Consider the following 230,686-nt stretch of genomic DNA (forward strand, 5'->3'; position numbering starts at 1 on the left):
ACAGGGAGGCGACAGAAATGACAGTAGCGAGGCGAGAAATCGCATTCATCTGAGATGTACCTTTCTTGTTGTTATGCATGCAAGTCTGGTGCTTGCGCTGCACACGAGTTTAAACAGAGCGTTTCCCTTCGCAGGTAACGAAGGGACGCGCAAATGTCACCGCATGGTTACACAGGAACAGGCCGGGATAACTGTGCCAGCGCAGTCGCCATGCTCGGCGCCAGCGGCAGACGCGGGATCAGCACGGCCTGCCAGGCGTGATACAGATCCGGTTTACCCGCCCAGATATCGGCACTTGGACGGTTTTGCGGATCGAGTTCGTGATGCCAGCTGCCGTCGCAGCGGTCGATGAAATTCGCTTCGCAAAATTCCCAGAACAGTCGGTACCAGGCTTCGTACTGCGCATCGCCGGTACGTTTGAGCAAGGCACTGGCGGCAGCGCTGGCTTCGGCGTGCGTCCAGTGCAGACGATGGCGCACGACGGCTTTGTTGTTCCAGTCGAGGGTGTAGACGATGCCTGGCGCACCATCGACGTCCCAGCCATGAAGGCAGTTATTCTCGAACAGCTTTTGCGCATCGGTAGCCAGCCAGCCCGGCGTGAGCATCCCGGCCTGGACCCGCGCCGCTTCAAGGTGCAGCAACAGTCGCGCCCATTCGAAACCGTGGCCCGGCGTAGTGCCGTAGGGACGGAAACCGTCGGCGGGATTGTCGTGGTTGTATTCACGCAGCGGCTGCCAGTGGCGGTCGAAATGCTCGATCACCAGATAATCGTTGGCGGCGGCGTGACCGTGGATCACCCGCTCGACGATACGCTGCGCACGCACCAGCCAGCGCGGGTCTGCGGTGACATCGGCCAGCGCGAGGAACGCTTCGGTGGCGTGCATGTTGCTGTTGGCGCCGCGATAGGCTTCTTCTTCGCTCCAGTCGCGACTGAAGAATTCGCGCATGGCGCCCTCTTCCTCGCTCCAGAAATACGTGTCGATGATGTCGATGGCGTCATCCAGCAACGCCTGTGCGCCAGGACGCTGGGCGACCACAGCGGAACTGGCCGCGAGGGCTACGAAAGCATGCAGATAGGCGTTCTTGCCGGTGTTGCCATCACGGTGTTCGGCAACCGCAAACCAACCGCCATGCAGCGCATCGCGCAACGGGCCGCGCAACGCCTGGATGCCGTGATCGACCAGCTCGGCAAACCCCGGCAGGCCCTGAATATGGGCCATGGCGAAGCTGTGGGTCATGCGGGCGGTGTTCATGGTTTCGGCTTGCGCACCGGCCTGAAGCTGGCCGCGCTCATCGAGATTACCGAAGCCTTCGGGCAGTCGCGAAGCCTTGGCGAATGCCAGCAGGCGCAGGCCTTCGTCGGCGAGCCATTGCTGGTGGGCAGGGGCATTCAGCCAACTGCTGAAGCCCGGATTGAAGTGATCCATGGAAGGCCTTTTTTGTTGTTATGACTGCGGGCAGTCTAAACAACGGGCCGGGACGGGCTTGTAACGAAGGGGGCGGGGTTTGTCACTGATCGGTGACATTCAGATCAATCCGCCGAACGCGGCAATTGCAGGGTCACGCGCAATCCCCCCTCACGCAAGTTCTGCAACGTCACTTCCCCGCCATGGCTATGGGCAATGTTGCGGGCGATCCCCAAACCGAGACCGTAGCCTTGCTGCTGCCCCGCCAGCCGGAAGTGCGGCTCGAACACCTGTTCCAGCCGCTGCTCCGGCACACCTGGCCCTTCATCGTCGACATGCAGCACGAACGCGCTCTCATCGTCATCGATATGCAGATGAGCGTTCTGCCCGTACTTCAGCGCGTTGTCGATCAGGTTGCCGATGCAGCGCTTGAGCGCCAAAGGCTTGCCCGGATACGCCGCCAGCGCCCGCCCCTGCTGGGTCACGCGGCCATTGCCGTTGGGCGCCAGATACGGCTCCACCAGGCAGTCGAGCACATGGTTCAGATCCACCGGCTCGATGTTTTCGTGGATGTCGGTGTCTTTCACGCATTGCAGTGCGCCTTTGACCAACAGCTCCAGCTCATCCAGATCGCGGCCGAACTTGGTTTGCAGCTGTTCGTCTTCCAGCAGTTCGACCCGCAGACGCAGACGGGTGATCGGCGTGCGCAGGTCATGGGAAATCGCGCTGAACAACTGGCTGCGCTCGGTCAGGTAACGGCTGATGCGCTCGCGCATGGTGTTGAACGCACGACCCACTTCTACCACTTCGCTACCGCCGCCCTCGGCCACCGGCTCAACGTCGGCGCCCAGCGACAGGTCCCGCGCGGCCCGCGCCAGACGCTTGAGCGGCCGGCTCTGCCAGTGCACCAGCAGGCCGATGAACAACAGCAGAAAACCACTGGTGAAGACGATGAACCACACCTGCTGGGTCGGCAGCCCCTGCTCTTCGAGACTGGTGTAGGGCTCGGGCAGCAGCGAGGCGATGTACAGCCATTCACCCGGCGCCAACTGGATCTGGGTCACCAGCACAGGCGGATTCACCGGTTCCAGGGTCAGCGCGTAATGCGCCCAGGAGCGCGGCAACTCATCGAGTTTCAACCCGGCATTGAAGATCCGCAGGTCATCTGGGCTGACGAAGGTCACCAGAATGTCAGTGTCCTGGCCCAGCGACTGACGCAGCACTTCATCCACCGCTTTCAACACCGCGGCCTTGCGCGGTGTCACCGGCAGCACTTCCATGCCCAGTGGTTTGTCATTCAGCGTCACCACAAAACGCGTGCCGCCCATGCTGCGCAATTGATCGAGCACCAGCGGCCGGTAGGCCACCGGCAACGAGCGGAAATAGCTGACGCTGGCGGTCATCGAATGGGCGAGGCTGCGAGCGCTGGTGACCAGGCCTTCGAGCTGTGTCGCGCGCAATTGGGACACCCAGATCACACTGGACAGGGTCTGGGCAAATAACACCGCCAACAATGTCAGCAGCAGCATCCGCCCAAGCAGCGAGCGCGGCATCGGCACTTTGCGCGCGGTGGTGCGCAGGAACTCAGTGACCATTGCCGGCAACCACATTGGCTGCCAGCTGGTAGCCGCTGCCACGCACGGTACGAATCAGCCGTGGCGGCTTTTCGGTGTCGCGCAGACGCTGGCGCAAGCGGCTGACGGCCATGTCGACGATGCGATCGAGGGGCATCAGGTCACGGCCACGGGTGGCGTTGCCGATGGTGTCGCGGTCGAGGATTTCCTGGGGGTGATCGAGGAACAGTTTCAGCAAGGCGAAGTCGGCGCCGGACAGAATCACTTCCTCGCCGTCGGTGTGAAACAGCCGATGACTGACCATGTCCAGCCGCCACTCATCGAACGCCAACACTTCACTGCCGCTGCGTTCCTGACCGAACTGGGCGCGGCGCAACAGGGCTTTGATTCGCGCTTGCAGTTCGCGGGGGCTGAAAGGTTTGCCGAGGTAGTCGTCGGCGCCCAGTTCCAGACCGATCACCCGATCGGCCTCGTCGGAACTGGCAGTCAGCATGATGATCGGCACCTGAGCCTGACGCGGATGCTGGCGCACCCAGCGGCACAGGCTGAAGCCGTCTTCATCGGGCAGCATCACATCAAGAATCACCAGATCGCTCGGCGCCTCGTTCAGCGCCTGGCGGAAGCTGGCGCCGTCGGCCGTGGCCCGTACCTGAAAACCCGCACGGGTCAGGTAGGTTTCCAGCAACTCGCGTATCTCCTGGTCGTCATCGACCAACAAAATCGACTTGTTGACTGAACTCACTTCGAAGGCATCCTTGTTGTTGGAATTGGGCGGATTATGCCTGATGTGCTGATGGTTCCCACGCTCGGCGTGGGAATGATCATTGACCGGATTGTTCGAGCGCGACTCCTGCACCGACGAGACCCGAATACGGCGCCGTCACCAGCCACACCGGAATCCCCTTGAAGTAATCGCTCATGCAGCCCTTGTCAGCGAAGCTACGGGCGAAACCGCTTTCCAGGAAGAAATCGGCAAAGCGCGGAATCACGCCGCCAACGATGTACACCCCACCGCGACCGCCAGTGGTCAGCACGTTGTTGCCGGCCACGCGACCGAGCCAGCAGCAGAACTGCTCCAGCACTTCCAGGGCAATCGGATCACCTGCGAGGCCCGCCGCTGTGATTGCTTCCGGTGTGTCGAGTTTGGGCTCATGACCATCCACCGCACAGATCGCCCGGTACACCCGAGGCAAGCCGCCGCCGCTCAACGCGGTTTCCGCGCTGACGTGGCCGATTTCGTTGTGGATGTGCTGCCAGAGCTGGGTTTCACGCGGGCTGCTCAACGGCAGATCGACGTGACCACCCTCCCCCGGCAACGCGGCAAACCGGCCTTCGCCCAGATCGAGCAAGGTGCCGACGCCCAGGCCGGTGCCCGGGCCGATCACCACCGCCGGGCGCAACGGCTCAGGCGTGCCTTCGCAGACCACGCGAAATTCGCCGGGCTGCAAACGGGTCATGCCCAACGCCATCGCGGAGAAGTCGTTGATCAGCAACAACTGCTCGACCTGCAACGTCTGGCAGAACAACTTGCGGCTCAGGCGCCAGTGGTTGTTGGTGAACTTGAATTCATCGCCGCTCACAGGACCTGCCACCGACAGGCACACCGAACCGATGGCGCCCGGCGCCAGGCCGAGTCCGCTCAGATAGAGGCTGATCGCCTCTTCCGGGCTGGCATGATCGGCCGTGGCCAGCACCTGCACCGATTCGAGCTGCTGATCTTTCCACAACGCGAACCGCGCGTTGGTGCCTCCGATGTCACCGACCAAAGCCAGTTTCAATTAAGCGTCTCCAGGGCAGAAGTGAAGGCGCTGGCGCCCTGCTCTGCCGAGCTGAAGGCCAAACGCATGAAGCCAAACAGTTCGCGGCCGCTGCCGATGTTGTTGCCCAACAGGCCTTTGGCGGGTTCGCGTGCTGCAAATTCGGCGGCGTCCACCTTGAGTTCCAAGGTGCCTTTGACGCCATCGACGCGGATGATATCGCCCTCTTGCACGCGAGCCAAAGCGCCGCCGACATAAGCTTCGGGGCTGACGTGGATCGCCGCCGGGATTTTCCCCGACGCGCCGGACATGCGCCCGTCAGTCACCAGCGCCACCTTGAAGCCGCGATCCTGCAGCACACCGAGGAACGGCGTCATCTTGTGCAGTTCTGGCATGCCATTGGAACGCGGGCCCTGGAAGCGCATCACCGCGACAAAGTCCTTCTCCAGCAAACCGGCCTTGAAGGCGTCCGCCAGATCCTGTTGATCCTGGAACACCATGGCCGGTGCTTCGACGATCTGGTTTTCCAGCGCAACGGCGGACACCTTCATCACGCCGCGACCGAGATTGCCTTCCATCACTCGCAAGCCGCCCTCTGCCGAGAACGCACGAGCTACCGGGCGCAGGATGTTTTCGTCGAGGCTGTCGGTCGGGCCTTCACGCCACACCAGTTTGCCGTTATCGAGGAACGGCTCCTTGGTGTACTGGCTCAAGCCGTGGCCGAGCACGGTGTTGACGTCTTCGTGCAGCAGACCGGCTTCGAGCAGTTCGCGGATCAGGAACGACATGCCGCCCGCGGCCTGGAAGTGGTTGATGTCGGCCTTGCCGTTCGGGTAGACGTGGCTCAGGGTCGGCACGACTTCGGAGAGGTCGGCCATGTCCTGCCAGGTCAATTGAATGCCCGCCGCCATGGCGATGGCCGGCATGTGCAGGGTGTGGTTGGTCGAGCCGCCGGTGGCGTGCAGCGCGACGATCGAGTTGACCAACGCCTTCTCGTCGACGATTTCGCCGATCGGCATGAAGTTGCCGTTCTGTTTGGTCAGGCGCGTGACCTGATGCGCGGCTTCGCGGGTCAGGGCATCACGCAGCGGCGTGTTCGGATTGACGAAGGATGCGCCCGGCAAGTGCAGGCCCATGACTTCCATCAGCAACTGGTTGGTGTTGGCGGTGCCGTAGAAGGTGCAGGTGCCCGGGCTGTGGTAGGACTTCATTTCCGATTCCAGCAGCTCTTCGCGGGTCGCCTTGCCTTCGGCGTACTTCTGCCGCACGTCGGCTTTTTCCTTGTTGGAAATCCCCGAGACCATCGGCCCGCCCGGCACGAAAATCGTCGGCAGGTGACCGAAACGCAGGGAGCCCATCATCAGGCCCGGCACGATCTTGTCGCAGATGCCGAGCATCAGCGCGCCGTCGAACATGTTGTGGGACAGCGCCACCGCCGTCGACATCGCGATCACTTCGCGGCTCGGCAGGCTCAACTCCATGCCCGGCTCGCCCTGGGTCACGCCGTCGCACATCGCAGGCGTACCGCCGGCGAACTGGCCGACCGAGCCGATTTCGCGCAGGGCGTTCTTGATCTGTTCCGGGAAAACTTCGTACGGCTGGTGCGCCGAGAGCATGTCGTTATACGACGAAACAATGGCGATGTTCGCCGAGTTCATCATCCGCAGGCTGTGCTTGTCTTCGCTGCCACACCCGGCCACGCCGTGGGCGAAGTTGGCGCATTGCAGCTTGCCGCGCATCGGCCCATCGGTTGCAGCGCCGCGAATCAGCGCAAGGTAAGCCTGGCGTGTGGCGCGGCTGCGGGCGATAAGCCGTTCGGTGACCTCAAGAACGCGGGGATGCATGTGTAGAACTCCAGGCTAACGGATGTGGCGACCTGATTGTCTATGCTGATCAAAAGCCCGTTCGCGTGGGATGACGAGCGGTTTTCTTGATCATTCGGACCAGTTGATTCAGGTCACTCGTTGTAGATAAAACAAAATATTGCCACTAAAAAGGCTTGTTTTCTATTTTTATGCGAATAATCTTGTAATTCCAACAACAAAACGACGGCGGCGCTGTTCAATGACTCTTCGAATCGCAATCAATGGTTTTGGCCGCATCGGCCGTAATGTCCTGCGCGCACTGTATACCCAAGGCTATCGTCAGGATTTGCAGATCGTCGCCATCAACGATCTGGGCGACAGCGCGATGAATGCGCACTTGCTCAAATACGATACCGTTCACGGCACGTTCGATGCTGAAGTTGCGCATGACAACGAGAGTCTGACCGTCAACGGTGACCGCATTGCGGTCAGCGCCATCCGTAACCCGGCCGAGTTGCCGTGGGCTGCGGAAAAGATTGATGTGGTATTCGAATGCACCGGTCTGTTCACCGACCGTGCCAAGGCCGCCGCGCATATTACTGCCGGTGCGCGCAAAGTCATCATCTCGGCCCCTGCCAAAGGCGCCGATGCCACCGTTGTTTATGGTGTGAACCACGACATTTTGCGCCAGTCGCACCAGATCATTTCCAACGCATCGTGCACCACCAACTGCCTGGCCCCGGTGGCCCAGGTGCTGCACCGCGAACTGGGCATCGAAAGCGGCTTGATGACCACTATTCACGCCTACACCAACGACCAGAACCTGACCGACGTCTATCACACCGACCCGTACCGCGCCCGTTCGGCCACACAGAACATGATCCCGAGCAAGACCGGCGCAGCCGAAGCCGTGGGCCTGGTGCTGCCGGAACTGGCGGGCAAACTGACCGGCATGGCCGTGCGCGTGCCGGTGATCAATGTGTCGCTGGTTGACCTGACCGTGCAGTTGAAGCGTGAAGCCTCGGCCGATGAAGTGAACGCACTGATGAAAGCCGCGAGCCAGCATTCGAAGATCCTGGGCTACAACACGCTTCCGCTGGTATCGAGTGACTTCAACCACAACCCGCTGTCGTCGATCTTCGACGCCAACCACACCAAATCCAGCGGCAAATTGCTGAAAGTGCTGGCCTGGTACGACAACGAGTGGGGCTTCTCCAACCGCATGCTCGATAACTGCCTGGCGCTGTGCAACGCGGAATAAAACCGCTGCCGCCGATTTGAGAGCGGGCAATAGCTTTACCAACCTTTGACAAATCAACACTTGACCACTCGGGCGGATGATAAGCATTATCATTCGCTCGAAATGGATCAGGTCCTCCCGTGAGTCAGTCGCAGTTCAATCACGTTTTCCTCGCCCAGCGCACTTCACTGCTGCGAACGCTGGAACGAATGGTCAACAACCACAGCACCGCCGAAGACCTGTTGCAGGAAACCTACCTGCGCGTCACCCGGGCGCTGAGCGAACGGGTCATCGACCACCTTGAACCCTTTGTCTTCCAGACCGCGCGCAACCTGGCGCTGGACCATTTGCGTGCGCGCAAGATTCATTCACGCACCATGGTCGACGACGTGCCGCAGGACGTGGTGCACAGCGTCGCCGCCCCCGCCAGCAGCGCCGAAGACGCCGCCCACGCCGAACAATTGCTGGAGCGCCTGAACGTGAGCCTCGGTGAACTCAGCCCCCGTCAGCAGCAAATCTTCATCCTCAGCCGCCTGCACGGGCACAGCTATCAGGAAATCGCCGAAGAACTGAGTGTCTCTCTGAGCACGGTGCAGAAAGAACTCAAACTGATCATGACCATTTGCATCGGTGTCGCCGAGCGCTTGAATGGGGACTGATGCTGTAGGTTTTTTCTCTAAGTGCCAGGATCGACTGCACTGAACATCGGGCTTTGTTACCCTTGCCCGACTTTTACGCTTCACTAAAAAAACAGCCGTGCACAGACACTGCCGAGGAAACACCGTGACGGACACCCACCGCCCTCCTTCGCCCGATAAGGCGCAGGACGCCGCCAACGCAATGGACCAGGCTCTGGACTGGCTCATCGTGCTCGGTAGCCCGGACGAGGAGCAGACCCGGCAATTTCATGCCTGGCTGGCGGCCGATCCGTTGAACGCCCAGGCGTTCGCCAAGGCCCAGGCGATCTGGGACGGCCCGCAGATCGCCCAGTGCGCGCAGAACCTCGCGGCCCAACCGAAGAAAGTCACCGTCCTCACACGTCTGCGTCCGCACTGGAAACCGCTGGCCACCGCCGCCGTGCTGGTGCTCGGCCTGTTCAGTTTCAGCAACCTGCCGATGCGTCTGCAGGCCGATCACTTGACCGTGGTCGGCGAGCGGCAACGGCTGCAGCTTGAGGACGGTTCGAAAGTCCTGCTCAACACCAATTCCGCCTTCTCCAGCACGATCAACGACCGGCAGCGCGTGGCGCGCCTGTATCAGGGCGAAGCGTTTTTCGAGATTCCGGCCAGCCGTAGCCAGCCGCTGGAAATCGACGCCGGGCCGGTGAAAGCCAGCGTGCGCGACACCGCGTTCGCCGTACGTTACCTGGACGGCGTGGCGCAGGTGCGGGTGCAGCGTGGCGATGTCGATCTGCGCGCGACCCGTGACGATGCCCGTGTGCGGCTGTCCGCTGGGGAAAGCATCCGTATCGGTCCGAATGGTTTCGACCGCCCGGCCAAGGTCGACGCCGCCACCGATCTGGCGTGGGTGCAGGGTCGGCTGATCTTCGAAAACTGCCCGCTGAACCAGGTGCTGGCGGAACTGCGCCGCTACTATCCAGGTTTCATCATCAACACCAACGAGCAGTTGGCCGACGTCGCCGTCACCGGCAATTACCGTCTCGATCAACCGCTGGACGTAGTCCGTTCGCTCGCTCACATCACCTCGGCCAAGCTTCAGGAATTCCCGGCGCTGGTGATTTTGAACTAAATGAGAATTATTTTTACTCGATAGCCGAAGCTCGTTCGTCTCGTTATAGCCAATGCAATTGATTCGCATCTCGCGATACCAATCAGCACCTATAAAGATTCGTGCGACACGGAGCGCTATCGATGTCCTCACGCCTTACCCGCCAGACTTCTTCCCCTTCCCGCGTGCTGTCGCTGTTGACCGCCGCCATCCTGATGGCCGGCACCGCGCCGCTGATGGCTGCCACCGAGCAGCCGGCACGCAACATGGGCGATTACTCGTTCGCCATCGGCCAGCAACCGCTGGTGTCGGCGCTCAATGCCTTCACCGCCGTCACGGGCTGGCAGGTCGGCTTGCCGGCGGAACTGGGTCAAGGCGTGTCGTCGCCGGGCGTGCGCGGTTCGCTGCCACCGGAAAAAGCCCTGGAGCGCCTGTTGGTGGGGACCAACCTGAGCTTCCGCAAAATCAGCAACAACAATGTCGTGCTGGAAAAGCGCAACAACAGCGGCGCGCTCAACCTCGATCAGGTGACCATCAGCGCCACCCGCCAGGAACAGTCGGTGAGCAGCGTGCCGGCCACCGTCACCGTGCAGACCCGCCAGGACCTGGACCGCAACAACGTCAACACCATCAAGGATCTGGTGCGTTACGAGCCGGGCGTCTCCGTCGGCGGCGCCGGCCAGCGCGGCGGGATCAGCGGCTACAACATTCGCGGTATCGACGGTGACCGCATCCTGACTCAGGTCGACGGTGTCGAAGTACCCGACGGTTTCTTCAACGGCCCGTACGCCAAGACCCAGCGCAACTACGTCGACCCGGAAATCGTCAAACGCGTCGAAATCCTCCGCGGCCCGGCTTCGGTGCTGTATGGCAGCAACGCCATCGGCGGCGCCGTCAGCTACTACACCCTCGACCCGGACGACATCATCAAGCCCGGCAAAGACGTCGGCGCCCGCCTGAAAACCGGCTACAGCTCCGCCGACGACAGCTGGCTGAAATCCGCCACCGTCGCCGGTCGCGCCGACCAGTTCGACGGCCTGTTGCACTACAGCCAGCGCGACGGTCATGAAACCGATTCCTACGGCAGCAACAACGGCACCGGCCTCGAGCGCACCGCCGCCAACCCGGAGGACGTGAAAGCCACCAACGTGCTGGCCAAGATCGGCTGGAACTACAGCGAAGGTTCACGCCTGGGCCTGACCTACGAAAAGTACAAGGATGATCGCGACACCGATCAGAAAAGTGCCTACGGCGGCCCGTTCTTCAATGGTGCTCCGACGATCCCCAACAGCATGCTGCCCGGCGGCATGTATCAGTGGCGTACCGGCAACGACACCGTCACCCGTGAGCGTTTCGGCCTGGAGCACAGCTTCGCCCTCGACAGCCTGCTGGCCGATAACGTGAAGTGGAGTCTCAACCACCAGGTCGCCAAGACTGACCAGAGCACCGAAGAGTTCTACTACCCGATGACCCGTAAAGTGCTGCGTACCCGCGACACGATCTACGAGGAAAAACAATGGGTGTTCGATGCGCAACTGGACAAGGCATTCGCCATCGGTGACACCGATCACGTGCTGACCTACGGCACCACGATCAAACAGCAGAAAGTCACCGGTTCGCGCAGCGGTGACGGCAAGTGCCTGGCAGTCGGTCGCGGCTGCACCGCCATCGGCGCCACCAGTGCGGCGGACGTGCTGAAGAAGTCCAGCGACTTCCCGGACCCGACCATCAACACCTACAGCCTGTTCGCCCAGGATCAGATCAGCTGGAACAAGTGGACCTTCCTGCCAGGCCTGCGCTACGACTACACCCAGCTCAAGCCGCACATCACCCAGGAATTCCTCAACACCGTGGCTGCCGACGGCAAAGGCACGGTCAGCGACGAGAACAAGACCTGGCATAAAGTCTCGCCAAAATTCGGCCTGACCTACGCCCTGACCGAAAACTACACCTGGTACGGTCAGTACGCCGAAGGCTTCCGCACCCCGACCGCGAAAGCGCTGTACGGCCGCTTCGAGAACAGCACCACCGGCTACAACGTGGCACCGAACCCGAACCTGGAACCGGAAAAAAGCAAAAGCTATGAAACCGGTCTGCGCGGCAACTTCGAGCAAGGCTCGTTCGACGTGGCGGTGTTCTATAACAAGTACCGCGACTTCATCAACGAAGACGCCGTCACTCCGGGCTACAGCGAGCTGACCTTCCAGTCCAGCAACATCAAGCACGCCACCATCAAGGGTGCCGAAGTCAAAGGTCGCCTGAACCTGGATTCCTTCGGCGCGCCGCAAGGTCTGTACACCCAGGGTTCGATTTCCTACGCCTACGGACGCAACAACGACAACGGCGAGCCGTTGAACAGCGTCAATCCGCTGACCGGCGTATTCGGTCTGGGTTATGACCAGGACAACTACGGCGGCCTGCTGAGCTGGACCGTGGTGAAGAAAAAGGATCGCGTCGACGACACCAACTTCAAGTCGCCGGACGGTGTCAGCAGCCAGTTCAAGTCGCCGGGCTTCGGCATTCTCGATCTGGCCGGTTATTACAAGGTCACCGACGACGTCACCGTCAGCGGCGGCATCTACAACCTGACCGACAAGAAGTACTGGTTGTGGGATGACGTGCGCGGTTACGACAGCGTCGGCGAAGCTTCGGTGACACAACCGGCCAACCTTGATCGCCTGACCCAGCCGGGTCGCAACTTCGCGATCAACCTGGTCTGGGATATCTGATCCGGCCCACCTCACGGCGCGTGTGCATTGCCGCGCCGTGAGGTTTTTTTACTGTCCGGCGCTTGCCCGTTCGTCTTGTTATCAAGCGCCTCTTCTTTTCAAGGACATCTCATGAGCACCCCGGAAAAAGCCCTGCGTTCGCAACGCCTGAACCAGATCACCCACGAGCCGCACAGCAAGCTCGATGCGCTGGTCAAGGCCCACGCGCCGTTCGAGACCCGTGCCAATTTCGCCCGCTTCGTGGTTGCGCAGTACCTGTTCCAGTCGGAACTGGTCTCGCTGTACAACGATGCCGAACTGACCGCCATCGTCCCTGATCTGCCGGCCCGCTGCCGCGCCGAAGCGGCCAAGGCCGACCTCGCCGATCTCGACACCGAAGTGCCTGCCCCGGTCGCCGGCGCGGTGAAAAACCCGAGCAAGGCCCGCGCCCTGGGCTGGATCTTCGTCTCCGAGGGCTCCAAGCTCGGCGCCGCGTTCCTGATCAAACGCGCCGTCGCATTGGAGCTGAGCGAAACCTTCGGCGCCCGTCACCTGGGCGAGCCTGAAGGCGGTCGTGCCGAAGGCTGGAAGAGCTTCGTGCGCACCCTCGATTCGCTGCAATTCAGTGCCGAAGAAGAAGCCGAAGTCGAGCAAGGCGCGATCGACGCGTTCAACCGCTTCACCGTGCTGCTGGAACAGGCTTACGCCACAGAAGCCGAGCTGGCCTGATCCCAAGCCCGACACAAAACCCTGGGGGAGCTGGCCAACCAGCTTCCACATGGGAATGGCGCCAGCCTGTAGAATCCCCGTTTCGCCTCACGCACCTCGAGCCCATGCCCCAACCCGCCTCTTCCAGACTCGCCCGCCTGCTGTTCGGTCTGCTCGCCTATGTCAGCCTCGGCATCGGCCTGATCGCCATCGTCGTGCCCGGCCTGCCGACCACCGAGTTCATCCTGCTCGCCGCCTGGGCTGCCACCCGCAGTTCGCCGCGCCTGAGTGCCTGGCTGGAAAACCATCGGCTGTTCGGCCCGATCCTGAGCAACTGGCGCAACGGCAAGATCATCGCCCGCAAGGCCAAGGTCAGCGCCACCGTCAGCATGCTGCTGTGCGCGACCCTGATGCTGGTGATGCTCGATCACGGCTGGCCGGTCTATCTGGCGATCGCCGGCATGACGCTGGGCAATCTGTGGATCTGGTCTCGACCGGAAGCGTTGCCGAAGATTTCCTGATTTTTCCCTTCTTTTCAGGGCATTTGCCCGCGCAAACGTTTAGCCGTGACCGTTCGTCGGCTTGCGCCTCATGCACCCTCGCCCCGCGCCGATGAGCATTGAATGGCGCTGAATGGATTTGGCGAACCGGGCAACTCCGTGCCCCGTAGCCAACCGTTCATTCATTCGCGAGAACATCCCATGTTCGACTCTCTGTCCATTCGCCTGAAAATCGTCCTGCTGTCCGGCCTGTGCCTGCTCGGCGTGGTTGCGCTGATCGTCGGCATCAACATCTACCAGACCAACCAGAACGACGAACTGGTCAGCGAGTCGAGCAGCAAGATGCTCACCGCCAGCGTGCAGAACCTGCTGCAGGCCAAGGCTGCCGAACAGGCAGTACAAGTGCAGAAAACCTTCGGTGAGAGTCTGCTGGTGATTACAGCACTGGCCGACCAGATCAAGGACATGCGCGTCATGGCCGCCAAGCGTTCGCTTGACGCCGGCGCTTTGCGCGAAGAGTTGAACCTGAGCCTGAAAACCGCGTTCGAGCGCAACAGCAAGGTGCTCGGCATCTGGCTGGCCTTCGAACCCAACGGCCTGGACGGCAAGGACAGCGAGTTCGTCAATGACGCGGCGCGCCAGTCCAACGAAGCCGGGCGCTTCGCCACCTACTGGAGCCGCGCCGCCGGTTCTGCGCTGAACACGATCATGGTCGAAGAAGACATGACCAAGACCACCCTCAGCGTCAGCGGCACGCCCTACAACAGTTGGTACACCTGCCCTCGCGACAATAAGCGCACTTGCCTGCTCGACCCGTACGCCGACACCGTGGGCGGCAAGGAAATGCTCATGACCACCATTTCCGTGCCGTTGCTGGTGGACGGCAAGGCCATTGGCGTGGTCGGCATCGACATCGCCCTCGACGCCCTGCAAGCGGCGGCCGTGGGTTCTCAGCGCGAACTGTTCAACGGTGCCGGGCACATGTTGATCGTCTCCGGCAGCGGCGTGCTCGGCGCCTACAGCACCGACGCGACCAAGGTCGGCAAAGGCATCGCCGAAACCCTCGGCGCCGAAGGCAAGGACATCCTGCAACTGCTGAGCGCCGGCACACCGAAGATTCTCGAACAGGGCGACCTGATCCGCGCCGTGTACCCGGTCGATCCGATCGGCAATTCCCGGGCCTGGGGCGTGGTCATCGACCTGCCGAAACAAGTGCTGCTGGCCGACTCGGTCAAGCTGCAAACGGTGCTCGACGACGCTCAGCAAACCGGCATGATTACCGCGCTGTCGGTGGCCGTGATCGCTGGTCTGATCGGCCTGCTGCTGATCTGGCTCACCGCCTCCGGTGTGACCCGTCCGATCAACAGCGTCGCCGAGATGCTGAAGAATATCGCCAGCGGTGAAGGCGACCTGACCCAGCGCCTGAACTACACCAAGAAGGATGAACTGGGCGAACTGGTGAACTGGTTCAACCGCTTCCTCGACAAGCTGCAACCGACCATCGCCCAGATCAAACAGAGCATCACCGAAGCCCGTGGCACCGCCGATCAATCGTCGGAAATCGCCCGCCAGACCAGCGAAGGCATGCAGGTGCAGTTCCGCGAGATCGATCAGGTGGCCACCGCATCCAACGAAATGAGCGCCACCGCCCATGACGTGGCCAACAGTGCTTCGAACGCGGCCAATGCCGCCAAGGGCGCCGATCAGTCGGCCAAGGACGGGATGTCGATCATCGAACGCAGCACCCGCGACATCAATCAACTGGCCGATGAAGTCAGCAAAGCGGTGACCGAAGTTGAAGAGTTGGCGGTCAACAGCGAGCAAATCGGTTCCGTGCTGGAAGTGATCCGCAGCATCGCCGAACAGACCAACCTGCTGGCGCTGAACGCCGCAATCGAAGCGGCCCGTGCCGGTGAAAGCGGCCGTGGTTTCGCGGTGGTTGCCGACGAAGTGCGTAACCTGGCCAAGCGCACTCAGGATTCGGTGGAAGAAATCCGCGTGGTGATCGAACGCATCCAGACCGGCACCCGTGGCGTGGTCGCGACCATGCATTCGAGCCAGACCCAGGCCCACAACAACGCCGGGCAGATCCGTCAGGCCGTGGACGCTCTCGGCAAGATCAGTGACGCGGTCACCGTGATCAGCGACATGAACCTGCAAATCGCCAGCGCCGCCGAACAGCAAAGCGCCGTGGCCGAAGAGGTCAACCGCAACGTCTCGGCGATCCGCACCGTCACCGAGACCCTGACCGAACAGGCCACCGAATCGGCGGCGATCAGCAGCCAGTTGAATGCCCTGGCCAGCCAGCAGATGAAATTGATGGATCAGTTCCGCGTCTGACCTCCCACCGATCGTCATCTGTTCTATGATCAGGCCCTCTTCCGGAGGGCCTTCGATGACTGATCTGCTCACGTCCATTCAAGCCGCGCTCGGCTTGTCCCGCACGCCGATTCCGCTCACCGCCGAAGGCGCCCTGCCTTCGGCGTTTGCCGTCACCGAGCTTGCCTGCGCGAGCATTGCCGCTGCCGGACAGGCAGTCGCCGAACTGCTTCAGCAGCAAACCGGCGACTTGCCTGGTATTGAAGTCGACCGCCGTCTCGCCTCGTTCTGGTTCGCTACGTCGCTGCGACCGATCGGCTGGGAAGTGCCGCCGCTGTGGGATCCGGTAGCCGGCGACTACGCGACCAAGGATGGCTGGATTCGCCTGCACACCAACGCCCCGCATCATCGCGCCGCCGCCGAAAGCGTGCTCGGTGCCTGTGTCGACCGCGCGGCGATGGCGGCGGAAGTCGCCCAATGGGCCAGTGCCGATCTGGAGCAAGCGGTGGTCGAGGCCAAGGGCTGCGCCGCCGAAATGCGCAGTTGGGCGCAGTGGCAGAAGCACCCGCAAGGGCTGGCGGTGAATGCCGAACCCTTAGTGCATTTCAGTGATGGAGAAGTAGATCATCAACCCTGGAAAGGCTCGGTGGCGCAGCCATTGGCCGGACTCAAGGTGCTCGATTTGACTCGCGTACTGGCCGGCCCGACCGCCAGCCGCTTTCTCGCGGGGCTCGGCGCCAATGTCCTGCGCATCGACCCGCCGACCTGGAACGAGCCCGGCGTAGTGCCGGAAGTGACCCTCGGCAAACGCTGTGCGCGGCTCGATCTGCATGAGCCGGCAGATCGCGCGGTGTTTGAAAGCCTGCTCAAGGATGCTGACATTCTGCTGCACGGCTATCGCGCTGACGCCCTTGAACATCTGGGCTTCGGAGCCGAACGTCGCCGGCAACTGGCACCGGGGCTGATCGACGTCTGCCTCAATGCCTACGGCTGGAGCGGCCCGTGGCAGAACCGCCGGGGCTTCGACAGCCTGGTGCAGATGAGCAGTGGGATTGCCGAGGCCGGACAGCGCTGGAAGCAGGCTGACAAACCGACTCCGCTGCCGGTGCAGGCACTGGATCATGCGACGGGGTATCTGATGGCGGCGAGTGCGATCAGGTTACTGGCTGAAAGGCTGCGCAGTGGTCGAGGTGGGTCCGCACGATTGTCGCTGGCGCGGACGGCGAAGCTGTTGATCGAGCAGGGGCCGGGGACGGACGAAGCGTTGCGTCCGGAAGATGAACGGGATCGGAACTTGCTGGTGGAGCACACGCCTTGGGGGGCGGCGCATCGGCTACAAGCGCCGCTGAAGATCAGCGGGACGCCGTTGCACTGGGCATTGCCGGCCACTGAGTTGGGTTCACATCAACCGCGATGGTTTTAAGTGTGTGCGGGTATCAATCCGCACGACTCGACGATGTCCACAACACCTGCGCCGCATACCCCCGAAACGGTCGCCAGGCCTCGGCGCGGGTAGACAATTCCCGCGCCGTCATCCGCGCCCCTTCCAGCACCTCCAGCGCCCGCAGCAACCCCACATCCCCGGTCGGAAACCCGTCCATGTCCCGCAACTGTCTCAGCGCGATGTACTGCGCCGTCCAGTCGCCGATCCCGTGCAGCGCCAGCAACCGTGCGGTCCCGGAGGCAAACAGCAACGGATCATCTAGCAACGCCTGCGCCACACCGGATAAGGTGCGTCCGCGACTTTTCGGCATGCCCAGCGTCGCCAGATCCGCGTTCGCCAGGACCACCGCTTCGGGAAACACATGGGTCAGCCCCGGCACTGCTGAACGCAGCGGCTCGCCATACTGCGCCACCATTTTCCCCGCCAGCCGGATCGCCCCGACCACCGTAATCTGCTGCCCCAGCACCGCCCGAAACGCCAGCTCCAGTCCGTCCCACGCGCCCGGCACCCGCAACCCCGGGCGTTCGGCAATCAATGGCGCCAGCAGCGGATCCGCCGCCAGATGGCGCTGCATCGTCGGCAGATCCGCATCCAGATCGAACAGCCGACGCAAGCGCGTGATGATCTCGGGCACCGCCGCCGCATCCGGAAAATCCAGCTCGACCTCCAGCGCATCACCGTCACCGGGCCAGACCGAAACCGTGCCATGCACACCGTTCAAACCGATGCTGCGCGAATACACGCCATCGACAACGGTCTCCATCCCGACCACCGCCCGCGCCGCGAGAAACCCGAGCATCGCCGGCCAGTCGTAGGGCGCCCGGTATTCGAGCCGCAGCCTCACAGCGACAGCAAGCCGCTGTACAACCCGTAGGCCGCGAGCCCGGCACCGGCGATGACGCAGGTGAAAATGCCCTTCTCGATCATGGTGAACAGCGGCTCGCCCTGCTCATGCTTGGCCTTGGCGAACAGAATCACCCCCGGCGCATACAACAGCGCTGACAGCAGCAAATATTTCACTCCGCCGGCGTACAGCAACCACACCGCGTAGCACAGGGCGATGCCGCCGATCAGCAGGTCCTTGGTGCGTTCGGCCGAGGCATGTTCATAGGTTTCTCCCCGCCCGCTCAACAGCACCGCGTAAGCCGCCGACCACAGGTACGGCACCAGAATCATCGACGAGGCGAGGTAGATCAGGCTGGTGTAAGTGCCGGCGGAAAACAGCGTGATCAGCAGGAAAATCTGGATCATCACGTTGGTCAGCCACAGCGCGTTGACCGGCACATGGTTGGCGTTTTCCTTTTTCAGGAACGCCGGCATGGTCTTGTCCTTGGCGGTGGCGAAGAGGATTTCGGCGCAGAGCAACGCCCATGACAGCAACGCACCGAGTAGCGAAATCGCCAGGCCGATGCTGATCGCCAGCGCGCCCCACGGCCCGACGATGTGCTCCAGCACCGCCGCCAGCGAAGGGTTCTGCAGGGTTGCCAGTTCCGGCTGGCTCATGATCCCCAGCGACAGCACGTTGACCAGCACCAGCAGCGCCAGCACGCCAATGAAGCCAATGACCGTGGCCCGACCGACGTCCGCCCGTTTCTCGGCCCGCGCCGAATACACGCTGGCGCCTTCGATACCGATGAACACGAACACCGTCACCAGCATCATGTTGCGCACCTGATCCATCACCCCGCCGAAGTTCGGGTTGCTGTGGCCCCAGATGTCACGGGTAAAGATATCGGCCTTGAACGCCACGGCAGCGATGACGATGAACATGATCAGCGGCACGATCTTGGCCACGGTCGTCAGCTGGTTGATGAACGCCGCCTCCTTGATCCCGCGCATCACCAGAAAATGCACGGCCCACAGCAACACCGAAGCGCAACCAATTGCGATCGGCGTGTTGCCCTGACCGAACACCGGAAAGAAGTAGCCGAGGGTGCTGAACAGCAACACGAAATACCCGACGTTGCCCAGCCAGGCGCTGATCCAGTAGCCCCACGCGGAAGAGAAACCCATGTAGTCGCCAAACCCGGCCTTGGCGTAGGCGTAGACGCCCGAGTCCAGCTCAGGCTTGCGGTTGGCCAGGGTCTGGAACACGAACGCCAGCGTGAGCATGCCGATGGCCGTGATCCCCCAGCCGATCAGGATTGCCCCGGCGTCGGCTCGAGCCGCCATGTTCTGCGGCAAAGAGAAAATCCCCCCGCCGATCATCGAACCCACCACCAGGGCGATCAGCGCGCCAAGGCGCAGCTTTTGCGTCGGTTGCGACATTCAAATCTCCTTGAAAGATGGGGTGAGGTTTTATCTGTAACAACTATTAACTAAACGGATAAAGCTTGCAGACGTTTATCAGGTAATGCCAACAAACGCCCGGTTATATATAGCCGATGACGCTAACGCCTAGCACGTTAAGACAGTTTTGTGCGCTGATCCTAATAAATCAATTCTGTACTGAAAACAGATGTGAAAAATTTGCCAAAAGTGGAAAAGCAACTAGCGTGATAACTCGAAAGTAATAGGATCCATTCCCAACCATATCGACCAAAGGCCTCTGGAACGGGCCTTCCAGACAATAGCTTTATGCCTGCAGTGGTTTCATAAGTCATTCATTAACAATGGAATGTGAGCATGCACTGATCTAAGTCAGCTGTTTGAAAAGCCAACAGAACTACGCTGTGAACTCTTCTCTCCTGCAATGGAGTCATGCAATGTCTGAAGCTCCCGGAAAACTACGACTAGGTGCACTGGTTGCCTTGGTAGTCGGATCAATGATCGGTGGCGGGATATTCTCTTTGCCACAAAACATGGCAGCCAGCGCCGACGTGGGTGCCGTGTTGATCGGTTGGGCCATCACCGCTGTCGGCATGCTCACCCTCGCTTTTGTCTTCCAAACCTTGGCTAATCGCAAACCTGACCTGGACGGCGGCGTCTACGCCTACGCCAAGGCCGGTTTCGGCGACTACATGGGTTTTTCTTCGGCCTGGGGCTACTGGATCAGTGCCTGGCTGGGCAACGTCGGTTACTTCGTTCTGCTGTTCAGCACCCTCGGGTATTTCTTTCCGATTTTCGGTGAAGGCAACACCGTTGCGGCGGTAATAGGCGCCTCGGTGCTGCTGTGGGCGGTGCACTTCCTGGTGCTGCGCGGGATCAAGGAAGCGGCGTTCATCAACCTGGTGACCACCGTCGCCAAGGTCGTGCCGTTGCTGCTGTTCGTCCTGATCGCGATCTTCGCCTTCAAACTGGACATCTTCACCGCCGACATCTGGGGCGTTAAAAACCCGGATCTGGGCAGCGTGATGAACCAGGTGCGCAACATGATGCTGGTCACCGTGTGGGTGTTCATCGGCATCGAAGGCGCGAGCATCTTCTCGGCCCGGGCGGAAAAACGTTCGGACGTCGGCAAGGCCACCGTGATCGGTTTCATCACCGTGCTGCTGTTCCTGGTGCTGGTGAACGTGCTGTCACTGGGCATCATGACCCAGCCGGAACTGGCCAAACTGCAGAACCCGTCGATGGCCGCCGTGCTGGAGCACGTGGTCGGTCACTGGGGCGCGGTGCTGATCAGCGTCGGCCTGATCATCTCGCTGCTGGGGGCGCTGCTGTCGTGGGTGCTGCTGTGCGCGGAGATCATGTTCGCCGCCGCCAAGGACCACACCATGCCGGAGTTCCTGCGCAAGGAGAACGCCAACCACGTGCCGGTCAACGCCCTGTGGCTGACCAACGCGATGGTGCAGATTTTCCTGATCATCACCCTGTTCTCGGCCAGCACTTACCTGTCGCTGATCTACCTCGCCACTTCGATGATTCTGGTGCCGTACCTGTGGTCGGCGGCCTACGCCCTGCTGCTGGCGGTGCGTGGCGAAAGCTACGAAGGCTTCGCGGCCGAACGCCGCAAGGACCTGATCATCGGCGGCATCGCCCTGATCTATGCGGTCTGGCTGCTCTACGCCGGTGGCGTGAAGTACCTGCTGCTCTCGGCCCTGCTCTATGCGCCCGGCGCGATCCTGTTCGCCAAGGCCAAGCTGGAACTCAAACAACCGGTTTTCACCAACGTCGAGAAGCTGATTTTCGCCGCGGTGGTCGTGGGTGCCCTGGTGGCTGCCTACGGTCTCTACGACGGCTTCCTGACTCTGTAACCCCTGACTGATTTGTTATCTGGAGGATCACTGAAATGACCACGGAAAAAGTTAAGTACGGCGTCCATTCCGAAGCCGGCAAACTGCGCAAAGTCATGGTTTGCTCCCCAGGTCTGGCCCATCAGCGGCTGACCCCGAACAACTGCGATGAACTGCTGTTCGACGACGTCATCTGGGTCAACCAGGCCAAGCGTGACCACTTCGACTTCGTGACCAAGATGCGCGAACGCGGGATCGAAGTGCTGGAAATGCACAACCTGCTGACCGACATCGTTTCCAACCCCGAAGCGCTGAAATGGATTCTGGACCGCAAGATCACCCCCGACACCGTCGGCGTCGGCCTGACCAACGAAGTGCGCAGCTGGCTCGAAGGCCTGGAGCCACGCAAGCTCGCCGAGTTCCTGATCGGCGGCGTGGCCGGTGAAGATCTGCCGGAAAGCGAAGGCTCCAGCGTGATCAAGATGTACCGCGATTACCTGGGCCACTCCAGCTTCCTGCTGCCACCGCTGCCCAACACTCAGTTCACCCGCGACACCACCTGCTGGATCTACGGCGGTGTGACGCTCAACCCGATGTACTGGCCGGCCCGTCGTCAGGAAACCCTGCTGACCACCGCCATCTACAAATTCCACCCCGAGTTCACCAACGCCGACTTCGAAGTCTGGTACGGCGACCCGGACAAGGATCACGGCCAGGCCACCCTCGAGGGCGGTGACGTCATGCCGATCGGCAATGGCGTGGTGTTGATCGGTATGGGCGAGCGCACTTCGCGTCAGGCCATCGGCCAACTGGCGCAATCGCTGTTCGCCAAAGGCGCCGTGGAAAAAGTCGTGGTCGCCGGCCTGCCGAAATCCCGCGCGGCGATGCACCTGGACACCGTGTTCAGCTTCTGCGACCGCGACCTGGTCACGGTCTTCCCGGAAGTGGTCAAGGAAATCGTGCCGTTCATCATCCGTCCCGACAGCAGCAAGCCTTATGGGCTGGACGTGCGCCGGGAGAACAAGTCGTTCATCCAGGTGGTGGCCGATGTGCTCGGCCTCAAGGAACTGCGCGTCGTGGAAACCGGCGGCAACAGCTTCGCCGCCGAACGCGAGCAATGGGATGACGGCAACAACGTGGTGGCCGTGGAACCGGGCGTGGTCATCGGCTACGACCGCAACACCTACACCAACACCCTGCTGCGCAAGGCCGGGGTCGAGGTCATCACTATCAGCGCCGGCGAACTGGGCCGTGGCCGTGGCGGCGGCCACTGCATGACTTGCCCGATCGTCCGCGACCCAATCGACTACTAAACCTCTGAGCCCTGGCCGCTACTCAACTTCTTTCAACAGAAAGTCGCGGCCAGGGGGATAACCGATACCGAAGGAGATCCATCATGGCTTTCAACATTCACAACCGTAACCTGCTCAGCCTGGAACACCACACCCCACGTGAGCTGCGTTACCTGCTCGACCTGTCCCGCGACCTCAAGCGCGCCAAGTACACCGGCACCGAGCAACAACACCTGAAGGGCAACAACATTGCCCTGATCTTCGAAAAAACCTCGACCCGCACCCGTTGCGCGTTCGAAGTCGCCGCTTATGACCAGGGCGCCAACGTCACCTACATCGACCCGAATTCCTCGCAGATCGGCCACAAGGAAAGCATGAAGGACACAGCCCGCGTGCTGGGTCGCATGTACGACGCCATCGAGTACCGTGGCTTCAAGCAGGAAATCGTCGAAGAGCTGGCCAAGTTCGCCGGCGTGCCGGTGTTCAACGGCCTGACCGATGAATATCACCCAACGCAAATGATCGCCGACGTGCTGACCATGCGTGAGCACGCTGACAAGCCGATCCATGAAATCAGCTACGCCTACCTGGGTGACGCCCGCAACAACATGGGCAACTCACTGCTGCTGGTCGGCGCCAAACTGGGCATGGACGTGCGCATCTGCGCGCCGAAAGCCCTGTGGCCGCACGACGATCTGGTCGATCGCTGCAAAAAATACGCAGAGGAAAGCGGTGCCCGCATCACCCTGACTGACGACCCGAAAGCCGCCGTCAAAGGTGTGGACTTCATCCACACCGACGTCTGGGTATCGATGGGCGAACCGGTTGAAGCCTGGGCCGAGCGTATCCAGCAACTGCTGCCATATCAGGTCAACAAAGAGCTGATGAAAGCCACCGGCAATCCGCGCACCAAGTTCATGCACTGCCTGCCGGCGTTCCACAACAGCGATACCAAGGTCGGCAAACAGATCGCTGAACAGTATCCGCACCTGGCCAACGGCATCGAAGTGACCGACGACGTGTTCGAGTCGCCTGCCTGCATCGCCTTCGAGCAAGCGGAAAACCGCATGCACACGATCAAGGCGATTCTGGTGTCGACCCTGGCTGATCTGTAACTGGCCTCTTGCGCTGATCGTTCCCCACATGATCGTTCCCACGCTCCTGCGTGGGAATGCATCCCGTGACGCTCTGCGTCACAGCGGACGCGGAGCGTCCGTGGCGGCATTCCCACGCGGAGCGTGGGAACGATCAACACGAAAAGGACATGCACCATGCGTATCGTCGTAGCTCTGGGCGGTAACGCCCTGCTCCGCCGTGGTGAGCCGATGACCGCTGACAACCAGCGCGCCAACATCCGCATCGCCACCGAGCAAATCGCCAAGATCCATCCCGGCAACCAACTGGTCATCGCCCACGGCAATGGCCCGCAAGTCGGCCTGCTGTCGTTGCAGGCAGCCGCCTACACCTCCGTCACCCCTTACCCGCTGGACGTGCTCGGTGCCGAAACCGAAGGCATGATCGGCTACATCATCGAACAGGAACTGGGCAACCTGCTGGACTTCGAAGTCCCGTTCGCCACCCTGCTCACCCAGGTCGAAGTCGACGCCAACGACCCGGCCTTCAAAAACCCGACCAAACCGATCGGCCCTGTCTACGACAAGGCTGAAGCAGAAAAGCTCGCCGCCGAGAAAGGCTGGGCGATTGCCCCGGACGGCGACAAGTTCCGCCGTGTGGTGGCCAGTCCACGGCCGAAACGCATTTTCGAAATCCGCCCGATCAAGTGGCTGCTGGACAAGGGCAGCATCGTGATCTGCGCTGGCGGCGGCGGCATCCCGACCATGTATGACGAGAAGCGCAACCTCAAAGGTATTGAGGCGGTGATCGACAAAGACCTGTGCTCGTCGCTGCTCGCCGAACAACTGGAAGCCGACTTGCTGGTGATCGCCACCGACGTCAACGCGGCGTACATCGACTTCAACAAGCCAACCCAGAAAGCCATCGCCCAGGCTCACCCGGACGAGCTCGAACGCCTGGGTTTCGCTGCCGGCTCCATGGGGCCGAAGGTGCAGGCAGCCTGTGAATTTGCGCGCCATACTGGCAAGGTTGCGGTGATCGGTTCGCTGGCGGACATCGAAGCCATCGTCCAGGGCACCGCCGGTACGCGGGTCAGCACCGCCGCGCCAGGCATCACCTACCGATAACCAGAAATACCGGGGGCAGACCCAGGGTCTGCCCTTCTCCCATGCCTTGAAAGGAGAGAACACCATGGCCCAGTTCGAACCCGGTCATTTGCACATCGAGCGGCACGCGTTGACCCAAGATGACGTCAACTACAACATCCGCCTCGAATACGAGGTCTCCCAGGATCCGCAAAAAGGCAAAGGGATACAGTTCCGGCTGGTTGGAAGCATCCAGGGCAAAGAGGTCAACGAACCGTTCTTTCTGCCCAAGGAAGAGGCCTACAACTTCGCGCGCAACGTGACGCAGATTGCCGAAAAATACGGCATCCCCAAGAGCCACAGCCAAATCGGCTCGGTTCACAAACATTACGATTTGATGTTTGAAGACATCCGTGTGCAGTTGAATATGAAATCCGGGGATCCGGTCAATCCCGAGCATTTCGAGTAACCCTTTTCTACTGATCGTTCCCACGTCGAGGCGTCGAACCGTCCGCGTGGGAACGATCAGCGCAGGGCGCAGATTTCACCATTTCCCCGCCCCAAGGCATACTTGCCCCCCTCCGCACTCCAGAACCCAGAACCACCCCATGCGTATCCACGTCAGCTTCATCGACCGCGTCGGCATCACCCAGGAAGTCCTGGCGATACTCGGTGGGCGCAACCTCAATCTGGATGCGGTGGAAATGGTCCCGCCAAACGTCTACATCGACGCCCCGACCCTCAGCCCGCAAGTGCTTGAAGAGCTGAAAGACGCACTGTTTCGGGTACGCGGTGTGGAGGCCGTGGTGGTGGTCGACATCCTGCCCGGTCAGCGCCGGCACTTGCAGCTCGACGCGTTGCTCGCGGCAATGACCGACCCGGTACTGGCACTGGACAGCGCCGGCAAGGTGCTGCTGGCCAACCCGGCGCTGATCGCCTTGTACGGTCGCGAGCCGGCGGGTGAAAGCGTCTCGGAACTGTTCAACGATCCCGGTCTGCTCGAAACCTTGCTGGAACAGGGTTTCCGCCTGCCGCTGCGGGAAATCACCGTCAACGGCCAGACCCTGTTGCTGGACGCCACGCCGATCACCGACGCCGGCGCCCTGCTGACCCTGTATCAACCGAACCGCATCGGCGAGCAGCTCTCGGCGCTGCACCACGACCATGCCGAAGGTTTCGACGCGCTGCTCGGCGAGTCCCCGGCGATCCGCACGCTCAAGGCCCGCGCGCAACGGGTGGCAGCCCTCGATGCGCCGCTGCTGATTCAGGGCGAAACCGGCACCGGCAAGGAATTGGTGGCCCGCGCCTGCCACGCCATCAGCACCCGCCACAGCGCGCCATTCCTGGCGCTGAACTGCGCGGCCCTGCCAGAGAACCTCGCCGAGAGCGAACTGTTCGGCTACGCCCCCGGCGCCTTCACCGGCGCACAACGGGGCGGCAAACCGGGGCTGATGGAACTGGCCAACCAGGGCACGGTGTTTCTCGACGAGATCGGCGAAATGTCGCCGTACTTGCAGGCAAAACTGCTGCGTTTTCTCAACGACGGCAGCTTCCGTCGAGTGGGTGGTGATCGGGAAGTGAAGGTCAACGTGCGCATCCTCAGCGCGACCCACCGCGACCTGGAAAAAATGGTCAGCGAAGGCCTGTTCCGCGAAGACCTGTTCTACCGCCTCAATGTGCTCAACGTCGAAGTGCCGCCGTTGCGCGAACGTGGCCAGGACATTCTGTTGTTGGCGCGTTACTTCATGCAGCAAGCCTGCGCGCAGATCCAGCGCCCGGTCTGCCGCCTCGCCCCGGGCACTTACCCGGCGCTGCTCGGCAACCGCTGGCCGGGCAACGTGCGGCAATTGCAGAACGTGATCTTCCGCGCCGCCGCCATCTGCGAAAGCAGTCTGGTGGACATCGGCGACCTCGACATCGCCGGCACCTCGGTGGCGCGCCAGACCGACACCGACGTCGACAGTCTGGAAGAAGCCGTGGAGGCGTTCGAAAAATCGCTGCTGGAAAAACTCTACGTCAGCTACCCCTCGACCCGCCAACTGGCCAGTCGCCTGCAGACCTCGCACACGGCGATTGCCCATCGGCTGCGCAAGTACGGGATTCCGGGAAAAGCCTGAATCCCGCCAAAAGCGACCTCCATCTGTACTGAAAGCGCTACAGCGGAACGATATCGCTACACCCTCCTTCGACCACCGCCGTGCAAGGCTTTGATCCGCTTCAGCTTTTTTCTTCGCTCCAAGCTGTAGCGATTTCGCTACAGCGTGCTCGATCACGACCGCCAACAAATCATTCAAGCAATTGATTTACAACGATATTTTTACGTTGGCCGCGTTCTTGCTAAGTAACCGCTCATAAAATCAGGGCATTGCCGCCCGAGTATTCCACCGCGTCCACCAGACGAGTCTGGCCCCTAGGAGATTCCATGAGCGAGTTGCGTTTTACTGAAGATCACGAATGGCTGCGCGCCGAAGCCGATGGCTCTGTCACCGTTGGCATCACCGCTTTCGCGCAGAACGCTTTGGGCGACGTGGTGTTCGTGCAACTGCCTGAACTGCAGGCTTACGACAAAGGCGCCGAAGCCGCCACCGTGGAATCGGTAAAAGCCGCCAGCGGCGTTTACATGCCGCTGGATGGTGAAGTCCTTGCCACCAACCCGGCCCTGGAAGACAGCCCTGAGCTGGTCAACGAAGATCCGCTGGGCGAAGGCTGGTTCTTCCGCTTCAAGCCGGCCGACGCTTCGGCCGTCGCCAAGTTGCTGGATCAGGACGCCTACGACCGTCTGATCAAAGCCCAAGCCGAAGCCTGAGGAACCTGACATGACCCAAGTAAATCTCGGCACCGCCAATGAATTCATCGCCCGTCACATCGGCCCGCGCGCCGGTGACGAGCAGGCCATGCTCAACAGCCTCGGCTTCGACTCGCTGGAAGCCCTGAGCGCCAGTGTCATCCCGGAAAGCATCAAGGGCACCAGCGTGCTCGGCCTCGATGACGGCCTGAGCGAAGCCGATGCCCTGGCGATGATCAAAGGCATCGCCGGCAAGAACCAACTGTTCAAGACCTACATCGGCCAGGGCTACTACAACTGCCACACGCCGTCGCCGATCCTGCGCAACCTGCTGGAAAACCCGGCCTGGTACACCGCTTACACCCCGTACCAGCCGGAAATTTCCCAGGGTCGTCTCGAAGCGCTGCTGAACTTCCAGACCCTGATCAGCGACCTCACCGGTCTGCCAATCGCCAACGCTTCCTTGCTCGACGAAGCCACCGCCGCTGCCGAAGCCATGACCTTCTGCAAACGCCTGAGCAAGAACAAGGGCAGCCACCAGTTCTTCGCCTCGATCCACAGCCACCCGCAAACCCTCGACGTACTGCGCACCCGTGCCGAGCCGCTGGGCATCGACGTGGTCGTGGGCGATGAGCGCGAACTGACCGACGTGACGCCATTCTTCGGCGCACTGCTGCAATACCCGGCGAGCAACGGTGATGTGTTCGACTACCGCGAACTGACCGAACGCTTCCACGCGGCCAACGCACTGGTGGCCGTGGCCGCTGACCTGCTGGCCCTGACCCTGCTGACCCCGCCGGGCGAATTCGGCGCCGACGTGGCCATCGGCAGCGCGCAACGCTTCGGCGTGCCGCTGGGCTTCGGTGGCCCGCACGCGGCTTACTTCTCCACCAAAGATGCGTTCAAGCGCGACATGCCGGGCCGTCTGGTCGGTGTCTCGGTTGACCGCTTCGGCAAACCGGCCCTGCGTCTGGCGATGCAGACCCGCGAGCAACACATCCGTCGCGAGAAGGCCACGTCGAACATCTGCACCGCGCAAGTGCTGCTGGCCAACATCGCCAGCATGTACGCCGTGTACCACGGCCCGAAAGGCCTGACCCAGATCGCCAACCGCGTGCATCACCTGACCGCGATCCTGGCCAAGGGCCTGAGCACACTGGGCGTGACCGTCGAGCAAGCCAGCTTCTTCGACACCCTGACCCTGACCACCGGCGCGCAAACTGCTGCGTTGCATGACAAGGCTCGCGCTCAACAGATCAACCTGCGTGCGATCGATGCCCAGCGTCTGGGCCTGTCGGTCGACGAAACCACCACCCAGGCCGACATCGAAACCCTGTGGGCCCTGTTCGCCGACGGCAAGACCCTGCCGGATTTCACTGCTCTGGCCGCTGCCGCGCAAAGCACCATTCCAGCCGCGCTGGTACGTCAGTCGCCGATCCTCAGCCACCCGGTGTTCAACCGTTATCATTCGGAAACCGAGCTGATGCGCTACCTGCGCAAACTGGCGGACAAGGACCTGGCACTGGATCGCACCATGATCCCGCTGGGTTCGTGCACCATGAAACTCAACGCCGCCAGCGAAATGATCCCGGTGACCTGGGCTGAATTCGGCGCCCTGCACCCGTTCGCCCCGGCCGAACAAAGCGCCGGTTACCAACAACTGACCGATGAACTGGAAGCGATGCTCTGCGCCGCCACCGGTTACGACGCGATCTCGCTGCAACCGAACGCCGGTTCCCAAGGTGAGTACGCCGGTCTGTTGGCAATTCGCGCCTACCACCAGAGCCGTGGCGAAGACCGTCGCGACATCTGCCTGATCCCGTCGTCCGCCCACGGCACCAACCCGGCGACCGCCAACATGGCCGGCATGCGCGTGGTCGTGACCGCGTGCGACGCCCGTGGCAACGTGGACATCGAAGACCTGCGCGCCAAGGCCATCGAGCACCGCGAACACCTCGCCGCACTGATGATCACCTACCCGTCGACCCACGGCGTGTTCGAAGAAGGCATCCGCGAAATCTGCGGCATCATTCATGACAACGGCGGTCAGGTGTACATCGACGGCGCCAACATGAACGCGATGGTCGGCCTCTGCGCACCGGGCAAGTTCGGCGGCGACGTCTCGCACCTGAACCTGCACAAGACTTTCTGCATCCCCCACGGCGGTGGCGGCCCGGGCGTCGGCCCGATCGGCGTGAAATCGCACCTGACCCCGTTCCTGCCGGGCCATGGCCATATGGAACGCAAGGAAGGCGCGGTCTGCGCAGCACCGTTCGGCAGCGCGAGCATTCTGCCGATCACCTGGATGTACATTCGTATGATGGGTGGCGCAGGTCTGAAGCGCGCTTCGCAACTGGCGATCCTCAATGCCAACTACATTTCCCGTCGCCTGGAAGAGCACTATCCAGTGCTGTACACCGGCAGCAACGGTCTGGTGGCGCACGAGTGCATCCTCGACCTGCGTCCGCTGAAAGACAGCAGCGGCATCAGCGTCGATGACGTGGCCAAGCGTCTGATCGACTTCGGCTTCCACGCCCCGACCATGTCGTTCCCGGTGGCCGGCACGCTGATGATCGAGCCGACCGAAAGTGAATCCAAGGAAGAGCTGGACCGCTTCTGCGACGCCATGATCCGCATCCGCGAAGAAATCCGCGCTGTAGAGAACGGCACCCTGGACAAGGACGACAACCCGCTGAAGAACGCTCCGCACACCGCCTCAGAGCTGGTCGGCGAGTGGACTCACCCGTACAGCCGCGAGCAAGCGGTGTACCCGGTGGCGTCGTTGATCGAAGGCAAGTACTGGCCGCCGGTCGGTCGCGTCGACAACGTGTTCGGCGACCGCAACCTGGTCTGCGCCTGCCCGTCGATCGAAAGCTACGCTTGACCTGTGAGGGGGCGGGTTCGCCCGCCCCTTTCATGCGTGCCTGATGTGCCTATAACAAGAAACCGGAGAACAACCATGTCGTTAAGCGTGTTCGACCTGTTCAAGATTGGCATCGGCCCCTCCAGTTCCCACACCGTCGGCCCGATGCGCGCAGCCGCGCGCTTCGTCGAAGGCCTGCGCCGGGAAAACCTGTTGTCGGCCACCACCAGCGTCAGGGTCGAGTTGTATGGATCCCTCGGCGCCACCGGCAAGGGTCACGGCAGCGACAAGGCTGTGCTGCTGGGCCTGGAAGGTGAACACCCGGATACCGTGGATACTGAAACCGTCGCTGCACGTCTCACGCAGATTCGCGGCAGCGGGCGTTTGAACCTGCTCGGTGAACACAGCATCGCGTTCAACGAGAAAGAACATCTGGCAATGATCCGCAAGCCCTTGGCCTATCACCCCAACGGCATGATCTTCCGTGCCTTCGATGCGGCGGGATTGCAGATCCGCAGCCGCGAGTACTACTCGGTCGGCGGCGGTTTTGTAGTCGACGAAGATGCGGCCGGAGCCGACCGCATCGTCGAAGACGCCACACCGCTGACCTTCCCGTTCAAAAGTGCCAAGGACTTGCTCGGTCACTGCGCCACCTATGGTCTGTCGATCAGTCAGGTGATGCTGACCAACGAAAGCGCCTGGCGCCCGGAAGCGGAAACCCGCGCCGGCCTGCTGAAAATCTGGCAAGTGATGCAGGACTGCGTGGCCGCCGGCTGCCGCAACGAAGGCATTCTGCCGGGTGGCCTGAAGGTCAAGCGGCGGGCGGCGGCGTTGCACCGGCAACTGTGCAAGAACCCGGAATCATCGCTGCGCGATCCGTTGTCGGTGCTGGACTGGGTCAACCTCTACGCCCTCGCCGTCAACGAAGAAAACGCCAATGGCGGGCGCGTGGTTACGGCGCCGACCAACGGCGCGGCGGGGATTATTCCCGCCGTATTGCATTACTACATGCGCTTCATTCCTGGCGCGAACGATGACGGCGTGGTGCGCTTCCTGCTCACCGCGGCGGCCATCGGCATTCTGTACAAGGAAAACGCCTCGATTTCCGGCGCCGAAGTCGGCTGTCAGGGCGAGGTCGGCGTGGCCTGTTCGATGGCGGCCGGCGCGTTGTGCGAAGTCCTCGGCGGCAGTGTGCAACAAGTGGAAAACGCCGCTGAAATCGGCATGGAACACAACCTCGGCCTGACCTGTGACCCGATTGGCGGGCTGGTGCAGGTGCCGTGCATCGAGCGCAACGCCATGGGCTCGGTCAAGGCAATCAACGCCGTGCGCATGGCCATGCGCGGCGACGGGCAGCATTTCGTCTCCCTCGACAAGGTCATCCGCACCATGCGCCAGACCGGCGCCGACATGAAAAGCAAATACAAGGAGACCGCCCGCGGCGGTCTGGCGGTCAACATTATCGAGTGTTAATTAGCCCCCTCTCCCTCCGGGAGAGGGTTGGTGTGAATCAAGGAGTCCCGCATGTCCACCGAACAACTGTCGAAAACCCCGCTGCACGCTCTGCACATCGAACTCGGCGCCCGCATGGTGCCGTTCGCCGGCTACGACATGCCGGTGCAATACCCGCTAGGCGTGATGAAAGAACACCAGCACACCCGTGAGCAGGCCGGGCTGTTCGATGTCTCGCACATGGGCCAGATCCGCCTGACCGGCGCCAATGCCGCCAAAGCCCTGGAAACCCTGGTGCCGGTGGACATCATCGACCTGCCGGTGGGCATGCAGCGCTACGCGATGTTCACCAACGAAACCGGTGGCATCCTCGATGACCTGATGGTCGCCAATCTGGGCAACGACGAACTGTTCCTGGTGGTCAACGCCGCGTGCAAGGACCAGGACCTGGCCCATCTGCAGAAGCACATCGGCGATCAATGCAAGATCGAGCCATTGTTCGAAGAACGCGCCCTGCTCGCCCTGCAAGGCCCGACCGCCGTAACCGTGCTGGCGCGCCTGGCACCGGAAGTGGCGAAGATGACCTTCATGCAGTTCGCCCGCGTGAAACTGCTGGGCGTCGATTGCTTCGTCAGCCGTTCGGGCTACACCGGTGAAGACGGTTTCGAAATCTCCGTACCGGCAGCCGATGCGGAAAAACTCGCCCGCGCCCTGCTCGCTGAACCGGAAGTGGCCGCCATCGGCCTCGGTGCCCGTGACTCGTTGCGCCTGGAAGCCGGCCTGTGCCTGTACGGCCACGACATGAACACCGACACCACACCAATCGAAGCGAGCCTGCTGTGGGCCATCTCCAAGCCACGCCGCGCTGATGGCGCACGGGCTGGCGGCTTCCCGGGTGCAGAACAGGTTTTCAGCCAGCAGCAGAACGGTGTCGCGCGCAAACGCGTCGGCCTGCTACCGCAGGAACGCACCCCGGTCCGTGAAGGGGCAGAAATCGTCAACGAAGCCGGCGAGATCATCGGCAGCGTGTGCAGCGGCGGTTTCGGCCCGACCTTGGGCGGCCCATTGGCGATGGGTTACCTCGACAGCGCCTATGTCGCACTCGACACGCCAGTCTGGGCCATCGTTCGTGGGAAAAAGGTGCAAATGCTTGTAAGCAAAATGCCATTCGTTCCACAACGCTACTATCGTGGTTGATTGACTGTTTCTATAAGTAACGCGATTGCGTTATGCGTGCACTAATGTGTAACGCAATCGCCATAAAACAGTGCACTTTCTTTACATTCGATTCGAATATGAACTTGGCTTATAACGTTCGAAAACAATTGAACAAGCTAATCGTATAAGCCCGACTAATGGACTGACTAACTGCCAGCAAGCACAGGAAAACCGGGGCCCTCACGGGGCTTGTTTTTCCTCCTGTAGTTGGCGTAGAGTTTGTCCACTGTGTTTGCATGGGTCAGCTTGGAATCGTGACCTGGGCAGTAGCCTACAAGTTAGCTACATCCCGTTCGACGTCTTCTTACTCTCCTGCAACCAGCCCCAGTACTCTTTCATGAGGAAGAGACTGTCATCAATTTTTGCGTCAAAGGAAATAAGAAATGTCCCAACGTCAGAGCGGTACCGTCAAGTGGTTTAACGACGAGAAAGGTTTTGGTTTTATCACTCCAGAAAGCGGTCCGGATCTGTTCGTGCATTTCCGCGCTATTCAGGGCAACGGCTTCAAGAGCCTGAAAGAAGGCCAGAAAGTGACTTTCGTGGCTGTGCAAGGCCAGAAAGGCATGCAGGCTGACGAAGTACAAGCCGAAGGCTGATCTTCTGTTACGAAAAAGCCCCTGATATTGATATCAGGGGCTTTTTTGTGCGCGCGAATCCGTAAAATGGCGCTTCACTTTCCGTCCAGAGGCTGCCATGTCGAAACACCTGCTCATCCCCCAGGGCGATTTTCCCGCCGTTGGCCTGGGTCGTCGTCTGGCAGCGATGTTCTATGACTTTCTGCTGTGTACCGCCCTGCTGATCGTCACCGGCGGGATCTACAAGATGATCCAGGCCGCGATCATCGGCGAAGAGCGCCTGCGAGTGCTGACCGACGCCGGCAAGCTGGACGGCGACCCTCTCTACTCCACCGTGTTGCTGCTGGTGCTGTTTGGCTTCTTCGCCAAGTTCTGGACCCACGCTGGCCAGACACTGGGCATGCAGGTGTGGGGTATCCGCGTACAGAATGCCGATGGCACCGCGATCAGTCTGTGGCAGGCGCTGCTGCGATTCATGGTGTCGATCGCGTCGTGGCTGTGCGCAGGTCTTGGCTTCTTCTGGTCGCTGTACGACAAGCAGAAGCGCACCTGGCATGACATCTATTCGGACACGCAACTGGTGCGGGTCCCGAAGAAAGCAAAATAATCCTGCAGATGCAAAAACGCCCCGATCAAATCGGGGCGTTTTTGTTTGTGGCTCAAGGTCAGGCGTTGCCGGCCAGCTTCATCCGCGCAGCCTGAGTGAAATCGAGCATGCGCTTGAGTGGGCGAATCGCCTGCGGAATCAGCGCCGGGTCGACGAAGATCTCGTTCGAGCCCTCCTTCAGGCACTTCAGCGTGCGCTCAAGGGTGTTCATGGCCATCCACGGGCAATGTGCGCAACTGCGGCACGCCGCGCCGTTACCGGCCGTTGGCGCCTCGATGAAGACCTTGTCCGGGCACAGCTGCTGCATCTTGTAGAAGATGCCGCGGTCAGTAGCGACGATCAGGGTCTTGTTCGGCAGCGTTTGTGCGGCAGCGATCAACTGGCTGGTGGAACCGACGGCATCCGCCAGTTCGATCACCGACGTCGGCGACTCCGGGTGCACCAGAATGGCCGCGTCCGGGTACAACGCTTTCATGTCTTCCAACTGTTTGGACTTGAACTCTTCATGGACGATGCACGCACCATCCCAAAGCAGCATGTCGGCGCCAGTTTGACGCTGAATATAGGTCCCCAGGTGCTTGTCCGGGCCCCAGATGATGGTTTCGCCGTTGTCCATCAGGCTTTCGACGATCTCCAGTGCGCAGCTGGAAGTCACCACCCAGTCGGCCCGGGCTTTGACCGCCGCCGACGTGTTGGCATACACCACGACCGTGCGCTCCGGATGCTGATCACAGAACGCCGAGAACTCGTCCACCGGGCAACCCAGGTCCAGCGAGCAGGTCGCCTCCAGGGTGGGCATCAGTACACGTTTTTCCGGGTTGAGAATCTTCGCGGTTTCGCCCATGAACTTCACGCCGGCGACCACCACGGTCTTGGCCGGGTGGGCGTTGCCGAAGCGCGCCATTTCCAGCGAGTCGGAAACACAACCGCCGGTTTCTTCGGCGAGGGCCTGGATGATCGGGTCGCAATAAAAGTGGGCAACCAGCACCGCGTCCTGAGCCTTGAGCTCGGCGGCGATGGCGGAACGGTAATAAGCCTCTTCCTCGGCCGTCAGCGGCTTGGGCTGCTTGGCGTCGAGGTGGGCTTGTACCAGAAGGCGTTCGGAAATCTGCGTCATGTTCGCAAGACCTGCAGGCGCATTCGCGCGAAAGTCGAGTATACACCCGGCTCCGGACCGCTTGAGGGTACCGCCGGGAGAGTGAGTTTTATCAGGCACGGACAGCGTTGAAGCTGCGCAAGGCTACAGAATATCCCGGTGATGCAAAAGATGATTCTGACCTGTGTCAGCGCAACGGCGCCGAAAGGAGACATGCCCGAATCGCAGGCAAAAAAAAACCCGGAAATCCTCACTTTCGTGGGCCTTCCGGATTTTCTAAACCGCCAAATATGGTGGGTCGTGTGGGATTCGAACCTACGACCAATTGGTTAAAAGCCAACTGCTCTACCAACTGAGCTAACGACCCGCTGTGTGGTGGCGCGTATAATACTGATTTTTAAGGACTATTCAACACCTAATTTGAAAATAATCAAAAATAAGGTGTCGGGTCGCTGATTCCGGCCGCTGCGAAGCCTTCTGCACGCAGTCGGCAGCTGTCGCATTTGCCACAGGCACGGCCATTATCGTCCGCCTGATAGCAGGAAACCGTCAGCCCGTAATCAACACCAAGCTTTACGCCAGCCTGAACGATCTGTGCCTTGCTCAGGTTCTGCAACGGGGCCTGGATGCGGAAACCATTGCCTTCCACACCGGCCTTGGTCGCCAGGTTGGCCATGCGCTCGAACGATTCGATGAACTCGGGACGGCAATCCGGGTAACCGGAATAATCCACCGCGTTCACACCGATAAAGATGTCGCGAGCACCGAGCACTTCAGCCCAGCCCAGAGCAAGCGACAGGAACACCGTGTTGCGCGCCGGCACATAAGTCACCGGAATGCCTTCACCCAGCTCCTCCGGGATATCGATGCTGCTGTCGGTCAGGGCCGAACCGCCCATGCCGTTCAGGTTCAGACCGATCACCTTGTGCTCGACCACGCCCAGATCGCGAGCGACGCGTGCGGCGGCGTGCAGTTCGGCGTGAGAGCGCTGGCCGTAATCGAAGCTCATGGTGTAGCAGCGATAGCCTTCGGCGCGGGCCATCGCCACCACCGTGGCCGAGTCCAGGCCACCGGACAGCAAAATGACCGCACGTTTTTCTGTTGTGTTCAGTTGTTCAGTCATCTCAGCGCCCCGGCTCGTCATTCCACAGATACTTGTGCAGTTGCAATTGCAGGCGTACGGGCAAATTGTCCGCCACTACCCAATCCGCGAGATCCCGAGCATTCAGGTCATGGTGGCTCGGGGAAAACAGCACTTCGCCGGCACGCCGCTCGAGACCGTACTGGATCAGCTTGGATACCGCCCAGTCATAGTCGTCCCGCGAGCAGATGACAAACTTCACCTGATCGTTGGGCGTCAGCAACTCGATGTTCTCGTAACGATTGCGATGAGCTTCTTTGGAATCAGGGGTCTTCAGGTCGACAACCCGACTGACCCGCGGATCGACGGCGGAAATATCGAGGGCGCCGCTGGTTTCCAGCGAGACTTCGTAGCCGGCATCGCACAACTGCTTGAGCAAAGGAATGGCATTGGGCTGTGCCAGCGGCTCACCACCAGTGACACAGACGTAGCGCGGGCGAAACCCGGCTACCTGCTCGAGGATGTCGTCGAGTGTACGAACGGTGCCGCCGCTGAACGCGTAGGCACTGTCGCAGTATTGGCAACGCAATGGGCAACCGGTCAGGCGCACAAAAACAGTGGGCAGCCCGGCAGTCCGCGTTTCCCCCTGCAACGAGTAGAAAACTTCGGTGATTCTCAATGTGTCTTGCATAGTCGCCACGGGCGTAACAGCTAAACAGGCTGTCCGCCTCCGTCAGGCACTTAAGGCAACCCCGCCAACGCGTAGATCACCAGAAGCGTGTTTCATAAAAGGGCGTGAATTCTAACGAAAAAACCCGCGACAAGCGCGGGTTTCTTCTAAACGGGTCAAACAGTATTACATGCGCTGCAGATCGCGTTGGGCCAACTGAGCGGCGGAGGTACCCGGATACTGGGACACCACCTGTTGCAGAATGCCTTTGACCTTGTCGGTGTGACCGAGGCGGCGCTCTACGTCAGCCAGCTTGTACAGCGAATCCGGCACTTTGGCATGCTTGGGATAGAGCTGCGAAACCTTGGCAAAAGCCTGACCTGCACCTTGCAGATCGCCTTTGGCCAGGTTCACTTCACCCAACCAGTACTGGGCATTGCCCGCGTATTGGCTGTTCGGGTATTTACGCAGGAAAGCGGCGAAAGCCTGGCTTGCCTTGTCGAAATCCTTGGCCTTGATCAGGTCGAAGGCTGCATCGTAATACAGCTTTTCCTTGGCCGGATCAGCCGGTTCGCCACCCGCGGCAGGTGCCTGGGCGGCCGCAGCGGCCCCGGCTCCAGCGGCGGCACCGGCAGCAGCACTTGCATCGCCACCGGCAGAAGAATTCTCAGGAGTCGCGGCAGGTGCAGCACCGGATCCTATGCGCCGATCAAGATCCTGGTATCGCTCCAGGGATTCTTGCTTCATGCGCGCAACCTGATTCTGCAGTTCTTCGATCACGCCTTGCTGGCGCGATATCTGATCCTGCATTTGTTGCAGTTGGTTGAACAGCATGCCTTGTGCCGAGGCAGGGGCCGAAGCCGCTCCCCCGGCATAGGCGCCGTTCGTACCGTAACCTGCAGGCGGATAACTGCTCCCGCTATTGTTATAACCGGAGTTGTCATCGACCACAGGAACCGCAGCCCACGCCGCAAGCGGCGCGAGGCTGAGAGCCAGAACAGTTACAGCACGACGGCACGTTCGCATATCGAATTACTTACGCAGTTCGACGCGACGGTTTTGAGCCCAGGACTGCTCGTCGTTGCCGGTAGCAACTGGACGCTCTTCGCCGTAGGAAACCAGTTCCAGCTGAGCTGGGGAAACACCTTGCAGTACCAGGTAGCGCTGAACGGCTTTCGCACGACGCTCGCCCAGTGCCATGTTGTACTCACGAGTACCACGTTCGTCGGTGTTGCCTTCCAGAACAACGCGAGCGCCGTTTGCTTTCAGGTCTTTGGCGTGAACGTCCAGAGCGCGCATGGCTTCTGGCTTCAGGTCCGAGCTGTCGTATTCGAAGTAGAAGGTGGTGATTGCGCGCAGAGCAGCTTCTTCGCTCAGGGAACCGTCAACGGCACCAGTGTTTGCGCCGTAACCAGCGTTTGGATCAACAGCGCCTTCACCGGCGTTGTCGCCGCCTTTGGACGAGCAACCTACAGCTACAGCCATGGCCAGAGCCAGCGCAGCAAATTTACCAAACTTCAGCATTTCCATCGTGAAACTCCTAATGAACCCCAGTGTGTTAAGTAAAACGTGTAGCGCCCGCTCACTTCAGGTAAGGGGACCAGGACGGTTCTCTGACTTCGCCTTGAGCGGTAGGAAGCGGGAGCCTAACGCGTCCATTAATGGACACGAGCATCAAGACTCCCCGGCCCTGTTGGCGGGTGGCGTAGATTACCATGGTGCCGTTGGGCGCAACAGTAGGCGACTCGTCCAGAGTGCTATCAGTGAGGATTTTTACACTTCCGCGCTGCAAATCCTGGGCTGCCACCTTGAAATTGGTGAATCCGTCCTGGCGATGGATCATTACCAGGGTCTTTTCATCAGCCGAAAGCTTCGGGTTGGCGTTGTAGTTACCGATAAAGGTCACTCGCTCTGCACCGCCGCCACTTGCACTGGTTTTATAGATCTGTGGTTTGCCGCCACGGTCCGAGGTGAAGTAGATGGTCGAACCATCCTTGCCCCAGTACGGTTCGGTGTTGATGCCAGGACCTGCGGTCACGCGGGTGATCTGACGCGAACCGAGGTTCATCACATAGATGTCCGGGTTGCCGTCTTTCGACAGTACGAACGCCAGGCGATTGCCATCCGGCGACCAGGCTGGCGCGCCGTTCAGGCCTTCGAAGTTGGTGATCTGCTCACGGCGACCGGTGTCGATGTTCTGCATGAAGATACGTGGACGCTTCTGCTCGAACGACACATAGGCGATACGCTTGCCGTCCGGTGCGAAACGCGGCGACAGGATCGGCTCGCGCGATTGCAGCAGGGTCACGGCGCGGGCACCGTCATAGTCCGAACGTTGCAGCGTGTAACGGGTGTTCTTCTCGGAGAAGCGTTCAGCCGTCACGTACAGCAGGCGAGTCGAGAACGCGCCGTCGATACCGGTCAGCTTCTGGAACGACTGGTCAGAGATGAAGTGCGCCATGTCGCGCAGTTGCTCGGTCGTGCCGGAAACACTGCCGTCCGCCACTTTCTGCTCGGTAGCGACGTTGAACAGAGCCCACTGCACTTGCAAGCGGCCACCGGCCGGAACGATGTTGCCGACCATGATGAACTGAGCACCCACCGCCTTCCAGTCACGGAAGATGATTTCGCTCGGCTGGCTTGGCTGGCTGATCATGTTCTGCTTTGGAATCGGAGCGTAGTAGCCCGAGTTGCGCAGATCGTTACCAACGATTTCAGCAATGTCGTCCGGCAGGACGGCGCCGCCCTGGAAGCCGAACGGCACGACGGCAATTGGCGTTGCCTGGGAGCTGCCACTGCTGACCAGGATATTTTTTTCATCTGCCGAAGCCAGTCCTGCAAAGCAGAACATGACTACAAGCAGTCCTCGAAGAAGGTTTCTCACAAGGCTAGATCCTCAGGTGTGAATGTCATCTTGAATGAACGATAGGGTGCGAAATCCGCTGGCTTCAGACCCTGCATTTCGGTCAATCGACCAATATTTTTTACAGCCGCGACGGCAGAGCTGTCGAACGGCGCATCACCGCTGGAATGAGCAACCGAAACACCGGAGATCGTTCCGTCAGGGAGCATGTTGATTTGCAGTACCACCTTCATGCCTTTACGGGCCGACGGAGGCTGCGCCCAACCTTCAGAGGCTCGCGAACGAATCAGATCATCGAAGTTGCCGGCGGTTTCATCACCCACTTCATCTGCCAAAGCCTGCTGACGCTCGGTCTTGTCGGACAGCAGGTCGGCCAGAGCCTGAGCCTTCTTGTCCTCGACCGATTTGCGTGCCGCGTCCTGCGCTTTCTTCTTCGCAGCATCGGCAGCAGCTTTCTTCTTGGCGTCTTCGGCGACTTTCTTCTTCGCCTCTTCAGCTTCGGATTTCTTCTTGGCGTCTTCGGCGGCTTTCTTCTTCGCGTCTTCGACTATTTTCTTCTTGGCTTCTTCAGCGGCCTCTTTCTTGGCCTCTTCTTCAGCAGCCTTCTTGGCCTCTTCTTCGGCTTTCTTCTTGGCTATATCAGCCAATTGTTTCTCTTCTGCCTTCTTGGCGTCGGCGGCTTTCTTCGCGTCTTCGGTTTTCTTGGCTTCGTCAGCCTTCTTCGCCTGTTCCGCTTTCTTCGCCTCATCGGCCTTCTTGGCTTCCTCGGCCTTTTGAGCCGCTTCTTCTTTCTTTTGTTCCGCAGCCTTCACCGCTTCCTGCTCGACCTTTTTCTGCTCCATCTGCTCGACTTCGGTCTGACGCGCGGCGGATTTCTTCGCCTCACCCGCAATCTTCTGATTGGTCTGGGTGGTCGCCTGACTTTTCGATTTCAGCTGGTACAGGGTCGCCTGGACAATCGGCTTGGCCACCGGCAGCTCAGGCGTCAGGGCAAAACTGACGAACAGCATGCCGAACACCAGCACGTGCAAGCCAATCGCCCAGACACTAGGCCAGAAGTAGCTTTCCGAGGCGGACGGCTCTCGCTGTTGCTGCATCAGGGGGCCTCGGTAATCAAACCAACATTACCGACCCCGGCTTTCTGCAACCCGCCCATGGCGCCCATGACGGAGCCATAATCGACGGACTTGTCGCCACGGATGAAGACCTGGGTACGCTTGCCGCCTTCAGTGCCGGCGCGAATGATCTTGGTCACCGCATCGGTCATCTGCGGCAGGGTCATGGCCCTGTCCTGTTGCTTTTCAGTATCGACTTCGCTGCCAAGGTTCCAGTAGTAGGTCTTGTCAGCCTTGATCGAAATGGTCAGCACCTGGGTGTTGTTGTCCTGCGGCAAGGCTTCGCTGGAAACCTTGGGCAGATCCACTTTCACGCCCTGATTGAGCATCGGCGCAGTCACCATGAAGATGACCAGCAGCACCAGCATCACGTCGATGTAAGGCACTACGTTCATCTCGGCGACCGGCTTGCGCTTGTGTCGGGCTCGAGTGATTAAAGCCATCGGGAAATACCTGCTTATTCTTCGCTGGTGTGCACTTTGCGGTGCAGGATCGCCTGGAATTCATCGGCGAAGGTGTAGTAGCGGCTCAGCAAGGTTTCGCTGCGGGCAGAGAAACGGTTGTAAGCGATAACGGCCGGGATCGCGGCGAACAGGCCGATCGCGGTGGCGATCAGGGCTTCGGCGATACCTGGAGCCACAGTGGCCAGAGTGGCCTGTTGTGCGCTGGCGAGGCCGCGGAAGGAGTTCATGATCCCCCAGACGGTACCGAACAGACCGATGTACGGGCTGACCGAACCTACGGTGGCGAGGAATGGCAGGCTCTGCTCGAGTTTTTCTTCCTCGCGGGAGATGGCAACACGCATGGCACGAGCCACGCCTTCCATCACCGCTTCAGGATCGACACCCGGCTGCTGACGCAGGCGCGAGAACTCTTTGAAGCCGGCACGGAAGATCTGCTCGACGCCCGAATCCGGATCCGGGTTGCTGCCGGCCTGACGATAGAGCTTGGACAGGTCGATACCCGACCAGAAGCGCTCCTCGAAGCTCTCCAGGGCACGTCGACCGGCGCGTATCAGATTGCTGCGCTGAAAGATCATGATCCATGAGGTCACCGATGCGGCCACCAGAGTCAACATTACCAACTGCACCACGATGCTGGCATTGCTGACCAGGCTCCACATGGAGGAATGGTCGACGACGTTAGCTTCCACGCTTTATCTCCTGCTTTAAGTGTGTACCCGTGCCGACCGCGTCGGCGAAAGCCGCACGCAAGTCTTCGGGAAGGGCCCGGGGTTTCAAACTGTTAGTGCGCACACAGGCCACCAGAAACTGCCCCTCACAGAGCAGCACATTATCCGTTGCCCGCCTGACCTGCTGTCTGAAGCGCAGGCTGGCACGGTTCAATTCGATTACATCAGCGCTTACCAGCAGCTCGTCGTCCAGTCGCGCCGGCGCGTGGTAACGCGCTTCGCTGGAGTGCACGACGAACAACAGGTCCTCCCCTGCCAGCGCCGACTGGGCAAAGCCCAGCTCCCGGAGCCGCTCGGTTCGAGCCCGTTCCATAAACTTGAGGTAATTAACGTAATACACGATGCCGCCCGCATCGGTGTCCTCGTAATAAACGCGACAACGATGTGCGAACGACTCAAGCCCGTTTTGCGCGCGCATACTCTAGTGCTTACTCCTCGGGTTGCCAATCCAGCCAGGCAACTGTTTTTCATTGTTCGAAGGCTTTACCGCAAAAGTACCGTCCTGAGACAGTACAAACGCTGAATAAATCGACAATAAATGTGTATTAATCGTCCACGGCATCGAGAAACTCGTCTACCACAGGCATCTCGCCCATTCGTGACGGAATGTTCAGACCAAAATGCAGGTACGCGTGCCGGGTGACAACCCTGCCCCGCGGCGTACGCATGATGTAACCCTGCTGAATCAGATACGGCTCCAGCACATCTTCGATGGTGTGGCGTTCTTCGCTGATCGCCGCCGCCAGGCTGTCGATACCGACCGGGCCGCCATCGAACTTCTCGATCATGGTCAACAGCAAACGCCGGTCCTGATGATCGAAGCCGTGTTCGTCGACATCCAGCAGGTTCAGTGCCAGGTCGGCGACGGACTTGGTGATGTGGCCCTTGGCCCGGACTTCGGCGAAATCCCGCACCCGGCGCAACAACCGATTGGCGATCCGCGGCGTACCCCGAGCACGACGGGCAATCTCGAAGGCACCTTCCGGGTCCAGCGGCAGGCCGAGGATGTTCGCCGAACGGCTGACGATCGTCGCCAGGTCGGCGGTGCTGTAGAACTCAAGACGCTGGACGATACCGAAACGGTCACGCAACGGGTTGGTCAGCATCCCCGCCCGCGTCGTCGCGCCAACGAGGGTGAACGGCGGCAGATCAAGCTTGATCGAACGCGCCGCCGGTCCCTCACCGATCATGATGTCGAGCTGGAAATCTTCCATCGCCGGGTACAACACTTCTTCGACGATTGGCGACAGACGATGGATTTCATCGATGAACAGCACGTCGTGCGGCTCAAGATTGGTCAGCAGCGCCGCCAGATCTCCGGGCCGTTCGAGCACCGGGCCCGAAGTACTTTTGATCGACACGCCCATTTCCTGGGCAATGATGTTCGCCAGCGTAGTCTTGCCCAGCCCCGGCGGGCCGAAAATCAAGGTGTGGTCGAGGGATTCGTTGCGGCCACGGGCGGCCTGGATAAACAGTTCCATCTGCTCGCGAACGGTCGGCTGGCCGATGTATTCGGCCAGGCTGACGGGACGTATCGCCCGATCCTGGACTTCTTCGCGCTCACGCGGACTGTGCGTGGCGGCGATCAGACGATCAGCTTCAATCACTTAAATCATTCCCTTCAGGGCGCGTCGGATCATGTCTTCGCTGCTCAAGCCTTTCTCTTTGATCGCGGAAATCGCCTTGCTTGCTTCCTGCGGCTTGTAGCCCAGGGAAATCAGCGCGCTGACCGCGTCGTTCTCGGCGGTGTTGACCGGCGCCGGGCCGTCCGGCTGGTTCGGCACCAGCGCAAACATGGCCGGCGAGGTTTCCCACGCCTTGAAGCGATCCTTGAGCTCCACCAGCAGACGCTCGGCGGTTTTCTTGCCCACACCCGGCACCTTGGTCAGCGCCGAGGTGTCCTGGGACTGCACGCAACGAATCAGCTCATCGACTTCCAGGCTCGACATCAAGGCCAGGGCCAGTTTCGGCCCCACACCATTGAGACGGATCAACTCGCGAAAAAAGTCTCGCTCACGCTTGCCGGCAAAACCATAGAGTAACTGCGCGTCTTCGCGCACGACCAGATGGGTGTGCAGGGTCAGCGGTTCACCGACCGACGGCAGGCGATACAAGGTGGTCATGGGCACTTCCAGCTCATACCCGAGGCCGTTTACATCCAGAATCAGGTGCGGCGGCTGTTTTTCAGCGAGGGTGCCGCGCAAGCGTCCAATCACGTTTCAGATCCTTGAGCGTTGGCCAGCCGTGGGCTGGCGACAATCAGAACGAAGAAACTCCGGCCGACAACACAGGCGCGCAAGTCCACATTCCGTAAATTTGATGCTGATGCTATCAGAGACGCAGGCGCCCGCCACGACTGCGTGCGGTTCCCAAACCGTGCGGCAGCAGACTGGAGCGAGTGTGCGCATGGCAAATGGCAATGGCCAGGGCGTCCGAGGCGTCGATCTGCGGCTTGCTCGTCAGTTTGAGCATGTGCATGACCATCATCTGCACCTGTTCTTTATTGGCGGCGCCCGTACCGACCACTGCCTGCTTGACCTGGGTTGCCGTGTACTCGGCGATCTCCAGGCTCTCTTCGGCGCCTGCAACGATAGCGGCCCCACGGGCCTGCCCGAGCTTCAGCGCCGAATCGGCGTTTTTCGCCATGAACACTTTTTCGATGCCCATGGTCACCGGGCCATAGGTCTGGATAATCTCGCGCACGCCGCGATAGACGATTTGCAGGCGCTCGTGCAGCTCACCGGCGCCAGTGCGGATGCAGCCCGAGGCGACATAGATGCAACCGCCGCGTCCGGTATCACGAACAATGCCGTAACCGGTAATGCGCGAACCGGGGTCGATACCAAGAATTAAAGTCATAAGCCTGCAGGTTCAAAAAACACAAAAACAAATGTGGGAGCTGGCTTGCCCGCGATCACACAGGCAAGTCCGCTCCCACATTGAATCGTAGTCGCTCTTAACCGAGCTGAGCAGCCACGTCTTCCGGAATGTCAGCGTTGGAATAGACGTTTTGCACGTCGTCCAGGTCTTCCAGCATGTCGATCAACTTGAGCACCTTCTCGGCGCCTTCCAGATCCAGTTCAGCGCTGGTGGTCGGCTGCATGACGATTTCCGCGTCATCACCCTTGAAACCGGCTGCTTCCAGCGCATTACGCACGGCGTAGAAGCTGGTGAACGAAGTGAATACGTCAATCGAGCCGTCTTCATGGGTGACCACGTCATCGGCATCGGCTTCCAGCGCTGCTTCCGTCAGTGCGTCTTCATCGACGCCCGGCGCAAAACTGATCTGCCCCTTGCGTTCGAACAGATACGCCACCGAGCCGTCAGTACCGAGGTTGCCGCCACACTTGCTGAACGCATGACGCACGGCCGCTGCGGTACGGTTGCGGTTGTCGGTCATGCACTCGACCATCACGGCAACGCCGCCCGGGCCGTAACCTTCGTAGGTCAGCTCTTCAACGTTGTCCGCCTCGGTCGCACCGGCGCCGCGGGCCACCGCACGATCGATGATGTCGCGGCTCATGTTGGCACCCAGCGCCTTGTCCAGGGCCAGACGCAGACGCGGGTTGGAACCCGGATCGCCGCCGCCCTGACGGGCCGCAACGGTCAGTTCACGGATCCACTTGGTGAAGATCTTGCCTCGTTTGGCATCCTGACGTTCTTTGCGGTGCTTGATGTTCGCCCACTTGGAATGACCTGCCATATCTCGCTCCGAATTCTCTTTGAAACGTTGCCCGCCCTGCTGTTGCAGCAGCCAGCAAACAAAAAATCTCGACCTGCTCTCTTTCTATCTCTACAGAAAGAAAAAAGGCGCATCCGAAGATGCGCCTTCAGGCCCGTCTTACTCAGCCTTTGGCGTTTCGCGCAAACGAATGTGCAATTCGCGCAATGCCTTGGCATCCACAACACCCGGCGCCTGCGTCATCACGTCGGCAGCACTCTGGGTTTTCGGGAAGGCGATCACTTCACGGATCGACTGGGCGCCGGTCATCAGCATCACCAGACGGTCCAGACCGAAAGCCAGACCACCGTGCGGCGGCGCACCGTATTTCAGGGCGTCGAGCAGGAAGCCGAACTTCTCTTCCTGTTCCGCTTCGTTGATGCCCAACAGGCGGAATACCGCTTGCTGCATCTCTTTACGGTGGATACGGATCGAACCGCCACCCAGCTCGGTGCCGTTCAGCACCATGTCGTAGGCACGGGACAGAGCGCCCGCCGGGTTGGCTTCGAGCTCTTCCGGGGTGCACTTCGGCGCAGTAAACGGGTGATGCAGAGCAGAGAAGCTGCCGTCATCGTTCTCTTCGAACATCGGGAAGTCGACGACCCACATCGGCGCCCACTTGCAGGTCAGCAGGTTCAGGTCGTGACCGAGCTTGATACGCAGCGCGCCCAGGGCTTCGCTGACGATCTTGGCCTTGTCGGCGCCAAAGAACACGATATCGCCGTCAACTGCGCCAACGCGATCAAGGATCGCATTGAGGTTGTCCAGCGGGATGTTCTTCACGATCGGCGATTGCAGACCTTCAACACCGGCAGCACGCTCGTTGACCTTGATGTACGCCAGGCCCTTGGCACCGTAGATGCCGACGAACTTGGTGTAGTCGTCGATCTGCTTGCGCGGCATGCTCGCGCCGCCTGGAACGCGCAGTGCGGCGATACGGCATTTCGGATCGTTGGCCGGGCCGCTGAACACCTTGAAATCAACTTCTTTCAGTTGATCGGCAACGTCGACCAGTTCCAGCGGGATACGCAGGTCTGGCTTGTCGGAACCGTAACGGCGCATGGCTTCTTCGAAAGTCATGTGCGGGAACTCGCCGAATTCCAGATCCAGCACTTCCTTGAACAGGTTGCGGATCATTTGCTCGGTCAGGCCCATGATCTCTTTTTCATCGAGGAAGCTGGTCTCGATGTCGATCTGGGTGAATTCCGGCTGACGGTCGGCGCGCAGGTCTTCGTCACGGAAGCACTTGGCGATCTGGTAGTAACGGTCGAAACCGGCAACCATCAGCAGTTGCTTGAACAGCTGTGGCGATTGCGGCAGCGCGAAGAACGAACCGGCGTGAGTACGGCTTGGCACGAGGTAGTCGCGCGCGCCTTCCGGAGTTGCACGGGTCAGGATCGGCGTTTCAACGTCGAGGAAGCCGTTTTCGTCCAGGAAGCGACGGATGCTGGTGGTCATGCGCGAACGCAGACGCAGCTTCTCGGCCATTTCCGGACGACGCAGGTCGAGGAAGCGATAGCGCAGACGGGTTTCTTCGCCCACGTCGGAGAACTCGTTCAGCGGGAACGGCGGGGTTTCCGACTCGTTCAGCACTTCCAGTTCGTAGCCCAGGACTTCGATCATGCCCGACGCCATGTTGGCATTGGTGGCACCGGCCGGACGCAGACGCACCTTGCCGGTGATCTTCACGACGTATTCGCTGCGCACGCGGTCGGCGGCGGCGAAGCTCTCGGCGCGATCCGGGTCGAACACCACCTGGGCCAGACCATCACGATCACGGATATCGAGGAAAATCACCCCGCCGTGGTCGCGGCGACGGTGAACCCATCCGCAAAGGGTAATTTCCTGGCCTTCCAGGCTTTCGTTCAGTTGGCCGCAATAATGGCTGCGCATCATGGTAGTGGTTTCGCTTCTCGTAATTCGAAATTCGGTGGAGATCCATCGCACTCAAGCTATGTGCGACCGGTGGATACTCGCGCGTGTCGTTCGACCTGGGTCTGAACCCTAGTCAGATTTGTCGCCACCGGCCAGATTCTTCTTCGCGCCGGTCTTGAAATCGGTTTCGTACCAACCGCTGCCGCTGAGGCGAAAGCCTGGCATGGACAGCTGTTTCTTGAGCTCTGGTGCCTGACAGGCAGGGCAATCGATCAGCGGTGCATCACTGATCTTTTGAATGGCTTCCAACTGATGACCACAGGAAGCACATTGGTAATCGTACATCGGCATGGCGTTGTCTCGGCGATCAGATTGCCAGCTCCCGCAGGGCGGTGTGGCGAAAGAGCGGGATTATATCCATTAAATGCGGCCTGTGCAGCCGGAAGACTGCACAGGCCGCCCAGTCATTGACAACCCCCGGTGGTCACCGGGGCATCGCGCAAGCCATGTACGACACACACCACCCGTACCAGACCGCTGAAGTTCTTCACGCCGCCATGACGCAAGTGCACTTCGCGATCGACACGGGATAACAACGTGCCGACCGAACAGCAATTCTCCTCGGCCATGCGACCCAGAATATTCCAGTAGACCTGCTCCAGCCGCATGCAGGTCGCAAACCCGTTCAAACGCACCGACCGGGCCAACGGCCGGATCAATGCCATGTCGAATTCGTCAAGAAACGGCGCCACGGCTCTGTCCTGCTGTGAGCCGATGGCGATTTCACTTCGCCTGTCTCCACCTTCCATATCGTTGACACTCCTTTGCCATCGCTGCTTGTTTTCAAGGCAACATCCTGTGACCTCATTAAAAGCGCAGGGGCAAAGGTATATCCAGACGACTTTTTGACCGTCCACGTAGGATAAGCCAACACAACAGGGAGGATCATGGACCAGCGAAGTGCTTACTTCGCTTCCTACAATAGCGAACGCTTTTTCCCGGCCAAAACGGGCGCACGACCCACAAACTGTGTCCGTGCGCCTCGGGCGATCAGGCTTCGAGCAGCGCCCTGAGCATCCACGCAGTTTTCTCGTGGACTTGCATGCGCTGGGTCAACAGGTCGGCGGTCGGCTCGTCGCTGACCTTGTCCAGCAGCGGAAAAATACCGCGGGCCGTGCGGGTGACCGCTTCCTGGCCTTCGACCAGTTGTTTGATCATGTCTTCGGCACTCGGCACGCCCACCTCTTCTTTAATAGAAGAAAGACGCGCGTAAGTCGCATAGGCACCCGGTGCAGGGAAACCCAGGGCGCGGATGCGCTCGGCAATCGAGTCCACGGCCAGGGCCAGTTCGTTGTATTGCTCTTCGAACATCAGGTGCAGGGTCCGGAACATCGGCCCGGTGACATTCCAGTGGAAGTTGTGGGTTTTCAGATACAGCACGTAGGTGTCCGACAGCAGACGCGAAAGCCCTTCGACGATGGATTTGCGGTCTTCTTCACTGATACCGATATCGATTGCCATGCTTACCCCCTAACGGCGATTGAATTCATCCAACAGGTGTCGGTTCACTGTAGCAAGGCCTCCCTCCCATGGCAGCCCCCGTATCGACCCGATAGAGGCGACAAATCGCCCCACGCCCTGCCGCTGGCCGGCGTGATTTGAGTAGCTGCAGGCTTTACTGTTAAATAGGCAGTGTGTCGCTACGCCCTGTTTTCCGGGTGTTGCGCATAGGCTGATGCCGGGCACGTGTCCAACGCCTCTTATTGTTCCGAAGCGAACCGTGCGCCTTCAGCTCTTCCTTGTGAGCCGTCATAACGTGAGTCATTAAAAATGTTGAAAATCGTCCACCTGCTAATGGGCGCAGCAGCCTTGCTGCTGTCCTTCATACCTAGCTTGAGATCCGAAGCCGTACCTTACCTGCAACAGCCCGATGCACTTTACCTGGCCTTTTTCGGCCTGCTGAACCTGGTTCTCGCTCCAGTGATCCCTTACTGGAACAAAGGCCCGCGCCAGCATCTGCAAAATCTGGTCAGCGCATTGCTGGTACTGACCGTCGTCCTGCAAACCCTGACCCTGATCGCACCGATGCCTGTCATCGCCGGCCAGCCAGCTGTGCTGTTCAGCCTGGTCATTGCTCTGGTTGCCGTGGCCGTACACCTGGCCGTCAGCTTCTATAAATCCTCACCGGCTGCCGCCGCGCAAAGCTACGACATGAGCAACCGCGATACCGGCACCGTCAAATGGTTCAACACCTCCAAGGGCTTCGGCTTTATCTCCCGGGATTCCGGCGATGATATTTTCGTGCACTTTCGCGCCATCCGTGGCGAAGGCCACCGCGTTCTGGTCGAAGGCCAGCGCGTGGAGTTCTCGGTGATGAACCGTGACAAAGGCCTGCAAGCCGAAGACGTGATCGCCGCCCTGCCGCGTCGCTGATCTGAAACGAAAAAACCGCGAACAGCCTGGCTGCTCGCGGTTTTTTATTACCCAAATAAAATGCAGAAACTCAGTAATGCGGCGGCGGTGCGTCTTCTTCGAAGGATCCGAACTGGCCGACCATTTCTTCCTGCCGCTTGAGCAGCGCGGCCATCTGCAACTGCAGACGCTCCACGACTCGCTGTTGCGCCACCAGCACGTCGTTCAACGCCTGAATGGTGTCGTCCTGAAACGCCAGACGGCTTTCCAGATCGTTGACGCGTTCTTCCAGGCTCATGATCAAACCTCCAGAAACTTGAAATCTTCGTCCAGCACCAGGCGCAGGCGCTCGCGGATCGCGGCTACCTGCTCGGCGCTGTAAGGTTTGGCGGGGTGCTTGCCCCAGACCGGCGCCGGCCATGCGGCATCATCACGTTTGCGCACGATCACATGCATGTGCAGCTGGCTGACAACGTTACCCAAGGTGGCAACGTTCATCTTGTCGGCATCGAACGAGTCCTTGAGCACCTCCGCCAGGGCTGTGGTTTCCTGCCAGAGACGCTGCTGGTCGGCGACATCCAATTGAAACAACTCGCTGATATCGTCGCGACGAGGTACCAGGATGAACCAGGGGTAGTTGGCGTCGTTGGACAGCAGCAGCCGGCAGAGCGGGAAGTCGCCGATGGTCAGCGTGTCCTGTTGAAGTCGTGAATCTAAAGCAAACACTGGGTGTACTCCCGGCTGATCGACAATATTCAGCTTAGTGGGCCAGCCCGGTGGAGGGCGCACTAAACGACAGGACGGCAGCATACCTTCGAATGCCCTGCCCTTCACGATGAAGCGGCGCCCCGACATGGAACATTTCTGGCGATCGCGCACCAGCACGAGACCCTCCGCGCCAGGCAACACGCCGGAATGACCGCGACTCACTACCGCGTTCAGGGCCATGACAGGGTGCAAGTGTTTGAATTCAGTACAGCCAGAAAAATTATTTGCACCAAAACCGTACAGTGCGTCTACGCTCAATGGCTCGGGCATCCGCCAAATACTCACTGACAGGGTGAACCGGTAACGTTTTTGGTTGTCATGCGCAAAAACGCGCGAGGCAACACCAAGCGAGCAAGCGCGTCAACCCTCATCAAAGAGGGGCGCGCGAGCCCGTATTTACAAGGTTTTTACAGCAACGAGCGGGGTCAGGGAAAAATAACCGCATCAATTTTGCGGTTTGTGCACGCTTGTTGCATTCGTACTCATATGGGCTATGAGCACGCCACGGGAAGTGGTGGCTCAAACCCCGAAAAAAACAGTGGCAGGGTTGCCCGATGGAGATTCAAGTGTTTTGCCAGGGACTCTTTTTTACCGATGCAAAAAGGCCCAGAAACAGCGATAAAGTTGTCAGTCCGGCTGCATTGGTACTGTGAATTTGCGACATCAACCAAGCCATTTGCGACAGCGTCGTAAAGAACATGAAAGGTTGTATGCGCAAGTATCGCCAACATTGTCGGCGTGATATAAGTTTGCGCCGACACAAAAAGAAAGAGCCGCCCAGATAATAAAACAGGTGGGACGGCAGTACTCTTCTAAAACCAAAGGAGCAAATCACGATGCGCGTGATGAAGTGGAGCATGATCGCACTGGCCGTTACAGCAGCCAGTACTCAGTTGGCTACGGCCGCACCGTTTGTTAGTGACCAGTCTGAAGCCAAAGGCTTTGTTGAAGACGCCAAACTGACCGAAACGTTGAAGAACTACTACTTCAACCGTGACAACAAGAACGGCGGCCACGACCAGAAAGACTGGACCCAGGGCTTCCTCGGCAACTTCAACTCCGGTTATACCCAAGGCACCGTCGGCGTCGGTATCGATGCATTCGGTTACCTGGCAGTCAAACTGGATGGCGGCGATGGCACCTCCGGTACAGGCAACATGAGCCGTAGCGACGTCGTCAAGGCCAACGGTTATGCCCACGACGTTGACAACAGCCAAGGCAAAGCCGGCGCTGCCATCAAGTTCCGCATCTCCAAAACCGAGCTGAAAGTCGGCGACCAGCAGCCAAGCACTGCTCCAGTGTTCGCTGTCGGCGGTTCCCGTGTCATTCCGCAAACTGCCAGCGGCTTCCAGCTGCAGAGCAGCGAAGTCAAAGACCTTGACCTCGAAGCCGGTCACTTCTACTCGGCGACCAGCCAGGACAAGAACGCCCGTGATGGCGGCCTGTTCGCGAACTATGCCGGCGTAGAAGCCAAAACCATCGACTATTTCGGTGGCAAGTACGGCATCACCGAAAACCTGAGCGCATCGCTCTACGGTGCCAAGCTGGAAGACGTCTGGAACCAGTACTACGCGAACGTGAACCTCACCACTCCATTCGGTGGTGACACTTCGTTGAACACTGACTTCAACATCTACCGCACCACCGACACCGGTGACAAGCTGGCGGGCGACATCAGCAACACTGCCTTCTCCCTGGCAACTGCGCTGTCGTTCCTGAAAGCCCACACCTTCACCCTGGCCTTCCAGAAGGTCAACGGTGACACTCCATTCGACTACGTCGGTGTAGGCAAGAACAACCGTGGCGGCGACTCGATCTTCCTCGCCAACTCCATCCAGTACTCTGACTTCAACGGCCCAGGCGAGAAATCCCTGCAAGCTCGTTACGACCTGAAAATGGCTGAGTACGGCGTTCCTGGCCTGAGCTTCATGGTTCGTTACGTTAAAGGTTGGGATATCGACGGTACCGGTCTGGCTGCAAACAGCCAATACCGCACCAGCACTGGCGCACCACTGTACGGTGAAGACGGCAAGCACCACGAAACCAACTTCGAAGCCAAATACGTAGTTCAGTCTGGCCCAGCTAAAGATCTGTCCTTCCGCATTCGTCAAGCCTGGCACACCGCCAACGCCGACCAAGGCGAAGGCGACGTTAAAGAGTTCCGTCTGATCACCGAGTACCCACTGAACATCTTGTAATCGTCAGTGGTTAGTTTGGTAGCATAAAAAAAGGCCCATCTTCGGATGGGCCTTTTTTGTTATCTGTCACTTGTAATAAATGCCTGACCAACAAGTCAGGCAATTAATTAGCAACCTATCATTACACCGCCGATTCCTGAACCACACGAATCACTCGCTGTGGAAACGGAATATCGATGCCGGCAGTCTTTAAACGATCACGGGATTGTTCGTTAAACATGAACATCACATCCCAATAGTCTGCAGTTTTAACCCAGACCCGCAGGGAAACAGTAATCGAACTATCGCCCAAGGTAGAAATGACAGCCTGCGGCGCCGGATCCTGCAGAACGCGATCATCCTTGGCCAGATCCAGCAGCACCTGACGGGCCTTTTGCAGATCGGCTTCGTAATCGACACCCACATCAAACACAACCTTGCGGGTTGGCTGACGGTTGGTGTTGGTAATGATGCCATTCGACAGATTGCCGTTCGGCACGATGATGGTCTTGTTGTCGCCGGTACGCAGCACGGTGTGGAAAATCTGGATGCTGTCGACAGTACCCGCCACGCCTTGCGCTTCGATCCAGTCACCGATACGGAACGGACGGAACAGCAGAATCAGCACACCACCGGCGAAGTTCGCCAGGCTGCCCTGCAACGCCAGGCCGATGGCCAGGCCGGCCGCACCGATTGCCGCCACGAACGAAGTGGTCTCGACGCCGATCATCGAGGCCACGCTGACGATCAACAGCACCTTGAGAATGATGTTGGCCAGGCTGCTGATGAAACCTTGCAGAGCCAGGTCGGCATTGCGCAGAGCCAGCAGGCCGCCGAGTTTTTGCGTGACCTTGTTGATCAGCCACCAGCCGATCGCCAGGGTAATCACTGCGAGCAGCACACGACTGCCGTATTCCATGATCATCGGAATCCACGCCTGGGACGCCTTGACCAGGTTGTCTACCTCAGCATTCAAATCCATCTTTTATCTCCTGATTGCCGGCTTCCCGGGCTGAAAAAATCAGCGGCAGAACGACCGGCCCTGTGGGGGCTCAATCGTTTCTGCCGCTGCTTGGGCCTCGGACGCTGAAAACGCCGAGAGGTTCCCGACTCGGATGGCTCAGTCGCGGAAGTTGTTGAATTGCAGTGGCATGCCGAATTCCTTGGCGCGCAGGGCAGCGATGGCTTCCTGCAGGTCATCACGCTTCTTGCCGGTCACACGCACCTGTTCGCCCTGAATGGCGGCCTGCACCTTGAGCTTGGCGTCCTTGATGTGGCCGACGATCTTCTTCGCCAGTTCCTTGTCGATGCCTTCCTTCAGAACGGCGTCCTGCTTCATCAGCTTGCCCGATGCGAAGGAGTCTTTGACTTCGAGGCACTGTACGTCGATCTTGCGCTTGACCAGGGCCAGCTTGAGGATCTCGATCATCGCTTCCAGCTGGAAATCGGCTTCAGCGGTCAGGTGGACGGTCAGGTCCTTTTCCTTGAATTCGAAGCTGCCCTTGCCTTTCAGGTCATAACGACGATCGAGTTCCTTCACGGCGTTCTCGACCGCGTTGGTGAGTTCGTGTTTGTCCAGTTCGGATACCACGTCGAACGACGGCATGTAATCTCTCCAATAAAAAGGCGCGCTCGTTCAGGACGCGGCGCGCTTGGCTTGCGGTTAAAATCGGGCTCATTATAACGGGTCTTTTCCCACCGACACGGCGAGCCTTGCATGCCAGTACCTTACCGAGTGAAAAACTGATGTCCACCCCCTGGCACATCCTCGGCGCCGGAAGTCTCGGCACACTCTGGGCCACGCGTCTGGCCCGGGCCGGACTGCCGGTCCGGTTGATCCTGCGCGATATCGATCGTTTGCATGACTATGCGACGGCGGGCGGCCTGACCCTCGTGGAACAAGGCGTGGCCAGCAGCTACGCCATCCCCGGCGAAACGCCGGACAGTCCCGAACCGATCCGTCGCCTGCTGGTGGCGTGCAAAGCCTACGATGCCGAGAGCGCCGTGGCCGGCATCGCTCATCGCCTGGCGCCGGATGCAGAACTGATTCTTCTGCAGAACGGCCTCGGCAGTCAGGAAGCGGTCGCCGCGCAAGTCCCGCAGGCCCGTTGCATCAGCGCCTCCAGCACCGAAGGCGCGTTTCGCGATGGCGACTGGCGCGTAGTGTTCGCCGGCCACGGTTACACCTGGCTCGGCGATGCCGGTCATCCCGTGGCACCGTTCTGGCTGGATGATCTTGAAGCGGCAAAGATTCCTCATGAATGGAGCGCCGACATCCTCACCCGACTGTGGCGAAAACTGGCGCTCAACTGTGCGATCAATCCGTTGACCGTGTTGCACGACTGCCGCAACGGTGGATTGCAGGAGCACCACTGCGAAGTCGCCACGCTGTGCGCCGAGCTGACCGAGTTGCTCGAACGTTGCGGCCAGCCAGCGGCGGCGGACAACCTGCAACAGGAAGTCGAGCGGGTAATTTTGGCCACCGCCGCCAATTTCTCCTCCATGTATCAGGACGTGGCCAGCAAACGCCGCACCGAGATGAGCTACCTGCTGGGCCATGCCTGCAAGGTTGCGCAGCGGCACCAGCTCAACCTGCCGCATCTGAAGCAATTGCAGCAGCGCCTGACCGCGCATCTGCACAGTCTCGGATTGCCCGTCGACTGAGCAGCGGCTACGCTGCCCACTTGTTCCTTTGCTGCGATAAACCTGATGCCATTGCGCCAGCGCCTCGAAAACCTGCCGGTCGGCCAGAAACTGCTGGCCGCCCTGCTGGTGCTGTTGACCACCGTGTTACTGGTCGCGAACCTGACCTTCATCAGTGCGGCCTATTACATTTCCCAAGAAAGCATGGCGCCTCAGGCGCTGCAGACCATTGGCCGACTGGTATCGAACCCGAGCCTGGTCGCCGAAGCCTTGCAGTCACCGCAAAGCGCCGAGCGCCTGCTCAAAGAGCTCGACAGTTACTCGCCGCTGCGCGCAGCCGCCCTGTATGACGGCAAGGGCGACCGCATTGCGCAGGTGCAACGCGGCGACAAGCTCAACCTGCCGGAGCGCTACCGGCATATCGAAGCCTGGCAACTCACCGAGTTTCGCAGCAACCAGTTGATCACCCTGCCCCGCCCCGGCACTGCGCCCGGCCATCTGTTGTTGGTGGCCAGCAGCGAACTGCCGATGGCGTTCTACACCGGCACCCTGACGGCGAGCCTCGGAATCCTGATTTTCAGCGTACTGCTGTGGCTGGTGATTGCCCGGCAGATCAAACGCCTGATCACCCGGCCGATCCATCAACTCGAAGAGCTGTCCCGCCAGGTGACCCGCGAGGAGAACTACGCCCTGCGCGCCTCACGCGGCAACCATGACGAAATCGGCAGTCTGGCCGAGGCCTTCAACACCATGCTTTCACGCATCGAGGCCCGGGAGCAGCAGCTCAAGCGCGCCCGCGATGACTCGCAAGCCGCCTACGATCAGGCGCAGGGGCTGGCCGAAGAAACCCGCCACACCAATCGCAAATTGGAGCTGGAAGTCCAGGTGCGGAGCAAGATCGAGAAGAAGCTCACGGGTTTTCAGAACTACCTCAACAGCATCATCGACTCCATGCCTTCGGCGCTGATCGCCCTCGACGAACAGCTCTACGTCACGCAATGGAACCAGGAGGCCAGCGCCCTCTCCGGCACCCGGCTGGACGAAGCGCTGAACCAGCCGATCTTCCTCGCCTTCGAACCGCTCAAGCCGTTCCTGCCGCAGCTCAAGCAGACCGTCGAACAACACACCGTGGCGAAAATCGAGCGGGTGACCTGGTTCAAGGACGACGAGCCCAAGCATTACGCCCTGACCTTCTACCCGCTGATGGGCGGTGCCGGACGCGGCGTGGTGATCCGTATCGATGACATCACCCAGCGCCTGTCGCTGGAGGACATGATGGTGCAGTCGGAAAAAATGCTCTCGGTCGGCGGCCTCGCCGCCGGCATGGCCCACGAGATCAACAACCCGCTGGGGGCGATCCTGCACAACGTGCAGAACATTCGCCGGCGCCTGTCGCCCGACCTGCCGAAAAACCTCGAGCAAGCCGAACAACTGGGCATCGAACTGGATACCGTGAACCGCTACCTGCAAGGCCGGGAAGTCCCGCAATTGCTCGACGGCATTCAGCAGGCCGGTGCCCGGGCGGCAAAAATCGTCACCCACATGCTCAGTTTCAGCCGCCGCAGCACCCGGCAGATGGCCCCTTGCGACCTGCCGGCGCTGATCGATCAAGCGGTGGATATCGCTGGTAACGACTTCGACCTGGCGATTGGTTTCGACTTCAAGGGGCAGGCGATCATCCGTCAGTTCGATCCGGCGCTGGGTCCGGTTCCGGGCACCGCCAACGAGCTGGAACAGGTGCTGCTCAACCTGCTGAAAAACGCTGCGCAGGCGATCCACCTGCGTGAAGACGACAGCGAGCCGGGGCGGATCATCTTGCGCACCAAACTCAATCCGCCGTGGGCCGAGATCCAGGTCGAAGACAACGGCATCGGCATGAGCGAGAACGTGCGCAAACGCACCTTCGAGCCGTTCTTCACCACCAAGGAAATCGGCCAGGGCACGGGGCTCGGGCTGTCGGTGTCGTATTTCATCATCACCAACAACCACAAAGGGCAGATGGAAGTGCAGTCGGCACCGGGACAAGGCACCTGCTTCACCCTGCGCCTGCCGCTCACGCAACCTGCACCCATTGCCGCAGAAACCAATCAACTACCGAGGTAAACCATGGGCTTTCGCTTGTCGAAGATCTACACCCGCACCGGCGACAAAGGCGAAACCGGCCTCGGCGATGGTCGCCGCGTCCCCAAGGATCACCCACGCATCGAAGCCATTGGCGAGGTCGACACGCTGAACAGTCAGGTCGGCGTGCTGCTGGCCGGGTTGATCGCCGAGCGCGAAAACTGCCCCGGGCTGAATGAATTGATCGACGTATTGGCACCCTGCCAACACCGCTTGTTCGATCTCGGTGGCGAGCTGGCAATGCCGGAATATCAGGCGCTGAACACGGCAGAAATCGAACGACTGGAAGCGGCCATCGATGCCTGGAACGAGGAATTGGGGCCGCTGGAGAACTTCATTCTGCCCGGCGGTTCGATGCTGATTGCCCAGGCGCATGTCTGCCGCAGCCTGGCGCGCAGTGCCGAGCGGCGTTGCCAGCATTTGAATGCGATCGAACCGTTGGCCGGGGTGGGCCTGGCTTACATCAATCGCTTGTCGGATCTGTTGTTTGTGGCGGCGAGGCTGATTGCGCGGCGCCAGGGCATCGCCGAGATTCTGTGGCAACCGGCCGCAAAACCCGAAAACTGATCACTCCCACGCCACGCGCGGGAGTGTTCAGATGCCCAGTCAGGCCTCAGGCCAGAACGCCCGAATCCCCGCCACACCCTGAGCCCCCGCATTCCACGCTTTCTCGCGCTCGGCCGGGCCGACTCCACCCAACAGGAATACCGGCTTGCTGAAGCCTTCGATCAGCGTCGAAGCCTGCTCCCAGCCCAGCGGCTGCGCATCCGGATGAGTCAGGGTCGGCTGCACCGGCGACAGGGTGACGAAATCCACGCCCATCTGCTCGGCCAGCGCCAGTTCTTCAGCATTGTGGCAGGACGCTGCCAGCCAGCGCTCCGCCGGCAGCGGACGCCCTGCTGCCGCGTACTTGCGCAACTGCGCCGAGGTAATGTGCCAACCGGCGGACGGGAAGTCGCCCAGCCACTCGAACGGGCCCTTGATCATCAACTGCGCCTTGCCGGCACACAGGCCGACCGCGTCCACTGCCAGATCGCGGTACTTCGGGTCATAACCATTGGGCGCACGCAGCTGGATCAGCTTGATGCCACCGGCAATCGCCTTCTGGATACCGCGCAGCAAGGCCGGGGTTTCCAGGTCTTCCGGGGTGATCAGGTATTCAGCAGGCAGACGCGCCGCCGCCACGATCGGCTGGTTGGCTGCCGGGAATTCGTAATTTGCCAGTTCCTTGGCCGACACCCAGGCCAATGGCTGACCTTCGGCGCCGTGGGGTTCGCCAGTGAAGCTTGAGACTTCCCAGACATCCAGCAACACCTGCTTGTCCGGGTAATCGTGGCGAACCTTGATCAGCGGGCGAGCAGCGCCGACGACAATGCCCAGTTCTTCGTGCAGCTCACGGGCCAGCGCGGTTTGCACCGACTCATCGGCTTCGACCTTGCCACCAGGAAATTCCCACAGACCGCCCTGGTGCTGGGTGTCAGCCCGACGGGCGATGAGGATTTTGCCGCTGTCGTCACGAATGACGGCAGCAGCGACGTGTACGCGTTTCACGACTGCAACTCCTCCAGTCCTGCCTTTTGCCAGGCCTTGAAGGCCGGCCACTGATAAACGGTTTCAACATAGGCTTCATCTTCGGCCGGCAACTGCACCTGATAGGTACGCAGGCGCACGGCAATCGGCGCGAAGAACGCATCCGCCAACGACACGCGACCAAACAGGAACGGCCCCGGCTCGGTGGCAACGGCACGGCATTCGGCCCACAGCGCGAGCATGCGCTCGACATCGACCTTAACTTCCGGCGGTACCGGATTGAGCGGTGCGTCGTGGCTCAGGTTGAACGGCATGTGATTGCGCATGGCGAAGAAACCGCTGTGCATCTGCGCGCAGGCAGAACGCGCCTGAGCGCGGGCCGCGATATCAGTCGGCCAGAGCTGTTCGGAAGGAAACTGTTCGGCCAGGTATTCGGCAATCGCCAGAGAGTCGGCGATGGTGCCCCGCGCGGTGGTCAGCAGCGGTACCTTGCCGGTGGGCGAATGCTTGAGCAGGCGCTCGCGGGTGTCGGGCTTGCCGAGTTTGATCAGTTCTTCTGTGTAGGGTGCGCCGGTCAGTTCAAGCGCCAGTGCCGCGCGCAGGGACCAGGAGGAAAGCAGTTTGTCGCCGATGATCAGGTGAAGGCTCATGTTCGGGTCCTTTCATGGGACAGAAGAAAAGGAGGTCCGCAGACCTCCCTCTTCGGCAGGGATCAGGTGCGGTATTCGGCGTTGATCTTCACGTACTCGTGGGACAGGTCGGTCGTCCAGATGGTTTCGCTGCAATCGCCGCGACCCAGTTCGATACGGATGGTGATCTCTTCCTGCTGCATCACTGCCGAGCCCTGGGCTTCAGTGTAGGTCGCAGCGCGGGCGCCACGGCTGGCAATGCACACTTCGCCGAGGAACACGTCGATCTTGCTCACGTCCAGATCCGGCACGCCGGCACGGCCGACAGCGGCGAGGATACGACCCCAGTTCGGGTCGGAGGCGAACAGTGCAGTCTTGATCAGCGGCGAGTGGGCCACGGTGTAGCCGACGTCCAGGCATTCCTGGTGATTGCCGCCGCCGTTGACTTCAACGGTCACGAACTTGGTCGCACCTTCGCCGTCACGCACGATGGCCTGAGCCACGTCCATGCACACTTCGAACACGGCCTGTTTCAGCTTGGCGAACAGCTCGCCCTCGGCACGGGTGATTTCCGGCAGCGCAGCCTTGCCGGTGGCAATCAGCATGCAGCAGTCGTTGGTCGAGGTGTCGCCGTCGATGGTGATGCGGTTGAACGACTTGTTGGCGCCGTCCAGCATCAGGTTGTGCAACACGTCGCGGGAGACTTTGGCGTCGGTGGCGATGTAGCCGAGCATGGTCGCCATGTTCGGACGGATCATGCCCGCGCCCTTGCTGATGCCGGTGACAGTGATGGTCACGCCGTCATGCTGGAACTGGCGGCTGGCGCCTTTTGGCAGCGTGTCGGTGGTCATGATGCCGGTGGCGGCCGCTTCCCAGTTGTTTTCCGACAGATCGTCCAGCGCGGCCTGCAAGGCGCCTTCGATCTTCTCGACCGGCAGCGGCTCGCCGATCACGCCGGTGGAGTACGGCAGGATCTGGCTGGCATCCACGCCGGTCAGTTCAGCCAGTTTCGCGGTCGTGCGCTCAGCGGCGGCCAGGCCAGGCTCGCCGGTGCCAGCGTTGGCATTGCCGGTGTTGGTCAACAGGTAGCGCACAGCGTTCTGCACGCGTTTCTTGGCCAGGATCACCGGCGCGGCGCAGAAAGCGTTCAACGTGAACACGCCCGCCACGGTGGAACCTTCGGCACAGCGCATCACGACGACATCCTTGCGCCCAGGGCGCTTGATGCCGGCCGAAGCGATACCGAGTTCAAAACCGGCAACCGGGTGCAACGTTGGCAAAGGACCAAGACCAACAGCCATGAATGCGCTCCTTACTCAATGATGTCAGCACCGCCAAGCGTAGTGACGGTGGTGTAAATGGCAAAACGCCGCGACGGCTGGTGCCGGTCGCGGCGCGGGTATTTCAGCGATTGAAACGGGTTTTACTGGATCTGCCCGTGGCAATGCTTGAATTTCTTGCCCGAACCGCAGTAGCACAGTTCGTTGCGGCCCAGCTTCTGCTCGTTGCGAACCGGCGCGGTGGCCAGGGCCACATCAACCTCTTCACCGACCAGTGCTTCCGGCTGCTCCAGACCTGGCGCCTCGGCGTGTTCGAACTGCATGCGCGCGGCCAGCGCTTCGGCTTCCTGACGCAGGCGTTGCTCTTCTTCGGCCGGATCTTCGCGGCGAACCTGAACGTGCGACAGCACACGGATCGAGTCGCGCTTGATCGAATCCAGCAGCTCGGAGAACAGCGTGAAGGACTCGCGCTTGTATTCCTGCTTCGGGTTCTTCTGGGCGTAGCCACGCAGGTGAATGCCGTGACGCAGGTGATCCATGGTCGACAGGTGGTCTTTCCACAGGTCGTCCAGAACGCGCAGCACGATCTGTTTCTCGAAGGAGCGCAGTGCGTCGGCACCGGCCTGGTCTTCTTTCTCGTTGTACGCCGCCATCAGCTCGGTCATGAGCTTCTCGCGCAGGGTTTCTTCGTACAGGTGATCGTCTTCGTCGAGCCATTGCTGGATCGGCAGCTTCACACCGAAGTCGCTGGCAATCGACGCTTCCAGACCGGCCACGTCCCACTGCTCTGGCAGCGATTGCGGCGGAATGTGGGCGCTGACGGTTGCGTTCAGTACGTCCTGACGGAAATCAGCAATGGTCTCGCCGATGTTGTCCGCGGCCAGCAACGTGTTACGCATGTGATAGATCACTTTACGCTGTTCGTTGTTGACGTCGTCGAACTCGAGCAGTTGCTTGCGAATGTCGAAGTTGCGGCCTTCAACCTTGCGCTGTGCCTTTTCGATGGCGTTGGTCACCATGCGGTGCTCGATCGCTTCACCGGACTGCATGCCCAGGGCTTTCATGAAGTTCTTCACCCGGTCAGAGGCGAAGATGCGCATCAGGCTGTCTTCCAGCGACAGGTAGAAGCGGCTCGAACCGGCGTCACCCTGACGGCCGGCACGGCCACGCAGCTGGTTGTCGATACGACGGGATTCGTGACGCTCGGAAGCGATCACCTGCAGACCGCCGGATTCCAGCACTTGCTGGTGGCGCTTCTGCCAGTCGGCCTTGATCTGAGCGATCTGCTCAGGGGTCGGGTTTTCCAGCGACGCAACTTCAACTTCCCAGTTGCCGCCCAACAGGATGTCGGTACCACGACCGGCCATGTTGGTGGCGATGGTCAGGGCGCCCGGACGACCGGCCTGCGCGATGATTTCAGCTTCTTTTTCGTGGAACTTGGCGTTCAGAACCTTGTGTTCGATGCCTTCCTTCACGAGCAATGCGGACATGTGCTCGGAGGTTTCGATGGTGGCAGTACCCACCAGCACCGGACGACCGGCAGCCATGCTTTCCTTGATGTCATTGACGATCGCCGCGTATTTCTCTTCGGCGGTCAGGAACACCAGGTCGTTGTAGTCCTTACGGGCCAACGGCTTGTTGGTCGGGATCACGATGACCGGCAGACCATAGATCTGATGGAATTCGAACGCTTCGGTGTCGGCCGTACCGGTCATGCCGGACAGCTTGTCGTACAGACGGAAGTAGTTCTGGAACGTGGTCGATGCCAGGGTCTGGCTCTCGGCCTGGATGTTCAGGTTTTCCTTGGCTTCGATGGCCTGGTGCAGGCCTTCGGACAGACGACGGCCCGGCATGGTACGGCCGGTGTGTTCGTCGACCAGTACGACCTGACCGTCCTGCACGATGTATTCAACGTTGCGGTTGAACAGCTTGTGCGCACGCAGACCGGCGTAAACGTGAGTCAGCAGGCTCAGGTTGTGCGCCGAGTACAGGCTCTCGCCTTCGGCCAGCAGACCGATGCTGGTCAACTGGTCTTCGATGAACTGGTGACCGGCTTCGTTGAGTTCGACCTGACGGGTCTTCTCGTCAACGGTGAAGTGGCCTTCCTGGGTGACGACGCCTTCGACTTCTTCGACGTGCAGCTTGAGTTTCGGGATCAGTTTGTTGATCTCGATGTACAGCTTGGAGCTATCCTCGGCCTGACCGGAAATGATCAGCGGGGTACGCGCTTCGTCGATGAGGATGGAGTCGACTTCGTCGATCACGGCAAAGTTGAGTTCGCGCTGGAATTTCTCTTCCATGCTGAACGCCATGTTGTCGCGCAGGTAGTCGAACCCGAATTCGTTGTTGGTGCCGTAGGTAATGTCGGCGGCGTAGGCCAGACGTTTCTCTTCCGGCGGCTGGAACGGCGTCACGATGCCGACGGTCAGGCCGAGGAACTCATACAGCGGACGCATCCAGTTGGCGTCACGGCGGGCCAGGTAGTCGTTCACGGTCACAACGTGCACGCCCTTGCCGGACAGCGCGTTGAGGTAAACGCCCAGGGTACCCACCAAGGTCTTGCCTTCACCGGTACGCATTTCGGCAATCCGGCCTTCATGCAGGGTCATGCCGCCGATCAGCTGGACGTCGAAGTGACGCATGCCCATGACGCGCTTGCCGGCTTCGCGGGCGACCGCAAAAGCTTCCGGCAACAGCTTGTCGAGGGTTTCCCCTTTGGCGATGCGGTCCTTGAACTCTGCGGTCTTGGCGCGCAGTTGATCGTCCGAAAGGGCGACCATCTTCTCTTCGAAGGCATTGACGAGCTGCACCGTCTTGAGCATGCGTTTGACTTCACGCTCGTTCTTGCTTCCAAAAAGTTTCTTTAACAAAGGCGCAAACATATCGGCAGGATCTTCCACACTAAAGGGATGGAGGGCGGCCCCGTGAGTCGCCCGTGCAGCCCTCATGGCCGCATGCGAACGAGCATTCTACCCGGAAACGGTGGTGAGGAAAGTGGCGATATTCCACGATGCTGGCACTGCGCTTTGACGGGGCTCACTTAAAATAGGGGCGTTTTGCTCAACTTCAAGCCGTTGGAGGCAGAAGTTAGTCGTTGATTTAATGGGCAAAGCAGGGACAAAAGCAATGGGCGAGTGAAATGGGTGCTATCTGCTACCATGGCGCCTCTGTTACTTCAGGTGTTAGATCATGGCATTTCGCCCTCTTACAGCCAGAGCGCCCGCCGTTCTGCTTCGCGAAGCCAAGCCGCTGAAAGCCATCCTCGGCCATGCCCAACGTCTGGGCCGTCTGCAACGCCTGCTCGAAAGCCAACTGCAACCCGCCGCCCGCGAGCATTGTCATGTAGCATCGTGGCGCGAAGGCAATCTGTTGCTGATTGTCACCGATGGCCATTGGGCCACACGCCTGCGCTACCAGCAAAAACGCCTGCAACGGCAACTGCAGATGTTCGATGAGTTCGCCAACCTGACGCGGATTCAGTTCAAGGTCCAGCCGCCAACGGTGCAGCGCGGTGCAGCCGGGCACACGATGGACTTGTCGACGGATGCGGCGGCGACCATTCAGTCGACCGCCGACGGGATCAGTGATCCGAACCTGCGGGCGGCGCTGGAACGTCTGGCCGCCCACGCCAAAGCCAAATCCTGACCCGAAATCCTGTGGGAGCAAGCTCCCACGGGTGTTATCGGCGTTTGCTGCCACCGAGCAGAGAACCCATCAGGCCGCGCACCAACTGTTTGCCCAGCGAGTTCGCTGCCTGGCGCATCGCCGATTTCAACGCCTGCCCCGCTGCCGTCCCGAGGAACTCCCCGGCCTTGTCTGCCAGGCTTGGCTCCGCGGCTGCCGGTTTGCCGGGTGCTGCTTCACCTTCCGGCGCCAGCCCTTTGCGCCCCATCAGGATTTCATAGGCCGACTCGCGGTCGATCGGCTTGTCATAACGCCCCTTGAACGGTGACCCGGCAATCAGCATCGTGCGTTCGGTCTCGGTCAACGGCCCGATCCGCGATTGCGGCGGCGCCACCAGCACCCGCTGGACCATTTCCGGCGTGCCCTTTTCCTGCAAGGTGCCGACCAGCGCTTCGCCGATCCCAAGCTCAGTCAACACCGACAACGTATCGAACGCCGGATTCGGCCGGAACCCGTCCGCCACCGCCCGCAGGGATTTCTGCTCCTTGGCGGTGAACGCGCGCAGACCGTGCTGGACCCGCAGGCCCAATTGCGCCAGCACATCGTCCGGCAAATCGCCCGGCGACTGGGTGACGAAATACACACCGACGCCCTTGGAACGGATCAGTCGCACCACCTGCTCCAGACGTTCCTGCAAGGCCTTGGGTGTATCGCCGAACAACAAGTGCGCTTCGTCGAAGAACAGCGCCAGCAACGGTTTGTCGGCATCACCGCGCTCCGGCAATTGCTCGAACAGCTCAGCGAGCAACCACAGCAGGAACGTCGCGTAGACCTTCGGCGCTTCATGCACCAGACGACTGGCATCGAGCAAATGAATGCGCCCGCGACCGTCGGCGGCCGGTTGCAGAATGTCCTCCAGTTGCAGCGCCGGTTCGCCGAACAAGGCTTCGGCACCCTGCTGTTCAAGGATGGCCAGACGCCGCAACAGCGCCTGGCTGGAACCGGTGGTAAACAGCGCCGAATCTTCGCCGAGCAACTGCGGGTTGTCCTTGAGGTGATTGAGCAGCGCTTTCAGGTCTTTCAGATCCAGCAGCAACAGGCCTTCGCGATCGGCGACCTTGAACGCCGCGTACAGCGCCGACTGCTGACTATCGGTCAGTTCCAGCAAGGCGCCGATCAGCAGCGGCCCCATTTCGCTCAGCGTGGTGCGCAGCGGATGACCGGACTCACCATGAATGTCCCACAAGGTCACGGGATAAGCCTGAGGCTTGTAGTTGAGCCACGGCATGCCGGCGATGCGCTCGGCGACCTTGCCCTGAGGATTGCCGGCAGCACCGAGACCACACAGGTCACCCTTGATGTCGGCGGCGAACACCGCGACCCCGGCGTCACTGAACGCTTCAGCCAGCCGTTGCAGGGTGACGGTCTTGCCGGTGCCGGTCGCGCCGGCCACCAGTCCATGACGGTTGGCCAGGCGCATCGCCTGAGCGATCGGTTGCCCGGCGAGATCGGCGCCGATAACGAGTTGCGAGGAGTCAGGCATTTGGTCACCCAATAGTTAATCTTTGTCGAGCATGGCCGATAGAGAGGAGTGAGAGACCCGATCAAAAGTCCGGTCCGTGATTTCCCTAAGGAGAGACGGAAATATCACTCAGCTTTCACACCTGCCCATTTTGCGCGCCTTTATAAAAGCACGCCCTGGACATTAAGACCTTAGCGGAACCCCAAGCCATGAACAAAAATCTACGCTTCAGCCATAAAATTTTGCTTGCCGCCGCCCTCATCGTCATTGCCGCCTTCGCCTCGTTCACGCTGTACAACGACTGGCTGCAGCGCAATGCAATCCGCGATGACCTGAACAATTACCTCAACGAGATGGGCGAGGTCACTGCCGACAACATCCAGACCTGGCTCAGCGGGCGCATCCTGCTGATCGAGAACGCGGCACAGAACATCGCCATCAATCCCGAGCCTGCCGCCGTTGCCAGCCTGCTGGAACAGAAAGCCCTGACCTCGACCTTCATGGCTTCCTACCTGGGCGATGCCACCGGTCACTTCACCATCCGTCCGGATGCGAAGATGCCGGATGGTTTCGATCCACGGGTTCGCCCTTGGTATAAAGGTGCCGAAAGCAGCAGCACTTCGACCCTGACCGAACCGTACATCGACGCGGCCACCGGCCAGACCATCATTTCCATCGCCACTGCCGCGAAAAAGGCCGGTCAGAGCGTGGGTGTGGTGGGCGGCGACCTGAGCCTGCAAACCCTGATCAACACCCTCAGCGCCCGGGACTTCTCTGGCATGGGCTACGCGTTCCTGGTCAGCGCCGACGGCAAGATCCTGGTGCACCCGGACAAGGCCCTGGTGATGAAATCGCTCAAGGAAGCCTACCCGCAGGACACGCCGCGCATCAGCAGCGACTTCAGTGAAATCACTGTCGACGGCAAGACCCGCATCGTCACCTTCACCCCGATCAAGGGCCTGCCGTCGGTGAACTGGTACATCGGCCTGTCGGTGGACAAGGACAAAGCCTTCTCGATGCTCAGCCAGTTCCGCACCTCGGCCGTGATTGCGACCGTGATTGCGGTGGCGATCATCATCGCCCTGCTTGGCATGCTGATCCGCATCCTGATCCAGCCGCTGCACGTCATGACCCGCGCCATGGAAGACATCGCCGACGGCGAAGGCGACCTGACCAAGCGCCTGACCATCCAGAACCAGGATGAATTCGGCGTGCTCGGCACGGCGTTCAACCGCTTCGTCGAGCGGGTTCACGGTTCAATTCGCGAAGTGTCGTCCGCCACCGGGCAAGTCAACGAAGTCGCCCTGCGGGTCGTCGCAGCCTCGAACTCGTCGATGTACAACTCCGACCAGCAAGCCTCGCGCACCAACAGCGTGGCCGCCGCGATCAACCAGCTCGGTGCCGCCGCTCAGGAAATCGCCCGCAACGCCGCGCAAGCCTCGACCCAGGCCAGCGACGCCCGAGGCCTGGCCGAAGACGGCCAGCAAGTGGTGGATCGCAGCATCAAGGCAATGAATCAACTGTCGAGCATGCTCAGCGCGTCGAGCAGCAATATCGAATCGCTGAACAGCAAGACCGTGAACATCGGCCAGATTCTCGAAGTGATCACCAGCATTTCCCAGCAGACCAACCTGCTCGCGCTCAACGCCGCCATCGAAGCAGCGCGGGCCGGTGAAGCCGGGCGCGGTTTTGCCGTGGTGGCGGACGAAGTGCGCAACCTTGCCCACCGCACCCAGGAATCGGCGCAACAGGTGCAGACCATGATCGAGGAGCTGCAAGTCGGCGCCCGCGAATCCGTCAGCACCATGAGCGACAGCCAGCGCCACAGCCAGGAGAGCGTAGAGATCGCCAACCTCGCCGGCGAGCGCCTGAACAGCGTGACCCAGCGGATCGGCGAGATCGACGGCATGAACCAGTCGGTGGCCACCGCCACCGAGGAACAGACCGCCGTGGTCGAGTCGATCAACGTGGATATCACCGAGATCAATACGCTGAACCAGGAAGGTGTTGAGAACTTGCAGGCGACGTTGCGCGCCTGCTCGGACCTTGAACAACAGGCTTCGCGCCTGAAGCAACTGGTCGGCAGCTTCCGCATTTAAGCCCCTCCCCCCGGATGTCTTCGCGGTTCAGTCCGCGAAGACATCTTCACCTCCCGCAAAACCTCCCCCACCCCGCCGCACATCCCGACCGAACATCTATTCTGGAGAAAGGTCAACACGGGACATCAACACGCGGAGGGGCACTCACTGTGCATATCGCTGAAACCACGCTGGCGCGCCAACACGGACTTCACACATGAGTCGCGGCATTCTGTTGCTGATCGGTCTGCTGGCGGCGGTGCTGATCCCTTCTTTACTGGGCGGCGGTGAAACCTGGACCCGGCTGCAAGCCTTTCCTCTGCACTGGCTGTCGATCCTGCTGGCCATGATTCTGCTCTGCTGGGGCATCAATACGTTGCGCCTGCGCCTGTTGCTCGGCGATCAGCGTGAGCGGGTCACACCGCTGAAAAGCCTTGGCGTGGTCATGGCCGCCGAGTTCGCGTGGTGCGCCACACCCGGCGGCACTGGCGGGCCGCTGACGATCATGGCGCTGCTGGCCCGCAGCGGTGTGCGCCCGGCCCGGGGCAGCGCAGTGTTTGCGATGGATCAGTTGAGCGACTTGCTGTTCTTCCTGTGCGCGTTGGGCGGGATTCTGATTTATGCGCTGTTCCAGCATCTGAGCGACCGGATGGAATGGTTGCTGACTGTCAGCGCCGTATCGCTGTTCGGCGGGCTGTTCAGTTGTGTGCTGGTGGCGCGTTATCACCGGATGCTGATTCGCTTGAGTGGCCGGCTGCTGGCGCGCATGAACGTGCAACCCGCTACGCGGCGGCGCTGGGCGCGCAAGCTGCTGCATTTTCTCGCGGCGTTCACCGATGCCCTGAAACTACCGCGACAAACATTGTTCAAGGTGTTTGCCCTGACCTGCGTGCATTGGTCACTGCGTTACAGCGTGCTGTATCTGGCGCTGCGCGGGCTGGGGGCGGACGTGCAGTGGGCCTGGACGTTCCTGATTCAGATGCTTTCGCTGGGAGCGGGACAATTCAGCCTGTTGCCGGGCGGTGCCGGGGCGGCGGAATTGACCTCGGCGGCGCTGCTGGCGCCCATGGTGGGTGCCTCCACCGCAGCGGCAGCGATCCTGATCTGGCGGGCGATGACGTTTTACTTCTACCTGCTGGTCGGCGGGCCGATTTTTCTGCTGATGCTCGGGCGTCCGCTGCTCAGGAAGCTGATGAAGGTGCGGCAGGCTTAGCGTCGTCCGGTTTCTCTTCATTGAGCTGTTCCCACAACGCGGCGGCGTCGGGGAAGTCCGTGCCATCCTCCGGGCTCAGGTCATCCGGGTCATAACGGCTAAGGCAGCCTTCACCCAGGGTGGCGGGCGCTTTGGAGGTGGCTTTGTCCAGTGGGTCGCTCATATGAATCCCCTCAAAGTCCGTGAATCGTGGATCGTTCCCACGCTCTGCGTGGGAACGCAGCCCGGGACGCTCTGCGTCCCAAGGCAGACGCGGAGCGTCTGAAGAAGCATTCCCACGCAGAGCGTGGGAACGAGCCTGAATCAGAACACGACGGTCTTGTTGCCGTGCACCAGCACGCGGTCTTCCAGGTGATAACGCAGACCACGGGCCAGCACCATTTTCTCGACGTCACGGCCGAAACGCACCATGTCTTCGATGCTGTCGCTGTGGCTGACACGCACCACGTCCTGCTCGATGATCGGGCCGGCGTCCAGCTCTTCAGTCACGTAGTGGCAGGTCGCACCGATCAGCTTCACGCCACGCAGCGACGCCTGGTGATACGGCTTGGCGCCGACGAACGACGGCAGGAAGCTGTGGTGAATGTTGATGACCTTGTGCGCGTATTCGCGGCACATGTCCGGCGGCAGGATCTGCATATAGCGCGCCAGCACCACCACTTCGGCATCGTGCTGCTTGACCAGGCGCGACACTTCGTCGAAGGCCGGTTGCTTGTCCTGCGGATTGACCGGGACGTGGTAATAAGGAATGCCGTGCCACTCGACCATGCTGCGCAGGTCGTCGTGGTTGGAAATCACGCAGGAGATCTCGCAATCGAGTTCATCGCTGTGCCAGCGGTGCAGCAGGTCGGCCAGGCAGTGGGACTCACGGCTGGCCATCAGCACCACGCGTTTTTTCTGCTCGGTGTCGGTGATGCGCCAGTCCATCGAGAACTCTTCGGCGATCGGTGCAAACTTCTCGCGCAACACCTCGATACCGAAAGGCAGGGAATCGGCACGGATTTCGTGACGCATGAAGAACCAGCCGACCTGATTGTCCGAGTGGTGGCTCGCTTCGGTGATCCAGCCATTGTGGGCCGCCAGAAAGTTACTGACTTTGGCAACGATGCCAACGCGGTCCGGGCAAGAAATCACCAACCGAAAAGTGCGCATGAGGGGGAAACTCCAGAACTTCGCAAAGGCGGCCATTCTAGCGACTACGCCGCAAAACTGCAGTATTGATGAGCCTTGAGCCCCGGCAGGCCTCGCTGCAGTTTTTTTGACGCGGACAACCGTCAGGATGATGGCGCAGTAATAGCCATGCACCAACGGATCTCTGTGAATATCTGTGAAGACTGCATCACATTATTTAACTGAATATTCAATTCAGGGCTTTTCAACGCAACTAATTCAAATAAAAAGCCCGGTTAAATGTTTACTTGATGAAACAGCCTGACTATTATTGCCGCACTGTCCCCTGCCATCGTGCACTCCCAATAAGGTAGTAATCATGTCCTTGATCAACGAATATCGTGCCACCGAAGAAGCAATCAAAGAGCTGCAAGCCCGTTTGAAGAACCTGTCGCAAGACGACAAACTGCAAACCGAGCTGGAATTCGAAGGCAAACTGCGCACCCTGATGGGCGAATACTCCAAATCCCTGCGTGACATCATCGCGCTGTTGGATCCAGAGTCCAAAACCAAGGCCCCACGTGGCGGCGCAGTAAAAACTACCGGCACCAAGCGTGCTCGCAAAGTTAAACAATACAAAAACCCGCACAACGGTGAAGTCATCGAAACCAAAGGTGGCAACCACAAGACTCTGAAAGAGTGGAAAGCCAAGTGGGGCGGTGACGTGGTTGAAGGCTGGGCTACCCTGCTGGGCTAAGCCGCAACCCTTGTCGCAGACCCGTCTGCGACACCAAAAGAAACGCCAGCATCCGCTGGCGTTTTTTTATGCCCGTCGTTCAAGCGACGGGCATGTTCGATTTCAAAGATTCAAACGTTTGCGCAATGCCTGGACATAATTCTGCCATTCAACCAGCACCTCGCGCTGTAATGGCGTGGCACTAAGCAGCCATTGCTCTGCGGCCTCTGTAAAAGATTGCAAGGTATTAGGAGCCCCCCATTCAGGCTCGGACAAGCGCTGCCGACAAAAGATTTGCCAGCGTTCTTGCTCTTCGAAATTCAACGTATCGGGAAAGTTACGTGCTCGATATCGAAACAACAATTCAGGCAAACGTTCGTCATCGAACGGCCATTGCTCTCGCGCTAATTGAGCAGGATCTGCCGTCCTCACTTGCTCACATAGTCGCCGGTCGCGATCACCGATAAATCCGTCGTACAACTGTTGTTCGGGATCTTCACTCGGGGTGAAATCTTCGCTGGCATAAATCGCCGCGACTTTATCTTTCCAAACTTGTTGTGCGTCACTTAGTCGCAATGCACGCGCCTGATACAGCGCCATGTCCAGACCCAGACGCTGCTGATCTTCAGCTCTCAGCACCGACAACGGCGCCACCACCGGGCACTTGTTGATGTGAATAAGCTTGAGCGGCACCGGCAACTCGCCTTCGGCCAGATCATCACGACGGGTATACAGACGCTGACGCAATGTCTGCGCATCCAGGTCGAGCAGGCCCTGCGGGTCCAGGTGCAGATCACAGACAATCAATGCGTTCTTGTTGCGCGGATGCCAGGCCAGCGGCAGCACCACACCGACATAACTGCGCGCGGCCGAGAAGCGGCCGGAAATGTGCACCATCGGCTGCAACAGACGAATCTGATCCATGACCTTCTGCTTGCCACGCAGCTGGAACAGCCAGTCGTAGAGCTTCGGCTGTTTCTCGCGGATCAACCGGGCCAGGGCGATGGTGGCGCGCACGTCCGACAAGGCTTCGTGGGCATTGCCGTGATCGATGTTGTTGGCGGCGGTCAGGCGTTCAAGCTTGAGCGTGACCTTGCCTTCATCATCGGTCGGCCAGACCAGACCATCCGGACGCAACGCATAAGCAGCGCGCACTACATCGATCAGGTCCCAGCGACTGTTGCCGCCCTGCCATTCACGGGCATAAGGGTCGAAAAAATTGCGATACAGGCTGTAGCGGGTCATCTCGTCGTCGAAGCGCAAGGTGTTGTACCCCGCACCGCAAGTGCCGGGAGCCGCGAGCTGGGCGTGAACCCGGGTCATGAAATCAGCTTCGCTCAAGCCGTGCTCGGCGAGACGACTCGGGGTGATACCGGTGATTGCGCACGCCGCCGGGTGCGGCAGGATGTCTTCGCTGGGCTGGCAGTAAAGATTGACCGGTTCGTCGATTTCGTTGAGATCGTGGTCGGTGCGGATCCCGGCCACCTGCAACGGACGGTCACTTCGGGGATTGATGCCGGTGGTTTCGTAGTCGTACCAGAAGATGGAAGTCACGGGCGGTTCCTGAACTGAAGATCGGCAAAGTCTAGGCGTTCGACGGCGGTCACGGCCAGCGCGGCATCATTCAGTCACCTTTGATTGAAGGATGTGTATGACATAGTTATGTCGTTTTCCCCCGAGAGGCTGCTAGCATCGGATTCACTTGCATCCCGATCCGGCAACATCAGGTAGCCCATGCTCGAGACCACAGCACCGCCAAGGAAAGCAACGCTGGCCCCGCCACTGGACACGCGGTATCAGGTCGAAACGCCGGAAGGCATCGACCTGCCGTTGCGTCCCGCCGGCCTGATGGTGCGTGCCGTGGCGTTCACCATCGATCTGGGTTTGCGCGGGCTGATCATGGGGCTGCTGTTCATGCTGCTGGCGTTGCTTGGCAAACTCGGCATCGGCCTGGGGTCACTGCTGCTGTTCGCGGTGAGCTGGTGGTACATGGTGTTGTTCGAAGTCCTGCGACAGGGCCGTTCACCGGGCAAGCAATGGATGGGCCTGCGGGTGGTGCACGACGATGGCACGCCGGTCGGCTGGTCGTCCTCGCTGCTGCGCAACCTGCTGCGTTTTGTCGACCTGATGCCGTTCGGCTATTTCCTCGGCGCCATCAGTTGCCTGCAACACCCGACCTTCAAACGCCTCGGCGACATTGCCGCCGGTACGCTGGTGATCTACAGCGAACGCCCGCTCAAGCGCCCGCAATTGCCTGATGCCGAACCACGCCGCTCGCCAATCCCGCTGACCCTGACTGAACAACGCGCCCTGCTCGCTTTCGCCGAGCGCCAGGGTGAACTGTCGACGGCACGGGTCAATGAACTCGCGGCGCTGCTCGCTCAGCCGTTGCACATCAGCGCACCGAAAGCCGTCGGCGAACTCAACGGCATCGCCCGCGGCCTGTTGGGGCCGACATGAAGCAAAGCCTTTTCGAAACCCGCCACAAGGCCGAATGGGAGCGATTCACGCTTGCCCTCGAACGTCTGGAACGCGGCAAGGACACTTCGCAGGTGGCGGAATTTCCCAAGGCCTATCGGCGACTCTGCCAGCATTTGGCGCTGGCGCAGGAACGTGGCTACAGCAGCTTTCTCGTCGATTCGTTGCAACAACTCGTACTGCGCGGTCATCAACAACTTTACCGTCATCGCAGCCAGCTCGGTGCCAACCTGCTGGGCTTCATCCTGGCGGGATTTCCACGGTTGGTGCGCGCCGAATGGCGCTTCGTACTGGCCGCCGGGTTGCTGTTCTTCGGCAGCCTGACCGGTTTCGGGTTGCTGGTGTACCTGTTCCCGGAGCTGGTCTACAACCTGATCCCCGCCGATCAGGTGCGCGAAATGCAGAACATGTACGACCCCGCCGCCGGCCATCTCGGGCGCTCGGCCGAACGCGCCGCCAGCGAGGACTGGGTGATGTTCGGCTACTACATCATGCACAACATCGGCATCGCCTTTCAGACCTTCGCCAGCGGTTTGCTGCTGGGGGTGGGCAGTGCGTTTTTCCTGTTCTACAACGGCTTGATCATCGGCACGGTGGCCGGGCACCTGAGTGAAATCGGCTTCGGCCAGACCTTCTGGTCCTTCGTGATCGGGCACGGTGCGTTCGAACTCACCGCCATTGCCCTGGCCGGTGCGGCGGGACTGAAACTGGGTTGGGCATTGATCGCGCCGGGACGCCTGACACGCGGTGAGGCCTTGAGACACGCGGCGCGCCAGAGCGTACTGCTGATCTGCGGCGTGATGCTGTTCCTGTTGATCGCCGCGTTTATCGAGGCTTATTGGTCGTCACGCACCGGGGTCAAGCCGCAGACCAAATACCTGGTCGGCGCCGGGCTCTGGCTCTGCGTGGCGCTATATCTGCTGTTCGCCGGAAGGTCCCGCCATGCGCCTGAGTGACGCCACCGTGGTGATCCGCCCGCGCACCTCCTGGGAAGCCATGGACCTGGGCGTGCTCATGAGCCAGCAGCACCGGCGACTTTTGATGACCAGTTGGGCCATCGTCACCCTGCCGCTGTTCCTGTTGCTCAGTCTGTTGTTCTGGGATTCGCCGTCGCTGGCCGTGTTCATCTTCTGGTGGCTAAAACCGGCGTACGAGCGCTTGCCGCTGTACATCCTGTCCAAAGCCCTGTTCGGCGAAACGCCCACCCTGAAACAGACGTTACGCCAATGGCCAAAACTGCTCAAACCGCAGTTGCTGGCGAGCCTGACCTGGCGGCGATTGAGCTTCAGTCGCAGTTTCCTGATGCCGGTGGTGCAACTCGAGGGTCTGAGCGGCATCGCACGCCAGCAGCGTTTGCGGGTGCTGCTGCAACGCAATGCCGGCGCGGCCCAGTGGCTGACGATCATTGGCGTCCATCTGGAAACGGCGCTGTGGATCGGCCTGATGGTGTTGTTCTACCTGCTTCTGCCACAACAGGTCGAAACCGATTGGGACTGGCAAAGCCTGATCTTCGCCGCGGATCACCAATGGCGTTGGCTGGAGCACCTGACCAATGCCTTCTATGCACTGATACTGGTGATCTGGGAACCGATCTACGTCGCCTGCGGTTTCAGCCTCTACCTGAATCGGCGCACCGTGCTCGAAGCCTGGGACATCGAACTGGTGTTCCGCCGCCTGCGCCAACGCCTGAACAGCAGTGCACTCGGTTTGCTGCTGGTGGTGTGTCTGTTGCTGCCGGGGGTGCCCTCGGCATGGGCTGCCGACCCTGCCACCGCCCCGGATGCGCCACGACTCTTGAATCAGCCACTGACCAGTCAGGCATCCCGCGACAGCATCAAGGCCTTGCTTGAACAACCACCCTTCAAGAACAAGGAAACCGTCACCCGTTATCGCTTTGGCGAAGACCCCGCCAACACCGAAAAACCCAAGGACGGCAAGGCACCGCAATGGCTGAAAACCTTGCTGGGCTGGCTCAACGGCCAGCACCTGAACGGGCTAGCCAAGGCCATTGAAGTGCTGCTGTGGGCCGTGGTGATTGGAGCGCTCGGCTGGTTGATCTGGCGCTACCGCGAATTTCTGCAAACGTTCGTCAGCCGTCGCCCGCAACAGCCCGAGCGAATAAAGCGCCCTGTGCCACAGCAAGCCTTCGGCCTCGACCTGAGCCGGGAAACCCTGCCCGACGACATCGCCGCCAGCGCCGAGCAACTCTGGCAAACCCAACCCCGTGCGGCGCTCGGCCTGCTGTATCGGGCGTTGCTCAGTCATCTGCTGCACGATTTCAACCTGACCCTGAAACCCGCCGACACCGAAAGCGAAGTACTGGCACGGATCGAACAGTTGCAGCGTCCCGACTTGCTCGCCTACAGCCGTCACCTCACGGGCCATTGGCAGAACATGGCCTACGGGCACCGCGTACCGGCGGCGCATCTGCAACAGGAATTGTGTGACGGCTGGCGGTCCTTGTTCGGCCGTGGAGTTGCCCGTTGAACCGGCGTGCACTCTGGCTGGTCGGCGCGCTGATCGTCGCCCTGTTGGGCGCATTGGGCGTTTATCTGTACCTCAAGGCCACGCCTTATCAGGCGGTGGTCGATCACGGCCCTTCCCCCGCCGCGCAAGCCAATCCTTATCTGGCGGCGGAGATGTTTCTACGCGGTCGCGGGATAGCCGTCAGTCATGCCGAGAGCCTCGCCGTGTTACCCGAGATCGACCCTCGCCGCCACACGCTGCTGCTGTTCAACGACCGCTCGAACATGACCCCGCGTCAGGTCGATCAGGTCTTGAACTGGGCCCGGGCCGGTGGGCGGCTGGTATTCGTCGCCGAATCGATCTGGGATGAAAAGACCGGCCAGAGCAATGACCTGCTGCTTGACCGCGTGCAACTGCATCAGTCCCTGAGCAAGGATCTGAAGGATCCGCCGCCGGATGCCGACGAAGACCCCTACCCCAACCTGACCAAGCTTTATCTGGAAGACGAAGACGCCCCCGCCTACGCCGGATTCGACACCGCGTTCCACCTCGACGACCCGAAAAACCTCGCCCAGGCCTGGGCCAACAGCGCCCGGGCCACGCACATGATGCAACTGCCCTATGGCGTCGGCTCGATCACCGTGGTCACCGATGCCGATCTGTGGAAAACCCCGGCGATTGCGCAACACGACAACGCGTGGCTGCTCTGGTATCTGAGTGCCGATACCACTGTGACGCTGCTGTACAACACCGAACACGACGGTCTGCTGACCTTGCTCTGGCGCTATTTCCCGCAGGCCATCGTCGCTCTGCTCGCGTTGATCGGACTGTGGTTGTGGCATGTAGGCGTACGCCAAGGCCCGGTGCAGGCGCCCGCCCCAAGTGGTCGTCGACAGTTGATGGAACACCTGCGCGCCAGTGCCGATTTCATCCTGCGTCAAAACGGCCAACAGACCTTGCTGCAAGCGTTGCAGCAGGACGTCCTGCGCCGCGCCCGTCACCGTCATCCCGGTTTCGACCAACTGAACGTCGCCGAACAATGGCTGGCCCTGTCACGCCTGACCCGCCAGCCGACCCGTGCCATCAGCCAGGCCCTGAGCCCGGCACCGAAGCGGCGTATGTCCAGCGCCGAATTCTGCCGTCAGGTCGCCCACCTGCAAGCCTTGAGGAACTCGCTATGACCGAACACATCGAACCCGGCTCGCCCGGCCACGCGGCCCAGCAACGCCAGCGCGCCAGCCAGTTGGCCCAAACGGTGCGCGGTGAATTGCAGAAGGCGCTGATCGGCCAGAACCCGGTGATCGACGACGTGCTGACCGCGCTGATCGCCGGCGGCCACGTGCTGCTCGAAGGCGTTCCCGGCCTCGGCAAAACCTTGCTGGTACGCGCCCTGGCCAAATGCTTCGGCGGCGAGTTCGCGCGCATCCAGTTCACCCCGGACCTGATGCCCAGCGATGTCACCGGCCACGCGGTCTACGACCTGCAAACCGAGCAGTTCAAACTGCGCAAAGGCCCGTTGTTCACCAATCTGCTGCTGGCGGACGAGATCAACCGCGCCCCGGCCAAGACGCAAGCCGCCCTGCTCGAAGCGATGCAGGAACGTCAGGTCACCCTCGAAGGCCGGGCCCTGCCGATTGCCCAGCCGTTCATGGTGCTCGCCACGCAAAACCCGATCGAACAGGAAGGCACCTATCCCCTGCCCGAAGCAGAGCTCGACCGCTTCATGCTCAAGGTGCGCATGGACTACCCCGACGCCGATCAGGAGCTGGACATGGTGCGTCAGGTCACCCGCTCGACCCGAGCCGACATGCTCGACGTGCAACCGCTGCGCACCGTGTTGCAGGCCAAGGACGTGCAAGCCCTGCAACGTATCGCCAGCGATCTGCCGCTGGACGATCAAGTCCTCGATTACGCCGTACGCCTCGCCCGCAGCACCCGCACCTGGCCTGGGCTGAGCCTCGGCGCCGGGCCACGCGCCTCCATTGCACTGGTACGTTGTGCCCGCGCCCGGGCTCTGCTGCGCGGCGGCGAATTCGTGATTCCCGACGACATCAAGGGCTGCGCACTGGCGGTGTTGCGCCATCGTGTACGCCTTGCACCGGAGCTGGACATAGAAGGGCTGCAAGTCGATCAAGTCCTTCAGCAACTGCTCGACCAAGTACCGGCGCCGCGCCTGTGAAACCCTCGCGCCTGCTGTTGATCTGGCTGGCGATCCTGCTGGTCATCGGCATTGCACTGGGCGCGTTGCAGGCGCTGGACGTCGAGGTGCCATCGAGCCTGCTGTCGATCAACTGGGGATTGTTGCTGGCGCTGTTTGCGCTGAGCCTGCTGGACGCGCTGCGTCTCAAGCGCCTGCCCTCGCCCCGCGTGCAACGACAGATGCCCGGCAGCCTGGCCCTCGGTCGCTGGAGCGAAGTGCGGCTGGAGGTCGAACACGATTTCGACCAGCCACTGGCCATTCAAATTTTCGACCACGTACCCGACGGCCTGAGCTTTGAACACCTGCCGCTCAATATCGAGCTACAACCCGGCCAACACAGCCAGATCGGCTATCGCCTGCGCCCGCTCAAACGCGGCCACTTCACCTTCGAAATCTGCGAACTTTACCTGCCGAGCCCGTTCGGCCTGTGGTCCGGCAAACGCCTGCTGAACATCACCGACCACACCCGCGTCTACCCCGACTTCGCCCGCCTCTACGGCGGCCAGTTGCTGGCGGTCGACAACTGGCTCAGCCAGCTCGGCGTACGCCAGCGCCAACGCCGTGGCCAAGGGATGGAATTCCATCAGCTGCGGGAATTTCGCGAAGGCGACAGCCTGCGCCAGATCGACTGGAAAGCCACCGCCCGCCACCGCACGCCGATTGCCCGGGAGTACGAGGACGAGCGGGATCAGCAGATTGTTTTCATGCTTGATTGCGGTCGGAACATGCGCAGTCAGGATGGGGAGCTGTCGCATTTTGATCATGCGTTGAATGCGTGCCTGCTGTTGAGTTATGTGGCGTTGCGGCAGGGGGATGCGGTGGGCTTGTCGACCTTCGCCAGCGAGCAGCCGCGGTTTATTGCACCGGTCAAAGGTACGGGGCAGCTCAAGGTGTTGCTCAACGGTGTTTATGATCTGGATAGCACGCGACGTTCGGCGGATTATCCGGCGGCGGTGGATCAGTTGTTGGCCAGGCAGAAGCGTCGGGCGCTGGTGGTGTTAGTGACTAATGTGCGGGATGAGGTTGATGAAGAGCTGCTGACTGCCATGACACAACTGGGCAGGCAACACCGCGTACTCATCGCCAGCCTGTACGAAGAAAGGCTCGAAGACGTGCGGCTGACTCCGGTTCAATCGCTGACGGAAGCGCTGGCCTATTGTGCAACGGTGGATTACTTGAACGGCACGGCAAGACTCCATGAGCAGTTGAGGACTCATGGAGTACCGATCATCAATGCCCGGCCCACCGAACTGGGTGCCGAGTTGGTGGCCCGATATCTGGCCTGGAAAAAAGGCGAGGCCTTGTGACTTCCGAATCAACGCTCCACAACAGGCACAGTCACCCCCTTGCTAACCGAAGTACCGCCGGGGTTTTCCAGGGTGACCCGAAGAGAAACCTGCTCAGAGGTTGAAGTCGGCGACCAGGAGTGCGAGTACTTGCCCTGATTGTCGGTGCTTGATTCCTGGCTTGGCTGTCCATTTCTGGAAACGAAGACTTTCCTGTTCGCCATAGGCTGGCGGGACCGCGTTGCCACAATCAGCGCGGTCATTGTGGTGTACGTGTTAACGAGCACCGGACTGATCGAAGCTGTCACAGACTCGATATCTGCATGGTCAGGAGAATCAAGCGGATCAAGAACCTCATAATTCAAAGTCCTGGATCCGCCAGATGTCTCCTGGACATAGGCAGCCAACTGATGCAAACCAATTTGCGCAGGCATCTCTTGCATCACTGCCAGTCCATTTTCATTGGTCATGGAGGTGCGCGACTGCGAAGTCGGGAAACGCCAAACCACCGGTACGTCTGGTGCAACTCCCCCGTGTCGCTCATAGCGCACTCGGGCCTGTGCTGTCATGGTCTCACCCAGCCAAAATCTGGTTTTGTCACTGGCCAGCTCTGCAACGACCAACTCATCCGGCGGGGCTGACAGTATCAGCGACTTCACATTGCTACCGGCCAGACCGCTTCGAACCGAAGCGATCAATCGGGTTTCACCTGGCACCCTCCAGAACTCGATCGTTGCCTTGCCTTGAGCATCGGTGAATGTCGAAGATAATGTTTGTTGGCCCTGCCGCCAGCCCACCTCAATCCCTGACAGCGCCTTCCCGCTGAGAGCCGAAACAACGAAAACATGCGCCGACACTTTTTGCCCAGGATTTCCGCTCGGAACATCAACGACCAACTCTTCAATCCGGCACGGTTCGCTCATTGAATAACGAAAGTTGACTGACGACGAATCAGCGCCGCCCTCAACAGTAGCGGCAATGATACCGGGCCCCGCTACTTCGGGAACAAAGCTGATCCGAGCGATACCCCGATAGTCGGTGAAAGTCACCCTCGTTTCCTGCTCCGATAACTCCCACCGGATCGGTAAACCTCTCATGGCCTTTCCGGTCAACACATCGGTTACGGTGACTTTAGCGTTCACTGTTGCTCCCCAATCAACGACCTCAAGAACACTACTGGTCGAGGTAATCCGGGCGACAAGGGCTCGCCTTCCCAAAGACAGGGGCTGAACAGGAGAACGTTCCAGCAAGCGAAAGGCAGCCAACTGCAAAGACACACTGGCGTCCTTCACATCTCCATCCTTGAGCTCAAAATCCAGCCCCCGCTCATCCAGCGTGTGGAATTCACCCAACACCCGATTGAATTCGAGCCCGACCTCACTCCGGCCGGGATTAACCAGACCCAGCGCTAACTTTTGATCAAGCAAGGGGCTGCCATCCCTCGCAAAAAGACGGAAACCGAAGGCCTCACCGCGTCTCGGAAACAACGCGTTGGCTGCCCACACATACCGCTGTGAAGCGCTCACGGAAACATCCGGATCCAGATCCAGATCCAGCCAGGGATCCGTTGCCAGGGCAGTGAGCTGCGCCCGGGTTTCCGCCGTTGACCCATCGTAAGGATTCGAAGCAACAGCAGTAATGAAGCTTATACCGGCCTGACTCGGCAGGGCATCGTGCCGTGCCCAGCCATCGGCATCTGTCCGTAAAGAAACCGGCCCGGCACTCCCGGTCCGCACCGCGATTTCTGCCCCCTTGACCGGCTGATCATTGAACGCCGAGCCCAAGCGAAACTCGACCCGGGCACGCTCGCCCTTGCTCATGACAGGATCAATGGCAGGACCGCGCGTGGCCAGAATCTTGAGTTTGTTATGGCCCAACTTCAATTGAGTCTGCGCCGTCAGCGACTCTCCATCGATCATGATGGAAGCGGTCTGAGTCATCTCGAAATCGGCTGTGCTGTTGGTGAAGTCCAGTTGCCTGCGCGCACCACCCGCCGTCATGACGACATCCTCAGTAAGTGGTGGGTTGACCTCCATTCCCGGTGCCAAGGGTGTGATGGCCATTTTCACAGGCAGCCCATGCAGTGCGCTGATCCCATATGGCATATACATCGACTGGTGAGACGTCCACAGGCAGGGATACAACCTGTCGTTACCCGGTTCAGCTGAAACATGATCAAGCATCGCCCGGACCTCACTGGCGAGATCGGCGGCCAGCAGCCGCAAGGGAAACTCGCACTTTTCCGGCAAATGGGAACTGCTGAACGCCAATGTCGAGAACCCGCTGAGATCGGTGCCCGAGGTGATCTTCCACTCAAGGCCGGAAATAGTCATGACCCGAGGAACATCGACTTGCGGGTCCAGCTGAAACCCCGGTAAAGAGGGCGTATTTGCATTCCAGTGCAGTGCAATCGACTTGCCGATAAAGCTGCTGTTCGTTACGGGATCAATCCTCAGCTTGTGCGCTCTGCCACGCCGACAGACCACACCCTGAATCAGTCGATCAATCGGTTTCCCGTCCAAAGAGAAGTTGACCTGCCCTTTCCATGCGCTGGTGGGCAAAGCTTTGACGGCGAATGAATGTTCATCCACTGGCGCGTCTTCGTGGCGCTGTACCCGCGCGACGATATTCTGATCACCGGCATTGGCGGGCAAGTAATCCACGCTTGCCCAGCCATCCACGCCCGTGAGGGATGTGACTGTACCCTTCGGTGTTTCAAACTCGACTTTTACGTTACTGACAGGCTGTCTGTCGCCCTTTTGCACATTCACCATGCAGGTGACGATTTCGCTTTCGTCCACCATCGGCAACTTGTTCGGCCCCCAGGTCTTGCCGATCTCGACTCTGTTGTAAGCCAGCGACAGGGCATTGCCTGGCGATAAATGCTGCAACCTGGAACAACCGAGAACCCAGTCAAACAGGCCGTCGCGCTTGTCCTCGAAGGTCGTTGTCCAGAGGACTGTACCGTCAACTACAGGCGCAGGAGCCCCGAAGCTCGGTCGAGCGGTTGCTCCGACGTCCTCTTGAGAATCACCATTTGCCCAGATCAGGAAAAAGTCGGCGGCACTCAGAGGATGCTCCGCAGGAATATCCAGATTGACAGGGAATGACTCACCGCGCTCCGGATAGCGGGTTTTCTCCCCCCAGACGGCCGGTGCCCCGCCATCGAACCGAGCCTGTAAGGTTTTGAACGGATCGATAGCAAACGCCTGAACCTCGAAGGTATGCGTCGCTTCGCCATCGTCGGACATAAGGCTGGGAACCGAGGCGGTAACCCTGCTCCCCCCCTCCTCGGTTGGCGTGTACCGATACGCCGCACGACCTTGAGCATCGGTGGGTGCCCGGAGCAGAACCTTCCCCGCCTTACCCTCTACCCGCCAGACCACCTCACTCGCTACAGGTGCGTGGGTATAGAAGGATCTGACCTGAACCTGCAGCTCCACCGATTGGTTGTACTCGATGACCGGGTACGTCTCGGCCTGTTTGAGCGCGAGCAGTTCCAAGAGATGATGCCCCCAGGAAACCAACAGCGAATACGCTGGCGCCGAGTATTTGCTGTAAATTTTCGCCTCCAGTTCACGAGGCGCCTCGCCTGACATGTCTGGAGAATCCAGTAACCAGTCCAGATTGATGAGTTGAGATTTTCCCAACTCGGGTGCAGTGGTAATGGCCTCCTGCGGGTTATTTATAAACCACAGACTGGCTTCGAGGTTTTTCCAGACACTCTGCGGATCAACCGCAAAAGAAACCCTGTGACGTTGATCCCCGGTAGCGCCCAGGCAGATCGGCAAGACGTTGCCCGCGTCGAAACGTTTGCCATCATTGAAAACGGCCAACAGCCCCAGCGCCAGAAGATTCAGCTTTATCTCTATCCCGGTCAGACGAATTTCCACAGAGCTGGGTTCGCCCACAGCCCTTGCCGGGCTGATCATATTGATCTCCAGTTCAGTTCCAGGTTGCAATCCCAGGCTGTCCGGCAAATCCTTGCGCATCTCGGTCAGTTCAACCGCCAAAGGATCGGCACCCTGCACTTTTGTCTTCGCTGGCAATTCTATTTCGAACTTTTCGTCACTCCCCCTTTTATTGACTACGACCAGCCCGGGCGATGACAAATAGGTGTTCTCGTAGAGAAAACGCAGGCTATAACGAGCCTCCGCCTGCTGTCCGATCGGCACGATCATCCTTTGCCGAACCGCCGCGCGGTTAGTCAACGTCATGATCGATACGATGTCGTCTCCCCATTTGTCGTCCCGGATACCGACACCGCCCGGATTGGCCACATCCTCCCAGTGGTCATAGCCCTCTGTCATGTCGCCGTTCATCACGAAGTTGTGATCCGTGTCGATGCCTCTTTCGCTCATGATTGCGTCCCCTTGGCCTCGACCTTGCGCTCAGCCTCGTTCACCAGTTCCTGTACCTTTCTGGAAAAAGCCAGATCCCCGACCTTGGCGGTATAGAACACCTTGATCACGATATCGGTCAGCGATAACAGCATCGGCTTTTGCTTCACATGCCAGGGAAATACGATCCGCCAGCGCGACACGGCACCGGTGTTTTCGAACGGCAGCGTCATGCCTTCGTCAGCTCTGAGAGAAACCACACCGGTATCATCCAGCCCGGAGGACAGGGAAACCTGCTGCCCACTGCTCAGGTTGATCAGCACATCGACAGGCGCAACGCCTTCACCGGAGTGCAGATATTCCAAAGACTCGTTCGACGGTTTTGTGGCGATATAGCTACCGACCTGGATCAGGTTCGCCACCACATTTTCGAAGGGCCCGATGAGCACCGGCAGACTGAGTTCAACGCGAGAAATCTGACGGCAGTAATGATCGTGGTAGTCGCGATCGAACAGCAGCTGAATCAGCTCGAAATCCAGTGTGCCCGTTGCCAGCAAGTGCTCCAGCGCATCAGTCCAGTTGTCAAAACCCTTTGGCCGGGTCGCCGGATCATTGAACAGGCGTTGTAGCGAAACGGTCTTGACGATCTCCTGGCGTCGCTCATTGCGTTGCAGATATTCCGACCGCATTCGCAACAAACCGGCCTGCAATGTCGCGCCAGCCGTCAAGCCGCGCCGCTGGTCGCGCCAGACATCGGTGTTCAGTTGATAGGCATCGAACTCACAGGTTTCCGCCCGCAAGGCTGTCTGGGCACTCCGGCACAGAGCAACAGCGGCGTCATACGCCTGAAAGTGCAAGGTCTGCAGTTGCCCCATCAACCACTGGTAAAGCTCCAGATTGGTCGCCCGGGTCTGCAGGAACTCGAACAGTCTGAGCGCCTGGTTATTCGCGGCAAGGGTGTGTTCCAGATTGATCCTTGCTGCATTGATGGCCCGTTCCTGACCTGCAATCTGGGCACTGATCGCATTCTTTTCAGTATTGGCCTGATTACGCAGCAACCACCAATCCTCTCGGCGACGACGATAGCTTTCGGAGGTGGCCGTCTTGTCGGCATTGGCGCGCTGCACGTCTGCGGCCATCCGAAAACCAAATCCCACGGCACTGACCAGATAAGCCGGCTCATGATTGCCATTGGACAATCCAAAGATCTTGGGGAACGCATGGATTACCGCTGCCCCCATCTCAAAGCCAGTGGCCAGAGAAGCGAGGCCCGAAGCGGCTTCAACATGCTCCATGACTTTGAACTCATCGGGAGAAATGTGCTTGTCGTACAGATCGGCGTAGTGCAGCTCACGCTCTTCGGCCATGGTTCTGCTGTGCTGCAACGCCGTAAGGCCCTCGACCTCACGTGCTATGGATTCTTCCTGTGCCCGACGAGCGAATTCGCCAAGCTCAGTCAAATGGCGTTGCTGCAACGTCTCCTGCTGGACACGATCCTGCTGCTCAAGCAGACGCTGTACTTCGTTCCCCAGCTCCTGCAGGTACTGCACCATCTGCAACGCTGCATTGAACAGTACGTCCCAGCGATAGACCGCCACTCGCAACTGTCCACCCATCGGTCGCACCGGTCCCGCGTTACCGGCTGCCAGGCGATTCAACAACTCACTTGGATCCATGGCGGTAAAAAGAGGGATGGATGCAAGCTTGCCGTCGATTGTCCGACCATGGCGAATGTTGTCGATACGCTGATCAGGCAGGTCAAAGAACGTCAGCAAACGCGGGCTGACCGGTATATTGAAAGAACGCGTACCGTACACACCCAAATGCTGAGTACGCGCAGCCCTGACCGGTAAATCCTCTGTTCGCAGCTGCAATGTCGTTTCAAATTCCGCGAGGGCCGGTCGGGTCTGCATCTCTCCCACAAGTTCACCAAGCTCCTTTGCAACCCAGCGATTGACGCTACGGGTATCCGGCCTGGCCCCCATCATCGATCGGGCCCGGACATACTGCAGCTTGGCGGCCGTCAGGCTGTCGCGCGTCATTTGGCGATAGAGCCAGTCGCCCCAGGCGATGAGGTTGTTCACGTAGTCGAGGAAAATCACGATCTGGTAATGCCGGGGCGATGAATAGGCAATAGCATCCGGATCCCCCGGTGCGAAGACTTCATGGGCGATGTCGGGCTTTTTCACGTCCAGAGGCCGGCAATGCCAGTATTGCGGTCTTGCCGGGATATCACCCTGCGCCGGTTTAGCGGGCAACTGCGGCTCGAATATGAAATGCAGCCAGCGCTGGGCCGCTTCAAAACGGTTCTCGTCACGCAGCCGGGCGGCAATCAGATGTGGCAAGTGAAAAAACAGCTCCCAGAAAAACAGACCGTTGGCACCATCGAACGGACCGTTCGGCTCGACCTGGCTTTCGGGCAAAGGCGGCTCCTTCGGAAACTGCGTCGCCCAGTCCAGCAACGCGCCGATCGATACACTGGAGCGCAACACCAGTTCGTGACCGATCAATGTATTGAGCCGGACGTATTTCAACTTCAAAACGTTTGCCGGTTGATTGAAGGCCAGAAACTGGGCGCCCTGCGCATCGGTGTCATGGATATACGGCAGAGGTCCATGATCACCGAGCGTGGCGGGGACCGTCAGGACGAGGGTTCGCTCACCGTTGTCTGCGGCGCCTGCCAGCATCACGGTGATCGTGCTGCTGTTGAACGCCGACCGTTTGATTTCCAGCCATTTCGTTGCCCATCCGCCGGAACTCGAGTAACTGGCAGTAACTGGGTTCGGGTCATCACCGGTGGTGAATTTGACTTTCAGCGTGAACTCAACGTTCGTGCCATCGCCACGTGAGACATGAGCACAATACCCCTGAACCCAGAGCGAGTGCTCAGCAGCGCTGTTACGCACGATATAAGCCTTGATCCCCAGGTACTCAACCAGCGTGCCGGGCTTGGTGATCTGGCTGTCAACGGACGGAAACAGCTTCGGCTGCATCTTTTGCTGAAGCCTATGGAGATCGACAAACAGGTGATAGGCCAGGTAATCCATGACCGCCGTTTCATCCTTCACTTTGCGAAACAGCGAGTCACGGGTTTCGTAGATCGCGACAGACAGCGCTGACGACGTAGCGATTTTGGGCTGGGCATTGGTGACATGCACCGCCAGCCTGCCCTTTGGATACAAGGTATCGATCTCGTCGCGCAAAATCACCGCGACCAACCGGCAACCCTTCGAAACGTCCTTGTCCGTCTGCAGCAGATGCAAGCGGATGGGTGGCGACCAACTGTCGTCCAGCGCGATGAACGCCACCATGACTTCCAGCTCATGGAGGCTTTGCAGTTGACCCGCATTATCGAAAACGCCCGGGCGCCATTGGACCCAGACCATGCAAGGCCGGCCTTCCCAATAGACCATGCGACAGTCCAGCACGGTGTCATCGGTGGGGATGTCGGCAGACTTCCACTCTTGCCATGCCGTCGGGTTGACCGATGTCGAGTCGACGGCGAGTTCGATGTTTGCTTCACGCCAGAACCAGCTGAAAGGTGCAACACGTTGCCTGCCCACCAGGTAATAACGCGTGTCCAGCGGATTGGACCCATCCAGATAACCGGTCTTGACGTTCAGATTGCACGTTTCTTCAAAGCTGCGCAGGTAGCGCTGAGCGCCCTTGAGCACCGAATCGTCAGTGATCGAGGTCTGATTCACATAACTCTCAAGAGCCCTGAACAAACCGGTTTTGCGGATGCGCACATAAGGCGTGATGTAATCCTCAGGTGTGCACAACAGCAGCATGCTTGCCGACCACGACCCGTAACGGCTGGCGAGATCCCACTCTTGCAGAAGGCCAGGATCGAACTCCCGCCCGTCGTACCCCGGTTCAAATTTCTGCAACACCGCAAAAAGGTAGGACTGCAAACAGCTCCTGGCCTCCGCCACCCACGAGGTTTCAATTTCGTCGCTGTCCAGCGGATCGGAGCGCAGCCATTCCCAAAGGTCATCCGCCGATTGGGTATTCATCGGAAAGGGATGACCGGCCTTGTCATGTTTTGCGTGAAGACAGAAATCAATCAACGCATTGCGACGCAGGGCTGACAGCTCACCTGAAGTTTTGTTGAGCATCACCATCTCCTGTCACTGTTTGCGTTGCTTGCGGGGCGCCGGTACTCGCCGGCGCGCGGGAAGGGCTTCGACAAACTTCACATTGCGAAACGTAACGGCCGTCGAATTTTCAGCCGCCGCATTAACCTTCACGGTAAGCGGTTCGGCACTGGTGAATGTCACCTCGGTGCCTCCTTGCCGGTCAGTCACAGTCTTGATCTCACCCTGAGACAGCGGATCGAGTTTCCAGCTCACCGAGGCGCCTGCGATGGGGTTGTCGTAGTCGTCCAGGACAATGGCGCGGTAGGTCACCGGCGTTCCGATCAGCACGGTGCTGTCGGGCACGGGGAAAGGGTTTTGGGCTCTCAAATGGAGTGTGGCCATATCCGGCCCGATTTCGATCCTCGGTGCGGCCGTCTCCTCACCCAGATCCAGCCTGAAAACGGGAGTGACGCTGCCCATCCGGCTGTCCGGGAAAAACTTCACCGTCGCCGTGCCGTTGACGTCGGTGGTGATCATTGAAGTTTCAAACCGGCCCAGCGTGGTGGCGCAATGAACATTGACGTTCAATCGCGCCTGGCCTTCGCGGTTCTTTACCGTTACGGTAAATTCGGCAAAATCGTCCGGTTTGTTAGCGATCAACCTGACGGGGTCGGGCACCGTCGTCCAGCGCACGATCACGTCCAGCCCCACGGCCATGACGTCGTCAGCGTAAATCGGTTCGGTCGTGGTCGTCAGGCTGGCTCTGACAAGGTCTGCGACGTGCTCATAGTCGGCATATTCGCTGTCCGGTGGCAGCTTCCCGAGCTTGAGGAGTGTCCTGGCACTCTGACCGGTCTTTTGGGCAAACAAGCGAATGCGTGTCAGCACATCGAGCTGTTGCAGGGTCACGACCAAGCCTTTCGACGGATTCACATGGGCAGCGCAGATGCGCACCTCATCCACGCTCCAGTTGAACAGCTCGGCGAGCCACTTCGCGGCTCGCTCCTGGACCAGCTCAAGCCCGTGATTGCTCAGGTTGGCCGGCAGCGCGTTAACGCGGCGCAGATAGTCAACCAGCCTCGTTTCCGGCTGATCGCTCATGCCCAGGGCACGTTTGTAGACTGTCAGGTAATACAACGCTGAAAGCTCGAATGCGTCGACCGAGTGCAGACCGAACCATTCGCGATACCCGTTCGCGATGAAGTGAGTGAGAAATTCACCGCTGAGTTCCAGCCTCGCGACCACGGCGCTGCGTCTCGAGAACTCGGCCAACACCTGCAGAACAGGATCGCTCGACGGGTCTTCCCGCCGCAGCACAGTAGCGCTGTCCTTGGAGGCTTGCGGCAATCCGAGCACCTGAGCCAATACGAAATGCACATTTGCGCCGGACCAGCCAAGCACCTGCAGAACCAGATCCGGCTTCAGACCGCTATAAGCAGCCAACCCCTCCTGAACCATACTGTTCTGACTGGCGCGGCAACGCAGCACCACCGCCAGAATCAGCGCCACCAGACCTGTATCGAGGCTCCCCGTCTCCAACACCACGGCCCGCTCCGTCATTTCCCGGGCGTGGGCTTCGTAGGTCTGATCCGCTGATTCAACAAAATCACGAATCAGTCCCTGTTCGTCAACCAACGCCCTCAACGCCCGCAGCCACTGGCGATTGTTCGACAAGGGCTCGATACCGGCCATTTTCAGTACATCTTCCGTCACCCGAGCCACCGGGACCTGCCGACGCCATTGATCAAACAGCGAGAGTTGTCTTTCATCGGGCCGGCTCGGTGGCCAGGCTGTTGCTTGTTGCACCACCCAGTGCACCGGCAACTGCGCGGTCCGGGCCCATTGCACGCCATCCATCAAGGCATGCATCACACTCAGTACGTCCGGCTTATCAGCTGATTGTTGGTTGTTGATCTGCGGCACACCGGCCAGTGCGTTCACCCAGACCTGACCTCCCGTCAGATTCAACAACAGGACCGCCTCGATCGGAGTAATCCCCAGTAACCGGGGCAGCCTGACCATGCGATAAAAACCGGACACGATCGGCAAGCTGCACTTGAGCTCAGCCAGGCCGTGAGCGGCGGCAATCAGGTTGGCGAGGTAAAAATAGGTTTCCAGATCAATACCCAGGCCTGCGCACAATTGCTTGACCGTAATCAGGTCGGCAGCGGTCACGGGAATCACCGGGAAGGATCGGTCATCAAGTACCAAAGGACGAGAACCGGTGGCACCACTGTTGAAAACTCGATCGTATTGGGCACGCTCCGTGCCGCGCCCGAAAACGCAAAGCGGCCCGATAAAGGCGGCGAAGTCTTCTGCGGTGCATCCAAAGACCTCCCGCAGTGCCTGGAACAGCCCGAGAGCTCGCAGAGTATTGCTTGTGATCCAGTAGCGAGAGGGGGTCGGCGGGGGCACTTCAGCGAGCATTGCCGCAACGATCAGTCGATCGGTTTCGTCACTGGCCAACCGCAACCAGTCAGTCAGTCGCAATATACGATTGGCGCGACCAACCCGCTCGGAATGGTCGGGCTCGTCGGGCTCGTCGGGCCTCCCCATATTCTCGAAACGATTGAGAAGGCCCGAGTCCGTTTTGACAATGGTAATGGACGGGGTCTTTGCCTCATGAACAAAGACAGACCCATGGTCCTTGCCTGTAACAGGGCCCGTGACGACACCCGGCGCATTTTCGGATAGGAAGGGAGTGAAACCTTCAATCGAAAGCAATGCCTCAAGCGCCGGCGTATCCAGTTTCATTCTTTCATTGAAAACGGAGACGAGCCTCAGATTGCCAACCGAAATGTCCTTCAGACCGAGGTATTTCAGATAGAACTCGTCCGCCCCGGCCGGAAAATGACTCGCCTCGGTCAGGATTGTCCGCTGTGATGGACTCAACCGTGCAGCTTGAACGAGGGCGACATCCGACTTGTCGCTCCACGGTGCCGAACGAAGAAAGTACGGATACTGCAAATCGCACAGACGCACCACGCTGCCCACCGATTCGCCATGTCCCTTCAGTACATGATCGAGCGTAACCCAGGGCCAGTGAAAGGGCAGTTCCCGAGGAAAGGCCTTCTGGTTCAACGCCTCATCGAGGTTTTGAATGGGCCCCAGCGTGGCGGTGATGAAGTGCTCCATGATGTGGCTGATCACTTCCACCGACGACACTGCACCATGGACGGCCTTGACATCGATCAGCAGTTTTTCGAGATCCGTACGCCGGCCGACCAGCGGAAGGTCCTTGCCATCGGTTTCCCCCAGCCGATGCAATGCCCAATGCAACAGGGCTGTCAGATGCGCCGCAGGCGAATGAATGGCTTCGATCGCATCCGGCGGGCATAACGCGTCGAAGTTCGGCTTGAACAACAAGGCGTAAGTCGGACCGTTATTGAGCCCCGAACGCGCAACAGCTCTGGCATCTCTGGCAGTCAACTGGTGCTCGATGAACTGCCGCAATACCACGGTCGACAGCACATTGAGGCGCTGCTGGAACTCTCCGGCCTGCTGCCGGCTCAGGCCATAGTCGTGCATCAATCCGTCGACGCCTTTCTGCGCCAGTATGGCAACCGATCCCCCCGCCTTGAAAAAACGTGTCAGAGCCGTCGTGGACGAGCGCTTGGGTTTACCGACCGCTTGAGTGAACATCTTCTGAGCGATCTGAGCGGGAGAGCGGTACATGTGGATGCTCCTGGGTCTGAAACGACTTCCAGTAAAGGAACGGCGCCTTTCGCATGGTGCCTGCAAAGGATTTGGCGTCATCGAGCGGATGGCGTCTACTGTCAGAACTGACAGTAGACTTGACCCTTGGTCGGATTAAGCCTGACTTGGCGGTTCGTCAGGCGGCGCGACATCGAATCGCTTGCTGTCCGCTGGCATGGAATGTTTTCCACCCACGACCTGAACGGCACAGGCCCATTGCGGGCCAGCAGGCAGATTTCGCTCCGATATTCCGGCCCAACGTCCGCCGTTGGTCACAAGAGACTTGGCATGTTTATCCTCGGAGTCATACCAGGCGACCACATCAACCTTCGGACCCGCCAGAGCACCGCCTGCGAATCTGGGCGTTGCTCCCTCCCACTTGCCCTCCGACGGTTCGTTGAATGTGGGTGGGGGCGCAAGGCGCTGCAGGGGTCTTGCCTCGGACCAACCGGAGTGGAACTCACCCTTGCGCTGCTCGGTGACGAGTGAAAGGTCAGTGCCGGTCCCTGGGATTTCGATCCAGCAAAACCATGTCCTGTCCTCATGGACCTTGGCCCGCCCCAGCTCCGTACCGCCCGGCAAAGCAACCACGACGTCATCTTCCGGGTATCCGAACCCGCAAATCGGCGCAGCCTGTCCGACAGCCTCATCAATACCTGGCGTTTCAATGAGTGCCTTGTCGGGAACGATCGTGACCTGCACATCCTGGCTGAGTGGCGACTCCTGATCCTTGAAATACTGCCTGGCTTTCAGTACGCATGGCCCCACTGGCCGTGTGAAATTCTGTTTGAAATATCCATCGCCAAAATGCGGATAAATACGATGGGGAACGTCGTCGAGATACACATCGACCTCAGTCCGATCGGATCCTTTCCCTGCTCTGGCATAACCTTCGACCGTGAATGTACGGGGGACCGATGTTCTTGTTGTTGGAAAGTCGATCCTTGGCGCATACAAAACCACTTTGAAAGCGACCGAAGTGCTGGGCAGCGATTGCAAGTCACCCAGCACTTGGATGGCGAAAACGGTGTGGGTCAGGTAGCCGAGCTCCTTGAGCTGTACCGACCAGGCATTCCCTGTTGCGAGCGTCTCTCCCAACCGGTCGAGGGTCACGAAATCGAAAACGATGATCGTGAAACCGTCGATCCCGCCGGTGCCGTGCAATACCGGCAAATGATCCGTTTCCCCTCCGGGTGGCGGGGTAATCACCAGTACGCTCACCGCTATATCGAAGGACATGGACACCGGATTAGAGGTTTGCCCGCCGAAAGTCTGCGTGACCGTGACCGTGTGCCTGCCGGGTCGAAACGCCGTGGCGCGCTGAAAATCCCATTGCCCGTTCTTGTCCGTATCCGTAACCGGATAGGGGGTAGTATCGTCGCTGAACTTGATCGTCAGCACCGCTCCCGGCCAGCATTGGCCAGCAACCGTTGCAAACAAGCCGTTCGGGGTCACTTTTTCGATAACGGCAGGGGGGGCGGAGATGACCACCGAAACAGGCGGTTGAACCCTTTCTGATTGCAGCGTTGTGAACCACTGAATGGCCGTAACCTGATACGTACCAGGAGCCCAGCGTACGGTTGCTGTGCTGGACCAGGTCGTATCGGCGCGAACGTCTACGATTGGCACGATCGCAGAGTCGGCCCCGCTCAACCGAACCTCTACTCTGGATGCCGGTTGACCGGACCAGTTCCTGCCCGTGCCGAAGAAATTGGGAATGCCATCCGCGCTGACGCGAAAACTCAATGTCGGAGGAGGTACAGGCACCACGACCGTGGTGTTCTCCGGCGTCCAATCCGAATAGATCGGCTGCCCTGCACTGTCGGGCACACTTTGTCGACCACGGATCTCGGAAGTACCCGGCAACCAATCGGGAAAGAGCACCATCCAGGGAGAAGTTGCCACGGGAAAGGAGTGAAAAGGCGTCCCGTTGTTCGCAACGTGGAGATAGAACGTCGCGCCGATATGCCCGGTACCTCCGAGGGTCACTTTGCCCTGGGCATCGACCTGTACCGTCAGTTTGGTCGGTTGTGGGGGTCTTATTTTAAATGGTCGATAGTCGCTTCGATCGGAAGGCCCTCCCAAAGTCTGCTGGGCAGCAAGGCGGACTTCCCCGGGCGGAATGCTGGCCGGGATAACGACCGGTACACTCCAGTCATTCCCTGCTACCGATTGAAGAGTGCCAACCACCGCATCATTCAGATCGAGATGGATCCTCATGATGGCCCCGACCTCGCCCCCGGTTCCGCTGACGGTGAATGAACGGTTCTGTTCTGATTGGGCGGCGGGTTGGGTAATCAAAGGCAATCTGGGCAAAACGAAAACAGGCACCTTGTCGGACCATGTCGTTTCCCCGGCATAGTCCTGGCTTACATGAAAAGTGAACCGCCCTATGGGGAGCGGTGTGGTCAGCCGTATGCTCCACTGTCCGCCTTGGGCCGTTCCAGATCCATAGAGAATCACCCCACTATCAGCCTCGTAGACCTTGATTGTCGCTCCCGAATGGCCCTTACCATTGATCACCGGTTGACGCTCTCGCAGCGAGTCACCAGATTTTGGAGAGTCAATGGTGACAGCAGCCACCACCAGATTCACAGTGACACGGTTGGACTCGCCTGAAACAGAATTCCGGATAGTCTGTTTGGCGTAGTAAGTCAGCGTTTTAAGGCCGGGGGGAAAGGCGACAGAGGCAGTCCACCTTCCATCGGTCGCAATAACCGCAGTAGCGAGTTGAGCACCGCCATTGGCATTATGCAGGGTGATAGTTCCAGCGTTAGGTATGCCTCCCGTGCCGGTAACCGTGAATGGAGTCGTTGTCACATTCCCTGAGGGGCTTGTAATGACGGGCGTGGCGGGCTTGAAGGTGAGGACGATGTCCACATCCATTTCTACGTCTTCAACACCCGATCTGTCGTACTTGTACCAAAAATAAACAGTGGCGCTCCCGCTCGGTGAATTAATCCACCCGGTAGCTACCAGCGGATTCCACTGGCCGTTTTGATTACCTATATCATTCCAGCGTTGCTCCCAAGTGCTCTGACTGCTGGCTCTGACATATAAGTTGCCTTTTTTCTGTCCATTATCCTTGGCGTTATAATGTGATGTCCTGCACTTGAATTGACTCCCGTCCGCAGTAAATTCACTGAAAAATTCCAAACTGCACCAATAGGCAGTGCCTGCATAATTTCTGTAGGCTCGGATCTCCTGCCGCTCCTCCAAGATTTCATCTGACTTGATGAATGATGGCAACGTCGAATTACTCGTGTCTGGAACATCATTTTCAATGGCGCCTTCTTCATGATCTTCCATAACCTGCTCCTCGACGGGATGTGTACGACACGAGCTGACCGTTCTCATTAATGCCAATTCGGTCATGGCCGACACCTGTAAAATCTGACAGTCCCGACAAACGGTAACTCTTCCCACAACCCGCTCCGGCAGCGTCCTGCAAGTCGTAACAACGGGCTACGACGCCTTGTGCCATTGCCTACAAATCACTCAGAATCCGCCGGCTTGTGCGCCTTGGCGTTGCCCCGTAACTTGATCCCCGTCGCTGCCAATCAGCGGCCGGGTTTAGTCGCCCGGGGTCTTAGTACGTTGCGCATAAGCGTCATCAAGTCGGGTATTCCCTATCCCCGCACTCGATGGTGGCTGTTCGCAGGGCGCCCTCGGGCGCACCGGTACGTACTCCCGGTCGACTAACCTGCTTACAGCCGCCACCCTTTTCTCGTTTAGTCGCGAGCCAATGGTGGCCCTAACGACGAGTACGAAATACATGAAAAAGCCAGTTCCAAATCCCCCTTCGGACACCGATCCAACTGACCCGACCGATCAACCTGATCCGGTCTCCCCCTACGCCTCTATCGATTCAAAAAAACTCCACGACGCCGCCCACCGGGCCCTCGACTTCTACCTCAACCCCTCGCCCGAAAAACCGCGCAACTCCGTGGATCGCGGCATGCAGATGTTCAAGGTCGATCCCGAGATCAATTCCGAGGCGATTGCCATCCAGACCTACGAGACCTTTTCCTCGGTCAGCATTCTGCTGCTCGACTTGGCCGACAGCCTGGACGACAAGCCGCGGCATCTGGCGATGGCGATCTATCAGTTGAGCGAGATGGGGTTGCTGCTGGCGGAGAGGACGCTGGATAACGAACGGGCGATTGCGATAACCGCGTAAGAAAAAAGGGCCACAACCTGCGGCAGGTTGTGGCCCTTTTTGGTTTCAGGCCGAGGCAGGCAACGGCTGAAAACTGAAGTACTGCTTCAACGCCTCGACCAGTTGCCCATACTCGGGCGGCGTCCGGTACAGGCTGAAGCCGGCGTCGTAGTGCTGGGGAGTCGCGTCTTCGTGGCACCACAGGCAGCAAGCCGTCAGGTCGATGACCTGCTGGCAGCCCTCGCCCAGGGGAATTTTCAGGCGCAGATTGAATTCAGCACCGATCATCATCGGCAACTGGCTGATGAGCATCAAACCGTCTTCAGAGACGTTGCCCAGAAACCCGATGGGTTTGTCGGTGACGCTGTTGAACACTCGCAGAAAATACGGCAACTGGTGCCGTTCGATTCGACGGTCGGTAAACATGAGCGTATCGCCATGCCAGGCCCGAGGATTGGGCCGCACTGTGCTTCGGAACGAACCTGCCCGACAGGTCCGCTCTCCCCGCTTCCGGTGTGGCGCTTGCCACGTCGTCTCATGCCGGTCGCAGGTGTTGCGCCGGTACAGAGCGCATCTGCACCGGTGTCTGTGGACTATAGCTCACCTTGTACAGCCAGCCAGCTTTTGTATGACAACCGCCATCAAAAGCGAGTTGGACGTACCACGGCTGCTGCGCTGCGGGTTGGGTAGTGGCCCAGGCTCTGCAAGGTTTCCAGACGCGCGCGGGCGCGGTAGGCGTATTCGCTGTTGGGGTACGAGGCAATGATGAACTGATAGGTCTGCGCCGCATCGACAAACATTTTTTGCCGTTCCAGGCACTGGCCGCGCATCATCGACACTTCCGGCCACACGTAAGGGCGGGCACGGCTGGCGCGTTCGACCTTGGACAGTTCGAGCATCACCTGCTCGCAGTTGCCCCGGTCATAGGCGCTGTAGGCGTTGTTCAAATGATGGTTCATCGACCAACGGGTGCAGCCCGTGACGGCGAGGACGCTGAGGGCAAGGGCGGCAATGGGCACGAATCGCATGGGGGTTCTCCTGTCTTGTGCTCTGTATCGACCCCTCGTGAGAAATCTTCAGAGCCGTTTGCGCCGATTGTCGTGTTCAATAAAGAAAGTGATAAGTAGTGCAAACGAACAATGACTACACCCCAAGAGCATAGTAGCCTCTGCGAGCGCTTGAACCTGAGGAGTCTTTGCATGTCCGTCCGTCGTACCAAAATCGTCGCTACCCTTGGCCCGGCCAGTAACTCGCCGGAAGTTCTCGAACAGCTGATTCTGGCTGGCCTGGACGTCGCCCGTCTGAACTTCTCCCACGGCACCCCCGACGAGCACAAGGCTCGCGCGAAGCTGGTGCGTGACCTCGCTGCCAAGCACGGCCGCTTCGTCGCCCTGCTGGGTGACCTGCAAGGTCCGAAAATCCGTATCGCCAAATTCGCCAACAAGCGCATCGAGCTGAAGATCGGTGACAAGTTCACCTTCTCCACCAGCCATCCGCTGACCGAAGGCAACCAGCAGGTGGTCGGTATCGACTACCCGGACCTGGTCAAGGACTGCGGCGTGGGCGACGAGTTGCTGCTCGACGACGGCCGCGTGGTGATGCGCGTTGATACCGCAACCGCCACCGAACTGAACTGCACCGTGACCATCGGCGGTCCGCTGTCCGACCACAAAGGCATCAACCGTCGTGGTGGTGGCCTGACCGCGCCGGCCCTGACTGAAAAAGACAAGGCCGACATCAAGCTCGCCGCGGAAATGGAAGTCGACTACCTCGCCGTGTCCTTCCCGCGTGACGCCGCCGACATGAACTACGCCCGTCAACTGCGCGACGAAGCCGGCGGCACTGCCTGGCTGGTGGCGAAGATCGAACGCGCCGAAGCCGTGGCCGACGACGAAACCCTCGACGGCCTGATCAAGGCTTCCGACGCCGTGATGGTTGCCCGTGGTGACCTGGGTGTGGAAATCGGCGACGCCGAGCTGGTGGGCATCCAGAAGAAAATCATTCTGCACGCACGCCGCCACAACAAGGCTGTGATCGTGGCGACCCAGATGATGGAGTCGATGATCCAGAACCCGATGCCGACCCGCGCCGAAGTCTCCGACGTGGCCAACGCCGTGCTCGACTACACCGACGCCGTGATGCTGTCTGCCGAATCCGCTGCCGGCGCTTATCCGCTGGAAGCTGTGCAAGCCATGGCGCGCATCTGCGTCGGCGCTGAAAAGCACCCGACCAGCAAGACTTCCAGCCACCGCATCGGCAAGGAATTCGAGCGCTGCGACGAAAGCATCGCACTGGCGACCATGTACACCGCCAACCACTTCCCGGGCGTCAAGGCGATCATCGCGCTGACCGAAAGCGGCTACACCCCGCTGATCATGTCGCGTATCCGTTCGTCGGTGCCGATCTACTGCTTCACCCCGCACCGCGAAGCCCAGGCCCGCGCGGCGATGTTCCGTGGCGTGTACACCGTTCCGTTCGACCCGGCTTCGCTGGCACCGAACGAAGTCAGCCAGAAAGCCATCGACGAGCTGGTCAAGCGCGGCGTTGTGCAGAAGGGTGACTGGGTCATCCTGACCAAGGGCGACAGCTACCACACCACCGGCGGCACCAACGGCATGAAGATCCTGCACGTGGGCGACCCACAGGTCTGAGTGACCGGTTGCTGAAAACGAAAAGCCCCGCCATGTGAATGGCGGGGCTTTTTCGGTTTTGGTGTGTTGATCGTTCCCACACTCCGCGTGGGAATGCCTCAATGGACGCTCCGCGTCCGCTTCGGCATGGGACGCGGAGCGTCCCGGGCTGCAATTCCCACGCAGAGCGTGGGAACGATCGGTGCACGGAGTGCGGCGGCGATCGGCGGTCGGCGGTCGGCGGTCGGCGGTCGGCGGTCGGCGGTCGGCGGTCGGCGGATATCTCAATGCCGTTTGATGAACCCGGTCAACGCTGCCAACGCCTCCGGCGAACGAAGCCGCTGGGTGAACAGCGCGCCCTCTTCCTCGATCACCTTGCGGATCAACTCGCGATCCGGCGCGCGCATCAATTGTTTGCTGATGCGAACCGCCTCGGCCGGCAGCTCGTCAAACCGCAGCGCCATCTCCCGCGCCTTGGCCAACGCGGCTTCGCCACTGCCCAGTGCCTCAGTCGCGATCCCCCACTGCGCCGCTTGCTCACCGGTAAAGCCTTCACCCAGCAGCAACAGCTCCGACGCTTTGGCCTGCCCGAGCAAACGCGGCAGGATCAGGCTGGAGCCGAACTCCGGGCACAACCCGAGATTGACGAACGGCATCCGCAACCGCGCATCCCGCGCCACGTACACCAGATCACAATGCAACAGCAGCGTCGTGCCAATCCCCACCGCCGCCCCGGCCACGGCGGCGACCACCGGTTTGCGGCATTCGAGCAGCTCGAGCATGAAGTGAAACACCGGGCTGTCGAGGTCGCTCGGCGGCTGCCGGATGAAGTCGGCGATGTCGTTGCCGGCGGTGAAGCACTCGGCGCTGCCGGTGATCAGCACGGCGTTGATGTCGGGGTCGTTGTCGGCCTGACTCAGCGCCTCGGCCAACTGGCTGTACATGGCGCGGGTCAGGGCGTTTTTCTTGTCCGGGCGGTTGAGGCGCAGGGTCAGCAAACCGCGTTCGCGGTGCAGCAGGATGGCTTCGGGCATGGCAGGTCTCGCGTCTGAAGGATCAGCGCTCAACCACGGCTCAGGAAGACATCGGCCAGCAGTTGATTGCGCGGCAGTCCGGCCAGGAACAGACGCTTGGCAAACGCGTCGACGCTGGCAGTCGAACCGCAGACTAAAGCCAGGGTTTGTCGGGAAACAAGGCGCAGTTGCGCCAAAGCGGCCGGCAACTCGGCCGCCGTCCACAATTCGACGCTGAGGTTTTCCCGCTGTGCGGCCAGTGCTTCAAGGGGTTTGGCCAGGTAATGCCCTTCGGCATCATGGGCCAGATGAATGACGCGAATGGCGCCCCGATGATCCTGACGCAAGGCTTCGCGCAACACTCCGAACAAGGGGCCGAGTCCGGTGCCCGCCGCCAGTAGCCACAGCGACCGGTCGTGCCAGTCCGGGTCGTAATGCAACGCACCGCCGCGCAGTTCACCGAGGCGGATCGGGTCGCCGATCTGCAAGCGTCGCGCAGCATCGCTGAATTCGCCGGGCTCGCGGCAATCGAGGTGGAATTCAAGAAAACGGTCTTCTTCCGGCAGGCTCGCCAGCGAATACGGCCGCGCGATGTGACCGGCCCACAGCACCAGATGCTGGCCGGCGCTGTAGCGCAACGGCCGCTGCGGTGTCAGGCGCAAACGCAGCACGCTGTCGCCGAGCCAGTCCAGCGCTTCGACCGTGGCCGGGCGCCCATCGGTGACGGGATCGAAGGTGTGCACCTGCAAATCTTCGATGACCTGACACTGACAGGCCAGGCGCCAGCCCTGATCACGCTGTTCGGCGCTCAAGGCATCGGGGCGACTGTCGGCAGGCAGACCTTGCACGCATTGCACCAGGCAGGCATGGCAACTGCCGGCGCGGCAGCTGTAAGGCACCGCCACACCGTTCTGATTGAGGGCATCGAGCAGGTTGCTGCCCGCGACCACCGACCACTGTCGTTCACCGACCCGCAGTTCAGGCATCGACGTTCTCCCACGCGGCTGCGCAGCGGTTGCGCCCGTCGCGTTTGGCCCGGTACAGCGCCTGATCGGCGCGCTGCAAGGCGTCGTCCAGATCATCGCCCAGTTCCAGCAGGGTCATGCCGGCGGACAGGCTAAGGTTTTTCACATTCAGGCCCACCAGTTCGACGTCGGTGAAGGCGATGCGCAGCCGTTCGCAGCAAGCGGTCAGCCGCTCGGCGTTGCAATCGGGCAGCAACACCACGAATTCTTCACCCCCATAACGGGCCAGCACATCACCGTCACGCAGACAGGCACCGGCCACTCCGGCGAAGGCTTGCAGCACCTGATCGCCGGCCGCATGACCGTGTATATCATTGATGCGTTTGAAATGGTCGAGGTCGATCAGCGCCAGACCGTGCACCACGTCGGCTTCCATCGCGTTCAATTCGCGGGTGGCCAGGCGCAGGAAATGTCGGCGATTGAACAGCCCGGTCAATTCGTCGGTGGCCACCAGGTCTTCGAGCTGGCGCATCATCCCGCGCAGGGTGTCCTGATGCGCCTGCAAGGCAAACCGGCGCTGGCGCATGCGTTGCCGTGAGGTCTGGACGAAACGCGCGTAAATCACCAGCCACGCCAGCACGATCAACAGGATGCACGCCTGCAAGGCAGACAGCGCCGGATCATGCAGACGGAAGTGGTAACCGTCCCACAGCGTGATCGCGCAGAAACTGAAGAACACCAGCATCGCGCAGCGCACAAAGGCCCGGCGCGACAAATGGAACAGGCCGAACAGCAGGATCAGCACATAGAAGACCAGGAACTCGCCCCGCGCTTCTTCCAGATGCGCGATCAGCCATGTCTGCCAGCCGAGGCCGAGCAGCACTTGCGCTTCGGTCAGGCTCGGGTCGGAGAACCGCAGGTTGGCGCCTGAGAAAAACACCGCGAACAGGGTCGCCTGGCTGATGACCACCAGGGCGCTGCCGACAGCGACGCCTGCCAGCGAATCTTCGTAGTGTCCGGTGAAATACGCCAGCCACAGCAGCAGCAAGGCCAATCCATAGGTGGCTGCAGCGAGGGCGAAGCGTTTGAGCAAAAGACGTTGAATGGCGTTATGGGTCAATCGTTGACTCACCGTGCGATAAGAGGCTGACCGAGTGTCCTACTCTACAGACCGGCTGCCACTTTAGTGGCGTAGTCGATAAATGACCATTGATTTTCGGGCCGGATAATTGGCGTCAAAAAAGTCCTTGAGCCCGCCCCTCCCGGCTTCCCGGAGCGCCCGCCAAAAGCACCGGCCGCGCGTGATTTTTTGTCGGCCTTCGCCGTCCGCAAACAGCGAACCGGACGCAGCGCTTGCAGACCACGTCGACCGGCTCCCGCCATGCGACCAACGAATGACTACCGGCGCGTGTCACCACCCGGGAGGCGCGGTATACTGCCGCGCCTTTTTAGCGTCGCGCCAGCAGCCCCGGCGTGCCTTGAAAGGTGTCTGCGACCGACCGATGCACCCAAGCCGCAGGCACCTTATTGAATGTTCCCGTCTTTTAGAGGAGCGCGACTCATGACCGTGATCAAGCAAGACGACCTGATTCAGAGCGTTGCCGACGCCCTGCAGTTCATTTCCTACTACCACCCCGTGGACTTCATCCAGGCGATGCACGAAGCCTACCTGCGCGAAGAATCGCCAGCGGCCCGTGACTCGATGGCGCAGATCCTGATCAACTCGCGCATGTGCGCCACCGGCCACCGGCCGATCTGCCAGGACACCGGTATCGTGACCGTGTTCGTGCGTGTGGGCATGGACGTGCGTTGGGATGGCGCGACCATGAGCCTGGACGACATGATCAACGAAGGCGTGCGCCGCGCCTACAACCTGCCGGAAAACGTCCTGCGTGCCTCGATCCTCGCCGACCCGGCGGGCGCTCGTAAAAACACCAAGGACAACACCCCGGCGGTCATCCACTACTCCATCGTCCCGGGCAACACCGTGGAAGTGGACGTGGCGGCCAAGGGCGGCGGTTCCGAGAACAAGTCGAAAATGGCCATGCTCAACCCATCCGACTCGATCGTCGACTGGGTGCTGAAGACCGTTCCGACCATGGGCGCCGGCTGGTGCCCACCGGGCATGCTGGGCATCGGCATCGGCGGCACCGCCGAGAAAGCCGCTGTGATGGCGAAAGAAGTGTTGATGGAATCCATCGACATTCACGAGCTGAAAGCCCGTGGCCCGCAGAACCGCATCGAAGAAATGCGTCTGGAGCTGTTCGAGAAGGTCAACCAGTTGGGCATCGGCGCCCAGGGCCTCGGTGGCCTGACCACCGTGCTCGACGTGAAGATCATGGATTACCCGACCCACGCCGCCTCCTTGCCGGTGTGCATGATCCCGAACTGCGCCGCCACCCGTCACGCGCACTTCGTGCTCGACGGTTCCGGCCCGGCTTCGCTGGAGGCGCCACCGCTGGACGCCTACCCGGAAATCGTCTGGGAAGCCGGCCCGTCGGCCCGTCGCGTCAACCTCGACACCCTGACCCCGGAAGACGTGCAGAGCTGGAAGCCGGGCGAAACCGTCCTGCTCAACGGCAAGATGCTCACCGGTCGCGACGCCGCGCACAAGCGCATGGTCGAGATGCTGAACAAGGGTGAAACCCTGCCGGTGGACCTGAAAGGTCGCTTCATCTACTACGTCGGCCCGGTTGATCCGGTCGGTGACGAAGTGGTTGGCCCGGCTGGCCCGACCACCGCCACGCGGATGGACAAGTTCACCCGTCAGATCCTCGAACAGACAGGCCTGTTGGGCATGATCGGCAAGTCCGAGCGCGGCCCGACTGCGATCGAAGCGATCAAGGACAACAAGGCTGTGTACCTGATGGCCGTCGGCGGCGCTGCTTACCTGGTGGCGCAAGCGATCAAGAAGTCCAAGGTACTGGCGTTCGCCGAACTGGGCATGGAAGCGATCTACGAGTTCGAGGTCAAGGACATGCCGGTCACCGTCGCGGTGGACAGCAAAGGTGAATCGGTGCACATCACCGGTCCTGCGATCTGGCAACAGAAGATCAGCGAAAGCCTGGCGGTTGAAGTGCAGTAAGCGCTTCACCCGTTAGCGAAAAGGCCGGGCGGTCAGCAATGACCGCCCGGCCTTTTTTTTCGCCTGTCATAAAGTGAAGGGCAAAACACCTGTCAGATCTGACAGGTGTCGGTTTCACTCCACTCTGTTAGCGTGAAATCTCGACATCTACAGGTTGCAATACCATGGCTCTTGATGCGGATGCGCTTGTCACCCCACCGTCTATTGCCAAGACCGCCTCCGTTGCTACTGTCGGACATGAATGGGCGCAAGTGGGTGCGACCGGAGAACAGCCCTATACCTTGAGGGTGCCAGCGCCTTCAGCACCAACCCGCGGGCTGAGTCCAGCGCTTGCTCTGACCTGCAGCAGCGGCGCGGGTAACGGCATGTTCGGCCTCGGCTGGAACCTGTCGCTGCCCGTCATCTCGCGCAAGACCAGCAAAGGTGTGTCGAAATACGAAGCCGACGATGTCATGCAGGCCGACGGCACCGACTTGCGGCCCGAGCTCACAACGCGCGGCAAGATCAAGACCAACAGGCGTACGCTCGGTAAAGGTCGGAACGCCAAAAAATACTTGATGGTGCGCTACATCCCTCGCCTGCAAACGACATTCGCCGAATACCAGCGCTGTACCGCCGTCGATGGCAGTTTCGACTACTGGATAGTCCTCACCCCCGACGGCGCGAAGCATTGCTACGGCTTTTCATCAAACGCGCGAATTTACGACCCGGCAGATCCGACTCATATCGCTATCTGGCTGCCAGAAGAAACCAGAAACGCGGTGGGCGAAAACATCTGGTACGAATACAAGGCCGATGACAAAGTGGCCGATGATCGTTTTGACTATCAGGCCCAGCGTTATCTGCGTCGGGTCTGTTATTGCAACAAGACACCCAGTACCGGTCTGTATTGTCTTGAGCCTTCAGACCCGGGACTGCGGGGCTGGCTGTACGAGATCATCTTCGACTACGGCGAGCGCGTCACCCGGGAGGCGGTTCCGTCCTATTCAGCCCCGGAAGACAAATGGCCGCGGCGCAGCGACCCGTTTCGCAGTCATCGTAACGGTTTCGAGCTGGGCACACGGCGCCTGGGCAAGGAAATTCTGGCATTCAGCCTTACCAGTGGCGAACCGAAACTGGTTGAACGCCTGAGGCTGGAGCACGGGACCACACCGTGCCAGTACAACCACCTGACTGCCGCGCATTACATGAGTTACGACGCCAACGGTAACGTCAAATGCTTGCCGCCGCTTGAGCTCTTCTATGAGCCGTCCATTCTCAATCTCTTCCCCCAAGCGTTTCTGGCACTCGACCACATGCCGGGCCTCAACGACGGCAAGCCCTATCATTGTGTCGACCTCTATGGCGAGGGCCTGCCCGGTTTTCTCTGCCAGTACGACAACGCCTGGTATTACCGTGAGCCCTTGCGCGATAAAGCCGGCAAGGACGCCATCACCTACGGCCCATGGATCTTGTTGCCGCTGATTCCAAACGCCGACAGCAGCAAACCGGTGGTGGTGATTCTGATGGATATCACCGGCGACGGGCACCCGGACTGGGTTGTCGCACAACCCGGCGGCAGCGGCTATTACACGTTCAACCTGGATCGCACATGGTCGTTGTTCAAACCGTTCAGCCGGTTTCCCGTGGAGTTCTTTCATCCGTTGGCCCAATTGGGCGACTTTAGCGGTGACGGTCTGAACTCCCTGGCGCTGGTCGGACCGAACTGCGTGCGGGTGTACGCTAATTTGAGGGAAACAGGCTTTGCTCCCGGCGAGAATGTGCCCCATACCCCGGACCGACTGCCACTGTTCAGTGACGCCAAAAGCGAAATGGTGACTTTGAATGGCTTGGGCGGCAGTGGCATGGAGCTGTGCCGCTGCCGCCATGATGAAATCCGCAGCTGGATCAGTCTCGGGAATGGCCGTTTTACCCAGGGTTTCCAGATGAGCGCCTTGCCGTTCAAATATGGAGAGTTCGATCCCGACCGGGTGCGCATCGCCAATGTAGACGGCTCCGGTGCCCGGGCCTTCATTTACCTGTCTTCGGACTACTTCGAAATCTGGTTGAACCACGGCGGCAATTGCCTGGCAGAGAAACCAATCCAGGTTCGATGGCCCAGAGGCGTGCGCTACGACAACCTCTGCCAGGTGACCTTCGCCGATCTGCAAGGCATTGGCTGCGACAGCCTGCTGCTGACCGTGCCGCACATGAAACCGCAGCACTGGGTGTATCACTTCTTCAGCGCACGGCCGTACCTGTTGACCGGATCCAACAACAACATGGGTTACAACGCGAAGTTGCAATATCGCAGCAGTGCGCAATTCTGGCTGGATGAAAAAAACAGGGAACAGGCGGCAGGCAGAAAGCCGGTGTGTCATTTACCGTTTCCGCAGATGGTGCTCCAGTGGTTGCGACAAGAGGATGAAATCACCGGCAATTACCTGATGCAGTTCTACGAGTATTTCGAAGGCCGATACGACGGCATCGAACGCGAATTCCGCGGCTTCGGGCGCGTCCGCCAGATCGACAGCGAACTGGAACCGGGCAAGGCCGAAAGCGGCCATACGGCGCCGATGCTCAAGACTCAATGGTTTCATACCGGCGAAACCGTCGATATTGCCTTGAAAGACACCAGCCAGCTCGATCCTGAAATAAGGCCCCTGGGCCAAACCCTCACTTCAACGTTCGATGCCAAGCGCCGTAAAGAGCGGATTCGCAAACGGCGCAAGGCAGATGACACTCGCGAAATCGCCTACGCCCTGGCCGGCCGCCTGCTTCGCACCGAGATCCGTCAGGCGGACGCCCCTGTGTCTGCGGGACTGCTTTCCCTGAGCGAGTCTCGCTACCTGGTTCGCAAAGTCGACGAAACTCAGTCCAGCCTGCTGGTACTGGAACTGGAAAACCGCACCCATCAATACGAGGGTTTCATGAATGACTCGCGCTGCCAGCACGCGGTCAATATGGCATGGGACGAGTTCGCTCATCTGGTACACGGTTGCACGGTCGCCTGTGCACGCCGTCGCGATGTGACTGGCGACCCGCCCTTCGAAGAGGAAGATCAACGACGCGCCTGGCGAGACAGCCACGATGAGCAACAACAGTCCTTTTATCTGACAGAAATTCGTGCCGAACCTGTTCACCTGACCAATGACGACCATTGGCTCCTCGGTTTGCCCTGGCGCCAGCGCAGTAACGCACTGATGCTGCCCAAGGGAACGCTGCCGGACGGATTGAGCGAACCGCAAATCAGCTACGAAGATTTCACGGCGCATCAAGACAGCGCCGCATGGAATCTGGCACGCGAGCTGACCTCGCTCTCGACACAAACGTACCTGGAAGAGGATGGCAATATCCTGTTTCCGCCGCGACAGGGGCCGCTCGAGCAGGCCGTGTTCGATAAAAAGGCACTGGCAGCCTACGACGGCGTCCCGATTGTTATTCGGGACGAGCTGAGAAAGATTGGCTATAAGCCGATGAATCTGTTTCTCCCCGCAGATTCGGAAGAGGACAAACGGGAAAACCTGTGGTCAGCCCAGAGCGGTTTTTTCACCTACGCCGACGCTGCCGGTTTTTTTCATGTCACCCACGTGCAACAGACCGAAAGCCATGGTGTGACAAGCATCTTCCGGGATGAAGACAACCTGGTCGTCATCAAGATCATTTTGCCGGACGGCTGCGTCACGACAGTGAAATTCGACCCGCACACCCTGCAGCCGCTATGCATCACGGATCCCAACGAGAACAAACAGGAAGTGCTGTACGGAGCGGATGGACAACCCATCGTCCACACTTTTTATGGTACCGAAGAGGACGTGCCCGCCGGTTTCGCCCCCCTGTCCGAGTACCCGCCACAGTCTGACCGGAGTGTCAAATATGCCCTCGCCCATCCTGAACTTGTGCTGGCATCCGCCGCCAGTGTGGTGCGCACCGAGCTGTTCAGCTGGATGCCGTTGCTCCCGTTCAAAACCGCGCGGCTTAAAAGAAAGGAATGGATCGCCAAAGGCCTGATCCTGCCCGACGGCCACGTGCGCGCCTCGGCACTGCGTTGGCTACACCTGCAAAAAAAACGCACCACCAGCGAACAGACCCTGCTCAAATTCATCCATACGGCCCTCAGGCAACCGGTGCACATCCTCAAGCTGGTTGCCGACCGCTATCACACCGATACGTTGCAACAAATTCAGAAGACCCTCGCCTACGTCGACGGCTTCGGCCGCCAGCTGCAAAGCAAACAGCTCGTCCCGCCGGGCGATGCCTTTGTCGTCACACCCGAGGACGGTCTCGTAACCGGTGCCGATGGCAAGCCGATCGAAATGCCGGCCACGCAGCGCTGGCGGGTTCAGGGACGTGTCGAATACAACCACAAGGGCGAGACCATCCGGGTCTACCGCCCTTATTTCCTGAATACCCATCGCTGCATCAATGACAGTGCAATGCGTGAGCACGGCCACCACGACCGGCTCTCTTACGACGCCCTGGGGCGGCCGATACAGACCATCAATGCGCTCGGTCATCTGGCGTTCGTGATTCTGCATTCATGGTTCAAGCTCAGCTACGACTACAACGACACGGAAGAACCGACACCGGCCAGGCCCGCGAAAAAACCGACGCCTGCAAAACCCAGAAAACGGGTCAAGTGATGAACGCCAGCGTGCACCATCTGACACCGACGATGTCGGTAATCGGCCCGCGCGGCGAGGCCGTCAGACAAGTCGACTACCTGCGCAAAGTTGCCGGCGAGGATGTGCGAGCGCTCATCAACCGACAGCAATATGACGTTGCCGGCCACATGGTTGCGCAGCGGGATCCGCGTTTGCCCACGCCCAATACCATCACCGTTCACAGGCTGGACGCGATGGGCCTGAAGACGCACAGCCTCGACGGCGGCGAAAACATCAGCCTGCCAGGACTCGGCGGCGAGCCGGTACAGATATGGGATGCGAACGGCAATCATCGGGAGCTGACCTACGACATTCGGTTACGCCTGAGGTCGGTCAAAGAGAACGCAGTGCCGGACTTTGAAGTGTTCACCTGGCTCGATGACTCGGCCGACCCGGCGTATAACCTGCGTGGGCAAATGACGGCGCTGAGCGATCCATCAGGCGCGGTAAACATCAAAAGCTTCAACATGATCGGTCAGTCGCTGGAAGAGATCCGCACCTTCGCGGATGGCAAGATCTGCACCAGCCGCCAGGCCTTCAGCGCCGTCGGTGCGCTATTGCAAACCACCGATGCTGGCGGGCACGTACAAAAGTCGACCTACGACATCGCCGGTCAGCTTACTCAGGTGCAGCTGCAACTCAGGGGGCAAAGCTTCCGTCCGATCTTGAACGGCGCAGATTACAACGCTGCCGGACAGATCACCGAACAACGACTCGGCAACGGTGTGACCAGCCACTGGCACTACCGGGCGACCGACGGTCGCCTGCTTCGGCAGTACGCGCAAAAGACTTCGGAGCCGGCGGTTCAGGATTTCGAATATGACTACGACCGGGTGGGTACCCCCCTGCGGATTATCGATCACACCTACAAACCGACGTTTTTTCACAACCAGAGAGTCGATGGTGAACGCACGTTCAACTATGACTCGGTGGGCCGTCTGATCCGCACCACCAGTTACAGCGACGCCCCGCCCGCGGACAATCCCGGGCGGCCACAACCCACCGACCCCGACGACCGGCGCAATTATGTCGAATCTTTCGAGTACGACGACGGCAACAACCTGAAAAAGCTGACCCATATCCGCGACGGCAACACACACACCCGCGAGATGTTTATCGACTCCACCAGCAATCGCGGTGTGCGCTGGAAACCTGGCGACCCCGCCCCGGACTTTGGCGCGTCGTTCGACCGCGCCGGCAATCTGCGGGCCCTGAAACCCGGCCAGCCAGTGAACTGGAACAGCCGCAATCAATTGCAATCGTTGATCCTTGTTGAACACGCCAGCGGGCCAGCGGACCAGGAGCTGTATCAATACAGCCAGGGCGCAAGGGTCTACAAACGCCACGAAACCCACACCCGCTCAGTCAGCCACGTCGCTGAAGTGCATTACGTGGGAAACCTGGAAATCCGCACCAAAAGCAGCGGAGAGGAATTGCACCGGATCACCGTCGCCACCGGTGTCGGCGAGGTGACGTGTCTGCACTGGGTCGCCGGCAAACCACCCGGTATCGATGCTGATCAGGTGTGTTATTCCCATTCCGACCACTTGGGATCGAGCGTGACGCAGATTGATCAACGGGCGCAGGTGATCAGCCGCGAAAGCTACTACGCCTTCGGCGGTACTGCGTCGATGGCTGCCCGCTCGCAGATTGAAGCGGACTACAAGTTCACCCGCTATTCGGGCAAGGAAATGGATGTCACCGGGCTTTATTACTATGGCGCCCGGTATTACGCCCCGTGGCTGTGTCGCTGGGTGAGTGCCGATCCGGCCGGGGATGCGGACGGGCTGAACCGGTATGCGTTTGTCGGGAACTGTCCAATGCGTTTCGTCGACCCGAACGGTGCCAGCAGGGAAGAGTCCGTTATCTACAACTACTCCAATTTCATTTCCAGCTTGAGCGCGAATGCTTCACAGACACTGAATCAGATGCACGACATCCTCCATAAATCGAACATCACCAGGAATCTGCTTGGCAACCTCATCGGGGAGACCGCAAGAGGAGTCTTAGGTTATGAAGCCGGCGCTCTGGGTACCGAGATCTCAGGTATGGCGCTACCGGAAACGTCTTCAATTCAGTTCGCCACGCCGGAAGGGCTACTCGGCAGCAATCTCGGGGGAGATTTATCCGCGAAAATGGATTCGCCTGTAACGAAGCGAACTCGCCTTATCGGATCGCTGATCCCGCAGACATCTAAAATTTCCATTGATGCGATTGACGAGAAACTGGGCCTGTCCGCCCCTGCACCGGACGTGAAATACAAATGGAAAAAAGCGATGAGCCAGGTAGTCAACCCTGCACTCAATTCGGTACTCAACTCCGAATTCGTAATGAACCGAATGATGTCAACCTGGATCTCGATCATCCCGGCGGCCATATCCATGTTCGGTCGAGCAATAGAAGCTGAAGACATCAAAAGCGGTCTGACTCATCACAAGATCGACAAGATTCTCGACACGATCAATGAGTGGGAAACCATCGAAGAGCAACGCTGGGGGTGGACACAAAATGCTTTCGATGCATTGGGCGCCGATGCTGTCTATCCGAGGGAATTTCTATCCAATACCAACCACATGACTTCACCAGAAGCGCTTGCACCAATCACCCGCAAGGGATTGCAGAGCCGGCACGAACTGACTCGGATCGCAATCCGCCACACCCGGCAGCTTTTGAATCATTATCGGGAGATGAGCACTACGGACAATCAGTTCTTGATGCGTCAGGCACAAAGGGCCAAGGGCAACGGTTGAACCATTGGAAACCTGCGAGTGGCAGCAGTGCAGCGATGTCAGGTGCCAAAGCAGCCAGTACGACAAGCGAGAAGGACAAGCGGGCCTCATGGTATCGTGCCCGCCCGATCGACTCTCTGTTCGCCCCAGCATGCTGCCGACTTCCCGTACCCTGCGTCTGTCGTTGTATACCCTGCTGATCATCGCCGGTGCCGCCCTTGCTGCAACGCTTGCGATCCGCCATGCCGAGCGCCAGGCGCTGGAAGAAGACGCCGCGCGGGCCAACCAGCAGCTGGCGCTGTACGCCAATTCACTGCACACCCTGATCGACCGCTATCGCGCCCTGCCCGCCGTGCTGGCACTGGACCCGCAATTGCGTACGGCACTGGCAGGTCCAGTCGATGCCGAACAGCAGGCTGCGCTGAATCTGAAGCTGGAAAAGATCAACGGTGCCGCGCAATCCTCGACGCTGGAACTGCTCGATCATACGGGCCTTGCGGTGGCGGCCAGCAACTGGCGTCTGCCCAGCAGTTATGTCGGTCACAACTATGGCTTTCGTCCCTACTTCAGCCAGACCCGCACCCAGGGCACCGGGCGTTTCTACGCGGTCGGCGTGACCAGCGGGATTCCCGGTTATTTCCTGTCCAGCGCGGTGCTCGGCGACAACGACGAGTTCCTCGGGGCGATGGTGGTCAAGCTCGAATTCCCCGAACTCGAACGCGAATGGAGCCAGGGCAGCGACACCCTGCTGGTCAGTGACGCGCGGGGGATCATTTTCATCGCCAACCAGCCCGACTGGCGCTATCGCCTCCTGCACCCGCTGAGCCCGGCCGATTACAAAGAGATCAAGGCCACTCGCCAATACGATAAACAGTCGCTGGTACCGCTGACTCACCTGTCGCTGCGTCGCTTCGACGACAACAGTGACCTGCGCCGTGTCGAGGGTCCGCAGGGCACGGCGGATTACCTGTGGGAATCCCTGCCGCTGACCGCCGAAGGCTGGACTCTGCACCTGCTGCGACGCCCGCAACTGTCCTTCGAAGACCAGCGCAATGCCGGGCTCGCCGCTGCCGGAGTGTGGCTGGCGTTGGTGTTCCTGTTGCTGTTCCTCAACCAGCGCTGGCGTCTGGCGAAGATGCGCCAGCGTAGCCGCGAAGAGCTTGAGCAATTGGTCGAGGAACGTACCCGCGACTTGCGCACTGCCCAGGACGGTCTGGTGCAGTCGGCGAAACTCGCGGCACTGGGGCAGATGTCGGCGGCGCTGGCCCACGAAATCAATCAGCCGCTGACCGCCCAGCGCATGCAACTGGCGACCTTGCGCCTGCTGCTCGATCATGGCCGCGTCGATGACGCCTACAAGGCGCTCAAACCGGTCGATGAAATGCTCACGCGCATGGCGGCCCTGACCGGTCATTTGAAAACCTTCGCCCGCAAGAGCCCCAGCGGTTTGCGCGAGCGGCTGGATCTGGCGACAGTGGTCGATCAGGCCCTGCAATTGCTGGATGCGAGAATGCGCGACGAACAGGTCAGCCTTGTGTTGCATCTGACGCGTCCGGCCTGGGTGCGCGGCGATGCGATCCGTCTCGAACAGGTGCTGATCAACTTGCTGCGCAACGCCCTCGATGCGATGCAGGGCAAGCCTTGCAAGCGTCTGGAAATCCGTCTGGAAGCCGACGAGCAACTGTGGCGCCTGAGTGTCATCGACAATGGCGGCGGCATTGCCGAAGAACATCTGGGTCAGGTATTCGATCCGTTCTTCACCACTAAACCGGTGGGAGACGGCCTCGGTCTGGGGCTGGCGGTGTCGTTTGCCATCGTCCACGAATCCGGCGGGCGCCTGAGCGCCGACAATGGCGACAACGGCGCAGTGTTCAGCCTGACCCTGCCGATCGATCTGGAGGCGCACATCTGATGCTCAATGCGGTGATGGTGGTCGATGACGAAAGCAGCATTCGCAGTGCCGTCGAGCAATGGCTGAGCCTGTCCGGGTTCGAGGTGCAGCTGTTCAGCCGCGCCGAGGAATGCCTGGCGGCGCTGCCCGCGCATTTTGCCGGGGTGATTGTCAGCGATGTGCGCATGCCCGGCCTCAGCGGTCTTGAACTGCTGGCCGAGGTGCAGCGCCGGGATGCCGACCTGCCGGTGATTCTGCTGACCGGCCACGGCGACGTGCCGATGGCGGTCGAAGCGATGCGCGATGGCGCTTACGACTTTCTGGAAAAACCCTTCAGCCCCGAAACCTTGCTCGGCAGCCTGCGCCGGGCGCTGGACAAGCGCCGACTGGTGCTGGAAAACCGCGCCCTGCACGAACAGGCCGACAACCGCGCCAGACTCGATGCAACGTTGCTCGGTGTGTCCCGTGGCTTGCAGACCTTGCGCCGACAGGTGCTGGACTTGGCGACGCTGCCGGTCAACGTGCTGATCCGTGGCGAGACCGGCAGCGGCAAGGAACTGGTCGCCCGCTGCCTGCACGACTTCGGCCCACGCGCCGACAAGCCGTTTGTGGCGCTGAACTGCGCGGCGATCCCCGAGCAGTTGTTCGAAGCCGAGTTGTTCGGGCATGAGAGCGGCGCGTTCACCGGGGCCTCCGGCAAGCGCATCGGCAAGCTGGAATACGCCGATGGCGGCACGCTGTTTCTCGATGAAATCGAAAGCATGCCGCTGGCCCAGCAGGTAAAACTGCTGCGGGTGTTGCAGGAACAGAAGCTGGAGCGGCTGGGGTCGAACCAGAGTATTCGCGTGGACTTGCGGATCGTCGCGGCGACCAAACCCGATCTTTTGGATGAAGCGCGGGCCGGGCGTTTTCGCGAGGACCTGGCGTATCGCCTGAACGTTGCGGAACTGCGACTGCCGCCGTTGCGTGATCGGCGGGAAGACATTCCGTTGTTGTTCGAATCCTTCGCACAGAGTGCCGCCCAACGACTGGGCCGGACCTTCCCGCCGCTCAGTGGTGCGCAATTGAGCCACCTGCTGAGTCATGACTGGCCGGGTAATGTGCGGGAGTTGGCGAATGTCGCCGAGCGGCAGGTGCTGGGACTGGATGAACCGGTGCAGGGGATTGATCCGGGGCAGTCGCTGGCGGCGCAGCAGGAGGCGTTTGAGGCGCAGTGTTTGCGGGCGGCGTTGACACGGCACAAGGGGGATGTGAAAGCGGTTCTGGAGGAGTTGCAACTGCCGCGTCGCACGTTTAATGAAAAGATGCAGCGGCATGGTCTGACCCGGGAGATGTTCGTACCCGACTGATCGCCCTTCATTGATCGTTCCCACGTCGAGGCGTCGAACCGTCCGCGTGGGAATGCAGCCCGGGACGCTCTGCGTCCCAAAGCGGACGCAGAGCGTCCATTGAGGCATTCCCACGCAGAGCGTGGGAACGATCAGATCAACGATCAGATAGGCGGAAATCCGCTCATCGCCAACTTCCTATCGGCAAAATACCGCTCACCCCATCTCCCCACCCCCTCTAAACCGGCCCTCCCCCCGTTGGCACAGCTCCTGCTATAGCCCTCGCAGGCTGCGTTTCAACGCGCTCCACAAAAACAATTAAACGAAGGATCCTTCAATGGATAACTCCAACGCCCTGCCTCTTGGGTCGGCTGCCGTGCCGGTCAAAGAACGAACCACCGCCAGTCGCATCAAGTCGATCTTCAGCGGTTCCGTCGGCAACATGGTCGAGTGGTATGACTGGTACGTCTACGCCGCCTTCTCGCTGTACTTCGCCAAGACCTTTTTCCCCGCCGGTTCCACCACCGCCCAATTGATGAACACCGCCGCGATCTTCGCCGTGGGCTTTCTGATGCGCCCGATCGGTGGCTGGCTGATGGGCCTGTACGCCGACAAGGTCGGACGTAAAAAAGCGCTGATGGCCTCGGTGTACCTGATGTGCTTCGGCTCCCTGCTGATCGCCCTGAGCCCGAACTACGAAACCATCGGCATCGGCGCGCCGATCCTGCTGGTGTTCGCCCGTCTGCTGCAAGGCCTGTCGGTCGGTGGCGAATACGGTACCTCCGCCACTTACCTGTCTGAGATGGCGACCAAGGAACGTCGCGGCTTCTTCTCCAGCTTCCAGTACGTGACCCTGATCTCCGGCCAGCTCATCGCGCTGGGCGTGTTGATCGTGCTGCAGAACATGCTGACCACTGAACAGCTGTACGCCTGGGGCTGGCGCATCCCGTTCGCCATCGGCGCGCTGTGTGCGGTGGTTGCGTTGTACCTGCGTCGCGGCATGGAAGAAACCGAGTCGTTCACCAAGAAAGAGAAGTCCAAGGAAAGCGCCATGCGCACCTTGATGCGCCATCCGAAGGAACTGCTCACCGTGGTCGGCCTGACCATGGGCGGTACGCTGGCGTTCTACACCTACACCACCTACATGCAGAAATACCTGGTGAACACCGTCGGCATGAGCATCTCCGACTCCACCACCATTTCCGCAGCGACGCTGTTCCTGTTCATGTGCCTGCAACCGATCATCGGCGGCCTGTCCGACAAGATCGGTCGTCGTCCGATCCTGATCGCCTTCGGCGTGCTCGGTACGATCTTCACCGTGCCGATCCTGATGACCCTGCACACCATCCAGACCTGGTGGGGTGCGTTCTTCCTGATCATGGCGGCGCTGATCATCGTAAGCGGTTACACCTCGATCAACGCCGTGGTGAAGGCCGAGCTGTTCCCGACCGAAATCCGCGCCCTGGGCGTCGGCCTGCCGTACGCACTGACCGTGTCGATCTTCGGCGGCACCGCCGAATACATCGCGCTGTGGTTCAAGAGCATCGGCATGGAAACCGGTTACTACTGGTACGTGACCGCGTGCATCGCGGTGTCCCTACTGGTGTACATCACCATGAAAGACACCCAGAAACATTCGCGTATCGTCACTGACTGATCGCAAAAAAAACGCGCGAAGGTGCAAGACCTTCGCGCGTTTGTTTCAGCCCGATTGCTCGATCAGGACAACTCGGCAACGCCCTGTTTGCCGCCATAGCGCTTCTGCGCATAAGACGCGCCCACGATCATCACCAGCAGAATCCCCGCCAGCACCGCCGACGAACCGATGGTGCCGAAGTCCAGTCCGCCCTTTTCGTGGGACTTGGTCATCAAGTCGCCCAGGGTCGCGCCAAACGGCCGGGTCAGCACGAACGCCACCCAGAACAGCGCCACCGCCGAAATCTTCGTGAAGTACTTGAGCAGTACGACCACCGCAATCGCCGAGCCGATCAACAGCGCACCACCGGCAAAGCCCAGACCCGAGTCGTCCGCCAGGTAATCGCCGAGCGCGGTGCCCAGGGTGTTGGAGAACAGGATCGCCATCCAGTAGAACATCTCGCCGCGAAAACTCTGCACCTTGGTGACGTTGAGCGAATCGCCGCTCAGGCGCCACGCCGCGAAAATTGCCAGCAGGATCGCGATCAGGATCATCGAACCTGTGGCGTAACCCAGCTCCAGCGTGCGGTCCATGAAGTCGGACATGGTGGTGCCGGCGGTGCTGGTCGACAGGATCACGATCCAGTACAGCAGCGGCTTGTAAGTCTTGGACATCAGCTGCGTGATCAGCGTCAGGACGAACACGCTGATCAGGATCAGCGAGCTCATGGCGTAGCCGACGTTCAGGGTCATCGACAGCAAATCCCCCGCGGTTTCCCCCAGGGTCGTCGCGCAGATTTTCATGACCCAGAAGGCCAGGGTGATTTGAGGCAGTTTGTTCATTGCAGGTAAAGCTCCAGTGTGTGACGGCCGGTTCTTGGTTTTCTGGCCGCCGGCAGACTGGCGTTACGAGGGTGAAAAACCGGTCGGGAATGTATGAAAAATCTGTCACACAAGCCAAAAGCGGCGATTAATCACCGGTTAATGCCCCTGCCGCATCCTGCACCTACCTGATCGATGACCTGCGCGACGCTCGCTCCGACGACGAAAGCGAATTGAATGCGTCGCCCTTAATATCAAGTTAATCGATTGTTTTTAGCATTATTTTGCGCTTTTTAATCAATTTAGTTGGCGTAGCATGAACCCCATGCGAAACACATCGCCAACAAATTTCGAATCTGGAGAACGACCATGAAAACCAAACTGATCCTCGCCCTGACCCTGTCCGTACTGGCCGCCAACACCTTCGCCGCCGATGGCTCGGACAAAACCAAATCCGCCGATTTCATTTCTGGCGCCAGCGCCGCTATCGAAACCAGCCACTCGGGCGCCTACGCTGCAGATGGTTTCGATAAAACCAACGTTGGCAAAGCGGTTGCTGCCGATGGCTTCGACAAGACTGGCACTGCTGCTGCCATCGCTGCCGACGGCTTCGATAAAACCGGCACCGCCGCTGCCATCGCTGCTGACGGTTTCGATAAAACCGGTACCGCCGCAGCCATTAGCTGATCGGCAGGATGCAGACACCAAAGCCCGGCCATTGCCGGGCTTGTTCATGTCTACAGGTTTGAAAACTACACAACCGGCGCAAGCCCGCATTTGATCTTCGTGGATCGGACTTGCACTATTGGCCGCTTATAAAAGCCTTCAGGAACACCTCGCCATGCCCGATGACATCCATTTCTACGAACCGGCCAACGGCCACGGCCTGCCGCACGATCCGTTCAACGCGATCGTCGGTCCGCGTCCTATCGGCTGGATTTCTTCGCAGGATGCCGAGGGCAAGCTGAACCTGGCGCCCTACAGCTTTTTCAACGCGTTCAACTACATTCCGCCGATCATCGGGTTCTCCAGCGTCGGGCGCAAAGACAGCCTGAACAACATCGAGCAGACCGGTGAATTCGTCTGGAACCTCGCGACCCGGCCGCTGGCCGAGCAGATGAACCAGAGCTGCGCAGCCGTCGCGCCCGAGGTCAACGAGTTCGAACTGGCAGGGCTGACGCCCGTGGCGTCGAAGGTGATTGCCGTGCCGCGCGTGGCCGAAAGCCCGGTGTCCTTCGAGTGTAAGGTCACGCAGATCATTCAGTTGCAGCGCGCCGACGGCGAGACGGTTCCGAGCTGGCTGGTGCTTGGCGAAGTGGTCGCCGTGCACATTGCCAAATGGCTGTTGAAAGACGGGATATACGACACCGCCGCCGCCGAACCGATTCTGCGCGGCGGCGGGCCGGCGGATTACTTCCAGCTGGGGCCGGAGGCATTGTTCAAGATGTGGCGCCCGGGCGCCGTCAAGTAAACGCGGTTACCAGATCAGCTCGGCGTCATCAGTGACGCCCTTGAGCTTGTCCAGCTCATTGATGGCCGCTTCATCGGCGGCAATTGCACCAGGGAAGACCTGATCATTCAACAGTTTGTGAAAGCGTGGCGCACCGCCGTCGACCAGGGCCTTGACCGCGATTGCCGCGTGATAACCCTTGTTGCTGCCCAACTCGACGGGGACTACAGCGGAAACCGCTTCGAAGTGTTCGAACTCTTTACGTGCCATGTCGCAGGTCCTGGCTCAGTCAAATAGGCTGGCCATTAAACCCTCAACCGGCGAGTTTGTGTATCGGCGCGCAACTTTGACCCAGCGCCTGCGCTGCCGACACGTCTTTAAACGTGTGGAAATCCAGACTGTTGACCACCAGGTCCTGCACCAGCTCGGCAAAGACTTCCATCGACGGGCTGCTGAAGTAAGCGGTCATCGATTGCTGGTTATTCCAGAAACCGGAAACCAGCCACAACTCCGGATCACACTGCGAATGCTGCAAGGAAAAGCTCAGGCAACCGGCGGCGGCACGGGATGGTTCGATCAGCGCGCTCAGGCGCATGCCGAGTTCCGCCGAGCGGCCGGCGCGCGCTCGAACGAAGGCCATATGACTGACGGGAATCTGCTTGGACATGTTCAACCCTCCCAGGGAGTCGCGTGGCAGCCGGGGACGGGCTGCGACAGGATCCAAGGTTAAGGGCCGGGCAGCGTTCGCCGTTAGTCGATTCCTGCCGCCGCGTTGCACAATCCTGCGAGACTGTCTTTCAGGCCTGTAACAAGTCGTGAATTGCTGTCACCGTCCTGTCACACCGGTTTCGAGCAAGTTTGCCGGGAAGCGCGCTGTCATGTCTGGGCAGGCCGGCAACGCCATGCAGGATCAGGCAAGCATTTCGCAGGATGTGTCTACCGCTTGCGCTTGCACAAACTTATGCTCTGCTCCCATTCCATCCCTTGCCGAGGAGGCTGTGCATGACGTCATTCGATCGTTTTCAGGCGCCGCCCGATGCCGACATGGAAAAGCAGCGTGCGGAACTGGCGGCCATCATCCGCCGCAACACGTCCGAGGATGGCAGTTATGCCACCGCGGTCGGCTCGCTGTTCATGTCGCGCCACACCCAATCCCATGACTTCGCCCCGGTGCTCGCGCAACCGGCGTTGTGCATCATGGCGCAGGGGCGCAAAGAGGTACGGCTGGCGGACGAATACTTCAATTACGACCCGCTGAATTACCTGGTGGTGTCGGTTTCGATGCCCTTGAGCGGACGAGTCGTGAATGTTTCGCCTGAAGCTCCGATCCTCGCCGTGCGCCTGGACATCGACCCGGCGGAAATCACCGCGCTGATCGCCGATGCCGGCCCGATGGGCGTGCCGACCCGGCCGACCGGGCGCGGTCTGTATGTGGAAAAGATCGACAGCGCGATGCTCGATGCAGTGCTGCGTCTGGCCCGTCTGCTCGACACACCGAAAGACATCGCCATGCTCGCTCCGCTGATCCGTAGGGAAATTCTCTATCGCCTGTTGCGCAGCCCACAGGGCCATCGGCTGTACGAAATCGCCATTGCCAACAGCCAGAGCCACCGCATCAGCCAGGCGATCAAATGGCTCAATGGCAACTTCGAACAGCCGCTGCGCATTGATGATCTGGCGAAGGAAGTGAACCTCAGCGTCTCGACTTTGCATCACCGCTTCAAAGCGATGACGGCGATGAGTCCGTTGCAGTATCAGAAGCAACTGCGCCTGCAAGAGGCGCGGCGCCTGATGCTGGCTGAAGGGCTGGAGGCATCGGCGGCCGGGTATCGCGTGGGTTATGAAAGCCCTTCGCAGTTCAGTCGTGAGTACAGCCGCCTGTTCGGCGCGCCGCCGCTAAGGGATCTGGCGCGCTTGCGACTCACGGTCTGATCAGGCGCCCAACACCCGACACGCCTCACTCGGCAACGTCACCGACACCGGATGCCCGATCCCCAACCCGATGCCCTGACACGGCGTGCTCAGCGCCGTGAAGGTCACCCCGGAACATTCCACCGTAGTCTCGATGGTCGCTCCGATGTCCCGCACAAACGTCACCTTGCCCAGCAGGCGATTGCCCGCCGTGGCCTGGGGCGCCGACAGTTGCAGGTCTTCAGGACGAATCAACATCTTCACTTTCTGCCCGACCACGATGCTGCTGCAGATCGGCACTTGCAGGGCATCGCCGCCCGGCAGCACGACCTTGCCATCGCCCAGTGCCGTGGCCGGGAAGATATTGCCGGAGCCGATGAAGTCCGCGACGAACTCGTTGGCCGGATGGCGGTAGATTTCGATCGGCGTACCCACCTGCTGCACCCGATGCTCGCCCAGCACCACCACGATGTCAGCCATGGTCATGGCCTCGCGTTGATCGTGGGTAACCATGATGGTGGTGATGTTCAGGCGTTGTTGCAGCTGGCGGATTTCCACCTGCATTGACTCACGCAGCTTGGCATCCAGCGCCGACAGCGGTTCGTCGAGCAACAGGATTTTCGGGTGCGAGGCAATCGCCCGGGCAATCGCCACCCGCTGACGCTGGCCGCCGGACAGCTTGGCCACCGGGCGATCAATCATCGCTTGCAGCTGGATCAGTTCCAGCAACTCCACCACCCGCGCCTGTTGATCAGCCTTGCTCACACCGCGCAGTTTCAGCGGATAGGCGATGTTCTCGCCCACGGTCATGTGCGGGAACAATGCCAGCGACTGAAACACCATGCCGAAGTTGCGCAGGTGCGCCGGGGTGTGGCCGATGTCCTCGCCGTCCAGGCGGATCTCGCCGCCGGTAAGGGTTTCCAGCCCGGCGATCATCCGCAGCAGCGTGGTCTTGCCGCAGCCCGACGGGCCGAGGAAACACACCAGTTTGCCCTCGGGCAAATGCAGGTTGACGTCTTTTACCGCGCAGGCCGAGCCGTAATGTTTCTCGACGTTTTCCAGAATCAGACCAGACATAACTCACCTCAAAATCAGAAGGAAACGCCACCCTCGCCCACCAGCTTCTCCAGCGCCCAGATCAGGACGAAGTCGATCAGCACGATCAGCACGGCAAACGAGAACACGGTAGGGTCGAGCGATGACACGGTGCGGCTGTACATCCAGATCGGCACGGTCATGACGTCGATGGTGTAGAGGAAATAGGTCACGGTGAATTCGTTGAACGAGACGATGAACGCCAGCAACATCCCCGCCAGAATCCCCGATTTCATCAACGGCACCACCACGTCGACAATGGCCCGCAGCGGCGAAGCGCCGAGCATCTGCGCGGCTTCTTCGACTTCGCTGCCGATGGAAAGCATGGCCGCCGTGCAGTTCTTCACCACGAACGGCAGCGCCAGAATCACGTGGGCAATCACCAGCCGCGAGGTGGTCATGTGGAACGGCAGGCTGTCGAATACCAGTAGCAAGGCCAGCCCCAGCACCACCATCGGGAACACCAGCGGCAGCGACATCAGTTGCAGCGCCACGCCCTTGCCACGGAACTCGCAACGAGTCAGCGCGTAGGCCGCCGGCACCGCGATCAGCGTGGCGAAAATCATCGTCAGGCACGCCACCAGCAAACTGGTGCCCATGGCCTGGCCGAGGCTCAGAACATCGCTGGCGTCCGGCGACACAAAGGTGTGCCACGCCGCCTTGTACCATTGCAGGCTGTAGCTGCTCGGCGGGAAGTCGAGGTTCGACGCACCGCTGAACGACATCACGATCATGGTCAGGATCGGCAACACTGCCAGGAACAAAATGATCCCGGAAAGAATGCCGGCGAACTTGCCGGTGTCGCCCGGCAACAGCGACTGACGCTTCTTGATCAGGGCACTCATTGCGAAGCCTCCAGCAGACGGCGACGGCGGCCGGTGATGTATTCGGACAAGGTCATGATCGCCAGTGTGGTGACGATCAGCACCACGCCAGCAGCGGACGCAGCGGGCCAGTTCATCAGCGGGGCAATCTGGTCATGCACCATCACCGCGAGCATCGGCACGCGACGGCCACCGAGCAACAGCGGCACCACGAAGCTGCTGGCGTTGTAGGCGAACACCAGGGTCGCGCCGGTGATGATCCCCGGCAGACTCATCGGCAACACCACCTGACGGAACACTTGGAAACGACTGGCGCCCAGCGTCGCGGCGGCTTCTTCGTAGCTGCGGGCGACACCGCGCATGGCGCTGGCAATCGGCAGCACGGCCAACGGAAACGCGGTCTGCACCAGGCCCATCAGCACGCCGTTCTGGTTGTACAGCAACATGATCGGGCGTTTGATCAGACCGAGACCCATCAGCGTCTGGTTGAGCATGCCGCCGGGGCCGAGAATCACCAGCCAGCCGTAGCTTTGCAGCAGCAGATTGACCAGCAACGGCAACAGCACCGCCGCCAGAAAAATCCGCCGCACGAACGGCGACGTCAGCCGAGACATGGTGTACGCCACCGGGATCGCCAGCACCACCGCGATCACCGCGCTGATCAGCGCCAGACGCAAGGTCAGCAGCAGCGATTTGAGGTAGTAGGGTTCGAGCAACTGGGCGTAACTGGCCAGGCTGAAACCGGACCACTCCGCGCCCTTGGTGCCGACGCTCATGCGCAACACCAAAAGGCTGGCGGCAATCAGCACACCGAGAAACAGCATCGACGGCGTGAGGAAAAACCACGCCCGTGCAGTCGGCGAAACACCGCGCGCCGGGCGCACGTCACCCGCGCCGACCGGTTGGGTCAGGGATTGATGTTCCATAGCAATGATCTCGTCAATGGAGAACGAATCTCCCGGGCACCCCTATCATGCGGTGCCCCGGAAGGTCGGCGTCAGGAAGAAAAGATTTCCGTGTAGCGACGAATCCACTGGTCATGCACGGTCGCCAGGAAGGCGTTGTCGTGCATGATCGCCTTCTCCGCGATCTGCTCCGGCGTGAGGATGAACGGGCTCTTGCGCGCTTCGGCGGAGATGATCGCCTTGGCGTTGACCGGGCCGTTGAAGATGTCTTCGGCCATCTTGCCCTGCACCAGCGGATCGAGGGAGTGATCGATGAAGGCGTAGGCCAGGTCGGTGTCGCCCGGACGGTTCTTCGGCATCACCGAGAGCATCAGGTCGGTATAGAAACCTTCTTTCATGCCGAACGTGGCGCCGAGGCCGTAGTTCGGGTCGCGGATCTGCTTGGGGAAAAACGCCGGGGCATACAGGCCGCCCATGTCCAGGGAACCGGTGCGGAACAGCTCGGCAATCTGGTTGGGGTTTTCGCCCAGGGTCACCACGCGGTCTTTCAACTCCGCTAGTTTCTTGAAGCCCGGCTCGATGTTGTGCTCGTCACCACCGGCCAGTTTGGCGGCGATGATGATCAGGTCCATCGCCTCGGTCCAGTTTGGTGGTGGCAGGAAAATGTTCGGTGCCAGATCGGCGTCCCACAGCGCGGCGTAACTGTCCGGCGCTTCCTTTTGGGTGCGGGTGCTGTAGACCAGGCTATTGCACCACAGCAGGTAACCGATGCCGTGACCGTTGGCCCCGGTGCGGTATTTTTCCGGGACGTCGATCAGGTTGGGAATGCGGTTGAGATCGGGTTTTTCCAACAGCCCGGCAGCCGCCAGACCTTCGGCGCCGACCCCGGCCAGGGTGATGATGTCGTACTGCGGACGGTCACCGCCGGCCTTGAGTTTGGCGACCATTTCCGAGGTGCTGCCGGTGCGGTCGGCAATCACTTTGGCGCCAGTCTTGGCTTCGAACGTTGCAGCGATGTTGCGCAGTGCGGCCAGACCCGTGTCATCGGACCAGGTCAGCAGGCGCAGGGTCTTGCCGGCAAAGCGGGTGTCACTGGCACTGGCCCGGATGAAGGGCATGCTCATGGCCGCCGCAGCCACCGAGGCCACGCCGACGGTTTTGATGAATTGACGCCTGTTCAGATCGTGCTCGCCCATTTAGGACTCCCATTATTCTTGTAAGTATGAGATTGACCGCAACCCTTGCCGTGCGTGATCGGAACCGCTCAAGCCCCCGATTTCAAAGGGCTTGAACGTGATCAGCGGGTTCATCCTGAGGTCGTGCAAAACACCTGACTATCGATAAAAACTCATTGGAGCCATGACGCCGGCGCATGCCTCGTTGCGAGGCATGCGCTGACCTTTTTCGGGCATTCAGAGCGCGCGGATCACGTGCTTGATTTCCTGGAATGCCGCCAGGCCCCACGGCCCCAACTCACGACCGATGCTGCTCTGTTTGTAGCCGCCCCACGCCGTCTGCGGAAAGATCACCTGCGGCGCGTTGAGCCACACCAGCCCCGCCTGCAGGGCGTTGGCGACCCGATCCGCGGTCTCGGCATTACGCGTGACCACGCTGGCGACCAGACCGAACTGGCTGTCGTTGGCCAAGGCAATCGCCTCGGCTTCAGAAGCGAAACTGCGCACGCAGATCACCGGGCCGAAGATCTCTTCACACCACAGCGCACTGTCGAGGGGCACTTCGGTGAAGATCGTCGGCTGCAAGAAATAGCCGCGCGGCAGATCCGCCGGGCGATTGCCGCCACAGATCAGCTTGGCACCGGCGCTCAGACCACGGTCGATATGACCGAGCACTCGCTGGTACTGCGCCTGATTGACCAGCGCGCCCATCTCGACTTCAGGATCGAACGGGTCGGCCACACGGATTTTTTCCGCGCGGGCCTTCAGACGAATCAGGAATTCATCGGCCAGTTCATCGGCGACCAGCACCCGGCTGGTGGCCGAGCACATCTGCCCGGCGTTGAAGAAACCACCGCCGCAGGCCAGCTCCACCGCCAGATCAAGGTCGGCATCTTCCAGAATCAACAGCGAGGATTTGCCGCCCAGTTCCAGGCTCACGCCCTTCACGGTCTCCGCGGCGCGCTGCATCACTTGCACACCGACGGCGTTGCTGCCGGTGAATGAAACCTTGGCGATGCGCGGGTCCGCCGACAGCGGCGCACCGACCGCCAGACCGGTGCCGCACACCAGGTTGAACACACCTTTTGGCAGACCGGATTCAGCGATGATTGCCGCCAGTTCCAGTTCCGGAAGCGGCGTGACTTCCGACGGTTTGAGCACCACGCAGCAACCGGCGGCGAGCGCCGGGGCGAGTTTCCACGCGGTGGTGACCATCGGAAAATTCCACGGCACGATCAGCCCGACCACACCACACGGTTCGCGGCGCAGACGTGCGCTAAAGTCGTCGCTCGGCAGCGGCACATCGCTGTCCTGTTTCGCATCGAGGCCTTCGGCGAGTTCGGCGTAATACTCGAAGGTGGCGATCACGTCGTCGACATCGATGCCCGCTTCAAACTGCGGTTTGCCGTTGTTGCTCGACTGCAACTTCATCAGATGTTCGCGGCCGTTGCGCACGCCATTGGCGATGTTGCGCAGGATCGCGCCGCGCTCGGCGCCGGTGGTTTTCGACCAGTCCTTGAAGGCTTCAGTCGCGGCCATTACCGCTTGGTTGACGGCGTTTGCATCGCCGCCATTGACCGTGGTCAGCAGCGCTTCGGTGGCCGGGTTGATCACGCGCAGGTGCTCGCGGCCGGCGGCCCATTGGCCGTTGATGTACAGGCCGTCGAGTGTGGTCGGGAAATTCATCATTTGGCCACCGCCTTCATCCATTGGGTCTGGTCGATTTCGATCAGGGTCGGTCCCTGACGATCGGTGGCGGCGCGCAGCGCACCGCGCAGGTGTTCGGCAGAGCTGATCGCTTCCGCCGCGCAACCCAACGCCTTGGCCACCCCGATGAAGTCCGGGGTGTAGATGTCGACGCCCACCGGCTCGATGGCGCGGTTGACCATGTATTTCTTGATCTCTTCGTAACCCTGGTTATTCCACAGCAGGATGATTACCGGCGTTCGCGCTTCCACGGCGCTGGCCAGTTCCGGCAGGGTGAATTGCAGGCCGCCGTCGCCGATCAGGCACACCACCGGCGGACGCGCGCCGTGTTCCAGAGAGCCGCCGAGCCACGCGCCAATCGCCGCTGGCAAGGCGTAACCGAGGGTGCCGTAACCAGTGGACGAGTTGAACCAGCGGCGCGGACGCTCCGGGTTGAACGTCAGGTTGCCGGTGTACACCGGTTGCGTGGAGTCACCAACGAACACCGCGTTCGGCAGTTCGTGCAGCACGGTTTCGAGGAAACGGGTCTGGGCCAGCGTCGGCGCGTCCCAGGTCGCGGCCAGGTCTTCACGCAGGCGGGCGGCGCGTACCTGCCCCCAATCGTTGCGGCGCTCGGCCAGCGGCTTGTGCGACAGCGCACTGAGCAATGCTTGCGCCGCGTTGCGCGAGTCCGCCACCAGCGCCACATGAGGCGGATAGTTGCGCACGGTCTGATCGGGATCGATATCGACGCGCAGCAGTTTGCCGGGAATTTCGAAACCGCCGGCGAAGGTGACGTCGTAGTCGGTTTCCGCCAGTTCGGTGCCGATCGCCAGGATCACGTCGGCGTCGGCCACCAGGGCGCGGGTCGCCACCAGGCTCTGGGTCGAACCGATCAACAGCGGGTGGCTGGACGGCAACATGCCTTTGGCGTTGATGGTAAGGGCCACCGGCGCATCGAGCAGTTCGGCCAGTTCGGTGAGTTCGGCAGCGGCATCGATGGCGCCGCCACCGGCGAGGATCAGCGGGCGCTGGGCGCCGGCCAGCAGTTCAGTCATGCGGCTCACGGCGGCCGGCGCAGCACCGGCGCGGTCGATGTTGACCGGCACACTGGTCAGCAGTTCGTCGGCCTCTTCAACCAGTACGTCCAGCGGAATTTCGATGTGAACCGGACGCGGACGTCCGGCCTGGAACAGCGCAAACGCACGGGCCAGCACACCCGGCAGTTCGGACGCCGACATCAGGGTGTGGGAGAACGCCGCCACGCCGCCGACCAGTGCGCTCTGGTTCGGCAGTTCATGCAACTTGCCGCGACCGCCGCCCAGTTGACTGCGCGACTGCACGCTGGAGATCACCAGCATCGGGATCGAATCGGCGTACGCCTGGCCCATGGCGGTGGTGATGTTGGTCATGCCGGGGCCGGTGATGATGAAGCACACGCCCGGTTTGCCGCTGGTACGGGCGTAACCGTCGGCCATGAAACCTGCGCCCTGCTCGTGACGCGGGGTGACGTGGTTGATGCTCGAACGGGCCAGCCCGCGATACAGCTCCACGGTATGCACCCCGGGAATGCCGAACACCTGCTCGACCCCATAATCTTCGAGTAACTTGACCAGTACTTCGCCACACGTCGCCATGTCTTTGCCCTTCTTGTTCGTTGAGGCACCGGGCTTTAAAGGAACCGGTGATTGGCCTCATTGAAACGGGCGACCCGTAGCCGCAACAATCGATAAAAGCTCATACTAGCCATGTCCTCACGTCATACCTTGGATCCACATGAAACGACTGCCTCCCCTGCCCGCCCTGCACACGTTTCTGATTACCGCGCAGTGCTGCAACTTCACCCGGGCCGCCGAGCAGTTGCATATCACCCAAGGTGCGGTGAGCCGGCAGATCGCCGGGCTCGAGGAACATCTGGGTTATGAGCTGTTCATTCGCCTGGCCCGGGGCCTGGAGCTGACGGCCGAAGGTCGCGAATGGCTGCCACGGGTGCAGCAGGTGTTCAGCCTGATCGGCGACTCGGTGGAGTTGATCGGCGCCAAACGCGAAACCCTGCAACTCAAGGCGCCGAGCTGCGTGATGCGCTGGTTGTTGCCGCGCCTGCTGCAATGGCAGCGCGAGCGCCCGGACGTGCCGGTGAAACTCACGGCGTCGTTGCAACACGGGGTGGACTTTCATCGCGAGCAGTTCGACGCCGCCGTGATCTACGGCACCGCGCCCCATGATTCGCCTGCGACCCTGCACCTGTTCGATGAACAACTGACGCCGGTCTGCTCACCGGGGCTGCTCAAGGGGTCATCGGCCCTGCACACGCCGGCCGACTTGCAACAGCATCTGCTGCTGCACCCGACGCACACCGATGACGACTGGACACTGTGGCTGGAGGCCGCCGAACTGCAATTGAACAACATAGGCAGCGGTCAGCATTTCGAAACCCTGGATCAGGCAATGTCGATGGCGTCCCACGGGACGGGGGTGGCGATCGGCGACTGGTCGTTGATCGGCGATGACTTGAACGCCGGGCGACTGGTGATGCCGTTCGATCTGAAGGTGAAGACGGGATTGGGCTATTACATCGTGGCGCCGGCGTCGGAGCCGTCGGCGAAATTGCAGGAATTGATGGGGTGGCTGGTGGAGCAGGCTCATACGCGTTGAGCCAGTTACTGAACGTTCCCACGCAAGGCGTGAGAACGTTTGATCGGGTTACATCAGTAACCGACAGTAAACCGCTGACGCGAATGTTTCGGCGTTTCCACTTCGTCGATCAGCGCAATCGCGTAATCGGCAAAGCTGATCGAGCTCTGGCCTTCAGCACTCACCAGCAAGTCATCCTTGCCAACGCGGAACTTGCCGGTGCGCTCGCCTTCGACAAACAGCGCCGACGGCGACAGGAACGTCCAGTCCAGTTCCTTCTCCTGACGCAAGGCTTCGAGGAACGCGGCACCGGCACTGGCCTCAGCCTTGTACTCGGCCGGGAAACCGGCGCTGTCGATCACGCGGGTGCCGTCCGGCAGCAACAGCGAACCGGCACCGCCGACCACCAGCAGACGTTTCACCCCGGCCTGTTTCACCGGGCCGATCAGCGCACTGGCCGGCACCGTGGCGAAATGCGCGGCACTGATCACCACATCGTGACCGGCGACGGCGTCTTGCAGCGCGGCGGCATTCAAAACGTCTACGTTCTTGCTGACCACACCGGCGCGGGCGCCGATCTTCGAGGTGTCCCGAGCGATGGCGGTGACGCTGTGGCCGCGACGCAGGGCTTCTTCCAGCAATTGGCTGCCGGCACGGCCGGTGGCACCAATGATTGCGATCTTGCTCATGACATTCTCCAGTTGGCTTGAGAGTGCTGCGTTTTTTCAGAATCGGGTTACCACTGCATTTCGCCCTTGGCGACTTTCGCGCTCAGCTCCAGCGAGCTCTCTTCGCCCAGTTTCGGGTAGCGTTTTTTCATCGCGGTGATCAGCGCGGCAGAGTCCTTGGCCTTGGCGGTTTCTTCGTCGAACGCCTTGATGTAGTCGGCAGTGAATTTCACCGCTGCCAGCGAACGGGCGCTGTCACCCAGGTAGTGACCCGGCACCACGGTTTTCGGTTTCAGGGTTTCGATCGAGTGCAGGGTTTCCAGCCAGTCGGTGTGGGATTGTGCGGTCTGGGTATCGGCCATCCACACGTGGATGTTCTCGGCGACGACGACACCACCGACCACGGCTTTCAACGAAGGAATCCACACGAAGCTGCGATCCGGTTGCTTGCCTTCCAGGCCGACTACCTGCAGTTTCTGCCCTTCAAGCATCAGGCTGTCGCCCTTGAGCACGCCCGGCACGATGGTTTTGGCCGGCACGTCGGCGCCCATTTTCGGGCCCCAGAACGCCAGTTTGCCGTCGACGGTTTGCTTGATGTGATCAACGGTCGGCTGCGAAGCCAGTACCTTGGCATTCGGGAAGGCTTTGGTCAGGGTGTCGAGACCGAAGTAATAATCCGGGTCACCGTGGCTGATGTAGATCGTGGTCAGTTGCTTGCCGCTGGCGCGGATCTTTTCCACCACTTGCTCGGCCTGGGACTTGCCGAACTGGGCGTCCACCAGGATCGCGTCCTTCTCGCCGCTGACCAGCACCGAGGTCACCGGAAAGATTGCGTTGGTGCCCGGGTTGTAGACGTCGAGGCTCAGGTTCGCGGCCGCTGCGTGGGCAGCAAAGCCGAGGGTGGCGGTAGCCAGTAAAACGCGCTTGAGAGTGGTGAAGCCGATCATGGGTTGCTCCGCTGTTCGTATGCCGTGCTTGGCGATGGGACAGAGCTTAGTTGCCAGACTCGTTACAAAAAATGCGATGCTTAAACATAGTTTGTTTCTGAAAGCGGGCAAATCATGGATCGTCTCCAAGCAATGCGGGTGTTTGTCACGGTGGTGGATCTGGGCAGCCAGTCGGCGGCGGCCGATCACCTGGACCTGTCGCGGCCAGTGGTGTCGCGGTATCTGGCGGAACTGGAAGACTGGGTCGGCGCGCGCCTGATGCACCGCACCACGCGCAAACTGAGCCTGACCGCCGCCGGCAACGAGATCCTGCCGCGCTGCCGGCAGATGCTCGAACTGTCCAGCGACATGCAGGCCGCCGTCAGCGAACCCGACGATGCGCCACGGGGTTTGCTGCGGATCAGCGTCAGTACCTCGTTCGGCCAGGCGCAACTGGCCGATGCCATGGCCGCGTTCGTCAAACGCTACCCGGGCGTCAACATCGACCTGCAGATGCTCGATCGCACCGTCAATCTGGTGGACGAGCGCATCGACCTGGCGATCCGCACCAGCAACGATCTCGATCCCAACCTGATCGCCCGGCGCCTGACCGTCTGCCGCTCGGTGGTCTGCGCCGCACCTGCCTATCTGCGGGAACACCCGCAGCCGCAGCGCGTAGAAGATCTGAGCCGACACAACTGCCTGACCCATTCCTATTTCGGCAAGAGCCTGTGGCATTTCGAAGAGGATGGCGAACCGGTGTCGGTGCCGGTGCAGGGCAACATCAGCGCCAATGAGGCCAGCACCCTGCTGCGCGCGACACTGGCCGGTGCCGGGGTGGCGATGCTGCCGACCTATCAGGCCGGCGTACATATTCACAGCGGGGAACTGGTGCGCCTGCTGCCGAACGCCGAGCCTCGGCGGATGAACATCTACGCGGTGTACGCCTCACGCAAGCACATGCCGGTGGCACTGCGCAGCATGCTGGATTTCCTGGTACTGCGGTTTCCCGAAAACCCGCAATGGGATGTCGGCTTGTAAACCCGTTCGCCGCGCGGCTGGCAACTCCACGGCGCTGACCTATGCTGAAAGTAGTACCCAAGGGTATTCGTTCAGAGGTCAACGCCATGATCATGAGCACCAGAACAAGAAGATACCTCGCGATTTTCATCACCTGCGCGGCCACGCTGGCGCTGTACGGCACCGCGGCATGGCGCGTGGAGCAGTTGCGGCAACTGCCCCGTGAGTACGCGAGCTGCAACTTCGAGCGCTGCATCCCTCACAACGCCACTCTCAACGCCCTGCGCTGATACAGGACGTCAGGCGTCGTCGTTCTGCTCGGCCTTCAAGCGGTCGCGGAACGCCTTTGGCGAGATCCCCACCCGGCGCCGGAACAGGCGCGTGAAGTTGGTCGGATCGGAAAAACCCAACACATCGGACATCTCGTAAATGGTCATGCTGGTGTACGTCAGCAGACGCTTGGCTTCCAGCAACTGACGTTCATGCATGATCTGCAACGCCGGCTGTCCCGCCAGTTCACGGCAGGTGCCGTTGAGGTGCGAGACGGAAATCCCCAGGCGGTGAGCCAGATCTTCGACCTTGACGTGCTGTCGGTACGTCTCCTCTACCAGTTGAATAAAGCCATTGAGGTATTCGCGCTGACGCTGCGGGCGTTGCGTGGCGTTGTGACGGTGGATCGCCTGGCGGCTGACCCAGACCATGATCACGCTGACCAGCGAATGCATGAGCATTTCCCGCGCCGGTTGATGGCCGTTGTACTCGGCCTGCAACGCGGCAAACAGACTGTTGAGGTAATCCGCATCCTTGCCCGCCGGGTAGCTTTCGGCCTGGGCCAAAGCCTGCACCGCGTTGCCCAGTTGCGCCTGCAAGTGGTTGATCAACGGCGTGGCCAGGGTGACGACAAATCCTTCGACGTCCTCGGAAAAGCGGAAACCATGCACCGATAACGGCGGCAGGATCTGGATCGCGGCTTCGTTCAGTTGCGTGCGTTGGCCTTCGATTTCAAGCTCTGCCTGACCTTTGAATACGAAGAGCAACTGGCACAAATCGGCGTGGCGGTGGGGTTTGATTTCCCATTGATGTTCGCGGCTGCGTTTGGAAATGGTTTCACAGTGCAGCAAGTCAGGGGTCGGCCAGTCCAGGCTTTCACCGTAGAGCTTGAACACCGGAATCGAAGGCAGGTCAGGCTTGTTCATCACTTCAATCCAGGCCTCGAAGGTTGCGGGCGATAATCGCACCGATTGGCAGAATGTACAGGTATCGGCTCAGTTTTCACCTTCAATTGACAGACCCGCAAGGGAAAAATGCAAGCACTCGAATCCTGAAAATCATTCACCGGCCGTTGTCGCGTGAAGCTTGCGAGTCATAAAAACAATGAAAACGCTGAAAACCCAAGTCGCCATCATTGGCGCCGGTCCGTCCGGATTATTGCTCGGCCAACTGCTGCACAATGCCGGCATCGACACCCTGATTATCGAGCGCCAGACACCTGACTATGTACTCGGCCGAATCCGCGCCGGGGTCCTTGAACAGGGCATGGTAGAGCTGTTGCGCGAGGCTGGCGTGAGTCAGCGGATGGACGCCGAAGGGCTGGTCCACGGTGGGTTCGAACTGGCCCTCGACGGGCGTCGGGTACACATCGATCTGCAGGCGCTGACCGGTGGAAAAACCGTGATGGTCTATGGCCAGACCGAGGTCACCCGCGACCTGATGGCCGCTCGTCGGGAGACCGGCGGACAGACGATCTACGAAGCCAGCCATGTCGTTCCCTGTGACATGAAAAGCGACGAGGCCTACGTCACGTTTGAAAAGGACGGCGAAACCTGGCGCGTCGATTGCGATTACATCGCCGGTTGCGACGGTTTCCATGGCGTGGCCCGTCAGTCGATTCCGGCGGACTGCCTGAAGGTCTTCGAACGGGTTTATCCGTTCGGCTGGCTGGGGATACTCGCCGACACACCACCGATTCACGACGAACTGGTCTACGCCCGTCACGAGCGCGGCTTCGCCCTGTGCAGCATGCGTTCGGCGACTCGCACCCGCTATTACCTGCAAGTGCCGGCCGAGGAGAACGTCGACGACTGGTCGGATCAGCGCTTCTGGGATGAACTGCGCAATCGTCTGCCGGAGGATCTGGCGCAGAAGCTGGTGACCGGTCCGTCGATTGAAAAGAGCATCGCGCCGTTGCGCAGTTTTGTGGTCGAACCGATGCAATACGGGCGGATGTTTCTGGTCGGGGATGCGGCGCACATCGTTCCGCCGACCGGTGCCAAGGGTTTGAATCTGGCGGCCAGCGACGTCAGTACGTTGTTCAGGATTCTGCTGAAGGTTTACCGCGAAGGGCGCACTGACTTGCTGGAGAAGTATTCGGAAATCTGTCTGCGCCGGGTGTGGAAAGCCGAGCGTTTCTCCTGGTGGATGACCTCGATGCTGCACCGTTTCGACGAACACGATGATTTCAGCCAGCGGATCAGCGCCTCTGAACTGGACTACTTTGTCAGTTCAGAGGCCGGTCAAAAAACCATTGCAGAAAATTACGTCGGACTTCCTTATGAGGCTATCGAATAGCCTGCTACCGACTTACACTGGCGAGCATCCACCCGCTCGCCTTGCCCCTGCGGGTCAATCACTGCCCGCAGGTTCGCCCGTGACCAATCTCAACCATCCCGAAACGCCCAAACCGGCCATTCGCAGCGTGCTGGTCGCGCTGATGATGGCGATCTTTCTTGGCGCGCTGGACCAGACCATCGTCGCGGTTTCCATGCCGGCCATCTCCGCGCAATTCAAGGACGTGAGCCTGCTGGCCTGGGTGATTTCCGGCTACATGGTGGCGATGACCGTGGCGGTGCCGATCTACGGCAAGCTCGGTGACCTGTACGGGCGGCGCAAACTGATGCTGTTCGGCATGGGTCTGTTCACCCTGGCCTCGCTGTTCTGCGGCATGGCTCAGAGCATGGAGCAACTGGTGCTGGCGCGGATATTCCAGGGCATCGGTGCCGGCGGGATGATTTCGGTGAGCCAGGCGATCATCGGCGACATCGTGCCGCCCCGGGAGCGTGGTCGCTATCAGGGTTACTTCTCCAGCATGTACGCGGTGGCCAGTGTTGCCGGTCCGGTGCTGGGCGGCTACATGACCGAGTACCTGTCGTGGCGCTGGGTGTTCCTGATCAACCTGCCGCTGGGCCTTGGCGCCTACTGGGTGGCCCGACGCAATCTGATCGGCCTGCCGATTCCCCAGCGTAAGCCGGTCATCGATTACCTCGGCACACTGCTGATGATCATCGGCCTGACCGCGCTGTTGCTGGCGATCACTCAGGTCGGCCAAGGCCATGCGTGGCGCAGCAGCGAAGTGCTCGGTCTGTTCGCTTGCGCAGTAGCGGTGCTGGCGGTGTTCGTCTGGCATGAGCGTCGTGCCCGGGAGCCGTTGCTGCCGATGCACCTGTTCACCAACCGCAGCGCCCTGCTGTGCTGGTGCACGATTTTCTTTTGCAGCTTCCAGGCGATTTCGTTGATTGTGCTGATGCCGCTGCGCTTCCAGAGTGTGACCGGTGCCGGCGCCGACAGCGCGGCCCTGCACTTATTGCCGCTGGCGATGGGGTTGCCGATCGGCGCGTATTTCGCCGGTCGCCGCACGTCGATTACCGGGCGCTACAAACCACAGATTCTCACCGGCGCGCTGCTGATGCCGATCTCGATCCTCGGCATGGCCTTCAGCCCGCCCGATGCGACGCTGGTCAGCAGCCTGTTCATGTTGCTCAGCGGTATCGCCGGGGGCATGCAGTTCCCTACCTCGCTGGTCGGCACGCAGAATTCGGTCGAGCAAAAGGACATTGGCGTCGCCACCAGCACCACCAACCTGTTCCGTTCTTTGGGCGGCGCGGTGGGCGTGGCGTTGATGTCGGCGCTGTTGCTGGCGTTGTTGCAGGACTCCAGCTTTGCCCACCTGACCGGTACCTCGCTGATCGGCGAAGGTCACTCCGGCAACGTGCTGCTCGATGGCCTGAACGCGGCGCCCGGCGATGCGCAGAATGCCTTGCGCGCCGAGTTGCTGGTGACGTTCCGGCATTTGCTGATGGTCAGTGCCGGGGTGTCGCTGCTCGGGCTGGCGGCGGCGATTGCCATGCCGAACCGCCTGTTGCGCGGGCGTGAACACAGCGCCCGCTGACCGATGCCGATGGCTCCCACGCCTTGCGTGGGAGCCCACAGGGATCAAGCGCTGTAATAACCGACCGCCACCAGGAAATCCCCGACCTTCTTCAGGTAGGCATGTTTGTCCTCGACCTTGCCGGTCACCGGGTTCTTCCAACGATATTCGTACTCGCCTTCATCCTGTTTGCCGATCAGCGCCAGAATCGGCTCGCCCACCGGTTTGCCTTCCGGGTCCTTGACCTTGGCGAAGTCGGTATTGATCAGCCGCAGGTTGGTGCCGTGGGCGACGTAGCGCTGGGTTTTCAGGTCCACCACGAACACGTAAAGGTCGTCCTGCAAGTAACCGCCCTTGAGCGAGTTGACCGCCATCAGCGTGCCTTTTTCGTCCTTGGTCAAATCGGTGGCGGCTTTGTCGAGCAATGATTTCGCCTGTTCCGCCGATGCTCGTGGCAAGTAATAACCGACCGCCAGAATCCGCTGACCGATGCGCTGATAGAACACATGCTTGCGCTCGACCTTGCCGTCGGCCTGATTCTGCCAACGATATTCGGCCTGCTGGATGCCGTTGCCTTCCGGCACTTTCAGCGCGTCCTTGAACGCTTTCTGCAAATCCGGCCCGAGCACTTCGCTCACGTCCCGGCCGATCAGCGCCGAAGACGGCCCGCCGCTGGCGAGCATCACGCCCTTGGTATCGACCACGAACACGTAGCGATCTTTGTCGACGAACTCGCCCTGGCGGCTGAACGCCGCGAACGCCTTGTCGCCGTTGTCGTGATAGTAGGCCAGAGCCTTTTCCAGCAAGGCGATGGCGGCCTTGCTGTCGTCCTTTTCCGTGGCCGCATTGGCCTGTCCGAAACTCAACAACAGCACCGCGCCGAGCCAGGCCAGTTTTTGCACAAACCCCATGACGCATCCCTCGTTCTTGTTGGTGTTTCAAGAGCGTAGACGGCCTGACGGCAGGTATGGATATTCAGAAAGCTTCTGAATGTTGCGATGGGTGTGTGGCGAGGGCGTTCGTGCCCTCGCCACAGAAGTGGCTCACGGCCGGGCGTTGATCTGCTGTTGCAGGTTCTGGATCTGCGCCTGCAGGGTGTTGATGTTGCGGGTCATCTGCCCACGAAACGCATCGAACTCGGCGGTGCTGGAGCCGCCCTGCGCAGCGGCCGGACGGTTGTCCTGCTCGCTCTTGAGCACGACGATTTCCTGTTCCAGACGATCGATCGCAGCGTTAGACCCGCCCTGTTTTTTCAGGGCCGTGATGTCGGCGCCGAGGCTCTTGAACTGCGCATCGAAGCCCTTGACCTGTGCATCGAAGCTTTTCAGCTGGGCATCGACTTTGCTGGTGTCGGCCGGCGCGTTTTTCAGTGTCGCCAGCTCTGCACTCAGGGCTTTGACCTGGGCCTGCAACTGGGTATTGGCGTTCTGCTGTTCGGTGGTCTGGGCGGTCATCTGCGCCAGACGCTTGTCCAGGTCCGTCGCCTGACCCGCCACACCCTGCTGCTGTTTGCTCTGATCCTGCAGTGCGCTTTGCAACTGCTTGATCTGCAGTTTCAGCGCTTCGCTGTCGGTGTTGACGTTGGTCTGGCTGGCCACGACCTTGCCGGAAATGTCCTGCAGGCGCCCCGCCGCTTCTTCACTGATCCGCGCGAAGCTTTCCTGGGTCGCCACCAGTTGCTGCTCCATCAGCGAGATCTGCTGGAAACTCCACCAGGCCAGACCGATGAAGGCAAAGAACAATGCGCCGACCAGCGCCCACAACGGCCCGGTGCTGGCTGACTTGACCTTGACCGCCGGCGGTGTGCGCGAATGCACGGAGGTGCGGGCTGTGGTCGGGAAATCGTCGTCATCGAGTGTGTCGGCGCGCAGGCTCGGAACATCGTCGAAATCGTCGTCGTGGGCATCGTTACGCATGGACATTGAGGCAACCTTTGTGAAACTCGGTAATGGCTGATTGCGGCGCAGTATAAACCCCGCAGCCGCAGGGATTGACCCCCAACCCGCTACGGGGTTCAGCACTTGGTATCAACGAATGTCCTGGGCCTTCCACCAGCCACAGAACTCATCGAGGGCCGTCCAGAGACTGACTTTCGGATCGTAGTCCAGATAATGCCGGGCGCGACTGATGTCGAGGGTGAAATTTTTGTTCATCACCTGCATGCCCAGGCGCGACAGGGTCGGCTCGGGACGTCCCGGCCAGAGTTTGCACGCGCCTTCATTGAGCGCCGCCACACTGTAGGCCAGCCCGTAGGAACGGTACTTGGTGACCTGTGGGACTTCCATTTTGCGCATCACGTAATTGACCACATCCCACAGCGGCACCGGGGCGCCGTTGCTGATGTTGTAGGCCTTGCCCAGCGCAGAACCGGCCGCCAGAAGACTGCTCAACAAGGCTTCGTTGAGGTTGTGCACGCTGGTGAAGTCGACCTTGTTCAGGCCATTGCCGATGATTGCCAGACGTCCTTTGCGCTGCATCTTCAGCAGGCGCGGAAAAATGCTCATGTCCCCGGCGCCGGTGACGAAACGCGGGCGCAGGGCCAGGGTTTCGAGGCCGAATTCCTGGGCGCCGAAGACTTTCTGCTCGGCCAGATACTTGGTCGCCGCATAGTGGTGTTTGAAACGCTTGGGCACTTGCTCTTCGGTCAGGCCGAGGTGGTCGCGACCGTCAAAGTAGATCGACGGCGACGACAAGTGCACCAGACGCCGCACCCGTTGTTTGAGGCAGGCTTCGACCACGTTTTCGGTGACCTGCACATTGCCCTGATGAAAGTCCTGATAGCGCCCCCACAGCCCGACCGCGCCGGCGCAATGCACCACGGCTTCGACGTCGGTGCAGAGCGCACGCACCAGTTCCGGATCGCTCAGGTCGCCCTGAACGAACTCCGCACCCCGACGCACCAAATGCTCGACACCTTCGGCCCGGCGACCGTTGACCCGCACGTCCAGGCCCTGCTCCAGGGCAAAACGCGCAAAGCGTCCGCCAATGAAGCCGCTTGCGCCGGTGACCAGAATTTTCATGTAGAGCTCCGCTGTCTTTCGTTTTGCCTGATTCGTGAGTCTTGACGCTGGCCGTCAGTCCAACGGCACCAGCCATTGCGACGACGAACGCACCAATTGGTCGGTCAACAACCCCAACAACTGGCCGCCATTGCGCCAATGATGCCAGTACAACGGCACATCGATCGGTTTATCTGGCAACAGTTCGCGCAACACGCCGCGCTCCAGTTGCTCTCGCACCTGCAATTCCGGCACCAGCCCCCAGCCGAGCCCGGCTTCGGTCAGGCGGATAAAACCTTCGGATGACGGGCACAAATGATGTTCGAAACCGCCATCGACACCGAGGGAGGCGAGGTAGCGATGTTGCAGGAAGTCGTCCGGGCCGAACACCAGCGCCGGGGTGCGCGGCAGTTGTTCAGCCCGCACGCCGTCGGGGAAATGCCGCTCGATGAATGCCGGGCTGGCCAGCGCGCGATAGCGCATCGCCCCGAGCAACACACTGCGGGCGCCCGCCACCGGCCGTTCACTGGCGCAGACACAGGCCGCCACTTCACCAGCACGCATGCGCTTGAGGCCGACGGTCTGGTCTTCGACGATCAAGTCCAGCAACAGGTGTTGCTCGGCGCAGAAGTCGCCCACCGCCTCGGCCCACCAGGTGGCGAGGCTGTCGGCGTTCAGCGCGATGCGCAGTCGTTCCGGCAGGCCCTCTTCGTCCAGCGCCGGCACCAGGGTCTGCAAATCCCGTTCGAGCAGGCGCACCTGCTGCACATGGTTGAGCAGGCGCCGACCGATCTCAGTCGGTGACGGCGGTGTCCCGCGCACCAGCACCGGTTGGCCGACCCGCGCTTCCAGCAGTTTGATCCGCTGGGAAATCGCCGATTGCGAAAGGCCCAGAACCTGCGCCGCCCGTTCGAATCCGGCCTGCTCGACCACGGCGGCCAGAGCGGAAAGCAATTTGTAGTCGAACATCAGTTTTCCTAATGGGCGATCAGCACTATTGGTTTTTCTTATACAGCGTCTGCCCGGAGAATAGCCAGCAAGCACTCTTTATCAAGGACCACCCCCATGGCTGGCGAAACCTCGTTGACCACCCTGCTGCGCAGCATGAGCCCGCAGCTCAATGCCGGCGAATACGTGTTCTGCACCTTGCGCGACGGTCAGTTGCCGAGCGGTCTGGAGGTCGTGGGCAGTTTCCGCGAACAGGAAGGCCTGACGGTGATTCTGGAACGCTCCCACGCCGAACGCGCCGGTTTCAGCTTCGACTATGTCGCGGCCTGGATCACCTTGAACGTGCATTCGGCGCTGGAAGCCGTCGGCCTCACCGCCGCATTCGCCACCGCACTGGGCAAGGCCGGTATCAGCTGCAACGTGATTGCCGGCTACTACCACGACCATTTGTTCGTCGGTCAGGCCGACGCCGAACGCGCCATGCAAGTGCTGCGCGATCTCGCAGCCAACTCGGAGTAATTGTCATGTGGCAAAGCTATACCAACGGTTTGCTGGTGGCGTTCGGGCTGATCATGGCGATCGGCACCCAGAATGCTTTTGTCCTGGCCCAGAGCCTACGTCGTGAGCATCACCTGCCGGTTGCCGCGCTATGCGTCGCCTGCGATGCGTTGCTGGTGGCGGCGGGCGTGTTCGGTCTGGCCACAGTGCTGGCGCAGAACCCGACACTGTTGGCGGTTGCCCGCTGGGGCGGTGCAGTGTTCCTGATCTGGTACGGCAGCCAGGCGTTGCGCCGGGCGTTCTCGAAACAGAGCCTGCAACAGGGTGAAAACCAGACCGTGCGTTCATTGCGCGCGGTGATGCTCAGCGCACTGGCGGTGACCTTGCTCAACCCGCACGTCTATCTGGACACCGTGCTGCTGATCGGTTCCCTCGGTGCGCAACAGTCGGTGCCCGGCGCTTACGTCGTGGGCGCGGCAAGTGCTTCGCTGCTGTGGTTTTTCACCCTGGCGTTCGGCGCGGCATGGCTGGCACCGTGGCTGGCACGGCCGAGTACCTGGCGAATTCTTGATCTGTTGGTGGCTGTGATGATGTTCACGGTGGCCGGGCAATTGATATTGGCTTCGTGATTTATTCCAAAAGGCTCTGGAACCTCTATCCCACACAGTTGTTGCGTGGTTATGCCGCACCCCCGGTGCTATGATCCGAACCCTGCGCCGCAAAGAGTAAAAACTCGCCGGTGCATTTCTGGCCGCCCGTGATCGGCCTTGCGCTCACCGCAACAGACCTGATTAGGAGAATCATCATGGCTTTCGAATTGCCGCCGCTGCCTTACGCACACGATGCCCTGCAGCCGCACATTTCCAAGGAAACCCTGGAATTCCACCACGACAAGCACCACAACACCTACGTCGTGAACCTGAACAACCTGGTGCCAGGCACCGAGTTCGAAGGCAAGACCCTGGAAGAAATCGTCAAGACTTCCTCGGGTGGCATCTTCAACAACGCCGCTCAGGTCTGGAACCACACCTTCTACTGGAACTGCCTGGCGCCAAACGCCGGCGGTCAACCAACCGGCGCACTGGCTGAAGCCATCAACGCGGCTTTCGGTTCGTTCGACAAGTTCAAGGAAGAGTTCAGCAAAACCTCGATCGGCACCTTCGGTTCCGGCTGGGGCTGGCTGGTGAAAAAGGCTGACGGTTCCCTGGCTCTGGCCAGCACCATCGGCGCCGGCAACCCGCTGACCAGCGGCGACACCCCGCTGCTGACCTGCGACGTCTGGGAACACGCTTACTACATCGACTACCGTAACCTGCGTCCGAAGTACGTCGAAGCGTTCTGGAACCTGGTCAACTGGAAGTTCGTGGCCGAGCAGTTCGAAGGCAAGACCTTCACCGCTTAAGCTGCACGCCAGACAAAAACCCGGCTATTGCCGGGTTTTTTTATGCCTGCGAAAAACACGAAGGTGAATCTGATCGCAAGCGGGGCCATTTCCCACACGCAAAGCAGCCCTTGCCCCCTTGCTCCCGAGCCACAGCGGACTAACATCAAACAGAGGAAAAATTGTCCGATACCCCTCAAGTTGGAGACCAAAACTACCGACACAGTACAACCGGGGCAAATACTCCAGGCAGCAGCATTTCGGCCAAGGCCACGGACAAATTTTCCGCGGCTCGATTGTCCCTTTGACTGCCAACACGGGATTGCCAATACTCATGGCAACTTGACGCTACCCGCACGGAACAAGGAATAACCCTTTGAAGCTGGAACTCAAGAACAGCTTGTCGGTGAAGTTGCTCCGGGTCGTGCTCCTGTCGGCATTGATCGTCGGCGTGGTCTTGAGCTGCGCGCAGATCGTTTTCGATGCCTATAAAACACGCCAGGCCGTCGCCGGCGATGCCGAACGCATCCTCGACATGTTCCGCGATCCCTCCACCCAGGCCGTCTACAGCCTGGACCGGGAGATGGGCATGCAGGTGATCGAAGGCCTGTTCCAGGACGACGCCGTGCGCCAGGCCTCCATCGGGCATCCCAACGAAGCGATGCTCGCGCAAAAATCCCGTGAATTGCAGCATTCCAACAGCCGCTGGCTGACCGACCTGATTCTCGGCCAGGAGCGCACGTTCACCACCCAACTGGTGGGTCGCGGCCCCTACAGCGAATATTACGGCGACCTGAGCATCACCCTCGACACCGCCACCTACGGTCAGGGTTTCATTGTCAGCTCGGTAATCATCTTCATTTCCGGCGTGTTGCGCGCCCTGGCCATGGGCCTGGTGCTGTATCTGGTCTATCACTGGCTGCTGACCAAGCCGCTGTCGCGGATCATCGAGCACCTCACCGAAATCAACCCGGACCGCCCCAGCGAACACAAGATTCCGCAGCTCAAGGGTCACGAGAAAAACGAGCTCGGGATCTGGATCAACACCGCCAACCAGTTGCTCGAATCCATCGAACGCAACACCCATCTGCGCCACGAAGCGGAAAACAGTCTGCTGCGCATGGCCCAGTACGACTTCCTCACCGGCCTGCCGAACCGTCAACAACTGCAGCAACAGCTGGACAAGATTCTGGTGGACGCCGGCAAGCTGCAGCGCCGGGTCGCGGTGTTGTGCGTCGGGCTGGACGACTTCAAGGGCATCAACGAACAATTCAGCTACCAGACCGGCGACCAATTGCTGCTGGCACTGGCTGACCGTCTGCGCGCCCACAGTGGTCGCCTCGGTGCCCTCGCCCGCCTGGGTGGCGACCAGTTCGCCCTGGTGCAGGCCGACATCGAACAACCTTACGAAGCGGCGGAACTGGCGCAAAGCATCCTCGATGATCTGGAGGCGGCATTCGCCCTCGATCATCAGGAAATCCGCCTGCGCGCCACCATCGGCATCACCCTGTTCCCGGAGGACGGCGACAGCACCGAGAAGCTGTTGCAGAAAGCCGAGCAGACCATGACCCTGGCCAAGACCCGCTCGCGCAACCGCTATCAGTTCTATATCGCCAGCGTCGACAGCGAGATGCGCCGTCGCCGTGAACTGGAAAAAGACCTGCGCGATGCCTTGCTGCGGGATCAGTTCTACCTCGTCTATCAGCCACAGATCAGCTACCGCGATCACCGTGTGGTCGGCGTCGAGGCACTGATCCGCTGGCAACATCCGGAGCACGGACTGGTGCCGCCGGACCTGTTCATTCCGCTGGCCGAACAGAACGGCACGATCATCGCCATCGGCGAGTGGGTGCTGGATCAGGCCTGCAAACAACTGCGCGAATGGCACGATCAGGGTTTCGTCGACCTGCGCATGGCGGTCAACCTGTCCACCGTGCAACTGCACCACGCCGAGCTGCCCCGGGTGGTCAACAACCTGTTGCAGATGTACCGCCTGCCGCCGCGCAGCCTGGAACTGGAAGTCACCGAAACCGGCCTGATGGAAGACATCAGCACCGCCGCCCAGCACTTGCTGAGCCTGCGCCGCTCCGGCGCACTGATCGCCATCGACGACTTCGGAACCGGCTACTCCTCGCTGAGCTATCTCAAGAGTCTGCCGCTGGACAAGATCAAGATCGACAAGAGCTTCGTCCAGGATCTGCTGGATGACGACGATGACGCGACCATCGTTCGCGCCATCATTCAACTGGGCAAGAGCCTCGGCATGCAGGTGATCGCCGAAGGCGTGGAAACCGCCGAACAGGAGACCTACATCATCTCCGAAGGCTGCCATGAAGGTCAGGGCTATCACTACAGCAAGCCGCTGCCGGCGCGGGAGTTGAGCGTTTATCTCAAACAGGCCCAGCGCAGCAACGCGGCGATCCTCTGAACGCTGCCGGCAAGGGCCGCCACACGCCTTGTGCCCGGCACCGTTGATCCAGCGCAAACCCCGCGCGAATAGGAAATATTTCCAGCCACAACCCTTTACACATAATGCGAAAGATTTGCATTATGTCGCAGCTTTTGCGCACCCCCGCGCCTGTCCACTCAATTACCGAAGCAGGATGTTCGCCATGATTCGTATGCCTCTGGCTACCGCCAGTCTGCTGGCCATCGCTATTTCCCTCGCCGGTTGCGGCGAAGGCAAAGACAAGGCCGCCGCTCCGGCAGCGCCGACGCCAGCCGCCAGCACCGCCGCGCCGGCGGCTCCTGCCACTGCCGGTAAAGTCGACGAGGCCGCTGCCAAGGCTGTGGTCGCACACTACGCCGACATGGTCTTCGCCGTTTACAGCGATGCCGAATCCACCGCGAAAACCCTGCAGACCGCTATCGACGCTTTCCTCGCCAAGCCGAACGCCGACACTCTGAAGGCCGCACGTGCAGCCTGGGTTGCCGCCCGCGTTCCTTACCTGCAGAGCGAAGTGTTCCGCTTCGGCAACACCATCATCGACGACTGGGAAGGTCAGGTTAACTCCTGGCCTCTGGACGAAGGCCTGATCGACTACGTCGACAAATCCTACGAACACGCACTGGGCAACCCGGGCGCCACCGCCAACATCATCGCCAACACCGAAGTACAGGTCGGCGAAGACAAGGTCGACGTCAAGGACATCACTCCGGAAAAACTCGCCAGCCTGAACGAGCTGGGCGGTTCCGAAGCCAACGTTGCCACCGGCTACCACGCCATCGAATTCCTGCTGTGGGGCCAGGACCTGAACGGCACCGGCCCTGGCGCCGGCAACCGTCCGGCGTCGGACTACCTGGAAGGCGCCGGCGCCACCGGCGGTCACAACGACCGTCGTCGTGCCTACCTGAAAGCCGTGACCCAACTGCTGGTCAGCGACCTGGAAGAAATGGTCGGTAACTGGAAGCCGAACGTGGCCGACAACTACCGCGCCACCCTGGAAGCCGAACCGGCTGAAAGCGGCCTGCGCAAAATGCTGTTCGGCATGGGCAGCCTGTCCCTGGGCGAACTGGCCGGCGAGCGCATGAAGGTGTCCCTGGAAGCGAACTCCCCGGAAGACGAACAGGACTGCTTCAGCGACAACACCCACAACTCGCACTTCTACGATGCCAAAGGCATTCGTAACGTTTACCTGGGCGAGTACACCCGCGTCGACGGCACCAAAATGACCGGCGCCAGCCTGTCGTCGCTGGTGGCCAAGGCTGACCTGGCTGCCGACACCGCACTGAAAGCCGATCTGGCCGCTACCGAAGCCAAGATCCAGGTCATGGTCGATCACGCCAACAAGGGTGAGCACTACGACCAGTTGATCGCCGCTGGCAACACCGCTGGCAACCAGATCGTTCGTGACGCCATCGCCTCGCTGGTCAAGCAGACCGGTTCGATCGAAACGGCGGCCGGCAAGCTGGGCATCAGCGACCTGAACCCGGACAACGCCGATCACGAGTTCTGATCAAGCGCGTCTGACTGAACAAGGCGACCTTCGGGTCGCCTTGTTCGTTTCAGCCGGCCTGACTTGTATCAAGCAAACGATAATTCCTCTTATTCAAACCCCCTCGCCCTGTTAGACTTTGCGCCTTTAAATTCGCCCCTCTTGCAGGAAGTCTGATGCCCTCGCTGCCTCTTCGCTTGTCCGCACTGTTTCTGGCCCTGGGCCTGAGTGCCTGCGATGACGCCCCGCGTTTCACCAAGGCCGAGCCCGGCGAAGCCCGCTCCGGCGGCGCCGCGACCGTACGCAAGACGGATCAGAATTCATTTTCCCTGCCCTCCGCGAATCTTCCGCCCTCGCGTCGGGTGGACTTCAGCGTCGGCAACAGCTTCTTTCGCAGCCCTTGGGTGATCGCACCGTCGACCACCACCGCCCGCGACGGCCTCGGCCCGTTGTTCAACACCAACGCCTGCCAGGGCTGCCACATCAAGGACGGCCGCGGCCATCCGCCGACGCCGGATGCGCCCAACGCCGTATCGATGCTGGTGCGCCTGTCGATTCCCGATGCGCCGCAGTACGCCAGATTGATCGAGCAGGTCGGCGTGGTGCCGGAGCCGGTCTACGGTGGGCAGTTCCAGGACATGGCCGTGCCTGGTGTTGCGCCGGAAGGCAAGGTGCGGGTCGACTACACGCCAGTGCCGGTGCGCTTCAAGGACGGCACCGAAATCGAACTGCGCAAACCGGTTCTGCAGATCACCCAACTCGGCTACGGCCCGATGCACCCCGACACACGTTTCTCCGCACGCGTTGCGCCGCCGATGATCGGCCTGGGTCTGCTTGAAGCGATCCCCGAGGAAGCAATCCTCGCCAACGCTGCCGCACAGGCCAAAGAAAACAACGGCATCAACGGCCGGCCCAACCGCGTCTGGGACGACGCGCAGCAAAAGACGGTGATGGGACGATTTGGCTGGAAAGCCGGCCAACCGAACCTCAATCAACAAAATGTTCACGCGTTTTCTGGTGATATGGGCCTCACCACGAGCCTGAGACCGTTTGATGACTGCACCGACGTGCAAATCGCCTGCAAACAGGCGCCGAATGGCAATGGCCCGGACGGTGAACCTGAAGTCAGCGACAACATCCTGCGCCTGGTGCTGTTCTACAGCCGCAACCTCGCCGTTCCCGCACGCCGGGGCGTCAACGATGCCCAGGTACTGGCCGGCAAGAATCTGTTTTTCCAGGCGGGTTGCCAGTCCTGTCACACGCCGAAATACACCACTGCCGCCAACGCGGCCGAACCTGAACTGGCCAATCAAGTGATTCGCCCGTACAGCGATCTGCTGCTGCATGACATGGGCGAAGGCCTGGCCGACAACCGCACCGAGTTCCAGGCCAGCGGCCGCGACTGGCGCACCCCGCCGTTGTGGGGCATCGGTCTGACGCAGGCGGTCAGTGGTCACACTCAGTTTCTGCACGACGGCCGCGCCCGCAACCTGCTCGAGGCCGTGCTCTGGCACGGCGGCGAAGCCAAGGCGGCGCAGCAACAGGTTTTGTCTTTCAATGCCGAGCAGCGTGCTGTGCTGCTGGCGTTCTTGAATTCACTTTAAACACTTAAAAGAATCGGGAGCCCGACATGTTCCGTCCCAAGCTGTTGTTCACCAGCCTTGCCGCACTGGCCCTCGGCGCGTGCTCGCCGCAGGATCCGCAAGCCGTCACCTCCGCTGCCATCGCCAAATCGGTGATCCTGCCGACTTACACCCGCTGGGTCGAAGCCGACAAGCAACTGGCTGTCAGCGCCCTCGCCTACTGTCAGGGCAAGGAAAACCTGGAAACCGCCCGCGCCGACTTCCTGCACGCGCAGAAAGCCTGGGCCGAGCTGCAACCGCTGCTGATCGGTCCACTGGCCGAGGGCAATCGCTCGTGGCAGGTGCAGTTCTGGCCGGACAAGAAAAACCTGGTCGGCCGTCAGGTCGAGCAACTGGTCACCGCCCAGCCGCAGATCGATGCCGCTGCATTGGCCAAATCCAGCGTTGTAGTCCAGGGCCTGTCGGCCTACGAGTACATCCTGTTCGACGCCAAGCCTGACGTGGCCAACGACGCACAGAAAGCCAAGTATTGCCCGCTGCTGGTGGCCATCGGCGAGCGCCAGAAACTCTTGGCTGAAGAGATCCTCAGCAGCTGGAACAACACCGACGGCATGCTTGCGCAGATGAGCAAGTTCCCGAACCAGCGCTATGCCGATTCCCACGAAGCGATCGCTGACCTGTTGCGTGTGCAGGTCACCGCCCTCGACACCCTGAAGAAAAAGCTCGGCACCCCGATGGGCCGCCAGAGCAAAGGCGTGCCGCAACCGTTCCAGGCCGATGCGTGGCGCAGCCAGTCGTCTCTGACGGCTATGGAAGCCAGCCTGGCCGCCGCCAAGACCGTTTGGGAAGGCGTCGACAACAAGGGCCTGCGTGGCTTGCTGCCGGCTGAGCAGAAACCATTGGCGGACAAGATCGACGCGGCGTACGCAGCCTCGCTCAAACTGTTCGGCAGCACTCAGCGCTCTCTGACCGAAATGCTCGAAGACGACGCCGGTCGCCAGCAACTCAACGACATCTACGACAGCCTCAACGTCGTCCATCGCCTGCACGAAGGCGAACTGGCGAAGGCGCTGGGCATCCAACTGGGCTTCAACGCCAACGACGGTGACTGATGAGGGCAAGTGCCATGCTGCGACGCCAGGCTCTGACTTTAGGTAGTTTGCTGCTGGGAGCAGTGACACTGGGCGGCTGGACGCTGTTCAAGCGCAAGGATCAGAGCCCGCTGCTGCTGTCGGCGCGGGACGACACCGACGGCAAGCATTACGCCGTCGGTTATCGGCTGGACGGCACGCGAGTGTTCGCCACCGAGGTCGGCCAGCGCTGCCACGACATCATCAATCACCCGACGCTGCCGATCGCGCTGTTCGTCGCCCGGCGTCCGGGCACCGAGAGCTACCTGATCGATTTGCGCGACGGTGCATTGCTGCAGACCGTGACCTCGCAGCCGAACCGGCATTTCTACGGCCACGCAGTCATCCACCACAGCGGCGACTACCTGTACGCCACCGAGAACGACACCACCGATCCGGGCCGTGGTCTGCTCGGGGTGTACAAGTTCGAGGGTGAACGACTGGTGCACAGCGGTGAGATTTCCACCCACGGTCTCGGCCCGCATCAAGTGTCGTGGATGCCCGACGGTGAAACCCTGGTGGTGGCCAACGGCGGGATCCGTACCGAGGCCGAAAGCCGGGTCGACATGAATCTCAACGCCATGGAACCGAGCCTGGTGCTGATGCAACGCGACGGCACTCTGCTGAGCAAGGAAACCCTCGCCCAGTCGATGAACAGCGTGCGTCACCTGGGGATTGCAAGCGATGGCACCATCGTCGCCGGCCAGCAATTCATGGGCCCCTCTAAGGAGCGTTCCGAGTTGCTGGCGATCAAGCGTCCGGGCCAGCCGTTCGTGGCGTTCCCGGTGCCGGAGCATCAGTTGCAGTCGATGGGGCATTACACCGCCAGCGTCGCCGTGCACAGCGACCTGCGTCTGGTGGCGCTGACCGCACCGCGCGGCAACCGCTTCTTCATCTGGGATCTGGACAGTGGCGAAGTGCGCCTCGACGCCCCTTTGCCTGACTGCGCCGGCGTCGGTGCGGTGAAGGACGGCTTCGTCGTGACCTCAGGGCAAGGACGTTGCCGCTACTACGATTGCCGCCAGGACGAACTGCTGGCCAAACCGTTGGATTTGCCCGCAGGGCTCTGGGACAACCATCTTCATCTGATGGCCTGAAATTCGCCGCCGACCGCTCGGTCGGCGGCATCGCTTTTCTACACATTCCTCCTTCATACCCTGTAAAAACTGGCAGTTGGAATCCCTGCCGGAGTCGGGGTAATGTGCCCGCCTGTCTCGCCTGATTTTCTCCAAGGAACTGGAATATGCTGCGTCGCCGCATGCTGATCATGTTGGGTGTTGTACTGCTGATCGTTCTGCTCCTCGCCGGTTACAAGGCCTTCTCGATCTACACGATGATCCAGGGCTTTGCCAAACCGAAGCCGCCGATCAGCGTCGCCGTGGCCACCGCCGCCGAGCGCCCGTGGCAGATGCGCCTGCCTACCGTCGGCACGCTCAAGGCGCTGCAGGGTGTCGAGCTGAGCCTGGAAGTCGCCGGCACTGTGACCGAGCTCAAGTTCGAGTCGGGACAGAAGGTCAAGGCCGGGCAACCGTTGCTGCAACTCGACAGCGCCGTCGAATCCGCACTGCTGGAAACCGCCAAGGCCGACCTCGGTCTGGCGCAACTGGACTTCGGCCGTGGCAGCCAGCTGGTTGGCAGCAGTGCCATTTCCAAGGGCGAGTACGACCGACTCTCGGCGGTCCTGCAAAAGAACAAGGCCACGGTCAATCAGCTCAATGCATCGCTGGCAAAAAAACGCATTTCCGCACCGTTCAGCGGCACCATCGGCATCCGGCAGGTCGACGTCGGTGACTACCTCGCCAGCGGCACGAAAATCGCCACCCTGCAGGATCTGAGCAGCCTCTACGCCGACTTCTATGTGCCAGAGCAATCAGTGCCGAAGCTGGCCATCGGTCAGCCGGTGCAGATTTCGGTTGCCGCCTATCCCGGGCAGAGCTTTCCTGGCGCGATCAGCGCGATCAACCCGATTGTCGAAAGCACCACCCGCAACATTCTGGTCCGCGCGACGCTGGCCAATCCCGACGGCAAGTTGCTGCCGGGCATGTTCGCCAGCCTTGAAGTGCTGCTGCCTGACCCGCAGAAGCACATCGTCGTGCCGGAAAGCGCGATCACCTACACCCTCTACGGCAACTCGATCTACGTGGTCGGGCAGAAGAAAGCCGAAGACGGCAGCGTCGAGAAAGACGACAAGGGCCAACCGGTACTGATCGCCGAGCGCCGTTTCATTGAAACCGGTGAGCGCCGCGAGGGGCTGGTGATGATCAACAAGGGCGTGCAGAGCGGCGAACAAGTGGTGACGGCCGGCCAGATCAAACTGGACAACGGCGCGCACATCGCCATCAGTGACGACAAGACCCTCGGCGAGCAGAACAGTCCGCGCCGCGCCGACTGATCAAGGAATCCTCATGGCCTTTACCGATCCGTTCATTCGCCGCCCGGTGCTCGCCACCGTGGTCAGCCTGCTGATTGTGCTGCTGGGCTTCCAGGCCTGGAGCAAGCTGCCGCTGCGCCAGTACCCGCAAATGGAAAACGCCCTGATCACGGTGACCACCGCCTACCCCGGGGCCAACGCCGAAACCATCCAGGGCTACATCACCCAGCCGATGCAGCAGAGCCTGGCGAGCGCCGAGGGCATCGACTACATGACCTCGGTCAGTCGTCAGAACTTCTCGGTGATTTCAATCTACGCACGCATCGGTTCCAACAGCGACCGCTTGTTCACCGAACTGCTGGCCAAGGCCAACGAGGTGAAAAACAAACTGCCACAGGATGCCGAAGACCCGGTACTGAGCAAGGAAGCCGCCGATGCCTCGGCACTGATGTACATCAGCTTCTTCAGCAAGGAACTGAGCAACCCGCAGATCACGGACTACCTGTCGCGGGTGATCCAGCCGAAACTGGCGACGCTGCCAGGCATGGCCGAAGCCGAGATTCTGGGTAACCAGGTGTTCGCCATGCGCCTGTGGATCGACCCGGTGAAACTCGCCGGTTTCGGCCTCAGCGCCAGCGACGTGAGCAACGCGGTGCGCCAGTACAACTTCCTCTCCGCCGCCGGCGAGGTAAAAGGCGAGTACGTGGTCACCAGCATCAACGCCAACACCGAACTGAAGTCGGCCGAGGCCTTCGGCAAGATTCCGCTCAAGGTCAGTGGCGACAGCCGTGTGTTGCTCAGCGATGTGGCGCGGGTGGAAATGGGTGCGGAGAACTACAACTCCATCAGCTCCTTCGGTGGCACACCCTCGGTGTACATCGGGATCAAGGCGACGCCCGGCGCCAACCCGCTCGACGTGATCAAGGAAGTGCGCAAGATCATGCCGGAGCTGGAGGCCCAGTTACCGCCCAACCTCAAGAGCGAGATCGCCTACGACGCCACGCTGTTCATCCAGGCATCCATCGACGAGGTGGTGAAAACCCTGTTCGAAGCAGTGCTGATCGTGATCGTGGTGGTGTTCCTGTTCCTCGGCGCGCTGCGTTCCGTGGTGATCCCGGTGGTGACCATTCCGCTGTCGATGATCGGCGTGATGTTCTTCATGCAGATGATGGGTTACTCGATCAACTTGCTGACCCTGCTGGCGATGGTGCTGGCCATCGGTCTGGTGGTGGACGATGCCATCGTCGTGGTGGAAAACATCCACCGACATATCGAGGAAGGCAAGACACCGCTGGACGCCGCACTTGAGGGCGCCCGGGAAATCGCGATGCCGGTGGTCTCGATGACCATCACCCTGGCAGCGGTGTATGCGCCGATCGGTTTCCTCACCGGGCTGACCGGGGCACTCTTCAAGGAGTTCGCGTTGACCCTGGCCGGGGCCGTGGTGATCTCCGGGATTGTCGCCCTGACCCTGTCGCCGATGATGTGTGCCTTTCTGTTGCGACACGAAGAAAACCCCAGCGGACTTGCCCATCGCCTCGACCGGATCTTCGAAAACCTCAAGCGACGCTATCAGAGCATGCTCCACGGCACCCTCAACACCCGGCCGGTGGTGCTGGTATTCGCAGTGATCGTGCTGTGTCTGATTCCGGTGCTGCTCAAGTTCACCAAATCGGAACTGGCGCCGGATGAAGACCAGGGCATCATTTTCATGATGGCCAACGCGCCGCAACCGACCAACCTCGATTACCTGAACACCTACACCGACGAGTTCGTGAAGATCTTCAAGGAATTCCCGGAGTACTACTCCTCGTTCCAGATCAACGGCTACAACGGTGTGCAGACCGGTATCGGCGGTTTCCTGCTCAAACCGTGGAACGAGCGCAGCCGTACACAGATGCAGATTCTTCCCGAGGTGCAGGGCAAACTCGGCAACATCCCGGGTTTGCAGATCTTCGGTTTCAACCTGCCTTCCCTGCCCGGCACCGGCGAGGGTCTTCCGTTCGAATTCGTGATCAACACGGCCAACGACTACGAGCTGTTGCTGCAGGTGGCTGACCGGATCAAGAAGCGTGCGATGGAGTCGGGCAAGTTCGCTTTCGTCGACCTTGACCTGGCCTTCGACAAACCGGAAGTGGTGGTCGATATCGACCGCGCCAAGGCGGCGCAGATGGGTGTGTCGATGCAGGATCTGGGCGGCACCCTCGCCACCCTGCTTGGCGAGGCGGAGATCAACCGATTCACCATCGAGGGTCGCAGTTACAAGGTCATCGCCCAGGTTGAACGGGCCTACCGCGACAATCCGGACTGGCTGAACAACTACTACGTGAAAAACACCCAGGGCGAGCTGTTGCCGCTGTCGACCCTGATCACCGTAACTGACCGGGCACGACCGCGACAGCTCAACCAGTTCCAGCAGCTCAATGCGGCGAAGCTGTCCGGGTTCCCACTGGTCAGCATGGGCGAGGCCATCGACAGCGTGGTGCAGATCGCCAGGGAAGAGGCACCCGCCGGTTTTGCTTTCGATTACGGTGGCGCTTCACGGCAGTTCGTACAGGAAGGCAGCGCGCTGTGGGTCACCTTCGCGCTGGCGCTGGCGATCATTTTCCTGGTGCTGGCGGCGCAGTTCGAAAGCTTCCGCGACCCATTGGTGATCCTGGTGACCGTACCGCTGTCGATTTGCGGAGCGCTGATTCCGCTGTTCCTCGGCTGGTCGAGCATGAACATCTACACCCAGGTCGGGCTCGTGACACTGATCGGCCTGATCAGTAAACACGGGATCCTGATCGTCGAATTTGCCAATCAACTGCGCAAGGAAAAGGGCCTGACGCCCCGTGAAGCGGTCGAGGAAGCGGCGGCGATTCGCTTGCGACCCGTCCTGATGACTACCGCAGCCATGGTGTTCGGCATGGTGCCGTTGATCCTCGCCAGTGGCGCGGGTGCGGTGAGCCGCTTCGATATCGGGACGGTGATTGCCACCGGGATGTCGATCGGGACGTTGTTTACGTTGTTCGTCTTGCCCTGTGTTTATACCGTGCTGGCCAAACCCGATCCCGAACCCTCCACCTGACCGCCGCTTCCACACAAGCATAAAAAAGGCCTCGCATGTGCGAGGCCTTTCGGGGCTTCAATCGATTCAACTCTGCGGCCTCATCCCTTGAGAAAGTCCGAACATGAACAGCAGCAAATCATGGTCGGGCTTGGTTGCCACGGAGGCCTTCGCCACCCGCGGCATCGGACAATGGGCATCGTTGGTCGATGCCCCGATCACTTGCATGCGTGGCTGTTCCCAGGCCGCCACCGCCAAAGATGCAACTGCCAAGGCTCCTACCAGAAACAAACCTCGCGCAATTTCTAGTTTCATCGCTATAAACCTTTGATAGCGCTGCCAAACGCCGTCTCATAAAAATAGACGAGTTTCTTCCAGTCCGTATGGCTGAACGACGAGTGGCGGCGCAATTGTTTCATGTCATGGGAGGCCGCGCGATGAGCGGTCAGGCGTTGACGGCACTTTTCCAGATCGATCAGGGCCACTTCGACTTTGGCTGACTCACCCTCGCCGGTGACGCGGACAAATACGTGCTTGATGTAAATGCAACTGTGCTGCCAGCGACCCTTGTGCATGCGAGCCAGGTTCTCCGCGAGATCCTTGAGTACACGCTCATATACGGCTTCACCGTACTGCTCGCGGCCGCCTGCCGCTTCCCACTGTTCAAGCTCCTGAAAGCCGTCCAGTGACTTGGTGACCAGCAACGCCCGCCACTTGTGCTGCGGATCAGGCTGAGCACCGCAAAAGACAATTTCCGGCACCCGGACGCCGAGTTTGCTTACACCGGTCAGCGCATCCAGTTCACGCAAGACGGTTGGTCTCCCGAACGGGTGCAGCCAACTGCGATAGATATGGCCTGTCTGGCGTTTGGCATACAGCAGTTGACCATCGCGCCCCACCACCCGCTGTACACCACTTTCACCACCACGACGCACGTTGGGTTCTTCCACCCATTCACCGCGCTGGTTCCAGTAGTAGTCAAAGCGATCCTGGGGAGCGACTCCCGTTTCTGCTGCAAATTGCACTGCCATCCTCTTACCTCTTGCGTAGTACGTAAACTCGCCACATGGCATAGAGCGGAATAAAGTCCAGTTGTTCCTGGATCCTGAATCCTGCCTCTTCGAATTCCTTTTCAACCGTAGCGGCCGGTAACACAAATCGATTCTGGTAACCTTCCTGCCCGCGTTTTTTCTCGGCGCGCTTGCGTTTCCAGGCCTTGAAATTGCCATCTACCCACAACGAAATGATCACACTGTCCCGGGTAACCCGTTCGAATTCACGCAAAATCGTCTGCCGATGCTCGGCCTCGCCGATGTGGTGCAGCAGACGCATGCAGAAAATGCTGTCCACGGAGTTGTCAGGCAACGCAATGTCGAACGCCGAAGTGTGCAAGGGCTGTACCCGTTTCACCACATCCGCCGGTTGGGCCTGCATCGCCGTCTTGATCATCGACTCGGAATTGTCTGCCCCGATGATCACCCGATTAGGCTTTTCTGCCAGCAATGGCCAGAAACGCCCGGCACCGCACGGCAGATCCAGCACCAGCCCCGGCTCACCGACCAGGGTCAGCGCCTTGCGAGCCAACTGCTGATCTCGCCAGTTGGACAGACGACGCCCCAGACCATCCTGATGCTTGCGCAGGTATTTCTGCGCGTGGTTGTCGTCGTACTTTTCGGAAAAATCGAGTTTGATCGGGCCGGCCATCGTCGGGACTCCTGAGCTTCTGATGCCCCCACATTAAGGAGGGGCGTGTCAGCGTCAGGTCATCCATTTGTGAAAAAAACGTCGCGTAAACCCACGAACTATTTCAAGGTTATACAGGATTCGTTCAGGTTGGCAGCTTTTTTACGTCGCCCGGGAGGGATTCAGCGTTTGCCAAGATCTACCTCGAAACGGCAGCCATTGGGTTCCATCGTACTCAATGTGACGCTCCAGCCCTGGTTCTCGCAGATGCGCTGCACCAATGACAGACCGAGCCCCAGACCCTCTCCACGCTTTTCGCTGCCCCGTACGAAGGGCTGGAACATCGCCTCGCGTTTCTCCTCGGGAATGCCCACGCCCGAGTCCTCGACCACAAAGCCGTTGTCATTGAGCGTCAGCCGAATGAAGCCATGCTCGGTGTAGTGCAACGCATTACGCAGCAGGTTGCCCATCACCGCATTGAGCAGGGTGGCGTTGTAGCGGGTATCCGGCGGGTTGCCCGGTTCGAAAATCAGATTCAGGCCCTTGGACTCGATCGGCTCGCGCCACAGGCCCAACAGATTGTCGGCCACCTGGCCGAGACTGTGCTGGGGCGCGGCCCCCGCATCTTCGCGCTGGGCACGGGCCAGCATCAGGAAGGTCTGCACCAGTTCGCGCATTTCTTCGCTGGCACGGGCGATGCGCTCGACCTGGGCGCGGCCGCGCTGATCGATGCCCGGGTTTTCCAGCAGCAGTTCACAGGAACTGGCCAGCACCATCAGCGGTGTACGCAATTCATGGCTGACGTCACTGGTGAACAGCCGCTCACGCGTCAGCGCCTGACGCAAACGCCCCAGCGTCGCATCGAATGCCACCGCCAGTTCACCCACTTCATCGGCGGCGTAGTCCGGCGCCAGCGGCGGTGCGAGCCCCAGCAACTGGTCGCGATGACGTACCTGACGCGCCAGCCGGACCACCGGCGCCATCACCTTGCGTGCCAGCACCCAGCCGAGGAACACCGCCAGCGCCAGGCTGAGCACGAAGCCCACCAGCACCACGGCAAACAGTACGCGCTCACGCTCTTCGAAATCGCTTTGATCCTGCAGCAACACATAGCGCCGGCCGTCGACGATTTCGACCATCGCGTGATACGACAGCTGCTCGCGGAAGACTTCGTGGAACCCGGAATCCAGATGCCGCAGATCCTTGGGCAGCTCGAAGTCACCCGGGCCGCCGCTGAAATAGAACAGTTGATCCGGCTCCGGCCGATGGCTCCAGTCCGAGACGTTATCCATCAACAACAGGCGCTGCAAGTCACCGCCCAGTCCTGCGGAAATCAGTTTTTCTTCCACCAGGTGCACGGTCGCGACGATGCCCATGGCGAAGGCCCCTGCCACCAGTGCGCTCATCAGCGCAAAGGCGATGATGATCCGCTGGGCAAGGCTTTGCTTAAACTCCATCGCGGCCCTCGGCCAAGCGATAACCCACGCCGTGCACGGTGTGCAGCAGTGGTTTGGCGAACGGCTTGTCGATCACCTGACGCAATTGGTGGACGTGGCTGCGCAGGCTGTCGCTGTCCGGGCAGTCATCGCCCCACAGGGCTTCTTCGAGAATTTCCCGACGCAGAACATGCGGGCTCTTCTGCATCAGCACCGCGAGCAGCTTGAGGCCGACCGGATTGAGCTTGAGCAGCTTGCCTTCGCGGGTCACTTCGAGTGTGTCGAGGTCGTAGCTCAGATCACCGACCTGCAGGGAACGGCGACCGCCGCCCTGGGTCCGGCGCATCACGGCTTCGACACGTGCAGCCAGTTCCGACAACGCAAAGGGTTTGACCAGGTAATCGTCAGCACCGGACTTGAAACCCTGCAGGCGATCGTCGAGTTGATCGCGAGCGGTGAGCATGATCACCGGCGTGTCGCGGCGCGCATCTTCGCGCAGGCGTTTGCACAGGGTGTAGCCGTCGATGCCGGGCAACATGATGTCGAGCACGATCAGGTCGTAGTGCTCGGTGGCCGCCAGATGCAGGCCCGACAGACCGTCCTGGGCGCAATCGACGGTATAGCCCTTCAGGCCCAGGTAATCGGCCAGGTTGGCCAGGATATCGCGGTTGTCTTCGACCAATAGAATTCGCATGGGCACCTCTTCCGTACACAGTAACGGCCGTCATGGCCCGCGCAGCTTACGGCCAACTTCGGCTCAGGGCTAGGGTTGCAGCCCCGACAGATCGATTTGCTCAACCAACATAAATCTTTAACAAAGTTTTCACTATCGGTTCACAACCTCATTACAGTGACTTCGCGAAACTCCCGCGCCATTGATAAAAGGAAAAGAAAACAATGGGTTTCTTCAAGACAGCGCCTATGCGCTATCTGCTGCTGGTCACCGGTGCCTGGCTGGTCGTGTTTCTCCTCACCCGTATCGTACTGCTGCTGACTCATCTGGATGAGGCCGGTGGCGGTGCGCTGTCCGTGTTCGGTGTCGGTCTGGTCTACGACCTGGGCTTCCTCGCCTATGCCGCTTTGCCGATGGGCCTGTATCTGCTGCTGTGCCCGCCGGCCTTGTGGCGCCGTCGCGGTCATCGCTGGTTCCTGCAGGGACTGCTGACCGTCAGCCTGTACGCCATGCTGTTCACGGCGGTGGCCGAATGGCTGTTCTGGGATGAATTCGGGGTGCGCTTCAACTTCATCGCGGTCGACTATCTGGTGTACTCCGACGAAGTGCTGAACAACGTGCTGGAGTCCTATCCGATCGGCAAGTTGCTGAGCATCCTTGCGGTCCTGGCCGTGGTGCTGAGTCTTGTGTTGCGCAAGCCATTCAATGCAGCGCTGGATGCACCGCTGCCGCCACTGCGCGGACGCCTGCTCAATGCGCTGGCGCTGTTGGTGGTGGCGGGTCTGAGCCTGCAGCTAGTCAGTCAGGACGCACCGCGTGCCCAGGGCGGCAACGCCTATCAGAATGAACTGGCGAGCAATGGCCCGTATCAGTTCTTCGCTGCGTTCCGTAACAATGAACTGGACTACAACCAGTTCTACAAGAGCCTGCCAGCGGACAAAGTCGCCGGTCAGATTCGTGCCGAATTGAATGAGCCCAATGCCCGTTTCGTCGGTCAGGATCCGCAGGACATCCGTCGCAATATCGATAACCCCGGCGTCACTCGCAAGCCGAACATCGTGCTGGTGACCATCGAAAGCCTCAGCGCCAAATACCTGGGCAGCAACGGTGACGGCCGCAACCTGACGCCGAACCTGGACGCCTTGCGCAAACAGAGCCTGTACTTCAACAATTTCTACGCCACTGGCACTCGTACCGATCGGGGACTGGAAGCCATCACCCTGGCCATTCCACCGACGCCGGGCCGTTCGATCGTCAAGCGCATCGGCCGCGAGAGCGGTTTCGCCAGCCTCGGCCAGCAATTGAGCGCGGTCGGCTATGACAGCGTGTTCGTGTACGGCGGCCGTGGCTACTTCGACAACATGAACGCGTTCTTCAGTGGCAACGGCTATCGCGTTGTCGATCAGAGCAGCGTCGATGAGTCGGAGATTCACTTCAAGAATGCCTGGGGCATGGCTGACGAGGATCTGTACAAGCAGACCCTGAAGCTGGCGGACGCCGATTACGCCAAGCAGCAACCTTTCCTGTTGCAGCTGATGACCACCTCCAACCATCGTCCGTACACCTATCCGGATAATCGGATCGACATCAAGTCCGGCAACGGTCGTGATGGTGCGGTGAAGTACACCGACTACGCCATCGGCCAGTTCCTGGCGCAGGCGCGTGAGAAGCCGTGGTTCGACAACACGATCTTCATCTTCGTCGCCGACCACACGGCCGGCAGCGCGGGCAAGGAAGACCTGCCGATCACCAACTACCAGATCCCTCTGTTCATCTATGCACCGAAGATGATCGAAGCACGGGAAAACGCGCAACTGGCCAGCCAGATCGACCTCGCGCCGACCCTGCTGGGCTTGCTGAACCTGGATTACCAATCGACCTTCTTCGGTCGCAATCTGCTGCAGGACAACCCGCTGCCGCCTCGGGTCGTGGTGGGCAACTATCAGCATCTGGGGCTGTTCGACGGCAAGGACCTGGCGATCCTCAGCCCACGCCAGGGCCTGCGCCGGCACGACGACGCACTGACCGAAAGCCGCGAGTCCCGGGTCAACAGCGACGATCCGCTGGTGAGCCGCGCCATCACGTATTACCAAACCGCCAGTTATGGCTTCAAGCAACAGCTGCTTGGCTGGAAAGCGCCCAAGGAGGGTGCCGCGCAAGTCAGCGATCGTTAATCGAAGCGCCCCGGGCTGATGCCCCGGGGCGTTTTCCCGTTCTGGATCCCTCATGTCATCAAGCGTTGTACGCCCTGCCCCTCGCCCGCTGAATTTTTGGCTGTGCCTGGGGATACCCGCCGTCGCGGCCGCCATTCTGGTCTTGCTCGAACTGACCGATCTGGACATGAACCTGGCCCGGATGTTTTACGACCCCGCCGCCGGCGACTTCATCGGGCGCCACAGTTACTTCCTGGAAAACATCCTTCACGACCGCGCCAAACAGGTGGTGATCGCGTTTTCGGTGTTTTCCGTCATTGGTTTCATCGCTGCGTTCTTCATTGAGCGACTCAAGCCCTTCAAGCGAGAGCTGGGTTGCCTGGTGCTGTCGCTGGGCCTGGCGACGTCATTCGTGACACCGATGAAAGCCGTGACCGCTGTGCAGTGCCCGTGGAGCCTTGAGCAGTTCGGCGGCCATGAAACCTACAGCAAACTGCTGGATCACCGCCCGCCGACCGACAAGCCCGGACGCTGCTGGCCCGGTGGCCATGCCGCAACGGGTTTCACCCTGTTTGCACTGTTCTTCGTGCTGCGGGATCGTCGCCCGCGACTGGCGCGGCAGGCCTTCATCTTTGCCTTTGCGCTGGGCTCGGTGTTCTCGATCAGCCGGATGATGCAGGGTGCGCACTTCTTTTCGCACAACGTGTGGACGGCGATTTTCTGCTGGTTGATCTGCCTGGGGTCGTATTACTGGGTGCTGTATCGCCCGACCGTCAAAGCGGAAGCGGTCATGAAGGCACAACCGGTCAACGCCTGAGTACTTGAAGCTCTGCCTATAAAATCAGGGCAATAAAAAACCCCGCCTGCTCATCGCAGGCGGGGTTTTTCGTTTCGGGGTAAGGCTGGCTTACATCATGCCGCCCATGCCACCCATGCCGCCCATGTCTGGCATACCGCCGCCAGCAGCACCGTCTTTCTTCGGTGCATCAGCAACAGCGGCTTCGGTGGTCAGGATCAGACCGCCGATCGACGATGCAGCTTGCAGAGCGGAACGGGTTACCTTGGTTGGGTCCAGGATGCCCATTTCGATCATGTCGCCGTATTCGCCAGTCGCAGCGTTGTAACCGAAGTTACCTTTGCCGTTCTTGACTTCGTTGACCACAACGCTTGGCTCGTCGCCGCTGTTGGCAGCGATCTGACGCAGCGGTGCTTCAACGGCACGACGCAGAACAGCGATACCTACGTCCTGGTCGGCGTTGTCGCCTTTCAGGTTGATGATCGCGTTCAGAGCGCGGATCAGCGCAACGCCACCGCCAGGTACCACGCCTTCTTCAACGGCTGCGCGGGTTGCGTGCAGGGCGTCTTCAACGCGGGCTTTCTTCTCTTTCATTTCAACTTCGGAACCGGCGCCAACCTTGATCACTGCAACGCCGCCGGACAGCTTGGCCAGACGCTCTTGCAGTTTTTCACGGTCGTAGTCCGAGGAAGTCTCGGCAACCTGGGCACGGATCTGAGCGATACGCGCCTGGATGTCGCCTTCAACGCCAGCACCGTCAACGATGATGGTGTTTTCCTTGGACAGGGTCACGCGCTTGGCGCTACCCAGGTGTTCCAGAGTGGTGCTTTCCAGGCTCAGGCCGATCTCTTCGGAGATAACGGTACCGCCGGTCAGAACGGCGATGTCCTGCAGCATGGCCTTGCGACGGTCGCCGAAGCCTGGAGCCTTGACGGCTGCGACTTTGACGATGCCACGCATGTTGTTCACTACCAGAGTCGCCAGGGCTTCGCCTTCAACGTCTTCGGCAACGATCAGCAGTGGACGGCCGGCTTTGGCAACGGCTTCCAGTACTGGCAGCATTTCGCGGATGTTCGAGATCTTCTTGTCGACCAGCAGGATCAGCGCGCCTTCCAGCTCGGCAACCATGGTTTCCGGCTTGTTGACGAAGTACGGGGACAGGTAGCCACGGTCGAACTGCATGCCTTCTACAACCGACAGTTCGTTTTCCAGGCCCGAGCCTTCTTCAACGGTGATCACGCCTTCTTTACCGACTTTTTCCATGGCTTCGGCAATGATGTCGCCGATGGAGTTGTCGGAGTTGGCGGAGATGGTGCCAACCTGAGCGATCGCTTTAGTGTCGGTGCAAGGTGCGGACAGCTTTTTCAGCTCGGCAACGACAGCGATGGTCGCTTTGTCGATACCGCGCTTCAGGTCCATCGGGTTCATGCCGGCAGCGACGGCTTTCAGGCCTTCGTTGACGATCGACTGAGCCAGAACGGTAGCGGTGGTAGTACCGTCACCAGCGTCATCGTTGGCACGGGAGGCAACGTCTTTGACCAGCTGCGCGCCCATGTTTTCGAAACGGTCTTCGAGTTCGATTTCCTTGGCGACGGAAACGCCGTCCTTGGTGATGGTCGGAGCGCCGAAGCTCTTCTCGAGGATCACGTTACGGCCTTTCGGGCCCAGGGTCGCTTTTACCGCGTCAGCCAGGACGTTTACGCCAACCAGCATTTTCTTGCGGGCGGAATCGCCGAATTTAACTTCTTTAGCAGCCATGATCGATATTCCTTAAATACTTTGTAGTAGCGGGAAAATGAACGGGGGTAATCAGCCTTCGATAACAGCGAGGATTTCGTTCTCGCTCATTACCAGCAGGTCTTCGCCGTCGACTTTCACAGTGTTGCTGCCGGAGTAAGGACCGAACACAACCTTGTCGCCTTCCTTAACGGACAGTGCGCGCACTTCGCCGTTTTCCAGAGCTTTGCCCGGGCCTACAGCGAGAATCACACCGTGGTTGGCTTTTTCAGCAGCCGAACCTGGCAGGACGATACCGCCAGCGGTTTTCTTTTCTTCTTCGCTGCGACGGATAACGACGCGGTCATGCAGAGGACGAAGCTTCATTGTCGATCTCTCCTAATTGTGGTTTTCATCGGCCGGTGTAGTCCCGGCGGGTTTAACGAATCCGGCCTGCGCCGGTTGCGGCTCGTCGAGCGAACCGCGGAAGTCTGTCCGACTCAAATGTCGGAAACCTTTCGGTGACCGATACATAAGGGCGCATAAGCTTATTACAAGGGCTGGGCTAAAAAAATTTCACTGCGGCTTCATGAATTGGCCCCGCAAACGAACACGGCACCCGAAGGTGCCGTGTCGATGCAGAAGTTACTTGGTGTCGCGGTGTTCGAACTCGCCTTCGATCACATCGCCTTCGCGCCCCAGAGGCTGGCGCGGTGCGGGACCGCCGCGAGGTTGCAGGTCATCGGCGAACGCACGCTGACGCATGGCCTGTTCTTCGGCGCGCTGGCGCATCTTGTTCGCGACCAGGCGACGGCTGAATGGCAGCAACAGCACCAGACCGACCACGTCGCTGATGAAACCCGGCAGGATCAGCAGGCCGCCGGCCAGGGCCAGCATCAGGCCTTCGAGCATGGTTTGCGCAGGCAGTTCGCCGCGGTTCAGGCTTTCACGGGCACGCAGGGCGGTTGCGAGTCCGGCGACGCGCAGCACAAATACGCCGAACATCGAGCCGAGAATGATCAGCAGCAGGGCCGGGAAAAATCCGATCGAACCTGCCACTTTGACGAATACGAACAGCTCCAACACCGGGAACAGCAGAAAGAGCAACAAAAAAGGGCGCATCAAAGTTTCCTCAACGCAAGAAATGCCTTGCAGTAAGCCTTAGATGACGTCGCCCTTTCGTGAATTCAAGCGTCGGCCACCGCATTTTTTGGCCAGACCTCGGCGTGAGCCAGAGAAACCAAGGCTTCGCGCACTTGTATCGGCGTATGACAAGGCGCTTGAAACGGCAGCCAGTACAGCGCCTGACCGATGCGCAGGTGCATGCCTTCGGTGTCGATCCCGGCCAATTGCGCCGGAACGGTTTTCGGCAGCCCGGCCAAGTCAACGTAATGGGCGATGGCCTTGGCGTGGTCGCTGTTCATGTGCTCGACCATGCTGATCTCGGCCTTGCCGGCGAACGGGTTGGCCAGGGTCAGGTGATCGACCCAGTGGATCGCGCCGAAACCACCGATGTAGCGATGGCGCACCGGGGTGAGCACCCAGAAGTCGAAATCGTGGGCCTTGTGGTAATTCTGCGAATCGGGGAAATAACGGTAGTAACGCTCGGCGGCGGCTTCGATGGCCGCGGTGTCTTCGAGTTTTTCCGCTTCCGCCAGATAGGTCAGACGACCAACGGCTTGCACATCGTCGGCCTCACGTTCACCCACCAGCAGCGAGCACTTCGGATCTTTTTGCAGGTTGTGGGTGTGCTGGGCGATGCGGCTGATCAGGATCAGCGGCCTGCCCTGTTCGTCCAGGCAGTAGGGAACCACGGAGCCAAACGGAAAACCGGGCATCGATTTGGAGTGGGTCGACAGCACGCCACGGTATTCCTTGAGAAGCAATTCTCGGGCATTCTTAGCCGCTTCAACGCTCAATTTATGACTCCTTAAATAGAATCCGTCGAAAAAACGGACGGGCGACACGGATAAGTATCAGTCGCCACAGGGGCAGTTCTCATGTGCAGCCGGGCCATGTCAGGCGCAGATCGAGAGGCTCTCTAAAGGACACCACTCTGACCTGCTCTCGGGGACATGCGAATGCAACTCAACGACAAAGTAATCATTATCACTGGCGGTTGCCAAGGCTTGGGCCGCTCGATGGCCGAGTATTTCGCCGGCAAGGGCGCGAAGCTGGCACTGGTCGACCTGAACCAGGAAAAACTCGATGACGCCGTCGCGGCCTGCAAGGCCAAGGGTGTCGAGGCCCGCAGCTATCTGTGCAACGTCGCCAATGAAGAGCAAGTGACGCACATGGTCGCCCAGGTGGCCGAAGACTTCGGCGCGATTCACGGCCTGATCAACAACGCCGGGATCCTGCGCGACGGCCTGCTGCTCAAAGTCAAGGACGGCGAAATGACCAAGATGAGCCTGGCCCAGTGGCAGGCGGTAATCGACGTCAACCTGACCGGTGTGTTCCTCTGCACCCGTGAAGTCGCGGCAAAAATGGTCGAGCTGAAGAACAGCGGCGCGATCATCAATATCTCGTCGATCTCCCGCGCGGGCAACGTCGGCCAGACCAACTACTCCGCCGCCAAGGCCGGTGTGGCGGCAGCCACCGTGACCTGGGCCAAGGAACTGGCACGCTACGGCATTCGCGTGGCGGGCATCGCACCGGGCTTCATCGAAACCGAGATGACCCTGGGCATGAAACCGGAAGCGCTGGAGAAAATGACTTCGGGCATTCCGCTCAAGCGCATGGGCAAGCCGGAAGAGATCGCCCATTCGGCGGCGTACATCTTCGAGAACGACTACTACACCGGTCGGATTCTGGAGATGGACGGCGGGCTGCGCATCTGACTTCTGTCGCAGAATGAAAAACGCCCCGGTGCACAGGCACCGGGGCGTTTTTGTTTAAACCACAGTCATCAATCGTCGCTGATGGTGATGTTCGGCATCGCTGGCGACGCCGCTTCCTGCAACACGATCCGCGCACCGACGTGGCGGGCCAGTTCCTGATAGACCATGGCGATCTGGCTGTCCGGTTCGGAAATCACCGTCGGCTTGCCGCCATCGGCCTGTTCGCGGATCAGCATCGACAGCGGCAACGAGGCCAGCAGTTCGACGCCGAACTGGGTCGCCAGTTTCTCGCCACCGCCCTCACCGAACAAATGCTCGGCATGTCCGCAGTTCGAGCAGATGTGCACGGCCATGTTTTCCACCACGCCCAGCACCGGAATGTTGACCTTGCGGAACATCTCCACGCCCTTGCGTGCGTCGAGCAGCGCCAGATCCTGCGGCGTGGTGACGATCACCGCGCCAGCCACCGGGACTTTCTGCGCCAGGGTCAACTGGATGTCGCCGGTGCCTGGCGGCATGTCGATCACCAGATAATCCAGGTCGCCCCAGGCGGTTTGCGTGACCAGTTGCAGCAGCGCGCCAGAGACCATCGGCCCGCGCCAGACCATCGGCGTGTTGTCGTCGGTCAGGAAGGCCATCGACATGACTTCCACGCCATGGGCCTGAAGCGGCACGAACCACTTCTGATCCTTGACCTGCGGACGGGTGCCCTCGGGAATGCCGAACATGATGCCCTGGCTCGGGCCGTAGATATCGGCGTCGAGAATCCCGACTTTCGCGCCTTCGCGGGCCAGTGCCAGCGCCAGGTTGGCGGCGGTGGTGGATTTGCCCACGCCGCCCTTGCCGGACGCCACGGCGACCACGTTCTTGACGTTGGCCAACCCCGGGATCTGCGCCTGGGCCTTGTGCGCGGCGATCACGCTGTTGACCTCGACCTTCGCCGACACCACGCCGTCGAGGTTTTCGATGGCCAGTTGCAGCAATTGCGCCCAGCCGCTCTTGAACAGACCGGCGGCATACCCGATTTCCAGCTGCACGCTGACGCGGTCGCCGGCGATTTCGATGTTGCGCACGCAACCGGCGCTGACCGGATCCTGGTTCAGGTAAGGGTCGGTGTATTGGCTGAGGACGGCTTCCACCGCTGCGCGAGTGACGGCACTCATGGGCAACTCCGATAACAAGACTGGGAAAAGATGGCGGGTATCCTACCCCTTCTGTCCTCCGGACGGCATGTCCGGCAACCATTTGCAGGGGTGAAATATCTTTCCCGGCGCTTTATAGTGGCCGACCTCCGTTTCATCAAGTAGCGAAGCCCCACATGTCCGAACCACGCAAGATTCTCGTCACCAGCGCCCTGCCCTACGCCAACGGTTCGATTCACCTTGGCCATATGCTGGAATATATCCAGACCGATATGTGGGTGCGCTTCCAGAAGCATCGCGGCAATCAGTGCATTTACGTCTGCGCCGACGACGCCCACGGTTCGGCGATCATGCTGCGCGCGGAAAAGGAAGGCATCACCCCGGAACAACTGATCGCCAACGTCCAGGCTGAACATAGCGCCGACTTTGCCGAGTTCCTGGTGGACTTCGACAACTTCCACTCCACTCACGCCGAAGAAAACCGTGAGCTGTCGAGCCAGATCTACCTGAAGCTGCGTGACGCCGGGCACATCGCCCAACGTTCGATCACCCAGTATTTCGACCCGGAAAAGAAAATGTTCCTGGCCGACCGCTTCATCAAGGGCACCTGCCCGAAATGCGGCACCGAAGACCAGTACGGCGACAACTGCGAAAAATGCGGTGCGACCTACGCACCGACCGACCTGAAGGATCCGAAGTCGGCAATCTCCGGCGCCACTCCGGTGCTCAAGGATTCCCAGCACTTCTTCTTCAAGCTGCCAGACTTCCAGCAGATGCTGCAGACCTGGACCCGCAGCGGCACCCTGCAAGACGCCGTCGCCAACAAGATCGCCGAATGGCTGGACGCCGGCCTGCAACAGTGGGACATCTCCCGCGATGCGCCGTACTTCGGCTTCGAGATCCCGGGCGAACCTGGCAAATACTTCTACGTGTGGCTGGACGCGCCGATCGGCTACATGGCCAGCTTCAAGAACCTGTGCAACCGCACGCCGGAGCTGGACTTCGACGCGTTCTGGGGCAAGGACTCCACCGCCGAGCTGTACCACTTCATCGGCAAGGACATCGTCAACTTCCACGCCCTGTTCTGGCCGGCGATGCTCGAAGGCGCGGGTTTCCGCAAGCCGACCGGGATCAACGTGCACGGCTACCTGACCGTCAACGGCCAGAAGATGTCCAAGTCCCGCGGCACCTTCATCAAGGCCCGGACCTACCTGGATCACCTGTCGCCGGAATACCTGCGCTACTACTACGCGGCCAAACTGGGCCGTGGCGTGGACGACCTCGACCTGAACCTCGAAGACTTCGTGCAGAAGGTCAACTCCGACCTGGTCGGCAAAGTGGTCAACATCGCCAGCCGTTGCGCCGGTTTCATCCAGAAGGGCAACGCCGGTCTGCTGGTCGACAACAACGCCGCACCGGAACTGACCGACGCGTTCCTGGCCGCTGCACCGAGCATCGCCGACGCCTATGAAGCCCGCGACTTTGCCCGTGCCATGCGCGAAACCATGGCCCTGGCCGACCGGGCCAACGCCTGGATCGCCGACAAGGCACCGTGGTCGCTGAACAAGCAGGAAGGCAAGCAGGATGAAGTCCAGGCGGTTTGCGCCACGGCGATCAACCTGTTCCGCCAGTTGGTGATCTTCCTCAAGCCGGTGCTGCCGCTGCTGGCTGCCGATGCCGAGGCGTTCCTCAACGTCGCCCCGTTGACCTGGAACGACCACACCACGCTGCTGGCCAACCACCAGTTGAACGAATTCAAACCGTTGATGACCCGCATCGACCCGGTAAAAGTGCAAGCCATGACCGACGCCTCGAAAGAAGACCTGACCGCCAGCCAGACCGACACCGGCGCCGCCGCGCCTGCCGGCAATGGCGAACTGGCCAAGGATCCGCTGTCGCCGGAAATCGACTTCGACACCTTCGCCGCCGTCGACCTGCGCGTGGCGCTGATCGTCAAGGCCGAACACGTTGAAGGCGCGGACAAGCTGCTGCGCCTGACCCTCGACATCGGTGACGAACAACGCAACGTGTTCTCGGGGATCAAGAGCGCCTATCCGGATCCGTCGAAACTCGACGGTCGCCTGACCATGATGATCGCCAACCTCAAGCCACGGAAAATGAAGTTCGGCATCTCCGAAGGCATGGTGATGGCGGCCGGCCCTGGCGGTGAAGAAATCTACCTGCTGAGCCCGGACAGTGGCGCCAAGCCGGGTCAGCGCATCAAGTAAGGTTCTGCACTGACCGATCCCACAGGCGTACCCCGTGCGCCTGTGGGATTTTTCATATCTGGCCCACCCGTCATGGCGGCCGGATAATGCCTAATCTTAAGTGACACCCGCCCGCTCTCACCGGCAGAACCATGACCGAACTCGTGCTTACGCTCTTCAGTGCTGCGCTGATCAACAACTTCGTGTTGCACTGGCCGCTGGGCGTCGATCCGCTGCTGGGCAGTGATCGTCGTCAGGTGCATGCGCTGGGGCTGGCGACGTTGTGTCTGATGCTGATTGTCGGTGTGGCGGGTTACGCGATCTGGCATTGGCTGCTGGTGCCGTTGCAACTGGAATTCCTGCGTCTGTTTATATTCCTGCCGCTGAGCGTCCTGCTGATCGCGCCGTTGCTGAAGTTGCTGGCGCGTTGGCGACCCGATATGCCGTTCGACGGTTTGTGGTCGCTGTTGCTGGGCAATGCAGGTGTGCTGGGGCTGACGCTGATCAACGCGCAAACGGATAAAGGCCTGTTTCATGCAACTGCGCTGAGCCTGGGTGCCGGCCTGGGTTTCTGGCTGGTGCTGAGCCTGTTCAGCGATTTGCGTGAGCGCACGGCCGACAACGATATTCCCCTGCCCTTTCGTGGCCTGCCGATCCAGTTGATCGGCGCCGGACTGATGGCCGTGGCTTTTCTCGGATTCAGTGGACTGATCAAAACATGAGTCTGATTCAACGCATCGATGCCTTGCTGCCGCAGACCCAATGCGGCAAATGCGGCCATCCCGGATGCAAGCCTTACGCTGAAGGCATCGCCGACGGCGAGCCGATCAACAAGTGCCCGCCGGGCGGCGACGAAACCATCGAAGCCCTGGCGCAACTACTGAAAATCCCGGTGCTGGAACTGGATATCAGCCGTGGCTCCGCACCCCCGCAAGTGGCGTTCATCCGCGAAGCCGAGTGCATCGGCTGCACCAAATGCATCCAGGCCTGCCCGATCGACGCCATCGTCGGCGCGGCGAAACTGATGCACACGGTGATCATCGACGAGTGCACCGGTTGCGATCTGTGCGTGGCGCCCTGCCCCGTCGATTGCATCGAGATGCACCCGCTGCCGCTCGGAACGCTGCCAGTGGTGGGCGGCCTGGCCAGCAGCCTCGAAGAGCAACAGGCACGCACCGAAAAGCGCGATCACGCCCGCCAACGCTTCGAACGGCGTAACGCCCGGCTGCAAAGAGAAGAACAGCAGAAGCAGGCCGAACGCGAAGCCCGTGCACAACGTGCGGCGCAGGTTGAAGTCGCAGCCACCACGCTCGATCCGGTGCAGGCTGCGCTGGAACGTGTGCGAGCGCAGAAAACCGCGACCGCCGACGCCGCGCTGAAGAAGGCCAAGATCGATGTAGCGATGAGCCGCGCTCAGTTGCACAAATCGCTGAAAGCCTTCGGCCATCCGCCGACCTTCGAACAACAGTCGCAATTGATCGTATTGCAACAGCAGTTCGAAGCCGCCGAGCAGGCCCTGGCGAAACTGGAAAGCAGCGCCGCACCTGCGCCGGCCATGACAGCCCCAGCAAAAGACGCCGACCTGAAACGGGCGAAAATCCAGTTGGCGATGCGCCGTGCAGAGCTGAAAAAGGCGCAGACCGCAGAGGCTCCACCGGAGCAGATTGCAACGCTGGAACAAGCGCTGCGTGACGCCGAACAAGTGTTGCACGACGCCGAAGCCACGAGTGATCAACCTCTGCCCGACCTTGTGCGGGTCGAGAAACGTCCGATCGACAACCAGCTTCGTCAGCTGAAAACCGAACTGGCCTATGCTCGAGCCGACCTGAACAAATTGCAGCGACGCGACGGCACGCCAGCCGAGATCCTCGACAAGGCCCGCACCCGCCTGCAAGAAGCGGAGCGGCAGGTAGAAGCCCATGTCATCCATTGAAAACGAACGCCTGCAACAGGCGATGAAGCTGGTTTTGCTGGCGACATTGCCAGGGCTGTTGGCGTTGTTCTGGTTTTACGGCTGGGGCGTGCTGATCAACCTGATCCTGTCCGTCGCCACAGCCTTGAGCGTCGAAGCCGCCGTGACATATCTGCGTCGGCAGCCGGTGCAAGCCACTCTCACCGATGGCAGCGCGGTGGTCAGCGCTACGCTGCTGGCAATCGCCCTGCCGCCTTACTGCCCGTGGTGGCTGACGGTCACGGCGATCGGCTCGGGCCTGCTATTGGGAAAACACTTGTACGGTGGTGTGGGCAGAAACCCTTTCAATCCGGCCATGCTCGGTTTTGCTCTCGCGATGGTGATGTTCCCGCAGCCGATGACCCATTGGCCTGCTCATGCCATGAATCTGACAGCGGCCATTGAACAGGTGTTCAACCTGGGCACGGCACCGGACGCCTGGGTCCAGGCCACGGCGCTGGACAGCCTGCGCATCAACAAAAGCCTGACCATCGATGAATTGTTTGCCAGCAACCCGGCATTCGGCCACTTCGGTGGGCATGGCGTGGAGTGGGTGAACCTGGCATTTCTTGCCGGTGGACTGTTGCTGCTACAGCGCCGGGTGATCGGCTGGCACGCGCCGGTCGGCATGCTCGCCAGCCTGTTCGTTATCAGCCTGCTATGTTGGAACGGTTCGGGGTCCGACTCTCATGGCTCGCCGCTGTTTCATCTGTTGAGTGGCGCGACCATGCTGGGTGCGTTCTTCATCGTCACTGAACCGGTGTCGGGGGCAAAGAGTCCGCTCGCCCGCTTGTTGTTCGGCGTGGGCGTCGGTCTGCTGACTTACCTGATTCGCACCTGGGGCGGTTATCCGGACGGCGTGGCATTTGCGGTATTGCTGATGAACCTCTGCGTGCCGACACTGGAACGCTTTGCCGCTGCCCGTCAGGCGCAGGTGACACCATGAACCGCACAGGCAGCCTGATCACCCTGTTGTTGCTGGCAACGGCAGGGATCGGCATGACTTTTCTTGTGCAACGCAGCAATGCGCCGCACATCGCCGCCGAACAGCGCCAGCTCGAAAGTCGCAAACTGCTGGATGTGCTTTCAGTCGACGCCTACGACAATCAGCCTCTGGAACAGCCTCTGGCGCTGACGGACACCCACCTGAGCCACAGCGAGTTGCTGGGCGGTTATCGGGCGACCAGGGCCAGCCAACCCGTGGCGGTGCTGCTGCGCAGCCAGACCGAAGGTTATGCGGGTCGAATCGAGTTGCTGATTGCCATCGATGCCAATGGCCGATTGCTCGGTGTGAAAACCCTTGAGCAAACTGAAACGCCGGCACTGGGCGGGCATATCGGTGACTGGCCAAATAGCTGGTTGCAGGCATTTATCGGCAAATCCGGCAGCCAACCGACAGATGCCGGATGGGCCTTGAAAAAGGATCAGGGGCAATTCGACCAGATCGCTGGCGCAACCATCACATCTCGCGCGGCCATCAACGCCATCCACGATGCTCTGCGTTACTTCGACGACCACCGGACGACCCTGTTGGGGAGCGCGCCATGAACACGTCAGCGACACTGTCGAACTCAATGATGCTGGTGCTGTTGATCGGCGCCACTGACTCAGTGGCCGGCGCTCTGGCGATCCTGCTGATTTTTGCCTTTGTGGTGAGCCTGTACGGTTTGTGCATGGCACCACTGCGGTCGCGCCTGAGCAGTGAGAGCCTGTTGCCGGTCAGTCTGGTACTGGCTGCTACCCTGGCCGCTTGCGCCGAGATTCTTTTGCAACGCGGCGCTGTGCAGTGGCATCTGATGATCAGTCTGTACGCCGGCCTGATCGGTTTGCAGTGCGTCATCCTGGAACACAATGGATTCTTTCGATTGCCAGCCCGAGGACGTCTGACACTGTGTGGCGTGTTTGCCACCCTGATGACCGTGCTGGCGGTGTTGCGCGAGCTGCTCGGTCAGGGCAGCATCGGCCATCACCTGTCAGATCACTGGCAAGGTCTTATTCTGTTCGGCGACGGCCTGCATTTCGCGACGCTGGCTCCCGGCGCCTTCATACTGCTGGGGCTGGTGCTCGCCGCCCGTCAGGCCTGTTCTCGCCCTGCCGCCCTATCCGAGGAAACGCATCACCCATGAATGCCGCAAAACGTCTGGAGATCTTCCGCAGGCTTCACGAGGACAATCCCGAACCCAAGACCGAACTCGCCTATTCCTCGCCTTTCGAGTTGTTGATCGCGGTGATTCTGTCCGCGCAATCGACCGACGTCGGGGTGAACAAGGCGACGGCGAAGCTTTACCCGGTGGCCAACACGCCGGCCGCCATTCATGCCTTGGGTGTCGAAGGTTTGTCCGAGTACATCAAGACCATCGGCCTCTATAACAGCAAGGCCAAAAACGTGATCGAGACCTGTCGCATGTTGGTCGAGCTGCACAACGGCGAAGTCCCGCAGACGCGCGAAGCGCTGGAAGCCCTGCCCGGCGTCGGCCGCAAGACCGCCAACGTTGTGCTCAACACCGCGTTCCGTCAATTGACGATGGCGGTGGACACTCACATTTTCCGGGTCAGTAACCGCACCGGTATTGCGCCGGGCAAGAACGTGGTCGAAGTGGAGAACAAACTGATGAAGTTTGTGCCCAAGCAATACCTGCTCGATTCGCATCACTGGCTCATTCTTCACGGGCGTTACGTGTGCCTGGCCCGCAAGCCGCGGTGCGGCAGCTGTCGGATCGAAGACTTGTGCGAATACAAGGACAAAACTTCGGACGATTGAGCGTCTATTAAGTTTATTGATATTGCGATTGAAAAAATCTTTTTTACCATCTGCTGGAATATCGATATAAGGAGCGCCAAAGGCAGCCTTAGCCTGGAGTTAACCTTATGAGCACCAGCAAAGAGCAAGTGGACGTAGAAGACGATTTCGTCGCGGAGTCGGACGACGAACCGGTGGTTGAGGTCGCCAAGACCAACCTGAGCAAACGCCGCACCATCGATAACATGCTTGAGGAACGCCGACTGCAGAAGCAATTGGCCGATTACGACTTTGATCTCTGACATTTGAAAGCCTCCTGCAACGGAGGCTTTTTCGTTTCTACTGCAAGCTGATGCCGACCTGCCCAGGATCCGTCAGCGATTGAAGTCGTCACACCAGGCCATTGCGCTGGGCCAGTTCGATCAGATCCACCAGTGAGCGCGCATTGAGCTTCAACAGCAACCGCGTCTTGTAGGTGCTGACGGTCTTGTTGCTGAGAAACATGCCATCGGCGATTTCCTTGTTGGTCTTGCCGCGTGCCAACTGCTGCAACACCATCATCTCGCGCCCGGACAGGCGATCGACCATGTCGGCTTCACTGGCATTGCCCAGACTGGTGCGTACGGTGTGCAACGCCTGATTCGGAAAATAGCTGTACCCGGACAGCACAGCCTTGATAGCGCTGAGCAGTTCGGTCAGATCCTGTTGTTTGCAAACATATCCCGCCGCTCCCGACTGCATGCAGCGCATGGAAAAATGGCCCGGGGCCTGGGACGTCAACACCAGCACCTTCAAAGGCATCGCGCTCGTTGTAAGACGCGCAATGACTTCCAGTCCATCAAGTTTCGGTATACCGATATCCAGAATGACAATATCGGGCATCTGGTCGCGAGCCAGTTGTAATGCATCCACTCCGTTATCCGTTTCTGCAATGACTTCGTAGCCATGACGTTCCATCAGCATACGCACCGCAAGACGAATGACGGGGTGATCATCCACGATCAGCACTTTATTCATGGGCAAGTCCAGTTTCGCTGTTCGAATTTTTAGAACCGGCACAATAACGTAGTCATTTCACCCATGGCATAGCAAAGTTCCCTTGCATCAGCAGCGAGAGACACTTCCTACAGGCAATAAAGATTTCTCCTACAGAAAAGACTCATAAATGTCGCGACAAGACATCCGGACCAAGTGGCCACTTGAAAATCATTTGATCTGCAACACTGGCTTGTCGAGTAGCGAGCCCTGAAAAGAGGAACTCGATGCGACAAAAAACCGAAACAACATATTTATATCCACTCGGCCGTTTTTAATATAAATACCAGACATCGGGGAAGAAAACATTTTCACCCCCTTTTACAACAACTTAAACGACCCAACATGACGAGAAAGATCATACTCATGAGTAAAGAATATGTTAAAGATCAACAAGAAAATCACCAACCCCATCAGTGTCATTGCCATATTCGCGCTCATCTCCGAAACGTCCGCGGCGGTATCCCTGCCCTTCCTTGACAATGACGAACGGGAAATCTACATCTGGTTCCTGATCAGCTTTCCATTCTATTTACTGTTCCTGTTTTTCATCACCTTGAACTTCAACTACCGATCCCTTTATGCACCTTCGGACTTTGATGACGACAAGAACTTCCTGAAAGCATTTGAAGATAACAACGTTGATTTCCCCGAAGAACCGACTGACCAACCCATTGCCGGAATTCAGACTGTAAAACTACCGAAACCGCTGAGTACGCTGTGCGTCATTGACATTCGAGGCATGGACGTCGAATCAAAAATAAATACACTCCTGGAAAAAATCCCACAACCCGTAAAGCACTCGCTCAGAATATTCCTCGTTTTAACGGATGATATGTCAGACATTTTACCGAAAGAAAATATCGCCAAATCGCTCAAGCGAGGAAGAAAAGCCGCGGGGACGACGTATTGTATTATTTACGACGTTCAAACGCAGAACATCAGTGTATTGGGAAGAATTTAAGTTGAGGCGCAGAGACACGAAGCACATCAATGCGATGCCCAAAGTACAACAGATGAATTCGGGAACGCTGATCGACAACGATCAGGTAAACAGAAGGGTTTTGCAGCATAGCGGTCTTGTCAGAACGACAAGACCGCTATTTCACGTCTGGCCCGAAGGACTCAGAACAGCTTGCGGCCTTTGTTGGCAGCAATACGCATGCGCAGCGCGTTGAGCTTGATGAAACCCGCCGCGTCGGCCTGGTTGTAGGCACCGCCGTCTTCTTCGAAGGTCGCGATGTTGGCGTCGAACAGCGAATCGTCGGACTTGCGGCCGGTCACGATCACGTTGCCCTTGTACAGCTTCAGGCGCACGACACCATTCACATTGACCTGGGAGGCGTCGATCATCTGTTGCAGCATCAGACGCTCCGGGCTCCACCAGTAACCGGTGTAGATCAGGCTGGCGTATTTCGGCATCAGCTCGTCTTTCAAGTGAGCGACTTCGCGGTCCAGGGTGATCGACTCGATGGCGCGGTGAGCGCGCAGCATGATGGTGCCGCCCGGGGTTTCGTAGCAGCCACGGGACTTCATGCCGACATAACGGTTCTCGACGATGTCGAGACGGCCGATACCGTGGGCTCCACCGATCTTGTTCAGCGTCGCCAGCACGGTGGCCGGGGTCATTTCGACGCCGTCCAGCGCGACGATGTCGCCATTGCGGTAGGTCAGTTCCAGGTACTGCGGAGTGTCAGGAGCGTTCTCCGGGGAGACGGTCCAGCGCCACATGTCTTCTTCGTGCTCGGTCCAGGTGTCTTCCAGCACGCCGCCTTCATAGGAGATGTGCAGCAGGTTGGCGTCCATCGAGTACGGGGATTTTTTCTTGCCGTGACGCTCGATCGGGATCGCATGCTTCTCGGCATAGTCCATCAGCTTCTCACGGGACAGCAGGTCCCACTCGCGCCAAGGGGCAATCACTTTTACGCCTGGCTTGAGCGCGTAGGCACCCAGTTCGAAACGTACCTGGTCGTTGCCCTTGCCGGTCGCGCCGTGGGAAATGGCGTCGGCACCGGTTTCGTTGGCGATTTCGATCAGACGCTTGGCGATCAGCGGACGCGCGATGGAAGTACCCAGCAGGTACTCGCCTTCGTAAACGGTGTTGGCACGGAACATCGGGAACACGAAATCACGCACGAATTCTTCGCGCAGGTCGTCGATGTAGATTTCTTTGACGCCCATGGCCTGAGCCTTGGCGCGAGCCGGTTCGACCTCTTCGCCCTGACCCAGGTCAGCGGTGAAGGTCACGACTTCACAGTTATAAGTATCCTGCAGCCACTTGAGGATCACCGAAGTGTCCAGGCCGCCGGAATACGCCAGAACGACCTTGTTTACGTCCGCCATGCCATCACTCCACGGGGTTCTACGGAAAGCCGAGGAGTCTACCGCTCAAACGCGATAATTTACAGAGGCGCGACAGCTTAAGACGACAAAGCGACAGAATCTGTCGAGAGGGCGACGATGACCGGCAGGTCAGGACGTTGCCGCAGCGTTGGCCGGTGTGCTGGCCTGAGGCGCAGGAGCGGTGGTCGGCGCCACCCGCGCAAGGTGCACGTTGACCCGACGGTTCTTGGCCCGATTGGCGGCATTGGTGTTAGGCACCAACGGGTAACGTTCACCATGGAAGCGCACGGTGATCTGCGATTCCTGGATGCCGTTGGCCTTGAAGAAGTCGACCACCGCCAAGGCGCGCCGGCGCGACAGCTCGCGGTTGGTCAGGCGATTGCCGCTGTTGTCGGAGTGGCCGTCGAGCTCGATGTGGTTGACCGTCGGATCGGCCTTCATATATTCGAGCATGACTTGCAGCTTGGCCTTGGCGGCGGCGTCCAGTTCGATGCCTTCGCCGGGGAAACCGATCTGCGATTGTTTGACCTGCTCGAAATTCTGCGGGAGCAGTTTCGCCACGCAGGCCTGATAGTCGTTGAACGCCTTGCTGAACTTGACCGGCAACAGACGCACTTCCGACACACGGCCATCGCCCGATGCATGGCGCACCACGGGGCTGCGTCCGTCCATCAGGCCGCTGATCAACTGTCCGGCCTGCGCCTGAGAACTGTTGAAGAGGATATTGCCACTGCCGATCCTGACCGTGCCCAGATTGATATCGCCACGGCCCGGCTGCCAGGGCGCCGCTGCCGCCATCAAGGTCGCCGAACCGCCGCCGAGCATGGCGTTGTAGGCGTTCAGACGGAATGTCGCCTGCTCGCCGGCCTTGCGCACGAACTGGCCCGAGCCGAAATCGGTGATCGGCTGCGTCAGGCGGCATTCGAACTTGTCGCCCTCGACCGTCCACTCAATGTTCTCCAGACGGGTCTGGTAGGTCAGCGCCATCGCCGGAAGGCTGGCAAACACACTGAGCAAGGCTAAATAACGCTGGCGCACGGGAGGCTCCATTGGCTTCTACAACAAAAAGACCGATACATACATGTTTACGGCATACCTATGGGATATCGGACGCTCGTCGCAAAACTTGATAGCGAGTGCCTGCAAGAGTCTTTTCCGGTAGCATTCGCCTCAGTTTGACCCGCCTGGAATCCCCTCATGTCCGACCGCCTGACCCTGCTGCGTCCCGACGACTGGCACATTCATCTTCGCGATGGTGCCGTGTTGACCAATACCGTTGCAGATGTTGCGCGCACCTTTGGTCGCGCGATCATCATGCCTAACCTGGTACCTCCGGTGCGCAACGCCGCTGAAGCCGACGGCTATCGCCAGCGGATTCTCGCTGCCCGCCCGGCCGGCAGTCGTTTCGAGCCGTTGATGGTGCTGTACCTCACCGACCGTACCCAGCCCGAAGAAATTCGAGAAGCCAAGGCCAGCGGTTTTGTCCACGCGGCCAAGTTGTACCCGGCCGGCGCCACCACCAACTCCGATTCCGGGGTCACCAGCATCGACAAGATCTTCCCGGCGCTGGAAGCCATGGCCGAAGTCGGCATGCCGCTGTTGATCCACGGTGAAGTCACCCGTGGCGACGTCGACGTGTTCGACCGCGAGAAAATTTTCATCGACGAGCACATGCGCCGCGTAGTCGAGCGTTTCCCGACGCTCAAGGTCGTGTTCGAACACATCACCACCGGCGACGCCGTGCAGTTCGTCAACGAAGCTTCGGCCAACGTCGGCGCGACGATCACCGCGCATCACCTGCTCTACAACCGCAACCACATGCTGGTGGGCGGAATCCGGCCGCACTTCTATTGCCTGCCGATCCTCAAGCGCAATACCCACCAGGAAGCCCTGCTCGACGCCGCCACCAGCGGCAGCGCGAAGTTCTTCCTCGGCACCGACTCGGCGCCGCACGCCCAGCACGCCAAGGAAGCCGCCTGCGGCTGTGCCGGCTGCTACACCGCGTACGCCGCCATCGAGTTGTATGCCGAAGCCTTTGAACAGCGTAATGCGCTGGACAAGCTCGAAGCCTTCGCCAGCCTCAACGGCCCGCGTTTCTACGGCCTGCCGGCGAACACCGATCGCATCACCCTGGTCCGTGAAGAATGGACCGCCCCAACCAGCCTGCCATTCGGCGAGCTGACCGTTATCCCGCTGCGCGCCGGTGAAAAACTGCGCTGGCGCCTGCTGGAGGAACACGCGTGAGTGAAGACCATTTCGACGACGAACTGGACGGTCAAGGTGGCGGCGGTTCCCGTCATCCGATGGCAGCACGCTTTCGCGGCTACCTGCCGGTTGTCGTCGACGTAGAGACCGGTGGTTTCAACTCGGCCACCGACGCGTTGCTGGAGATTGCCGCGACCACCATCGCCATGGATGAAAAGGGTTTCGTCTACCCGGATCACACCTACTTCTTCCGTGTCGAGCCGTTCGAGGGCGCCAACATCGAAGCGGCCGCGCTGGAGTTCACCGGGATCAAGCTCGATCACCCGTTGCGCATGGCAGTCAGCGAAGAGACGGCCCTGACCGATATCTTCCGTGGCGTGCGCAAGGCCTTGAAGGCCAACGGTTGCAAGCGGGCGATCCTGGTCGGCCACAACAGCAGCTTCGACCTGGGCTTCCTCAACGCTGCCGTTGCGCGGCTGGACATGAAGCGCAACCCGTTCCACCCGTTCTCCAGCTTCGACACCGCGACCCTCGCCGGTCTGGCTTACGGTCAGACCGTGCTGGCCAAGGCCTGTCAGGCAGCCGACATCGATTTCGATGGCCGTGAAGCGCACTCCGCGCGTTACGACACCGAAAAGACGGCCGAGCTGTTCTGCGGCATCGTCAACCGCTGGAAACAGATGGGCGGCTGGGAAGACTTCGACGACTGATGGTCGCCGGATTAAATCCCGCGCATGAAAAAACCGGCTCAAGAGCCGGTTTTTTTGTACCTCGACGTTGCGCCTTACAGGGCAGCAGCGTTCTCGGTCAGGTAAGCCGCAACGCCTTCTGGCGAAGCGTTCATGCCTTTGTCGCCTTTTTTCCAGTTGGCAGGGCAGACTTCGCCGTGCTCTTCGTGGAATTGCAGAGCGTCGACCAGACGGATCAGCTCTTCCATGTTACGGCCCAGCGGCAGGTCGTTGATGATCTGCGAGCGGACAACGCCTTTGTCGTCGATCAGGAACGCGCCACGGAAAGCCACGCCGCCTTCGGATTCAACGTCATAGGCCTTGGCGATGTCGTGCTTCATGTCGGCAGCCATGGTGTATTTCACCTGGCCGATGCCGCCATTGTTGACCGGGGTGTTGCGCCAGGCGTTGTGGGTGAAGTGCGAGTCGATCGAAACAGCGATCACTTCTACGTTGCGTGCCTTGAAGTCGGCCATGCGGTTGTCCAGAGCGATCAGCTCGGACGGGCAGACGAAGGTGAAGTCCAGCGGGTAGAAGAACACCAGGCCGTATTTGCCTTTGATGGCCGAGGACAGGGTGAAGCTGTCAACGATCTCGCCATTGCCGAGTACGGCCGGGACGGTGAAGTCAGGGGCTTGTTTGCCTACGAGTACGCTCATTGATATCTCCTGGTGTAGAAACTTGAAGTTCAGGGTTCGCGCCAGCCTGCCACCCTCAGGCGACAGCCCTGTGACACGAACCCCCTTCGCAAGGGCCGACCATCATACACTGCGTTTTTCGACTGTCCTTAACGGTTTTTCGCGAAATCCCGGCTGGCATTCAGCCATGCACCACCGTTCGTCAGCCACAACCGTTCACGATGAAAACCCTTGGGAAAGCACTTTGACAATCATTCTCGTTAACATTAAGATCCATCGCAATTGAGCCACAACCAGCGACGGTTCTCACTTATGTATGTTTGCCTCTGCACTGGCGTCACCGACGGACAGATCCGCGAAGCGATCTATGAAGGTTGCTGCAGCTATAAAGAAGTCCGTCAGGCCACCGGCGTAGCCAGCCAATGCGGCAAATGTGCCTGCCTTGCGAAGGAAGTGGTACGCGAAACCCTGACCAAGCTGCAAACCGCCCAGGCCGCGATCCCCTACCCTGTAGAATTTACTGCCGCGTAATTGCACCCATTTCAAAGAACCGGACTTATGTCCGGTTTTTTTATGCCCGCAAATCAATTGCTTAGCGACTAGACGCGGAACACAAACATTCTTATTCCGATTAATTTTCATATATTATTCAATAACTTAGGTTTGACACTTATAAATACCAAGCTCAAACTCCGCCTTATATACCGCTACTTAGGGCAGGACTCCCATCATGAAAGGCGACGTAACAGTCATCCAGCATCTCAACAAGATCCTTGCCAATGAGCTGGTCGCGATCAATCAGTACTTCCTGCATGCGCGCATGTATGAAGATTGGGGCCTGAACAAGCTCGGCAAGCACGAGTACAAAGAATCCATCGACGAGATGAAGCACGCGGACAAGCTGATCAAGCGCATCCTGTTCCTCGAAGGCCTGCCGAACGTGCAGGACCTGGGCAAGCTGCACATCGGCGAGCACACCAAGGAAATGCTGGAGTGCGATCTGCGTATCGAGAAGACCGGCCATGCCGATCTGAAGACCGCCATCGCTCATTGCGAATCCGTGGGCGACTTCGGCAGCCGTGAACTGCTCGAAGACATTCTCGAATCCGAAGAAGAACACATCGACTGGCTGGAAACCCAACTGGGCCTGATCGATAAAGTCGGTCTTGAGAACTATCTGCAATCGCAGATGGGCGAAGACGAGTAATCAGCGAACGCTGAACTCGAGACACTAAAAAGCCCCGCCCTCTTTCGAGAGGCGGGGCTTTTTATTGTCCGGACTTCGGACTGGCCGAAATCCGGGCAGAAACCAGTCAGGCTTCGGACTTGGCCGCAGCAGCCTTGGCGGTTGCGTCTTTGACCAGAGTCTGCAGCTCACCGTTGGCGAACATTTCAGCCATGATGTCGCTGCCGCCGACCAGCTCACCGCCGACCCACAGTTGTGGGAAAGTCGGCCAGTTGGCGTACTTCGGCAGGTTGGCACGGATTTCCGGGTTCTGCAGGATGTCGACGTAGGCGAACTTCTCGCCACAGCCCATCACAGCCTGCGCAGCTTTCGCGGAGAAGCCACACTGCGGGGCATTCGGCGAGCCTTTCATGTAAAGCAGAATGGTGTTGTTGGCAATCTGCTCTTTAATCGTTTCGATGATATCCATGGAGCACCTCGGCTGAACTTTCCGACTCATGGGTCGGCACGGTGGCGCATTGTAACGGAATCCCGAGCGCCCTGCTCGGTCTCCCCGACAGACATGCTCAAGCCGCCGCCACGGTCACCGGCACGCCGTTGAGCGCTGCATTGCCCGAGAGCTCGTCAAGCTGACATTCATCGGTCAGGTCGTTGGCACTGGAGCCCGGTTGGCCGCTGGCAATCGCCATCTGCACGCCCGGGCGCGCATGGCCCCAACCGTGCGGCAGGCTGACCACACCCGGCATCATGTCCGTACTGCCCAGCACTTCAACCTCGATCTGTCCGACCCGTGAGCTCACGCGCACAAGCTGGCCATCGCTGAGCCCGCGACTGGCGAGATCCTCCGGGTTCATCAGCAACTGATGGCGCGGCTTGCCCTTCACCAGTCGATGATAGTTGTGCATCCACGAGTTGTTGCTGCGCACATGGCGACGGCCGATCATCAACAGCTCATCGGCAGCCGGCGCCTGCAATGCGGAAAAGCGCGCAAGGTCGGCAAGAATTTCCGGCGGTGCCGCCTGGACTCGTTGACTGGCGGTCTTCAATCGCGGTGTCAGATTGGGTTTCAGCGCCCCCAGATCCACGCCGTGCGGATGATCGAACAACGTCGCCAGCGACAACTTGTGTTCGGATGCATCGCCATACAGGCCCATGCGCAGGCCCATGTCGATCATCTTCGCTGGCGGTATCGTCGGCTTCAGTTCCTTGTCGGTCTTCGCAGCAAAGGCCTTGGCCAGGCCGACGAAGATCTCCCAGTCATGCAGCGCGCCCTCGGGTTTGGCGAGGATCGCCCGGTTGAAGCGGGTGACGTTGCGCACCGCGAACAGGTTGAACGTGGTGTCGTAGTGATCATTCTCCAGCGCCGAGGTGGACGGCAGGATCAGGTCGGCATAACGGGTGGTTTCGTTGATATACAGGTCCACGCTGACCATGAACTCCAACCCGTCCAGCGCCTGCTCCAGTTGCCGGCCGTTGGGTGTGGACAGCACCGGATTGCCCGCCACGGTGATCAGCGCACGAATCTGGCCCTCGCCTTCCGTGAGCATTTCTTCGGCCAGCGCCGAGACCGGCAACTCGCCGCCGTACTCGGGACGGCCCGAGACACGGCTCTGCCATTTGTTGAAGTGCCCGCCGGAGGTGGACGCCACCAGATCCACTGCCGGCTCTGTGCACAGCGCACCGCCAACGCGGTCGAGGTTGCCGGTCACCAGATTGATCAATTGCACGACCCAATGGCACAGCGTGCCGAAGGCCTGGGTGGAAACGCCCATCCGGCCGTAGCAGACGGCGCTTGGCGCCGCGGCGAAGTCCCGGGCCAGTTGGCGGATCTGTCCGGCGGGAACGGCGCACAGCGGGCTCATGGCCTCGGCCGTGAACGCCGCCACCGCTGCGCGCACGTCATCCAGACCGTCCACCGGCAGATGGCTGTCCGTTGTCAGGCCCTCGCTGAACAGGGTGTTAAGCACACCAAACAGCAAAGCCGCATCGCCACCCGGGCGCACAAACAAATGCTGATCAGCCATAGCCGCCGTCTCGCTACGCCGCGGATCGACCACCACCACTTTGCCACCCCGGGCCTGGATGGCCTTCAGGCGCTTTTCCACGTCCGGCACGGTCATGATGCTGCCGTTGGAGGCCAGTGGGTTGCCGCCCAGGATCAGCATGAAATCGGTGTGATCGATGTCCGGGATCGGCAGCAGCAAACCGTGGCCGTACATCAAGTAGCTGGTCAGGTGATGGGGCAACTGGTCGACCGAGGTCGCCGAATAGCGATTGCGGGTTTTCAGCAGGCCCAGAAAGTAATTGCTGTGGGTCATCAGCCCATAGTTGTGCACACTCGGATTGCCCTGATACACGGCAACCGAGTTCTGCCCATGACGCGCCTGAATCGTCGACAGCTTTTCAGCCACCAGCTCAAAAGCCTCTTCCCACCCGATCGGCAACCATTCGCTGCCGACCCGGCGCATGGGTTGGCGCAGGCGATCCGGATCGTTCTGGATATCTTGCAGCGCCACAGCCTTGGGGCAGATATGCCCGCGACTGAAGGTATCCAGTGCGTCACCCTTGATCGAGGTGATCTGCACCTGACCGTCGGTTTCAGTAGTTTCAATGCTCAAGCCGCAGATGGCTTCGCACAGGTGGCAGGCACGGTGGTGGAGAGTCTTGGTCATGGCCAGTCTCTGTCTTGTTCTGGGCAGGTAATAACGCCTGCGGGAACAAAACTATGGCGCTTGGCCGGGCGCGGCGCCAGCGACGTTCGTCTTGTGAATCGACGACCATCAGGCGAGCCGATAGCCCGACGCAATCAACTGGAGGGTAACTGGGGCGGCGCTGCCAGCTGGATTTCCTGGATGGTTTCGATCTGCTCGTGGGCGACGTGAACGCCAGTGAGTTCGCCGATCAGTCGCCAGTGCTCGTCGAGCCCGGTGCTGATGGTGGCCATGCGATCGATCATGTGGCGGCCGGCCGTCTTGACCACTTCGTCTTCACTGCGCAGCAGTTCGAAGGACAATGAGGTGACCGAAGCGGTCAGATGAGTCAGTGAGCGAGCCGTGTGGCCCAACAATTCCATTAACAGTTTTTCTTTCGATTCCATGCGGAGGCTTCCTGCGTCGCTCGTGAGTTATTTATAACCCAGCACTTTGCTTTAGCAAATGTTTCAGGTCTGACATCCGACCAGCGAATCCATGGCTGGCCGGTCGCAAACCGACCAGGCCTGCTCCATCCCCGCCCTGCCTGATTGCCAAGCCCAGCGGCGCCAGTGTACAAAGGTCTGGAATCCGGCTCCAAACCAGCGCTTCGTGTGACCTCGTCATCCCCGCACAATCCGCAAAAATCGTAGCCTATTGGAAAAACGCGACATTTAGTGTCAATATCGCGCCTCCCCCTATTTCGTCGCCCCGTGCGGCTTACGCCGCAGGTCTCGCCCGTTGTTCCGATAAACAAGGCTTTGAGCATCTGCGGTTTGTAGCAAAAAGGTAGTCAATGATGAGCGCAAGGCACTTTCTCTCCCTGATGGATTGCACGCCCGAAGAGCTGGTCAGCGTGATCCGTCGAGGCGTTGAGCTCAAGGACCTGCGTAACCGCGGCGTACTGTTCGAGCCTCTGAAAAACCGCGTCCTGGGGATGATCTTCGAGAAATCCTCGACCCGCACCCGGATCTCCTTCGAGGCCGGCATGATCCAGCTCGGTGGCCAGGCGATCTTCCTTTCGCCCCGCGACACCCAACTGGGCCGTGGCGAGCCCATCGGCGACTGCGCCATCGTCATGTCGAGCATGCTCGACGCGGTGATGATCCGTACCTTTGCCCACAGCACCCTGACCGAATTTGCCGCCAACTCCCGCGTGCCGGTGATCAACGGCCTGTCCGATGACCTGCACCCGTGCCAGTTGCTGGCCGACATGCAGACGTTCCTCGAACACCGTGGCTCGATCCAGGGCAAGACCGTGGCCTGGATCGGTGACGGCAACAACATGTGCAACAGCTATATAGAAGCGGCGATCCAGTTCGACTTCCAGTTGCGCGTCGCCTGCCCTGAAGGCTATGAGCCAAACCCTGAATTCCTGGCCAAGGCCGGTGATCGCGTGACCATCGTCCGCGATCCGAAGGACGCCGTGCGCGGCGCGCACCTGGTGAGCACCGACGTCTGGACCTCCATGGGCCAGGAAGAGGAAACCGCCAAGCGCCTCAAGCTGTTCGCGCCGTTCCAGGTCACCCGCGCCCTGCTCGACCTGGCCGCCGAGGACGTGCTGTTCCTGCACTGCCTGCCCGCCCACCGCGGCGAAGAAATCAGCCTCGACCTGCTTGATGACCCGCGCTCCGTCGCCTGGGATCAGGCAGAAAACCGTCTCCACGCACAGAAGGCCCTGCTCGAGTTCCTCGTCGAACCGGCATATCACCACGCATGAGCCATGAATTACTGCTGAACCTGCGCAACCTCGCTTGCGGCTATCAAGATCAACGAGTGGTGCAGAACCTCAATCTGCACCTCAACGCCGGCGACATCGGTTGCCTGCTCGGCTCTTCGGGCTGCGGCAAGACCACCACCCTGCGCGCCATTGCCGGTTTCGAACCGGTGCACGAAGGGGAAATCCAGCTGGGCGGTGAAGTGATCTCCAGCGCCGGTTTCACCCTCGCCCCGGAGAAACGCCGGATCGGCATGGTGTTCCAGGACTACGCGCTGTTCCCGCACCTGAGTGTTGCGGACAACATCGCCTTCGGCATTCGCAAGCACCCGAACAAAGAGCGCGTCACCGAAGAGCTGCTGGAACTGGTCAACCTGAAGAACCTCGGCAAACGCTTCCCGCACGAGCTGTCCGGCGGCCAGCAGCAACGTGTCGCCCTCGCCCGCGCCCTGGCGCCTGAGCCGCAACTGCTGCTGCTCGACGAACCGTTCTCGAACCTCGACGGCGAGCTGCGACGCAAGCTCAGCCATGAAGTGCGCGACATCCTCAAGGCCCGTGGCACCAGTGCGATTCTGGTGACTCACGACCAGGAAGAAGCCTTCGCCGTCAGCGATCACGTCGGCGTGTTCAAGGAAGGCCGGCTGGAGCAGTGGGACACGCCCTACAACCTCTATCACGAACCGGCGACGCCGTTTGTTGCCAGCTTCATTGGCCAGGGTTACTTCATTCGCGGCCAGCTCGGCAGCCCGGAATCGGTGCACACCGAACTCGGTGAACTGCGCGGCAATCGCGCCTACACCTGGCCTATCGGCGGTGCGGTGGATGTGTTGCTGCGTCCGGATGACATTGTTTATGCACCGGACAGCGGGTTGAAAGCACGGATCGTCGGCAAGACCTTCCTCGGCGCCTCGACCCTGTATCGCCTGCAACTGCCGACCGGCGCACAGCTGGAATCGATCTTCCCGAGCCACGCTGATCACCAGGTCGGTGCGGATGTCGGAATTCGTGTGGCGGCAGAACACCTGGTGCTGTTCCAGGCCTCTGGCAGCACAGCCGCGCAGATCCCGGCCGTGGAAAACGGTGTTCGCCGCTACAGCACCGCAAACTGATCTGCACATAAACAAAGAGGGAGCCTGATGGCTCCCTCATTTGTTTTGGCTTCAACCCAGCAGCAACGTGCCGCTGGCCACCAGCGTCGCATTTCCGCCGATCTTCACCCGCTCGCCTTCCAGCCGACAGAACAACTCCCCGCCTCGCGCCGAGCGCTGGCACGCGGTCAGGCTCGATTTGCCCAAGCGTTTGGACCAGTACGGAATCAGGCTGCAATGGGTCGAGCCGGTCACCGGGTCTTCATTGATGCCGATGGCCGGAGCGAAGTAGCGCGAGACGAAATCATGCTGATTGCCCCGGGCCGTGACGATGGCGCCGAGCCAAGGCAGTTTGGCCAGGGCGACCATGTCCGGCGTGCAATCGAGCACCGCCTGCTCCGATTCCAGCACCACGAACAGCTCATTGGAACTCAGAACATCCACTGCCTGGACATTCAGCGCTCGCTCGATCTCCACGGTGACGCCTTTTTCCACCGCCTGAATGGCCGGAAAATCCAGCCACAACCGGCCACCTTCGCGGCTGACACTCAACGGCCCGGACTTGCAGGTGAAGTCCAGACGCTCGGCGCTTTCCTTATAGATCTCGAACAACACGTAAGCACTGGCCAGCGTGGCGTGACCGCACAACGGCACCTCGGTGGTCGGCGTAAACCAGCGGATATGCCAGGCCTGCCCTTCGCGAACCAAAAACGCGGTTTCCGCCAGGTTGTGCTCGGCGGCGATCTTCTGCATCAAGTCGTCCGCGAGCCAGGCGTCGAGCCGATAGACCATCGCCGGGTTGCCACTGAACGGCCGATCACTGAACGCGTCGACCTGATGAAACTCGAGCTGCATAACCTTCTCCCTGTGTCAGTCGAATGAGCATGCAGCGCAGGAGTAATCAGCGCCAGTGACAGAACCGGCCAATTTTCTTCATACAGAACTCAGGGGCGACCAATGTCGGCGAACTTCGCCTGGGTGTGCTCAGCCAGAACGGCGGGCGCGAGCTCGACTTCCAGTCCGCGGCGCCCGGCACTGACATAAATGGTCGCAAAAGCCTGGGCGGAATTATCAATAAAGGTGCGCAGTCGCTTTTTCTGTCCCAGCGGACTGATGCCGCCCAACAGGTAACCGGTGGAACGCTGCGCAGCAGCCGGGTCGGCCATCTCCACTTTTTTCACGCCGGCGGCATGGGCCAGCCCTTTGAGGTCGAGGCTTCCGACGACCGGCACCACCGCCACCAGCAATTCACCTTTTTCGCTGGCCGCCAGCAGCGTCTTGAACACCTGCGCCGGCGCCAGCCCCAGTTTTTCCGCGGCCTCCAGCCCGTAGGACGCGGCCTTGGGGTCATGTTCGTAACTGTGCACGCGATGTTCGGCACGAACTTTTTTCAACAAGTCCAACGCAGGGGTCATGGCAGCTCCGGGCTCGGCAGTGGCAAAAAATCCTGCGCCGGATTCTAGGCCATCGCCATACAAAAGGCTCTACCACGCGCCACGTTTCCCGCGGCTTGCAGGCTGATAACAGGATCGTCAGGCCAGTGACCCGCAGGATCATTCACACGACTGATAGTTTATTTGTGACTGACGGTTCACTTTCGACCTTTGACAGCTTTGTTTCTTGTCTATATTTTTTCGAATCTGAATAATGTAAGAATTATCGTCACCGCAGCACCCAGCAGTAAACCGGGAACAGGATGGGGATCCTGCCCTGGCGAAAATCGCGCCTTGCCCTGTCGGCAAACGCGCCAGACAACAACAAAAACCGAGGTTTTCAATGACAACTGCGTTACAGCAACCATCGCTCTCGAGCCAGTGCCTGGCCGAGTTTCTGGGTACTGCACTTCTGATCTTTTTCGGTACGGGCTGCGTCGCCGCGCTCAAGGTCGCGGGCGCAAGCTTCGGCCTGTGGGAAATCAGCATCATCTGGGGTGTCGGCGTGAGCATGGCGATCTACCTCACCGCCGGGGTGTCCGGTGCGCACCTGAACCCTGCCGTCAGTATCGCCCTGAGCATTTTTGCCGACTTCGAAAAGCGCAAACTGCCGTTCTACATCCTCGCCCAGGTCGCCGGCGCCTTCTGCGGCGCGCTGTTGGTTTACACGCTGTACAGCAACCTGTTCTTCGATTTCGAACAAACTCACCATATGGTTCGTGGCTCGACCGCCAGCCTGGAACTGGCGTCGGTGTTCTCCACCTTCCCGAACCCTTCGCTGTCGACCGCCCAGGCGTTCCTGGTCGAGGTGATCATCACGGCGATCCTGATGGGCGTGATCATGTCCCTGACCGACGACAACAACGGTCTGCCGAAAGGCCCGCTGGCGCCGCTGCTGATCGGCCTGCTGATTGCCGTGATCGGCAGCTCGATGGGCCCGCTGACCGGCTTCGCGATGAACCCGGCCCGTGACTTCGGTCCAAAACTGATGACTTTCTTCGCGGGCTGGGGTGAAATTTCCTTCACCGGCGCCCGTGAAATCCCGTACTTCCTGATTCCGATTTTTGCACCGATTGTCGGTGCCTGCCTCGGCGCTGCCGGGTATCGCGGGCTGATTGCCCGTCACCTGACCGGCGCCACACCTGCTACAAAGGATGCAGAACCGGCCATTGACGGCAAACCAAGAACTTCTTGAAACAGTCGGCGCAGGTTCCTGCCCATTCGAACCTGCGCCACGGCCCACTCTCCCTTATTTCGTCCAAGGCAATCGACATGACCGACATTCAGAATAAGAACTACATCATTGCCCTCGATCAGGGTACGACCAGCTCCCGCGCGATCATTTTCGACCGCGATGCGAACGTGGTCTGCACCGCGCAGCGCGAATTCGCCCAGCATTACCCGCAAGCCGGTTGGGTCGAACATGACCCGATGGAAATCTTCGCCACCCAGAGCGCCGTGATGGTCGAAGCGCTGGCCCAGGCCGGTCTGCATCACGACCAGGTGGCCGCCATCGGCATCACCAACCAGCGTGAAACCACCGTAGTCTGGGACAAGACCACCGGCCGCCCGGTCTACAACGCGATCGTCTGGCAATGCCGCCGCAGCACCGAGATCTGCCAGCAGCTCAAGCGCGACGGCCACGAAGAATATATCCGTGACACCACAGGCCTGGTCACCGACCCGTACTTCTCCGGCACCAAACTGAAGTGGATCCTCGACAACGTCGAAGGCAGCCGTGAGCGCGCGCGCAACGGCGAACTGCTGTTCGGCACCGTCGACAGCTGGCTGATCTGGAAATTCACCGGCGGCAAGGTCCACGTCACCGACTACACCAACGCCTCGCGCACCATGCTCTTCAACATCCACACACTTGAGTGGGACGCGAAGATGCTGGAGATCCTCGACATCCCGCGCGAAATGCTGCCGGAAGTGAAGGCCTCCTCGGAAATCTACGGTCGTACCAAGAGCGGCATCGCCATCGGCGGTATCGCCGGCGACCAGCAAGCTGCACTGTTCGGCCAGATGTGCGTGGAGCCCGGCCAGGCGAAAAACACCTACGGCACCGGTTGCTTCCTGCTGATGAACACCGGCGACAAAGCAGTGAAATCCCAGCACGGCATGCTCACCACCATTGCCTGCGGCCCGCGCGGCGAAGTGGCTTACGCGCTGGAAGGCGCCGTATTCAATGGTGGCTCGACCGTGCAATGGCTGCGTGATGAACTGAAAATCATCAACGACGCCCACGACACCGAATACTTCGCCAATAAAGTGAAGGACAGCAACGGCGTCTACCTGGTGCCGGCATTCACCGGTCTCGGCGCTCCGTACTGGGACCCGTATGCCCGTGGCGCCCTGTTCGGCCTGACTCGCGGCGTGCGTGTGGATCACATCATCCGCGCTGCGCTGGAATCGATCGCCTACCAGACCCGCGACGTACTCGACGCCATGCAACAGGACTCCGGCGAACGCCTAAAGGCCCTGCGCGTGGACGGCGGCGCGGTAGCGAACAACTTCCTCATGCAGTTCCAGGCCGACATCCTCGGCACTCAGGTCGAGCGCCCGCAAATGCGCGAAACCACAGCACTCGGCGCCGCTTACCTGGCCGGTCTGGCGTGCGGTTTCTGGGGCAGCCTGGAAGAACTGCGCGGCAAGGCAGTGATCGAACGCGAGTTCGAACCGAGCCTGGACGAAGCGGCGAAAGAGAAGCTCTATAAAGGCTGGAAAAAAGCCGTCAGCCGTACCCGTGACTGGGAACGCGAGGACGCTGAATAAGCCAGTCTGAGGACTGGTAACGGCATGTAACTGGTCGGGAGCGGATTCCTGCGGCATCATGGGCAAATTTTGCACGGCAGCCCAAAGGAAGCCCCATGAATCTGCCTCCCCGTCAGCAGCAAATCCTCGAGTTGGTCCGCGAACGCGGCTATGTGAGCATCGAGGAAATGGCCACGCTGTTCGTTGTTACCCCGCAAACCATCCGCCGCGACATCAATCAACTGGCGGAAGCCAATCTGCTGCGTCGTTACCACGGCGGCGCCGCGTATGATTCCAGCGTCGAAAACACCGCCTACGCGATGCGCGCCGATCAGATGCGCGATGAAAAACAACGCATCGGTGAAGCCATCGCCGCACAGATTCCCGATCACGCCTCGCTGTTCATCAACATCGGCACGACCACCGAATCCATCGCCCGCGCCCTGCTCAATCACAGTCATCTGAAAATCATCACCAACAACCTGCACGTCGCCTCGATGCTCAGCGCGAAGGATGATTTCGATGTGTTGCTCACCGGCGGCAATGTCCGTCGCGACGGTGGCGTGGTGGGTCAGGCGAGCGTGGACTTCATCAACCAGTTCAAGGTCGACTTTGCGCTGGTGGGCATCAGCGGCATCGACGAAGACGGCAGCCTGCTCGACTTCGATTACCAGGAAGTGCGAGTGTCCCAGGCGATCATCGCCAATGCCCGGCAGGTGATTCTGGCGGCGGACTCCAGCAAGTTCGGCCGTAACGCGATGATCCGCCTCGGCCCGATCAGCCTGATCGATTGCCTGGTCACCGACCAGCAGCCGGTGCCAGCCCTGGCGCAACTGCTGAGCCAGCACAAGATTCGCCTGGAAGTCGTTTAACCCCCCCCTCCTTTTATTTCTCGTTCCCACGCTCCGCGTGGGAATGCAGCCCGGGACGCTCCGCGTCCCCTCCCAAGCGCTGACGCAGAGCGTCAATGTATGCATTCCCACGCAGACGGTTCGACACCTCGACGTGGGAACGATCAATCGCTCGTGTAGGGCGATCCACCCGCGAATGTTCGAATATTTTCCTTTCTCCGCCCTTCGATGAGTTTTTTCAATCGAAGTCGGCTGGCTGTGCACGTCTTTATGGGCTACCATTTTCGCAAATGAACATTCATGTTCGATTTCCAAGACAGAAAATCAAAAGAGCCCGAGGCCAGCCGATGTCCACATCTACCTTGCGTACGCCCCCTATCTCCGAGATCTACGATATCGCCGTCATCGGCGGCGGGATCAATGGCGTGGGGATCGCAGCGGATGCCGCCGGTCGCGGTCTTTCGGTGTTTCTTTGCGAAAAGGACGACCTGGCCAGCCACACCTCGTCGGCCAGCAGCAAGCTGATCCACGGTGGCCTGCGCTACCTCGAACATTACGAATTCCGTCTGGTACGCGAAGCCCTGGCCGAGCGCGAAGTGCTGCTGGCCAAGGCCCCGCACATCGTCAAACCGATGCGTTTCGTGCTGCCGCACCGTCCGCACCTGCGTCCGGCGTGGATGATCCGTGCCGGCCTGTTCCTCTATGACAACCTGGGCAAGCGCGAAAAACTCGCCGGTTCCAAGAGCCTGAAGTTCGGCGCCGACAGCGCGCTGAAAAGCGAAATCACCAAAGGCTTCGAATACTCCGACTGCTGGGTCGATGACGCCCGCCTCGTCGTATTGAACGCCATGGCCGCCCGTGAGAAAGGCGCGCATGTCCACACCCAGACCCGTTGCGTCAGCGCTCGTCGCGCCAAAGGCCTGTGGCACCTGAACCTGGAACGCGCCGATGGCAGCCTGTTCTCGATCACCGCCAAGGCACTGGTGAACGCCGCCGGCCCGTGGGTCGCCAAGTTCATCCGTGACGACCTGAAGATGGAATCGCCGTACGGCATCCGCCTGATCCAGGGCAGCCACGTCATCGTGCCGAAACTGTACGAAGGTGAACACGCGCACATCCTGCAAAACGAAGATCAGCGCATCGTTTTCACCATTCCGTACCTGAACCACTTCACCCTGATCGGCACCACCGACCGCGAATACACCGGCGATCCGGCCAAAGTGGCGATCACCGACGGCGAAACCGATTACCTGCTCAAAGTGGTCAACGCCCACTTCAAGAAGCAAGTCAGCCGGGAAGACATCCTGCACAGCTACTCGGGCGTGCGCCCACTGTGCAACGACGAATCCGACAATCCTTCGGCCGTGACCCGCGACTACACCCTGGCGCTGTCCGGCAGCACCGAAGAAGCGCCACTGCTGTCGGTGTTCGGCGGCAAGCTGACCACCTACCGCAAACTCGCCGAGTCGGCGATGGCGCAACTGATGCCGTTCTTCACCCAGATGCGCCCGAGCTGGACCGCCAGCGCCACCCTGCCGGGCGGCGAAGACATGACCACGCCGCAGGCCCTGAGCGCGCTGATCCGCGACAAGTTCGACTTCGTGCCAAGCGAGATCGCCCGCCGCTGGGCCACCACCTACGGCAGCCGCACCTGGCGCATGCTGGAAGGCGTCGACACCCTCGCCGACATGGGCGAGCACATCGGCGGCGGTCTCTACACCCGTGAAGTCGATTACCTGTGCAGTGAAGAATGGGCCACCACCGCGCATGACATCCTGTGGCGCCGCAGCAAACTGGGGCTGTTCACCACCCCGGCCGAGCAGGAAAAACTCGCGGCGTACCTGAACAAGGTCGAGCAGAACCGCAAGATCGAAGCGGCCTGATCGATCCGCCCGTAAAACGAAAAGCCCCTGAATCGAGAGATCCAGGGGCTTTTTGCATCCCGGCTGAAACACGGGATGACGAATGCCGTTCGGTTTTCCGAACGCGACCTGTCAGTCGATTCGGATAACCGGATCAGAAACGCCGAAAAACACCATCACAAAACCTTAATCATCAAATAAATCAACAAGTTAACTTGTAGCAACTGGTCTGGCACGAGTCATGCTCTACACTCCTTCGACGAATGCCTGTTGCGCCAACACAACAGGAGCGGTCAGGCATTCGAAGCACAAAAGGGCCCGCTCAACCGGCTCCATAAAAAAAACAATGTCGAGGAAAATTTGATGCGCATCGTTCCCCATATCCTGGGCGCAGCCATTGCTGCCGCTCTGATCAGCACACCAGTTTTCGCTGCCGAACTCACCGGCACCCTTAAGAAGATCAAAGAGTCCAACACCATCACCCTGGGGCACCGCGACGCCTCCATTCCGTTTTCCTACATCGCTGACGCCTCCGGCAAACCGGTCGGCTACTCCCACGATATCCAGCTGGCCATCGTCGAAGCGATCAAGAAAGACCTGGACCTGCCAAACCTGCAGGTCAAATACAACCTCGTGACCTCGCAGACCCGTATCCCGCTGGTGCAGAACGGCACCGTGGACGTCGAGTGCGGCTCCACCACCAACAACGTCGAGCGTCAGCAACAGGTCGACTTCTCCGTCGGCATCTTCGAGATCGGTACCCGTCTGCTGTCCAAGGCCGGTTCGCAGTACAAGGATTTCGACGATCTGAAAGGCAAGAACGTCGTGACCACCGCCGGCACCACCTCCGAGCGCATCCTCAAGGCGATGAACGCCGACAAGCAGATGGGCATGAACGTCATCTCCGCCAAAGACCACGGCGAATCCTTCCAGATGCTGGAATCGGGTCGTGCCGTTGCGTTCATGATGGACGACGCGCTGCTGGCAGGCGAAGCCGCCAAGGCCAAGAAAGCCACCGACTGGGCCGTGACCGGCACTCCGCAGTCCTATGAAATCTACGGCTGCATGGTGCGCAAGGGCGACGAGCCGTTCAAAAAGGCTGTGGATGACGCCATCGTCTCCGTCTACAAGTCGGGCGAGATCAACAAGATCTACACCAAGTGGTTCATGTCGCCGATTCCGCCAAAAGGCCTGAATCTGAACTTCCCGATGAGCGACGAGCTCAAGAAGCTGATCGCCGAACCGACCGACAAAGCGGCCGACGACAAGAAAGCCTGATTTCTGACTAACCTTGTTCCCTGAGGAGGCGCCTGCCTTCTCGGGGAATGGTCACTCCCTGCTGGCACTTTTTGGAAACACTCGAACCGGTGGCTGTCGAGCCGATCGTGTGTGCCTGATCCTCAAGATCAGGGCGGGAACGGAGCTTCCCCAGGCGGGCACTTGTACATCGATCGAATCGAGGGGAGACCCTAATGAATTACAACTGGGACTGGGGCGTGTTCTTCAAGTCCACCGGCGTGGGCAGCGAGACCTATCTCGACTGGTTCATCTCCGGTCTGGGCTGGACCATCGCCATCGCCATCGTGGCCTGGATCATCGCCCTGCTGCTGGGCTCGCTGCTGGGCATCATGCGCACCGTGCCGAACCGCATCGTATCGGGCATCGCGACCTGCTACGTCGAACTGTTCCGTAACGTGCCGCTGCTGGTTCAGCTGTTCATCTGGTACTTCCTGGTACCCGACATGCTGCCGCAGAACCTGCAGGACTGGTACAAACAAGACCTGAACCCGACTACCTCGGCCTACCTGAGCGTAGTCGTGTGCCTGGGCTTGTTCACCGCCGCCCGTGTCTGCGAACAGGTTCGCACCGGTATCCAGGCGCTGCCACGTGGCCAGGAATCCGCCGCCCGCGCCATGGGTTTCAAGCTGCCGCAGATCTACTGGAACGTGCTGCTGCCCCAGGCCTACCGGATCATCATTCCGCCGCTCACCTCGGAATTCCTGAACGTGTTCAAGAACTCCTCCGTGGCGTCCCTGATCGGCCTGATGGAACTGCTGGCGCAAACCAAACAGACCGCCGAGTTCTCGGCCAACCTGTTTGAAGCCTTCACCCTGGCGACCCTGATCTATTTCACCCTGAACATGAGCCTGATGCTGCTGATGCGCGCGGTCGAGAAGAAAGTCTCCGTGCCCGGCCTGATCTCCGTGGGGGGTAAATGATGGAATTCGATTTCAGTGGCATCGTCCCGGCCATTCCCGGCCTGTGGAACGGCATGCTGATGACCCTCAAGCTGATGGCGCTGGGCGTGGTCGGCGGGATCATTCTCGGCACCATCCTCGCGCTGTGCCGCCTGTCGCATAACAAACTGCTGTCGAACCTCGCCGGCGCCTACGTCAACTATTTCCGCTCGATCCCGCTGCTGCTGGTCATCACCTGGTTCTACCTGGCGGTGCCGTTCGTGCTGCGCTGGATCACCGGCGAAGACACCCCGATCGGCGCATTCACCTCGTGCATCGTGGCCTTCATGATGTTCGAAGCGGCGTACTTCTGCGAAATCGTCCGTGCCGGCGTGCAGTCGATTCCGAAGGGCCAGATGGGTGCCGCACAGGCGCTGGGCATGAGCTACGGCCAGATGATGCGCCTGATCATCCTGCCCCAGGCGTTCCGCAAGATGACCCCGCTGCTGCTGCAGCAGAGCATCATCCTGTTCCAGGACACCTCGCTGGTTTACACCGTGGGCCTGGTGGACTTCCTCAACGCCTCGCGCGCCGGTGGCGACATCATTGGCCGCTCGAATGAGTTCCTGATCTTCGCAGGTCTCGTGTACTTCACCATCAGCTTTGCCGCCTCGGTGCTGGTCAAGCGTCTGCAAAAAAGGTTCGCCGTATGATCTCTATCAAGAACATCAACAAGTGGTATGGGGACTTCCAGGTGCTGACCGATTGCAGCACCGAGGTCAAAAAGGGTGAAGTGATCGTGGTCTGCGGCCCGTCCGGTTCGGGCAAGTCGACCCTGATCAAGTGCGTCAACGCGCTGGAGCCGTTCCAGAAAGGCGACATCGTGGTCGACGGCACATCGATTGCCGACCCGAAGACCAACCTGCCGAAACTGCGCTCGCGCGTCGGCATGGTGTTCCAGCACTTCGAACTGTTCCCGCACCTGACCATCACCGAAAACCTGACCATCGCGCAGATCAAGGTGCTGGGCCGCAGCAAGGAAGAAGCGACCAAGAAAGGCCTGCAACTGCTGGAGCGCGTTGGCCTGTCGGCTCACGCCCACAAGCACCCGGGCCAACTCTCCGGCGGCCAGCAGCAGCGTGTGGCGATTGCCCGTGCGCTGGCGATGGACCCGATCGTCATGCTGTTCGACGAACCGACCTCGGCGCTGGACCCGGAAATGGTCAACGAAGTGCTCGACGTGATGGTGCAACTGGCCCACGAAGGCATGACCATGATGTGTGTGACCCACGAAATGGGCTTCGCCCGTAAAGTGGCCGACCGGGTGATCTTCATGGATGCCGGCAAGATCATCGAAGACTGCAAGAAAGAAGAGTTCTTCGGCGACATCAGCCAACGCTCCGAACGCGCGCAGCATTTCCTCGAGAAAATCCTGCAGCACTAAAAACCTGCCGGACTCCCCGACAGCAACTGTCGGGGAATCCGGGTGGTTGACCCAAGGCATCTGTGATGAAATGCGACCCCAATCTCTATCGCGCAACCACGCCATCACTTGCCGTGAAACCCCGTCTGATCCGCCATTTGTTCCTGCCGCCGCTGGTCATCATCCTGATGGTCGGGTTGGGTTACGCCGGCTTCTGGATCAGTGAACACTTCGGCATTCGCAGCCTCAGCGAAAACGGCCAACGTCAGCTCGAACTGAACGCCCGTGCCGTCGAAAGCGAAATCAGCAAATACACCTACCTGCCCAGCCTGCTGGAACTCGAATCGAGCGTTTCGCAGTTGCTGGACGACCCGACCCCGGAACACCGGCAAACGGTCAACGATTACCTGGAAGGCCTGAACCGGCGCAGCCGCAGTCGGGCCATCTACGTCATGGACACCACCGGCCGGGTCATGGCCACCAGCAACTGGCGCGACGTCGACAGCTACCTCGGCGAAGACCTGTCGTTCCGCGCCTATTTCCAGCACGCCATCCGCGGCCAGCCCGGACGTTTCTACGGGATCGGCAGCACCAACGGCGAACCCGGCTATTACCTGGCCCACGGCCTGGAAGAACACGGCAAGATCATCGGCGTCGCGGTGGTCAAAGTGCGCCTGGAAGCCATGGAAGAACGCTGGCAACGGGCGCGACTGGAAGCCTTCGTCAGTGACGAGAACGGCATCATCATTCTCTCCAGCGATCCGGCCCGCCGCCTGAAGTCCGTGGTGCCGCTGAGCGACGAGACCAAGGAAAAACTCGCCCGCAGCCTCCAGTACTACTGGTTCCCGCTCAACGAACTGCAACCGCTGGCCCGGGAAACCCTGGCCGAAGGCGTGGAAAAACTCACCTTCCCGGCCAACAGCGAAGTCGATGCCGACGAGGAAAACATCAGTTACCTGGCGCAAACCCGGCCGCTGAGCGACACACCGTGGAATTTCACCCTGCTCACACCGTTGCAGGACCTGCGGCGCGAAGCGATCAATCAGGGGATTCTGGTGGCGGTCGCCTTCGCCCTCGTGGCCTTTCTGCTGATCGCCTGGAACGAGCGCCGCAAGGTCATCGCCACCCGCCTCGCCGCCCGGGAAGCCCTGCAGGAAGCCAACAATCAACTGGAGCGTCGGATTACCGAACGCACCGCTGACCTGCGCGCCAGCAATGACCGGCTCAAGAGTCAGATCCGCGAACGCCGTCAGGCCGAAGAAACCTTGCGCCGTGCCCAGGACGAACTGGTGCAGGCCGGCAAGCTCGCGGCCATCGGCCAGATGTCCACCAGCATCGCCCACGAACTGAACCAGCCATTGGCGGCGATGCGCACCTTGTCCGGCAATACGATTCGCTTTCTGGAACGTGGTCAGCTCGACGTCGCCAGCACCAACCTGAAAACCATCAACGACCTGATCGACCGTATGGGCCGGATCACCGGCAGCCTGCGCTCGTTCGCCCGGCGCGGTGACGACAAGGGCCGGGCCAGCCTCGGCAAAGCCGTGGACGCCGCGCTACAAGTACTCGGTGCCCGGGTCGAAAAGGCCGCCCTGCAGGTGCATCGTCAGTTCATTGATGAGCAAGTGCAGATTGACCAGACACGGCTGGAACAGATTCTGGTCAACCTGATCGGCAACGCCCTCGACGCCATGCAGGCACAACCGTTGCCGGAACTGTGGCTGGAAGGCGAAGAGTTCGACGGCAAATATCGCCTGCGGGTACGCGACAACGGCCACGGCATCGATGCCGAAGCGCGCAAACATCTGTTCGAGCCGTTCTTCACCACCAAACCCGGCGAACAGGGCCTGGGCCTCGGCCTGACCCTCTCCGCCAGCCTGGCCGCCGCCACCGGCGGGCACCTGGGTGTCGAGCACCCGGCCAGCGGTGGTACCACCTTCGTCCTCAGTTTACCGTTGGTAAGCCCTACTCCTGCCGAGCCAATATGAACAACGACCTTAGTGTGCTGATCGTCGAAGACGATCCCCATGTGCTGCTCGGCTGCCAGCAGGCCCTGACCCTGGAAGACATTCCCTGCATCGGCGTCGGCAGTGCCGAAGAAGCGCTGGAGCGGGTCGGCGACAACTTCGCCGGCATCGTCATCAGCGACATCCGCCTGCCCGGCATCGATGGCCTGGAACTGCTGACCCGCCTCAAGGCCCGGGATCGCAGCCTGCCGGTGGTACTGATCACCGGTCACGGCGACATCTCCATGGCCGTCGGCGCGATGCAGAAAGGCGCCTACGACTTCATGGAAAAACCGTTCTCCCCGGAACGGCTGGTGGACGTCGCCCGGCGTGCGCTGGAGCAACGCAGCCTGGCTCGCGAAGTCACGTCCCTGCGTCGGCAACTGGCCGAGCGCGACTCCCTTGAAGGACGGATCATCGGTCGCTCGCCAGCGATGCAGAACCTGCGTGAACTGATCGCCAACGTCGCCGACACCTCGGCCAACGTGTTGATCGAAGGCGAAACCGGCACTGGCAAGGAACTGGTCGCCCGTTGCCTGCACGACTTCAGTCGCCGCCACACCAAACAGTTCGTCGCGCTGAACTGCGGCGGCCTGCCGGAAAACCTCTTCGAAAGCGAAATCTTCGGCCACGAGGCCAACGCCTTCACCGGTGCCGGCAAACGGCGGATCGGCAAGATCGAACACGCCGACGGCGGCACGCTGTTCCTCGACGAAGTGGAAAGCATGCCGCTGCCCTTGCAGATCAAACTGCTGCGGGTGTTGCAGGAACGCACCCTCGAACGCCTCGGCTCGAACCAGAGCGTGGCGGTGGATTGCCGAGTGATCGCGGCCACCAAGTCCGACCTCGACGAATCGAGCAAGGCCGGAGAATTTCGCAGTGACTTGTACTACCGCCTCAACGTCGTGACGCTGGAATTGCCGCCCCTGCGCGAGCGCCGCGAAGACATCCTGCAACTGTTCGAGCACTTCACCCAGCAATCGGCCCTGCGCTTCGACCGCGCCCTCCCGGAGCTGGACAACCAGACCCTGTCGAGCCTGATGAGCCACGACTGGCCGGGCAACGTGCGCGAACTGCGCAACGTCGCCGAACGCTTCGCGCTCGGTTTGCCGGCGTTCAAAAAGTCCGGTGCCGGCAGTGGCGGCCAGGGCCTGGCATTCGCCGAAGCGGTGGAAGCGTTCGAACGCAACCTGCTCAGCGATGCCCTGCAACGCAGCGGCGGCAACCTGACCCAGGCCAGCCTCGAACTGGGCATGGCCAAGACCACGCTGTTCGACAAAGTGAAAAAATACGGCCTGAGCCATTAAGCGAGAACGATGTGGATCTGATTTTCAAGGCAATGATCGGTGCGGCGGTGGTGGTGATCCTCGCCATGCTGGCCAAGACCAAGAACTACTACATCGCCGGCCTGGTGCCGCTGTTTCCGACCTTCGCCCTGATTGCCCATTACATCGTCGGCAAAGGTCGTTCGGTGGAAGACCTGAAGACCACCATCGTGTTCGGCATGTGGTCGATCATTCCGTACTTCGTGTACCTGGCGACGCTGTACGTGATGGTTGACCGGATGCGTCTGGAAGCTTCATTGGCCGTGGCGGCTGTCGCGTGGCTGATGGCGGCGACGGTGCTGGTCAGCGTCTGGGTACGCCTGCACGCCTGACAGCTGCCGTATGGGAGAGGGCCTGGCCCATCCCTTGCATTTACCCCCGAAAGCCCGCCCGGCCGGCGCTCATGTTCGATGAGGCCGGTGTCTGGGAGGGTCTGCCAAGGGTGAATTGCGACCTTGAACATTTTAGATCTCGACCACAGCCTGACCGGTCAGGCGTCCATCGCGCGGCTGCTCGACAGCGGCCGCGCCCAACGCCTGGACCTGCTCGACCTAGGGCCGAAACTGCGGCTCTGGTCCAGCGAACGAACCTTCCGCCGTTTCTCCGAGCGCCTGCGTGAGCGGCCCCGGCACAGCGGCCCGACGCCGGAAATCTTCTTCGTCGGCTCCGGCGACTATCACCATCTGACGCCGGCCTTCCTGACTGACCTGCCCGAGCCGGTAAGCCTGATCCACTTCGACAATCATCCCGACTGGGTTCACTTTGCCCCCCGTCGCCACTGCGGCTCGTGGGTCAATCAGGCGCTGAAACTGCCGAACATCGAACGCATCGTCACCCTCGGCCCATGCAGCGACGATCTGCAAAATCCGCAGATCAAGGGCGGCAATCTCGGTGCCCTCAAACGCGGGGTATTGCAGCTGTTCCCGTGGCAGCACCCGCCGTCGAAAGTCTGGGGCCGGGTCGGCGATGGCGCCGGTCATCAGCAACAGGAGAACCTGCTGCACTGGCACAACCTGGCCGATCAGGACTGGACAGCATTTCTCGACCGGATGATCGCCAGCCTGCCCACCCAGGCGGTGTGGATCACCATCGACAAGGACGTGCTGGCCAGCGAAGACGCCGCGACCAATTGGGATCAGGGCCAGATGCGCCTGAGCCACTTGCTCCAGGCTATCCGCAGCCTGGCCGCCAGCAAGCGCATCATCGGTATCGACATCTGTGGCGAGTTCGCCCGCCCGGCCTTCAGCAACGCGTTCAAACGCTGGGAAGCCAAGTCCGATCAGCCGCCGGCCGAGCGCTGGAGCGAAACCGATTTGCTGCGCAACTCGGCAACCAATCAAGCGTTGATCGAGTTGTTCGAGGAGCTGTTCCCATGACCTTGACCGTGATTTTGCTGGTGGCGTTTTCCATCGTGCTCGACGTGATCGGCCAACTCTGTTTCAAACTCGGCCTGGACCGTTTGCCTGAACTCGAGGGTGGATTTCGGCTGGGTGCATTCTGGGGCCAGGTGTTCAATGCACCGCTGCTGTGGTGCGGGATCGGCGCCTACGTGATCGAGTTTTTCGTCTGGCTCGAAGCGCTGTCCCGGGCGCCGCTGAGCCTGTTGTTTCCCGCCGCCGCGCTGGCGTATTGCGGCGTGGTGCTGGCCGGCAAGCTGTTCCTTGGCGAGACCGTCAGCCGCCGCCGCTGGATGGGCACTCTGGTGATTACGGCGGGCGTGATGCTCGTGTGTGTCGGCCATGCCTGATTCTCAACTGATACTCAAAAGGAATGGCTCGATGGATTGGCTTCACGGCCGCCTCGGCACCGTGGTGCTCTGGGCGTTGCTGATTATTCTGGAAAGTGGCGGGCAGATCGCGACCAAGGTCGGCGGCGATCAACTGGGGCAAATGGACTTCACCCTGCAATGGCTGCTCAACGTCGCCCAGGCACCGGGCGTGCTGTTGGCGATTGCCTGTTACATCGGCGCGTTCTTTGTCTGGATGTTGATTTTGCGGCGCAGCAGCCTGTCACTGGCGTTTCCGCTCAGTTCGCTGGTGTTCGTCGGTGTACTGCTGGGGTCGTGGCTGGGGCTGGGAGAGCAGATCAGTGCGCTGCACTGGGTGGGCGTGGCCGTGATCATGGGCGGCATTGCGCTGCTGGCCGAGGGCGAGGAAAACTGAGGAAATCGACGGTGGGAGCCTGCTGGCTCCCACGTTGTGTACGGTTCAATCCTTGTGATGAGCCACCAGAAATCCGAGGCCATGGGCCACCGGAATATCCTTCACCCCCGCCTCCCGCTGTTGCCCGGCGATCTCCCGGTGAAACGCCTTGACCCGGGTCCAGTGCATTTTCGGCCGATAGTGGTGTTCGGCGTGATAGCCGTTGTTCATCCACAACAGGTTGTAGAGCGGGCTGTAGGCGCTGACGCCCCAGGCGATGGGCGAATCCGGGTTGCCGCCAAAATGCTCGTAGTAGCCGTTGAGCGATGACAGCGCCTGACCCAGATACCAGAACGGCAACAACACCAGCACCGCCCGCCAGTCATAGGCAGCCAGCCCCAGGTAAAACGCCACTGTCACGCCGATCTCCACTTTGACCCAGCGCGCATCGTCGGGACGCTTGCGACGCATCTCGTCGTAGATCGGCTTGGGATCATCGCGAAAGAAACTCAAAAAGGTGTAGGCCCAGGGATTCTCGGGCTGGCCGTCCTTGCCGCGCTGGTAGATCGACAGCGGATCGATGGTCTTGCCATCCGCCCCCGGCCGGTCCGAATTGCCCCGGTGATGGCGGTTGTGGATGTCGCGGTAGAGGGTCTGGGAGAAACCGATGGTCACCGACAGCAGCAGGTCAAAGGCTCGGTTGAGCCACGCCGGCGTGAAGTAGGCGTTGTGGATCTGGTTGTGGGAAATGCTGTTGATGCTCCACGACAGGCTCACCGCATAGCCCAGCGCCAAAGGCAGCAACGCCCACCAGGACAGCGCATGAAAGGCTGTGACCAGCCACACGACAAAAGCGAAATGGGCCAGGCCGAGGGCGATGGGAATCAGGTCCCACAGCGAGTGAGCCAGCAGACGATAAACAGGGCGAGCCATGAAGAACATCCTGAAACAATGGGTTCGACACGGCTGTCTGCAAAGGCCAGACCAGTTCCCGCCTGGCTCACTTGAATTTATAGGCGATCGCCATCTGCACCTCGCCCTGATTGGTATCGCCGACGCTTTTGACAATGCTGCTGTCAGCCGCCGAGTTCGTCAGGTGAATCCAGCTGGCGCTGGCCACCAGCGACCATTGAGGCGCGATAGGGAACTCGAAACTCTGGGTCAGCGCGATGTTCTGCAAGCCGCCGCCGGCGTTGTAGGCGCGGATGCCGGAGGCCTGGGCTTCCTTGTCGCTGACGCCGAAGAACGTGTTGTTTTGCCGGGCATTGGCGAAATGCGCGGTCAGATTGCTGCTGCCGATCACGCCGCCGCCCAGTGGATAGCCGATCTCGCCACCGACCCGACCGAGCACGCCGCCCTGCCCGCCGCCACCGCCGATGGCCTGGCCAACGGACGCGAACACCCGCCAGAAGTCGGCCGGGGCGTACTGCACAAAACCACCTGCCTCGGCCATGTCGGGCACATCGCGCAATCCGCGCAATTCGCCGTTGGAGGTACGGCCCGGCAGGTAATTCACATACGGGCCGGCGCTGAAACCGTTGGCCTTCAAGGCGCTCCAGGTCAGGCCATCGTCGGTGCTGAGGCTGACATCGCCCCAGTCCAGATCGAGATACGGTATCGGCCGGGTTTCATAACGGCTGCCGCTGGGATCATGAGGCTGATAACCCAGGCCCACGCCCGCCTCCCCGGTAATCCCCTGCGCCATTGCGCCTGCTGAAAAAGCGCTCAGCGCCGCCAGTAAAAGCAGTGTCTTCCTCTTCATGAGGCCATTCCTTTAATTGAACATGCGCGCATCAATCCCCGGATGCCGCCCACCGCGCAAGCACTCATGTTGTTTGTAGCAAGCTACAAAAATTGTAGCTTCGAATCGCCAAAGCACCTCATCAGCCCCGCCAACAAAGGGGCCGAAGCACTTGGCACAGTCCCTGCTCTACCCCTCGGCAAGCGCACACAACGCGCTCTGACCAATAGGTAATGCAGATGATTGACTGGCATATCGTGTGTGATTTCGACGGGACCATCACCCGCACCGACGTGATCGACAGCATTCTCGAACGCTTCGCCGACCCGAGTTGGGAAGTGATCGAAAACCAGTGGCTGGCCGGTGAAATCGGTTCCCGTGAATGCCTCAGCCGCCAGCTCTCGCTGGTCAAGGCCACGCCCGGCCAATTGCTGGAATTCTTCGACAGCATCGAGATCGATCCGGATTTCCCCGACTTCGTCGACCACGCCATCGGCCTGGGCGCATCGTTCGAAGTGGTCAGCGACGGCATCGAACAAGGCATCGCGCGGATTCTTTCGCGCAACTACGTGACCCTGCTACCGATCCTCGCCAACCGCCTGCGACAGCTGGATCACGAAAGCTGGCGCATCGACTTTCCGTATTCCAGCGATGCCTGCCGCGCGGCCTCCGGCAACTGCAAATGCAAATCCACGCCCGGCAACAAACGGGTGCTGGTGATCGGCGACGGCCAGTCCGACATGTGCGTGTCGTCCACCGCCGACTTCGTCTTCGCCAAGGGTCGCCTCGCCGAATACTGCGAACGCAACGCGATCCCTTACGCCCGCTTCGACAGCTTCGCTGAACTGCCGGCGCTGCTGGCCCTGCTGCCAAAGGCCAGCGCCGCCAATGCCACCTCTTTCAACACAGAAACCCAGGAACTCTTCCACCATGTCTGATATTCGAATTGCTACTGCGGAAGACCAGATTCTTCTGGAAAAAGAAGCCAAGTACTGCTCCTACGGCGACACCGTCCACTACATCGAACCGCCGCGCATTTTCAGCCGCTGCGAAGGCTCCTACGTCTGGGACACCGAAGACCAGGCCTACCTCGACCTGCAAATGTGGTACTCGGCGGTCAACTTCGGTTACGCCAACCCGCGCCTGAACAATGCGCTGAAACAGCAGATCGACACCCTGCCGCAGATCGCCAGCCAATACCTGCACAAAGGCAAGATCGAGCTTTCGGAAATGATCGCCGTGGACGCCAAGAAGAAGTTCGGCCTCGACGGTCGCGTGCACTTCAACGTCGGCGGTTCGCAGTCCATCGAGGACTCGCTGAAAGTCGTGCGCAACGCCAGCAACGGCAAGAGCCTGATGTTCGCCTTCGAGGGCGGTTACCACGGTCGCACCCTCGGCGCCTCGTCGATCACTTCCAGCTACCGCTATCGCCGCCGCTACGGCCACTTCGGCGAGCGCGCCAATTTCATCCCGTTCCCGTACCACTTCCGTGGCCCGAAAGGCATGACCAAGGAAGAGTACGGCAGCCACTGCGTGCAGCAGTTCGCCCGTCTGTTCGAAACTGAATACAACGGCGTCTGGGACCCGAAAGTCGGCCAGAGCGAATACGCAGCGTTCTACGTCGAGCCGATCCAGGGCACCGGCGGCTACGTGATTCCACCGATGAACTTCTACAGCGAACTCAAGCATGTGCTGGACCAGCACGGCATCCTGATGGTGGTCGACGAAATCCAGATGGGCTTCTATCGCACCGGCAAGCTGTGGTCGATCGAACACTTCGACGTCAAACCGGACGTGATCGTCTTCGGCAAGGCACTGACCAACGGCCTCAACCCGCTGGGCGGCATCTGGGCCAAGGAAGAACTGATCAACCCGAAAGTCTTCCCGCCAGGTTCGACCCACTCTACCTTCGCCTCCAACCCGCTGGGCACCGCCGTGGGCCTGGAAATGTTCAAGATGACCAGCGAAGTCGACTACGGCGCGATGGTCATGGCCAAGGGCAAATACTTCCTTGAAGGCCTGCAGGATCTGCAGAAGCGCTACCCGATCATCGGCGACGTCGATGGCCTGGGCCTGGCCCTGCGCTGCGAAATCTGCGGCCCGGACGGTTTCACCCCGGACAAGGCCACCCTGGACTTCATGGTCGAGGAAGGCATGAAGGGCGACATCGAGATCGACGGCCGCAAACTGGGCCTGATCCTCGACGTGGGCGGTTACTACAAGAACGTGATCACCCTCGCGCCATCGCTGGAAATCAGCTACCCGGAAATCGACCTGGGCATCGCCCTGCTCGACCGTCTGCTGGCCCGGGCGATGAAACGATGAACGCGGCCGGGATCGATCTGGGCGAAGGCGACGCCGGTTTCGTTCTCGGCACAGGGGAGGTCGCGGTGTTGTTGATCCACGGCCTCACCGGCACCCCGACGGAGTTGCGTCGGGTCGCCGTGGGACTGGCCAAGGCCGGTTGCACGGTGTACGTGCCGACCCTGGCCGGGCACTGTGGCGGCAATGCCGACTTGCAGGCCACCGGCTGGCGCGACTGGTACGAAGGTGTGCGCAAGACGTTCGTCGGCATCCGTCGCCAGCACAGCAAAGTGTTTGTCGGCGGCCTGTCGATGGGGGCGGTGATGTCGATGTACGTGGCGTCCGAGCATCCGGGCCAGGTGGCCGGGTTGCTGATGTATTCCACGACCCTGAAGTACGACGGCTGGAGCATCCACAAACTGGCGTTCCTGACGCCGTTGCTGATGAAAATCCCGTTCGGTGTACACATCTGCAAGTTCGAAGAAAAACCACCCTACGGCATCAAGAATGAACGCCTGCGGGCCATCGTCGAACGGCAGATGAAAGAAGGCCACAGCAGTGAGGCCGGCCTGCTGACCATGGAGGGCGTGACCGTGCGCGAATTGCACCGGATGAACGCCGTGGTGCGCAAACGCATGCCTTCCATCACGGTGCCGGCACTGGTGCTGCACTCCATCGAGGACGACATCACCAGCCGCTGGAACGCCGACTACGTGGAACGCAAGCTCGGTGGCGAAGTGGTGAAGATCCTGCTGGACGACTGCTATCACATGATCACGGTCGACCTGCAGTACCGACGCGTCGTGGAACTGAGTGTGCAATTCATCCAAAACCACCGCACCGACCTGCCGCTCACCGCTCCCTCCCTGCCAACCGAGGAATACCGGCAGCGGGCGTGAGTCGACTGCAAAACGACATGCCTTGCCGGTTAAGGAAACGACGTGATCACGGCCCAAGCCTTTTCAACCATCGAAGCGATTGATCGCGACGCGTGGAATGCCTGCTTTCCCGAGGAGCTCGAAGACTGGGCCTATTATCGCGCCGTTGAACAGGCCGGCATCGACGGCTTCCAGTGGCGCTACCTGGCGCTGTTTGAAGACAACCACCTGATTGCGGCGGTCGTGGCTTTCACGACCGCCTATTCGCTCGACACCACCCTGCAGGGCACCGGCAAACGCTTGAGCCAATGGCTGCGCAGTTGCTGGCCGGGGCTGTTCGACATTCGCCTGTACGCCCTCGGTTCGCCAGTGGCGGAGCAGTGCCACGTAGGCACCCTCCCGTCTATCGATCCGTCCCGCTTGCCGTCGTTGTTCTCACGTCTGCTGAATCTGGCCCGTGAAGATGCGAACCAGGCCGGGGTCGGTCTGCTGGCCGTCAAGGATGCTTCCCACCGCAATCCGCAATGGCTCCAGGCCTGCCGCGAGGCCGGGTTGCAAAGCATGCCGGGGTTGCCCGGTGCCGAACTGCCGATCACCTTCGGTTCGGTCGACGCCTACCTCGGCACCCTGGGCAAATCCACCCGCAAGGACTTGCGCCGGACCCTGCGTGGCGCAGGACCGCGAATCGAATGGCGGCGCTCGGTCGACGACCTGCTGCCGACCATGATGCGGCTCTACGAAGCGACCCTGGCCCGCAGCGACCTGACGTTCGAGTGTCTGCCGGCTGCGTATTTTCGCCAGGTGCTGGAACACCTCGACGAGCGTGCCGCCTGCGTTTTGTACTGGGTCGATGACGAGCTGGTGGCGTTCAACCTGGTGCTGCTGGACGATCAACGGCTGGTGGACAAGTTCTTCGCCCACGATCTGGCCCGGACCCGCGAGCACAAACTGTACATGCGCAGCTGGCTGGCCAATGTCGGCTACTGTATTGAACATCGCATCCCGATCTACGCGTGCGGCCAGGCCGGTTATGCCAGTAAGCTGCGCCTGGGTTGCTCGTTCGTCGGCAACACCGTGTTTTTCCGCCACCGCCATCCCGTGCTCAATCAACTGCTGCGGCTGGTGAAGTTATTCATCCGCCCGGATCGTACCGACCCGGCCATGGCGACTGCGATAAGCGAACAACAATAAGCGAGCATGATGATCAACGACCGACGCGCCACCGCCCGACCCTTCGCCCTCTCCGGCTGGAGCCTGCAACGCAAACTGGTGCTGGCGTTCTGGCTGGTCAGCGTGATCCCGACCATGATCGCCGCGGAACTGGCGGCCACCACCCTGTCGCAGATTTTCGACAGCAACGTGCGGATCTGGCTGCAGGAATCGACCAAGATCGTCGAGGACGAGATTCGCGAGATCGTGCGCGACAACGCCCGCGTCGCGCAGTTGTTCCTGCGCTACACCCGCCCGCCCACGGACCGACAGTCGTCCAGACGCGACAAGCTTACCGCTGACATCGCTGACTCCATGGGCATCGACGTGGTCGCCCTGGTGCGCAACAGCGATCACAAAGTGGTATTCAGCACTGCCGCCGATGACATCGTGCGGCAAATCAGCACCGCGCCCAAAGCCGTGCTGCAGACTCTGCAGGTCGGCGGCGTGGCGACCGGCGCCGTGGTTTCAACCTTCGAAAGCGATCAGGACGGCACCGACTACAAACTGATTGTCGTGACCTACCTCGATAACAGTTTCCTCACCAGCGTCGCCGACGTGCACTCTCTGGATCTGCGCCTGTACCTGGCCAAGGGCGCCGACTTCTCGGAAATTTTTTCCACTCAGCGTTTTGAAGATCACCCGGCGATCGTGCCTGCAAAAATCGAGGACCAACTGCGCAGCACCAAGTTGCCGATCGAGCAGTCGACCAACCGCTACAGCGGCATCTACCGACCGATTCTCAACGAAAACGGTGAACTGCAAGGCGTGGTCTTCAGCGGTCTGCTGCGCCACACGACACTGGTCGGGCTGGTGAACCAGAGCAACCTGTTCATCCTGATCTTCATCCTCAGCTCGGCGGCTTCGCTCGCGGTGGGCTGGCTGGTATCCCAGCGTCTGACCATGCCCCTGCGCGGCCTGGCCAAAGGCGTGCAAGCGGTGATCGCCGGCGACTACCGTCAGCGCCTGCCCGTCACCGGCGGCGATGAACTGGCGGAACTGAGCAGCACCTTCAACCACATGAGCGAACGCCTCGGCGAGTTGCAGCATCTGGAATCGCAACTGCGCCGCCGCGACCGCTTGCACGCATTGGGCGAAGTCGCGATGGGCCTGGCCCACGAAATCCGCAACCCGCTGGGCATCATCAAGACCGCCACGCAACTGCTGCACCGACGCGCCGACCTGCCGGAGACCGACAAGCGTCATCTGGAGTACGTGGTCAGTGAAGTCAGCCGCATCAACGACCTGATCACCGAATTTCTCGACTTCGCCAAACCCAGCGCACCGCTGCGTTCGACCCAGCTGGCGCGGCCGCTGGTGGATGAGCTGGTGGGCTTCTGCGCTCCGGAACTGGCCAGCCACAATATCGATGTGCGGATCGACGACCGCGCCCCTGCCGCCACCCTGTATGCCGATGCGCGGCAACTCAAGCAGGCCGGCCTGAACCTGATCGTCAACGCCATCGACGCCATGCCCGACGGCGGTCGCCTGACCCTGGGCATCCACAGCGATAAGCACAATACGGTCATCAGCGTCAGCGACACGGGCCAGGGCATCGAAGCCGATATGCTCGAACGGATCTTCACGCCGTTCGTCACCACCAAGGCCTCCGGCACCGGGCTCGGCCTGGCCAAGGTGTACTCGATCATGGAAAGCCATGACGGGCGCATCGAATGTGTCAGCGAAAAAGATGCCGGGGCCACGTTCAGCCTGTACATTCCGGCCAACGGTGAAGATTTCGACGAGGACAGCGATGACGCATAACGTACTGGTGGTCGACGACGAGCCCAAGCTCTGCGACCTGCTGGCATCGGCCTTGAGTCAGAACGACATTGTGGTGTTCACCGCCGGCAACGGCCTGCACGCGCTCAAGGTGTTGGAAGCCGAAGACATCGATCTGGTGATCAGCGACTGGCGCATGCCCGGTATGGACGGCCCGCAACTGCTGGCGGAAATCAAGAACCGTTTCCCGCAGTTGCCGGTGATCGTCATGACCGCCTACAGCACGGTGAAAAACGCCGTGCAGTCGATGCGCAACGGCGCCTTCGACTACATCGCCAAACCTTTCGACATCGATGAGCTGGACATCACCGTCAGCAAGGCCCTGCAATTTCGCGACATCCTCAAAGACAACCAGCGCATGCGCGCCGAACTCGACGAGCACCAGCAGATCGACAGCCTGGTCGGCGACAGCCCGAGCTTTCGCCGGGTACTGAGCGCAATCGACTCGGTGCGCGAAAGCAACGCGACTATCCTGCTGACCGGCGAAAGCGGCACCGGCAAGGAAATGGTCGCCCGGGCCATCCACAAACATGGCAATCGCGCCGACAAACCGTTTGTCGCGGTCAACTGTGCGGCAATCCCGGAAGGGTTGCTGGAAAGTGAAATGTTCGGCCACCGCAAAGGCGCGTTCACCGGTGCGGTGGCGGACCGGGTCGGGCGTTTCCAGCAGGCAGACAAGGGCACGCTGTTTCTCGATGAAATCGGCGAGATGCCTTTGGCGCTGCAAGCGAAAATCCTCCGTGCCTTGCAGGAACGCATCATCGAACCGGTGGGCGATCCGCGCGAGCGTAAGGTCGATGTGCGGGTCATCGCCGCGACCAACAAGAATCTGCTGGACGCGGTGGCCAACAAGGAGTTTCGCGAAGACCTGTATTACCGCCTCAACGTGTTCCCGATTCCGTTGCCGGCCCTGCGTGAGCGGGTCGAAGACATCGCGCCGCTGGCCCGGCATTTCGCCCATACCCTGGGCGCTGCGGCGGGCAAACGCTTTAGCGGTTTCAGTGCCGAAGCGTTGCAGGCGATGGCCCGCTACTCATGGCCGGGCAATATTCGCGAACTGCAGAACTGCGTCGAACGCGCGACCATCGTGGCGTCCGGCGCAGAGATTGAAGAGCAGGACTTGCCGGCCTATCTGTTTGCCTCACAGCCGACCGAACCCGGTGCCCTGGTCGCCGAAGGCAGCGTGCCGGCCGACCTGGAAGCGGCACTGGCCGAGGTGGAAAAAGCCTACATCCTCGCTGCGCTGGCGCAGAGCAACGGCGTGCAGGCTGCGGCAGCGCAGTTGATCGGGATTTCCGAACGCAGCTTCTGGTATCGCCTGAAGAAACTGGGGATTCACGTGGACAAGATCGTCCGGTAGTCAGCGTTCCCGGACAATGCCCGGGAACCCTCGCCGCATCAGTTCACCGTGCCGCCCTTCGCCTCGCTCATGATTTGCCGGATCGCCCCGACAAAGGTGTCGACCGGCTGCCCGCCGCTGACCGCGTATTGCCCGTTGAACACCACGGTCGGCACCGAGCTGACGCCGCGCGACAGCCACAATTGCTCTTCCTTGCGCACGTCGCTGGCGAATTCGTCAGAGGCCAGAATCGCCTCGGCACGCTGTCGGTCGAGGCCGACGCTTTCGGCAATCTGCGCCAGTTGCCCGTGATCGGACGGGTTGCCGCCATCAGTGAAATACGCCTTGAACAACGCTTCTTTCAACGGCAACTGCAAGCCCTCCTCCCCGGCCCAGTACAGCAACCGATGAGCATCGAAGGTGTTGTAGATGCGGCTGTTCGAATCAGTGCGAAAACTGAAACCGACGTCGGCCCCACGGGAGCGGATCACTTCACGATTCTTCTGTGACTGCTCCGGGGTCGATCCGTATTTTTCCTGGATATGCTCACCGATGTTCTGCCCGTCCGGCCCCATCTTCGGGTTCAGCTCGAACGGCTGGAAACGGATCTCGGCCTGCACCTCGTTGCGCAGAATCTCCAGCGCCCGCAGCAGGCCGTACAGACCGACGACGCACCACGGGCAGGAAACGTCGCTGACAAAATCGATTTTAAGGGCAGAACTCATGACTCACCTCGCGCGTTCAATCGTGGCCAAAGACCTGCACGATACACCCGCTAGAGCAGATTGCGCTCGGCCACCGGTTCGATCTGCGCCCAGTGCGACGTGTCTTCACGGTGTTGCTGCAAATACGGCAACACCGCCGCCAGCAACGGCGCCTTGAACGCCTCCTGGAAGCGATGCGCCAAGCCCGGAATCAGCTTCAACTGGCTGCCGCGAATGTGCGCCGCCAGATGCACGCCATGCATCACCGGCAGCAATGGGTCGGCCGTGCCGTGCACCACCAGCGTCGGCACCCGCAATTGATTGAGCAATGCCACGCGGCTCGGCTCGGCAAGGATCGCCATGATCTGACGCTTCACGCCTTCGGGGTTGAACGCCCGGTCATAGGACACCGCCGCCTGATGCAACAGCATCTGACGATCATCGGTGACCGTCGGGCTGCCCAGCGCGGCCAGCAGATCGGCCTGTTGCTCCAGCGCCACTTCGCGGTTGGGTGCTCCGCGTCGCGACAGCAACTGCACCAGCGCCGCGCTCGGTGCTGGCAGGCCTTCAGCGCCAGAGCTGGTCATGATCAGCGTCAGGCTCTCGACCCGTTGCGGCGCCATGGCCGCCAGGTGCTGGGCAATCATCCCGCCCATGCTCGCGCCCAGCACGTGGAATTGCTCGACGTGCAACGCGTCCATCAAACCCAGCGCATCGTCGGCCATGTCGGTCAGGCTGTAAGGCGCCGCCACCGGCAGGCCGAGTTTGTAGCGCAGCACTTCAAACGTCAGATTGGCTTCGGCCGGCGCCTGGCGCCAGGTCGACAGGCCGACATCGCGGTTGTCATAACGAATCACCCGAAATCCCTGCTGACACAGCGCGATCACCACTTCGTCAGGCCAGTGGATCAACTGCCCGCCCAGCCCCATCACCAGCAACAACGCCGGATCCGACGCACGGCCGATGCTCTGGTACGCCAGGCTTACCTGCTCCAGATCGACCCGTTCGGTCGGTACATTGACATCACAACGCGACGCCGCAGAAGACGCCGGAACGAAAAAAACCGCGGCCAACAACGCCGCGATTGCAAAAATTCCCTTGAACATGAAAAACACCGAAACGCAGAACCCCAGTAGAGCGCGAGTCTGATGAAGTTTGTTCAAGCGCGCTGCCACAGTTCGATGACAGTTTGATGAAGAGTGCCGAGCGGTCGAATCTGCGGGAGCGAAAAGACTCGCTCCCGCGGGGTTATGGGTTACGCCAACTGACTGCGCAGTTGCCGCGCTGCCGCGACCATGTTGATCAGTGCCGCTTCAGTCTCAGGCCACGCGCGGGTCTTGAGGCCGCAATCGGGGTTGACCCACAGACGCTCTGCCGGAATTCGTTTCACAGCCTTGCTCATCAATTTGACCATCTCGGCGGTGTCCGGTACGCGCGGCGAGTGGATGTCGTAGACGCCCGGGCCGATGTCGTTCGGGTAGTCGAACGCTTCGAAGGCTTCGAGCAATTCCATGTCCGAGCGCGAGGTTTCGATGGTGATGACGTCAGCGTCCATGTCGGCGATGGCCTTGATCACGTCGTTGAATTCGCTGTAGCACATGTGGGTGTGGATCTGGGTTTCATCCTTCACACCCGAGGCCGTCAGGCGGAATGCTTCCACGGCCCAGTCGAGGTATTCCTGCCATTGCGCACGGCGCAGCGGCAGGCCTTCGCGGAACGCAGCCTCGTCGATCTGTACGATCTTGATCCCGGCATTTTCCAGATCGACCACTTCGTCACGCAGGGCCAGCGCCAGTTGCTGTGCCTGGACTTTACGCGACACGTCTTCACGCGGGAACGACCACATCAGCATGGTCACCGGGCCGGTCAGCATGCCTTTCATGACCTTGTCGGTCAGGCCCTGGGCGTAGGTGATCCAGTCGACGGTCATGGCTTTCGGACGGCTCAGGTCGCCATAAATCACCGCCGGTTTCACGCAGCGGGAACCGTAGCTCTGGACCCAGCCGAACCGGGTGAACAGGTAGCCGTCGAGCTGCTCGGCGAAGTACTCGACCATGTCGTTGCGCTCGGCTTCACCGTGCACCAGCACATCCAGGCCCAGACGCTCCTGGACTTGCACCGCGTGGCGGATTTCGCTGTGCATGGCGTCGGTGTAATCGTTGGCCGATAGCTTGCCCTGCTTGAACGCCTGACGGGCCAGACGGATCGAACCGGTCTGCGGGAAGGAACCGATGGTGGTGGTCGGGAACGTCGGCAACTTCAAGCGCGCCTGTTGCGCGGCGATGCGTTTGGCGAACGGCGAATGGCGTTGGCTGTCGCTGGCGCCGATCGCGTTGATCCGCTCCTGCACGGCGGCCTTGTGAATGCGTGGCGAGCGGGCGCGGCTTTCTTGGATGGCGCGGCTTTCGGCCAGTGCGCTTTGCACTTTCGGCGCTTGCGGATCGTTCAGGGCATCACGCAAAACCGAGATTTCGCTGCACTTCTGCACGGCGAATGCCAGCCAGCTTTTCAGTTCCGGATCGAGCTTGTCTTCGCGCTCGACATCCACCGGACTGTGCAGCAGCGAGCAGGAACTGCTGACCCACAGGTTGTCGCCAAAGCGCTCTTGGGCCGGTTGTAGTTGCGCCAGCGCCTGCTCCAGTTCGCAGCGCCAGACATTGCGACCGTTGACCAGGCCCACTGAAAGAATCTTGTAGGTTGGCAGGCGATCCAGCACCTGGCCGAGCTGATCCGGCGCACGCACCGCGTCGATGTGCAGGCCTTGCACCGGCAGGCCGACGGCGAGGCCGAGGTTGTCTTGCAGACCGCTGAAATAGGTCGCCACCAGTTTCTTCAACGGCGAGTACTGAAGGATGTGATAGGCGCGTTCGAGGGCGCTTTTCCACGCCTGCGGCAGGTCGAGGGTGAGAATCGGCTCATCGATCTGCACCCACTCCACGCCCTGCGCGGCGAGGCGACCGAGGATTTCGTTGTAGACCGGCAGCAGGCGCTCGAGCAGGTCGAGCTTGTCGAAATCGTTGCCTTTCGCCTTGCCCAGCCACAGATAAGTCAACGGGCCGATGATCACCGGTTTGACGTTGTGACCGAGGGCTTTGGCTTCTTCGACTTCATCGAACAGTTGTTCCCAGCTCAGCTTGAACGACTGGTCTGCGGTGAATTCCGGGACCAGGTAGTGGTAGTTGGTGTCGAACCACTTGGTCAGTTCTTGCGCATATTGGGTCTTGCCATGTTCGCCGCCACAGCAGGAAGTCGTGGCGCCACGGGCCATGGCGAAGAGTGTGTCGAGGGTCGGCAGGCCGCGTTCATCGCGCACGCCATCGAAGCGCTCGGGGATCACACCGAAGGTCAGCGAATGGGTCAGCACCTGGTCGTACCAGGCAAAGTCGCCGACCGGCAGCAGATCGATGCCGGCATCTTTCTGCAGTTGCCAGTGTTTGGCGCGCAGCTCACGGCCGACCTGATTCAAAGCGGCCTGATCAAGATCGCCTTTCCAGTAGGCTTCGAGGGCTTTTTTCAGTTCGCGGTCGGCGCCGATGCGCGGGAAACCAAGGGTGTGGGCCACGGCCATGTCGAATGTTCTCCATTGCGTAAAAGATGGCGCCATTGTCGACAGCCAGGGCAACATGAGACAAACTCAACCTTTTCGTGTTGATCACAAATTTTCCTCATGGAGCCTGCGGTGCTTGAGATCCGTCACCTGAAAACCCTGCACGCCCTGCGCGAAGCCGACAGCCTGGTCGATGCAGCCGACCGCCTGCACCTGACCCAGTCGGCGCTGTCCCACCAGTTCAAGGAACTGGAAGAACGCATGGGCATGCCGTTGTTCGTGCGCAAGACCAAACCGGTGCGTTTCACCAGCGCCGGCCTGCGCCTGCTGCAACTGGCGGACGCGACCCTGCCGCTGCTGCGCGGTGCCGAACGTGATATCGCGCGCCTGGCCGGTGGCACCGCCGGGCGTCTGCACATGGCGATCGAATGCCACAGCTGCTTCCAGTGGCTGATGCCGACCATCGACCAGTTCCGCGATGCGTGGCCGGAAGTCGAACTCGACCTGGCCTCGGGGTTCTCCTTCGCCCCGCTGCCGGCGTTGGCCCGGGGTGACCTGGATCTGGTGGTGACCTCCGACCCGCTGGAAATCGCCGGCATCACCTACGTGCCGCTGTTCACCTACGAAGCGATGCTCGCGGTCGCCAACCAGCATGCTCTGGCGAGCAAACCGTACATCGTCCCCGAAGACCTGCTGACGGAAACCCTGATCACTTATCCGGTTGAACGCGATCGGCTGGACATCTTCACCCGCTTCCTCGAACCGGCCGACATCGAACCTGCGCAGGTGCGCACGTCAGAGCTGACGGTGATGATGATGCAACTGGTGGCCAGTGGTCGTGGCGTGTGCGGCATGCCGCACTGGGCGCTGCATGAATACAGCTCGCGGGGTTACGTGAAAGCCAAGCGGCTGGGTGAAAAAGGTCTGTTTGCAACGTTGTACGCGGCGATCCGCGCCGACATGCTCGATGCGCCGTACATGCGCGATTTCCTGTTGACGGCCAAGGACACGTCGTTCTCGACGCTGGATGGGGTCAGCGCGGTTCGTTGAGGCTGGCGGATGGCACGAATGGCGCGCACCACATGTGGATCTTGTCGAAGTAGTCCTCGCCGACCCGCACCGCCATCGGCTCCAGGCCGAATTGGACGAAGCCGCAGCGCTGGTACAGCTGGAACGCTGCCTCGTTGCCAGCGGTGACGGTCAATTGAATGACTTTCAGCTCCGGATGTTGCTGCGCTTCACCCAGCACCGCCTCCATCAGTTTCAGGCCCAGCCCGCGCTGACGAAACTCGGCCGACACATACATGCCGAAGACCGTTGCCTTGTGCCGGGCCTTTTCCCGAGGCTCGAACGCCAGGCCGACAATGCCCGCCAACCGGCCTTCTTCGAACGCGCCAAACACCGCGTCGAGCTTGCTGGTCAGGCGCGACTCCCACCAACTCAAGGGCATCGCCGCGCGCTCGCGTACGCTGGAGGTGAAGGCCTGCGGATGCCGGTCATACGCTTCCAGCATCAATTCGCGATAGGCCAGCGCATGACTGGCGTCCAGCCGTTCGATCCACATGTTCAAGCCGACCGGCGTTGTTCAAGCATCAGCCGTACGGCCAGACCGCCCAGCACAAAACCCATGAAGTAACGCTGCGCCGCCAGCCACGTCGGATTGCTGACGAACCACGAAGCGATGCCCGCCGCGAACAGCGCGATCAACAGGTTGACGCAGAAACTGACGCTGATCTGGGTCAGGCCGAGAATGATGCTTTGAGTGAACACCGAGCCGTGTTCAGGCGAAATGAACTGCGGAAATACCGAAAGGTAGAACACCGCGATTTTCGGGTTCAGGGCGCTGGTGAGAAAGCCCATGGTGATCAGTTTGCGCGAGGAGTCCGCCGGCAACTGCTGCGCCTCGAACGGCGAATGCGCGCCGGGCTTCACCGCTTGCCAGGCCAGCCATAGCAGGTACAGCGCGCCGGCCCATTTCAACACTTCATAAGCCATCGGCACCGCGAGAAACACCGCGGTCAAACCGGCCGCCGCCGCGAACAGATGCACGAAGAACCCCGCCACCACACCAAGCAGCGAGGTCACCCCGGCCTTGCGACCCTGGCAGATCGAACGGGAGATCAGGTAGATCATGTTCGGTCCCGGCGTCAGTACCATCAGCAGTGCAGCGGCAGCAAAAATCAGCAGGTCTTGAAGCGGGATCATGACGAAGTCCTTTGTACGAATGATCAGGCGATCGCAGTCAGCGAGGCTCGATAAAACGGCAGGATCAGGTCGCGTGTCAATGGGGCGAGAACCACATCGCCGTCGGTGGCCGGGTCGATCCAGATCACCTCTTCGATCTCGGCGGCCGGGGAGACTTCGGCGTCGATGGTCAGTTGAAAGATCTCGGCCTGCACGACAAACCCCGGCTCGTTGGCGGCCGGTGCCGAGAACTGGCCGAGAAAAGTCGCCTGCGCCGTATCGATCACCAGTCCCAGTTCTTCCTCCAGCTCACGGGCCAGCGCATACACCGGCAGCTCATGGGCCTCGATCTTGCCGCCGGGCTGCATGAACGCGGTGGTATCGCGCTTGCGCACCAGCAGGGTCTGGCCGTCGGGGTTGAGCAGCAGCGCGGCGGCAATACGAATGATGCGGGGGGAAACAGCGGATACAGAGGTCATGGGGCAGCCACCGGCCTTGAGAAAAACCGCAAGGATCCCATGCCGGCTGCGCCAGCGTCACCTCATAAGGTCTCAAGACTGGGCCAGAAGCGCCGCCTCGCCCTCCTCCGGCACTTTCACGAACACCTTGTATTTGCCACCTTCCATGGCTTCGAAACTGATCAGTTTGTCCACCAGCAGTGCACTCAGCACCTTTCCGGCATTGAGCAGCAACATGCCGTTGTCGGCATTGAGGTTGCGCGCCAGCATCATCCCCGCCGCCAGTTCCCGGGTGCCCAGCACCTTGACGCTCGGATCGGTCAGGGTGATGTCGCTGACCATCGCGCACACCTTGATGAAATCCTCGATCAGCTCGGGATCATAGAGTTTGCCCGCGTACTGACGCAGGTACAGCAACGCTTCATCGCTATTCATTTGCCGCTCGAGAATCAACCCGCGCTGCAATTCGACAAAATCCACCGCCAGTTTCAACAGCCGCGAGCCCAGGGGAATCGCCTCACCCTTGAGCCGGTCGGGAAACCCGCTGCCGTCCCAATGCTCCTGATGGTGCAGGATCAGCCGCGCGGCATCCTTCATCGGGTCCAGGGTCATCAGCAGCGACTCACTCTGCTTCGGATAACCCCGATAGCGGTCGCGTTCGGTGCTGTGCAGCAGGTCCGAGGGGGTGGTCATCATGCTGTCGGTCCAGCTCAGCTTGCCGATGTTGTAGAGCGCGGCAGCCATGGTCAGGTCACGGCTGGCGGCTTCGTCCAGACGATGCACCTTGCAGTAGCCGCGCACCAGTTCAATGATCTGCCGGTTGGTCTGCTTGGCTGGCGGCAGGCGCAGGTTGGCGAGCAACGAGAACACTTCGGTGCCGGTCACATAACTGTGCTTGAGCTCCTCGTAGGCCAGGTCGAGCATGTCGGCGGTCTGTTGCAGCTCGGCGGTACGGGCGCTGACGTGTTTTTCCAGGGTGCTGTTGAGCAACTTCAACTGATCGTTCTGCACCCGGGTCAGTTGCTCCAGGCGCTCGCGCTCCCGGGCCAGATGTTGATGTTCCAGCGCCTGGCGCAGGATCAGGAGCATCTCTTCGTCGTTCCAGGGTTTGCTGATATAGCGGTCGATCTGCCCTTCGTTGATGGCCTTGATGATCGCCGAAGGGTCGGCATACCCCGTCAACATGATCCGCGTGGTCGCCGGATACAGCTGGTGAACGTTGGCCAGCAAGGTGGCGCCGTCCATGTTGGGCATCCGCGCGTCACTCATCACCAGATCGACCGGGCGTTGCGCCATCATTTCCAGTGCCTGGGTACCGCTGGTGGCGAGCAACACGTCATAGGGCTGGCCACGCAGCAGACGGCGCAGGCTGTTGAGGATCGACTCCTCGTCATCGACCAGCAACACGGTGGGCCGGTGGGTCAAAGTCGGGGCGGATTGCTCTTCCATGGCGAGGCCTCACGGGAAACGGTGGACATGACAGGCGTCTCGGCAGACCTCCTCGCTTGCCCGCGCCTCAGTGACAGGCTAGATGATTTTTTCGCGCAGACCGCACAAATCATCGGGTAAGGCGAAGTGCCGAAGGGGCAACTATGCTCAAGTCGCTGGACGACACCATCGGCCTGCGCGCAGGCGTGTGATGAGGGGAAAAGGATGCTCCCGATGACGAACGTGCGTGAACTTGCGGGTATTGCGCCATGAGTGCGCAACCCGGAAAAATCAATCGTCGCGTACTGATCGTCGACGATACGGCGTCGATTCACGGCGATTTCGAGAAAATCCTCAAACCCGCCACGATTGAAGACGACAGCCTGGACGAAACCGAAAGCCTGCTGTTCGGCACCCCGTCCACCGCGTCTGCCACGCAGAAAGAACACTTCGAGCTGGATTCGGCCTTTCAGGGACGCGAAGCCCTGGACAAGGTCGAGGCCGCCCTGGCCGCTGGTCGTCCTTACGCCATGGCCTTCATCGACATGCGCATGCCACCGGGCTGGGACGGCCTGGAAACCATCGAACGGCTCTGGCAGGTCGATCCCAAGCTGCAAGTGGCCCTGTGCACCGCCTACTCCGACTACTCCTGGGAAGACATTGACGAGCGGTTGCCGCTGAACGATCGCCTGCTGATCCTGAAAAAGCCCTTCGATGCGATCGAAATCCGCCAGATGGCCAGCGCCCTGACCGTCAAATGGCAAATGACCGAAGACGCCGCGCTGAAGATGAACCTGCTGGAACAAGCCGTGCAGGACCGCACGCGGGAGCTGTCCGACGCCAACATCATCGTGCAGAACAGCCCGACCATCCTTTACCGGTTGCGCGGCGAGCCATCGTTTCCGCTGATGTACATCTCCCACAACATCACCCGCTACGGGCATGTCGCGGCCGATCTGGTGGGGGCGGCCAACTGGGCGCAGGTGCTGATTCACCCGGACGATCAGGCCAATGTCGATGCCGCCATGGCGCGAGTGCTGGACCGGCATGCCCTGGGCGCCTCGATCGAGTTTCGCCTGCGCACCGGCCAGGGCACCTGGCGCTGGGTGGAGAACCGCTACATCCCGGTGCGCGACCACGACGGCCGGTTGCTGGAGGTCGAAGGGATCATTCTCGACATCACCGAACGCCGGATAGCCGAGGAAAAAATGGCCCAGCTGGCCCGTACGGACGGCCTCACCGGGCTGGCCAATCGCGCCACGCTGATCGAACGCCTGCATCAAGCCTTCGCCGCCGCACGTCGGGGGGCGGCGCCATTCGCGGTGTTTTATCTGGATCTGGACCACTTCAAGCGAATCAACGACACCCTCGGTCATCCGGTCGGCGACCTGCTGTTGCAGCAAGTAGCGCAACGGATCAAGACCGGGGTGCGGGAAAACGACGTGGTGGCGCGCCTGGGCGGCGATGAATTCGCGATCCTGCAACTGGACGTCAGCGAACCGACCCGATCCGCCGCCATGGCCACCAAGATCCTTGAGGCTCTGCAGGCACCCTATCAACTGGCCGGCAACGCCGTGCGCATTTCGGCCAGCATCGGCATCAGCAGCTACAGTCCTGCCAGCTTCGATGCCGACAGCCTGTTGGGACAGGCCGACATGGCGCTGTACCGCGCCAAGGAATCCGGACGCAATCAGTATCACTTCCACTCCGAAGAAATCACCCGGGAGGTGGCCGAGCGCATGGTCCTTGCCGAGGAGTTGACGACGGCCCTCACCCAGGGAGGGCTGAAGCTCGATTACATGCCGGAAGTGGACCTGCACAGCGGCAAGATTCTCGGCATGGCCGCGCAGGTCAGTTGGCAACATCCCAGGCTTGGCCTGCTGCCCGCGTCGGCCTTCGTACCGGCGGCGGAAAAGACCGGCGCAATCATTCCACTCGGCCGCTGGATCCTCGATCACGCCTGCTGGCAGATGCGTCAGTGGCAAAACGAGGGAGTGGCGCCACCGGTGATGGCGATCAAGATTTCCCTGGCACAGCTCAAGTCCGGTCCCGAACTGATCTACGACGTGTTGCGCACCACGGCCCGCTGGGAGCTGGCGCCATGGGATCTGCGTTTCGATGTCACCGAAGCCACACTGGCCCAGACCCAATGGACACACAACGATGCGTTACCGCGCCTGCGCGAGTTGGGTGTGACCATCGCCATCGATGATTTCGGCACCGAATACTCATCGTTCGATTACCTGAAAACCTACCGGGTCAATCACCTCAAACTCGCCCAGTCCCTGATCGACAACGCGGCTCAGGATGAAGACGGCGCCAACCGGCTGCGGGCGATCGTCAATTTCGCCCGGGATCTGGCGATCGACATCAGCGCTGAAGGCGTCACGCCTGAGGATCAGGGCAGTGCCCTCGCACCCTGCGCACCGTTGAAAAACGTGCAGGGCTTCAGCTTGAGCGAAGCGGTCAGCCCTGAACAGGCAGCCCGACTGCTGAAGGACTGGAGTGCGGCCGCCCCGCTGCCCAAGGAGGATGAAGGATGAAAACGCCTTTTCCCCAGACCAACCGGCGCATTCTGATCGTCGACGATACGCCGGCGATCCATGCCGATTTCCGCAAGATCCTCGCCCCCGAGAGCGGTGGCGAAGCGGATCTGAGTGGTCTTGAACAAACGCTGTTCGGTACCCGTCAGTCGCCGCACCTGACCTTCCAGCTCGACTCCGCCTACCAGGGCCAGGAAGCACTGAAACTGGTCCGACAAGCGCTGGACGAAGGCCATCCCTATGCCCTCGCCTTCACCGATATGCGGATGCCGCCCGGCTGGGACGGTCTGGAAACCATTGAAAAACTGTGGGAGATCGATCCGAACCTGCAAATCGCGCTGTGCACCGCCTATTCCGACTACAGCTGGGAAGCCATGGCCGAACGCCTGGAGTTCGGCGATCAGTTGCTGATCCTGAAAAAACCGTTCGACACCCTGGAAATCCGTCAGATGGCCAATGCCCTGACCTGGAAATGGCAGTTGGCCCAGGACGCGGCGCTGAAAATGCTCAGCCTCGAGCAAACCATCGAGGCGCGCGTGCACGAGTTGCTCAAGGTCTCGCACCTGTTGCAATACGACAGCCTCACGGGCCTGCCCAATAGCACGTTGCTCGGCGACCGTCTGACCCAGTCACTGGCCGCTTGCCGGCGCCATGACAAACAACTGGTGGTGATGTTTCTCGGCCTGGATCGCTTCAAGCGCATCAACAATGCCCTGGGCCATCCGGCGGGCGACGAAATGCTCAAACGGGTCGGCCAGCAACTGTTGGCTTGTGTACGCGAATCGGACTCGGTCTTTCGCTATGGCTCCGACGAGTTCGTGGTGATGCTCAGCGACATCAACCACCCGCAGCAGACGCGCAGCATCGCCGAAAAACTGCTGGCGGCCATCCGTGAGCCACAGACGATTGTCGGTCACGACGTCAGTGTCACCGCCAGCGTGGGCATCAGTATTTATCCGGACGACGGGCTCGAAGCCATCGACCTGATCAAAAAAGCCGAAACGGCCATGCGCAGCGCCAAGGAAATCGGCCCGAACGAGATCGGTTTCTTCATCGAGGCCATGAACCAGCGTGCCCGGGAACAGCAAGGCATCGAATCGGGCATTCGCCAGGCCCTGCAACGGCACGAATTCGTCCTGCACTACCAGCCGAAAATCGATCTGGGCAGCGGCCGGGTGGTGGGCGCCGAGGCACTGGTACGCTGGCAAAAACCGGGACATGGCTGGGTGTATCCATCGGAGTTCATCCCCGTGGCCGAAGACAGCGGCCTGATCGTGCCTCTGAGCAAATGGGTGCTGGGCGAAGCTTGTCGTCAGACGCGAGACTGGCAAAAAGCCGGGTTGCCGCCGATCCGCATGTCGGTCAACACCTCGGCCATCGACTTTCGCCAGCGCCTCTTTGTCGAGGGCATCGAACAGGTGCTGGAGGAGACCGGGCTGGATCCCGTCCTGCTGGAACTGGAGATCACCGAGGGCGTGCTGATGCAGAACGTCGACGCGACCATGAGCGCGTTGAACCGCTTGAAAGCGCTGGGGGTCAAGCTGGCCATCGATGATTTCGGGACCGGGTATTCCAGCCTGAGTTACCTGCGGCGGTTCCCCATCGATGTGCTGAAAATCGATCAGTCGTTCATTCGCGGCCTGAGCCATGACAGCAGCGACGCCGCCCTGGTCGGCGCGATCATCAGCCTGGGCAAGAGCCTGAACCTGAACGTCATCGCCGAAGGGGTGGAGACCGCGCAACAGTTGGCTTTTCTCAGGTCCCACCACTGCGAGGAAGGCCAGGGCTACTACTTCAGCAAGGCCCTGCCGGCGGACGCCTTCGCCCGTCTGCTGGTTACCGGGTTGCCGGGGCCGTGGAGCGCATCATGAACACGCCGCCGAGGTACCCGTCCCGCAGCGTTCTGTTCCTGCTGCTGTTCGTTCCCTGCGCCAATACCGTTGCCGCGCCGCTGGACGAGCCGCTGAAACCCTTGCCCGAGATTCCGAAACAGGACCCGAAACGCGTCGAACTGGGTCGCCGGCTGTTCCACGATCCACGGCTATCGGTCAACAACACCCTGTCCTGCGCCAGTTGTCATCAACTGGACAAGAACGGGGCCGACAGCCGCGCCTTTTCCCCGGGCTTCGATGGACAACCGGTAGCGGTCAACACGCCGACCGTGCTCAACGCCAGCCTCAATTTCCGCCAGTTCTGGGACGGTCGCGTCGAAACGCTGGAAGAGCAGACCAATGTCGTCATCACCAGCCCCCACGAAATGGGCAGCGACTGGAACACCGTCGTGCAACGGATCGCCGACGACCCCGACTATCGCCAGTCATTCAGCGCCGCCTACCCGGACGCCGTGACGAGAACCAATATCCAGAATGCCCTGACGAGCTACGAACGCACGCTGCTGACCCCCGACTCTCGTTTCGATCAGTATCTATCGGGCAACACGGACATCCTGACCCTGGATGAAAAGTACGGCTATCAGCGTTTCAAGGACTACGGCTGCATCGCCTGCCATCAGGGGGTGAACATCGGCGGCAACATGTTCCAGAAATTCGGGGTGTTCGGCGACTACATCGCCGATCGCGGCAACCCGACGCAGGCCGACCAAGGGCGGTTCAACGTGACCGGCGACGAAGACGATCGCGCCGTGTTCAAGGTGCCGAGCCTGCGCAACGTCGCGCTGACCGCGCCGTACTTCCATGATGGCTCGGCGCCCACCCTCGAGCGGGCCGTGGACGTGATGTTCCAGTATCAGTTGGGCCGCATGCCGAGCGAGGAAGACAAGGCGCTGATCATCGAGTTTCTCAAGACTCTGACCGGGCACTGGGAGGACAATCCATGATGAAGATGTCACGCCGGGTCAGCCTGATATTGCTCGGGCTCGTCGCCGTGCTGCTGGCCTCGACCCTGATTTTTCTGTACCTCAAGTCCAGCTCCGAGCAGACCACGACCTACACCGAATCCCGGGATCTGATCCGCCAGATCAAGCAACAGGACGCCCTGTGGGAAAGTGAAATACTCAAGGCCCGGGTAGCGATCTCGCACAATTACGATCCGCTGGTTTCACCGATGAACGAGATGAACCGCCTGTGGGCACGCTTCGACACCATGGAGTCCGGACACGGGCGCAACGACTCCACGCAGTGGGATGAGGCCCACGAAGGGTTCCTGAAAGCCATGCAGGAAAAGACCCGCCTGGTCGAACAGTTCAAGTCGCACAACGCGTTGTTGCGCAACTCCTTGGCGTTTCTGCCGACCGCCGAGGATGACATTCAGGCGCAGCTGACCAATCTGTCCGACCTCGACAAGATTCAATTGCAGAACATCGTCACCGACACCTATGACCTGCTGCTCAGCGCACTGGAATTCGCCCAGGTCGCCTCCGACGACAAGGCGGCCGACATCGAGCTGGGTTTGAACAAACTGACGGTGAACGCGCAACGCTTGCCCCGGGACTTCCAGACGCCGATCAGGATCCTGAGCAATCACATCACCCTGATCCTGCGCGAGCAGCCGATCGTCAACCGACTGCTCGACCAGATCGAAGCCATTCCCGTGGCCGAGCGCCTGGACACCATCACCAACATGCTCGATCAGGATCAGCAACGGGTCGAAAAGATCGACCAGAAATACCACTTCTACCTGCTGCTGTTTTCCGTCCTGCTGATGTTGTCGCTGCTGTGGCTGGCCATCCGCCTGATCCGCAGCTTCGCCGAGATCAACCGAGTCAACGCGGCCCTGCAAACCGCCAACGATGTGCTGGAACAAAGGGTCGACGAACGTACCCGCGAGCTCAAGAACGTCCAGAGCGAATTGCTCGACGCCGCGCGCCAGGCCGGCATGGCCGAAATCGCGACCAACGTGTTGCACAACGTCGGCAACGTGCTCAACAGCGTGAACATTTCCTCCGACCTGATCTCGCGAAAACTGCGCAGCAGCAAGGCCCTGGGATTGGGCAAGGCGATGCAACTGATCAACGAACACCCCGACGACCTCGGGCCATTCCTGACCGAGGACGCCAAGGGCAAGTTGCTGCCCGGCTACCTCAACCAACTGGTAGGCGCCATCGCCCAGGAACAACAGGAAATGGCCGACGAACTGGCCCAGATGAACAAGAGCGTCGATCACATCAAGGACATCGTCGCCACCCAGCAATCCTATGCCGGGGCCAACAGCATGACCGAACCGCTGTACATCAACGAACTGCTCGAAGACGCCCTGCGCATGAATGCCGGTGCACTCACCCGACACCATGTCACGGTGGTCAAGGAATACGGCGACGTGCCTCAAGTGATGGGCGACAAACACCGTTTGCTGCTGATCCTGATCAACCTCATCAGCAACGCCAAGTACGCGATGTCTGACCTCAGCAACCGCCCGCGGACCATGACCCTGGGCGTGAAGATCGTCGACGAGAACTTTCTGGAAATCAGTGTCAGGGACGATGGCGAAGGCATCGCCCCGGAAAACATGACACGGATTTTTGCCCACGGTTTCACGACCCGCAAGGAAGGCCATGGCTTCGGCCTGCACAGCTGCGCCCTGGCGGCCATCGAGATGAACGGCCATCTCACCGCCCACAGTGACGGGCCGGGGCTGGGCGCCATGTTCACCCTGCAGATTCCGCTGATCACCGTAACGGAGAACGCATGAGCGAACTGTCGAACCGCCGCATTCTGCTGATCGACGACATGCCGTCAATCCACGAAGACTTTCGCAAGATCCTCGCCCCGACACAGGCGCAGTCAGCGGAACTGGACGAGATGGAAGCGGCCCTGTTCGGCGCACCTGCCAAGCCCCGGCGAGCAACGTTCGAACTGGACTCGGCCTATGGCGGTGAAGAAGGCCTGGCCAAACTCAACCTGGCCTTGCAGGAGCAGTGCCCGTACGCCCTGGCCTTTGTCGACATGCGCATGCCCGACGGTTGGGACGGGGCGAAAACCATCGAGCATCTCTGGCAACAGGATCCGCAATTGCAGGTGGTGGTGTGTACCGCTTATTCCGACTATTCCTGGGACGAACTGCTGGATCGCCTGCACGCCCACGACCGGTTGCTGATCCTGAAAAAGCCCTTCGACAACATTGAAGTCCAGCAGATGGCCAACACCCTGCTGACCAAATGGCAGATGACCGAGCGCGCATCGCTGCAAATGCATCACTTGGAACATCTGGTTGACCAGCGCACCGCCCAGTTCAAGCAGGCCAGCGAAGCCTTGCAGCGAGAGATCGACGAACGCAAGCAACTGGAAGGCCAGTTGGTGCAGTCGGAAAAACTCGCGTCGCTGGGGCAACTGGCGGCCGGGGTTGCCCATGAAATCAACAACCCGATCGGGTTCATTTCCTCCAACCTTGGCACGCTCGACGGTTACTTCCAGCAGTTGCTGGCCATGCTCGGCGCCTATCACGCCGCCGGGCAAACCCTGGCCGCCGAGCCCGCTGCGCAGTTGCAGCAACTGCGCGAACACCTCGAAGTGGATTTTCTGCTCGAAGACATTCCGGTGCTGATCCGCGAATCCAAGGAAGGCATCGGTCGGGTCGGGCAGATCGTCAAGGACCTCAAAGACTTCTCCCGGGTCGATACCCAGCAGCAATGGCAGTGGGCGAACCTGCAACAGGGCATCGACTCGACCCTGAACATCGTCGCCAGCGAACTCAAGTACAAGGCCGATGTGATCAAGGAGTATCAGGACCTTCCGGACATCGAATGCCTGCCCTCGCAGATCAATCAGGTCATCATGAACCTGGTGGTCAACGCGGCGCAGGCCATGGGTGCCGAACGCGGCACCATTACCCTGCGCACCGCTGTGCAGGGGGAGTCGGCGATCATCGAAGTGGCCGACAACGGCTCGGGCATCGCGCCCGAGACCCTGCAGAAAATCTTCGACCCGTTTTTCACGACCAAACCGGTCGGCCAGGGGACAGGGCTGGGGTTGTCCCTGTCCTATGGCATCGTGAAGAAACACGGCGGGGACATTTCCGTCAGCAGCACGCCGGGGACTGGCACAACGTTTCGTGTGCAACTGCCATTGCGCCAGACCCGGCCTGCGGCCTGATGTCAGGTCAGTTCAGGTCGCTTCCTGGAAATCCATTTCCGGTGGCTGGCGACGGAAACCGCCGGTCAGCACTGCCAGATACACCACGCCAATCGCCAGCCAGCTCAGGCCCAGATACACCGCGAGGTGATCGAGGCTGACCATCAGCCACAAGTCCGCCACCAGGCCGATGAACGGGAAGACCAGAAACAGCACCAGCTCGCGCAGGCCTTTCTTCTCGCCGCCAATCCAGTAATGGAAGATCACCGACAGGTTGACCAGGCTGAAGGCCAGGAACGCGCCGAAGTTGATGAACGAGGTCGACGTGGTCACGTCGAGTTTCAGCGCCAGCAAGGCCACCACCGCGCAGAGCAAGATGCTGTTGACCGGCGTGCCGAAGCGCTCGTGCAAGGTGCCGAAGAACGACTTGGGCAACACGCCGTCACGGCCCATCGCGAACAACAACCGCGAACCACTGGCCTGGGCTGACAGACCCGAAGCGAACTGACCGACGATCAGGCCGATCAGGAAGATCGAGACGAACAGGTCACCACCGATGTTGCGTGCAATTTCGTAGGCCGCCGAGTCGACGTTGTCGAACTGGAACGATGGATGCGCGATCTGCACGAAGTACGACACACCGACGAAAATCAGCCCGCCGATCAAGGTAATCAGCATGATCGCCCGAGGGATGGTGCGGCGCGGATCGCGGGTTTCTTCGGTGAGGGTGCTGACCGCATCAAAACCGAGGAACGAGTAGCAGGCGATGGCGGCGCCACTCATGATCAACGGCATCTGCATGTCGCCGTTGAAGAACGGTTTGATCGACCACAGCGGTGTGCTGGCATCACCGCCGATGTAATGCACGCACAGGGCAACGAAAGCAATCAGCACCAGGAACTGCACCAGCATCAGCAAGGCGTTGATGCCGTTGGCCAGCTTCAGACCGATGATATTGATCGCACTGGTGATGCCGATGAACGCCAACACCCAGATCCACTGCGGGATCGAGGGGAAGGCCGAAGAGAGATACGCGGCGCCGATCAGCCAGATCGCCATCGGCAGAAACAGGTAATCGAGCAGCACCGCCCAACCGGCGATGAAACCGAGTTTCGGGCTGATGGCCTTGCGCACATAGCTGTAGGCCGAACCGGCCACCGGAAACGCGGCGGCCATGTGGCCGTAACTCATGGCGGTGAAGAACATCGCCACCAGTGCCGCCAGATACGCGGCGGGCACCATGCCGGCGGTGGATTGGGCGAGGATGCCGAACGTGCCGAGGACAATGATCGGCGTCATGTAGGCGATGCCGAACAGCACCACCGACCCCAGCGAAAGGGTGCGTTGCAAACGAGCCATGGGCGACTTACTCCGGATTTTATTGGATTTATGGCAGAGGCCGAGTTCGGCGAATGTTTCGGGTGTTGCGTTGTTGTTTTGGGTACAACTCAAAGGTTTGATCGTTCCCACGCTCCGCGTGGGAATGCCTCCATGGACGCTCCGCGTCCGCTCTTTGGACGCAGAGCGTCCCGGGCTGCATGCCCACGCAGAGCGTGGGCACGATCGGATATCTTCTGTTCTTTAGCGCGAAGGGATCAGCAGCTCTCGTACTCCCGAGGCGTGTTCAACCACCTCCCCCGGCAACCTCAACCGCTGATCATCCAGATACCGATAATCCTTGCGCGCCAGTTCCAACTGGCCGAAATCCAGTTCGACGCTGAACCGCCCTTCCTCACGCCCGGCCTCGAACAGCACCGTCCCCAGCGGATCCACCAGCGCACTGCCGCCGGCGAACATCAACCCGTCGTCCCCGGCCTCCACGCGGTTGACCATCAGCGCAAACGCCTGGTTTTCCTGGGCCCGAGCCATGATCGCGGTGCGGTGGGTCGGCCCGTACGGATCCATGTTGCCGTTGGTCACGATCAACAATTCAGCGCCCAGTTGCGCCAGGGCACGGGCCGACTCCGGGAACTCGATGTCGTAGCAGATCAGCAAACCGACCCGCACGCCGTTCCACAGGCACGTGGCGTAACGGTCGCCGGCCTCGAACACGCCGCGATCCGACGCCCAGAGGTGGGTCTTGCGGTATTTCAGGGCGATACCTTCGGGGGTGATCAGC

Annotated in this window: 198 protein-coding genes, 1 tRNA gene and 2 pseudogenes (2 of these 201 cut by a window edge); 107 read left to right on the plus strand and 94 right to left on the minus strand. The window is 60.4% G+C overall.

The window, feature by feature from the left end; translation table 11 throughout:
- From AC07VV_RS21460 to edd, 6 genes are all read right to left on the minus strand, one after another.
- Positions 1-49, minus strand: partial view of an ABC transporter substrate-binding protein gene (locus tag AC07VV_RS21460; protein WP_096818251.1) — the 5' portion only. 1,253 nt of this gene lie to the left of the window's left edge; only the first 49 of its 1,302 coding nucleotides appear in the window; its start codon is at positions 47-49; its stop codon lies beyond the left edge, outside the window.
- A 118-nt stretch (positions 50-167) separates the two neighbouring features.
- Positions 168-1,427 (minus strand): D-mannose isomerase, encoded by a 1,260-nt coding sequence (locus AC07VV_RS21465; protein ID WP_495037415.1) that lies wholly within the window; start codon positions 1,425-1,427, stop codon positions 168-170.
- A 104-nt stretch (positions 1,428-1,531) separates the two neighbouring features.
- Positions 1,532-2,959 (minus strand): ATP-binding protein, encoded by a 1,428-nt coding sequence (locus tag AC07VV_RS21470; protein ID WP_170929703.1) that lies wholly within the window; start codon positions 2,957-2,959, stop codon positions 1,532-1,534.
- A 31-nt stretch (positions 2,960-2,990) separates the two neighbouring features.
- Positions 2,991-3,722, minus strand: a complete 732-nt coding sequence (locus tag AC07VV_RS21475; RefSeq protein ID WP_025112821.1) for a response regulator — start codon at positions 3,720-3,722, stop codon at positions 2,991-2,993.
- A gap of 79 nt (positions 3,723-3,801) precedes the next feature.
- Entirely contained in the window at positions 3,802-4,758 is a 957-nt protein-coding gene (locus AC07VV_RS21480) for a glucokinase (protein ID WP_495037416.1), read from the minus strand.
- Positions 4,755-6,581, minus strand: coding sequence for a phosphogluconate dehydratase (gene edd, locus AC07VV_RS21485; RefSeq protein ID WP_085606582.1), 1,827 nt, complete (start codon positions 6,579-6,581; stop codon positions 4,755-4,757). Before edd ends, AC07VV_RS21480 begins: the two co-directional genes overlap by 4 nt.
- Positions 6,582-6,801: 220 nt before the next feature.
- Between edd and gap the strand changes: the two genes are divergently transcribed.
- The 9 genes and pseudogenes from gap (at position 6,802) to AC07VV_RS21530 (ending at position 17,168) form a co-directional block, all read left to right on the plus strand.
- On the plus strand, positions 6,802-7,803 hold the full coding sequence (gene gap, locus AC07VV_RS21490; RefSeq protein WP_249490684.1) for a type I glyceraldehyde-3-phosphate dehydrogenase: 1,002 nt from the start codon (positions 6,802-6,804) through the stop codon (positions 7,801-7,803).
- A 119-nt stretch (positions 7,804-7,922) separates the two neighbouring features.
- Positions 7,923-8,441 carry an RNA polymerase sigma factor gene (locus AC07VV_RS21495; RefSeq protein ID WP_495037417.1) on the plus strand — a complete coding sequence of 173 codons (519 nt, stop codon included), beginning with the start codon at positions 7,923-7,925 and terminating at the stop codon, positions 8,439-8,441.
- A gap of 124 nt (positions 8,442-8,565) precedes the next feature.
- Entirely contained in the window at positions 8,566-9,531 is a 966-nt protein-coding gene (locus AC07VV_RS21500; protein ID WP_495037418.1) for a FecR family protein, read from the plus strand.
- A 122-nt stretch (positions 9,532-9,653) separates the two neighbouring features.
- Positions 9,654-12,239 (plus strand): TonB-dependent receptor, encoded by a 2,586-nt coding sequence (locus AC07VV_RS21505; RefSeq protein WP_495037419.1) that lies wholly within the window; start codon positions 9,654-9,656, stop codon positions 12,237-12,239.
- 111 nt (positions 12,240-12,350) lie between these two features.
- Entirely contained in the window at positions 12,351-12,947 is a 597-nt protein-coding gene (locus AC07VV_RS21510; RefSeq protein WP_495037420.1) for a biliverdin-producing heme oxygenase, read from the plus strand.
- Positions 12,948-13,051: 104 nt separating this feature from the next.
- Positions 13,052-13,447: a YbaN family protein gene (locus AC07VV_RS21515; RefSeq protein WP_495037421.1), complete on the plus strand. Its 396-nt coding sequence runs from the start codon at positions 13,052-13,054 to the stop codon at positions 13,445-13,447.
- 453 nt (positions 13,448-13,900) lie between these two features.
- Positions 13,901-14,908, plus strand: a pseudogene (locus tag AC07VV_RS21520) (methyl-accepting chemotaxis protein); the annotation flags it as partial.
- A gap of 102 nt (positions 14,909-15,010) precedes the next feature.
- Positions 15,011-15,766: a methyl-accepting chemotaxis protein gene (locus tag AC07VV_RS21525; RefSeq protein WP_371320921.1), complete on the plus strand. Its 756-nt coding sequence runs from the start codon at positions 15,011-15,013 to the stop codon at positions 15,764-15,766.
- A gap of 55 nt (positions 15,767-15,821) precedes the next feature.
- Positions 15,822-17,168 carry a CoA transferase gene (locus AC07VV_RS21530; RefSeq protein ID WP_495037422.1) on the plus strand — a complete coding sequence of 449 codons (1,347 nt, stop codon included), beginning with the start codon at positions 15,822-15,824 and terminating at the stop codon, positions 17,166-17,168.
- Positions 17,169-17,181: 13 nt separating this feature from the next.
- Here AC07VV_RS21530 and AC07VV_RS21535 read toward each other — a convergent pair whose 3' ends face one another.
- Both AC07VV_RS21535 and arcD (AC07VV_RS21540) read right to left on the minus strand, forming a co-directional pair.
- Entirely contained in the window at positions 17,182-18,033 is an 852-nt protein-coding gene (locus AC07VV_RS21535) for a DNA-3-methyladenine glycosylase family protein (RefSeq protein ID WP_495037423.1), read from the minus strand.
- Positions 18,030-19,457, minus strand: a complete 1,428-nt coding sequence (gene arcD / locus AC07VV_RS21540) for an arginine-ornithine antiporter (protein ID WP_495037424.1) — start codon at positions 19,455-19,457, stop codon at positions 18,030-18,032. Before arcD (AC07VV_RS21540) ends, AC07VV_RS21535 begins: the two co-directional genes overlap by 4 nt.
- Before the next feature lie 437 nt (positions 19,458-19,894).
- Here arcD (AC07VV_RS21540) and arcD (AC07VV_RS21545) point away from each other — a divergent pair, with 437 nt between their 5' ends.
- The 12 genes from arcD (AC07VV_RS21545) (at position 19,895) to AC07VV_RS21600 (ending at position 34,252) form a co-directional block, all read left to right on the plus strand.
- Positions 19,895-21,322, plus strand: a complete 1,428-nt coding sequence (gene arcD / locus AC07VV_RS21545; RefSeq protein ID WP_495037425.1) for an arginine-ornithine antiporter — start codon at positions 19,895-19,897, stop codon at positions 21,320-21,322.
- Positions 21,323-21,357: 35 nt separating this feature from the next.
- Entirely contained in the window at positions 21,358-22,614 is a 1,257-nt protein-coding gene (arcA, locus tag AC07VV_RS21550) for an arginine deiminase (protein ID WP_096818274.1), read from the plus strand.
- 83 nt (positions 22,615-22,697) lie between these two features.
- Positions 22,698-23,708, plus strand: a complete 1,011-nt coding sequence (locus AC07VV_RS21555; protein WP_096818276.1) for an ornithine carbamoyltransferase — start codon at positions 22,698-22,700, stop codon at positions 23,706-23,708.
- A gap of 156 nt (positions 23,709-23,864) precedes the next feature.
- On the plus strand, positions 23,865-24,794 hold the full coding sequence (arcC, locus tag AC07VV_RS21560; RefSeq protein ID WP_102621280.1) for a carbamate kinase: 930 nt from the start codon (positions 23,865-23,867) through the stop codon (positions 24,792-24,794).
- Between the two features lie 64 nt (positions 24,795-24,858).
- A complete protein-coding gene (locus tag AC07VV_RS21565; RefSeq protein ID WP_495037426.1) occupies positions 24,859-25,221 on the plus strand; it encodes a DUF5064 family protein in 363 nt (120 codons plus the stop codon).
- 139 nt (positions 25,222-25,360) lie between these two features.
- Positions 25,361-26,869: a transcriptional regulator GcsR gene (gene gcsR, locus AC07VV_RS21570; protein ID WP_085730273.1), complete on the plus strand. Its 1,509-nt coding sequence runs from the start codon at positions 25,361-25,363 to the stop codon at positions 26,867-26,869.
- Positions 26,870-27,174: 305 nt separating this feature from the next.
- Positions 27,175-27,558 (plus strand): glycine cleavage system protein GcvH, encoded by a 384-nt coding sequence (gene gcvH, locus AC07VV_RS21575; protein WP_074688335.1) that lies wholly within the window; start codon positions 27,175-27,177, stop codon positions 27,556-27,558.
- A gap of 10 nt (positions 27,559-27,568) precedes the next feature.
- Positions 27,569-30,421, plus strand: a complete 2,853-nt coding sequence (gene gcvP, locus AC07VV_RS21580) for an aminomethyl-transferring glycine dehydrogenase (protein ID WP_495037427.1) — start codon at positions 27,569-27,571, stop codon at positions 30,419-30,421.
- 75 nt (positions 30,422-30,496) lie between these two features.
- Complete coding sequence (locus tag AC07VV_RS21585; RefSeq protein ID WP_085730271.1) at positions 30,497-31,873, plus strand: L-serine ammonia-lyase; 1,377 nt, start codon at positions 30,497-30,499, stop codon at positions 31,871-31,873.
- Positions 31,874-31,924: 51 nt separating this feature from the next.
- Positions 31,925-33,049: a glycine cleavage system aminomethyltransferase GcvT gene (gcvT, locus tag AC07VV_RS21590; protein ID WP_495037428.1), complete on the plus strand. Its 1,125-nt coding sequence runs from the start codon at positions 31,925-31,927 to the stop codon at positions 33,047-33,049.
- 404 nt (positions 33,050-33,453) lie between these two features.
- Complete coding sequence (locus AC07VV_RS21595; protein ID WP_007934683.1) at positions 33,454-33,666, plus strand: cold-shock protein; 213 nt, start codon at positions 33,454-33,456, stop codon at positions 33,664-33,666.
- Positions 33,667-33,763: 97 nt separating this feature from the next.
- Positions 33,764-34,252, plus strand: coding sequence for an RDD family protein (locus tag AC07VV_RS21600; RefSeq protein WP_495037429.1), 489 nt, complete (start codon positions 33,764-33,766; stop codon positions 34,250-34,252).
- A 58-nt stretch (positions 34,253-34,310) separates the two neighbouring features.
- On the opposite strand, the gene nadA is transcribed toward AC07VV_RS21600, so the two are convergent.
- From nadA to AC07VV_RS21695, 19 genes are all read right to left on the minus strand, one after another.
- Positions 34,311-35,369, minus strand: a complete 1,059-nt coding sequence (nadA, locus tag AC07VV_RS21605) for a quinolinate synthase NadA (RefSeq protein ID WP_102621275.1) — start codon at positions 35,367-35,369, stop codon at positions 34,311-34,313.
- Positions 35,370-35,639: 270 nt separating this feature from the next.
- Positions 35,640-35,715: transfer RNA gene (locus AC07VV_RS21610), tRNA-Lys, on the minus strand.
- Between the two features lie 63 nt (positions 35,716-35,778).
- Complete coding sequence (gene queC, locus AC07VV_RS21615; RefSeq protein WP_085730268.1) at positions 35,779-36,471, minus strand: 7-cyano-7-deazaguanine synthase QueC; 693 nt, start codon at positions 36,469-36,471, stop codon at positions 35,779-35,781.
- Between the two features lies 1 nt (position 36,472).
- Positions 36,473-37,120 (minus strand): 7-carboxy-7-deazaguanine synthase QueE, encoded by a 648-nt coding sequence (gene queE / locus AC07VV_RS21620; RefSeq protein WP_495037430.1) that lies wholly within the window; start codon positions 37,118-37,120, stop codon positions 36,473-36,475.
- A gap of 165 nt (positions 37,121-37,285) precedes the next feature.
- Positions 37,286-38,125 carry a tol-pal system protein YbgF gene (ybgF, locus tag AC07VV_RS21625; protein ID WP_096818288.1) on the minus strand — a complete coding sequence of 280 codons (840 nt, stop codon included), beginning with the start codon at positions 38,123-38,125 and terminating at the stop codon, positions 37,286-37,288.
- A gap of 6 nt (positions 38,126-38,131) precedes the next feature.
- Complete coding sequence (gene pal / locus AC07VV_RS21630; RefSeq protein WP_003178634.1) at positions 38,132-38,629, minus strand: peptidoglycan-associated lipoprotein Pal; 498 nt, start codon at positions 38,627-38,629, stop codon at positions 38,132-38,134.
- A gap of 52 nt (positions 38,630-38,681) precedes the next feature.
- Positions 38,682-39,950: a Tol-Pal system beta propeller repeat protein TolB gene (gene tolB / locus AC07VV_RS21635; protein WP_249490669.1), complete on the minus strand. Its 1,269-nt coding sequence runs from the start codon at positions 39,948-39,950 to the stop codon at positions 38,682-38,684.
- Between the two features lie 29 nt (positions 39,951-39,979).
- Positions 39,980-41,059, minus strand: coding sequence for a cell envelope integrity protein TolA (gene tolA, locus AC07VV_RS21640; RefSeq protein WP_096818292.1), 1,080 nt, complete (start codon positions 41,057-41,059; stop codon positions 39,980-39,982).
- On the minus strand, positions 41,059-41,511 hold the full coding sequence (gene tolR / locus AC07VV_RS21645; protein WP_162803534.1) for a protein TolR: 453 nt from the start codon (positions 41,509-41,511) through the stop codon (positions 41,059-41,061). The genes tolA and tolR overlap by 1 nt, the downstream gene beginning before the upstream one ends.
- A gap of 23 nt (positions 41,512-41,534) precedes the next feature.
- A complete protein-coding gene (gene tolQ, locus AC07VV_RS21650; protein ID WP_039766018.1) occupies positions 41,535-42,230 on the minus strand; it encodes a protein TolQ in 696 nt (231 codons plus the stop codon).
- The gene (gene ybgC, locus AC07VV_RS21655; protein WP_096818294.1) at positions 42,220-42,687 is read right to left on the minus strand and encodes a tol-pal system-associated acyl-CoA thioesterase; all 468 of its coding nucleotides are present in this window, start codon (positions 42,685-42,687) and stop codon (positions 42,220-42,222) included. The genes tolQ and ybgC overlap by 11 nt, the downstream gene beginning before the upstream one ends.
- A gap of 127 nt (positions 42,688-42,814) precedes the next feature.
- The gene (gene ruvB / locus AC07VV_RS21660) at positions 42,815-43,876 is read right to left on the minus strand and encodes a Holliday junction branch migration DNA helicase RuvB (protein WP_249490667.1); all 1,062 of its coding nucleotides are present in this window, start codon (positions 43,874-43,876) and stop codon (positions 42,815-42,817) included.
- Positions 43,877-44,485 carry a Holliday junction branch migration protein RuvA gene (gene ruvA / locus AC07VV_RS21665; protein WP_007951205.1) on the minus strand — a complete coding sequence of 203 codons (609 nt, stop codon included), beginning with the start codon at positions 44,483-44,485 and terminating at the stop codon, positions 43,877-43,879.
- Between the two features lie 115 nt (positions 44,486-44,600).
- Complete coding sequence (gene ruvC, locus AC07VV_RS21670; protein WP_007951206.1) at positions 44,601-45,128, minus strand: crossover junction endodeoxyribonuclease RuvC; 528 nt, start codon at positions 45,126-45,128, stop codon at positions 44,601-44,603.
- A 97-nt stretch (positions 45,129-45,225) separates the two neighbouring features.
- Complete coding sequence (locus tag AC07VV_RS21675; protein ID WP_085709622.1) at positions 45,226-45,972, minus strand: YebC/PmpR family DNA-binding transcriptional regulator; 747 nt, start codon at positions 45,970-45,972, stop codon at positions 45,226-45,228.
- A 138-nt stretch (positions 45,973-46,110) separates the two neighbouring features.
- Positions 46,111-47,886 (minus strand): aspartate--tRNA ligase, encoded by a 1,776-nt coding sequence (gene aspS / locus AC07VV_RS21680; RefSeq protein ID WP_495037431.1) that lies wholly within the window; start codon positions 47,884-47,886, stop codon positions 46,111-46,113.
- A gap of 108 nt (positions 47,887-47,994) precedes the next feature.
- A complete protein-coding gene (locus tag AC07VV_RS21685; protein WP_096818299.1) occupies positions 47,995-48,216 on the minus strand; it encodes an FmdB family zinc ribbon protein in 222 nt (73 codons plus the stop codon).
- 113 nt (positions 48,217-48,329) lie between these two features.
- Positions 48,330-48,674, minus strand: a complete 345-nt coding sequence (locus tag AC07VV_RS21690) for a ribbon-helix-helix domain-containing protein (RefSeq protein WP_096818301.1) — start codon at positions 48,672-48,674, stop codon at positions 48,330-48,332.
- A gap of 241 nt (positions 48,675-48,915) precedes the next feature.
- A complete protein-coding gene (locus tag AC07VV_RS21695; RefSeq protein ID WP_039766007.1) occupies positions 48,916-49,386 on the minus strand; it encodes a Dps family protein in 471 nt (156 codons plus the stop codon).
- A gap of 309 nt (positions 49,387-49,695) precedes the next feature.
- Here AC07VV_RS21695 and AC07VV_RS21700 point away from each other — a divergent pair, with 309 nt between their 5' ends.
- The gene (locus tag AC07VV_RS21700; protein WP_096818303.1) at positions 49,696-50,298 is read left to right on the plus strand and encodes a cold-shock protein; all 603 of its coding nucleotides are present in this window, start codon (positions 49,696-49,698) and stop codon (positions 50,296-50,298) included.
- A 70-nt stretch (positions 50,299-50,368) separates the two neighbouring features.
- Here AC07VV_RS21700 and AC07VV_RS21705 read toward each other — a convergent pair whose 3' ends face one another.
- The gene (locus tag AC07VV_RS21705) at positions 50,369-50,575 is read right to left on the minus strand and encodes a SlyX family protein (RefSeq protein ID WP_096818305.1); all 207 of its coding nucleotides are present in this window, start codon (positions 50,573-50,575) and stop codon (positions 50,369-50,371) included.
- Positions 50,576-50,577: 2 nt separating this feature from the next.
- The gene (locus AC07VV_RS21710; protein WP_495037548.1) at positions 50,578-51,003 is read right to left on the minus strand and encodes an HIT family protein; all 426 of its coding nucleotides are present in this window, start codon (positions 51,001-51,003) and stop codon (positions 50,578-50,580) included.
- Positions 51,004-51,881: 878 nt separating this feature from the next.
- On the opposite strand from AC07VV_RS21710, the gene AC07VV_RS21715 reads away from it, so the two are divergent.
- Complete coding sequence (locus AC07VV_RS21715; protein ID WP_495037432.1) at positions 51,882-53,243, plus strand: OprD family porin; 1,362 nt, start codon at positions 51,882-51,884, stop codon at positions 53,241-53,243.
- Positions 53,244-53,364: 121 nt separating this feature from the next.
- Here AC07VV_RS21715 and AC07VV_RS21720 read toward each other — a convergent pair whose 3' ends face one another.
- Complete coding sequence (locus tag AC07VV_RS21720; RefSeq protein ID WP_007951217.1) at positions 53,365-54,204, minus strand: mechanosensitive ion channel family protein; 840 nt, start codon at positions 54,202-54,204, stop codon at positions 53,365-53,367.
- 138 nt (positions 54,205-54,342) lie between these two features.
- Positions 54,343-54,828, minus strand: a complete 486-nt coding sequence (locus AC07VV_RS21725) for a YajQ family cyclic di-GMP-binding protein (protein WP_493072526.1) — start codon at positions 54,826-54,828, stop codon at positions 54,343-54,345.
- A gap of 140 nt (positions 54,829-54,968) precedes the next feature.
- Between AC07VV_RS21725 and AC07VV_RS21730 the strand changes: the two genes are divergently transcribed.
- From AC07VV_RS21730 to AC07VV_RS21740, 3 genes are read left to right on the plus strand one after another with little or no spacing between them, the layout of a single operon-like run.
- Positions 54,969-55,886, plus strand: coding sequence for a putative 2-dehydropantoate 2-reductase (locus AC07VV_RS21730; RefSeq protein ID WP_495037433.1), 918 nt, complete (start codon positions 54,969-54,971; stop codon positions 55,884-55,886).
- Between the two features lie 45 nt (positions 55,887-55,931).
- Positions 55,932-57,968 (plus strand): ATP-binding protein, encoded by a 2,037-nt coding sequence (locus AC07VV_RS21735; protein WP_273538297.1) that lies wholly within the window; start codon positions 55,932-55,934, stop codon positions 57,966-57,968.
- Between the two features lie 3 nt (positions 57,969-57,971).
- A complete protein-coding gene (locus AC07VV_RS21740) occupies positions 57,972-58,553 on the plus strand; it encodes a cob(I)yrinic acid a,c-diamide adenosyltransferase (protein ID WP_495037434.1) in 582 nt (193 codons plus the stop codon).
- A 39-nt stretch (positions 58,554-58,592) separates the two neighbouring features.
- On the opposite strand, the gene AC07VV_RS21745 is transcribed toward AC07VV_RS21740, so the two are convergent.
- The 4 genes from AC07VV_RS21745 to secA form a co-directional block, all read right to left on the minus strand.
- On the minus strand, positions 58,593-59,537 hold the full coding sequence (locus tag AC07VV_RS21745) for a Nudix family hydrolase (protein ID WP_495037435.1): 945 nt from the start codon (positions 59,535-59,537) through the stop codon (positions 58,593-58,595).
- Positions 59,534-60,166 (minus strand): glutathione S-transferase family protein, encoded by a 633-nt coding sequence (locus tag AC07VV_RS21750; RefSeq protein WP_085709611.1) that lies wholly within the window; start codon positions 60,164-60,166, stop codon positions 59,534-59,536. The genes AC07VV_RS21745 and AC07VV_RS21750 overlap by 4 nt, the downstream gene beginning before the upstream one ends.
- 62 nt (positions 60,167-60,228) lie before the next feature.
- Positions 60,229-61,446, minus strand: coding sequence for a bifunctional glutamate N-acetyltransferase/amino-acid acetyltransferase ArgJ (argJ, locus tag AC07VV_RS21755; RefSeq protein ID WP_096818319.1), 1,218 nt, complete (start codon positions 61,444-61,446; stop codon positions 60,229-60,231).
- Positions 61,447-61,568: 122 nt separating this feature from the next.
- Positions 61,569-64,307 (minus strand): preprotein translocase subunit SecA, encoded by a 2,739-nt coding sequence (gene secA / locus AC07VV_RS21760; RefSeq protein ID WP_495037436.1) that lies wholly within the window; start codon positions 64,305-64,307, stop codon positions 61,569-61,571.
- Positions 64,308-64,614: 307 nt separating this feature from the next.
- On the opposite strand from secA, the gene AC07VV_RS21765 reads away from it, so the two are divergent.
- The gene (locus AC07VV_RS21765) at positions 64,615-65,070 is read left to right on the plus strand and encodes a DUF721 domain-containing protein (protein ID WP_096818322.1); all 456 of its coding nucleotides are present in this window, start codon (positions 64,615-64,617) and stop codon (positions 65,068-65,070) included.
- Between the two features lie 34 nt (positions 65,071-65,104).
- Here the strand turns inward: AC07VV_RS21765 and AC07VV_RS21770 are convergent, their stop codons facing one another.
- Entirely contained in the window at positions 65,105-66,592 is a 1,488-nt protein-coding gene (locus AC07VV_RS21770) for a helicase HerA-like domain-containing protein (protein ID WP_495037437.1), read from the minus strand.
- A 188-nt stretch (positions 66,593-66,780) separates the two neighbouring features.
- Between AC07VV_RS21770 and AC07VV_RS21775 the strand changes: the two are divergent.
- From AC07VV_RS21775 to gpgF, 3 genes and pseudogenes are all read left to right on the plus strand, one after another.
- Positions 66,781-67,812: pseudogene (locus tag AC07VV_RS21775) on the plus strand (HAMP domain-containing protein); the annotation flags it as partial.
- A 93-nt stretch (positions 67,813-67,905) separates the two neighbouring features.
- The gene (locus AC07VV_RS21780) at positions 67,906-68,670 is read left to right on the plus strand and encodes a methyl-accepting chemotaxis protein (RefSeq protein ID WP_495037549.1); all 765 of its coding nucleotides are present in this window, start codon (positions 67,906-67,908) and stop codon (positions 68,668-68,670) included.
- A gap of 196 nt (positions 68,671-68,866) precedes the next feature.
- Entirely contained in the window at positions 68,867-69,862 is a 996-nt protein-coding gene (gene gpgF / locus AC07VV_RS21785) for a glucosaminyl phosphatidylglycerol flippase (protein ID WP_495037438.1), read from the plus strand.
- Here the strand turns inward: gpgF and AC07VV_RS21790 are convergent.
- Entirely contained in the window at positions 69,831-70,025 is a 195-nt protein-coding gene (locus AC07VV_RS21790; protein ID WP_495037439.1) for a hypothetical protein, read from the minus strand. The genes gpgF and AC07VV_RS21790 overlap by 32 nt on opposite strands.
- A 140-nt stretch (positions 70,026-70,165) precedes the next feature.
- The gene (purU, locus tag AC07VV_RS21795) at positions 70,166-71,014 is read right to left on the minus strand and encodes a formyltetrahydrofolate deformylase (RefSeq protein ID WP_007912774.1); all 849 of its coding nucleotides are present in this window, start codon (positions 71,012-71,014) and stop codon (positions 70,166-70,168) included.
- A gap of 337 nt (positions 71,015-71,351) precedes the next feature.
- On the opposite strand from purU, the gene mvaT reads away from it, so the two are divergent.
- Entirely contained in the window at positions 71,352-71,729 is a 378-nt protein-coding gene (mvaT, locus tag AC07VV_RS21800; RefSeq protein WP_007933316.1) for a histone-like nucleoid-structuring protein MvaT, read from the plus strand.
- A gap of 102 nt (positions 71,730-71,831) precedes the next feature.
- Here mvaT and sbcB read toward each other — a convergent pair whose 3' ends face one another.
- Entirely contained in the window at positions 71,832-73,262 is a 1,431-nt protein-coding gene (sbcB, locus tag AC07VV_RS21805; protein WP_495037440.1) for an exodeoxyribonuclease I, read from the minus strand.
- Positions 73,263-73,442: 180 nt separating this feature from the next.
- Here sbcB and AC07VV_RS21810 point away from each other — a divergent pair, with 180 nt between their 5' ends.
- The 6 genes from AC07VV_RS21810 to AC07VV_RS21835 are packed head-to-tail and all read left to right on the plus strand — an operon-like array spanning position 73,443 to position 80,159.
- On the plus strand, positions 73,443-74,168 hold the full coding sequence (locus AC07VV_RS21810; RefSeq protein WP_495037441.1) for an RDD family protein: 726 nt from the start codon (positions 73,443-73,445) through the stop codon (positions 74,166-74,168).
- Positions 74,165-75,142, plus strand: coding sequence for a stage II sporulation protein M (locus AC07VV_RS21815; protein ID WP_495037442.1), 978 nt, complete (start codon positions 74,165-74,167; stop codon positions 75,140-75,142). The genes AC07VV_RS21810 and AC07VV_RS21815 overlap by 4 nt, the downstream gene beginning before the upstream one ends.
- Complete coding sequence (locus AC07VV_RS21820; protein WP_495037443.1) at positions 75,129-76,673, plus strand: DUF4129 domain-containing protein; 1,545 nt, start codon at positions 75,129-75,131, stop codon at positions 76,671-76,673. The genes AC07VV_RS21815 and AC07VV_RS21820 overlap by 14 nt, the downstream gene beginning before the upstream one ends.
- The gene (locus AC07VV_RS21825) at positions 76,670-77,833 is read left to right on the plus strand and encodes a DUF4350 domain-containing protein (RefSeq protein ID WP_495037444.1); all 1,164 of its coding nucleotides are present in this window, start codon (positions 76,670-76,672) and stop codon (positions 77,831-77,833) included. The genes AC07VV_RS21820 and AC07VV_RS21825 overlap by 4 nt, the downstream gene beginning before the upstream one ends.
- Positions 77,830-78,831, plus strand: coding sequence for an AAA family ATPase (locus AC07VV_RS21830; RefSeq protein ID WP_495037445.1), 1,002 nt, complete (start codon positions 77,830-77,832; stop codon positions 78,829-78,831). Before AC07VV_RS21825 ends, AC07VV_RS21830 begins: the two co-directional genes overlap by 4 nt.
- Complete coding sequence (locus tag AC07VV_RS21835) at positions 78,828-80,159, plus strand: DUF58 domain-containing protein (protein ID WP_495037446.1); 1,332 nt, start codon at positions 78,828-78,830, stop codon at positions 80,157-80,159. The genes AC07VV_RS21830 and AC07VV_RS21835 overlap by 4 nt, the downstream gene beginning before the upstream one ends.
- An 8-nt stretch (positions 80,160-80,167) precedes the next feature.
- Here AC07VV_RS21835 and AC07VV_RS21840 read toward each other — a convergent pair whose 3' ends face one another.
- The 4 genes from AC07VV_RS21840 to AC07VV_RS21855 form a co-directional block, all read right to left on the minus strand.
- Positions 80,168-84,499 carry a hypothetical protein gene (locus AC07VV_RS21840; protein WP_495037447.1) on the minus strand — a complete coding sequence of 1,444 codons (4,332 nt, stop codon included), beginning with the start codon at positions 84,497-84,499 and terminating at the stop codon, positions 80,168-80,170.
- Positions 84,496-88,596: a Tc toxin subunit A-related protein gene (locus tag AC07VV_RS21845; protein WP_495037448.1), complete on the minus strand. Its 4,101-nt coding sequence runs from the start codon at positions 88,594-88,596 to the stop codon at positions 84,496-84,498. The genes AC07VV_RS21840 and AC07VV_RS21845 overlap by 4 nt, the downstream gene beginning before the upstream one ends.
- 12 nt (positions 88,597-88,608) lie before the next feature.
- The gene (locus tag AC07VV_RS21850; RefSeq protein WP_495037449.1) at positions 88,609-92,232 is read right to left on the minus strand and encodes a Tc toxin subunit A; all 3,624 of its coding nucleotides are present in this window, start codon (positions 92,230-92,232) and stop codon (positions 88,609-88,611) included.
- A gap of 135 nt (positions 92,233-92,367) precedes the next feature.
- Complete coding sequence (locus tag AC07VV_RS21855; protein WP_495037450.1) at positions 92,368-95,562, minus strand: hypothetical protein; 3,195 nt, start codon at positions 95,560-95,562, stop codon at positions 92,368-92,370.
- 466 nt (positions 95,563-96,028) lie between these two features.
- On the opposite strand from AC07VV_RS21855, the gene AC07VV_RS21860 reads away from it, so the two are divergent.
- Positions 96,029-96,433 carry a DUF6124 family protein gene (locus tag AC07VV_RS21860; RefSeq protein WP_495037451.1) on the plus strand — a complete coding sequence of 135 codons (405 nt, stop codon included), beginning with the start codon at positions 96,029-96,031 and terminating at the stop codon, positions 96,431-96,433.
- 45 nt (positions 96,434-96,478) lie between these two features.
- Here AC07VV_RS21860 and AC07VV_RS21865 read toward each other — a convergent pair whose 3' ends face one another.
- On the minus strand, positions 96,479-96,838 hold the full coding sequence (locus AC07VV_RS21865; RefSeq protein WP_129973149.1) for a PilZ domain-containing protein: 360 nt from the start codon (positions 96,836-96,838) through the stop codon (positions 96,479-96,481).
- 215 nt (positions 96,839-97,053) lie between these two features.
- Positions 97,054-97,440: a tetratricopeptide repeat protein gene (locus AC07VV_RS21870; RefSeq protein ID WP_007951249.1), complete on the minus strand. Its 387-nt coding sequence runs from the start codon at positions 97,438-97,440 to the stop codon at positions 97,054-97,056.
- A 171-nt stretch (positions 97,441-97,611) separates the two neighbouring features.
- Here AC07VV_RS21870 and pyk point away from each other — a divergent pair, with 171 nt between their 5' ends.
- The gene (pyk, locus tag AC07VV_RS21875; protein ID WP_096818355.1) at positions 97,612-99,063 is read left to right on the plus strand and encodes a pyruvate kinase; all 1,452 of its coding nucleotides are present in this window, start codon (positions 97,612-97,614) and stop codon (positions 99,061-99,063) included.
- 263 nt (positions 99,064-99,326) lie between these two features.
- Here pyk and AC07VV_RS21880 read toward each other — a convergent pair whose 3' ends face one another.
- Genes AC07VV_RS21880 through AC07VV_RS21890 form a run of 3 tightly spaced genes read right to left on the minus strand, consistent with a single transcriptional unit; the run spans position 99,327 to position 102,140 of the window.
- A complete protein-coding gene (locus AC07VV_RS21880) occupies positions 99,327-100,076 on the minus strand; it encodes an enoyl-CoA hydratase-related protein (RefSeq protein WP_495037452.1) in 750 nt (249 codons plus the stop codon).
- Positions 100,077-100,105: 29 nt separating this feature from the next.
- Positions 100,106-101,041, minus strand: coding sequence for an iron-sulfur-binding ferredoxin reductase (locus AC07VV_RS21885; protein ID WP_495037453.1), 936 nt, complete (start codon positions 101,039-101,041; stop codon positions 100,106-100,108).
- Positions 101,034-102,140, minus strand: coding sequence for a GGDEF domain-containing protein (locus AC07VV_RS21890; RefSeq protein ID WP_249490632.1), 1,107 nt, complete (start codon positions 102,138-102,140; stop codon positions 101,034-101,036). The genes AC07VV_RS21885 and AC07VV_RS21890 overlap by 8 nt, the downstream gene beginning before the upstream one ends.
- Before the next feature lie 441 nt (positions 102,141-102,581).
- On the opposite strand from AC07VV_RS21890, the gene AC07VV_RS21895 reads away from it, so the two are divergent.
- The 6 genes from AC07VV_RS21895 to AC07VV_RS21920 all read left to right on the plus strand — a co-directional run bounded on the left by AC07VV_RS21895 (position 102,582) and on the right by AC07VV_RS21920 (position 116,353).
- Positions 102,582-104,105, plus strand: a complete 1,524-nt coding sequence (locus AC07VV_RS21895; RefSeq protein WP_003205127.1) for a fumarate hydratase — start codon at positions 102,582-102,584, stop codon at positions 104,103-104,105.
- Positions 104,106-104,269: 164 nt separating this feature from the next.
- Positions 104,270-108,727: a SpvB/TcaC N-terminal domain-containing protein gene (locus AC07VV_RS21900; RefSeq protein WP_495037454.1), complete on the plus strand. Its 4,458-nt coding sequence runs from the start codon at positions 104,270-104,272 to the stop codon at positions 108,725-108,727.
- Positions 108,727-111,498: an RHS repeat domain-containing protein gene (locus tag AC07VV_RS21905; RefSeq protein WP_495037455.1), complete on the plus strand. Its 2,772-nt coding sequence runs from the start codon at positions 108,727-108,729 to the stop codon at positions 111,496-111,498. The genes AC07VV_RS21900 and AC07VV_RS21905 overlap by 1 nt, the downstream gene beginning before the upstream one ends.
- 130 nt (positions 111,499-111,628) lie before the next feature.
- A complete protein-coding gene (locus AC07VV_RS21910) occupies positions 111,629-113,389 on the plus strand; it encodes a sensor histidine kinase (RefSeq protein WP_495037456.1) in 1,761 nt (586 codons plus the stop codon).
- Complete coding sequence (locus AC07VV_RS21915) at positions 113,389-114,717, plus strand: sigma-54-dependent transcriptional regulator (protein WP_221533569.1); 1,329 nt, start codon at positions 113,389-113,391, stop codon at positions 114,715-114,717. The genes AC07VV_RS21910 and AC07VV_RS21915 overlap by 1 nt, the downstream gene beginning before the upstream one ends.
- A gap of 316 nt (positions 114,718-115,033) precedes the next feature.
- The gene (locus AC07VV_RS21920) at positions 115,034-116,353 is read left to right on the plus strand and encodes an MFS transporter (RefSeq protein ID WP_495037457.1); all 1,320 of its coding nucleotides are present in this window, start codon (positions 115,034-115,036) and stop codon (positions 116,351-116,353) included.
- A 62-nt stretch (positions 116,354-116,415) separates the two neighbouring features.
- Here AC07VV_RS21920 and AC07VV_RS21925 read toward each other — a convergent pair whose 3' ends face one another.
- Positions 116,416-117,174 (minus strand): COG4705 family protein, encoded by a 759-nt coding sequence (locus tag AC07VV_RS21925; protein ID WP_192558855.1) that lies wholly within the window; start codon positions 117,172-117,174, stop codon positions 116,416-116,418.
- Between the two features lie 348 nt (positions 117,175-117,522).
- Here AC07VV_RS21925 and AC07VV_RS21930 point away from each other — a divergent pair, with 348 nt between their 5' ends.
- Together AC07VV_RS21930 and AC07VV_RS21935 are read left to right on the plus strand one after the other, a co-directional pair.
- On the plus strand, positions 117,523-117,840 hold the full coding sequence (locus tag AC07VV_RS21930) for a hypothetical protein (protein WP_085730226.1): 318 nt from the start codon (positions 117,523-117,525) through the stop codon (positions 117,838-117,840).
- 154 nt (positions 117,841-117,994) lie between these two features.
- A complete protein-coding gene (locus tag AC07VV_RS21935) occupies positions 117,995-118,624 on the plus strand; it encodes a flavin reductase family protein (protein ID WP_114885139.1) in 630 nt (209 codons plus the stop codon).
- Positions 118,625-118,630: 6 nt separating this feature from the next.
- On the opposite strand, the gene AC07VV_RS21940 is transcribed toward AC07VV_RS21935, so the two are convergent.
- The gene (locus AC07VV_RS21940) at positions 118,631-118,873 is read right to left on the minus strand and encodes a hypothetical protein (protein WP_096818378.1); all 243 of its coding nucleotides are present in this window, start codon (positions 118,871-118,873) and stop codon (positions 118,631-118,633) included.
- 43 nt (positions 118,874-118,916) lie between these two features.
- Positions 118,917-119,270 carry a putative quinol monooxygenase gene (locus AC07VV_RS21945; protein ID WP_085709576.1) on the minus strand — a complete coding sequence of 118 codons (354 nt, stop codon included), beginning with the start codon at positions 119,268-119,270 and terminating at the stop codon, positions 118,917-118,919.
- Between the two features lie 335 nt (positions 119,271-119,605).
- Here AC07VV_RS21945 and AC07VV_RS21950 point away from each other — a divergent pair, with 335 nt between their 5' ends.
- Complete coding sequence (locus AC07VV_RS21950) at positions 119,606-120,535, plus strand: AraC family transcriptional regulator (RefSeq protein ID WP_495037458.1); 930 nt, start codon at positions 119,606-119,608, stop codon at positions 120,533-120,535.
- Here AC07VV_RS21950 and AC07VV_RS21955 read toward each other — a convergent pair whose 3' ends face one another.
- From AC07VV_RS21955 to AC07VV_RS21980, 6 genes are all read right to left on the minus strand, one after another.
- Positions 120,536-121,591 carry an ABC transporter ATP-binding protein gene (locus AC07VV_RS21955; protein WP_457379456.1) on the minus strand — a complete coding sequence of 352 codons (1,056 nt, stop codon included), beginning with the start codon at positions 121,589-121,591 and terminating at the stop codon, positions 120,536-120,538.
- A gap of 14 nt (positions 121,592-121,605) precedes the next feature.
- On the minus strand, positions 121,606-122,454 hold the full coding sequence (locus AC07VV_RS21960; RefSeq protein WP_064599073.1) for an ABC transporter permease: 849 nt from the start codon (positions 122,452-122,454) through the stop codon (positions 121,606-121,608).
- Positions 122,451-123,359, minus strand: coding sequence for an ABC transporter permease (locus AC07VV_RS21965; RefSeq protein ID WP_007960163.1), 909 nt, complete (start codon positions 123,357-123,359; stop codon positions 122,451-122,453). Before AC07VV_RS21965 ends, AC07VV_RS21960 begins: the two co-directional genes overlap by 4 nt.
- 71 nt (positions 123,360-123,430) lie before the next feature.
- Positions 123,431-124,534: an ABC transporter substrate-binding protein gene (locus AC07VV_RS21970; RefSeq protein ID WP_011335694.1), complete on the minus strand. Its 1,104-nt coding sequence runs from the start codon at positions 124,532-124,534 to the stop codon at positions 123,431-123,433.
- 216 nt (positions 124,535-124,750) lie between these two features.
- A complete protein-coding gene (locus AC07VV_RS21975) occupies positions 124,751-126,199 on the minus strand; it encodes an aldehyde dehydrogenase family protein (protein WP_495037550.1) in 1,449 nt (482 codons plus the stop codon).
- A complete protein-coding gene (locus AC07VV_RS21980; RefSeq protein ID WP_495037459.1) occupies positions 126,199-127,836 on the minus strand; it encodes a 5-guanidino-2-oxopentanoate decarboxylase in 1,638 nt (545 codons plus the stop codon). Before AC07VV_RS21980 ends, AC07VV_RS21975 begins: the two co-directional genes overlap by 1 nt.
- Before the next feature lie 139 nt (positions 127,837-127,975).
- Here AC07VV_RS21980 and AC07VV_RS21985 point away from each other — a divergent pair, with 139 nt between their 5' ends.
- Positions 127,976-128,854, plus strand: a complete 879-nt coding sequence (locus AC07VV_RS21985; RefSeq protein ID WP_192558861.1) for a LysR substrate-binding domain-containing protein — start codon at positions 127,976-127,978, stop codon at positions 128,852-128,854.
- 53 nt (positions 128,855-128,907) lie between these two features.
- On the opposite strand, the gene AC07VV_RS21990 is transcribed toward AC07VV_RS21985, so the two are convergent.
- Positions 128,908-129,522: an NAD(P)-dependent oxidoreductase gene (locus AC07VV_RS21990; RefSeq protein WP_102687223.1), complete on the minus strand. Its 615-nt coding sequence runs from the start codon at positions 129,520-129,522 to the stop codon at positions 128,908-128,910.
- Between the two features lie 47 nt (positions 129,523-129,569).
- The gene (locus AC07VV_RS21995; RefSeq protein ID WP_495037460.1) at positions 129,570-130,448 is read right to left on the minus strand and encodes an MBL fold metallo-hydrolase; all 879 of its coding nucleotides are present in this window, start codon (positions 130,446-130,448) and stop codon (positions 129,570-129,572) included.
- Between the two features lie 114 nt (positions 130,449-130,562).
- Here AC07VV_RS21995 and AC07VV_RS22000 point away from each other — a divergent pair, with 114 nt between their 5' ends.
- Together AC07VV_RS22000 and AC07VV_RS22005 are read left to right on the plus strand one after the other, a co-directional pair.
- Positions 130,563-131,468 carry a LysR family transcriptional regulator gene (locus AC07VV_RS22000; RefSeq protein ID WP_495037461.1) on the plus strand — a complete coding sequence of 302 codons (906 nt, stop codon included), beginning with the start codon at positions 130,563-130,565 and terminating at the stop codon, positions 131,466-131,468.
- Positions 131,469-131,509: 41 nt separating this feature from the next.
- Positions 131,510-131,737, plus strand: a complete 228-nt coding sequence (locus AC07VV_RS22005; protein ID WP_085730216.1) for a hypothetical protein — start codon at positions 131,510-131,512, stop codon at positions 131,735-131,737.
- Positions 131,738-131,746: 9 nt separating this feature from the next.
- Here the strand turns inward: AC07VV_RS22005 and AC07VV_RS22010 are convergent, their stop codons facing one another.
- On the minus strand, positions 131,747-132,643 hold the full coding sequence (locus AC07VV_RS22010; protein ID WP_495037462.1) for a helix-turn-helix domain-containing protein: 897 nt from the start codon (positions 132,641-132,643) through the stop codon (positions 131,747-131,749).
- Between the two features lie 187 nt (positions 132,644-132,830).
- Between AC07VV_RS22010 and pobA the strand changes: the two genes are divergently transcribed.
- Together pobA and AC07VV_RS22020 are read left to right on the plus strand one after the other, a co-directional pair.
- Positions 132,831-134,015, plus strand: coding sequence for a 4-hydroxybenzoate 3-monooxygenase (gene pobA / locus AC07VV_RS22015; RefSeq protein ID WP_495037551.1), 1,185 nt, complete (start codon positions 132,831-132,833; stop codon positions 134,013-134,015).
- Between the two features lie 79 nt (positions 134,016-134,094).
- Positions 134,095-135,612 carry an MDR family MFS transporter gene (locus tag AC07VV_RS22020; RefSeq protein WP_495037463.1) on the plus strand — a complete coding sequence of 506 codons (1,518 nt, stop codon included), beginning with the start codon at positions 134,095-134,097 and terminating at the stop codon, positions 135,610-135,612.
- A gap of 44 nt (positions 135,613-135,656) precedes the next feature.
- On the opposite strand, the gene AC07VV_RS22025 is transcribed toward AC07VV_RS22020, so the two are convergent.
- The 4 genes from AC07VV_RS22025 to AC07VV_RS22040 form a co-directional block, all read right to left on the minus strand.
- On the minus strand, positions 135,657-136,502 hold the full coding sequence (locus tag AC07VV_RS22025) for a cache domain-containing protein (RefSeq protein ID WP_495037464.1): 846 nt from the start codon (positions 136,500-136,502) through the stop codon (positions 135,657-135,659).
- A 132-nt stretch (positions 136,503-136,634) separates the two neighbouring features.
- The gene (locus AC07VV_RS22030; RefSeq protein ID WP_495037465.1) at positions 136,635-137,513 is read right to left on the minus strand and encodes an ATPase; all 879 of its coding nucleotides are present in this window, start codon (positions 137,511-137,513) and stop codon (positions 136,635-136,637) included.
- A gap of 105 nt (positions 137,514-137,618) precedes the next feature.
- Complete coding sequence (locus tag AC07VV_RS22035; RefSeq protein ID WP_096818402.1) at positions 137,619-138,611, minus strand: NAD-dependent epimerase/dehydratase family protein; 993 nt, start codon at positions 138,609-138,611, stop codon at positions 137,619-137,621.
- Positions 138,612-138,665: 54 nt separating this feature from the next.
- The gene (locus AC07VV_RS22040; RefSeq protein ID WP_096818404.1) at positions 138,666-139,559 is read right to left on the minus strand and encodes a LysR family transcriptional regulator ArgP; all 894 of its coding nucleotides are present in this window, start codon (positions 139,557-139,559) and stop codon (positions 138,666-138,668) included.
- Between the two features lie 96 nt (positions 139,560-139,655).
- Here AC07VV_RS22040 and AC07VV_RS22045 point away from each other — a divergent pair, with 96 nt between their 5' ends.
- The 10 genes from AC07VV_RS22045 (at position 139,656) to AC07VV_RS22090 (ending at position 153,506) form a co-directional block, all read left to right on the plus strand.
- The gene (locus AC07VV_RS22045; protein ID WP_495037466.1) at positions 139,656-140,057 is read left to right on the plus strand and encodes an ACT domain-containing protein; all 402 of its coding nucleotides are present in this window, start codon (positions 139,656-139,658) and stop codon (positions 140,055-140,057) included.
- A 5-nt stretch (positions 140,058-140,062) separates the two neighbouring features.
- Positions 140,063-140,665: a LysE/ArgO family amino acid transporter gene (locus AC07VV_RS22050; RefSeq protein WP_007953256.1), complete on the plus strand. Its 603-nt coding sequence runs from the start codon at positions 140,063-140,065 to the stop codon at positions 140,663-140,665.
- Between the two features lie 176 nt (positions 140,666-140,841).
- Positions 140,842-141,438: a superoxide dismutase gene (locus AC07VV_RS22055; RefSeq protein ID WP_003227660.1), complete on the plus strand. Its 597-nt coding sequence runs from the start codon at positions 140,842-140,844 to the stop codon at positions 141,436-141,438.
- A gap of 355 nt (positions 141,439-141,793) precedes the next feature.
- Positions 141,794-143,845: a putative bifunctional diguanylate cyclase/phosphodiesterase gene (locus AC07VV_RS22060; RefSeq protein ID WP_102620744.1), complete on the plus strand. Its 2,052-nt coding sequence runs from the start codon at positions 141,794-141,796 to the stop codon at positions 143,843-143,845.
- A 184-nt stretch (positions 143,846-144,029) separates the two neighbouring features.
- The gene (locus AC07VV_RS22065; protein WP_495037467.1) at positions 144,030-145,373 is read left to right on the plus strand and encodes an imelysin family protein; all 1,344 of its coding nucleotides are present in this window, start codon (positions 144,030-144,032) and stop codon (positions 145,371-145,373) included.
- A 155-nt stretch (positions 145,374-145,528) separates the two neighbouring features.
- A complete protein-coding gene (locus AC07VV_RS22070) occupies positions 145,529-146,956 on the plus strand; it encodes a di-heme oxidoreductase family protein (RefSeq protein ID WP_495037468.1) in 1,428 nt (475 codons plus the stop codon).
- Between the two features lie 26 nt (positions 146,957-146,982).
- Positions 146,983-148,047 carry an imelysin family protein gene (locus AC07VV_RS22075; RefSeq protein WP_192558867.1) on the plus strand — a complete coding sequence of 355 codons (1,065 nt, stop codon included), beginning with the start codon at positions 146,983-146,985 and terminating at the stop codon, positions 148,045-148,047.
- 14 nt (positions 148,048-148,061) lie between these two features.
- A complete protein-coding gene (locus tag AC07VV_RS22080; RefSeq protein WP_495037469.1) occupies positions 148,062-149,162 on the plus strand; it encodes a DUF1513 domain-containing protein in 1,101 nt (366 codons plus the stop codon).
- A 146-nt stretch (positions 149,163-149,308) separates the two neighbouring features.
- A complete protein-coding gene (locus tag AC07VV_RS22085) occupies positions 149,309-150,457 on the plus strand; it encodes an efflux RND transporter periplasmic adaptor subunit (protein ID WP_495037470.1) in 1,149 nt (382 codons plus the stop codon).
- Between the two features lie 13 nt (positions 150,458-150,470).
- Positions 150,471-153,506, plus strand: coding sequence for a multidrug efflux RND transporter permease subunit (locus tag AC07VV_RS22090; RefSeq protein WP_495037471.1), 3,036 nt, complete (start codon positions 150,471-150,473; stop codon positions 153,504-153,506).
- A gap of 66 nt (positions 153,507-153,572) precedes the next feature.
- Here AC07VV_RS22090 and AC07VV_RS22095 read toward each other — a convergent pair whose 3' ends face one another.
- From AC07VV_RS22095 to colR, 5 genes are all read right to left on the minus strand, one after another.
- A complete protein-coding gene (locus tag AC07VV_RS22095; protein WP_102620748.1) occupies positions 153,573-153,800 on the minus strand; it encodes a hypothetical protein in 228 nt (75 codons plus the stop codon).
- A gap of 2 nt (positions 153,801-153,802) precedes the next feature.
- The gene (locus AC07VV_RS22100; protein ID WP_495037472.1) at positions 153,803-154,516 is read right to left on the minus strand and encodes a lipopolysaccharide kinase InaA family protein; all 714 of its coding nucleotides are present in this window, start codon (positions 154,514-154,516) and stop codon (positions 153,803-153,805) included.
- 4 nt (positions 154,517-154,520) lie between these two features.
- The gene (locus tag AC07VV_RS22105; protein ID WP_096818423.1) at positions 154,521-155,189 is read right to left on the minus strand and encodes a class I SAM-dependent methyltransferase; all 669 of its coding nucleotides are present in this window, start codon (positions 155,187-155,189) and stop codon (positions 154,521-154,523) included.
- A gap of 161 nt (positions 155,190-155,350) precedes the next feature.
- Positions 155,351-156,625: a sensor histidine kinase gene (locus AC07VV_RS22110; protein ID WP_495037473.1), complete on the minus strand. Its 1,275-nt coding sequence runs from the start codon at positions 156,623-156,625 to the stop codon at positions 155,351-155,353.
- Positions 156,615-157,298 carry a two-component system response regulator ColR gene (gene colR / locus AC07VV_RS22115; RefSeq protein WP_065258608.1) on the minus strand — a complete coding sequence of 228 codons (684 nt, stop codon included), beginning with the start codon at positions 157,296-157,298 and terminating at the stop codon, positions 156,615-156,617. The genes AC07VV_RS22110 and colR overlap by 11 nt, the downstream gene beginning before the upstream one ends.
- A gap of 203 nt (positions 157,299-157,501) precedes the next feature.
- Between colR and AC07VV_RS22120 the strand changes: the two genes are divergently transcribed.
- Together AC07VV_RS22120 and AC07VV_RS22125 are read left to right on the plus strand one after the other, a co-directional pair.
- On the plus strand, positions 157,502-159,451 hold the full coding sequence (locus AC07VV_RS22120; protein WP_495037474.1) for an LTA synthase family protein: 1,950 nt from the start codon (positions 157,502-157,504) through the stop codon (positions 159,449-159,451).
- Positions 159,452-159,503: 52 nt separating this feature from the next.
- Positions 159,504-160,247 carry a phosphatase PAP2 family protein gene (locus AC07VV_RS22125; protein WP_495037475.1) on the plus strand — a complete coding sequence of 248 codons (744 nt, stop codon included), beginning with the start codon at positions 159,504-159,506 and terminating at the stop codon, positions 160,245-160,247.
- A 90-nt stretch (positions 160,248-160,337) separates the two neighbouring features.
- On the opposite strand, the gene groL is transcribed toward AC07VV_RS22125, so the two are convergent.
- From groL to AC07VV_RS22145, 4 genes are all read right to left on the minus strand, one after another.
- Complete coding sequence (groL, locus tag AC07VV_RS22130; protein ID WP_096818431.1) at positions 160,338-161,984, minus strand: chaperonin GroEL; 1,647 nt, start codon at positions 161,982-161,984, stop codon at positions 160,338-160,340.
- A 51-nt stretch (positions 161,985-162,035) separates the two neighbouring features.
- Complete coding sequence (locus tag AC07VV_RS22135) at positions 162,036-162,329, minus strand: co-chaperone GroES (protein ID WP_007916610.1); 294 nt, start codon at positions 162,327-162,329, stop codon at positions 162,036-162,038.
- Between the two features lie 258 nt (positions 162,330-162,587).
- Positions 162,588-163,064: an FxsA family protein gene (locus tag AC07VV_RS22140; RefSeq protein ID WP_007953217.1), complete on the minus strand. Its 477-nt coding sequence runs from the start codon at positions 163,062-163,064 to the stop codon at positions 162,588-162,590.
- A gap of 65 nt (positions 163,065-163,129) precedes the next feature.
- Positions 163,130-163,861 (minus strand): HugZ family pyridoxamine 5'-phosphate oxidase, encoded by a 732-nt coding sequence (locus AC07VV_RS22145; protein ID WP_495037476.1) that lies wholly within the window; start codon positions 163,859-163,861, stop codon positions 163,130-163,132.
- Positions 163,862-164,023: 162 nt separating this feature from the next.
- Here AC07VV_RS22145 and AC07VV_RS22150 point away from each other — a divergent pair, with 162 nt between their 5' ends.
- Entirely contained in the window at positions 164,024-164,782 is a 759-nt protein-coding gene (locus AC07VV_RS22150; protein ID WP_011335726.1) for an SDR family oxidoreductase, read from the plus strand.
- Between the two features lie 68 nt (positions 164,783-164,850).
- Here the strand turns inward: AC07VV_RS22150 and apbC are convergent, their stop codons facing one another.
- Entirely contained in the window at positions 164,851-165,945 is a 1,095-nt protein-coding gene (gene apbC, locus AC07VV_RS22155; RefSeq protein WP_248739244.1) for an iron-sulfur cluster carrier protein ApbC, read from the minus strand.
- Positions 165,946-166,100: 155 nt separating this feature from the next.
- Here apbC and metG point away from each other — a divergent pair, with 155 nt between their 5' ends.
- From metG to AC07VV_RS22195, 8 genes are all read left to right on the plus strand, one after another.
- On the plus strand, positions 166,101-168,152 hold the full coding sequence (gene metG, locus AC07VV_RS22160; RefSeq protein WP_493072509.1) for a methionine--tRNA ligase: 2,052 nt from the start codon (positions 166,101-166,103) through the stop codon (positions 168,150-168,152).
- Between the two features lie 131 nt (positions 168,153-168,283).
- The gene (locus AC07VV_RS22165) at positions 168,284-168,853 is read left to right on the plus strand and encodes an electron transport complex protein RnfA (RefSeq protein WP_495037477.1); all 570 of its coding nucleotides are present in this window, start codon (positions 168,284-168,286) and stop codon (positions 168,851-168,853) included.
- Entirely contained in the window at positions 168,850-170,064 is a 1,215-nt protein-coding gene (gene rsxB, locus AC07VV_RS22170) for an electron transport complex subunit RsxB (protein WP_495037478.1), read from the plus strand. The genes AC07VV_RS22165 and rsxB overlap by 4 nt, the downstream gene beginning before the upstream one ends.
- Positions 170,051-171,028: an RnfABCDGE type electron transport complex subunit D gene (locus tag AC07VV_RS22175; RefSeq protein WP_495037479.1), complete on the plus strand. Its 978-nt coding sequence runs from the start codon at positions 170,051-170,053 to the stop codon at positions 171,026-171,028. Before rsxB ends, AC07VV_RS22175 begins: the two co-directional genes overlap by 14 nt.
- Positions 171,025-171,630 (plus strand): RnfABCDGE type electron transport complex subunit G, encoded by a 606-nt coding sequence (locus AC07VV_RS22180; protein WP_495037480.1) that lies wholly within the window; start codon positions 171,025-171,027, stop codon positions 171,628-171,630. The genes AC07VV_RS22175 and AC07VV_RS22180 overlap by 4 nt, the downstream gene beginning before the upstream one ends.
- A complete protein-coding gene (locus tag AC07VV_RS22185; protein WP_495037481.1) occupies positions 171,627-172,208 on the plus strand; it encodes an Rnf-Nqr domain containing protein in 582 nt (193 codons plus the stop codon). Before AC07VV_RS22180 ends, AC07VV_RS22185 begins: the two co-directional genes overlap by 4 nt.
- The gene (gene nth / locus AC07VV_RS22190; protein ID WP_096818452.1) at positions 172,205-172,843 is read left to right on the plus strand and encodes an endonuclease III; all 639 of its coding nucleotides are present in this window, start codon (positions 172,205-172,207) and stop codon (positions 172,841-172,843) included. Before AC07VV_RS22185 ends, nth begins: the two co-directional genes overlap by 4 nt.
- A 107-nt stretch (positions 172,844-172,950) precedes the next feature.
- A complete protein-coding gene (locus tag AC07VV_RS22195) occupies positions 172,951-173,124 on the plus strand; it encodes a PA3496 family putative envelope integrity protein (protein WP_096818454.1) in 174 nt (57 codons plus the stop codon).
- An 88-nt stretch (positions 173,125-173,212) separates the two neighbouring features.
- Here AC07VV_RS22195 and AC07VV_RS22200 read toward each other — a convergent pair whose 3' ends face one another.
- Positions 173,213-173,839, minus strand: coding sequence for a response regulator transcription factor (locus AC07VV_RS22200; protein WP_085730184.1), 627 nt, complete (start codon positions 173,837-173,839; stop codon positions 173,213-173,215).
- Between the two features lie 397 nt (positions 173,840-174,236).
- Here AC07VV_RS22200 and AC07VV_RS22205 point away from each other — a divergent pair, with 397 nt between their 5' ends.
- Positions 174,237-174,821 (plus strand): hypothetical protein, encoded by a 585-nt coding sequence (locus tag AC07VV_RS22205; RefSeq protein WP_495037482.1) that lies wholly within the window; start codon positions 174,237-174,239, stop codon positions 174,819-174,821.
- A gap of 161 nt (positions 174,822-174,982) precedes the next feature.
- Here AC07VV_RS22205 and AC07VV_RS22210 read toward each other — a convergent pair whose 3' ends face one another.
- Positions 174,983-176,200 carry an argininosuccinate synthase gene (locus tag AC07VV_RS22210; RefSeq protein WP_003227714.1) on the minus strand — a complete coding sequence of 406 codons (1,218 nt, stop codon included), beginning with the start codon at positions 176,198-176,200 and terminating at the stop codon, positions 174,983-174,985.
- A gap of 129 nt (positions 176,201-176,329) precedes the next feature.
- A complete protein-coding gene (locus tag AC07VV_RS22215) occupies positions 176,330-177,238 on the minus strand; it encodes a flagellar protein MotY (protein WP_096818459.1) in 909 nt (302 codons plus the stop codon).
- Positions 177,239-177,397: 159 nt separating this feature from the next.
- On the opposite strand from AC07VV_RS22215, the gene pyrC reads away from it, so the two are divergent.
- Both pyrC and rnt read left to right on the plus strand, forming a co-directional pair.
- The gene (gene pyrC / locus AC07VV_RS22220; protein WP_095190451.1) at positions 177,398-178,444 is read left to right on the plus strand and encodes a dihydroorotase; all 1,047 of its coding nucleotides are present in this window, start codon (positions 177,398-177,400) and stop codon (positions 178,442-178,444) included.
- Entirely contained in the window at positions 178,441-179,115 is a 675-nt protein-coding gene (gene rnt, locus AC07VV_RS22225; RefSeq protein ID WP_085709496.1) for a ribonuclease T, read from the plus strand. Before pyrC ends, rnt begins: the two co-directional genes overlap by 4 nt.
- 74 nt (positions 179,116-179,189) lie before the next feature.
- On the opposite strand, the gene AC07VV_RS22230 is transcribed toward rnt, so the two are convergent.
- Positions 179,190-179,792: a peroxiredoxin gene (locus AC07VV_RS22230; RefSeq protein ID WP_003227723.1), complete on the minus strand. Its 603-nt coding sequence runs from the start codon at positions 179,790-179,792 to the stop codon at positions 179,190-179,192.
- A gap of 291 nt (positions 179,793-180,083) precedes the next feature.
- Here AC07VV_RS22230 and AC07VV_RS22235 point away from each other — a divergent pair, with 291 nt between their 5' ends.
- Entirely contained in the window at positions 180,084-180,302 is a 219-nt protein-coding gene (locus AC07VV_RS22235; RefSeq protein ID WP_003227725.1) for a bacterioferritin-associated ferredoxin, read from the plus strand.
- Between the two features lie 199 nt (positions 180,303-180,501).
- Positions 180,502-180,978, plus strand: a complete 477-nt coding sequence (gene bfr, locus AC07VV_RS22240; protein ID WP_495037483.1) for a bacterioferritin — start codon at positions 180,502-180,504, stop codon at positions 180,976-180,978.
- Between the two features lie 106 nt (positions 180,979-181,084).
- Here the strand turns inward: bfr and grxD are convergent, their stop codons facing one another.
- The 3 genes from grxD to plzR all read right to left on the minus strand — a co-directional run bounded on the left by grxD (position 181,085) and on the right by plzR (position 184,054).
- The gene (gene grxD, locus AC07VV_RS22245; RefSeq protein WP_495037484.1) at positions 181,085-181,426 is read right to left on the minus strand and encodes a Grx4 family monothiol glutaredoxin; all 342 of its coding nucleotides are present in this window, start codon (positions 181,424-181,426) and stop codon (positions 181,085-181,087) included.
- Between the two features lie 97 nt (positions 181,427-181,523).
- On the minus strand, positions 181,524-183,629 hold the full coding sequence (locus AC07VV_RS22250; protein ID WP_495037485.1) for a molybdopterin oxidoreductase family protein: 2,106 nt from the start codon (positions 183,627-183,629) through the stop codon (positions 181,524-181,526).
- A 134-nt stretch (positions 183,630-183,763) separates the two neighbouring features.
- On the minus strand, positions 183,764-184,054 hold the full coding sequence (plzR, locus tag AC07VV_RS22255; RefSeq protein WP_085730176.1) for a PlzR type 4 pili assembly inhibitor: 291 nt from the start codon (positions 184,052-184,054) through the stop codon (positions 183,764-183,766).
- A 392-nt stretch (positions 184,055-184,446) separates the two neighbouring features.
- Between plzR and argF the strand changes: the two genes are divergently transcribed.
- Complete coding sequence (argF, locus tag AC07VV_RS22260; protein WP_096818463.1) at positions 184,447-185,367, plus strand: ornithine carbamoyltransferase; 921 nt, start codon at positions 184,447-184,449, stop codon at positions 185,365-185,367.
- Positions 185,364-186,473, plus strand: a complete 1,110-nt coding sequence (locus tag AC07VV_RS22265; RefSeq protein ID WP_495037486.1) for an ABC transporter ATP-binding protein — start codon at positions 185,364-185,366, stop codon at positions 186,471-186,473. The genes argF and AC07VV_RS22265 overlap by 4 nt, the downstream gene beginning before the upstream one ends.
- 51 nt (positions 186,474-186,524) lie before the next feature.
- Here AC07VV_RS22265 and AC07VV_RS22270 read toward each other — a convergent pair whose 3' ends face one another.
- Both AC07VV_RS22270 and ybaK read right to left on the minus strand, forming a co-directional pair.
- Positions 186,525-187,307: a PhzF family phenazine biosynthesis protein gene (locus tag AC07VV_RS22270; protein WP_495037487.1), complete on the minus strand. Its 783-nt coding sequence runs from the start codon at positions 187,305-187,307 to the stop codon at positions 186,525-186,527.
- A gap of 89 nt (positions 187,308-187,396) precedes the next feature.
- Positions 187,397-187,867 (minus strand): Cys-tRNA(Pro) deacylase, encoded by a 471-nt coding sequence (gene ybaK, locus AC07VV_RS22275; protein WP_495037488.1) that lies wholly within the window; start codon positions 187,865-187,867, stop codon positions 187,397-187,399.
- A gap of 361 nt (positions 187,868-188,228) precedes the next feature.
- On the opposite strand from ybaK, the gene AC07VV_RS22280 reads away from it, so the two are divergent.
- The 14 genes from AC07VV_RS22280 to AC07VV_RS22345 all read left to right on the plus strand — a co-directional run bounded on the left by AC07VV_RS22280 (position 188,229) and on the right by AC07VV_RS22345 (position 202,445).
- Positions 188,229-189,080 (plus strand): MIP/aquaporin family protein, encoded by an 852-nt coding sequence (locus AC07VV_RS22280; protein WP_495037489.1) that lies wholly within the window; start codon positions 188,229-188,231, stop codon positions 189,078-189,080.
- Positions 189,081-189,157: 77 nt separating this feature from the next.
- The gene (gene glpK, locus AC07VV_RS22285) at positions 189,158-190,660 is read left to right on the plus strand and encodes a glycerol kinase GlpK (protein ID WP_096818468.1); all 1,503 of its coding nucleotides are present in this window, start codon (positions 189,158-189,160) and stop codon (positions 190,658-190,660) included.
- A gap of 95 nt (positions 190,661-190,755) precedes the next feature.
- Positions 190,756-191,511: a DeoR/GlpR family transcriptional regulator gene (locus AC07VV_RS22290; RefSeq protein ID WP_007953179.1), complete on the plus strand. Its 756-nt coding sequence runs from the start codon at positions 190,756-190,758 to the stop codon at positions 191,509-191,511.
- Between the two features lie 326 nt (positions 191,512-191,837).
- Positions 191,838-193,373 carry a glycerol-3-phosphate dehydrogenase gene (gene glpD, locus AC07VV_RS22295; RefSeq protein ID WP_495037490.1) on the plus strand — a complete coding sequence of 512 codons (1,536 nt, stop codon included), beginning with the start codon at positions 191,838-191,840 and terminating at the stop codon, positions 193,371-193,373.
- A 342-nt stretch (positions 193,374-193,715) separates the two neighbouring features.
- On the plus strand, positions 193,716-194,630 hold the full coding sequence (locus tag AC07VV_RS22300; RefSeq protein ID WP_192558884.1) for a glutamate/aspartate ABC transporter substrate-binding protein: 915 nt from the start codon (positions 193,716-193,718) through the stop codon (positions 194,628-194,630).
- Positions 194,631-194,824: 194 nt separating this feature from the next.
- Positions 194,825-195,571: an amino acid ABC transporter permease gene (locus tag AC07VV_RS22305; RefSeq protein WP_192558885.1), complete on the plus strand. Its 747-nt coding sequence runs from the start codon at positions 194,825-194,827 to the stop codon at positions 195,569-195,571.
- On the plus strand, positions 195,571-196,242 hold the full coding sequence (locus tag AC07VV_RS22310; protein ID WP_495037552.1) for an amino acid ABC transporter permease: 672 nt from the start codon (positions 195,571-195,573) through the stop codon (positions 196,240-196,242). The genes AC07VV_RS22305 and AC07VV_RS22310 overlap by 1 nt, the downstream gene beginning before the upstream one ends.
- A complete protein-coding gene (locus AC07VV_RS22315) occupies positions 196,239-196,973 on the plus strand; it encodes an amino acid ABC transporter ATP-binding protein (RefSeq protein ID WP_007953170.1) in 735 nt (244 codons plus the stop codon). The genes AC07VV_RS22310 and AC07VV_RS22315 overlap by 4 nt, the downstream gene beginning before the upstream one ends.
- A 65-nt stretch (positions 196,974-197,038) precedes the next feature.
- On the plus strand, positions 197,039-198,940 hold the full coding sequence (aauS, locus tag AC07VV_RS22320; protein ID WP_495037491.1) for a two-component sensor histidine kinase AauS: 1,902 nt from the start codon (positions 197,039-197,041) through the stop codon (positions 198,938-198,940).
- The gene (aauR, locus tag AC07VV_RS22325; protein WP_495037492.1) at positions 198,937-200,265 is read left to right on the plus strand and encodes a two-component response regulator AauR; all 1,329 of its coding nucleotides are present in this window, start codon (positions 198,937-198,939) and stop codon (positions 200,263-200,265) included. The genes aauS and aauR overlap by 4 nt, the downstream gene beginning before the upstream one ends.
- A 20-nt stretch (positions 200,266-200,285) precedes the next feature.
- Positions 200,286-200,615 (plus strand): GlpM family protein, encoded by a 330-nt coding sequence (locus AC07VV_RS22330; protein WP_273539863.1) that lies wholly within the window; start codon positions 200,286-200,288, stop codon positions 200,613-200,615.
- Between the two features lie 123 nt (positions 200,616-200,738).
- Positions 200,739-201,659: an arginase family protein gene (locus AC07VV_RS22335; protein ID WP_495037493.1), complete on the plus strand. Its 921-nt coding sequence runs from the start codon at positions 200,739-200,741 to the stop codon at positions 201,657-201,659.
- Positions 201,656-202,030, plus strand: a complete 375-nt coding sequence (locus AC07VV_RS22340) for a DMT family transporter (protein WP_085730163.1) — start codon at positions 201,656-201,658, stop codon at positions 202,028-202,030. Before AC07VV_RS22335 ends, AC07VV_RS22340 begins: the two co-directional genes overlap by 4 nt.
- Before the next feature lie 31 nt (positions 202,031-202,061).
- Complete coding sequence (locus tag AC07VV_RS22345; protein WP_495037494.1) at positions 202,062-202,445, plus strand: DMT family transporter; 384 nt, start codon at positions 202,062-202,064, stop codon at positions 202,443-202,445.
- Between the two features lie 45 nt (positions 202,446-202,490).
- Here the strand turns inward: AC07VV_RS22345 and AC07VV_RS22350 are convergent, their stop codons facing one another.
- Both AC07VV_RS22350 and AC07VV_RS22355 read right to left on the minus strand, forming a co-directional pair.
- Entirely contained in the window at positions 202,491-203,357 is an 867-nt protein-coding gene (locus AC07VV_RS22350; protein ID WP_096818489.1) for a fatty acid desaturase family protein, read from the minus strand.
- Positions 203,358-203,424: 67 nt separating this feature from the next.
- Entirely contained in the window at positions 203,425-204,186 is a 762-nt protein-coding gene (locus AC07VV_RS22355) for a MipA/OmpV family protein (RefSeq protein ID WP_495037495.1), read from the minus strand.
- Between the two features lie 218 nt (positions 204,187-204,404).
- Here AC07VV_RS22355 and AC07VV_RS22360 point away from each other — a divergent pair, with 218 nt between their 5' ends.
- Genes AC07VV_RS22360 through AC07VV_RS22385 form a run of 6 tightly spaced genes read left to right on the plus strand, consistent with a single transcriptional unit; the run spans position 204,405 to position 211,698 of the window.
- The gene (locus AC07VV_RS22360; protein ID WP_495037496.1) at positions 204,405-205,103 is read left to right on the plus strand and encodes an HAD-IB family phosphatase; all 699 of its coding nucleotides are present in this window, start codon (positions 204,405-204,407) and stop codon (positions 205,101-205,103) included.
- On the plus strand, positions 205,096-206,490 hold the full coding sequence (locus AC07VV_RS22365; RefSeq protein WP_096818493.1) for an aspartate aminotransferase family protein: 1,395 nt from the start codon (positions 205,096-205,098) through the stop codon (positions 206,488-206,490). The genes AC07VV_RS22360 and AC07VV_RS22365 overlap by 8 nt, the downstream gene beginning before the upstream one ends.
- Positions 206,487-207,368 (plus strand): alpha/beta hydrolase, encoded by an 882-nt coding sequence (locus AC07VV_RS22370; RefSeq protein ID WP_102620775.1) that lies wholly within the window; start codon positions 206,487-206,489, stop codon positions 207,366-207,368. Before AC07VV_RS22365 ends, AC07VV_RS22370 begins: the two co-directional genes overlap by 4 nt.
- A 42-nt stretch (positions 207,369-207,410) precedes the next feature.
- Positions 207,411-208,538, plus strand: coding sequence for a GNAT family N-acetyltransferase (locus tag AC07VV_RS22375; RefSeq protein WP_495037497.1), 1,128 nt, complete (start codon positions 207,411-207,413; stop codon positions 208,536-208,538).
- Positions 208,539-208,547: 9 nt separating this feature from the next.
- A complete protein-coding gene (locus AC07VV_RS22380; RefSeq protein WP_173861350.1) occupies positions 208,548-210,320 on the plus strand; it encodes a sensor histidine kinase in 1,773 nt (590 codons plus the stop codon).
- Positions 210,310-211,698 (plus strand): sigma-54-dependent transcriptional regulator, encoded by a 1,389-nt coding sequence (locus AC07VV_RS22385; RefSeq protein ID WP_096818501.1) that lies wholly within the window; start codon positions 210,310-210,312, stop codon positions 211,696-211,698. Before AC07VV_RS22380 ends, AC07VV_RS22385 begins: the two co-directional genes overlap by 11 nt.
- 38 nt (positions 211,699-211,736) lie before the next feature.
- On the opposite strand, the gene AC07VV_RS22390 is transcribed toward AC07VV_RS22385, so the two are convergent.
- The 3 genes from AC07VV_RS22390 to metE form a co-directional block, all read right to left on the minus strand.
- Positions 211,737-212,402, minus strand: coding sequence for a DsbA family oxidoreductase (locus AC07VV_RS22390; protein WP_495037498.1), 666 nt, complete (start codon positions 212,400-212,402; stop codon positions 211,737-211,739).
- Between the two features lie 50 nt (positions 212,403-212,452).
- A complete protein-coding gene (locus tag AC07VV_RS22395; RefSeq protein WP_495037499.1) occupies positions 212,453-213,487 on the minus strand; it encodes an alpha/beta fold hydrolase in 1,035 nt (344 codons plus the stop codon).
- 149 nt (positions 213,488-213,636) lie between these two features.
- On the minus strand, positions 213,637-215,949 hold the full coding sequence (gene metE / locus AC07VV_RS22400; protein WP_495037500.1) for a 5-methyltetrahydropteroyltriglutamate--homocysteine S-methyltransferase: 2,313 nt from the start codon (positions 215,947-215,949) through the stop codon (positions 213,637-213,639).
- Between the two features lie 111 nt (positions 215,950-216,060).
- Here metE and metR point away from each other — a divergent pair, with 111 nt between their 5' ends.
- Complete coding sequence (metR, locus tag AC07VV_RS22405; RefSeq protein WP_096818509.1) at positions 216,061-216,978, plus strand: transcriptional regulator MetR; 918 nt, start codon at positions 216,061-216,063, stop codon at positions 216,976-216,978.
- Here the strand turns inward: metR and AC07VV_RS22410 are convergent.
- From AC07VV_RS22410 to nosR, 4 genes are all read right to left on the minus strand, one after another.
- Positions 216,962-217,492: a GNAT family N-acetyltransferase gene (locus AC07VV_RS22410; protein ID WP_495037501.1), complete on the minus strand. Its 531-nt coding sequence runs from the start codon at positions 217,490-217,492 to the stop codon at positions 216,962-216,964. The two genes, metR and AC07VV_RS22410, sit on opposite strands and share 17 nt — an antisense overlap.
- Before the next feature lie 2 nt (positions 217,493-217,494).
- Positions 217,495-218,133 (minus strand): LysE family translocator, encoded by a 639-nt coding sequence (locus tag AC07VV_RS22415; RefSeq protein ID WP_495037502.1) that lies wholly within the window; start codon positions 218,131-218,133, stop codon positions 217,495-217,497.
- A gap of 23 nt (positions 218,134-218,156) precedes the next feature.
- On the minus strand, positions 218,157-218,591 hold the full coding sequence (locus tag AC07VV_RS22420; protein ID WP_495037503.1) for an NUDIX hydrolase: 435 nt from the start codon (positions 218,589-218,591) through the stop codon (positions 218,157-218,159).
- Positions 218,592-218,663: 72 nt separating this feature from the next.
- Positions 218,664-220,019, minus strand: coding sequence for a response regulator c-di-GMP phosphodiesterase, NosR family (gene nosR / locus AC07VV_RS22425; RefSeq protein WP_096818516.1), 1,356 nt, complete (start codon positions 220,017-220,019; stop codon positions 218,664-218,666).
- 248 nt (positions 220,020-220,267) lie between these two features.
- Here nosR and AC07VV_RS22430 point away from each other — a divergent pair, with 248 nt between their 5' ends.
- The 5 genes from AC07VV_RS22430 to AC07VV_RS22450 are packed head-to-tail and all read left to right on the plus strand — an operon-like array spanning position 220,268 to position 228,588.
- A complete protein-coding gene (locus AC07VV_RS22430; RefSeq protein WP_495037504.1) occupies positions 220,268-222,541 on the plus strand; it encodes a GGDEF/EAL domain-containing response regulator in 2,274 nt (757 codons plus the stop codon).
- Positions 222,538-224,412, plus strand: a complete 1,875-nt coding sequence (locus AC07VV_RS22435; protein WP_495037505.1) for a putative bifunctional diguanylate cyclase/phosphodiesterase — start codon at positions 222,538-222,540, stop codon at positions 224,410-224,412. The genes AC07VV_RS22430 and AC07VV_RS22435 overlap by 4 nt, the downstream gene beginning before the upstream one ends.
- Positions 224,409-225,377 carry a cytochrome-c peroxidase gene (locus AC07VV_RS22440; RefSeq protein WP_495037506.1) on the plus strand — a complete coding sequence of 323 codons (969 nt, stop codon included), beginning with the start codon at positions 224,409-224,411 and terminating at the stop codon, positions 225,375-225,377. Before AC07VV_RS22435 ends, AC07VV_RS22440 begins: the two co-directional genes overlap by 4 nt.
- Positions 225,374-227,188, plus strand: a complete 1,815-nt coding sequence (locus AC07VV_RS22445; RefSeq protein ID WP_495037507.1) for a DAHL domain-containing sensor histidine kinase — start codon at positions 225,374-225,376, stop codon at positions 227,186-227,188. Before AC07VV_RS22440 ends, AC07VV_RS22445 begins: the two co-directional genes overlap by 4 nt.
- Positions 227,185-228,588, plus strand: a complete 1,404-nt coding sequence (locus tag AC07VV_RS22450) for an ATP-binding protein (protein ID WP_495037508.1) — start codon at positions 227,185-227,187, stop codon at positions 228,586-228,588. Before AC07VV_RS22445 ends, AC07VV_RS22450 begins: the two co-directional genes overlap by 4 nt.
- A gap of 12 nt (positions 228,589-228,600) precedes the next feature.
- On the opposite strand, the gene AC07VV_RS22455 is transcribed toward AC07VV_RS22450, so the two are convergent.
- Together AC07VV_RS22455 and AC07VV_RS22460 are read right to left on the minus strand one after the other, a co-directional pair.
- Complete coding sequence (locus AC07VV_RS22455) at positions 228,601-229,926, minus strand: APC family permease (protein WP_495037509.1); 1,326 nt, start codon at positions 229,924-229,926, stop codon at positions 228,601-228,603.
- Between the two features lie 222 nt (positions 229,927-230,148).
- Positions 230,149-230,686 carry the 3' portion of a carbon-nitrogen hydrolase family protein gene (locus AC07VV_RS22460; protein ID WP_495037510.1) on the minus strand. It continues 284 nt past the right edge of the window, so the window shows 538 of its 822 coding nt (coding positions 285-822); its start codon lies beyond the right edge, outside the window; the stop codon is at positions 230,149-230,151.

The organism is Pseudomonas sp. GW821-FHT02C04, from assembly GCF_059421845.1.

Bases quoted from the DNA above. Each gene is read 5' to 3' on its own strand.
- AC07VV_RS21465 (WP_495037415.1), bottom strand. From the start codon at position 1,427: ATGGATCACTTCAATCCGGGCTTCAGCAGTTGGCTGAATGCCCCTGCC.
- AC07VV_RS21470 (WP_170929703.1), bottom strand. From the start codon at position 2,959: ATGCCGCGCTCGCTGCTTGGGCGGATGCTGCTGCTGACATTGTTGGCG.
- edd (WP_085606582.1), bottom strand. From the start codon at position 6,581: ATGCATCCCCGCGTTCTTGAGGTCACCGAACGGCTTATCGCCCGCAGC.
- gap (WP_249490684.1), top strand. From the start codon at position 6,802: ATGACTCTTCGAATCGCAATCAATGGTTTTGGCCGCATCGGCCGTAAT.
- AC07VV_RS21505 (WP_495037419.1), top strand. From the start codon at position 9,654: ATGTCCTCACGCCTTACCCGCCAGACTTCTTCCCCTTCCCGCGTGCTG.
- AC07VV_RS21510 (WP_495037420.1), top strand. From the start codon at position 12,351: ATGAGCACCCCGGAAAAAGCCCTGCGTTCGCAACGCCTGAACCAGATC.
- AC07VV_RS21515 (WP_495037421.1), top strand. From the start codon at position 13,052: ATGCCCCAACCCGCCTCTTCCAGACTCGCCCGCCTGCTGTTCGGTCTG.
- AC07VV_RS21525 (WP_371320921.1), top strand. From the start codon at position 15,011: ATGCAGGTGCAGTTCCGCGAGATCGATCAGGTGGCCACCGCATCCAAC.
- AC07VV_RS21530 (WP_495037422.1), top strand. From the start codon at position 15,822: ATGACTGATCTGCTCACGTCCATTCAAGCCGCGCTCGGCTTGTCCCGC.
- arcD (WP_495037424.1), bottom strand. From the start codon at position 19,457: ATGTCGCAACCGACGCAAAAGCTGCGCCTTGGCGCGCTGATCGCCCTG.
- arcD (WP_495037425.1), top strand. From the start codon at position 19,895: ATGTCTGAAGCTCCCGGAAAACTACGACTAGGTGCACTGGTTGCCTTG.
- arcA (WP_096818274.1), top strand. From the start codon at position 21,358: ATGACCACGGAAAAAGTTAAGTACGGCGTCCATTCCGAAGCCGGCAAA.
- AC07VV_RS21555 (WP_096818276.1), top strand. From the start codon at position 22,698: ATGGCTTTCAACATTCACAACCGTAACCTGCTCAGCCTGGAACACCAC.
- arcC (WP_102621280.1), top strand. From the start codon at position 23,865: ATGCGTATCGTCGTAGCTCTGGGCGGTAACGCCCTGCTCCGCCGTGGT.
- AC07VV_RS21565 (WP_495037426.1), top strand. From the start codon at position 24,859: ATGGCCCAGTTCGAACCCGGTCATTTGCACATCGAGCGGCACGCGTTG.
- gcsR (WP_085730273.1), top strand. From the start codon at position 25,361: ATGCGTATCCACGTCAGCTTCATCGACCGCGTCGGCATCACCCAGGAA.
- gcvH (WP_074688335.1), top strand. From the start codon at position 27,175: ATGAGCGAGTTGCGTTTTACTGAAGATCACGAATGGCTGCGCGCCGAA.
- gcvP (WP_495037427.1), top strand. From the start codon at position 27,569: ATGACCCAAGTAAATCTCGGCACCGCCAATGAATTCATCGCCCGTCAC.
- AC07VV_RS21585 (WP_085730271.1), top strand. From the start codon at position 30,497: ATGTCGTTAAGCGTGTTCGACCTGTTCAAGATTGGCATCGGCCCCTCC.
- gcvT (WP_495037428.1), top strand. From the start codon at position 31,925: ATGTCCACCGAACAACTGTCGAAAACCCCGCTGCACGCTCTGCACATC.
- AC07VV_RS21595 (WP_007934683.1), top strand. From the start codon at position 33,454: ATGTCCCAACGTCAGAGCGGTACCGTCAAGTGGTTTAACGACGAGAAA.
- AC07VV_RS21600 (WP_495037429.1), top strand. From the start codon at position 33,764: ATGTCGAAACACCTGCTCATCCCCCAGGGCGATTTTCCCGCCGTTGGC.
- nadA (WP_102621275.1), bottom strand. From the start codon at position 35,369: ATGACGCAGATTTCCGAACGCCTTCTGGTACAAGCCCACCTCGACGCC.
- queC (WP_085730268.1), bottom strand. From the start codon at position 36,471: ATGACTGAACAACTGAACACAACAGAAAAACGTGCGGTCATTTTGCTG.
- queE (WP_495037430.1), bottom strand. From the start codon at position 37,120: ATGCAAGACACATTGAGAATCACCGAAGTTTTCTACTCGTTGCAGGGG.
- ybgF (WP_096818288.1), bottom strand. From the start codon at position 38,125: ATGCGAACGTGCCGTCGTGCTGTAACTGTTCTGGCTCTCAGCCTCGCG.
- pal (WP_003178634.1), bottom strand. From the start codon at position 38,629: ATGGAAATGCTGAAGTTTGGTAAATTTGCTGCGCTGGCTCTGGCCATG.
- tolB (WP_249490669.1), bottom strand. From the start codon at position 39,950: ATGTTCTGCTTTGCAGGACTGGCTTCGGCAGATGAAAAAAATATCCTG.
- tolA (WP_096818292.1), bottom strand. From the start codon at position 41,059: ATGCAGCAACAGCGAGAGCCGTCCGCCTCGGAAAGCTACTTCTGGCCT.
- ybgC (WP_096818294.1), bottom strand. From the start codon at position 42,687: ATGCGCGCGCAAAACGGGCTTGAGTCGTTCGCACATCGTTGTCGCGTT.
- ruvC (WP_007951206.1), bottom strand. From the start codon at position 45,128: ATGACTTTAATTCTTGGTATCGACCCCGGTTCGCGCATTACCGGTTAC.
- AC07VV_RS21675 (WP_085709622.1), bottom strand. From the start codon at position 45,972: ATGGCAGGTCATTCCAAGTGGGCGAACATCAAGCACCGCAAAGAACGT.
- aspS (WP_495037431.1), bottom strand. From the start codon at position 47,886: ATGATGCGCAGCCATTATTGCGGCCAACTGAACGAAAGCCTGGAAGGC.
- AC07VV_RS21685 (WP_096818299.1), bottom strand. From the start codon at position 48,216: ATGCCGATGTACGATTACCAATGTGCTTCCTGTGGTCATCAGTTGGAA.
- AC07VV_RS21690 (WP_096818301.1), bottom strand. From the start codon at position 48,674: ATGGAAGGTGGAGACAGGCGAAGTGAAATCGCCATCGGCTCACAGCAG.
- AC07VV_RS21695 (WP_039766007.1), bottom strand. From the start codon at position 49,386: ATGGCAATCGATATCGGTATCAGTGAAGAAGACCGCAAATCCATCGTC.
- AC07VV_RS21700 (WP_096818303.1), top strand. From the start codon at position 49,696: ATGTTGAAAATCGTCCACCTGCTAATGGGCGCAGCAGCCTTGCTGCTG.
- AC07VV_RS21705 (WP_096818305.1), bottom strand. From the start codon at position 50,575: ATGAGCCTGGAAGAACGCGTCAACGATCTGGAAAGCCGTCTGGCGTTT.
- AC07VV_RS21715 (WP_495037432.1), top strand. From the start codon at position 51,882: ATGCGCGTGATGAAGTGGAGCATGATCGCACTGGCCGTTACAGCAGCC.
- AC07VV_RS21720 (WP_007951217.1), bottom strand. From the start codon at position 54,204: ATGGATTTGAATGCTGAGGTAGACAACCTGGTCAAGGCGTCCCAGGCG.
- AC07VV_RS21725 (WP_493072526.1), bottom strand. From the start codon at position 54,828: ATGCCGTCGTTCGACGTGGTATCCGAACTGGACAAACACGAACTCACC.
- AC07VV_RS21730 (WP_495037433.1), top strand. From the start codon at position 54,969: ATGTCCACCCCCTGGCACATCCTCGGCGCCGGAAGTCTCGGCACACTC.
- AC07VV_RS21735 (WP_273538297.1), top strand. From the start codon at position 55,932: ATGCCATTGCGCCAGCGCCTCGAAAACCTGCCGGTCGGCCAGAAACTG.
- AC07VV_RS21740 (WP_495037434.1), top strand. From the start codon at position 57,972: ATGGGCTTTCGCTTGTCGAAGATCTACACCCGCACCGGCGACAAAGGC.
- AC07VV_RS21750 (WP_085709611.1), bottom strand. From the start codon at position 60,166: ATGAGCCTTCACCTGATCATCGGCGACAAACTGCTTTCCTCCTGGTCC.
- argJ (WP_096818319.1), bottom strand. From the start codon at position 61,446: ATGGCTGTTGGTCTTGGTCCTTTGCCAACGTTGCACCCGGTTGCCGGT.
- secA (WP_495037436.1), bottom strand. From the start codon at position 64,307: ATGTTTGCGCCTTTGTTAAAGAAACTTTTTGGAAGCAAGAACGAGCGT.
- AC07VV_RS21765 (WP_096818322.1), top strand. From the start codon at position 64,615: ATGGCATTTCGCCCTCTTACAGCCAGAGCGCCCGCCGTTCTGCTTCGC.
- AC07VV_RS21770 (WP_495037437.1), bottom strand. From the start codon at position 66,592: ATGCCTGACTCCTCGCAACTCGTTATCGGCGCCGATCTCGCCGGGCAA.
- AC07VV_RS21780 (WP_495037549.1), top strand. From the start codon at position 67,906: ATGTACAACTCCGACCAGCAAGCCTCGCGCACCAACAGCGTGGCCGCC.
- gpgF (WP_495037438.1), top strand. From the start codon at position 68,867: ATGAGTCGCGGCATTCTGTTGCTGATCGGTCTGCTGGCGGCGGTGCTG.
- AC07VV_RS21790 (WP_495037439.1), bottom strand. From the start codon at position 70,025: ATGAGCGACCCACTGGACAAAGCCACCTCCAAAGCGCCCGCCACCCTG.
- purU (WP_007912774.1), bottom strand. From the start codon at position 71,014: ATGCGCACTTTTCGGTTGGTGATTTCTTGCCCGGACCGCGTTGGCATC.
- mvaT (WP_007933316.1), top strand. From the start codon at position 71,352: ATGTCCTTGATCAACGAATATCGTGCCACCGAAGAAGCAATCAAAGAG.
- AC07VV_RS21810 (WP_495037441.1), top strand. From the start codon at position 73,443: ATGCTCGAGACCACAGCACCGCCAAGGAAAGCAACGCTGGCCCCGCCA.
- AC07VV_RS21815 (WP_495037442.1), top strand. From the start codon at position 74,165: ATGAAGCAAAGCCTTTTCGAAACCCGCCACAAGGCCGAATGGGAGCGA.
- AC07VV_RS21820 (WP_495037443.1), top strand. From the start codon at position 75,129: ATGCGCCTGAGTGACGCCACCGTGGTGATCCGCCCGCGCACCTCCTGG.
- AC07VV_RS21830 (WP_495037445.1), top strand. From the start codon at position 77,830: ATGACCGAACACATCGAACCCGGCTCGCCCGGCCACGCGGCCCAGCAA.
- AC07VV_RS21840 (WP_495037447.1), bottom strand. From the start codon at position 84,499: ATGAGCGAAAGAGGCATCGACACGGATCACAACTTCGTGATGAACGGC.
- AC07VV_RS21845 (WP_495037448.1), bottom strand. From the start codon at position 88,596: ATGCTCAACAAAACTTCAGGTGAGCTGTCAGCCCTGCGTCGCAATGCG.
- AC07VV_RS21850 (WP_495037449.1), bottom strand. From the start codon at position 92,232: ATGTACCGCTCTCCCGCTCAGATCGCTCAGAAGATGTTCACTCAAGCG.
- AC07VV_RS21855 (WP_495037450.1), bottom strand. From the start codon at position 95,562: ATGGAAGATCATGAAGAAGGCGCCATTGAAAATGATGTTCCAGACACG.
- AC07VV_RS21860 (WP_495037451.1), top strand. From the start codon at position 96,029: ATGAAAAAGCCAGTTCCAAATCCCCCTTCGGACACCGATCCAACTGAC.
- AC07VV_RS21865 (WP_129973149.1), bottom strand. From the start codon at position 96,838: ATGTTTACCGACCGTCGAATCGAACGGCACCAGTTGCCGTATTTTCTG.
- AC07VV_RS21870 (WP_007951249.1), bottom strand. From the start codon at position 97,440: ATGCGATTCGTGCCCATTGCCGCCCTTGCCCTCAGCGTCCTCGCCGTC.
- pyk (WP_096818355.1), top strand. From the start codon at position 97,612: ATGTCCGTCCGTCGTACCAAAATCGTCGCTACCCTTGGCCCGGCCAGT.
- AC07VV_RS21880 (WP_495037452.1), bottom strand. From the start codon at position 100,076: ATGCCCGAAGCCATCCTGCTGCACCGCGAACGCGGTTTGCTGACCCTG.
- AC07VV_RS21885 (WP_495037453.1), bottom strand. From the start codon at position 101,041: ATGCCTGAACTGCGGGTCGGTGAACGACAGTGGTCGGTGGTCGCGGGC.
- AC07VV_RS21895 (WP_003205127.1), top strand. From the start codon at position 102,582: ATGACCGTGATCAAGCAAGACGACCTGATTCAGAGCGTTGCCGACGCC.
- AC07VV_RS21900 (WP_495037454.1), top strand. From the start codon at position 104,270: ATGGCTCTTGATGCGGATGCGCTTGTCACCCCACCGTCTATTGCCAAG.
- AC07VV_RS21905 (WP_495037455.1), top strand. From the start codon at position 108,727: ATGAACGCCAGCGTGCACCATCTGACACCGACGATGTCGGTAATCGGC.
- AC07VV_RS21910 (WP_495037456.1), top strand. From the start codon at position 111,629: ATGCTGCCGACTTCCCGTACCCTGCGTCTGTCGTTGTATACCCTGCTG.
- AC07VV_RS21915 (WP_221533569.1), top strand. From the start codon at position 113,389: ATGCTCAATGCGGTGATGGTGGTCGATGACGAAAGCAGCATTCGCAGT.
- AC07VV_RS21920 (WP_495037457.1), top strand. From the start codon at position 115,034: ATGGATAACTCCAACGCCCTGCCTCTTGGGTCGGCTGCCGTGCCGGTC.
- AC07VV_RS21925 (WP_192558855.1), bottom strand. From the start codon at position 117,174: ATGAACAAACTGCCTCAAATCACCCTGGCCTTCTGGGTCATGAAAATC.
- AC07VV_RS21930 (WP_085730226.1), top strand. From the start codon at position 117,523: ATGAAAACCAAACTGATCCTCGCCCTGACCCTGTCCGTACTGGCCGCC.
- AC07VV_RS21935 (WP_114885139.1), top strand. From the start codon at position 117,995: ATGCCCGATGACATCCATTTCTACGAACCGGCCAACGGCCACGGCCTG.
- AC07VV_RS21940 (WP_096818378.1), bottom strand. From the start codon at position 118,873: ATGGCACGTAAAGAGTTCGAACACTTCGAAGCGGTTTCCGCTGTAGTC.
- AC07VV_RS21945 (WP_085709576.1), bottom strand. From the start codon at position 119,270: ATGTCCAAGCAGATTCCCGTCAGTCATATGGCCTTCGTTCGAGCGCGC.
- AC07VV_RS21950 (WP_495037458.1), top strand. From the start codon at position 119,606: ATGACGTCATTCGATCGTTTTCAGGCGCCGCCCGATGCCGACATGGAA.
- AC07VV_RS21955 (WP_457379456.1), bottom strand. From the start codon at position 121,591: ATGTCTGGTCTGATTCTGGAAAACGTCGAGAAACATTACGGCTCGGCC.
- AC07VV_RS21960 (WP_064599073.1), bottom strand. From the start codon at position 122,454: ATGAGTGCCCTGATCAAGAAGCGTCAGTCGCTGTTGCCGGGCGACACC.
- AC07VV_RS21965 (WP_007960163.1), bottom strand. From the start codon at position 123,359: ATGGAACATCAATCCCTGACCCAACCGGTCGGCGCGGGTGACGTGCGC.
- AC07VV_RS21970 (WP_011335694.1), bottom strand. From the start codon at position 124,534: ATGGGCGAGCACGATCTGAACAGGCGTCAATTCATCAAAACCGTCGGC.
- AC07VV_RS21975 (WP_495037550.1), bottom strand. From the start codon at position 126,199: ATGAATTTCCCGACCACACTCGACGGCCTGTACATCAACGGCCAATGG.
- AC07VV_RS21980 (WP_495037459.1), bottom strand. From the start codon at position 127,836: ATGGCGACGTGTGGCGAAGTACTGGTCAAGTTACTCGAAGATTATGGG.
- AC07VV_RS21985 (WP_192558861.1), top strand. From the start codon at position 127,976: ATGAAACGACTGCCTCCCCTGCCCGCCCTGCACACGTTTCTGATTACC.
- AC07VV_RS21990 (WP_102687223.1), bottom strand. From the start codon at position 129,522: ATGAGCAAGATCGCAATCATTGGTGCCACCGGCCGTGCCGGCAGCCAA.
- AC07VV_RS21995 (WP_495037460.1), bottom strand. From the start codon at position 130,448: ATGATCGGCTTCACCACTCTCAAGCGCGTTTTACTGGCTACCGCCACC.
- AC07VV_RS22000 (WP_495037461.1), top strand. From the start codon at position 130,563: ATGGATCGTCTCCAAGCAATGCGGGTGTTTGTCACGGTGGTGGATCTG.
- AC07VV_RS22005 (WP_085730216.1), top strand. From the start codon at position 131,510: ATGCTGAAAGTAGTACCCAAGGGTATTCGTTCAGAGGTCAACGCCATG.
- AC07VV_RS22010 (WP_495037462.1), bottom strand. From the start codon at position 132,643: ATGAACAAGCCTGACCTGCCTTCGATTCCGGTGTTCAAGCTCTACGGT.
- AC07VV_RS22025 (WP_495037464.1), bottom strand. From the start codon at position 136,502: ATGGGGTTTGTGCAAAAACTGGCCTGGCTCGGCGCGGTGCTGTTGTTG.
- AC07VV_RS22030 (WP_495037465.1), bottom strand. From the start codon at position 137,513: ATGTCCATGCGTAACGATGCCCACGACGACGATTTCGACGATGTTCCG.
- AC07VV_RS22035 (WP_096818402.1), bottom strand. From the start codon at position 138,611: ATGAAAATTCTGGTCACCGGCGCAAGCGGCTTCATTGGCGGACGCTTT.
- AC07VV_RS22040 (WP_096818404.1), bottom strand. From the start codon at position 139,559: ATGTTCGACTACAAATTGCTTTCCGCTCTGGCCGCCGTGGTCGAGCAG.
- AC07VV_RS22045 (WP_495037466.1), top strand. From the start codon at position 139,656: ATGGCTGGCGAAACCTCGTTGACCACCCTGCTGCGCAGCATGAGCCCG.
- AC07VV_RS22050 (WP_007953256.1), top strand. From the start codon at position 140,063: ATGTGGCAAAGCTATACCAACGGTTTGCTGGTGGCGTTCGGGCTGATC.
- AC07VV_RS22055 (WP_003227660.1), top strand. From the start codon at position 140,842: ATGGCTTTCGAATTGCCGCCGCTGCCTTACGCACACGATGCCCTGCAG.
- AC07VV_RS22065 (WP_495037467.1), top strand. From the start codon at position 144,030: ATGATTCGTATGCCTCTGGCTACCGCCAGTCTGCTGGCCATCGCTATT.
- AC07VV_RS22070 (WP_495037468.1), top strand. From the start codon at position 145,529: ATGCCCTCGCTGCCTCTTCGCTTGTCCGCACTGTTTCTGGCCCTGGGC.
- AC07VV_RS22075 (WP_192558867.1), top strand. From the start codon at position 146,983: ATGTTCCGTCCCAAGCTGTTGTTCACCAGCCTTGCCGCACTGGCCCTC.
- AC07VV_RS22080 (WP_495037469.1), top strand. From the start codon at position 148,062: ATGCTGCGACGCCAGGCTCTGACTTTAGGTAGTTTGCTGCTGGGAGCA.
- AC07VV_RS22085 (WP_495037470.1), top strand. From the start codon at position 149,309: ATGCTGCGTCGCCGCATGCTGATCATGTTGGGTGTTGTACTGCTGATC.
- AC07VV_RS22090 (WP_495037471.1), top strand. From the start codon at position 150,471: ATGGCCTTTACCGATCCGTTCATTCGCCGCCCGGTGCTCGCCACCGTG.
- AC07VV_RS22095 (WP_102620748.1), bottom strand. From the start codon at position 153,800: ATGAAACTAGAAATTGCGCGAGGTTTGTTTCTGGTAGGAGCCTTGGCA.
- AC07VV_RS22100 (WP_495037472.1), bottom strand. From the start codon at position 154,516: ATGGCAGTGCAATTTGCAGCAGAAACGGGAGTCGCTCCCCAGGATCGC.
- AC07VV_RS22105 (WP_096818423.1), bottom strand. From the start codon at position 155,189: ATGGCCGGCCCGATCAAACTCGATTTTTCCGAAAAGTACGACGACAAC.
- AC07VV_RS22110 (WP_495037473.1), bottom strand. From the start codon at position 156,625: ATGGAGTTTAAGCAAAGCCTTGCCCAGCGGATCATCATCGCCTTTGCG.
- colR (WP_065258608.1), bottom strand. From the start codon at position 157,298: ATGCGAATTCTATTGGTCGAAGACAACCGCGATATCCTGGCCAACCTG.
- AC07VV_RS22120 (WP_495037474.1), top strand. From the start codon at position 157,502: ATGGGTTTCTTCAAGACAGCGCCTATGCGCTATCTGCTGCTGGTCACC.
- AC07VV_RS22125 (WP_495037475.1), top strand. From the start codon at position 159,504: ATGTCATCAAGCGTTGTACGCCCTGCCCCTCGCCCGCTGAATTTTTGG.
- groL (WP_096818431.1), bottom strand. From the start codon at position 161,984: ATGGCTGCTAAAGAAGTTAAATTCGGCGATTCCGCCCGCAAGAAAATG.
- AC07VV_RS22135 (WP_007916610.1), bottom strand. From the start codon at position 162,329: ATGAAGCTTCGTCCTCTGCATGACCGCGTCGTTATCCGTCGCAGCGAA.
- AC07VV_RS22140 (WP_007953217.1), bottom strand. From the start codon at position 163,064: ATGCGCCCTTTTTTGTTGCTCTTTCTGCTGTTCCCGGTGTTGGAGCTG.
- AC07VV_RS22150 (WP_011335726.1), top strand. From the start codon at position 164,024: ATGCAACTCAACGACAAAGTAATCATTATCACTGGCGGTTGCCAAGGC.
- apbC (WP_248739244.1), bottom strand. From the start codon at position 165,945: ATGAGTGCCGTCACTCGCGCAGCGGTGGAAGCCGTCCTCAGCCAATAC.
- metG (WP_493072509.1), top strand. From the start codon at position 166,101: ATGTCCGAACCACGCAAGATTCTCGTCACCAGCGCCCTGCCCTACGCC.
- AC07VV_RS22165 (WP_495037477.1), top strand. From the start codon at position 168,284: ATGACCGAACTCGTGCTTACGCTCTTCAGTGCTGCGCTGATCAACAAC.
- rsxB (WP_495037478.1), top strand. From the start codon at position 168,850: ATGAGTCTGATTCAACGCATCGATGCCTTGCTGCCGCAGACCCAATGC.
- AC07VV_RS22175 (WP_495037479.1), top strand. From the start codon at position 170,051: ATGTCATCCATTGAAAACGAACGCCTGCAACAGGCGATGAAGCTGGTT.
- AC07VV_RS22180 (WP_495037480.1), top strand. From the start codon at position 171,025: ATGAACCGCACAGGCAGCCTGATCACCCTGTTGTTGCTGGCAACGGCA.
- AC07VV_RS22185 (WP_495037481.1), top strand. From the start codon at position 171,627: ATGAACACGTCAGCGACACTGTCGAACTCAATGATGCTGGTGCTGTTG.
- nth (WP_096818452.1), top strand. From the start codon at position 172,205: ATGAATGCCGCAAAACGTCTGGAGATCTTCCGCAGGCTTCACGAGGAC.
- AC07VV_RS22195 (WP_096818454.1), top strand. From the start codon at position 172,951: ATGAGCACCAGCAAAGAGCAAGTGGACGTAGAAGACGATTTCGTCGCG.
- AC07VV_RS22200 (WP_085730184.1), bottom strand. From the start codon at position 173,839: ATGAATAAAGTGCTGATCGTGGATGATCACCCCGTCATTCGTCTTGCG.
- AC07VV_RS22205 (WP_495037482.1), top strand. From the start codon at position 174,237: ATGTTAAAGATCAACAAGAAAATCACCAACCCCATCAGTGTCATTGCC.
- AC07VV_RS22210 (WP_003227714.1), bottom strand. From the start codon at position 176,200: ATGGCGGACGTAAACAAGGTCGTTCTGGCGTATTCCGGCGGCCTGGAC.
- pyrC (WP_095190451.1), top strand. From the start codon at position 177,398: ATGTCCGACCGCCTGACCCTGCTGCGTCCCGACGACTGGCACATTCAT.
- AC07VV_RS22230 (WP_003227723.1), bottom strand. From the start codon at position 179,792: ATGAGCGTACTCGTAGGCAAACAAGCCCCTGACTTCACCGTCCCGGCC.
- AC07VV_RS22235 (WP_003227725.1), top strand. From the start codon at position 180,084: ATGTATGTTTGCCTCTGCACTGGCGTCACCGACGGACAGATCCGCGAA.
- bfr (WP_495037483.1), top strand. From the start codon at position 180,502: ATGAAAGGCGACGTAACAGTCATCCAGCATCTCAACAAGATCCTTGCC.
- grxD (WP_495037484.1), bottom strand. From the start codon at position 181,426: ATGGATATCATCGAAACGATTAAAGAGCAGATTGCCAACAACACCATT.
- AC07VV_RS22250 (WP_495037485.1), bottom strand. From the start codon at position 183,629: ATGACCAAGACTCTCCACCACCGTGCCTGCCACCTGTGCGAAGCCATC.
- plzR (WP_085730176.1), bottom strand. From the start codon at position 184,054: ATGGAATCGAAAGAAAAACTGTTAATGGAATTGTTGGGCCACACGGCT.
- argF (WP_096818463.1), top strand. From the start codon at position 184,447: ATGAGCGCAAGGCACTTTCTCTCCCTGATGGATTGCACGCCCGAAGAG.
- AC07VV_RS22265 (WP_495037486.1), top strand. From the start codon at position 185,364: ATGAGCCATGAATTACTGCTGAACCTGCGCAACCTCGCTTGCGGCTAT.
- AC07VV_RS22270 (WP_495037487.1), bottom strand. From the start codon at position 187,307: ATGCAGCTCGAGTTTCATCAGGTCGACGCGTTCAGTGATCGGCCGTTC.
- ybaK (WP_495037488.1), bottom strand. From the start codon at position 187,867: ATGACCCCTGCGTTGGACTTGTTGAAAAAAGTTCGTGCCGAACATCGC.
- AC07VV_RS22280 (WP_495037489.1), top strand. From the start codon at position 188,229: ATGACAACTGCGTTACAGCAACCATCGCTCTCGAGCCAGTGCCTGGCC.
- glpK (WP_096818468.1), top strand. From the start codon at position 189,158: ATGACCGACATTCAGAATAAGAACTACATCATTGCCCTCGATCAGGGT.
- AC07VV_RS22290 (WP_007953179.1), top strand. From the start codon at position 190,756: ATGAATCTGCCTCCCCGTCAGCAGCAAATCCTCGAGTTGGTCCGCGAA.
- glpD (WP_495037490.1), top strand. From the start codon at position 191,838: ATGTCCACATCTACCTTGCGTACGCCCCCTATCTCCGAGATCTACGAT.
- AC07VV_RS22300 (WP_192558884.1), top strand. From the start codon at position 193,716: ATGCGCATCGTTCCCCATATCCTGGGCGCAGCCATTGCTGCCGCTCTG.
- AC07VV_RS22305 (WP_192558885.1), top strand. From the start codon at position 194,825: ATGAATTACAACTGGGACTGGGGCGTGTTCTTCAAGTCCACCGGCGTG.
- AC07VV_RS22310 (WP_495037552.1), top strand. From the start codon at position 195,571: ATGGAATTCGATTTCAGTGGCATCGTCCCGGCCATTCCCGGCCTGTGG.
- AC07VV_RS22315 (WP_007953170.1), top strand. From the start codon at position 196,239: ATGATCTCTATCAAGAACATCAACAAGTGGTATGGGGACTTCCAGGTG.
- aauS (WP_495037491.1), top strand. From the start codon at position 197,039: ATGAAATGCGACCCCAATCTCTATCGCGCAACCACGCCATCACTTGCC.
- aauR (WP_495037492.1), top strand. From the start codon at position 198,937: ATGAACAACGACCTTAGTGTGCTGATCGTCGAAGACGATCCCCATGTG.
- AC07VV_RS22340 (WP_085730163.1), top strand. From the start codon at position 201,656: ATGACCTTGACCGTGATTTTGCTGGTGGCGTTTTCCATCGTGCTCGAC.
- AC07VV_RS22345 (WP_495037494.1), top strand. From the start codon at position 202,062: ATGGATTGGCTTCACGGCCGCCTCGGCACCGTGGTGCTCTGGGCGTTG.
- AC07VV_RS22350 (WP_096818489.1), bottom strand. From the start codon at position 203,357: ATGGCTCGCCCTGTTTATCGTCTGCTGGCTCACTCGCTGTGGGACCTG.
- AC07VV_RS22355 (WP_495037495.1), bottom strand. From the start codon at position 204,186: ATGAAGAGGAAGACACTGCTTTTACTGGCGGCGCTGAGCGCTTTTTCA.
- AC07VV_RS22360 (WP_495037496.1), top strand. From the start codon at position 204,405: ATGATTGACTGGCATATCGTGTGTGATTTCGACGGGACCATCACCCGC.
- AC07VV_RS22365 (WP_096818493.1), top strand. From the start codon at position 205,096: ATGTCTGATATTCGAATTGCTACTGCGGAAGACCAGATTCTTCTGGAA.
- AC07VV_RS22370 (WP_102620775.1), top strand. From the start codon at position 206,487: ATGAACGCGGCCGGGATCGATCTGGGCGAAGGCGACGCCGGTTTCGTT.
- AC07VV_RS22380 (WP_173861350.1), top strand. From the start codon at position 208,548: ATGATCAACGACCGACGCGCCACCGCCCGACCCTTCGCCCTCTCCGGC.
- AC07VV_RS22385 (WP_096818501.1), top strand. From the start codon at position 210,310: ATGACGCATAACGTACTGGTGGTCGACGACGAGCCCAAGCTCTGCGAC.
- AC07VV_RS22390 (WP_495037498.1), bottom strand. From the start codon at position 212,402: ATGAGTTCTGCCCTTAAAATCGATTTTGTCAGCGACGTTTCCTGCCCG.
- AC07VV_RS22395 (WP_495037499.1), bottom strand. From the start codon at position 213,487: ATGTTCAAGGGAATTTTTGCAATCGCGGCGTTGTTGGCCGCGGTTTTT.
- metE (WP_495037500.1), bottom strand. From the start codon at position 215,949: ATGGCCGTGGCCCACACCCTTGGTTTCCCGCGCATCGGCGCCGACCGC.
- AC07VV_RS22410 (WP_495037501.1), bottom strand. From the start codon at position 217,492: ATGTGGATCGAACGGCTGGACGCCAGTCATGCGCTGGCCTATCGCGAA.
- AC07VV_RS22415 (WP_495037502.1), bottom strand. From the start codon at position 218,133: ATGATCCCGCTTCAAGACCTGCTGATTTTTGCTGCCGCTGCACTGCTG.
- AC07VV_RS22420 (WP_495037503.1), bottom strand. From the start codon at position 218,591: ATGACCTCTGTATCCGCTGTTTCCCCCCGCATCATTCGTATTGCCGCC.
- nosR (WP_096818516.1), bottom strand. From the start codon at position 220,019: ATGGAAGAGCAATCCGCCCCGACTTTGACCCACCGGCCCACCGTGTTG.
- AC07VV_RS22430 (WP_495037504.1), top strand. From the start codon at position 220,268: ATGAGTGCGCAACCCGGAAAAATCAATCGTCGCGTACTGATCGTCGAC.
- AC07VV_RS22435 (WP_495037505.1), top strand. From the start codon at position 222,538: ATGAAAACGCCTTTTCCCCAGACCAACCGGCGCATTCTGATCGTCGAC.
- AC07VV_RS22440 (WP_495037506.1), top strand. From the start codon at position 224,409: ATGAACACGCCGCCGAGGTACCCGTCCCGCAGCGTTCTGTTCCTGCTG.
- AC07VV_RS22445 (WP_495037507.1), top strand. From the start codon at position 225,374: ATGATGAAGATGTCACGCCGGGTCAGCCTGATATTGCTCGGGCTCGTC.
- AC07VV_RS22450 (WP_495037508.1), top strand. From the start codon at position 227,185: ATGAGCGAACTGTCGAACCGCCGCATTCTGCTGATCGACGACATGCCG.
- AC07VV_RS22455 (WP_495037509.1), bottom strand. From the start codon at position 229,926: ATGGCTCGTTTGCAACGCACCCTTTCGCTGGGGTCGGTGGTGCTGTTC.